202 protein-coding genes, 3 tRNA genes and 1 rRNA gene are annotated in these 210,055 nt (G+C 47.5%); 160 read left to right on the forward strand and 46 right to left on the reverse strand.

What is annotated here, in order from left to right; translation table 11 throughout:
- Positions 1-140: 140 nt before the first annotated feature.
- Positions 141-323 (reverse strand): IS66 family insertion sequence element accessory protein TnpB, encoded by a 183-nt coding sequence (gene tnpB / locus FGS84_RS17960; protein ID WP_171042663.1) that lies wholly within the window; start codon positions 321-323, stop codon positions 141-143.
- A gap of 67 nt (positions 324-390) precedes the next feature.
- On the opposite strand from tnpB, the gene FGS84_RS31230 reads away from it, so the two are divergent.
- On the forward strand, positions 391-792 hold the full coding sequence (locus FGS84_RS31230) for a hypothetical protein (protein ID WP_207671130.1): 402 nt from the start codon (positions 391-393) through the stop codon (positions 790-792).
- Positions 793-970: 178 nt separating this feature from the next.
- Here FGS84_RS31230 and FGS84_RS17970 read toward each other — a convergent pair whose 3' ends face one another.
- The 15 genes from FGS84_RS17970 to FGS84_RS18040 all read right to left on the reverse strand — a co-directional run bounded on the left by FGS84_RS17970 (position 971) and on the right by FGS84_RS18040 (position 18,015).
- Positions 971-1,888, reverse strand: coding sequence for an NAD(P)-dependent oxidoreductase (locus FGS84_RS17970; protein WP_138309824.1), 918 nt, complete (start codon positions 1,886-1,888; stop codon positions 971-973).
- Entirely contained in the window at positions 1,885-2,865 is a 981-nt protein-coding gene (locus tag FGS84_RS17975) for a glycosyltransferase family 2 protein (RefSeq protein ID WP_171042664.1), read from the reverse strand. The genes FGS84_RS17970 and FGS84_RS17975 overlap by 4 nt, the downstream gene beginning before the upstream one ends.
- Positions 2,866-2,867: 2 nt before the next feature.
- Positions 2,868-3,809: a glycosyltransferase gene (locus FGS84_RS17980; RefSeq protein ID WP_138309826.1), complete on the reverse strand. Its 942-nt coding sequence runs from the start codon at positions 3,807-3,809 to the stop codon at positions 2,868-2,870.
- Positions 3,810-3,822: 13 nt separating this feature from the next.
- Positions 3,823-4,944 (reverse strand): FAD-dependent oxidoreductase, encoded by a 1,122-nt coding sequence (locus FGS84_RS17985; RefSeq protein ID WP_138309827.1) that lies wholly within the window; start codon positions 4,942-4,944, stop codon positions 3,823-3,825.
- 27 nt (positions 4,945-4,971) lie between these two features.
- Positions 4,972-5,694, reverse strand: coding sequence for an acyltransferase (locus FGS84_RS17990; RefSeq protein WP_138309828.1), 723 nt, complete (start codon positions 5,692-5,694; stop codon positions 4,972-4,974).
- 5 nt (positions 5,695-5,699) lie between these two features.
- Positions 5,700-7,133 carry an oligosaccharide flippase family protein gene (locus tag FGS84_RS17995; RefSeq protein ID WP_138309829.1) on the reverse strand — a complete coding sequence of 478 codons (1,434 nt, stop codon included), beginning with the start codon at positions 7,131-7,133 and terminating at the stop codon, positions 5,700-5,702.
- 4 nt (positions 7,134-7,137) lie between these two features.
- Positions 7,138-8,244 (reverse strand): NAD-dependent epimerase/dehydratase family protein, encoded by a 1,107-nt coding sequence (locus FGS84_RS18000; RefSeq protein ID WP_138309830.1) that lies wholly within the window; start codon positions 8,242-8,244, stop codon positions 7,138-7,140.
- Entirely contained in the window at positions 8,241-9,434 is a 1,194-nt protein-coding gene (locus tag FGS84_RS18005) for a Coenzyme F420 hydrogenase/dehydrogenase, beta subunit C-terminal domain (RefSeq protein WP_138309831.1), read from the reverse strand. The genes FGS84_RS18000 and FGS84_RS18005 overlap by 4 nt, the downstream gene beginning before the upstream one ends.
- A 5-nt stretch (positions 9,435-9,439) precedes the next feature.
- Positions 9,440-10,543: a polysaccharide pyruvyl transferase family protein gene (locus FGS84_RS18010; RefSeq protein WP_138309832.1), complete on the reverse strand. Its 1,104-nt coding sequence runs from the start codon at positions 10,541-10,543 to the stop codon at positions 9,440-9,442.
- Positions 10,509-11,870 (reverse strand): hypothetical protein, encoded by a 1,362-nt coding sequence (locus tag FGS84_RS18015; protein WP_138309833.1) that lies wholly within the window; start codon positions 11,868-11,870, stop codon positions 10,509-10,511. Before FGS84_RS18015 ends, FGS84_RS18010 begins: the two co-directional genes overlap by 35 nt.
- A gap of 2 nt (positions 11,871-11,872) precedes the next feature.
- A complete protein-coding gene (locus tag FGS84_RS18020; RefSeq protein WP_138309834.1) occupies positions 11,873-13,075 on the reverse strand; it encodes a glycosyltransferase family 4 protein in 1,203 nt (400 codons plus the stop codon).
- A complete protein-coding gene (locus FGS84_RS18025; protein ID WP_138309835.1) occupies positions 13,072-14,040 on the reverse strand; it encodes a GDP-mannose 4,6-dehydratase in 969 nt (322 codons plus the stop codon). Before FGS84_RS18025 ends, FGS84_RS18020 begins: the two co-directional genes overlap by 4 nt.
- Positions 14,041-14,049: 9 nt before the next feature.
- Complete coding sequence (locus FGS84_RS18030) at positions 14,050-14,790, reverse strand: WecB/TagA/CpsF family glycosyltransferase (protein WP_138309836.1); 741 nt, start codon at positions 14,788-14,790, stop codon at positions 14,050-14,052.
- Positions 14,791-15,305: 515 nt separating this feature from the next.
- Positions 15,306-16,313, reverse strand: coding sequence for a kinase (locus FGS84_RS18035; protein ID WP_138309837.1), 1,008 nt, complete (start codon positions 16,311-16,313; stop codon positions 15,306-15,308).
- A 763-nt stretch (positions 16,314-17,076) separates the two neighbouring features.
- On the reverse strand, positions 17,077-18,015 hold the full coding sequence (locus FGS84_RS18040; protein ID WP_138309838.1) for a tyrosine-type recombinase/integrase: 939 nt from the start codon (positions 18,013-18,015) through the stop codon (positions 17,077-17,079).
- A gap of 149 nt (positions 18,016-18,164) precedes the next feature.
- Between FGS84_RS18040 and FGS84_RS18045 the strand changes: the two genes are divergently transcribed.
- The gene (locus FGS84_RS18045; protein ID WP_138309839.1) at positions 18,165-20,678 is read left to right on the forward strand and encodes a YfhO family protein; all 2,514 of its coding nucleotides are present in this window, start codon (positions 18,165-18,167) and stop codon (positions 20,676-20,678) included.
- 140 nt (positions 20,679-20,818) lie between these two features.
- Here FGS84_RS18045 and FGS84_RS18050 read toward each other — a convergent pair whose 3' ends face one another.
- Positions 20,819-22,051, reverse strand: a complete 1,233-nt coding sequence (locus FGS84_RS18050; protein ID WP_138309840.1) for a hypothetical protein — start codon at positions 22,049-22,051, stop codon at positions 20,819-20,821.
- Positions 22,052-22,077: 26 nt separating this feature from the next.
- Positions 22,078-23,370, reverse strand: a complete 1,293-nt coding sequence (locus FGS84_RS18055) for a hypothetical protein (RefSeq protein WP_138309841.1) — start codon at positions 23,368-23,370, stop codon at positions 22,078-22,080.
- A gap of 304 nt (positions 23,371-23,674) precedes the next feature.
- On the opposite strand from FGS84_RS18055, the gene FGS84_RS18060 reads away from it, so the two are divergent.
- Positions 23,675-25,093: a sugar transferase gene (locus FGS84_RS18060; protein WP_138309842.1), complete on the forward strand. Its 1,419-nt coding sequence runs from the start codon at positions 23,675-23,677 to the stop codon at positions 25,091-25,093.
- A 17-nt stretch (positions 25,094-25,110) separates the two neighbouring features.
- The gene (locus tag FGS84_RS18065; protein WP_138309843.1) at positions 25,111-26,508 is read left to right on the forward strand and encodes a hypothetical protein; all 1,398 of its coding nucleotides are present in this window, start codon (positions 25,111-25,113) and stop codon (positions 26,506-26,508) included.
- 146 nt (positions 26,509-26,654) lie between these two features.
- Here FGS84_RS18065 and FGS84_RS18070 read toward each other — a convergent pair whose 3' ends face one another.
- Positions 26,655-28,937, reverse strand: a complete 2,283-nt coding sequence (locus tag FGS84_RS18070; protein ID WP_138309844.1) for a hypothetical protein — start codon at positions 28,935-28,937, stop codon at positions 26,655-26,657.
- A gap of 170 nt (positions 28,938-29,107) precedes the next feature.
- Between FGS84_RS18070 and FGS84_RS18075 the strand changes: the two genes are divergently transcribed.
- Both FGS84_RS18075 and FGS84_RS18080 read left to right on the forward strand, forming a co-directional pair.
- Positions 29,108-31,036: a hypothetical protein gene (locus tag FGS84_RS18075; RefSeq protein ID WP_138309845.1), complete on the forward strand. Its 1,929-nt coding sequence runs from the start codon at positions 29,108-29,110 to the stop codon at positions 31,034-31,036.
- Between the two features lie 26 nt (positions 31,037-31,062).
- Positions 31,063-31,857 carry a hypothetical protein gene (locus FGS84_RS18080; protein WP_138309846.1) on the forward strand — a complete coding sequence of 265 codons (795 nt, stop codon included), beginning with the start codon at positions 31,063-31,065 and terminating at the stop codon, positions 31,855-31,857.
- 101 nt (positions 31,858-31,958) lie between these two features.
- Here the strand turns inward: FGS84_RS18080 and FGS84_RS18085 are convergent, their stop codons facing one another.
- On the reverse strand, positions 31,959-32,891 hold the full coding sequence (locus tag FGS84_RS18085) for a hypothetical protein (RefSeq protein ID WP_138309847.1): 933 nt from the start codon (positions 32,889-32,891) through the stop codon (positions 31,959-31,961).
- Positions 32,892-33,069: 178 nt separating this feature from the next.
- Here FGS84_RS18085 and FGS84_RS30950 point away from each other — a divergent pair, with 178 nt between their 5' ends.
- From FGS84_RS30950 to FGS84_RS18125, 8 genes are all read left to right on the forward strand, one after another.
- A complete protein-coding gene (locus FGS84_RS30950; protein WP_171042667.1) occupies positions 33,070-33,243 on the forward strand; it encodes a hypothetical protein in 174 nt (57 codons plus the stop codon).
- Positions 33,244-33,257: 14 nt separating this feature from the next.
- Positions 33,258-33,503, forward strand: coding sequence for a spore coat protein (locus FGS84_RS18090; protein ID WP_138309848.1), 246 nt, complete (start codon positions 33,258-33,260; stop codon positions 33,501-33,503).
- 234 nt (positions 33,504-33,737) lie between these two features.
- Positions 33,738-34,280, forward strand: coding sequence for a DUF4231 domain-containing protein (locus FGS84_RS18095; protein WP_138309849.1), 543 nt, complete (start codon positions 33,738-33,740; stop codon positions 34,278-34,280).
- Entirely contained in the window at positions 34,208-35,344 is a 1,137-nt protein-coding gene (locus FGS84_RS18105) for a hypothetical protein (protein ID WP_243130013.1), read from the forward strand. The genes FGS84_RS18095 and FGS84_RS18105 overlap by 73 nt, the downstream gene beginning before the upstream one ends.
- Before the next feature lie 170 nt (positions 35,345-35,514).
- Entirely contained in the window at positions 35,515-36,063 is a 549-nt protein-coding gene (locus tag FGS84_RS18110; RefSeq protein WP_138309851.1) for a hypothetical protein, read from the forward strand.
- 70 nt (positions 36,064-36,133) lie between these two features.
- Complete coding sequence (locus tag FGS84_RS18115) at positions 36,134-39,313, forward strand: hypothetical protein (protein WP_138309852.1); 3,180 nt, start codon at positions 36,134-36,136, stop codon at positions 39,311-39,313.
- 138 nt (positions 39,314-39,451) lie between these two features.
- A complete protein-coding gene (locus tag FGS84_RS18120) occupies positions 39,452-41,461 on the forward strand; it encodes a clostripain-related cysteine peptidase (protein WP_138309853.1) in 2,010 nt (669 codons plus the stop codon).
- Positions 41,462-41,484: 23 nt separating this feature from the next.
- Complete coding sequence (locus FGS84_RS18125) at positions 41,485-42,774, forward strand: glycoside hydrolase family protein (RefSeq protein ID WP_138309854.1); 1,290 nt, start codon at positions 41,485-41,487, stop codon at positions 42,772-42,774.
- Between the two features lie 141 nt (positions 42,775-42,915).
- On the opposite strand, the gene FGS84_RS18130 is transcribed toward FGS84_RS18125, so the two are convergent.
- Positions 42,916-43,680: a LytTR family DNA-binding domain-containing protein gene (locus tag FGS84_RS18130; RefSeq protein ID WP_138309855.1), complete on the reverse strand. Its 765-nt coding sequence runs from the start codon at positions 43,678-43,680 to the stop codon at positions 42,916-42,918.
- A 146-nt stretch (positions 43,681-43,826) separates the two neighbouring features.
- Positions 43,827-44,246 carry a sigma-70 family RNA polymerase sigma factor gene (locus FGS84_RS18135; protein WP_138309856.1) on the reverse strand — a complete coding sequence of 140 codons (420 nt, stop codon included), beginning with the start codon at positions 44,244-44,246 and terminating at the stop codon, positions 43,827-43,829.
- A gap of 335 nt (positions 44,247-44,581) precedes the next feature.
- Between FGS84_RS18135 and FGS84_RS18140 the strand changes: the two genes are divergently transcribed.
- The 22 genes from FGS84_RS18140 to FGS84_RS18245 all read left to right on the forward strand — a co-directional run bounded on the left by FGS84_RS18140 (position 44,582) and on the right by FGS84_RS18245 (position 67,296).
- The gene (locus FGS84_RS18140) at positions 44,582-45,865 is read left to right on the forward strand and encodes a 4Fe-4S dicluster domain-containing protein (protein WP_138309857.1); all 1,284 of its coding nucleotides are present in this window, start codon (positions 44,582-44,584) and stop codon (positions 45,863-45,865) included.
- A 433-nt stretch (positions 45,866-46,298) separates the two neighbouring features.
- Positions 46,299-47,315, forward strand: a complete 1,017-nt coding sequence (locus tag FGS84_RS18145) for a substrate-binding domain-containing protein (RefSeq protein ID WP_138309858.1) — start codon at positions 46,299-46,301, stop codon at positions 47,313-47,315.
- 101 nt (positions 47,316-47,416) lie between these two features.
- Positions 47,417-48,913: a sugar ABC transporter ATP-binding protein gene (locus FGS84_RS18150; protein ID WP_138309859.1), complete on the forward strand. Its 1,497-nt coding sequence runs from the start codon at positions 47,417-47,419 to the stop codon at positions 48,911-48,913.
- Positions 48,913-49,920, forward strand: a complete 1,008-nt coding sequence (gene rbsC, locus FGS84_RS18155; RefSeq protein ID WP_138309860.1) for a ribose ABC transporter permease — start codon at positions 48,913-48,915, stop codon at positions 49,918-49,920. The genes FGS84_RS18150 and rbsC overlap by 1 nt, the downstream gene beginning before the upstream one ends.
- A 23-nt stretch (positions 49,921-49,943) precedes the next feature.
- Positions 49,944-50,753 carry a transketolase gene (locus FGS84_RS18160; RefSeq protein ID WP_138309861.1) on the forward strand — a complete coding sequence of 270 codons (810 nt, stop codon included), beginning with the start codon at positions 49,944-49,946 and terminating at the stop codon, positions 50,751-50,753.
- Between the two features lie 10 nt (positions 50,754-50,763).
- Entirely contained in the window at positions 50,764-51,729 is a 966-nt protein-coding gene (locus FGS84_RS18165; RefSeq protein ID WP_171042668.1) for a transketolase C-terminal domain-containing protein, read from the forward strand.
- A 16-nt stretch (positions 51,730-51,745) separates the two neighbouring features.
- The gene (locus tag FGS84_RS18170; RefSeq protein ID WP_171042669.1) at positions 51,746-52,681 is read left to right on the forward strand and encodes a sugar kinase; all 936 of its coding nucleotides are present in this window, start codon (positions 51,746-51,748) and stop codon (positions 52,679-52,681) included.
- Between the two features lie 20 nt (positions 52,682-52,701).
- Entirely contained in the window at positions 52,702-54,228 is a 1,527-nt protein-coding gene (locus tag FGS84_RS18175; protein ID WP_171042670.1) for an FGGY-family carbohydrate kinase, read from the forward strand.
- Positions 54,229-54,254: 26 nt separating this feature from the next.
- Positions 54,255-55,094 carry a MurR/RpiR family transcriptional regulator gene (locus FGS84_RS18180; RefSeq protein ID WP_138309865.1) on the forward strand — a complete coding sequence of 280 codons (840 nt, stop codon included), beginning with the start codon at positions 54,255-54,257 and terminating at the stop codon, positions 55,092-55,094.
- A 25-nt stretch (positions 55,095-55,119) separates the two neighbouring features.
- On the forward strand, positions 55,120-55,557 hold the full coding sequence (locus tag FGS84_RS18185; RefSeq protein ID WP_138309866.1) for an RpiB/LacA/LacB family sugar-phosphate isomerase: 438 nt from the start codon (positions 55,120-55,122) through the stop codon (positions 55,555-55,557).
- Positions 55,558-55,758: 201 nt separating this feature from the next.
- Positions 55,759-56,517 (forward strand): SDR family oxidoreductase, encoded by a 759-nt coding sequence (locus FGS84_RS18190; protein ID WP_138309867.1) that lies wholly within the window; start codon positions 55,759-55,761, stop codon positions 56,515-56,517.
- A gap of 48 nt (positions 56,518-56,565) precedes the next feature.
- Positions 56,566-57,687, forward strand: a complete 1,122-nt coding sequence (locus tag FGS84_RS18195) for a TRAP transporter substrate-binding protein (protein ID WP_138309868.1) — start codon at positions 56,566-56,568, stop codon at positions 57,685-57,687.
- A 25-nt stretch (positions 57,688-57,712) separates the two neighbouring features.
- A complete protein-coding gene (locus FGS84_RS18200; RefSeq protein WP_138309869.1) occupies positions 57,713-58,249 on the forward strand; it encodes a TRAP transporter small permease in 537 nt (178 codons plus the stop codon).
- Positions 58,246-59,538 carry a TRAP transporter large permease gene (locus FGS84_RS18205; protein WP_138309870.1) on the forward strand — a complete coding sequence of 431 codons (1,293 nt, stop codon included), beginning with the start codon at positions 58,246-58,248 and terminating at the stop codon, positions 59,536-59,538. Before FGS84_RS18200 ends, FGS84_RS18205 begins: the two co-directional genes overlap by 4 nt.
- Before the next feature lie 13 nt (positions 59,539-59,551).
- Positions 59,552-60,316 (forward strand): 3-ketoacyl-ACP reductase, encoded by a 765-nt coding sequence (locus FGS84_RS18210; protein WP_138309871.1) that lies wholly within the window; start codon positions 59,552-59,554, stop codon positions 60,314-60,316.
- 16 nt (positions 60,317-60,332) lie between these two features.
- Positions 60,333-62,315: an FAD-binding protein gene (locus FGS84_RS18215; protein WP_138309872.1), complete on the forward strand. Its 1,983-nt coding sequence runs from the start codon at positions 60,333-60,335 to the stop codon at positions 62,313-62,315.
- Positions 62,316-62,338: 23 nt separating this feature from the next.
- Positions 62,339-63,340, forward strand: coding sequence for a LacI family DNA-binding transcriptional regulator (locus FGS84_RS18220; protein WP_138309873.1), 1,002 nt, complete (start codon positions 62,339-62,341; stop codon positions 63,338-63,340).
- An 18-nt stretch (positions 63,341-63,358) separates the two neighbouring features.
- Positions 63,359-63,736, forward strand: coding sequence for a cupin domain-containing protein (locus FGS84_RS18225; RefSeq protein ID WP_138309874.1), 378 nt, complete (start codon positions 63,359-63,361; stop codon positions 63,734-63,736).
- Between the two features lie 184 nt (positions 63,737-63,920).
- Positions 63,921-64,904: a DUF1848 domain-containing protein gene (locus tag FGS84_RS18230; protein WP_138309875.1), complete on the forward strand. Its 984-nt coding sequence runs from the start codon at positions 63,921-63,923 to the stop codon at positions 64,902-64,904.
- Positions 64,905-64,923: 19 nt separating this feature from the next.
- Positions 64,924-65,754, forward strand: coding sequence for a glycerophosphodiester phosphodiesterase family protein (locus tag FGS84_RS18235; RefSeq protein WP_243130014.1), 831 nt, complete (start codon positions 64,924-64,926; stop codon positions 65,752-65,754).
- 79 nt (positions 65,755-65,833) lie between these two features.
- A complete protein-coding gene (locus tag FGS84_RS18240; RefSeq protein ID WP_138309876.1) occupies positions 65,834-66,457 on the forward strand; it encodes an undecaprenyl diphosphate synthase family protein in 624 nt (207 codons plus the stop codon).
- Between the two features lie 110 nt (positions 66,458-66,567).
- Positions 66,568-67,296, forward strand: a complete 729-nt coding sequence (locus tag FGS84_RS18245) for a LytTR family DNA-binding domain-containing protein (RefSeq protein WP_138309877.1) — start codon at positions 66,568-66,570, stop codon at positions 67,294-67,296.
- Between the two features lie 79 nt (positions 67,297-67,375).
- On the opposite strand, the gene FGS84_RS18250 is transcribed toward FGS84_RS18245, so the two are convergent.
- The 8 genes from FGS84_RS18250 to FGS84_RS18285 all read right to left on the reverse strand — a co-directional run bounded on the left by FGS84_RS18250 (position 67,376) and on the right by FGS84_RS18285 (position 76,918).
- Complete coding sequence (locus FGS84_RS18250; RefSeq protein WP_138309878.1) at positions 67,376-67,981, reverse strand: cytidylate kinase-like family protein; 606 nt, start codon at positions 67,979-67,981, stop codon at positions 67,376-67,378.
- A 137-nt stretch (positions 67,982-68,118) separates the two neighbouring features.
- On the reverse strand, positions 68,119-68,625 hold the full coding sequence (locus FGS84_RS18255) for a hypothetical protein (protein ID WP_138309879.1): 507 nt from the start codon (positions 68,623-68,625) through the stop codon (positions 68,119-68,121).
- Between the two features lie 192 nt (positions 68,626-68,817).
- Positions 68,818-70,194, reverse strand: coding sequence for a cell wall-binding protein (locus tag FGS84_RS18260; RefSeq protein WP_138309880.1), 1,377 nt, complete (start codon positions 70,192-70,194; stop codon positions 68,818-68,820).
- A 272-nt stretch (positions 70,195-70,466) separates the two neighbouring features.
- Positions 70,467-71,648: a CoA transferase gene (locus FGS84_RS18265; protein ID WP_138309881.1), complete on the reverse strand. Its 1,182-nt coding sequence runs from the start codon at positions 71,646-71,648 to the stop codon at positions 70,467-70,469.
- 29 nt (positions 71,649-71,677) lie between these two features.
- Positions 71,678-72,865: a thiolase family protein gene (locus FGS84_RS18270; RefSeq protein WP_138309882.1), complete on the reverse strand. Its 1,188-nt coding sequence runs from the start codon at positions 72,863-72,865 to the stop codon at positions 71,678-71,680.
- A 52-nt stretch (positions 72,866-72,917) separates the two neighbouring features.
- Positions 72,918-73,661 (reverse strand): 3-oxoacyl-ACP reductase FabG, encoded by a 744-nt coding sequence (gene fabG, locus FGS84_RS18275; RefSeq protein ID WP_138309883.1) that lies wholly within the window; start codon positions 73,659-73,661, stop codon positions 72,918-72,920.
- 22 nt (positions 73,662-73,683) lie between these two features.
- Positions 73,684-75,273 carry a CoA-transferase gene (locus tag FGS84_RS18280; RefSeq protein ID WP_138309884.1) on the reverse strand — a complete coding sequence of 530 codons (1,590 nt, stop codon included), beginning with the start codon at positions 75,271-75,273 and terminating at the stop codon, positions 73,684-73,686.
- A 34-nt stretch (positions 75,274-75,307) separates the two neighbouring features.
- On the reverse strand, positions 75,308-76,918 hold the full coding sequence (locus FGS84_RS18285; RefSeq protein WP_138309885.1) for a class I adenylate-forming enzyme family protein: 1,611 nt from the start codon (positions 76,916-76,918) through the stop codon (positions 75,308-75,310).
- A gap of 616 nt (positions 76,919-77,534) precedes the next feature.
- Here FGS84_RS18285 and FGS84_RS18290 point away from each other — a divergent pair.
- From FGS84_RS18290 to clpX, 20 genes are all read left to right on the forward strand, one after another.
- On the forward strand, positions 77,535-78,344 hold the full coding sequence (locus FGS84_RS18290; RefSeq protein ID WP_138309886.1) for a DUF169 domain-containing protein: 810 nt from the start codon (positions 77,535-77,537) through the stop codon (positions 78,342-78,344).
- Between the two features lie 102 nt (positions 78,345-78,446).
- Complete coding sequence (locus FGS84_RS18295; protein ID WP_138309887.1) at positions 78,447-79,487, forward strand: LacI family DNA-binding transcriptional regulator; 1,041 nt, start codon at positions 78,447-78,449, stop codon at positions 79,485-79,487.
- Positions 79,488-79,495: 8 nt separating this feature from the next.
- Positions 79,496-79,921, forward strand: coding sequence for a MaoC family dehydratase (locus tag FGS84_RS18300; protein WP_138309888.1), 426 nt, complete (start codon positions 79,496-79,498; stop codon positions 79,919-79,921).
- Positions 79,922-79,974: 53 nt separating this feature from the next.
- Complete coding sequence (locus tag FGS84_RS18305) at positions 79,975-81,297, forward strand: ABC transporter substrate-binding protein (protein WP_138309889.1); 1,323 nt, start codon at positions 79,975-79,977, stop codon at positions 81,295-81,297.
- Positions 81,298-81,551: 254 nt separating this feature from the next.
- Positions 81,552-82,424, forward strand: a complete 873-nt coding sequence (locus FGS84_RS18310; protein WP_138309890.1) for a branched-chain amino acid ABC transporter permease — start codon at positions 81,552-81,554, stop codon at positions 82,422-82,424.
- On the forward strand, positions 82,421-83,449 hold the full coding sequence (locus FGS84_RS18315) for a branched-chain amino acid ABC transporter permease (RefSeq protein WP_138309891.1): 1,029 nt from the start codon (positions 82,421-82,423) through the stop codon (positions 83,447-83,449). Before FGS84_RS18310 ends, FGS84_RS18315 begins: the two co-directional genes overlap by 4 nt.
- Before the next feature lie 2 nt (positions 83,450-83,451).
- Entirely contained in the window at positions 83,452-84,186 is a 735-nt protein-coding gene (locus FGS84_RS18320) for an ABC transporter ATP-binding protein (protein ID WP_138309892.1), read from the forward strand.
- Positions 84,173-84,883, forward strand: coding sequence for an ABC transporter ATP-binding protein (locus FGS84_RS18325; protein ID WP_138309893.1), 711 nt, complete (start codon positions 84,173-84,175; stop codon positions 84,881-84,883). The genes FGS84_RS18320 and FGS84_RS18325 overlap by 14 nt, the downstream gene beginning before the upstream one ends.
- Positions 84,884-84,923: 40 nt before the next feature.
- Entirely contained in the window at positions 84,924-85,670 is a 747-nt protein-coding gene (locus FGS84_RS18330) for an enoyl-CoA hydratase/isomerase family protein (RefSeq protein ID WP_138309894.1), read from the forward strand.
- 210 nt (positions 85,671-85,880) lie between these two features.
- Complete coding sequence (locus FGS84_RS18335) at positions 85,881-87,887, forward strand: thiamine pyrophosphate-binding protein (protein ID WP_138309895.1); 2,007 nt, start codon at positions 85,881-85,883, stop codon at positions 87,885-87,887.
- 65 nt (positions 87,888-87,952) lie between these two features.
- On the forward strand, positions 87,953-88,903 hold the full coding sequence (locus tag FGS84_RS18340; protein ID WP_138309896.1) for an NAD(P)-dependent oxidoreductase: 951 nt from the start codon (positions 87,953-87,955) through the stop codon (positions 88,901-88,903).
- Complete coding sequence (locus tag FGS84_RS18345; protein WP_138309897.1) at positions 88,900-90,033, forward strand: class I SAM-dependent methyltransferase; 1,134 nt, start codon at positions 88,900-88,902, stop codon at positions 90,031-90,033. The genes FGS84_RS18340 and FGS84_RS18345 overlap by 4 nt, the downstream gene beginning before the upstream one ends.
- A 13-nt stretch (positions 90,034-90,046) precedes the next feature.
- Positions 90,047-91,000 carry an NAD(P)-dependent oxidoreductase gene (locus FGS84_RS18350; RefSeq protein ID WP_138309898.1) on the forward strand — a complete coding sequence of 318 codons (954 nt, stop codon included), beginning with the start codon at positions 90,047-90,049 and terminating at the stop codon, positions 90,998-91,000.
- Positions 91,001-91,006: 6 nt separating this feature from the next.
- Entirely contained in the window at positions 91,007-91,972 is a 966-nt protein-coding gene (locus tag FGS84_RS18355; protein WP_138309899.1) for a glycosyltransferase family 2 protein, read from the forward strand.
- Entirely contained in the window at positions 91,969-94,197 is a 2,229-nt protein-coding gene (locus FGS84_RS18360) for a glycosyltransferase (RefSeq protein WP_138309900.1), read from the forward strand. Before FGS84_RS18355 ends, FGS84_RS18360 begins: the two co-directional genes overlap by 4 nt.
- On the forward strand, positions 94,190-95,200 hold the full coding sequence (locus tag FGS84_RS18365) for a glycosyltransferase family 2 protein (RefSeq protein ID WP_227147418.1): 1,011 nt from the start codon (positions 94,190-94,192) through the stop codon (positions 95,198-95,200). The genes FGS84_RS18360 and FGS84_RS18365 overlap by 8 nt, the downstream gene beginning before the upstream one ends.
- Positions 95,201-95,310: 110 nt before the next feature.
- Positions 95,311-96,729: an undecaprenyl-phosphate glucose phosphotransferase gene (locus tag FGS84_RS18370; protein ID WP_138309901.1), complete on the forward strand. Its 1,419-nt coding sequence runs from the start codon at positions 95,311-95,313 to the stop codon at positions 96,727-96,729.
- Positions 96,730-96,860: 131 nt separating this feature from the next.
- Positions 96,861-99,245 carry an LCP family protein gene (locus tag FGS84_RS18375; protein WP_138309902.1) on the forward strand — a complete coding sequence of 795 codons (2,385 nt, stop codon included), beginning with the start codon at positions 96,861-96,863 and terminating at the stop codon, positions 99,243-99,245.
- 164 nt (positions 99,246-99,409) lie between these two features.
- On the forward strand, positions 99,410-100,825 hold the full coding sequence (locus FGS84_RS18380) for a trypsin-like peptidase domain-containing protein (protein ID WP_138309903.1): 1,416 nt from the start codon (positions 99,410-99,412) through the stop codon (positions 100,823-100,825).
- Between the two features lie 129 nt (positions 100,826-100,954).
- Positions 100,955-102,388, forward strand: a complete 1,434-nt coding sequence (gene clpX / locus FGS84_RS18385) for an ATP-dependent Clp protease ATP-binding subunit ClpX (protein ID WP_138309904.1) — start codon at positions 100,955-100,957, stop codon at positions 102,386-102,388.
- 45 nt (positions 102,389-102,433) lie between these two features.
- Here the strand turns inward: clpX and FGS84_RS18390 are convergent, their stop codons facing one another.
- Complete coding sequence (locus FGS84_RS18390; RefSeq protein ID WP_138309905.1) at positions 102,434-104,185, reverse strand: S8 family peptidase; 1,752 nt, start codon at positions 104,183-104,185, stop codon at positions 102,434-102,436.
- Positions 104,186-104,303: 118 nt separating this feature from the next.
- Here FGS84_RS18390 and FGS84_RS18395 point away from each other — a divergent pair, with 118 nt between their 5' ends.
- Positions 104,304-104,789, forward strand: a complete 486-nt coding sequence (locus FGS84_RS18395) for a signal peptidase II (protein ID WP_138309906.1) — start codon at positions 104,304-104,306, stop codon at positions 104,787-104,789.
- An 89-nt stretch (positions 104,790-104,878) separates the two neighbouring features.
- Here FGS84_RS18395 and FGS84_RS18400 read toward each other — a convergent pair whose 3' ends face one another.
- Positions 104,879-105,238 (reverse strand): TIGR04086 family membrane protein, encoded by a 360-nt coding sequence (locus tag FGS84_RS18400; RefSeq protein ID WP_022201444.1) that lies wholly within the window; start codon positions 105,236-105,238, stop codon positions 104,879-104,881.
- Between the two features lie 170 nt (positions 105,239-105,408).
- Here FGS84_RS18400 and scfA point away from each other — a divergent pair, with 170 nt between their 5' ends.
- The 5 genes from scfA (at position 105,409) to FGS84_RS18425 (ending at position 109,317) form a co-directional block, all read left to right on the forward strand.
- On the forward strand, positions 105,409-105,555 hold the full coding sequence (gene scfA / locus FGS84_RS18405) for a six-cysteine ranthipeptide SCIFF (RefSeq protein ID WP_002566540.1): 147 nt from the start codon (positions 105,409-105,411) through the stop codon (positions 105,553-105,555).
- 123 nt (positions 105,556-105,678) lie between these two features.
- Positions 105,679-107,079, forward strand: coding sequence for a thioether cross-link-forming SCIFF peptide maturase (scfB, locus tag FGS84_RS18410; RefSeq protein WP_138309907.1), 1,401 nt, complete (start codon positions 105,679-105,681; stop codon positions 107,077-107,079).
- Between the two features lie 14 nt (positions 107,080-107,093).
- A complete protein-coding gene (gene tgt / locus FGS84_RS18415; RefSeq protein ID WP_138309908.1) occupies positions 107,094-108,254 on the forward strand; it encodes a tRNA guanosine(34) transglycosylase Tgt in 1,161 nt (386 codons plus the stop codon).
- A 47-nt stretch (positions 108,255-108,301) separates the two neighbouring features.
- Complete coding sequence (yajC, locus tag FGS84_RS18420) at positions 108,302-108,580, forward strand: preprotein translocase subunit YajC (protein ID WP_002566537.1); 279 nt, start codon at positions 108,302-108,304, stop codon at positions 108,578-108,580.
- Positions 108,581-108,699: 119 nt separating this feature from the next.
- Positions 108,700-109,317 carry an HAD family phosphatase gene (locus FGS84_RS18425; RefSeq protein WP_138309909.1) on the forward strand — a complete coding sequence of 206 codons (618 nt, stop codon included), beginning with the start codon at positions 108,700-108,702 and terminating at the stop codon, positions 109,315-109,317.
- Between the two features lie 387 nt (positions 109,318-109,704).
- Here FGS84_RS18425 and FGS84_RS18430 read toward each other — a convergent pair.
- Positions 109,705-109,778: transfer RNA gene (locus FGS84_RS18430), tRNA-Val, on the reverse strand.
- A gap of 232 nt (positions 109,779-110,010) precedes the next feature.
- Here FGS84_RS18430 and ade point away from each other — a divergent pair.
- Together ade and FGS84_RS18440 are read left to right on the forward strand one after the other, a co-directional pair.
- The gene (ade, locus tag FGS84_RS18435; protein WP_207739961.1) at positions 110,011-111,771 is read left to right on the forward strand and encodes an adenine deaminase; all 1,761 of its coding nucleotides are present in this window, start codon (positions 110,011-110,013) and stop codon (positions 111,769-111,771) included.
- A gap of 133 nt (positions 111,772-111,904) precedes the next feature.
- Entirely contained in the window at positions 111,905-112,795 is an 891-nt protein-coding gene (locus FGS84_RS18440) for a S8 family peptidase (protein WP_138309911.1), read from the forward strand.
- Positions 112,796-112,894: 99 nt separating this feature from the next.
- Here the strand turns inward: FGS84_RS18440 and FGS84_RS18445 are convergent, their stop codons facing one another.
- Entirely contained in the window at positions 112,895-113,755 is an 861-nt protein-coding gene (locus FGS84_RS18445) for a class I SAM-dependent methyltransferase (protein ID WP_138309912.1), read from the reverse strand.
- Positions 113,756-114,007: 252 nt separating this feature from the next.
- On the opposite strand from FGS84_RS18445, the gene FGS84_RS18450 reads away from it, so the two are divergent.
- The 33 genes from FGS84_RS18450 (at position 114,008) to FGS84_RS18615 (ending at position 132,721) form a co-directional block, all read left to right on the forward strand.
- A complete protein-coding gene (locus tag FGS84_RS18450; protein WP_138309913.1) occupies positions 114,008-115,363 on the forward strand; it encodes a cell wall-binding protein in 1,356 nt (451 codons plus the stop codon).
- 395 nt (positions 115,364-115,758) lie between these two features.
- Positions 115,759-116,076, forward strand: coding sequence for a 30S ribosomal protein S10 (gene rpsJ, locus FGS84_RS18460; protein ID WP_002566515.1), 318 nt, complete (start codon positions 115,759-115,761; stop codon positions 116,074-116,076).
- A 191-nt stretch (positions 116,077-116,267) separates the two neighbouring features.
- The gene (gene rplC, locus FGS84_RS18465) at positions 116,268-116,903 is read left to right on the forward strand and encodes a 50S ribosomal protein L3 (RefSeq protein WP_138309915.1); all 636 of its coding nucleotides are present in this window, start codon (positions 116,268-116,270) and stop codon (positions 116,901-116,903) included.
- Positions 116,904-116,931: 28 nt separating this feature from the next.
- Entirely contained in the window at positions 116,932-117,552 is a 621-nt protein-coding gene (gene rplD / locus FGS84_RS18470) for a 50S ribosomal protein L4 (RefSeq protein WP_138309916.1), read from the forward strand.
- Positions 117,552-117,851 carry a 50S ribosomal protein L23 gene (gene rplW, locus FGS84_RS18475; protein WP_138309917.1) on the forward strand — a complete coding sequence of 100 codons (300 nt, stop codon included), beginning with the start codon at positions 117,552-117,554 and terminating at the stop codon, positions 117,849-117,851. The genes rplD and rplW overlap by 1 nt, the downstream gene beginning before the upstream one ends.
- A gap of 150 nt (positions 117,852-118,001) precedes the next feature.
- Positions 118,002-118,847: a 50S ribosomal protein L2 gene (gene rplB / locus FGS84_RS18480; protein ID WP_027642397.1), complete on the forward strand. Its 846-nt coding sequence runs from the start codon at positions 118,002-118,004 to the stop codon at positions 118,845-118,847.
- Positions 118,848-118,867: 20 nt separating this feature from the next.
- Positions 118,868-119,152 carry a 30S ribosomal protein S19 gene (gene rpsS / locus FGS84_RS18485; RefSeq protein WP_002566510.1) on the forward strand — a complete coding sequence of 95 codons (285 nt, stop codon included), beginning with the start codon at positions 118,868-118,870 and terminating at the stop codon, positions 119,150-119,152.
- A gap of 134 nt (positions 119,153-119,286) precedes the next feature.
- Positions 119,287-119,673 carry a 50S ribosomal protein L22 gene (gene rplV / locus FGS84_RS18490; protein ID WP_002566509.1) on the forward strand — a complete coding sequence of 129 codons (387 nt, stop codon included), beginning with the start codon at positions 119,287-119,289 and terminating at the stop codon, positions 119,671-119,673.
- Positions 119,674-119,682: 9 nt separating this feature from the next.
- A complete protein-coding gene (gene rpsC / locus FGS84_RS18495) occupies positions 119,683-120,339 on the forward strand; it encodes a 30S ribosomal protein S3 (RefSeq protein WP_027642395.1) in 657 nt (218 codons plus the stop codon).
- A complete protein-coding gene (gene rplP, locus FGS84_RS18500; RefSeq protein ID WP_002566507.1) occupies positions 120,339-120,776 on the forward strand; it encodes a 50S ribosomal protein L16 in 438 nt (145 codons plus the stop codon). The genes rpsC and rplP overlap by 1 nt, the downstream gene beginning before the upstream one ends.
- On the forward strand, positions 120,766-120,969 hold the full coding sequence (rpmC, locus tag FGS84_RS18505; RefSeq protein ID WP_138309918.1) for a 50S ribosomal protein L29: 204 nt from the start codon (positions 120,766-120,768) through the stop codon (positions 120,967-120,969). Before rplP ends, rpmC begins: the two co-directional genes overlap by 11 nt.
- Positions 120,969-121,244 (forward strand): 30S ribosomal protein S17, encoded by a 276-nt coding sequence (gene rpsQ, locus FGS84_RS18510; RefSeq protein WP_002566505.1) that lies wholly within the window; start codon positions 120,969-120,971, stop codon positions 121,242-121,244. Before rpmC ends, rpsQ begins: the two co-directional genes overlap by 1 nt.
- A 24-nt stretch (positions 121,245-121,268) precedes the next feature.
- Complete coding sequence (rplN, locus tag FGS84_RS18515) at positions 121,269-121,637, forward strand: 50S ribosomal protein L14 (RefSeq protein WP_002566504.1); 369 nt, start codon at positions 121,269-121,271, stop codon at positions 121,635-121,637.
- Positions 121,638-121,649: 12 nt separating this feature from the next.
- Positions 121,650-121,955, forward strand: a complete 306-nt coding sequence (gene rplX / locus FGS84_RS18520; protein WP_002576421.1) for a 50S ribosomal protein L24 — start codon at positions 121,650-121,652, stop codon at positions 121,953-121,955.
- Positions 121,956-121,978: 23 nt separating this feature from the next.
- On the forward strand, positions 121,979-122,518 hold the full coding sequence (rplE, locus tag FGS84_RS18525; RefSeq protein ID WP_002566502.1) for a 50S ribosomal protein L5: 540 nt from the start codon (positions 121,979-121,981) through the stop codon (positions 122,516-122,518).
- Between the two features lie 16 nt (positions 122,519-122,534).
- The gene (locus tag FGS84_RS18530) at positions 122,535-122,720 is read left to right on the forward strand and encodes a type Z 30S ribosomal protein S14 (protein WP_002566501.1); all 186 of its coding nucleotides are present in this window, start codon (positions 122,535-122,537) and stop codon (positions 122,718-122,720) included.
- A gap of 132 nt (positions 122,721-122,852) precedes the next feature.
- On the forward strand, positions 122,853-123,254 hold the full coding sequence (gene rpsH / locus FGS84_RS18535; protein WP_027642391.1) for a 30S ribosomal protein S8: 402 nt from the start codon (positions 122,853-122,855) through the stop codon (positions 123,252-123,254).
- A 73-nt stretch (positions 123,255-123,327) separates the two neighbouring features.
- Complete coding sequence (gene rplF, locus FGS84_RS18540) at positions 123,328-123,870, forward strand: 50S ribosomal protein L6 (protein ID WP_138309919.1); 543 nt, start codon at positions 123,328-123,330, stop codon at positions 123,868-123,870.
- Between the two features lie 17 nt (positions 123,871-123,887).
- A complete protein-coding gene (rplR, locus tag FGS84_RS18545) occupies positions 123,888-124,256 on the forward strand; it encodes a 50S ribosomal protein L18 (protein ID WP_027642389.1) in 369 nt (122 codons plus the stop codon).
- Positions 124,257-124,273: 17 nt separating this feature from the next.
- Entirely contained in the window at positions 124,274-124,783 is a 510-nt protein-coding gene (gene rpsE, locus FGS84_RS18550; RefSeq protein ID WP_002566497.1) for a 30S ribosomal protein S5, read from the forward strand.
- 15 nt (positions 124,784-124,798) lie between these two features.
- Positions 124,799-124,981 (forward strand): 50S ribosomal protein L30, encoded by a 183-nt coding sequence (rpmD, locus tag FGS84_RS18555; protein ID WP_027642388.1) that lies wholly within the window; start codon positions 124,799-124,801, stop codon positions 124,979-124,981.
- Positions 124,982-125,006: 25 nt separating this feature from the next.
- Positions 125,007-125,447, forward strand: coding sequence for a 50S ribosomal protein L15 (gene rplO / locus FGS84_RS18560; RefSeq protein WP_138309920.1), 441 nt, complete (start codon positions 125,007-125,009; stop codon positions 125,445-125,447).
- On the forward strand, positions 125,447-126,763 hold the full coding sequence (secY, locus tag FGS84_RS18565) for a preprotein translocase subunit SecY (protein ID WP_138309921.1): 1,317 nt from the start codon (positions 125,447-125,449) through the stop codon (positions 126,761-126,763). Before rplO ends, secY begins: the two co-directional genes overlap by 1 nt.
- Before the next feature lie 296 nt (positions 126,764-127,059).
- Positions 127,060-127,704, forward strand: a complete 645-nt coding sequence (locus FGS84_RS18570) for an adenylate kinase (protein ID WP_138309922.1) — start codon at positions 127,060-127,062, stop codon at positions 127,702-127,704.
- Positions 127,705-127,707: 3 nt separating this feature from the next.
- Complete coding sequence (gene map, locus FGS84_RS18575) at positions 127,708-128,454, forward strand: type I methionyl aminopeptidase (RefSeq protein WP_138309923.1); 747 nt, start codon at positions 127,708-127,710, stop codon at positions 128,452-128,454.
- Between the two features lie 14 nt (positions 128,455-128,468).
- Positions 128,469-128,732: a KOW domain-containing RNA-binding protein gene (locus FGS84_RS18580; protein WP_138309924.1), complete on the forward strand. Its 264-nt coding sequence runs from the start codon at positions 128,469-128,471 to the stop codon at positions 128,730-128,732.
- Between the two features lie 13 nt (positions 128,733-128,745).
- Positions 128,746-128,964 (forward strand): translation initiation factor IF-1, encoded by a 219-nt coding sequence (gene infA / locus FGS84_RS18585; RefSeq protein WP_002566490.1) that lies wholly within the window; start codon positions 128,746-128,748, stop codon positions 128,962-128,964.
- Positions 128,965-129,221: 257 nt separating this feature from the next.
- Complete coding sequence (gene rpmJ / locus FGS84_RS18590) at positions 129,222-129,335, forward strand: 50S ribosomal protein L36 (RefSeq protein WP_003497809.1); 114 nt, start codon at positions 129,222-129,224, stop codon at positions 129,333-129,335.
- 26 nt (positions 129,336-129,361) lie between these two features.
- Positions 129,362-129,730: a 30S ribosomal protein S13 gene (gene rpsM, locus FGS84_RS18595; RefSeq protein ID WP_138309925.1), complete on the forward strand. Its 369-nt coding sequence runs from the start codon at positions 129,362-129,364 to the stop codon at positions 129,728-129,730.
- A gap of 88 nt (positions 129,731-129,818) precedes the next feature.
- Complete coding sequence (gene rpsK / locus FGS84_RS18600; protein ID WP_002566488.1) at positions 129,819-130,223, forward strand: 30S ribosomal protein S11; 405 nt, start codon at positions 129,819-129,821, stop codon at positions 130,221-130,223.
- A 26-nt stretch (positions 130,224-130,249) separates the two neighbouring features.
- The gene (rpsD, locus tag FGS84_RS18605) at positions 130,250-130,843 is read left to right on the forward strand and encodes a 30S ribosomal protein S4 (protein ID WP_138309926.1); all 594 of its coding nucleotides are present in this window, start codon (positions 130,250-130,252) and stop codon (positions 130,841-130,843) included.
- 173 nt (positions 130,844-131,016) lie between these two features.
- On the forward strand, positions 131,017-131,979 hold the full coding sequence (locus FGS84_RS18610) for a DNA-directed RNA polymerase subunit alpha (protein WP_002566486.1): 963 nt from the start codon (positions 131,017-131,019) through the stop codon (positions 131,977-131,979).
- A gap of 205 nt (positions 131,980-132,184) precedes the next feature.
- Positions 132,185-132,721 (forward strand): L17 family ribosomal protein, encoded by a 537-nt coding sequence (locus tag FGS84_RS18615; protein WP_138309927.1) that lies wholly within the window; start codon positions 132,185-132,187, stop codon positions 132,719-132,721.
- Between the two features lie 91 nt (positions 132,722-132,812).
- Here FGS84_RS18615 and FGS84_RS18620 read toward each other — a convergent pair whose 3' ends face one another.
- Entirely contained in the window at positions 132,813-133,991 is a 1,179-nt protein-coding gene (locus FGS84_RS18620) for a sugar diacid recognition domain-containing protein (RefSeq protein ID WP_138309928.1), read from the reverse strand.
- A gap of 275 nt (positions 133,992-134,266) precedes the next feature.
- On the opposite strand from FGS84_RS18620, the gene FGS84_RS18625 reads away from it, so the two are divergent.
- The 15 genes from FGS84_RS18625 to rpsI all read left to right on the forward strand — a co-directional run bounded on the left by FGS84_RS18625 (position 134,267) and on the right by rpsI (position 147,292).
- Positions 134,267-135,154, forward strand: a complete 888-nt coding sequence (locus FGS84_RS18625; protein WP_138309929.1) for an alpha/beta hydrolase — start codon at positions 134,267-134,269, stop codon at positions 135,152-135,154.
- 16 nt (positions 135,155-135,170) lie between these two features.
- On the forward strand, positions 135,171-136,256 hold the full coding sequence (locus tag FGS84_RS18630) for a sialic acid TRAP transporter substrate-binding protein SiaP (protein WP_138309930.1): 1,086 nt from the start codon (positions 135,171-135,173) through the stop codon (positions 136,254-136,256).
- 33 nt (positions 136,257-136,289) lie between these two features.
- A complete protein-coding gene (locus FGS84_RS18635) occupies positions 136,290-136,790 on the forward strand; it encodes a TRAP transporter small permease (protein WP_138309931.1) in 501 nt (166 codons plus the stop codon).
- A complete protein-coding gene (locus FGS84_RS18640) occupies positions 136,787-138,061 on the forward strand; it encodes a TRAP transporter large permease (protein ID WP_138309932.1) in 1,275 nt (424 codons plus the stop codon). The genes FGS84_RS18635 and FGS84_RS18640 overlap by 4 nt, the downstream gene beginning before the upstream one ends.
- Before the next feature lie 229 nt (positions 138,062-138,290).
- The gene (locus FGS84_RS18645) at positions 138,291-139,541 is read left to right on the forward strand and encodes an N-acetylmuramoyl-L-alanine amidase family protein (RefSeq protein ID WP_138309933.1); all 1,251 of its coding nucleotides are present in this window, start codon (positions 138,291-138,293) and stop codon (positions 139,539-139,541) included.
- 87 nt (positions 139,542-139,628) lie between these two features.
- On the forward strand, positions 139,629-140,624 hold the full coding sequence (locus tag FGS84_RS18650; protein WP_138309934.1) for a hypothetical protein: 996 nt from the start codon (positions 139,629-139,631) through the stop codon (positions 140,622-140,624).
- Positions 140,625-140,670: 46 nt separating this feature from the next.
- A complete protein-coding gene (locus FGS84_RS18655; protein WP_138309935.1) occupies positions 140,671-141,663 on the forward strand; it encodes a hypothetical protein in 993 nt (330 codons plus the stop codon).
- Between the two features lie 250 nt (positions 141,664-141,913).
- The gene (locus tag FGS84_RS18660) at positions 141,914-142,351 is read left to right on the forward strand and encodes a LytTR family DNA-binding domain-containing protein (protein WP_138309936.1); all 438 of its coding nucleotides are present in this window, start codon (positions 141,914-141,916) and stop codon (positions 142,349-142,351) included.
- Between the two features lie 10 nt (positions 142,352-142,361).
- Positions 142,362-142,781 carry a DUF3021 family protein gene (locus FGS84_RS18665; RefSeq protein ID WP_138309937.1) on the forward strand — a complete coding sequence of 140 codons (420 nt, stop codon included), beginning with the start codon at positions 142,362-142,364 and terminating at the stop codon, positions 142,779-142,781.
- 119 nt (positions 142,782-142,900) lie between these two features.
- Positions 142,901-143,755 carry an energy-coupling factor transporter ATPase gene (locus tag FGS84_RS18670; protein WP_138309938.1) on the forward strand — a complete coding sequence of 285 codons (855 nt, stop codon included), beginning with the start codon at positions 142,901-142,903 and terminating at the stop codon, positions 143,753-143,755.
- Positions 143,756-143,772: 17 nt separating this feature from the next.
- Positions 143,773-144,651 (forward strand): energy-coupling factor transporter ATPase, encoded by an 879-nt coding sequence (locus FGS84_RS18675; RefSeq protein WP_138309939.1) that lies wholly within the window; start codon positions 143,773-143,775, stop codon positions 144,649-144,651.
- Positions 144,644-145,444, forward strand: a complete 801-nt coding sequence (locus FGS84_RS18680) for an energy-coupling factor transporter transmembrane component T (protein WP_138309940.1) — start codon at positions 144,644-144,646, stop codon at positions 145,442-145,444. Before FGS84_RS18675 ends, FGS84_RS18680 begins: the two co-directional genes overlap by 8 nt.
- Positions 145,445-145,476: 32 nt before the next feature.
- Positions 145,477-146,220 (forward strand): tRNA pseudouridine(38-40) synthase TruA, encoded by a 744-nt coding sequence (gene truA / locus FGS84_RS18685; protein WP_138309941.1) that lies wholly within the window; start codon positions 145,477-145,479, stop codon positions 146,218-146,220.
- 226 nt (positions 146,221-146,446) lie between these two features.
- Positions 146,447-146,875, forward strand: a complete 429-nt coding sequence (rplM, locus tag FGS84_RS18690; protein WP_002566477.1) for a 50S ribosomal protein L13 — start codon at positions 146,447-146,449, stop codon at positions 146,873-146,875.
- A 24-nt stretch (positions 146,876-146,899) separates the two neighbouring features.
- Complete coding sequence (gene rpsI / locus FGS84_RS18695) at positions 146,900-147,292, forward strand: 30S ribosomal protein S9 (RefSeq protein ID WP_002566476.1); 393 nt, start codon at positions 146,900-146,902, stop codon at positions 147,290-147,292.
- 190 nt (positions 147,293-147,482) lie between these two features.
- On the opposite strand, the gene FGS84_RS18700 is transcribed toward rpsI, so the two are convergent.
- Positions 147,483-147,938, reverse strand: coding sequence for a hypothetical protein (locus tag FGS84_RS18700; protein ID WP_138309942.1), 456 nt, complete (start codon positions 147,936-147,938; stop codon positions 147,483-147,485).
- Between the two features lie 153 nt (positions 147,939-148,091).
- Positions 148,092-148,823 (reverse strand): SDR family oxidoreductase, encoded by a 732-nt coding sequence (locus tag FGS84_RS18705; RefSeq protein WP_138309943.1) that lies wholly within the window; start codon positions 148,821-148,823, stop codon positions 148,092-148,094.
- 168 nt (positions 148,824-148,991) lie between these two features.
- Between FGS84_RS18705 and trxB the strand changes: the two genes are divergently transcribed.
- Together trxB and FGS84_RS18715 are read left to right on the forward strand one after the other, a co-directional pair.
- Positions 148,992-149,915, forward strand: a complete 924-nt coding sequence (trxB, locus tag FGS84_RS18710; protein WP_138309944.1) for a thioredoxin-disulfide reductase — start codon at positions 148,992-148,994, stop codon at positions 149,913-149,915.
- Between the two features lie 16 nt (positions 149,916-149,931).
- Positions 149,932-151,443 carry an SH3 domain-containing C40 family peptidase gene (locus FGS84_RS18715; RefSeq protein ID WP_138309945.1) on the forward strand — a complete coding sequence of 504 codons (1,512 nt, stop codon included), beginning with the start codon at positions 149,932-149,934 and terminating at the stop codon, positions 151,441-151,443.
- A 128-nt stretch (positions 151,444-151,571) separates the two neighbouring features.
- On the opposite strand, the gene FGS84_RS18720 is transcribed toward FGS84_RS18715, so the two are convergent.
- From FGS84_RS18720 to FGS84_RS18730, 3 genes are read right to left on the reverse strand one after another with little or no spacing between them, the layout of a single operon-like run.
- Positions 151,572-152,993, reverse strand: coding sequence for an ATP-binding cassette domain-containing protein (locus tag FGS84_RS18720; protein ID WP_171042673.1), 1,422 nt, complete (start codon positions 152,991-152,993; stop codon positions 151,572-151,574).
- Complete coding sequence (locus FGS84_RS18725; RefSeq protein ID WP_138309947.1) at positions 152,968-153,783, reverse strand: histidine kinase; 816 nt, start codon at positions 153,781-153,783, stop codon at positions 152,968-152,970. The genes FGS84_RS18720 and FGS84_RS18725 overlap by 26 nt, the downstream gene beginning before the upstream one ends.
- Before the next feature lie 26 nt (positions 153,784-153,809).
- A complete protein-coding gene (locus FGS84_RS18730) occupies positions 153,810-155,417 on the reverse strand; it encodes a helix-turn-helix domain-containing protein (RefSeq protein WP_138309948.1) in 1,608 nt (535 codons plus the stop codon).
- Positions 155,418-155,636: 219 nt separating this feature from the next.
- Between FGS84_RS18730 and FGS84_RS18735 the strand changes: the two genes are divergently transcribed.
- The 9 genes from FGS84_RS18735 to FGS84_RS18775 all read left to right on the forward strand — a co-directional run bounded on the left by FGS84_RS18735 (position 155,637) and on the right by FGS84_RS18775 (position 167,112).
- Positions 155,637-157,013, forward strand: a complete 1,377-nt coding sequence (locus FGS84_RS18735; RefSeq protein WP_171042675.1) for an extracellular solute-binding protein — start codon at positions 155,637-155,639, stop codon at positions 157,011-157,013.
- Positions 157,014-157,094: 81 nt separating this feature from the next.
- The gene (locus FGS84_RS18740) at positions 157,095-157,967 is read left to right on the forward strand and encodes a sugar ABC transporter permease (protein ID WP_138309950.1); all 873 of its coding nucleotides are present in this window, start codon (positions 157,095-157,097) and stop codon (positions 157,965-157,967) included.
- A gap of 1 nt (position 157,968) precedes the next feature.
- Positions 157,969-158,802, forward strand: coding sequence for a carbohydrate ABC transporter permease (locus FGS84_RS18745; RefSeq protein WP_138309951.1), 834 nt, complete (start codon positions 157,969-157,971; stop codon positions 158,800-158,802).
- 18 nt (positions 158,803-158,820) lie between these two features.
- Positions 158,821-160,935 carry a glycoside hydrolase family 3 C-terminal domain-containing protein gene (locus FGS84_RS18750; RefSeq protein WP_138309952.1) on the forward strand — a complete coding sequence of 705 codons (2,115 nt, stop codon included), beginning with the start codon at positions 158,821-158,823 and terminating at the stop codon, positions 160,933-160,935.
- 28 nt (positions 160,936-160,963) lie between these two features.
- Positions 160,964-162,403 carry a glycoside hydrolase family 5 protein gene (locus FGS84_RS18755; protein ID WP_138309953.1) on the forward strand — a complete coding sequence of 480 codons (1,440 nt, stop codon included), beginning with the start codon at positions 160,964-160,966 and terminating at the stop codon, positions 162,401-162,403.
- An 86-nt stretch (positions 162,404-162,489) separates the two neighbouring features.
- Positions 162,490-163,455, forward strand: coding sequence for an ABC transporter permease (locus FGS84_RS18760; RefSeq protein ID WP_138309954.1), 966 nt, complete (start codon positions 162,490-162,492; stop codon positions 163,453-163,455).
- Positions 163,452-164,465 carry a sugar ABC transporter substrate-binding protein gene (locus tag FGS84_RS18765; RefSeq protein WP_138309955.1) on the forward strand — a complete coding sequence of 338 codons (1,014 nt, stop codon included), beginning with the start codon at positions 163,452-163,454 and terminating at the stop codon, positions 164,463-164,465. The genes FGS84_RS18760 and FGS84_RS18765 overlap by 4 nt, the downstream gene beginning before the upstream one ends.
- Positions 164,466-164,469: 4 nt before the next feature.
- Positions 164,470-166,200, forward strand: coding sequence for a dihydroxy-acid dehydratase (gene ilvD, locus FGS84_RS18770; protein ID WP_138309956.1), 1,731 nt, complete (start codon positions 164,470-164,472; stop codon positions 166,198-166,200).
- A 15-nt stretch (positions 166,201-166,215) separates the two neighbouring features.
- Entirely contained in the window at positions 166,216-167,112 is an 897-nt protein-coding gene (locus tag FGS84_RS18775; RefSeq protein WP_138309957.1) for a dihydrodipicolinate synthase family protein, read from the forward strand.
- A gap of 126 nt (positions 167,113-167,238) precedes the next feature.
- Here the strand turns inward: FGS84_RS18775 and raiA are convergent, their stop codons facing one another.
- A complete protein-coding gene (gene raiA, locus FGS84_RS18780) occupies positions 167,239-167,769 on the reverse strand; it encodes a ribosome-associated translation inhibitor RaiA (protein ID WP_138309958.1) in 531 nt (176 codons plus the stop codon).
- 774 nt (positions 167,770-168,543) lie between these two features.
- Between raiA and secA the strand changes: the two genes are divergently transcribed.
- Positions 168,544-171,117 (forward strand): preprotein translocase subunit SecA, encoded by a 2,574-nt coding sequence (gene secA / locus FGS84_RS18785; protein WP_138309959.1) that lies wholly within the window; start codon positions 168,544-168,546, stop codon positions 171,115-171,117.
- A 139-nt stretch (positions 171,118-171,256) separates the two neighbouring features.
- A protein-coding gene (gene prfB, locus FGS84_RS18790; protein ID WP_138309960.1) for a peptide chain release factor 2 occupies positions 171,257-172,394 on the forward strand; the annotation gives its coding sequence in 2 pieces (ribosomal slippage) (positions 171,257-171,331 and positions 171,333-172,394; 1,137 coding nt in all).
- A 73-nt stretch (positions 172,395-172,467) separates the two neighbouring features.
- Here the strand turns inward: prfB and FGS84_RS18795 are convergent.
- Positions 172,468-173,487, reverse strand: coding sequence for a LacI family DNA-binding transcriptional regulator (locus FGS84_RS18795; protein WP_171042676.1), 1,020 nt, complete (start codon positions 173,485-173,487; stop codon positions 172,468-172,470).
- Between the two features lie 296 nt (positions 173,488-173,783).
- Here FGS84_RS18795 and FGS84_RS18800 point away from each other — a divergent pair, with 296 nt between their 5' ends.
- The 8 genes from FGS84_RS18800 to FGS84_RS18835 all read left to right on the forward strand — a co-directional run bounded on the left by FGS84_RS18800 (position 173,784) and on the right by FGS84_RS18835 (position 181,993).
- Positions 173,784-175,148: an extracellular solute-binding protein gene (locus tag FGS84_RS18800; RefSeq protein ID WP_207671131.1), complete on the forward strand. Its 1,365-nt coding sequence runs from the start codon at positions 173,784-173,786 to the stop codon at positions 175,146-175,148.
- 31 nt (positions 175,149-175,179) lie between these two features.
- Positions 175,180-176,091 (forward strand): sugar ABC transporter permease, encoded by a 912-nt coding sequence (locus FGS84_RS18805; protein ID WP_138309962.1) that lies wholly within the window; start codon positions 175,180-175,182, stop codon positions 176,089-176,091.
- Positions 176,081-176,911, forward strand: coding sequence for a carbohydrate ABC transporter permease (locus tag FGS84_RS18810; RefSeq protein ID WP_138309963.1), 831 nt, complete (start codon positions 176,081-176,083; stop codon positions 176,909-176,911). Before FGS84_RS18805 ends, FGS84_RS18810 begins: the two co-directional genes overlap by 11 nt.
- 13 nt (positions 176,912-176,924) lie before the next feature.
- Positions 176,925-177,998, forward strand: coding sequence for a glycoside hydrolase family 130 protein (locus FGS84_RS18815; protein WP_243130015.1), 1,074 nt, complete (start codon positions 176,925-176,927; stop codon positions 177,996-177,998).
- Positions 177,974-179,677, forward strand: a complete 1,704-nt coding sequence (locus tag FGS84_RS18820) for a phospho-sugar mutase (RefSeq protein WP_138309964.1) — start codon at positions 177,974-177,976, stop codon at positions 179,675-179,677. Before FGS84_RS18815 ends, FGS84_RS18820 begins: the two co-directional genes overlap by 25 nt.
- A gap of 205 nt (positions 179,678-179,882) precedes the next feature.
- On the forward strand, positions 179,883-180,326 hold the full coding sequence (locus FGS84_RS18825) for an ACT domain-containing protein (RefSeq protein WP_002566467.1): 444 nt from the start codon (positions 179,883-179,885) through the stop codon (positions 180,324-180,326).
- A gap of 56 nt (positions 180,327-180,382) precedes the next feature.
- Positions 180,383-181,624, forward strand: a complete 1,242-nt coding sequence (locus FGS84_RS18830) for a homoserine dehydrogenase (RefSeq protein WP_138309965.1) — start codon at positions 180,383-180,385, stop codon at positions 181,622-181,624.
- Between the two features lie 3 nt (positions 181,625-181,627).
- Positions 181,628-181,993, forward strand: coding sequence for a DUF2752 domain-containing protein (locus FGS84_RS18835; RefSeq protein ID WP_138309966.1), 366 nt, complete (start codon positions 181,628-181,630; stop codon positions 181,991-181,993).
- Between the two features lie 18 nt (positions 181,994-182,011).
- On the opposite strand, the gene FGS84_RS18840 is transcribed toward FGS84_RS18835, so the two are convergent.
- Positions 182,012-182,467: a DUF4190 domain-containing protein gene (locus tag FGS84_RS18840; protein WP_138309967.1), complete on the reverse strand. Its 456-nt coding sequence runs from the start codon at positions 182,465-182,467 to the stop codon at positions 182,012-182,014.
- A 242-nt stretch (positions 182,468-182,709) separates the two neighbouring features.
- On the opposite strand from FGS84_RS18840, the gene FGS84_RS18845 reads away from it, so the two are divergent.
- The 5 genes from FGS84_RS18845 to FGS84_RS18865 all read left to right on the forward strand — a co-directional run bounded on the left by FGS84_RS18845 (position 182,710) and on the right by FGS84_RS18865 (position 186,976).
- Positions 182,710-184,857, forward strand: a complete 2,148-nt coding sequence (locus FGS84_RS18845) for a Tex family protein (RefSeq protein ID WP_138309968.1) — start codon at positions 182,710-182,712, stop codon at positions 184,855-184,857.
- Between the two features lie 18 nt (positions 184,858-184,875).
- A complete protein-coding gene (tsaE, locus tag FGS84_RS18850; protein ID WP_138309969.1) occupies positions 184,876-185,304 on the forward strand; it encodes a tRNA (adenosine(37)-N6)-threonylcarbamoyltransferase complex ATPase subunit type 1 TsaE in 429 nt (142 codons plus the stop codon).
- On the forward strand, positions 185,301-186,053 hold the full coding sequence (gene tsaB, locus FGS84_RS18855; protein ID WP_138309970.1) for a tRNA (adenosine(37)-N6)-threonylcarbamoyltransferase complex dimerization subunit type 1 TsaB: 753 nt from the start codon (positions 185,301-185,303) through the stop codon (positions 186,051-186,053). The genes tsaE and tsaB overlap by 4 nt, the downstream gene beginning before the upstream one ends.
- Before the next feature lie 95 nt (positions 186,054-186,148).
- Complete coding sequence (rimI, locus tag FGS84_RS18860; protein WP_138309971.1) at positions 186,149-186,598, forward strand: ribosomal protein S18-alanine N-acetyltransferase; 450 nt, start codon at positions 186,149-186,151, stop codon at positions 186,596-186,598.
- 135 nt (positions 186,599-186,733) lie between these two features.
- Entirely contained in the window at positions 186,734-186,976 is a 243-nt protein-coding gene (locus FGS84_RS18865) for a hypothetical protein (protein ID WP_027642354.1), read from the forward strand.
- A gap of 49 nt (positions 186,977-187,025) precedes the next feature.
- On the opposite strand, the gene FGS84_RS18870 is transcribed toward FGS84_RS18865, so the two are convergent.
- Genes FGS84_RS18870 through rpiB form a run of 3 tightly spaced genes read right to left on the reverse strand, consistent with a single transcriptional unit; the run spans position 187,026 to position 189,539 of the window.
- Complete coding sequence (locus tag FGS84_RS18870) at positions 187,026-188,258, reverse strand: 6-phosphofructokinase (RefSeq protein WP_138309972.1); 1,233 nt, start codon at positions 188,256-188,258, stop codon at positions 187,026-187,028.
- A gap of 17 nt (positions 188,259-188,275) precedes the next feature.
- Positions 188,276-189,067: a triose-phosphate isomerase gene (locus FGS84_RS18875; protein WP_138309973.1), complete on the reverse strand. Its 792-nt coding sequence runs from the start codon at positions 189,065-189,067 to the stop codon at positions 188,276-188,278.
- Between the two features lie 13 nt (positions 189,068-189,080).
- A complete protein-coding gene (rpiB, locus tag FGS84_RS18880) occupies positions 189,081-189,539 on the reverse strand; it encodes a ribose 5-phosphate isomerase B (protein ID WP_138309974.1) in 459 nt (152 codons plus the stop codon).
- Positions 189,540-189,808: 269 nt separating this feature from the next.
- On the opposite strand from rpiB, the gene FGS84_RS18885 reads away from it, so the two are divergent.
- The 22 genes from FGS84_RS18885 to FGS84_RS18990 all read left to right on the forward strand — a co-directional run.
- Positions 189,809-190,570 carry a DeoR/GlpR family DNA-binding transcription regulator gene (locus tag FGS84_RS18885; RefSeq protein ID WP_138309975.1) on the forward strand — a complete coding sequence of 254 codons (762 nt, stop codon included), beginning with the start codon at positions 189,809-189,811 and terminating at the stop codon, positions 190,568-190,570.
- Positions 190,571-190,612: 42 nt separating this feature from the next.
- Positions 190,613-191,377: a DeoR/GlpR family DNA-binding transcription regulator gene (locus tag FGS84_RS18890; RefSeq protein WP_138309976.1), complete on the forward strand. Its 765-nt coding sequence runs from the start codon at positions 190,613-190,615 to the stop codon at positions 191,375-191,377.
- A 325-nt stretch (positions 191,378-191,702) separates the two neighbouring features.
- Entirely contained in the window at positions 191,703-192,722 is a 1,020-nt protein-coding gene (gene pdxA / locus FGS84_RS18895; RefSeq protein ID WP_138309977.1) for a 4-hydroxythreonine-4-phosphate dehydrogenase PdxA, read from the forward strand.
- 29 nt (positions 192,723-192,751) lie between these two features.
- Entirely contained in the window at positions 192,752-194,101 is a 1,350-nt protein-coding gene (locus FGS84_RS18900; RefSeq protein WP_138309978.1) for a four-carbon acid sugar kinase family protein, read from the forward strand.
- Between the two features lie 60 nt (positions 194,102-194,161).
- Positions 194,162-195,166, forward strand: coding sequence for a 2-keto-3-deoxygluconate permease (locus tag FGS84_RS18905; RefSeq protein WP_138309979.1), 1,005 nt, complete (start codon positions 194,162-194,164; stop codon positions 195,164-195,166).
- Between the two features lie 20 nt (positions 195,167-195,186).
- Positions 195,187-195,687: a YcxB family protein gene (locus FGS84_RS18910; RefSeq protein WP_138309980.1), complete on the forward strand. Its 501-nt coding sequence runs from the start codon at positions 195,187-195,189 to the stop codon at positions 195,685-195,687.
- A gap of 148 nt (positions 195,688-195,835) precedes the next feature.
- Positions 195,836-196,747: a ribonuclease Z gene (locus FGS84_RS18915; protein ID WP_138309981.1), complete on the forward strand. Its 912-nt coding sequence runs from the start codon at positions 195,836-195,838 to the stop codon at positions 196,745-196,747.
- A gap of 49 nt (positions 196,748-196,796) precedes the next feature.
- Positions 196,797-197,831 carry a tRNA (adenosine(37)-N6)-threonylcarbamoyltransferase complex transferase subunit TsaD gene (gene tsaD, locus FGS84_RS18920; protein ID WP_138309998.1) on the forward strand — a complete coding sequence of 345 codons (1,035 nt, stop codon included), beginning with the start codon at positions 196,797-196,799 and terminating at the stop codon, positions 197,829-197,831.
- Between the two features lie 23 nt (positions 197,832-197,854).
- Positions 197,855-198,598, forward strand: coding sequence for a 2-C-methyl-D-erythritol 4-phosphate cytidylyltransferase (ispD, locus tag FGS84_RS18925; RefSeq protein WP_138309982.1), 744 nt, complete (start codon positions 197,855-197,857; stop codon positions 198,596-198,598).
- Between the two features lie 302 nt (positions 198,599-198,900).
- A complete protein-coding gene (locus tag FGS84_RS18930) occupies positions 198,901-200,022 on the forward strand; it encodes a sugar ABC transporter substrate-binding protein (protein WP_138309983.1) in 1,122 nt (373 codons plus the stop codon).
- A gap of 107 nt (positions 200,023-200,129) precedes the next feature.
- A complete protein-coding gene (locus tag FGS84_RS18935; protein WP_243130016.1) occupies positions 200,130-201,656 on the forward strand; it encodes a sugar ABC transporter ATP-binding protein in 1,527 nt (508 codons plus the stop codon).
- Complete coding sequence (locus FGS84_RS18940) at positions 201,643-202,593, forward strand: ABC transporter permease (protein ID WP_138309985.1); 951 nt, start codon at positions 201,643-201,645, stop codon at positions 202,591-202,593. The genes FGS84_RS18935 and FGS84_RS18940 overlap by 14 nt, the downstream gene beginning before the upstream one ends.
- Positions 202,594-202,605: 12 nt before the next feature.
- Complete coding sequence (locus FGS84_RS18945) at positions 202,606-203,565, forward strand: ABC transporter permease (protein WP_138309986.1); 960 nt, start codon at positions 202,606-202,608, stop codon at positions 203,563-203,565.
- A 94-nt stretch (positions 203,566-203,659) separates the two neighbouring features.
- Entirely contained in the window at positions 203,660-204,664 is a 1,005-nt protein-coding gene (locus FGS84_RS18950; RefSeq protein ID WP_138309987.1) for an N-acyl homoserine lactonase family protein, read from the forward strand.
- Positions 204,665-204,762: 98 nt separating this feature from the next.
- Positions 204,763-206,034, forward strand: a complete 1,272-nt coding sequence (locus FGS84_RS18955; RefSeq protein WP_138309988.1) for a Tm-1-like ATP-binding domain-containing protein — start codon at positions 204,763-204,765, stop codon at positions 206,032-206,034.
- Position 206,035: 1 nt separating this feature from the next.
- The gene (locus tag FGS84_RS18960; RefSeq protein WP_138309989.1) at positions 206,036-206,641 is read left to right on the forward strand and encodes a class II aldolase/adducin family protein; all 606 of its coding nucleotides are present in this window, start codon (positions 206,036-206,038) and stop codon (positions 206,639-206,641) included.
- 22 nt (positions 206,642-206,663) lie between these two features.
- Positions 206,664-207,389, forward strand: a complete 726-nt coding sequence (locus tag FGS84_RS18965) for a GntR family transcriptional regulator (protein ID WP_138309990.1) — start codon at positions 206,664-206,666, stop codon at positions 207,387-207,389.
- Between the two features lie 118 nt (positions 207,390-207,507).
- Entirely contained in the window at positions 207,508-208,785 is a 1,278-nt protein-coding gene (locus FGS84_RS18970) for a RuBisCO large subunit C-terminal-like domain-containing protein (protein WP_138309991.1), read from the forward strand.
- Positions 208,786-208,846: 61 nt separating this feature from the next.
- Positions 208,847-209,077, forward strand: coding sequence for an HPr family phosphocarrier protein (locus FGS84_RS18975; protein WP_138309992.1), 231 nt, complete (start codon positions 208,847-208,849; stop codon positions 209,075-209,077).
- Between the two features lie 316 nt (positions 209,078-209,393).
- Positions 209,394-209,479: transfer RNA gene (locus FGS84_RS18980), tRNA-Ser, on the forward strand.
- A 64-nt stretch (positions 209,480-209,543) separates the two neighbouring features.
- Positions 209,544-209,632 (forward strand) — tRNA-Ser (locus FGS84_RS18985).
- A gap of 292 nt (positions 209,633-209,924) precedes the next feature.
- Positions 209,925-210,055: ribosomal RNA gene (locus tag FGS84_RS18990) — 16S ribosomal RNA — on the forward strand; the annotation flags it as partial.

The raw sequence follows: 210,055 nt of genomic DNA on the forward strand, positions 1-210,055 counted from the left end.
CACGCCGCTGAAAAGCGGCGTTAGTTTAAGCTGGGGCGGATGGTTTGACGTTTACAAAAGGCCTCCTATGATTTTTTATTTTATCATAGAAGACCTTTGGCTAATACCTATTTACAGAAAAATTTTCATACACTCGAAATTTAGGCGCTTACCTTCATACGGTCTGAACGCCTTCCATAGAACAGAAAAAGGGTTCCTTTTTCAAATGGATTCAGGTTGTACTGTGAACCGATGACCTGAGCCAGTCCATCAATTCCTTTGCGCAGGTCAACAAAACCACATGCGAGTATCACGCGCCGGATTCCACCGGCGTCCTCAAGCATCGGACACCTCCTGCAGAAGTCTGGTAAGCAGCCTATCGGAAACTTCGTTAGACACTGCCACAGTTGCATGGGAAGTTTTAATCACGACTGCGGGCTGGAAAGAAAAAGGAATTTCCGGATTCTGTTGCGGTATCATGGGGACTTCAGCAAAGATAACTGTTCCTTATCCCTGCATTGCAGGAAGAGAAGTACTTCCATCACTCAGTTGGCTGTAGACTTCTTTACGGACTCTCCTGAGCCAGTAGTAATAAGTTTTTTCCAGAACCCCGTTTTCTGCCAGCCACTGCCTGGCTGTCTGCCCATCGGGACGGCTTTGACACTGCTCGATAATCAGTTTACATTGATTGAGGCGAACCTTATGAGTACAAGTATCCAACTTTACACCCTCCTTGAAAAAACTAGTAGTTTTTTCAAGTTTGCCACAGAATTTAAAAAATATCTAGGCGAGAGATTTGACGCTTACTTTTGAAGAACGGTTATCTTTGATTATAAACTGTTCTGGATGGAGGCAGGGCCGTTTAAGTGGCGCTGCTTGACATCCCCGGAATCAGCATTATAATACAAGCAAAGGGCAAGGCCTGGAACACAAAAAAATATAGCTTTCTGTTCTGTGCTACAGGATTTTAATCTATCATTTAAAAACTGCACTATCTCATCTTATACTTTTTTATGTAATTTATTAAATCTTTTAACACATACTCTTTTTTGTATATATACCCATTATGTCCGCCTAAAGCTTCTGCAAATGCGGTTTTTAAATTATAATTAACTAAAGGTGCAGAACTTTCATACCAATACTCACAGTGATATACTAGTTCAAATAATTCATTTGAAAATATTGGCTCAGTAACTAAATTTATTTTTTTTATTTTTTGCTCCATAATCCTATTTATATCATTCCATAACCATGCTAAATTATAATACTGGAAGCTGCTACGAGGATTAGTAAAAGAAATTGCATTAAATGGATTTTTAATAAATTTTTCTTCTAAACTTTTCTTACCGCTATAACTTTCATTATAATGATACAATCCATCAGCGTGTAAACTATATGCATCAGTAATTTCCGAAATCACTTTAAGTATGTCGTTATACTTGTCTAAAGTTAGAATTGGTGGAATAGGTGATATCAAATCATGTATATAATTCTTTTTAATATTTTTGCCATAAATGGCTGGAAGCCTAATAATATGATAGTCTTCATAATTGCTGCTTATCCATTTTTCAAGTTCCAATCTGTTATTTCCATATGAACAAAAAAAACTTTTGTCGGATTCTTTTTGTTCATCAGAGTCCAAAGACGAATTTACATCTATACTTGAAATAAGTATAATTTTTTTTGGACAAATTTTTTCAATATTAGTCTTTGCCTGACATATTATGTCAGCATCTTTTTCGGGAAACATATTAGCCCAAAACTTAGTTCCTGTTACTCCGGCGTACACTAAAACATCCGGTTTACTACCGTATGCTTCATTTACATCTGTGCTATGATATTTTTTATCGAAAGCACCATATTCTATTAGATTACTTCCCACAAAGCCAGTAGAGCCTACTAAAATCATCTCTTATCCTCATTATAGTATTTTACGTATATTTTTCTTAAAATATGGTTTTTAAGTATTAGATACTTAATAAGTTCTTTAGTTCGTACTCCTCTATCTTTCTTTAGATGTTCCCAAGCATCTATCCCTATTTGGGTTTTATCATGCTTTATTGCATAACTTAAATGCAGTCTACTTGTCACATTTCGAGCCATCGTCATAATACGTTTAGCTTCTTTGCTTTCAATATTTAATTGTTTTACAACATTTTCATATACTACCTGTATACTACTAAAATCTCTATGTTCATTAATTAAATGTTGATTAGAACCATGTATGTAATAAGCAAAAGTACACTCTTCTATATATCCTGTTTTTCCAAGATAAATTTCTGGAAAAACCAGCTGAATAGTCGGACCAACATGAATATCGGAATAAATATTTCTATCCGTATAGATTGTCCAAAGAAAATCAGTTTTAATTATAAAATTTCCGGACATAAAACCAATATTTTTATTTTCAGAGAGGATAAATTTATTTATTAATTTTTTTTTTGTTTTCGGAAATTTTTTCCAAGCATAATATAAAGGTTTACTTAAGTCATTAACATTATATACTGCTGTTTTTCCAATAGCCAAATCAATATCTGTATGCCTATCCATGAATTCGACATGTTTTTCTAAATGATTAATATGCATATAGTCATCAATATCTGGCCACATCAAATATTGCCCATCTACCATTTTTAGACCATCATTTATAGCCCTAGCATGTCCTTCATTTTGGAGCTTAGATAAATATTTAAATGTAATTTTTTTTTCTTCAAAAATTTTTTTGTACTTTTTTATAATTTCATCACTTTTATCTGTTGACCCGTCATTGACGATTATCAATTCATAATTTTGAAATGATTGTTCTAATATATTTTCTAAGTATCTTCCAATAAATTTTTCTCCATTATAGCATGGCGATAAAATTGATAGTTTTACACGACCCACTTTTATTTATTCTCCTTACTATTGACTAGCTTCTCAACAGAACTAAACAAATACTTTTCTTTCTTCAGTACTAACTCTAAAAGGAGCTCACAATATTTTACTATAATTAAACCAATTGCGCCTAACAGCGCCGCAGCTAAAGATATTACAAATAAATGTAACTTGTTTGTCATAGGCTGTTGGCTGAAGCCCAAATAGAAGAATGAGCAGCAAAATAATACAAGTAATACACATTCTATTACAAAAGCAATTTTAGGAATCAGACCCGTATAAGCTAGTAAAACATTAACTCCCATCTTGCTCTTATTCCTTATAACATTCTTGTTTTTAAATGATTTTTCAGGTTTCTTATCACCTATATCTTTTACCTTTAAACCAGAATTCGCATATAAAGCCTTTCTATATACGATAGCTTTATTCATACGTGAAACACGATTAATTGCTCGTCTTGTAACGATTCTAAACCGTTCTGGTGTAAGTTCCATATAGCTCCTATTAGAGCGATTATATAATTTATAAAACAAAACACTTCCCAATCCTTTATATCTGCTTGAAGAATAGGTTACAATATCATATCCAGATATCGCTTCTTCATAAGCCCTCCATAGCTTATCAGCATATGTTTCCGGGTCAAACATATCAATCCATTCAAATTCATACACATAATCCCCTATACTTAAATCTACCCCGGACTCCATTCCAAGTTCTCTACCATGAAAAACACTCATTGAAATTAAAGAAACATTATCTAGCTTTTCCTTTTCTACAAGCTCGTGTATTCTCTTTACACTTTCATCTGATGATGCATCATCTACGCAAATCACCTCATATTTTATAAAATGTTCTCGTAAGAAACTATGTACGAGTCCAAGATATGTCTGTATATTTTTCTGCTGATTATGTATATAGATAACTGCAGAAACAAACTTATATTCTTTTACCATCTTTGTTCCTTCCTTACAGTAAAATTTGATCTAAATCATATACTGTATTTACTTTTCCCGATAAAACACTTACAAATTTAGGAGATTCATTTGATACTTTAATCACGGTTGGTCTAGAATCATCTACTTCTGATGACTTCAATACTGGTTTCATAGAAAACAATGATTTGTTATATTGAAATTTATAATCATCTTTTATGTATTTGTTAGCTAGCTTTGACATGTAAGCCCAAGCTGATACCGGTTTATTACCACATTCATTGCAGTTTCCAAGAACGCCTAAATTGCAATAGCTGATGTTGCTCTCCAGTTGACAATCAAATATAGGAACAGCTGAATAACTAGTAACATGAGGTGTAAACGAAACAGACGTAAGAGAGTGCAAACCTGTTTTTCCAAAAGGCATAATAGAAAAAAAGGGGCCATCCATAACTGTTAATCCAATATTCTTTAATTTTTCATTTACACTACACAAAATAATCTCACATAATTCGTACTTAATTCCAAAGTTTTCATAACTAAGCATTGATAATATTTGATTAACTGATGCATATGTAACATTCAAAATAAAATCTGATTCAATCTGCTTCTCACCATTAAGTTCAATTTGATAATAATCTCTTTGTTGTTTTATATCAGTTATTATCGATTCATACGTAATCTCAACTGTTGTAAGTTTCTTAATCTCTTCAATAAAAAAATCACGCAAAAGCATTGCATCATAAGTATATTCTTCCGTAAGAAAAGCTCCATCACATACTCCATCTTTAAAAAAAGTTGATGTACTTTGTTTTTCACAGAATATATTAGCATCACTACAGAACTTTTCAAATTGATTGGCAGATGTCCAAGAAAAATTTGTTGAAGTCGCATATATTTGGTCGAATTTTCTCAAAATACAAAAGTTAAAATCATCGCAAAATCTATGAAAATAATCTGCAGATTTTTTTGCCGTTGTTAAAGACCTTGGGTAATGATATCCCATATGAACTCTTGCTTGATTAATATACGTAGCTCGCTTAAAGGGAGCATTTTCTTTTTCTATAACTAAAGTTTTTAATCCTTTTCTTCCGCAAATCCACGCTGAATATAATCCATATAATCCCGCACCAATTATTACTCGCTCATATACCATATCTTATCCTCTTTTATAATTTATAACTTACATAAAGTGCCATGACACTTTACCAGTTAGTTCGTATTGTAAATCTGTATTTCTTTCACTGATAAATTTTGCTGGTACACCACCATAAATTTTGAAAGCATCACAATCTCTCACAGCACACCCTCTAGAAGCAAGCACAGCTCCTTCATTTACTATTACGCCTGGTAGAATTGTTGCATCTGAGCAAATCCAAGCATGTCTTTTAATCAAAACCGCCTGTAGGTTTTCTTTTAAAACCCTAAAATATGAATCATTAACATTATGCTCTTCTGTCCATATATGTACTCCGGATCCAAGAACAACATCATTCTCAATTATTATCCTTCCTCTTCCATCCAAAATACAATTTGCGGATACCGTACTGTTCCCTATAGTGATATTCCAAGGTGATCTAAATTCACAACCTCCAAAAATCACTGTTTTCTTACTAATTCTCATTGCAAAAATATACTTATAAAATAATTTTCGGATTCTATAGCTTGGGATATATCCAGTTAATAAGGTATTATATCTAACCCAGCCATAAATATAGGCATTTATCCAATTATAAATAGATTTAAAAAATATTTTATTTTGTATCTTGGAATTGTCTGTTTTTAATTTATTTGTTTCATCCCGTACAAACTTCTTATTGTCAATTTTTCTTTCTATTCGGCAATATATCGCCATCAATAACCAATTAATAGCTATAGAACACAATATCATTAAACGCTTGTGCATTTCTATCACCCCTTTACAAACTTAATAATTTCTTTCACAGTAATCTTTTTAAAACCTACAATATATATTAGAATTAAACATATATAAACAAGTCCGCCACAAACCATCTGCAATATAAGCATTGGTAAACTTGCCAGATTAAAAAGTGATACGCATGTTATTGTTATGTACATCACTATTCCAGCAGAAATATATGGAATACACTGAATAAAATAGTTCCAAACTGGTAAATCTTTTCTACACTTTATAGTTTGATAAAATGCCACCACAAATTCTGCAACTACTGTTCCAATCACAGTTCCCATAGCACCATACTTTTTTATTAGCAAAATATTAATTATAATATTTATTGTTGCACCATATATTGTAGCTTTTACAAAAATTGAATTTTTGCCATATGGAATTAAGTATTGCGTTCTAATTACATTTGCCCATGAAAGAAAAATCACTGTAATAGAGATAGCCTTTATTAGATTACCACAGCTTGCAAATTCTTCACCCCAAAACCAAATCGAAAAATTATCTGCTATAGCTGCCATTCCAAAAGACAGAGCACTTGCAACCATAAGCGAACCTGACATTGATAATTTTATATATTTCATGATTTTGCTTTCAGAATCTGTCTTATCAAGTAAATAAGAAATTCTTGGAAGCATTACTGTACCAACAGCTGTGATTACACTAGTAGGTATGGACATTATTTTTTCGGTATTATCATAAAGTCCAAGTTCACTTTTACTGTACATTGCACCTAACATTATTTTATCCATATACTTGAAAAGGCTAACTGCAATTACTGGGACAAATAGAACTAGTAAGGGCTTAATATTTGCCACAATAGTAGCTCGTTCAATCTTTTTAAAAACTATCACACTTTTTGCAAAAGGCCAAAGTACTAGTTGACTAAGCAGAAATCCCAGAGCCATAATAACTGCGTATGCCGTTGTGTCACCATTATCATGGACGAATATAAAGATTGATAATACTGTAATGATTTTGACAATACAATTTCTGGTAACTGTTACTTTAAATCTTTCAAGTCCAAAAAACAGCCAATTAATATCTAGAACTGCAGACAAAACATATAGCAACTGTATGGAAGCTAATGCACTATCTTGTCTAAAAATCATCTGAGTTAAAATATATAGAGTAACTATAATAATTCCAGCAATAAATTGCACATAGTAAATTGACCAAAAAACTACTGTTCTTTCACTCTTATTATCTTTGACTTTAGCGATTTCTCGTGTTCCATAATTATTTACTCCTAAAAGAATAAATAGCGAAAAATAATAGGCAATTGAATATGTATAAGAGTATTCCCCCAACCCTTCAGGGCCAAGAACTCTGGATAAATATGGAGATGTTATTAAGGGAAAAATAATTGTCAAAATTTGATACGCAATTTGATATGCAAAATTTTTTTTTAGGTTCACCATTATTTTACCTTCTTAATTTCTGCCTAATTCTTTTGATAGTCATGTACAGCCAACATAATAGTGCCGAATATCCTATTTTATATTTTAATTTATCCTTAGTATTCTCAAATTTGTAATTGCCATCACAATTAACTCCATATTGATATAATATTCGATCTAGACATCCCGCCCACAGATAATTAATGCGATGGTTAGTTGATTTAAAATAATCATAAATTTCCCCTATTGAATCATCAATTGACAATTCAGCATTATATCCAGTAACTGCCCTTTTAATCTTTGAATTGTCAAATTTCATATTCCGGGATTTATCCAGAATAATCTCGGGTATATCTATAACTGTGTTTGTCATCTTTTCTATGGAGTCACGAGAGACTTCAACAAAATGACATTTTACTCCACTTTTATTAGCTAAAAGTTCTGCAATATGTTTCCAAGTTGTTGTTTTATCCGAAGTAATATGAAAATCTTCATTGAATGCATCTTTATTACCAAATAATCCTACAATACCTTTTGCCAAATCTCTTGAGTCAGTAACCGTCGTATACTCATTAGGACAAATCGCTATAGGTTTCTCTCTAAATATTCTATCAACAATTGTATAGTATTCGACTGGTGCTATTTGATACGGAAACCTGGTCATATTAAAAGTAACATAAGGTCTGATGATTGTATAATTAATACACTTTTCTGCCGCAATCTTTTTTAGTAGAAGCTCACACTCATACTTATCTGCGCAATATTTCCAACCTTTATTCCCTTTAGAGTCAATTTCGGTATAAGGCTTTCCATTATTATGATTATCATATATCGTTGCCGTTGATATAAAAATATACTGATTACACTTTACACAATTCAGCATTTTACTCAATTGATTAGTATTGTAAGAAAGGAAATCAACCACAACATCATATTTAGTATTTCCAACCTTCTCTTTAATATACCTTTCTGATTCGTTCTTAACATCTGCTACAATAAGTGTTGCCTTCTCATTTATACTATTTTTCCTATTGCCTCTATTAACAATATAAGTATCATATTCTTTTTCTATTGCCGCCTTACAGACGTCGGTGCTAATGACACCTGTTCCACCAATCAACAATACTTTCATCGGCTATGTTCTCTTCTCCATGTTGTGATTTTTCTCAGTAACATTACTGGCATAATCATCTTAATCTTCGTCTTGATTCCCACACTACGTCTAATAGCTTTTATACTGTTCAAAAGTTCAATTCGTTTTTTCAATTTTTCATATCTAGCATCAATTGAGCTTCTATTTTTAGAATAAATTAATTTTTTGTCAAGTTCTTCTATTTTTAGATTTCTTTTATCGAATCCATTCCAAAGTATGCGTCCTTTTTCATTATTTATAATCAGAGTAGATATTCCTAAATGATTATAAATCGTGCTATTCTTATCTGCTCCATGTAAATCGCCTACTGTGAAGTCAGAATAGTGTCTCCACTCTCTAAATGGACAGCTGTGGCAACTATCACGTTGAAGAATCTGAAACCCAATACCTAATTCTGTATTATAGAATTCTTTAAATAATTTTTTCCCACTTTCAAATCTAACCATTAAAAACTGTGGAATCCAATTATCAAGTTCCCGCCATTTATATCGCATATTTAAATATACAGTTTTAGACTTGAATTTTTTTTCTAAATATTCAACGTATTCTTGAAGAATACGCGGACTTGATGAACCTTTACAAATAAAATCCATAGTCCAAAGCTTTTCATAATCTTTTCGATCTAGATAATAATAAAGTGCGGCTACCTCACATGGCGCTCCTGTAAATAAGACTGCTTCATCATTTTGAAGTCGTTCCTTCACCTGAATATATATTCTTTTCTTATTGCTTTGAAAATATTTAGAACTTTTCATTTTATAAATATCTTTATAATCCTTGCTTAAACAATGCTCTATTTTCTTGAAATCATCTGTATAAACAGCCCCTACTATATTTCCATCCGGATACATCTTCTTAAAACAATCTACCAAAAATGAAAATACTCCTCCAGACGCACTTTGCAATAAGATATCGTTATTAACATGACTAACACCATAATAAGTTTCTTCACTATTTATTGATGGAACAATATTTAACATCGGACATATCTTTAAGCATTTGTTACAACCAATACATTTGTCTGCTTGTATTATTGGATATAAAAAGCCTATAGAATCGTCTTTTAATGATAGTGCTGAAACTGGGCATACATTTACACAAGCCTCACATCCTGAGCATTTCTGAACAGGCATATATTCAAAGACGGGGCACTTTTTGTTCTCTATCATTATAATTAATCATCCCTTAACGCATTTTTAAGAAATAATACGGATTCATTTTTTAAATCGTTCATCTTACTTAGCACTGGCACATAATCTAATGTATATTCTTCCAGATTATCAACCTGTTTTAATGTAGATAAAATCCGGTTTTGTAATCCAAGTTGATTTAATATACTACGCTTTCTTTCATCTTTTATGTTAACATCTTCCAGTACAAAAATTGGCCTTTCCAACTTAAGTGATAATGCAGTTCCATGAAATGAATTAGTACATACCAAGGCAGCATTTCTAATAAGTGTGAGATACTCTTTAGGTCCTGCATCAATTATATTCTCTCCAATATTATTGTGGTATGGCCATTCCGGTGTTATCATTTTGATTTGCAGATTAAATTTATTTGCCAACCGGCTTATTATATCCATATTTCTAGAGGAATTCCCATAACCATCTAAAGAATAATAAAAAAGATATGGATCACAATTCATTTCTTCAGTAAATTGAAGAAATACTTCTTTTTCTATTAATAAGGTTGGATCCAAAACAACGGCCACATCCTTTTTCGTAATCTTAGATAACACTTTTGAGCCGCCTTTTTCTCTACATGAAATAGCCTTAAAGCTTAGTAGTAAATCCTTATATGGTGATAAATCATCTTTAGATGCCAATCCAATACTAGGTGCGTAAGCAATTTTTTCCTTTTTAGTAAAGTTAAGCATATATGCTAAGCTAAAATCAGAAGTTTTCAGTGGATTCCAAATTTGATCGCTTCCACATACAAAAAAATCATAATCATTCCTTATCTTAGTTAAATATTTTTCTTCATTGTATTTCTCATTTGAAAGGTTCAAATCGTTATTAATAAAATCATTAAATCGTTTTTTTCTTCTTATTCGTCCTTTAAGTATTGGCAAGAATAGTATTGTCTTAACAAATCTCTTAATTCCATTTTTAGTACTAAAAATATCAGTATAGTCAAGCTGTTTCTTTTTTGAAAAATCAATTATTTTAGTTTTATATCCATAGGACTCTATGATGTTTTGAAGAGAATATGCTTGAATTACAGCACCGTAATTGTATACTCTATGAAATGTTATTATTCCAATGTTTTTTTTCATAAATAACGTCCTTTAATTTATTATTCAAAGTTAATTCCTTATCATATTTATGGGCACTGTAAACGCTTCCTGCAACAATATAAAATATAAAACATGATGTGAAGCTAATCGCCGTATTGTTTACAAGTGAGGTAATTAAAAGACCTACATTCAGCCATAAGCTTACCCGACTTACATTATAGAACTTTCCTTGCGATGCTTTAGACAAGGATATAAATAACTTATTATAAAAATAAGTATATAATACAATGGCAAAAACCCCCATCTGACCAATAGCCGCTCCAATAAAGCTTTCTCCACTTGCCAATAACTCTGTACGGCCTCCATAATTGTATCCTAGGTTTCCCACAGTTCCAACACCTCGACCAAATGGATAAACAAATAAACACCTAAGATTATCTATTAATCCAGCGATATGCATCACCCCATTTGTGCCGCTACAAATAACATATCCAATTCCACCTATTAAAATTAATACAAACGCACATCTAGTCCAAAATGACAGTTCTCTCTGATGCCAAATCTCACCTAGTGCAAATGTAAATGCAAATAAAGCTATAATTATTCCACCTTTAGCCAATGTACTTAAAAGTGCTAAAGATAATATAACAACTGTAATTGCCTTCAGCAGTTTGTTTTTGAAAATTCCTTTTATAAATATGGATACAATTAAAGCAAATGCAAACAATTGTCCTAAGATAACTGGCTCTGCTAAAAAAGATGCCATTCTTCTAAGACGTACTCCTAAATCCCATGAATAAAATGCGCCATGCACTCCCTCAGGCGAAAGACCGGTTTCAGTACCTTTTAGTGTTGCAAAAGATTTATATCCTAATTTTAACCAAAAATTTGTACCAATGGCCATCTCAATCCATCCAAAAACAGCAGATACAACCATTAGCTTTACAAAAAACAATAATACTTTTCTTATCTGTGCTGAATCTTTAAGGCAAACAGAACCTAAGACAAAGAAAATAAAAGGCAAATAGAGTTGTCTAATTGATGCAAGCAGGCCAGTCATACTACTACTTCCATGGATAAAGCCATAAACCACAATCATAATGGTACAAATAATACATCCAAATTGAAATTTACTAATTTGCCCATACTTTATTAAACCATTTGCAATCAATAACACTACATATGCTTCTTTTACCATAATAAATAAATTAAAGCCTTCTTTACTAAGATTAGATGATGCAATAATTAGTATAAAATTTTGAAATACACACATTAAGACAAGAATATTAATACTAATGTAATTCAACTTCTTGATACCATATAATGCAAATAAGGACCATATCGTCACCAATAGAAAACTTGTCATAATTATTCACCACTTATTAGTTTTTTAATAAAGTCATTATAGTCCTTACCAATAGAATTCCAATCATACTTCTCTTTGAACAATTGATATGCTTGAAACTCTTGCTCCCTATATTTTTCTGGATTAATTAAAATATCTATGCACTTTTCAGCAAAGGTATCCGAATCATTACACAGAGATAGATGCTTCTGATTTTGGAAAGCAGTCCCTTCTACTCCATGGTCAGTTGTAATAATATGCTTTCTAAAGGCTACTGCTTCCAATAATTTCCCTTTTACACCACCACCAGATAATAGCGGAAGAATCACTATATTTGCCAGAGCATAAAGTTCTTTCATACTTGAAAAATTAGGTATTATTGTAATGTTACTATTAGCCATATTAAGTATTTTTTCTTCTGGATTTGAACCCGCAATTATGAGTTTTGCATCTGGTACAATCTGCAATACTTTTGGAAATACATTTTTTACAAACCATATAATTGCTTCTATATTTGGAATAGCTATATAATCCAGACGCCCCACGAACAGTAATGTTTTGCTATTTAGTCCAGATATTTCTTGATTATAATCATTTGCTCCCAAGGGAATTGTTTTAAGTATAGCATTTCCTGTATTTATTTTTTTTTCGAAGAACTTATAATCCTCTTCCGAAAAAAAGGTGATTCCCGAAAAAATATTGCTCTTGTAAATTTTTCTTTCATATCGTTCTAATCTAAAAGATTCCAAATAATATGCTAGTCTTTTAATGCCAGATATACTTTTCACATGCTTCATATCTCTCATACGAATATACTCGACATTATGCTGATTAATTGTTATCACTAAGGTAGGATTACTCCTTTTTATTGCAACAACATTTTTGACCATGTTAGGAAAGTCTACAATAACTATATCGATTTTTTTTTCTTCAACCAATTGGTTGAGTTCATTTACAATATCCTGTCTGTATCTACTTGCTACTGAATACGGCATAAAAAGACTCTTGAAAAGAGTTAAAACCTTATTCGTACTTCTATCATAGAAGTGTACTTCTGTGCAATACCTTTCCATCTCTGTTGTATTATTTTTTTCTTCTGAATTATATGCTATTGAAAAAAGAAAAATATTATTTTTCTTAGAAAGTTGTACTATTCTATTATATACACCATTTCTACCACCTATCGGCGGAAAAGGAACCTCTGGTGTCAACCACGCAATATTCATTTCATGTTTCTCCAATACTGTAGCATGTCAGCAATCGTCTGTTTCATTGGAATATCCTGTTTCCATCCTGTATGCCTCTTAAGCTTTGAAACATCACCTACTATGATTCTTTCATCTGTAGGTCTGATTAGCGACTGATCAACATTTAGCTTTAGAGTATGCCCAATCTGTTCTTCAATCATTGAAACAATATCTCTCATTTGATAAATATAATTAGAAGAAATATTATATGCATCTCCAGATTTCCCTTTTTCAGCAAGGAGATTAAGTGCCTTTACAAGATCTCTTTGATCCATAATAGCTCTTCTGGTTTCCAGATTGCCCACTCTAAGCTCATAAACTCCTTTTTTTTCTGCTTCTACTGCCCGACGCGTAAAGTCAGATGTAACATCATTTACTTTTCTGGTACCCGTTGAGTTGAAAATTCTAGCACGTATACAACGAATATGATCATTCATAAAGTACTGATACGAAATCAAATCCTGCCCGACTTTACTTACACCATAAGGGTGTAGTGGTAATAATTCGGCCTCCTCCTTAACATATATTTTATCACCTTCAAGTTTATTTAATGTTTGCCCATACTCTGCACTGGAACAAGCTACTATAACAATAGGATTATAGTCTGTTTTTATGTACTTTCTTGCTTTCTTTATTGCCTCAAAGATTGAAACTGTCCCATTAATATTTACGTCAATTGTCTCCGCGGGATTCACCCAAGAAACTGTCGGATAGCTTTGAGCAGCAAGGTGATATATCTGTTCTGGAAGATTGTCCATAACAATCTCATCAATTCCTTCTCCATATCGCAAATCACATTGAATAAATTTTACAGGAACTTTAATCTGCTCTATATTCTTTTTGTTTTTGTGCCAAATGCCAAGTACATTGTCACCCTTTTCATATAAAAATTCCACCAAATGTGAACCAACCATTCCGCCTGCACCTGTAACTAAAACATTCATTGTATTCCTCTATTTCTTATACTTAATAATTAGTTTGATAATTTTAATGTCATCAATAAAATATCTTTTAAACATACGCTTAGGCTCTTTTAAAAACCTATAAAACCATTCCAATCCATGCTCACTCATCCACTTCGGTGATCTTCGTACATTTTCTGCAAGAAAATCCACAGTTGCTCCTGCACACACCGATACTGTTGCATCATATCTCATATAATTATCATATATCCACTTTTCTTGCTTAGGGCAACCAAAACAAGCTATAAGTAAATCTGGATGTACTCTAGAAATCACTTTATTAATTTTTTCTAGTTCTCTTGTATCATTTTCAAATCCAAATGGCGGAGCATAGGTTCCTACAATTTTAATTTCTGAATACTTATTTTCCAAATTCGATTTTGCTTTCTCAGCGATACCCTCTTTTCCTCCAATAATAAAAATGGTATATCCTTTCTTAGCAGCTAGCTCACACAATTCTGGCACAAGATCTGAACCCGATACTTTTACTTTGACTGGCTGTTTATGCCATTTTGCTATCCAAACAAGAGGCTGTCCATCAACAATCACTATATCTGCCTCGTCTACTATTAGTTTAAGTCTAGTATCATGTTCAATTTTCATTACCACATCAACATTGAGTGCTACAATATAACTTTTCTTTTTACACTCAATCATACTTTCTATTGCATGTATGGTTTCTTGCATATCCATATTGTTTATGTAGGTATTTAGTAAAGGCTGTTTCTTCATATTTGTCTACTTTATCTTTCTCAAAAAAGATTATCTTACATCCAACATAAGTAGTTACATACAGATAAATATAGTTCCAGTATTATATAAGTCTCTGTTACTAAAACAAAAAATGCTAAATCTGTAGTTTTAGCAACCTTTCATCTATCTTAATTGGTAAAACCAATTGTTTATAATCCAAAGTAGTTATTTCAAAAAAATCGCTTAATCTATTGAGTTAATACAACCATTGTACCAATACCCCTAGCCCCTTAGCATTATTTATGTAATTCATAATAAAAGCAATACTTCATACACCACCAACAGCTTTGCTATTCCACCTATTTCTAAGTTATCTGTAAGATTGTCGGTTCTTACTTAAGTAATTTACAACTTTTCAGCACATACTACTTGAACGGAGAGAAGAGCTTTTAGTGACTCGTTAACTCACTTGCGATTTATTCATGAGCAACTACTGGCTGTTATTACCTTCAGTTAAAAAATCTATATGTTTTTAGTATCATTTCCATGAACTTCTATTTTACTATTGCTTCATATGCTTCAGGAGAATAATGAATAACTCTTGTACCACCATCTTCAAATTTAAATGGAATATACATCAGATTCTTCATGGCCTCTTTTACAGCCTTTTGTTTTTCCGGTTGAACATAGAACACAAGGAATCCCCCGCCGCCAGCTCCTAAAAGTTTTCCGCCCATAGCCCCAGCTGCAATTCCTTTTTCATATAATTCATCAATAGTGTCAGTACTAATTGCAGCACCTGTTCCTTTCTTTAATCGCCATGTGATATCAAGAAGTCGTCCAAAATCATCTATATCTCTACTTTTGCTTACTAAAACTTGTTCTGCTTCATTTACAAGTTCATACATATGTTTTAGTCTGGCTCTTTTCTCATCAGTACCACTTACGTTATTTGTTTTCTGAACATCTGATGAAAATCTAGTAAAACCCGTAAAAAACATTAATAAATTATCGTTCAACCTCTTTTTTCTTTCAGGTGAGATGATTATCGGAAGGACTTCGTAATCATTTTCCTTAAAATTAATTCTATTAAATCCACCAAATGACGCCGCTATTTGATCTTGCCATCCTCCAACTTCATTGCAAAGAACCCTTTCCAAATATATGGCCTCGTTAGCTAACTTCTTTTTATCAGCATATTTTCCTTTTAGTGCATAAAAGGCATTTAGCATTCCAACTGAAAAAGAAGAACTTGTTCCTAACCCTGAACGAGCCGGCAAATCTGCTTCGTAAATTAGCCTTATCTCATGCATATTCAACATTTTCATAGCTTCTCTAATAGCCGGATGGTTAATATCTTCAATATTTTTTACTTTCTCTATCTTAGAATATGTTATTTCTGTTTTATAATCAAAAAAACGTGGCAGGTGTCGAACATTCACATAACAGTACTTATCAAAAGTAGTGGATATTACAGCTCCGTTATTTTCTTTAAAGTAATCCTCCATATCTGTACCACCGCCAAAAAATGACATTCTAAATGGTGTTTTTGTAATAATCATTATAATTATGTATGATGTTTATAAAGCACAAAACATCATATTCCTTTCCTTTTTCTTAATCTATGTTGTAGTTACTGTGGACTTTAGATTTCACAAATAGCTAGGCTACTCAGCTGGAGTAGATTACCATCTAGTGTTCTTATCATGTTACAGAGCTTTAAAAAGAGAGATGGGAACTCTTAGTTTATGTAGTGCTTGATGGTTGCTAAACTCAGCTTTTTCTTAGTAGTTGACTGTTCAACTTACCAAATGTCTATTGTAGCATCTATTTTAGCTAATACTACTTACTTATGCTATCCCCTCCATAAGCCTTAACTCAAACGTAAATCACCGTTAAAACCTGCTTATTTCTGGCATTGTTTTAATGAATGGTGAAATGATACTAGATAAAATGGATGACATTCATCGTCTTCTACACCATATAAATTATTTGACAAATTAATTCCTTTTGTGTATTTGTACGGTAACTTTTTGAACTGGGAAACCTCGTATATCCATAAGAAACTCATGGGGATTGCATTTTATTCTTATGAATGTAACTTATGAATTCATAAAAATAATTCAGGTTACAAAGCTAGCTATATTTTCCTTAATGATTATCAATTATTTACGTTTTTACTCAACTGTTGTTCATTCAATAATGGACAGTGACTTTTTTGCAAAAGCAAACTTTAAATAATTGCTATTATTTTGACCATCAAAAATGGGCTACCTGCCAGCAAATAGTGCTGTTAGGTAACCCGTTACATCTTTTAGGCTTATATTAATTCATTAAAAAGTTCCTTTCATTATACTTTATTAAAACCTCCTTTTTCCGCTCTATACTTACTTCTGTATATATCTGTGTGGTGGCAATGCTGGCATGTCCAAGCAATTCCTGTACATCTCTTAGATTAGCTCCATTATTGAGAAGATGACATGCGAAAGTATGACGTAAATAGTGAGGGGTAGCTTTAGGGTTGATATGGGAAATGTGTTTGTATTTGCTGAAAATATTTTCAATACCATATATGGATAGCTGCCTCCCATATCTGTTAATAAATATATGGTTAGTAGATGGATTTAAATTAACTCGAACAGAGAGCCAAGCCAAAAGCTTTTTTTGAACAGTGGGAGCAGAAATAAAAAGAAGCCGTTCCTTATTCCGTTTCCCACGAATCAGAATACTCTTGGAGACAGAATCAAAGTCTTCTAATAAAAGATTGGAAATCTCGCTGATGCGAAGACCAAGACAAAACAGCATTTCAATAATGCTCATATCTCGCAGACAAATTAATTGGCGGTAGGGGGAGGTTAGAGAGATATATTCCTGCTCTGTAGATTGGATAAGATATGTAATTTCTTGCTTGGTAAGGGTGCGGGGGAGATTGACGGGAAGCTGGAAATGCCTTGTTGAAAATCGAAAGAAAATTTCTTTGGCATATTCTTCACGAATAAGAAAATCGCAAAATTGTCGGATGGCTACATGTTTCCTATAAATGGAGCGGGGTTTCAATTTGACAATATTTTGGAGGAAATAGAAGTACTCCAGGAGGGTATTAGCATTGAATGCCGGCTTTTTTTGAGTCTGAATCCATCTGTTCAGATGTGTTAAATCATAGCGATATGCACATACTGTTTTTGGGGATAGGTTACGTTCCGTTGAAATGGTAGAAAGAAATTGTTCAGTAAGTTTTGATTGATGTTCATAATAAAATTTCATGTAGAGTCCTCCTTGATTTTAGTAGATATATTATATAAAAAGTAGTGAATTAAAGAAATAGGAAAGAGTTTTTTCGCAGTCTATGATATAATATTTACGTTAGTTATAAGTTCAATATTAAATTTATAGGAGTAATCAAATAAAATATTATGAGAAAAATAAAAAGAGTGTCTCTATATTTGCTGTCGTTTGGAGTGCCAGTACTTGTATTCAGCTTAATATGGTGGTTTGGTCATATATATCCATTTGGGCCAATTAGTAATATGAAGGACGATTTAGGATATCAGTATGTAGAATTGTTTTCTTACTTAAAGCATGTGATGGATGGCGATGCAGGGTTAGGATATACTTTCACAAAAGGGTTGGGGGGAAGCTCAATTGCGCTTTTCGCATATTATTTGTCTTCGCCATTTAATATTCTCCTGCCTCTTTTTTTACAAGAAAATCTCCAAATATTTATCTTTGTTGTATCAGCATTAAAGCTGGGAATGTGCGGCCTAACCCAGACATTTTTTTTACGGAGACGTTTTCCTCAGTTGAAAAAGGAGTTAGTATTTTTACTGTCCATTTGTTTTGCCACCTCGTACTATTGTGTGTTGCAGGTGGAAAATATAATGTGGATGGATGGGGTTTATATGCTGCCGCTCATGATGTATGGAGTGTGGAGGCTGGTTAAACAGAAAAAAGGGGGAGCACTTGCTGCCACGGTTTTTGCTGCGATTTTATTCAACTGGTACACAGCCTATATGAACTGTCTATTTGCAGTTCTCTATTTTGGATATGAGTTGCTCAAACAGGGAAAAAAGGAATGGAAAGAATATTGTATTGAATGCATTCATTTTTGTGGTGATATGATTCTTGGCGTTCTTTTAAGTGCACTATTGTTTTTTCCAAATGTTTATGCCTTAATTCAAGGGAAAGGGGGATCTACCGGGGGAAATATTTTTGCATTGCATATCAATGGAACTCCAATCAATATGATTCGGGGACTAGTAATAGGGAATGATGCAGGGAGTCGGTCACTTAGCCTTTTTTGCGGTACATTTGTTTTGGCATGGTTCACATATTCCTTGGTTTCCATGTACAAAAGGTCTGGGCGCGATTTTAAATTGTCTTTGCTTTTTGTGGGAATTATGGCAGCGTCTCTTCTTATTAAACCATTAGAGAATATTTGGAATGGCTTTCGCTGTGCATATAGTGATATGTATCGCTTTTCGTATCTGCAGACATGGCTTTTTATTTATTTGGCGGCAATCGGTTTGGCAGAGACAAATTCATATGTATCAAGACGTATTTTAATCTTTATTTGGTCAGTATATACTGCTCTGTGGATAATACTAGACTTTATATCACCCTTTAAAAAACAAATGCTCTATATGACCATTTTTTCTATGGCAATAGTGTCTTTGTTTTCTCCCTGGCTCTTGCATCCTAAGAATATAAAACGTAAAGCGGGATTTATTGCGATACTAATATTTACATTGAGTGAATTATGCATGAATGGGTTTGCGCTATGTAAAGCATATAACTGGGGGGACTATATAAAATTTCGGGATTATGTAATAGCTCAGAGACAATTGGTAGATATAGTGAAGTGTACAGATGAATCTCCATTTTATAGAATAGAGCAGACATTAAACAGGGGATTTGACAAGAACAAAAGCTCAGCATTTTTTTTGGAGAATATGAGCTTTAATTATAATGGATTTTCCCATTATAGTTCAGCTTTTAATGAAAAACTTAGATTGTTTAGTGAATTATTGGGATATGGCAAGAATGATACTGTGAGTTTATACCAGGAACCAATTCTGCCATCTGACAGTTTATTAGGAATCAAGTATGTGTTTGCTGACAATGATTATCCAGGGCTGGTGCAGAAATCAGACGTCGAAATTAATGGGAAAAGTATATACGAAAATCCTTATGTGCTTCCTTTGGGATTTTGGGCATCGCAGGACAGCAAGAAGATGATATCTGAATCTAATCATTTTCAGTTTCAGAATGAAATATATTCAAATATACTGGGTGAAAAGGTGGAAATATTTAAACCTGCGCCATATCGTATGATATCCCATACATCAGACGAAATTTCATATGAAATTAATTTGGAGCCTGGGCACATTCTTTACGGATATGCAGATTCAGAAGTTCAGAATTTGAAGGTATTTATTGATAATGAGTACCGCTGCGATTATGAAGGATGGCTGACTTATAAAGTATTTAGTGTTGGTCAGAATCCGGGAAATCACACAGTTAGGTTTGAAAAATTTCATGGATTATCAGAGCAGATTCATCCTCAATTTTATCAGTTGGATTTAGAACTTTTTTATAAGGTGATAGAAAGCATAAGGTCCAATTCCGTGAAGATTAATACAATAGAAGAGGGGTATGTTGAAGCTGAAATTGTGTCGCCAAAGGCTGGCTTTACAATGTTGACAATTCCAATGGAAAAAGGATGGAGCGCCAGAGTAAATGGAGAAAAGGTTGATTTAGAAGAGGGAGCTAATGCTTTGATGCTTGTACCGGTTAATACCGGAAAAAATCATATCGAAATAGACTATCAGGTTCCGTATTTTAAGATAGGGATTATTATATCCATTGGTACAATGCTTTGCGTGGGTGCGTATTATCTATATTTTAGGAAAGGTTTAATGAATAAATGATTTTATGCAATGAAAATAGGATAATTGATGTGGAGATGAGCGCTTGACAAAAATAGAAGTCAGGGAAAGAATCCTATTTTGGAGGCTTTCCTTGACTTTTTGGATGTGTATTCAAACTTTTTCGGACAGTACCTTATGACTTATTGACAATTGCCATACCATTCCTTGGACGAACTATAGCTGCCGCAACATTCCAAGGGTTTAGGAGACAATCGGGCGCAACTACTAAAAAGAGCTAGGGCAAAAGGGTTGTACTCAAGTTCAAGCAGATGATGTGCAACAACACAGTTTAAGGCGATTAAGGCCACTGCATATAAAAAGTAAAGGTCATGCCTGTTTTTGATACAACAGAGAACATATGTGATTAGAACTATAAATACGGTTATAATGCCATATCTCAAAAGGATATGGATATAAGAGCAGTCTACGAAATTGTATTCTTGTGGCCAGGTAAGCCCGCCTCCGGCTCCAATCATATCAATTGTCTGGCCAAATGGGCGAATTCCATAAGTTACTATGCCAGACCGTCCAATCCTTAATCGGTTGGAAAGCAATTGGTTGATTACTGCTAGTACAGAGATACTTTCTGTGTATAATATAGTAAGTACAAATGAGGCTGCTGCCAGAATCGGCATAAAAACCGGGCTTATTGTTTTCCAAAAATATATCCAGGATTGTTTGAAATTTCTGGGTATATGTTGTGAATGAATTATAAACGGTCCGTTTACAAATAACAGGACTGTAAGTAGTATGGATATAGAGTCTAAACGGGCATTACAAAAACGATAGATTAAATAGGCGGTTATAATAGTCACTATATGGTGATGATAATTCAGATGTTCAGCCCCCAGGTAGTACGCAGTTACTATCAAAAAGAAAATGTGGGAGGCAAAATCGGTTGTATAGACAATGCCAAAGGACTGCCGTATTCCGCGATCTTCAGCAATGTATTTGTAGTTATCAATAATACCTAAAAGGGATGATGCAAAAGCCAGGAATACAACTGCACCCACTATAAGCAAATAAACTTTTAAAATTTTTTTAAAAGAAATGTGCCTGCTTCCTATGATAGGAAGAATCCAGAAAACGATATTAAGGTATCCAGTATAGTAAAGTACACACACAGAACATAATATCATTATGAATATAAATAAAAGGGGCTTGATAGTATAACCGTCATACAGTATAACTTTCAGACCTATAAAAATAATTGGAAGCAAAAGGCACAATTTGCTGATGATGCCTGGAAGGGGAAATGTGGTAGTTGCCCAGACACCCCTTCCAAGATATAGAATATAACCAGTAAAAAACAGAATTTCCCCCATATGAAAGTCATGGTTATAGTTTCGATAATTGTTTTTAAGTGTCTGCATAATTAATCTCCAAATAGAATGCATTATTAAACGATAATACATCCTAATATATCTATTTTGAAACTACGGCATAGGTTGAGTTGCTGTTCTAACTGTGGATACGTATCTTTTCCAACCTTGATAAATAGGATACAATTCTTTATAGATATCATTTGCTGCAGTTCGTCAGCATCCTCAAATGTATTATAACCTTCCACGGTGGGAATGCCTGCCTGCTCAGTTAGTGTCTTATAATCATTAACTGCTTCTCGAACTCTTGGCTGCTCAGAGAGTGCGTTTAAGAAAAGAGAAGATAATTGATGTTGCTGAAGAAGCAGTTTTATATCAATCAGGCTTCTATCAAGAGAATGGATATAGGTATCCGGCATCAAGCCAATGTTCAAAACAGGAACGTTATAGTTTTCTATATCTTTTGCAGACCGTATGCGGTTTCCCAGTATATACTGGAGCATAAAGCATATGCATGGAAGGATGATACCAAAGAGAAATCCGGATATTGCATATTTTATTATATTGGCAGCTTTATTTACCGAGGTATCGGGAAGGGATTGAGGCTTGCTCTTTTCTATATAGGCGCTTTTTGCATTCTTCTGGGAAATTAATTTGTTATTTAAGTCCGAGCGGTTTGTTATATAATTTTTCAGATTGTTTCGGGTGCTGTTCTGTGTATTGGCTACACTAATATCTGATTTGATATAGTATGAACTGTCTATTTCGGACAGGGAAAAAGTACCTTGAACAGAAGCAATCGTGGCAACCTGATTTTGCAGCCTTGTTTTTATGATATCAAGAATCCTTTTTGCGTCATCGGCGTTATAATGAATTAATGATATGTTTAAGACATTGCCGTTTGTAGAACAGGATATAATTTCTTTCCAATATTCTGTATTTAAATTGGTAAATTCTTCGGATAATGCTTCTTTTAATCCACCCTCATTCACATATAGAGTTAAAGCGCTTAGTATATTATCTATCTCTCCATCCGACTGAATGCCATATTGTACAGAGGCTGTCTGGATGTTTTGAGAATCAATTTTCATATAGATTGAATTATCTATATATGTCTGCAGCGAATCAATCTGCTGGTTGGTTAGGGAAAGACTGTCTTCTATATCTGCAATCATTGAATCATATTCAGCCAAACGCTCGTTATACTTGTCTACCTCGTCCAGTTGCTGTTTATTGAGACTTAATTTAGGAACGGCTTTTCTATATCCTAGGATTGCAAAGAGCATAGTGCAAGCCAAAACAAAAATACCAATGATTATTCTCTTTTTGTATAAGTCCTCTATTAAGTTACTAAAATAAACTGATTTCATAATGCGGCCTTTGCTCCTTTTATATTTTATTGTACTATCGATTCTAGGCGCTATTATATCATAGTTTAGGCTGATTTACTTGATTTTTTCCATAATTTTTAGTATTCTTGAGTACAGCAATTATAACCGTAAATTTTGCGCCATATATAGTTTTTACATTTTTTCGCTTTTTTAGCAGAGAAAAAAACTAAAATTAAGCGAATAGTAAGGCCTTTTTGCATTGAATATGCTATAATGTTCACGTTGACAGCAAATCATAAAGGTGAATAGATTGTAATAGGACGTACATGGGGAGCGAAGGATAATGTACCAGAAAAGAAAAAGCATTGAAACGATGCTGATATGGACGTTGGATATTGTTTGCATACTATGCAGCTGCGCGGCGGCATTCTGGATTCGTTTTGAACGGTTTTATGGAGCTATAAGTCACTGGGACCAAATTTGGCAAATTGCTTTTATGATTTTTATCTATATAATGATTAATGTGTTTGTGGATTTTAATCACCATTTTTTTAGAAGAGGTCCTTTTGAAGAATTAGTAAGTGTTGTTCAGATGGAAGTGGTTTTTGCAATCTGCTGGGTGGTGCTTCTGTTTATCCTTCATAGAACAGAAGACTTGTCAAGACTTGTATTTGGCTATTTTATTGTTATTAACCTAATTCTTACTTATGGGGTGCGTATAGGTTTTAAACAGTATATGGTGCAGATTTATAAATATGGCAGATATAGTAGCCGCATGCTCCTGGTTACAGATTCGCGGAGGGCAGCAGATGTCATTGGTAACCTAATTGAGTATAAGGAATGGAATCGTATTTTGAAAGGGATTGTATTTCTTGATAAAGAGGTGGATGGAGAATTATTTATGGGATATCCCATTGTGGCTTCCCGGAATTCATTGTTAAATTATGTTATACACAATGATATAGATGAGGTATTTATAACACATACAGAGATGCTTCCTATTTCTGTTTTAAAAGACTGGGTTTCAGATATGGAACAAATGGGAATTATTGTGGATGTAAATATTGATGCGTTTGATTTGCTGAACCGGGGCAATAAGGTACTGAATCGTGTGGGAAAGTATGCAGTTGTTACATTTGCCAGGAACATCATTTCTGCCAGAGGCCTGGTAATGAAACGCCTGTTGGATATAGTTGGAAGTCTGGTTGGGATGATTATACTTGGGATTGTTACTGTTATTGTAGCCCCGGCCATAAAACTGGAGTCACCAGGACCGGTCTTTTTTGGTCAGACGAGAATTGGAAAAAACGGTCGTAGATTTACCTTTTACAAATTCAGGTCTATGTATCAGGATGCAGAACAGAGAAAAAAGGAGCTTATGGAGCAAAATGAGGTCCAGGGCTTGATGTTTAAGATGGAGAATGACCCAAGGATTACAAAAGTAGGAAGGTTTATAAGAAAGACAAGTATTGATGAATTACCACAGTTCTGGAATGTTTTAAAAGGGGATATGAGTTTGGTTGGGACAAGGCCGCCCACAGTGGATGAGTTTGAGCGCTATGAGGCAAAGCATAAGTGCAGACTGAGTATGACTCCGGGTCTGACTGGTTTATGGCAGATTAGTGGAAGAAGTGATATAAAGGATTTTGATGAAGTAGTTCAGCTGGATATGCAGTATATTGATGACTGGAGTATCTTGAAGGATATCAAAATCTTGCTTTTGACAATTGGTGTTGTTTTAACGGGAAAAGGATCAAGATAAGTGATAGGAGAGAAGAGATGTATACAGATAACTATGAACAAGAAATTAATTTAAAGGACTTACTTTTTTCTGTTCTGTACAGGTGGAGGATATTGTTGTTTGCTGCTGTTGCAGGCATGATACTGATAGGTGGATATAAAGCGCTAAAAGTCACAGGAGACAAGATTGCAACAGAGACAGCTGATAGTTATGAGGAAGAATTCACACGATTTATGGAAGAAAGGGCAGCAGTTGAGAAAACGGTTCGAAATCTTAAAGCGAGTATAGATGAGCAGAATTACTATATAGCGAATGCCCCGCTTATGCAGATTAATCCATATAATGAAGTTATATCTGCAGCAGATGTGGTGGTTAAGAGCAAGGATTCTACAGAAAGCAGTATGGATAGTCTGCTTGCACTTTATAAGTCTTTTCTGCTTGGAGGAGACTATTTAGATAAGCTGGCAGATGAGAATGGATATGAAAGCCGGCACCTGAGGGAACTTCTGAGCATTACAGAAGAAAGTATGAATTCAGATTTGTCACATGTATCGATGATGGTATCGCCTTTATATGAAAACCATCAGGAGATAAAATTATTGCATATAAAGGTAAAAGGAACTGATTCTCAGGCAACAGAAAAAATTTTAGAAGAAGTTTTAAATGAATTGGAGACACTTCATGCCTTATATAAAACAAAGCTGGGAGAACATGAGTTAGATATACAGAAGATGCCGGTGAGCGAAACGGTAGATACAGATCTTCTGGACTGGCAGCAGAAAGTGCGGAGTAATGCGGGGACATTGAAAAAAGAGCTGGAGGAATCCCAGAAAAGTCTAAATAGTCTGAAGGAACCTGTTGTATCAACGTCAGCGGAACATTCTATAAAGAGTAGTGTCAAGTACGCTATAATTGGTTTTTTCGCTGGAGGGTTTATGGCTGTATTTGCAGTGAGTGTACAGTATATATTAAATGATAAAGTAACCTCTGATAAAGAAATAAGAAACAGATTTGGATTAAAAAGTTTGGGGGCTTTCTATCAAGCACCACGCAAAAGGATGTTAGGATTTATAGACAGCTGGCTCCGCAGAATGGCAGGAGATGATAAGGTGTGGCCGGATGATGCAGTGCTGGAAATGATTACTACGAATATAGGTAACTATGCATCGGGAAAGACTCGGCTGTTCATTACAGGATTTGCATCACAGGATACTATGGATAAAGTGTGCCAACAGATTCATAAGGACTTACCGGAATTGTGCGTAGAAACAGCGCGTGATATGATTTCTAATGCATCTGTGAGAAAGGCCATTGCTGAATGTGAAGGAATTATTTTGGTAGAAGAAAGGAATACATCAAAATATTCACTGATTGCCCAGGAGTTGGAATTAGCTTCGAATATTGGATGCGAAGTGATAGGTGTTGTGGTAAGCTAAGGGAGATGACTTGTTGGTTGTAAGCTGACAAGGAGTTTTAGAGGTTCTATCGCTGATAAATGATTAAGATAAATGGTAAATATAAGAGGCAAAACCATAATTAATGAAAGAGGACTCAACCCCAAACCGTTGAGTCCTCTTCCTTTTCACCCCCCAAGCACCTGACTATAATCATAAGAATACTGTTCCAAATAACCCTGGAACTCTCTCTTGGACATTTTTATCGATGCATCGCACCGGCCGCTTCCTGTAAAAATATAAGGATAGGAACTGCTCAGCAGGGAGTGGTCGCAGATTTTTATCCATTTTACATTCTCATTCTTAAAGATAAAGAAGGGCGTAATGTTCCCGATTTCAAAGCCCAGTTCGTTTAGCTGCTGTATGTTTAAAAGCTTCAGCTTTTTGCTGAATACCACCACTTCATTATCAGTGGTTTCTTCAATCTGTTTATTATAGGGAAGGGCGATGGCGTAGTAACATTTTATCCCTGGCAGGGTCATGCTGCCGGATGTGTTTCTGTCCTGGCAGATGAGGACTTTTACGTAGTTATGGCCATCCTCACGCAGACCCTCCTTTTTCAGCTGTTCATAGCGGTTGTCCCAGGTCCTTGCATAGGCGTGATGGATAAGGTGTTGTTCCATGCCGCTGCTGCAGACCAGGGGCTTGGTTTTCTTCTGAGCCACAATATCCAGGAAACATCCGCGGCAGTTGCTGAAGGTCATGTTGTCCAGTGATACGCCTTTTCTGGCATATTCTTTGTCCAGCTCTTTCAGGATGTTTTGCAGAAAGTGTTTTCCCTGTTCAAATAATACGGATGCAACTGGATAGGAGTATATGTTTTGTAGTTTAAAGTATCTGCCTACAAAGCTTTTGGCGTCCTTATAATTGTTGGTTTCACAGTATATATAATATTTTCCTGCTTTATTTATGTTGACCTTGGCTGTCTTTGTGTCGGCAACTGGAAGGAAATCCATATTCTGATTCAGGGTTATCCAGTCTATATAGTCATATATGAATTCCGAATTATAGTACGATATATAAACGATTCCGTCATTTTTAAGCCAGGTATTGATATACTGGTAGTAAACAGAGGGATATCTCAGAAAGCTGGCATAGCCGGTACCGATTACCACCAGGTCCACACTATGATACAGGGAGCAGCGGTTGGTTATATAGTCTGCAATGGATGAGGTGAATATGGAAAAATCCCCCCGTCCTCCGAATTTTCTTTTATACTCATTGATACAGTCCATGGCATTATCCAGGCAGATGATTTTCTGGAAATGCTCCCGCAGCATTAACAGCACAGGAAAGCTGACAAACCCAATGGATACGGCCACTTTATCACGGCTGCAGGGGGAATTGCCGGAGCTGTTTTCACGGGATAGGATTTCTTTTATCCGCTCGCATTCGAAATTGATTTCATGACGGTTGGCAAAATGGTCCTCCCACAGGATTCCTCTTTCGGCACGCTTGCCTTCCTTCAGCTTTTCATCCAGATGGCTGAATATAATGTTTTTATAGATGACGCTGAAGTATTTGCTGATGCGGTTCCAGATGGTATCGCAGAAGCGGTTGATGGGAAGCAGTTTTTCGGCATCCGGTCCTTCCTCGTATATGAAATTCTCACTGGCGGATTCTTCTGCCACGTCTTTTACCTTTAGCTTTTCCACATAAATATTGTCCTGGATACAATAATGTAATTCTTTCTGGGAAACCCTGTCCGCAGTTATCAGGACCATCATGTTTACCTTGTCCGGGTTATCCCGCATGAACAGGGAGAGCTGCTGCAGTTCTTCTTTGGAATAGGAATATTTGATATGCAGCAGGGTGCGGTAGCCGTAGGAACTTTCAGAGTCAGCAAATCTCAGCATCAGCCAATTGCCGTCTTTTAGTATGGGCTCTGTGTCAATATCAGAGCCGCGGCTAAAGGCCCAAAAATCCGCATCAAAAAATTTGTACCCTTTACCCTTAATTTGCAGTTTTTTAAGCAATACTTTTCGTATATACTCTAAATATTCGGGATTGGTAATGAGTTCTTCCAGCAAATCTAATTTCCGGTCATTCTGATAATTGAAAACATAGTACTGGAGAAAACGGCAGATACCGGCTTCCGGAGACAAGCGTTCCAATATGAACTGGACCGTCTTGACGTCCTTGCCTTTCGAGCGTATATTTGCCATGATTTTGACATCCAGGTCCTCTTTGTTGGCGGCCAGCAGGGGCATAATGTTTTTTTCTATCTTCTGAAAATAGTGGAGAGCCGGAGAGGATATACTTTTCTTCCAGTTCGTCACACTGTTTTTGGCACATTCAGCCAGATTGGCTATCTGCACATATGTGATTCCTGCTTCGTACATGGAATTAATTAGAACCTGCATTACTTCCAGGTTTTCCTGTTTTGCGGTTAGTGTTTTGCTATTAGTCATATGTAATCCCCCCATGGAATCATATACTTATACAAATATTAGGTTTGACAAACTTGGTGTTCAGCGGCCTATCTTGAACTTTCCAAAAGCATGTTTCACCGCGTATAATATGATTATAGCATATAAATCTGGTTTTGAAATGGGAAAACGTGAAGAAGGGGGGCTTATTTATGTTATTCTTGCAGTCGCTTGTGACACAGGCTTCAAACCTGTTTACCTGGAAGGAGTTGTTGGGGTTGGCAGGAGCCGCTCTGGCGGTGGTATGGATTATTACCATCATTTTCAGGACAACGGGAATGGTACCGCTGCTGGAGCAGGCAATCAGTTTTATTATCCAGCAGGTTTGCTCATTGATTCTTGCAGGCTTTCAGCTTACATTTAAGCTCCTGCAGGCTGTGGAGCTTTATATGGTCCTTTTGCTGGATGTTTTGACGGGGAAACATACATCTGAACAGAAAGTGTGTGTATTGGCCAGCAGTGCTTTGTCCATCGCCTCTTTTTATACTACATATTTAGGGTGGTGCTATTGCATTAATAACAAGCTCATCGCAGGACTGCTGACAATCGGGATACAGACTTTGCTGTTAAGGACAAGCCTGCGGATTGGTTTGGAGATGGACTGGGACAGACAGTCAGGATATCCGGGCAATAACAGCATGCTCCATGTTTCTGTGGCCGGAATTGCACTGCTTGTGCTGGTAAGCGGAGGCTACATTGTCAACCGGCTCCCCATGCACCATTACTATGACCGGAAGATTTTTAATTATGTGGTTGTTTATTTCAGCCTGGTCCTTGTTATTTACATCTTCTTCTCTTTCATCAGTTCTGTCAGCCATTACAGGATGAAGGATAAAAAAACAGCGCGGATGTTATTTACCATTTATTTCGGAACCTTGGCAGTGTCATCCTTTTTTTCCTTCCAGGCATTTTTTACTACGTTGTATCCGCAGAATATCAGAAGGATGGACACATTTACGGAGGCAAAGCAGTCAGTGGTGCGTTCTGTCTCGCTGCTGTATCAGGACATGGATTCGGATTTCTACCAGAAATTGTCGGCGGATGTCCAGGAACAGCTGTCGCAGGCTAAAGACCAGCTGGAAACATCCGGGCAGACGGCCAGGACAAAGAGGGAGTCCTATATCAGCCAGTACGGCCAGAGTTATCAGGAATATTCTGAAGGGATGAGTGCCATTGACAAGGCCACTGATAAAATACAGGAATTGGACCAGCAGCTGAGTAGTGATAAGAACAGCATTTTAGGAAATACCAATAATACCGTTGGCTTTTATACACAGAAGCTTATCAATGATTTGGAAACCAAACATGATGAGGATGTCAGGAAACAGGAGGATATCATTGCGGAGCAGAAGACGCTGTTAGCCGGAAATCTGTTTGCCAGCCAGCCTGCGCTTCTGGCGGAGTATGAGGGCGCTGTAAACGGTGATGCGGGAGACGGGGATGATGACAGTCTGCTCCGGGATATTGCATCGGCATCCGCTTTATTGCAGAAGGATGCATGGAGTGAATCAGACCGGGACGGATTTCAGGAATCCTGCAGAAACATACAATTGGCTTACCCTGAAGTATCTTTGTTAAGCGGGGCAGCTGTTCTGGGCGAATATAAATGCTTTCAATTCCAGTATCTTGCAGGTATGGATGCAATTACAAAACTGCATCTGAATGAACAGGCGGAGGAGATAGAGTCACGGTATGGGGAATTGAGGAATACCCTGTTTGAGAATGGTTATATGATTATCAATTCAGTGCCAAAAAGAAGCTATGGTTTTACGGCAGACGGACAGGAGATAAAAGTCTCTCCGGTTAATGCCGAAGAATATCTGGCAGCTCTGGAGCAGGACTACGCGGATACAAATATGGATAAGCATATTTTTGAGCAGAACCTGACCTCATTTTGGAAGAAAAAGGTACCGGGTATATTATCAGCCCTTATTGCGGTCATGGTAGACAACCTTATTTTATTTGTGGGCTTTATCAGTCCCAGACAGCTGGAATTTTTTAAGAATATCATGAGTGCGGAGCCTGAGAAAAAGCGGATTGTATTGGAACATTTATTCAGTAAACCGTCTAAGAGGGCGTGATGATTCCTGCGAAAGGAGGAGGCAGTATGTTTAACAATCGAAAAGAGAAGTTTGGAAAATGGATAGCGCAGCAGGAGATTGCCGCAAAAAGTGTAGGCGGCAGTGATTATTCCCTGCGGGCAGCTGAGACAGATATACGCAAATCCGGATTCAGCGATATTGTCTCCAGACTTTTAAATGAGAAAAAGGCTGTCCGGGATTCCGGTTACATCTATATTGACCCCTACTATCAGATGTACGACCGGCCGGGGCGGGATGGGAAGCTGCTGCAGAATGTCAAGTCGGACGCATTCAGGACAATGATTAACCAGAGTGAGATTCTGTGTTACCGTTCCGATGAGCACAAGGGTATTTTTCACCGCCTGTCGCAAAAGGAAGTGCGGCGCTATAACTGTATTCAGATTATGGCTCAGCTGATACGAAAGAATCTTGCTTTTTTAGATGACCTGTGTGAATATATCTACCTTGATATTAATTTCCAGAATGTACTGGAAAAGAAGTCCAATATTCCCAGTGACTTATCTAATTTCCGCACCATGATGGGAGAGGGAAGGAACCTGAAGGATATTTTGGATTTATTGGAGGAGGCTGATACGGTAAGGACTGACAATGGGGAAATCAGGATTGTACTGTCACAGAGTATTGTAAAGGACTATGGATTCCAGACCCAGCTGTATAGCCTGCTGGATATAGGAATCGCCCAATTGGATGACAACAACCAATACCTGCTGTGTACAGAGCTTTCCACCTGGCTGCTGGATTATGTGGAGCATGCATGTGACCGGATGTCCTTTGCAGCTTTATATGAAAGTGCTATTTAATTAAGTGAAATAGGATGAGTAAAGTGAAATAGGATAAGTAAATTGAAAAAGGAGCCTCGCCGGTAATGATGTCAATTAACCGGTGAGGCTCTCTGCATGGATTATGATATGATTCTGCTGCCGGTCCCCGGCGCAGCCGTGTCCTTCTCAGTATTCCAGATTCCGTCACTTCCCAGCCAGTAATACAAATCCTGGTCAGATGATTTTACATAACAGTCAGATTCCATATATCCGTTATGTCCAAAGTAATACCAGTTGTCGCTGATGCAGCGCCAGCTGTTCACCGGATAAACATTGTTCGGATATACATAGCGCCAACCGGAGGATGTTTTATCCCATTTTCCGTTGGCAATGAACCAGGCGTCCTCGGTTCGGATGGTCAGGGGCTCGGAGCTGCCGCTCCATGGACCGGCCTGGGAGCTGTAGGTGCCTAATGCCCTTACGGTAAAGGTATAATTTCCCTCCACATTAATATAAGAGCTGAAATCATAGGTGGACTCAGCAGTCTTCTGGGTGGTTACCAGTATTTTATCCCGGTACAGGCGCGCTTCGTAGTTTTTGGCTCCGTTTACCTTATCCCAAACAGCGGTGGTCTGGTTCCAGCTGATGGATGTGGTAACAGGCAGATTGCCGTCTATGGCAGGCAGATAGACCTGAAGGATTAAGGCGCTTCCGTCCCCGTCCTTTTCCGCGGTTTTAAACTGGGCGCCGCAGCCGGTCAGGGAAAAGATACTGCGCTGGGTGCCGGAGAAATAGTATCCGTCCTTGGCAGAGAGTTCCACTTCCACCACGGGCCTCTCACCGTAGTCCCACTGGTCGTCCTTTTTGTCGTACACAGCTCCTTCTACCTTGAATTCACTGTTGCTGGATACTGCATATACATTGCCTACCAGTTCGCCGCCCTTTGGGGCTGAGTCCCAGGAAAATGTCAAAGGTATGGATGTGATTGCTTTGTCCTGCCCATAGGCTGAGAAAAGGGTACCTATGGAAAGGAATGCTGCCAAGGCTGCAATAATGAGTGATTTTTTTGCCATTGTGTATCCCTCCTTGTGGTTCCGGAAAATTAACTGCCGGTATACGTGTTACTATTACTATTGTACTGTATTTTAGGGTGGAATTACAAGTTTTATTTGATAATAATATTAAGTGAGATGCGGATTCGTGCATATCCTGAAAAGATGGGCGGCATACTAATCCCGGAGGTGATATATTATGAGTCCGAAGGAATTAAATTATATTGAGGATGCACTAGGCCATGAGCAGTTTTTAATGACGCAGTGCCAGGAAGCCATCCAGAATCTGCAGGACCCTGTTCTTAAGAATCAGGCCCAGCAGATGGAACAGAAGCATCAGCAGATTTTTGACAGTTTCTATAATCTTGTATAAGGAGGAAGCAGAGAATGGATGACAAGTGTATTATGGAGAACCTTCTCCTGACCGAGAAGGGCGTATGCGACCTGTATGTTCACGGAACAATCGAGTCTTCCACTGCCAACGTGCACCAGACCTTTAACCAGGCGCTGAATGACAGCCTGTGTATGCAGGATGACATCTATAAGCAGATGTCCGCCAAGGGCTGGTACCAGACAGAGCAGGCGGAACAGCAGAAAATCATGAAAGTAAAGAATCAGTTTGCAGGTATGTAATCCAACCTGATTGGGTTTTGGGAGACTGATTGGATGAAAGGACGTCAAGTCATGGAATGGTCCGTGGCCTGACGTCCTTTTTGTGCGCCGGGTCTGCGCTATGTTTACCGCACCTGGTTATCCAATCCAATTGTGCCGCCTGCTGGTCCATCCATGCCGCTTATATACGGTACTGCAGGGACCTGGTGTATCATGGCAGCATGAGTATAATCCAAAGGAGGTCTTTAGATTGAGATGAGATTATCAGGAATGGACACCTACAACATGGGTAATGACAGGGATTTCTTAAAAAGTATTGAGGAGCATGTCAAAGACCCGTACATCAAGGAACGCCTGGTCAACAGACTGGAGTGGTACATGGTTATGGCGAACCGGTGCCAGTGTTTTTATTATATGGCTGCCTGTATGGGAATTGTTATGCCTACCCTTATACTTCTTCTGAATTCCATCCCGGGAGATATGCTTTCTGATGGAATGCGGCAGCTGTGTATTACGGCATTATCCGGTTTGTCGGGAATCGTCGGAGGCCTGTCCGGTATTTTCGGGTGGCATGAAAATATGATCCGGTACCGGGCTAATGCAGAACGGTTAAAAAGCGAGACTTCTTTTTACATGCTGGGTGTGGGAGGCTATAGGGACAGGAAACAGAGCGACCGGCTGTTTTTAAGCGTACTGGAAGATTTGTCCCTTAAGGAGAATCAGATGTGGCAGAAGGAGGAGAGCAGCCATCCGGCATACAGACAGGAACAGAGTGGAAAGCGAAGGCCCAATGTGTGACAGGGATGTTGGCGGAACTGTTGGCAGAACTGTTGGCGGAACCGTTGGCAGAACTGCTGGTGGAACTGTTGGCAGAACTGCTGGCAGAACTATTGGCAGAACTGTCTGCCGGGATTACAGAATGTGGATTTAGGATGAACAGAAGGAGGGATATACATATGGATATACATATGAACCACAGAGAACAGAATATAAGCCATACCAATTCGCAGAATGATTTCGCGCTGCACAGGCGCCTGCGGCAATGCTCACCCGGCCTTCACAGAAATTATCTGGAAGCTTCCGCAGGAGCCTGTATGATGCTGGACCGGTACAAGACTGTATTTCCCCAATACACGGACCACAGCAGCCTTCATTGCCTTAATATCATGAATCTGGCCGGGCAGCTTGTGGGGAATTGCCTGCAGCAGATGAATGGAAGTGAACTGTATGTGCTTCTGACGGGAATCCTGTTCCATGATTTGGGGATGGGTATTTCAAAGGCTGATTTTGAGAAGCTGGCCCCCGCCCTGTGCGGGGAACGATATCCCGCCAAGGGCAGTGAAGGGGAACTGATTCGGGAATACCATCAGGAGTTGGGCGCCCTGCTGGTGGAAAAATACAGCGGGATTTTTGAAATCAGGAAGGAGTATGTGTTTCCTGTGATGCAGGCAGTGAGAGGTCATAGGAAAACGGATTTATGGGATGAAAATGCCTTTCCCGCTGTATTTCAGACCGGGGCAGAGTCTATTTGCCTTCCCTATATCGCGGGAATCATACGCCTGGCAGATGAAATGGACCTGTGCCGTGACAGAAACAGTACCCTTGGAGGGGAGGAACAGCTGATTTCCGATGCTTACAGCCAACTGGTATGGAGGACCCATGACACGGTAAAGGAGATGGAGCTGACGGAGAAGGAATGTATATTGTATGCAGAGGGCGGGAGCAGGGAGACATGGGAAGAACTGGAAAAATGGGCGCGCAAGCTGCAGAAAACCATGGATGAGGTGGAGCTGGTCATTGCATCCAGAACTCCGTTTTATTTGCCGGGGAGGATGGTGCGGATTGTTGGAATTATGCCTTGAATGTCTGAAATCCGGAGGCGGGATACACCGGTTATGCCAGTAACCGTTCAAAGGATGCCGTCATGGCGCAGAGGTACTGTTTTCACGGTATGATGGCTTTGCAGTCATCCGGAGGGCTGTGCTGATAACAGGCAAAACCATATAACAATTAAGAAAAGGAGAATCACAGGATGGAAAACAACACATTAAAAGCCTCGATTGGCATTGAATTTTCCCTGATTGGGACACAGCTTCATGCCATGTATGAAAAAAATGAAGGAGGGTACGCAGTACTTTTAATTCCGTCGGAACAGACGCCGGACAGCGGTATTTCCGTAAAGGATTTGATTGATGACATCAAGAAGATGGCCAAGGGAGTGTCCGGCAGCGATACTGCTGTGGATACGACCCAGCTTGAGACTGCCATGACCGAGGCCGCCAAGGAGGGCGGCGGCTCCACATCCATGAAATTGGAGGATATTGTAATCAAGCTTCAGATGGCTTATCTGTACATCAGCAAAAAGGGAGAGAACTCTGTTCTGGAATATGCGTTTCAGCTGCAGGTGGTGACGGAAGGTCTGGTGCCGGAAACCATCAAGCCTATTGTGGATGTAACGAACCTTTCTATTTCCGTCTGGAATACGGACAGAAAGAAGGTAGTGGACAAGATGGCTCTGATTACTGTGGACGAATACCTGGGTGCGGCTGCACTGCCGGACAAGAGCCAGGCAACAAAATAGAGTGGGAAGCACGGTTTAGGAATCAGTAAACTAAGCAGCATGGAGTGAGCGCAGGAAAGGAGCGGCAGAAATGAACCAAAGTCAGTTGTCATGCAGCATGGCCGTGGAGGGGGTAGTCAGAGGCTGTCCGGCCAGGCTGGCTGTCTGGTATGATAAGGGCGAAATGTCATTTTGCGGGCAGCTGCAAATGGACCGGAGAGGGCCCGCTGGAATATTGGAGGCTGTAGACAGTGAAATGGCTTCCAAATTCGGAGCTTATGCTTCCGGTCTGGTCCGTGTTTCAAATCAATGCGCCGCCTTTTCCTGCATTCATGGAATCACAGCCCTGGGTTATGGCCAACCGGGGCTGTATTTCAAGGCAGCTGCCGGCAGGGGAAGCGCAGCCATTCTCTTTTCGTTTTCAGTGTGCACCGCAGCCCCAGCCCCCAATCCTGCGCAGCCGCCGCAGGTATCCTCCCTTATGAATGCAGTGAGTAAAGCAGGGGACTTTTTCGGAATGGAGGAGTTTTATTTTTTCGGACGTGTGGGAACAGGACTGGGTCCCGGGGATTTGATGGCCGGGGCGCCGGGAACAGAGGCATTTCCGGCCCGGATTGAAAGGTGCAGCCTGCTTGTATATTCCCGTTTAAGGCTTGACGGGAACAGCGTGTTTGAAAGGGCGGTCAGGGAGTTGTTCGGTCTGGAGGAGACACAGCTTTTTCTGGGAGCGGGTGAAGGCGGATTCCTGTGCATGGCAGCAATCCCGGCATACAAGAACCATTTTATGGAAACCAGGAACATGTGCCTGGCAGCGGAGCTTAAGAGCAGCGCCTTGTCCCTGGCGCTTCAGGGCTCTTTCCGGTTTGCCTTTGTGCCGGATATGGAATTCCATGTAAACTGCGGCATATCAAAGACCCGCTTCATGGTGGAGGCTTTTGGGGAGGTCAGGGAGCCCGTTCACCTGGCCGGTCCCTTTTCCATAGGGGACACCTGTCTGGCTATTGGATTTGACCGGGGTCCGGTCTTTGCCATGTTTGCCAATCTCTATATACGGGAAATACATCTGTTCGGGGCTGTGATGCTTACCGTGGCAGGGTCGGTCCCCAAGCTGGATTTGCTGTCCGCGGCGGTCAGTGACCTGTCTGTTCCTATTTTGGTGAGGAATCTGCTGGGGCTTTCCTTTGAAGGCCTTGACAGCATTGATTTTATCCGAATACTGGGCCTTCCTTTCCAGGACATGGAGGCATTTGACAGGGAAATGGTTAAGAGCGCAGACGGGGGCCGGCTGGCAGAGGCATTTAACCAGAGGATTCATGACAACAGTCTGGTGCTGGAAAAGGAGCAGGTAAAGGCTTCTCCCTTTGGGGATGGGGTGGACCTGGTGGACCAGCGGCGGATGCGTCATTATTACATAGACAGTTCGGGCAGGATAAAGCTTACGGCCCAGTTTTATTATGCGGATGTGAATACCAGGCTGGGCAGTTACACGGTGGAGCGGGGAATCTTTGTCTGCGGCGTGATTGAGATTTTTAAGGTGCGGTTCGAGGTCCTGTTTTCCTTTCGGGAGGGAGACGGGGTGCTGGCATATGGCCGGATACCGGAGGTAAATCTGGGATTCCTGAAGTTAGGCCCCTCCAGGGCAGGGCAGGAGTCCGGGGAAGCCCTTCCCGTACCGGCGGACAGCGTCCTCAGGCAGTTTATGGGTAAGGAACAAAAGGGAATCGTGTTCTTCCTGTCCGCAGGCAAAAAGGATGTGACCTTCTATCTGGACGGACGCATTGAATTGCTGTCCATTCTGTATTTTGAGACCAGGATTATTTTCTGCAAGGGGCTTATATCCATTGATGTGCGTTTTAACTGGCTGGCTATTTTTGATGTGAGCATTCATCTGAAGGTGAATTACCAGGATTTCAACCGGGGCGGGTTTGAGTTCCGCCTGGTGATTGATACGTCCGGGCTGGCTGAGAAGCTGAAGGCGGTGCAGGAGAGCATTAACAGGGCCATTGACCGGCTGAGGGATAAGATTAGGAATGCCACAAGGGAAATTGACAGGGCCCAGGCCCATGTAAACGAGCTGTATGGGCAGATTGATTCCCTGAACCGTAGAATTGAGGACTGCAGGCAATCCATCCGGAATGCGAAGTGGTGGAAAAAGGCATTTGTGGCCATTGCAAAGGGAATCGAGATAGGAGCCTATGAGGTGGCAAAGGCCGGTGTATATGTGGCAATCGGAGTGGCCACGGCAGCCCTTCAGGTGGCTAAAGCAGCGGTGCAGCTGGCCGGCAAGGTTGGCGAGGGCGTCATGAAGGCGGTGAACGCCGTCATACAGGGGGCTTTATCCTTCTTCTACATCAACCGTCTGGAGCTGTACGGCAGGGCCGGCATGAACGAGCAGGAATTCAGGGCTTCCATTGAGTTTGTTGCCCTGGGAAAGACCTACCGGTATGAGACAAAAATGGGGCACTCTGCCCTGAAGTCCGATGCGGCCGGTACTGTGTCAGGCAATATGAACGGGCAGATGAAACATGATTTGGACCATATTGAGGACGGGGCTTTCCGCAGCAATTTCAGGCGGTACAGCCATGAGTCGTATACCATAGAGGAACAGTGCCGGCGCCTGGCGGGGGCCAGGGAGCAGATGAGGTCATCCACAAGGCTGATGCGTTCCATGCAGGAAGCGTATGTCCGGGAGTTCAGCGAACCCATGTCTGACTTTGACCAGATGAACCAGGAGTATGTAAATGCCCTGGACTGTGTGGGCGGCATTTTGAAGACAGGGGAGCAGGCCGGGGATGTAAAGGCATTATCCGGCTCCATGGGCGGCTTAAAACGCAGGATTACACTGAAAGAGAAGGAAGGCGTGTTCCGGGATGAGGAACTGTCTGAGCTGAAGGATGTTATTCACAATTACGACCAGGCAAGGCTTCTGTATGACGAGGTAAAGAAGAGTATGTCTGCTGTGGAGAGCCAGAGAAAACAGATGCTGGCCTATGCAGACCTTCAAAAGCAGAAAACAGGCGAACAAAAACAGAAGAAAGCATTGTCCGCGGCAGAGGGCAGCATGGAACGGGTGCTGAACAAGACCGAGGAGGCCATGTACCGCAGCTTCCCCGTGGACCGCAGCGGCAGGAATTACATTAATCTTTCCAGAGAGGGATTGATTCACCAGTACATGGACGAGGCAAGGCAGGAATTTGGCGCTGAGGCATCTGAGAACGTGCGGGTAATGAGAAGCAGGAGCCGTAAGGGACGGTATGACAGCAGGCTGTAGGCTGCATAGCAGCAGGCAGTGAGTGTCCGGAGGCAAAGCATCATGAGGCAAAACATTATGAGGCAAAGCATCATGAGGCAAAGCATCACGGGGCAAAGCAGTAAAGAGAGTGTGTAATAACGAAAAGGAGAATGGCAGATGGAAGAAAGAAAAAAGAGGGTCACTGCGCCGCGGATTGCGGCAACCCTAAGCGCCCTGCTGGCAGGGGCGGCCCTCTATACGGTAAGCGGTTCTGAGCGTCAGGGTATTCAGGTGATGGAGTATGATGCTGCCACAGAGGCCGCAGACAGTACAATCATGGTATATATGAACGGCAGCGACCTGGAAGGAGATTATGGCGCCGCCACTGCGGACCTTCAGGAAATGATGGCGGCGTTGGTAAAAATGGGGCAGGAGGGGAGGGCTCCCTCCCTCCATGTGGTGGTGGAAGCAGGCGGTTCCACCCGGTGGGAACTGGAAGAAATGGATGGCGTGTCCTATGCCAGGTTTGTCCTGACAGAGGACGGGGTTTCCGCCATGGAACCCATGGAAATCAGGAACATGGGGGAGGCAGATACCCTGACGGACTTTATCAACTATGGTGTCCAATCTTATCCGGCCAGCCATTACGGGCTGATTCTGTGGAATCACGGAGGCGGCCCGGTGGGAGGATATGGGAGCGACAGCCATTTTGGCGGAGATGGGCTTTCACTGGAGGAGATACGGGAGGCTGCGGACCACTCTGTTATGGCGGACAGCGCCTTTGATTTTGTGGCCTTTGACGCCTGCCTTATGGGCAGCGTGGAGATTGCTGGCTGTCTGGAAGGAAAGGCTGACTATGTCATTGCATCGCCGGAGCTGGAACCTCAGGATGGTTATGATTACAGCTGGATGACGGCATTGGGAGACAGCCTGCCGCCTGACAGTGAGTGGGGGGAGGTGGCAGGCCGGTCCATGGTGAGGGCTTATGATGCCTGCTATGCCTCAGGCACTGCGCCTGTTGCCATGACTCTTATGGATATGAAGGAATACCGGGCATTTCATGAGATTTTTCACCAATATGTGGACCGAATACCGGCGGAATGCCGGGAAGAGCTGTACGGTGAACTGGGAAGGGACAGGTTGAAGATGCTGGCATTTGGCAGCAGACAGGCGGGAAGCGCTTCGGAGCTGGTGGATGTGATGGACTTTCTGGATGCCTGTCAGAAGGTATATCCGGACGAACAGGCATTACAGACATTAAAGGAGCGGATGGGGATGCTGGTGGCAGAACAGTCGGCCGCAGGCTATCCTGTGAATCCAAGCGGCCTGACCATATACCTGCCCAGCGGTTCCAATCCATATCTGCAGGAGGACCTTGAAACGTATGACGCCGCAGGATTCTGCAGTGCCTACAGGCAGCTGACGGACGGATATGCAGCGTATCTGGCCAGGGAAAGCGGTGTGGATTGGGGAGACATACGTGCACATAAGGACGGCGCTGTGGAAATCAGTATATCCCCGGAGGATATTTCTTCCGTGACAGGAGCATACCTGGCTGTGTTCTGCCCCGTGGGGGACCAGGGGAGTTATTATCTTCTCTGCACGGACAGTGATGTGGCCATTGGAGTGGACGGGACGCTGCGTGCAGTGCCGGAGGACAGCTATATGGGAATGAAGGGACAGGTGCTCTGCCTTATTGAAACCATGAATCTGGAGGCATACACGGAATATATGGCTCCGGTGCTCTATAACGGGGAGCTGTGTACCTTGCGGATTGGGTTTGACGAGGAGCATGAGGACGGGCAGATTCTTTCCGCGACGCCGGCGGGCCTGTCCTCTGAGGCCGCAAAACAGATTTATGAGCTGAAGGAGGGGGACCGGATGATACCGCTGTATCCGGTTGAATGTATGGAAGATGCAGAGGAGGCAGGAGAAGCAGCGGCTGAACCGGAAGATTCCGCCAGCGCTGCCAGCGATGTTCCGGGCTGCCTTCCGGACAGCCGGTACTACACAGACAGCTATTACATGGGAACGGAATTTTATATAGAGGAACCGGATGACATGCTGCTGGAGACAGTACCAATATCCGGGGATGGATATCTCTATGGTTTTATGCTGACGGATGTACGGCAGCATATTTATTATACGGATTTTATCGGCATGGAGGCAGAGGATGCCGGTTCATGAACAGTGAAAGGAGAGAATGAATCATGAGTAAGACGAGCAGGGAATTGATTGAATTCTGCAGGGGGAAGCTGGGCACGCCGTATGTGTTCGGTATGAAGGGACAGGTTCTGACGGAGGCGCTGCTGCTGCAGCTGGCAGCGGAAAATCCCAAGGTCTATACACCCCAGTACATAGCCAAGGCGCGGTGTTTCATGGGTAAGCACTGTACGGATTGTTCCGGCCTGATTACCTGGTGCACCGGTATCCTGAGGGGAAGCGCCAATTATAAGGAGACTGCCCGGGAGGTGCAGCCCATAGGCGCATTAAATGAATCAATGACAGGCTGGGCCCTCTGGAAACCTGGACATATCGGGGTTTACATTGGAAATGGAAAATGCATTGAGGCTAAGGGTATCAATTACGGTACAGTGGAGACACGGGTCCGGGATACGCCCTGGGCCAATGTTCTGAAACTCAAGGACATTGATTATACAGAGCAGGTATGTGAACCAGCAGCTCCTTTACCCCACCCCACGGGTTGGGTAAAGGAAGACGGCGGGGTCCGTTTCTATCTGGAGCCGGAACGGTATGTGGTCAATGACTGGTATCAGGACCGCGGGCAGTGGTTCTGGTTTGATGGTTCAGGTCATGCTGTGAGGGATAACTGGTACCTTTATAAAGACGACTGGTATTATTTCGGCCCGGACTTTGCGATGGTTAAGGGGCTCCAATTCATTAAAGGGAAGCCCTATTATTTTAACAAAGACGGCCGGATGGCAAAGCTGGGGACCAGCTTTATCGTTCAGGTGGATAAAAACGGCGTACTGCATTTTCCGGAGGAGGAATCACCGGAGCTTCCCGTCATTCCGGCACCAGCAGACCATAAAGCAGAACAGGCCCGGGGAGAACTAAAAATATCGGATGCAGGTATCTGCCTGATTAAACAGTTTGAAGGATGCCGTCTGGAGGCATACCGCTGCGCAGCCGGTGTGCCAACCATCGGGTACGGACATACGGCCGGAGTGACCATGGGGATGAGGATTACCCAGGCACAGGCAGAGGCATATCTGAGGGAGGACTTAAGAAAATTCGAACAGGCGGTAAACAACGTGCTGGGATGCAGCGTAACCCAAAACCAGTTTGATGCCCTGGTAAGCTTTGCATATAATCTGGGGGCAGGCGCGCTCAGGAACAGTACGCTTTTAAAATGTCTGAATGCAGGGGATGTAAAGGGGGCGGCCGATGAATTTCCCAAATGGAACAAAGCAGCCGGAAAGGTGTTGGAAGGACTTACCAGGCGGCGGATGCAGGAACGGCAGTTATTCTTATCCTGATAGGGGACAGCAATTCTGATTATAGGGCAAAAATAACCGCTAATGGATATTGATACGGAAAGAAAGGGCAGAGGCATGATTCTCTGCCCTTTCCGCTGCGTCCCGGCCAATGCATCCTGGCGGATGAATCCTGCCCCGTGCCTATCCATTGCTTGCGTCCCGGCCCGCGCGGTGCGGATACCTGCGGAAATAATCAGACAAACCGCGCCTGTAGCTGCGGGAACAGCAGCAGGAGATACCGCCTGTAAAGGAGAGAATCCCCTGGTCAGGTTCAAAGGACCGGACATTGGACAGATTTGCTATGGTGGACGCCCGTACCTGACGGAAGGGCGGAGCCAGCTTTTCTGACAATTCTTTGATACCGGAGCGGAAGGTATATACCCCGTCAGAGCAGTGTACATTGCACATGTGGGTCCCTTTTACGGTTTCTATATAATAGATTCCGGAAAAGGGGACACGGGCTTCCTGCCGGTTTCCGTGTACAAGCAGAAATCCGTCCGTGGAATTCACGCGGCGGTTCAGGTAGGTCAGGATATTCAGGCAGGAGCGTTCTAAATTATCATGGGCAGGATGGATGTAGCCTGCGATGCCGCGGACGGAGTGGCTGTTGACCAGACGGGCCGCGGTGCGGTAATCACTGCTCACCATGCAGACCATTATCCGGCTGCTGCAGGACGTGAGCCTGTCCAGGACATCGGGCCAGTCGGGACGGCTGTCGCTGTCAAAGAACATGAGCCACAGCTCTGTGGGAGAGCCGGCAGCTTCCTTGATGAGTTCGTCCGGTGTCAGGCTCCTGAAGGCATACAGCTCCATGCCCCTCAGACGCCTGGTGGAAATGGCTGAGTCTGCGGCTGCATAGAGTTGACTGAAAAGCTGACTATGTTCTGTTGATATAACAATATTCAAACCAGATTCCTCCTTTGTTCCAGTATAAGTAATCATGGGTGGTTACAAGATTCATCCGTTATACAGAACATATGTTCGATTAAAACCGAATAGAAAAGGCCGTCCGGCCCAAATAACGGTGTGAATCTGTGCAGCACCCGTCCTTCTCATTCTTCTTGCCGCTGCTCCATGAGGCTTCTCAGCTTCCTGAGAATCTTTCCGTGGCGGTAATGAAGCGTGGTTACAGGAACTCCGGTTTCCCTGGAAATCTGGCGCAGGGACTGGTCGTAACAGTAAATACGGCGTATCATATCCCTCTCTCTGGGGTCCAGACCCTTCATGGCCTTAAGGAGCAGGGAGCGCTCCAATGCCTCCTCAGCCTGCTCCTCCACAGATTTGGAGCGGGTGTCCTGAAACAGGTCGCAGCCGTTTAAATCCTCTGTGTCCAATGCATTATAAGAAAATGTCCTATTATGGATATCCGACTCCCGGAAATACCGCTCCTTCCGCTGGCCTTTGCAGTATAATTTATAAATTTCTTTTGAGACATAGATATTCCGGTTATCAATACGTATGTAATATAGCATATTTTTCCACCTCTCATGTGGAAAAGGGAATCTGTGATGTAGTTTAAAGATATCACTGAGGGGGGATTTTGTCAAGAAAAATTCGAACACATGTTCGATTGGGCGGATAAGAAGTATAAGACAGAAAATCAAAATGGGATTTTGTGGAAAGGAAGCATGTGATGTACTTTCAGTTGAATATTATTTTTTGCAGTGTTAAAGTAGACGGAGAAGGGGTTGTTCCATGCCCTGCCGGAACCTGGCGCAGCTGACAGCGTATATGTTCAGGCGCATTCCGGTATGACAGGGAAAAAAATGGGAACAATCAAGGAAAATCCAAGGAGGAGGTAAAGACAATGGGACATCTTACAACCCGCGACGCATACCGGAATCTGGGAGAACGCATCAACTGGTTTACCCAGGGGGCCCCGGCCTCTGAGACGCTGTACAAGATACTGCAGGTCCTCTATTCTGAAAAGGAGGCCAAATGGGTGGCTTTGCTGCCGGTCCGTCCGTTTACCATTAAAAAGGCGGCAAAGATATGGGGGACTTCGGAGTACAAGGCGGAAAAGCTGTTGGACCACCTGTGCGGCAAGGCATTGCTGGTGGACTCCTGGGACAAGGGAGTGCGGAAATTCGTGATGCCTCCGCCAATGGCAGGATTCATTGAATTTGCCCTGATGCGGACAAGGGGAGATATTGACCAGAAATATCTCAGCGAATTGTATTACCAGTACATGAATGTGGAGGAGGATTTTATCAAGGACCTGTTCTACGCCACCGAGACAAAGCTGGGCCGCGTGTTCGTCCAGGAACCGGTCCTGACCAATGATAAGATGAACCACATCCTGGATTACGAGCGCGCCACCCACATTGTGGAGGAGGCAGAATACATTGGCCTGGGACTCTGCTACTGCCGCCATAAGATGTCCCACGCAGGCCATCCCTGCCAGATTAACGCGCCCTGGGATGTATGCCTGACCTTTGACAATGTGGCCCGTTCCCTGGCCCGGCACGGGGATTACTGCAGGCTCATCTCAAAGGAGGAAGCATTGGATGCCCTGGAACGCTCCTACGCCAGCAATCTGGTACAGATAGGGGAAAATGTGCGGGAGCACCCGGCTTTTATCTGCAATTGCTGCGGGTGCTGCTGTGAGGCGCTTCAGGCTGCCAGGCATTTCAGCCCCATGCAGCCCGTGGCCACCACCAATTATATTCCTGATATTACCGGGGACCAGTGTGCTGGCTGCGGAAAGTGCGCCAAGGTTTGTCCGGTATTGGCCATTTCCATGGAAGATGACGGAAACGGAAGAAAAAGGGCTGTGGTGGATAAGGACATTTGTCTGGGCTGCGGCGTGTGCGCCAGGAACTGCAGCTTCAAGGCTGTCCGGATGGAGCGCAGGCCAGAGCAGATTATTACGCCGGTGAACAGCACCCACCGGTTTGTGCTTCAGGCCATTGAGAAGGGAACCCTGGCAAACCTGGTGTTTGACAATCAGGCGTTTTCCAACCACAGGGCCATGGCCGCCCTGTTCAGTGCTATCCTGGAACTGCCGCCCCTTAAGCAGGCCATGGCCAGCAGGCAGTTTAAGTCTGTTTATCTGGACCGGCTGCTGGCGGCGAAGCGGGAGAAGGATTGAACAGGGAAGAATATCATAAATCAGATTCACAGCACAGATTACATTCAGCGGGATTCCATGGAATTCCGTTTTTTTTACGCAGAATACTTCAGAATAGTATTCAATAAATGAAATTCTTGATGAAATTACAGAATCTGGGAGACAGAAGGGGGATTATTGAAAAGAGAGCGCCGGCGGACAGGCGTCCGCAGCCGTTGGGGGAGGGGGAAAAGGCGAAAATTTCATATTTCTTTTTTAAAAATAAAAAATGAAATTATAAAATGCTATAAATCCAGTAAAATGGATAATAAATCCCAAAATAAGTAAAAAATACAATAAAAAACTTTATTTTTTAAAAATAATATTGACATACTGGCATGTTAAGTTATATAATAAAGACATCAAAAAAACAGAAAACTTAGCTAAAATAACCAAACAAAAGGAGAGGGAGAATATGAGGAAAATTTTATCAATGATGCTGGTTACAACAATGGTACTTTCAGTTACTGCCTGTGGTTCCGGAAAGACCGAGACACCTGCTGCCACGGAAGCTCCAAAGGCAGCTGAGACAACTGCGGAGGAAAAGAAGGAGCCTGAGACCCAGGCGGAAACCCAGGCAGCATCAGGCGAGCTCAAAAAAGTAGGGGTAGCATTTATGAAGACGGACCCATTCATGGTTCCGCTCTACGACGGCATGAAGGCTGAATGCGATGCCAACGGAATCGAACTGATTGCCTATTATGCTGACAATGACATTGAGAAGCAGATATCCCAGGTGGACGACCTGCTTCAGCAGGACATTGACGGATTAATCGTGATGCCGGTTGATTTTGAAGGTATCACGCCGGCCCTGGAGGCAGCGGATAAGGCAGGGGTTCCTGTTGTGTCCGTGGATGCTGAGTGCGCGAAGAAGGATTTGACCATTGCATATATTGCATCTGATAATTACGCTGCAGGCTATGCGTGCGGTGAAAATGTGTTAAAGACATTAGACAGCGCCAAAATCGTGGCTCTGACCCATCCGGAAATCAAGTGCACCATTGACCGGTATCAGGGATTCAAGGATGCCATTGAAGGGCATGAGGGATATGAAATCATTGCCGAACAGCCCTGCTCCGGACTTATGGATAAGGGCATGACCGTTATGGACAACATGATTCAGGCATATCCGGAATTTGATGTTGCGTTCTGTATCAACGACGGTTCATCCCAGGGCGCCATCTCTTCTCTGGAAGCGGCAAACAGGCTTGGGGGCGTCCAGGTATATGCGGTAGACGGACAGCAGACAAATGCAGATTTAATCAAGGCCGGAAAGCTTACAGGAGAGGCGGCGCAGCAGCCCTATAAGATGGGCCAGGGAGCAGTTGAGCTTCTTATTAAGAATTCTAAGGGTGAACCATTTGAGTATGAGAACCTGTTGGAAATTAATTTCCTGACAAACGATAATGTGGAGGGATACGAAGGCTTCTAGGAGTAATCATCCGTTATTTTAGCTAAGATTTGAGGGCGTCTGAACAAATTTATGAAGGGAGTTTGTTTGGGCGCCCTTTCTGTCTGAGAAAGGGGTGTCATATGTCAGATATATTGTTAGAGGCAACAGGAATTACAAAAACCTTCCCTGGTGTGAAAGCATTGGACTGTGTGAATCTGACTATAAGGCAGGGGGAAGTACACGGGCTCATCGGAGAGAATGGGGCCGGGAAAAGTACCATTATAAAGGTTCTGGCAGGGGTATATGCGCCGGATGAGGGAACCATTTCCTTCATGGGCCAGGAGTACAGAAATGAAAGCATCAGCCAGGCGCTGCAGAGAGGAATCAGCGTCATTTATCAGGAGCTTTGCCTTGTTCCCCATATGAAGGTTTACGAGAATATCATGCTGGGATTTGAGGTTGGAAAAGGGGAGGCTTATTCCGCGGCAAAGACCAGGGAGAAGGCAGGGGAGATTATCTCCATGCTGGATTTGGACCTTCCTCTGGATGAGGAAGTGTATAAACTGGATATAGCAGTGCAGCAGATGGTGGAGATTGCGAAAGCATTTTCCCGCAATTCAAAGTTGATTATAATGGATGAGCCCACCTCGTCCTTAAGCGATAAAGAAGTAAAAATACTGTACAGGATAATCCATAACCTGAAAGTAAAGGGAATCTCCACCTTGTTTGTATCCCATAAGCTGGAGGAAGTGGTGGAAATATGCGACAGAATAACGGTGTTCCGTGACGGCCAATCCATTGTTACAAAGGATATCCATGAAGTTACCAGGGACCAGATGGTTTTTGACATGGTGGGCAGGGAGATAAAAAACTATTATACATTAACCCATACGCCCGGAAACGAAGTGATACTTACCGTAAAGAATCTTTATAAAGAAGGCTATATAGATGATGTGAGCTTCGAACTGAAGAAAGGGGAGGTTTTGGGGGTCACCGGCCTGATAGGGGCGGGCAGGACAGAGATGGCGTCGGCCTTATTCGGTTTGCTGCAGCCTGAAAAGGGAGAAATCATATTTGAGGGAAAAAGGCTGGAAATAAGGAATCCGGCTCAGGCAATCGGCATGGGAATCGCCATGGTGCCGGAAAACCGCAAGGAGCAGGGAATCATTCCGCAGATGGGGGTGGGGTATAACATATCCCTTGCAGTGCTGGATGCATTTATCAGGCTCATCAGGGTGAACAGGAAGAGAGAAAAGGGAATCATAGGGCAGTACATGGATGCGTTAAGGGTCAAGGCATCATCGCCCCAGCAGCACATCGGTAACCTGAGCGGAGGCAACCAGCAAAAGGCCATCATCGCCAGATGGCTGGCCACAAATCCTAAGATACTGATTCTTGACGAACCCACAAAGGGGATTGATATCGGTGCTAAGACAGAGATTTATTCCATTATTGACGAACTGGCAAAACAGGGGGTCGCCATTATGCTGATATCGTCAGAGCTGCCGGAGGTCATTAATACCAGCGACCGGATTATTGTCATGAAGAACCGCAGGATAGCCGGTGTCCTGAATGACAGGGCTGAGTTTGCACAAGAAAATATCATGAATTATTGCCTGGGAGGAGGAAATGCGTAATGAATCAGAAGGCTAGTGGGGATGTAGGGACAAATGCGTTATTTATTCCGGTAAAGGATTATCTGAGGAGGAATATAGGCATTATTGTGGGGTTGGCGGTTATTATGGCCATTACTTCCACTATGTCGGATAATTTCCTGACAGGTTCCAACCTTTTAAATATTTTAAGACAGATATCAACCAATGCGTTTCTTGCCTTTGGAATGACCTTTGTAATCCTGATTGGCGGAATTGATTTGAGCGTGGGGCCGGTGGTTGCGTTTTCGGGAGTGTTTGTAGCCTACTCCATGGCTAACTGGGGCTGGTCCGCAGCAACGGCTGTTCTGGCCGCCATGGTCCTGTGCATATTGATTGGTGCCTTTAACGGAACCATTGTTACTGCCACCAACATTGCTCCTTTTGTGGTGACGCTGTCCACGCAGACCATCATACGCGGGGCTGCCATGCTTCTGGGAAATGGCTGCCCCATCAGGGTGACCAACGAACAGTTCTGCAGGATTGGGACCTCCTATCTGGGCCCCATTGCATATCCTGTTTTCTACATGCTGATAGTCATGGTCATATGCTATATTCTGCTGAACAAGACAAAATTCGGACGGAGAATATATGCCCTTGGAGGCAACCGGATGGCGGCTAAATTTGCAGGAATCAGGGTGTCCAGGGTGGAAATCATGGTGTACATATTATCGGCAGTCCTGGCGGGCCTGGCCGGTATCGTGCTGGGGGCCAGGCTGTCGGCGGGCGTACCGGCCACGGGCGAAGGCTATGAATGCGATGCGATTGCAGCCGTGGTGCTGGGCGGCGCCAGTTTTGCAGGCGGTGTGGGAACCATTGGAGGGACGTTGATTGGGGCCATTATCATTGGTGTCTTAAATAACGGGCTGAATATGCTGAACGTGGCCTCCTTCTGGCAGTACGTGGCAAAGGGAATCGTTATACTGGCGGCAGTCTTATTGGATTACATGAGAAAGAACAACTCTTTGAAAAAGAGACTGCGCAGCAGATAGAAAGGCAGGGGAATGGATTGAGAGTGGAAGAATTAAAGGAAAAAGCAAGGGAGATGCGCAGGCTCTGCATGGAAATGTCATATATAGCAGGAACAGAGGGCGCCCATGTGGGACCGGCTTTGTCTATCATGGATATTATGACGGTATTGTATTTTGACGTGATGAAGTACCGGGCGGATGAACCGGACTGGGAGGACAGGGACCGGTTTCTGCTGAGCAAGGGGCACGGCGTGCTGGGGCTCTATGTGCCGCTCATACTTACGGGGATGATATCCCGGGAGGAAGGGAATACATTTAACCAGACCAGGACAAAGCTGGCGGGTCATCCCAGCGGAAAAAACCTGGGCGGCGTGGAGCACCCGTCGGGTTCCCTGGGCCATGGGCTTTCGGTTGCATGCGGAATGGCATTGGCGGCCAAAACCAGGGGGAACAGCTATGATGTCTATACCCTGATAGGCGATGGGGAAATGGAGGAAGGAAGTATCTGGGAGGCCGTTATGTTCGCGGCAAAATACAGGTTGGGAAACCTGACGGCAATTATTGATGTAAACGGGTTCCAGTATGGAGGGACCACAAGGGAACTGATGAACCTGGAGCCTGTTAAGGATAAGTGGGAAGCCTTTGGATGGAATGTAACTGAGGTTGACGGCAATGATGTGGCGCAGCTTAAGGAGGCAATGTCCAAGGAACGGTTATGCAGGGATAAACCTACCTGTATTGTGGCCAGAACCATCAAAGGGGCAGGATTTACCAAATCCTGCAGCAACAACGACTGGCACCATGCCAAGGTGGGAAAAGAGGATTTGGAACTGGCATTACAGGAACTGGCTTAGGAGGAATCACATGAATAGGGTAAATTTATCTGAGATTGATAATTGGAACATCAAGTTCAGGCCTATGTTCGGAAAGGCCATCAAGGAACTGGCGGAAAAAAATGAGGACGTTGTTCTGGTTGTTGCAGATTCGGGAAGGGCGTGCAGGTGCGACGGATTCGACCGGTGCCCGGACCAGTTTGTGGACTGCGGAATTGCAGAGCAGAACATGACCGGAGTGGCAGCCGGTCTGGCCAGAGGCGGGAAAAAGCCTGTGACATTTGCCTTTGCCCCCTTTGCCTCGGAACGGTGTTTTGAGCAGGTGCGCCTGGATGTGGCTTACAGTGAACTGGATGTGGTCATTGTGGGCAGTGAAGGCGGAGTGGGTATGGGCACCCAGGGAGTGACCCATTTTGGCTGGGAGGATGTGGCGGTCATGTCATCGCTGCCAGGCATGACCGTGTTCTGCCCGGCGGACAATGTGGCGATGATCAGCCTGCTGGAAAGGGCCATTGAAATGAGCGGACCGGTTTATCTCAGAATGAATGGCGGAGTCCCTGACGGGGTTTATGAGGACAGGGAGCCGTTTGAGACGGGAAGCGCAGTGGTCCACGGGCGCGGCTCGGATGTAAATTTCATTGTGTCGGGTCCTCTGCTGTCAGAGGTTCTGAAAGCGCGGGATATACTGGAACAGGAGGGAATCTCGGCAGGGGCGGCGGATATGTTCTGTATTAAGCCTGTGGATGAGAAGGTGGTTACGGATATGGCTAAGGAATCCAGGGTGATTGTGACAGTGGAGGAGCACAGCGTGGTCAATGGCCTGGGCAGCGTGGTGGCTAATATTCTGGCGGCCCGGGGATATGGATGCAGACTGGTAAAGCTGGGGCTGCCGGATGAATATCCCCACACGGTGTCCCCGTATGAAGAAATGCTGAAGGAATACCGCCTTACGGCACAGGATTTTGCTGCGGCGGCTAAAAAGGCATTGGGCGTTTAGGCTGTGGAGGATGGATATGAAGTACGATATAGTGACTTTTGGAATCCCTATGGTGGAGATAATGAGAAAGGAGCTGGATTGTCCTTTTGAGCAGGTAGGGGAATTTGAAGGGCCGTATCCGGCAGGGGACCCTGGCATCTGCCTGAACCAGTGTGTTGTCCTGGGCCACAGGGGATGCTATGTGGGCGTGGTGGGAAATGACCCGCTGTCAAACTGTTTTTTCAGGCAGATGGAAAAGAGCGGGGTTGACTATTCCCATATCCGCAGGGTTCATGGATATACAACGGCAATGTCCCTGCTGGCAAAGTTCAGCGACGGCAGCAGGAGTTTTGTGTTTAACCTGTCTGAGTCAGCGGCAGCACAGCTGGGGCCGGCTGATTTTGATAAGGATTTATTAAAGCAGGTGAAATGGATACATGTATCAGGTTTTGCTCTTTCAGTCAGTGAATCCATTGCGCGTCTCCACGACATGGTTATGGAAGAAATCAGTGAAGATGTATTGGTGAGCTTCGACCCCAATTACCGGAATGAGATGATTGACGCAGCACTGTTCCGGAAACGCTGCAGAAAAGTCTATGACAGATGCAATCTGTTTCTTCCCAGTATGGGGGAGGCTGTTCTGTTTGAGGCGGGAAAAGACGACTTGGAGGCCTGTGCGGCGGCGGCCCGCAAAGGAAAACAGGTGGCCCTGAAGGCGGGCAGGGATGGGGCCTATGGCTTTGATGGTACAGAATGTGTCTATGAACCTGGTTTTGCAGCGGAGGAGACAGACCCCACAGGCGCAGGCGATACCTTTGGCGGAGCATTGATTGCAGCGCTGATTGAGGGAATGGAATGGAAAACCGCCCTGCGGTTCGGGTGTGCGGCCGGCTCCATATGCGTGCAGAGAAAGGGGCTGATGGATATAGCTCCGGTCCGTGGGGAAATTGAAGCAGTAATGACGTCTGTATGACGGAGAACAGGAGGTTGGCTATGTTCTTAATTGGTACTGATATTGGTACCTCCAGCACAAAAACAGTGATAACGGCTCAGGATGGAAGGATTATCTCCTCGGATGTGCAGCAATACGGGGTATTGGAGCCCAATCCTTCCTGGGCAGAGCAGTATCCGGACGTCTGGCTGGATGCTGTGAAGCGTTCTATACATAACGCTGTGGAGAAAGGGAAGATAGAGCCTGCACAGGTGGCGGCGGTCTGCATAAGCGGCCTGTATGGGGGAAGCGGGGTGCCGCTGGACAGACATATGGAGGCGGTCCGTCCTTGCATCATATGGATGGACCGCAGGAGCACGGAGGTCTGTAAGAGACTGAACCGGGAAATAGATGTGTCCAGGCTGTTTGAGGTCACTGAGAATGGCGTGGATTCCTATTTCGGCTATACCAAGCTTCTGTGGATGAAGGAGAATGAGCCGGAATCCTGGAAACAGACAGAGCTTTTTCTGCCTCCAAACCAGTATGTGGTGTATAAATTGACAGGACAGATAGTCATGGATGTAACAGCTGCCGGAAACCTGGGCGGATTATACGATATGGAGCGCGGCGCATGGTCGGAGGAGATGGGCATGATGCTTGATATCCCTCTGTGTAAAATGCCCCAAACGCTTTTGCAGCCCTATGAGACAGCGGGAACCCTTTCAAAAGCAGCGGCAGAGGAGTTGGGATTAATTTCGGGAATACCGGTCTGCGCCGGATGCGTTGACTGTCTTTCTTCCACCCTGGCAGCCGGTGTGACTGGTCCGGGTCAAAGCGTGGCTGTGCTGGCAACCAGCCTGAACTGGGGCGTGCTCCATAAAAATAAGCCGCTGGAGCCAATGTATATCACAATGCCTTACGTGACAGGGGAACAGGGCGTGCGGTATACCTACGGGGGCATGTCCACGGCAGGCGCCCTCACAAGGTGGTTTTCGGAACAGTTTGCGCCTGGTATATGGGATGCAGGGGCATCGGAGCGGATTCCCTTTGAACAATTGGAAAAGGCAGCAAAAAAGATTCCGCCTGGCTGCGAGGGACTGCTGCTTCTGCCCTACTTTATGGGGGAACGATGCCCTATATGGGATTCGGAGGCAAGAGGGGCCATGCTGGGATTGAGCCTGAAGCACAGCGGCGCCCATGTATACAGGGCAATACTGGAATCAGTGGGTTACGGTATGCGCCATATCATAGAATGCTTTGAGGGCGATATAGGGGAAAACCAGTGCTGCAAGCTGGTGGGAGGAGGAAGCGAATCCCTGCTTTGGAGCCGGATTCTCTCGGATATCACGGGCAAGACAATGGAACGGATGGAAAAAGGGGTGGAGGCCCCGTATGGGGACGCCTTCCTGGCCGCCTATTCAGCGGGAATCTGCAGCAGTTTTACAGACCTGGAAAAATGGGGGATACAGGGAGAGATGATAAGCCCGGCAAAGAAAAATACTATTTTTTATAATGATTATTTTGAAATTTATAAGCATTTGTATTATGCTATAAAAGAAGACATGCATAAGCTGGCTGGGCTGTCTTAAAAAATAAAGTTGGATGGTGTGGTACAATGAATGAGATAAAAGTAAAGCTGCAGTTTTTGATTCCGTCATTGCCAAGGGCAGAAAAAATTGTGGCAAAGTATATGCTGTCCCATCTGGAGCAGGTTTCTGATATGACAATCGCAATGCTTTCTGAGGAATCAAAAGCCAGCGAGGCCACCATATGCAGGTTCTGCAAGAGAATGGGCTATAATTCCTTTGTCCAGCTGAAGCAGGATTTTGCAAAAGCTGAGATAGAGGTGGAAGAGGTGAAGAGTCCTAAGCCTGTTACTGCCAACGACACCCTGGTTAGTATCTTTGATAAAGTGGTGGAGGGAATTAACCGGTCCTTGAGCAATACCCGTACTTTTTTCTCAGATGATTATGACCGCGCCCTGGAAGCAATCATTCATGCAAAGGCAGTGTATTTCTTTGCAACCGGTGACTCGCAGTCAATCTGCTTTCTGGCAAGTTTTAAATTTAACCGTGTAGGTATTCCCACCTATGTTTATACAGATGTGATTTTTCAATATGAAACAGCCATGCGTCTGACGCAGGACGATGTGGTCATAGCCATTTCCAGCAGCGGGCGTTCCATGAATGTGGTAAAGGCAACCAAGCTGGCCCATGAAAAGGGCGCCACCACCATTTCCATTACACAGACAGGAAAAGCGCCGCTGATAAAATGTTCTGACATCAATCTTTTTACCTCGGTTGTGGATATGACCATAGGCCGGGACAGTGTGACCAAAAGGGCGGCGGAGCTGGCTATCATTGAAACCTTTTATCTGGGAATCATAGCAAGGGGTCCTTTGGACTATGAAACTATGCTTCAAAATACCATGATGTCATCGGATATGAATAAATAGTACATACCGGCGGGAGGTGTGAGGTTTGTATCGTATTGCAGTGGGCTGCGACCCCAATGCAGAGGCATGTAAGCGTGATATAACAGCTGTGCTGGAACAATGGGGATATGCAGTTGTGGATATGGGAAGTTCGGACCCCATATATGCCAATACGGCATATAAAGTTGGCAGGGCCGTTGTAAGCGGAGCCTGCGACAGAGGCGTCTTGATTTGCGGTACGGGACTGGGAATGTCTGTGGCTGCAAATAAAGTGAAGGGGGTGATTGCAGCATTGATAACAGACTGCTATTCGGCAGAGCGTGCGCGCAAGAGCAATGATGCCAATATTGCATGTTTCGGTGCTTTCACCCAGGGGACAAAAGTGATTGAAAGGCTTTTAAAGATATTTCTGGATTCAGAGTTTGTGCCGGGGTGCGCGTCCCAGGTTAAGGTGGACCAGATTCGGAAGCTGGAATCCATATAGGTGTATAGGGGAAAATTGAGAGTGATATGTTTTTTGCCGCCAGCCAGTTAAATGGCCGGCGGCATTTTTATGTCCGGTATTATATTAAAATAAATTCAATAAAAACATACAATTCACTCTTGACGAAACCGTTTTCATGAGTTAATATGTACATAAGAGCACAAGAAACCGTTTTCATGGGAGGGGAGGTTAATATTTTATATGAGTTCATTGTTTTCTCTGGCAGGGAAAAAAGCAGTGATTACAGGCTGTGCAACAGGTATCGGCAAAGGACTGGCAGCCGGCCTTGCCAGGGCAGGAGCAGATATTATTGCGTTGGATATTGGGGATTTGGAAGATACCGGAAAGATGGTTGAAAATCTGGGGCGCCAGTGCCGGTGTTACCATGTGGATTTGTCGGATTCCGCAGATGTGGATGAGGTGTGGGCGCGCCTTCTGGAGGAGGCCGGACAGGTGGATATCCTGTGTAATAACGCAGGCATGCAGTTTCGGAGGAATGCGTTTGAATATCCGGAGGAGATGTTTGACAAGGTGATTGCCGTAAACCTGAAAGCGCCGTACCGGCTGTCCCAAAAGGCGGCCGTCCATTTCCGGGATAAAGGCATAAAGGGAAAAATCATCAATACCGCCTCCCTTTTTACCACCTTCGGAGGGGTTGAGGTCAGCGGTTATACCTGTTCCAAACACGGCGTCATGGGTATGACCAGGGCATTGTCCAATGAGTTTGCACCTTATGGGATTTGTGTCAATGCCATCGCGCCGGGCTACATAGCCACAGAGCTGACAAAGGCAATATGGAGTGATTCAAAACGTCGCCAGCCCATGGACCAGAGAATCCCGGCGGGGCGCTGGGGGAATCCGGATGACTTTGAGGGCGTGGCGGTATTCCTTGCCTCAGGGGCATCGGATTATATAACCGGAGTCATGATTCCGGTGGACGGCGGGTATTCCGCCAGATAACATGTTAATTATGCGCATCACGCGCAGGAATAAAAGGAGAAGAAGACAATGAAGAAACGAAGCATTATGATGGCACTGGGTCTTGTGATGACACTGACAGCATGCGGAGGAGGAAACGCGGCAACCACAGTAACCCCATCCTCCGGCTCAGAGGCGCAGTCAGAGGCAAAGACAGAGGCAAAGGAAGAAACGGATACAGCCGCACAGGAAGAGAAGAAGGAAGAAACCAAGGCAGCCCCGTCCGCAGACACAGTAACCCTAAAGCTCTCCAATAACCAGCCGGACGGTAACTGTACCACCATTGCAGTGGAATGGTTTGCGGACCAGGTACGGGAGCGCACGGACGGAAGGGTCAACATTGAGGTGTATAACAACGGAACGCTGGGAGATGCCATCTCCTGCCTGGAGCAGCTCCAGTACGGCGGCATGGATATTGTAAAGGCCGACCTCTCCACCATGACCAATTTCGTGGATGATTACAATGCTTTAATGATGCCTTATATTTACAAAGATACAGAGCACTTCTGGAAGGTGCATGGCGGGGATATCGGTATGGGAATCCTGCGCGGGGATAAGATGAAGGAAAAGAAGCTTTACGGTCTTACCTACTATGACGGAGGGACCAGATGCTTCTATAACACCAAAAAGGAAATTCACTCTCCTGAGGACATGAAGGGAATGCTGGTAAGAGTGCAGCAGTCAGAACTCATGATGTCCATGGTGGAGGCTCTGGGAGGCCAGTCAGTGGCAACCGCGTATTCCGAGGTATATTCCGCACTCCAGACCGGAGTGGTGGATGCGGCTGAAAATTCCATTGTCAACTATCTGGACCAGTCCCACTACGAAGTGGCGCCTTACTTTGTGGAAGACCATCATACCAGGTCGGCCGATATCCTGGTCATGGGTGAGAAGTCACGGGAAAAGCTGAGTGCGGAAGACCTGAAGATTATAGATGATACGGCTCTGGAGTCATGGGAGTATCAGAAGGAACTGTGGGCACAGGCTGAGGAAGAGTCCAAGCAGAAATTATTGGAGCAGAATGTCACAATTACTGAATTGACAGCAGATGAATTAAAAGCGTTCCAGGACGCCTGCGAGCCAATCTGGTATTCATATGAAGGCGGTGCCTATAAGGATATCATTGACCAGATTGTAGAAGCGGGAAAGTAAGGGACTGGCATATAGGAGACTGAAGATGCTGAAAGGAATTAAGAAGGTACTGATTGATATTTTCAATCTGTTTTATAAGGTTATATATGGCTATGCAAGATGGGTCCTGGCAGTTGTAATCGTAATTATATGCGCCCAGGTATTCTGCAGGAATATACTGCGCACCAATATCCGCTGGAACCAGGAGGTGGCGCTGCTGCTTACGATTTGGATGGCGTTTCTGGGTATTGCCATTGGCGCGGAAAAGAATCTGCATATTGGCGTGGAATTGTTTTATGATAAATTCCCGGCCGGGGCCAGGAAAGTGATTGATGTGGTGAACCGGATTATAACACTGCTGGTAGGTACTTTTTTTACTGTTTATGGGGTCAGGATGGTGCTGTCCACCATGGACTCAAGGCTTCCGGTAACCAAATGGCCCTCATCGCTGATGTATCTCATGATACCGGTCAGCGGCATTGCCATTATCTATTTTACGGTCCTGGACATGATGGGCTTGAAGAAATACAAGAAAACCGGTGACGCCGGTAAGTTTGACAGAGAGGAGGAGGAAAAAGAATGAACCCCAATATGGCAATCGCAATCCTTCTCATAACTTTTGTGCTGCTTATCATGATTAAATGCCCGATTACCTTTTCAATGATTATATCCACAGCCTTCACCATGCTGTATATCCAGGTGCCTGTTATGACCCTGGTGCAGCAGATGTCCAAACAGCTCAACTCATTTTCACTGCTGGCAATTCCCTTTTTTATTCTTATGGGGGAAATCATGGCTGCAGGCGGTATATCCAGCCGCCTGCTGGCCTTTGCAAATGTGTGCGTGGGACAGATAACCGGAGGGCTTGCCCATGTAAATGTACTGGCCTCCATGCTGTTTGGCGGCATATCCGGTTCTGCCATTGCGGATGTGTCGTCCCTGGGAGCCCTGGAAATTCCCATGATGGAGGAGGCCGGATATGAAAAGGACTTTTCCATTGCTGTTACGGTGGCCAGCTCCTGTCAGGGCCTTATCATTCCTCCCAGTCACAATATGGTGCTGTACTCCATGGTGGCAGGAGGCGTATCCGTGGGCAGCCTGTTCTGCGCAGGTTATATTCCTGGTATTATGCTGGGCGTTTTCATCATGGTAATGTGCTACATCATTTCCAAGAAAAAGCATTACCCCAAAGGGAAAAAGCTGCCTTTTAAAGAAGCCCTCAGGGTTACAAAGGATACATTTTTCGCCATGCTTGCCATGGTCATTATCATCGGCGGTGTATCAGCCGGCTTTTTCACGGCAACGGAATCAGCGGCTGTTGCCTGCATCTACTGTTTATTTGTGGGATTTTTTATATACCGGGAACTGCATGTAAGGGATATTCCCGTGGTGCTGGGAAATACCATTAAGACCTTGTCCATGGTGTACGCCCTCATAGCTGCAGCCGGCGCTTTTGGCTGGGTAATGGCGTATCTGAACGTGCCGACCCTGGCCACAAACCTGCTCCTTGGAATCAGCGATAATAAGATTATTGTACTGCTTCTTATAAACCTGATTCTGCTTTTGCTGGGCTGCGTCATGGATTTGGCTCCCCTTGTACTCATCATGGCTCCAATTCTGCTGCCTGTTGTGACAAAGTTTGGCATGAGTCCCATCCAGTTTGGCGTCATGATGATGCTGAACCTGGGTATCGGATTGTGTACGCCGCCCGTAGGCACGGCGCTGTTCACAGGATGCGCCATTGGCAATATGAAGATTGAGAAGGTTTCAAAGGCAATGCTGCCCTTATATATTCCCATGCTCATTACGCTGCTGCTTGTGACCTTTATTCCGGCGCTTACCATGACGCTGCCTGAACTGATTATGAAATAGGAGGTGGATGGAGATGAAGACAGCACTTGTTACAGGAGGAAGCAGGGGAATTGGTTTGGCTATTGCACGGGAGCTGGGAGTAAATGGGTATCAGGTTGCTGTTATGGCTACCCGCCATGAGTCCTGCTATCCGGAAAGCACCAGGCTGCTACGTGATGCAGGCGTCTCCTATGCCTGGTTTGCCGGGGACATAGGAAGGTCTGAAGACAGAATCCGTGTTGTCCGGGAAACTGCAGAGCGCTTTGGGGAAATCCATGTGCTGGTCAACAATGCGGGAGTGGCGCCAAAGGTAAGGGCTGATTTGCTGGAGATGACAGAGGAGAGCTTTGACTATGTGATGGAAACCAATACAAAAGGAAATATGTTCATGACGCAGGCTGCGGCGCTGCAGATGATGAGACAGCCTTTGTATGGCGGCAAGCGGGGGACCATTGTCAACATTTCATCCTGTTCCTCCCGGGTGTCCTCTGTCAACAGGGGGGAGTACTGTGTTTCCAAAGCAGGCATTTCCATGCTCACCCAGCTGTATGCGGACCGGCTGGCCCCGGAGGGGATTTTTGTATATGAAATAAGGCCCGGAGTCATCCGCACCGATATGACCAGCCAGGTGGAAGAAAAGTATACAGAACTTATCAGTCAGGGGATGTTCCCCATCGCGAGATGGGGAACTCCTGAGGATGTGGCAAAGGCGGTCAGGGCGTTCTGCTCCGACGATTTCTGTTACACGACAGGCAATTACATAGATGTGGATGGAGGGTTCCACATCCGGCGTTTATAGGATGTGGTTTCAGCATATGGATATTAACAGGATACCTTTTTACCAATACAATACAATCATAGTCGGAACCGGGGCAGCAGGTCTTAATGCAGCCGTAACCCTTCATAAGCTGGGGCAGAAAAACATTGCCCTGATTACAGAAGGACGGTATATGGGGACGTCCAGGAATACGGGTTCAGACAAACAGACCTACTATAAACTGACCCAGTGCGGCAGTGAACCGGACAGCATCCGGAAAATGGCGGAGACCCTGTTTGAGGGGGGATGTGTGGATGGAGATATTGCCATGGCTGAGGCAGCCGGCTCTCTCCGGGCATTTTACCATTTGGTGGATATCGGCGTGCCTTTTCCTTTTAACAGGAGCGGGGAATACGTGGGGTATAAGACGGACCACGACCCGTTAAAAAGGGGGATTTCCGCAGGCCCGCTGACATCCAAATACATGACCGAATGCCTGGAACGCCAGGCAGAGGAACGGGGAATCCCGTTCTTTGACGGCTATCAGGCAGTACGCCTGCTCACGGAAGAAGAGGACGGCGTAAAGAGGGCGGCGGGCATCATTGCCCTGAATAAACGGAAGGCCGCTTCACCCGATGAACGGTATGCCGTGTTTTCAGCCGTTAACGTCATATGGGCCACGGGCGGGGAAGCAGGGATGTATCAGGCCAGTGTATATCCGGTCAGTCAGACCGGCGGGATGGGAATATTGCTGGAGGCAGGAGCTGCCGCAAAGAATCTGACTGAGTCCCAGTTTGGAATTGCATCTGTAAAGCACAGATGGAATTTGTCGGGAACCTTCCAGCAATGCCTGCCCCGTTATCTGTCTGCCGACCAGGACGGCGGCAATGAGAGGGAATTCCTGAATGATTATTTTGATACGCCCAGACAGCTTTTGACGGCAGTTTTCTTAAAAGGATATCAATGGCCCTTTGACCCCAGAAAGGTTGAAGCCCAGGGGTCCTCTCTCATTGACCTGCTTGTTTATCAGGAGACTGTGCTGAAGGGAAGACGGGTTTACCTGGATTTTATGCATAATCCGTCTGCATTGATGGAAGACGGACATGTTACGTTCCGGTATCTGGCCGGGGAGGCCAGGGAGTATCTTGAGAATTCCAAAGCTCTTCTGGATACGCCTTATAAACGGCTGAAGCATATGAATCCGTCGGCCATTGAAGTTTACAGCAGCCATCATATTGATTTGTCCGGGGAGTATCTGGAGATTGCAGTGTGCGCGCAGCATAACAACGGCGGAATCGGAGGAAACCAGTGGTGGGAGAGCAATATCCGGCACCTCTTCACCGTCGGTGAGGTAAATGGTTCCCACGGCATATACCGTCCGGGGGGGAGTGCACTGAATGCAGGTCAGGTAGGCGCCATACGGGCCAGCCAGTATATTGTGAAGCGTTACATGGGGGAACCCTGCCAAAGGGAGCAGTTCCTCAGCGCCCACATGAAGGAGGTGGAGGAGGAGACGGCCTTTGGAGAACTCGCCCTGCAGAGCACACAGGACTGCCTGACGGATGTGGCAGGACAGCTCAGGCTGCTGGGAATCAGGATGACCAAATACGGGGCGTGTATCCGCTCAGGGGAAGGGATAGGAACAGCTCTTGAGGAAAACCGGAGGCAGAGGGAACAGCTGGAGCGCAAGGTCCGTATTAAGGGACCGGAAGCGCTTAAGGAGTTGTATAAACTGAAGCATCTTCTGATAAGCCAGTTTGTTTACCTGGAGGCCATGAAGGATTATGACGCCAGGGTCGGCGTCAGCAGAGGGTCCTGTCTGGTATATAATCCGGAGGGGCAGATACCTAACCCCCATTTGGATGAACGGTTCAGGAACAGGACAGAGGAGACGGATGCATCCGTGCTCCAGGAGATTTATTATGATGCAGGAAGGAAGGTCTGCCATGTATCCTGGAGGCCTGTAAGACCCCTTCCCGACGAGGAAATCTGGTTTGAAAATGTCTGGAAAGATTACCGTGAAGATGGTATTATAAGGTAAAAGGCGGTTAAAGGAGAATACCAATGGTAGGAATTCGTGATGTTGCAAAATATGCAGGGGTTTCTCCCAGCACAGTATCCAGAGCGCTGTCAGGCGTGGCATTTGTAGAGCCAGAGACAAAAGAGAAAGTGATGAAGGCTGTCAGTGATTTGAACTATAAGCCCAATCTGGCGGCCAGGAGCCTGAAAAAAGGCGGAAGCAAGCTGATTGGCCTCATCATACCGGATATCATGAACCCATATTATCCGGAGGTAGTAAAATATATGGAGGCATGCGCTACAAAGGCAGGTTATTCCCTGATTTTATGTGATGCACTGGGAGATGTGAAAAAGGAGAAGGAGTACTTTAAAACCCTTAAATACCTGTTTGTAGACGGCATACTGTATATTGCATCCACAGAGGATGTGGAACATGTGAAGCCATACATAGGGGAGATTCCCATGGTGATTGTAAACCGTACCTTTGATGTGGATGCCCCCTGTATTAATATTGACAATGAAGATGCGGCCTGCCAGGCGGTGAGGTGCCTGACCGGCAATGGACACAGGAAGATTGCCCTGTATATTAACGACAAGGACCGTCAGTATAACAGGGAGCGTCTGGCAGGGGCCCTGAAGGCTCTTGGGGAATGCGGGATAGAGGACTACGAGAAATATATTGTCCGCGATGTGGAATCCGAGGACGATGCCTATTATAAAACCCTGGAATTAATGCGCCAGGAGGAAAGGCCCACAGGCATATTCATGTTCAATGATTTTATGGCTTACGGCGTATACAGAGGCATCACCAAAAGCGGACTAAAGATACCGGATGATATATCCGTAGTTGGATTTGATGATATTCCCCAGGTAAAATACCTGGACCCTCCGCTGACCACGCTGCGCCATTCCCTGGCAGATACGGCAGGAATCATATTTGAACAGCTGATGGAGCAGATAAAGACGCAGACCTGCGCCCATAAGAGCCAGACCTATTTTAAAGGCAGGCTCATTGAACGGGAGTCTGTGAAGAATCTGATTTCCTAGGCAGTCTGGAGGAATGAAATGGAAAAAGTGAACATATGGGATATAGAAGGGACGGAATTTCCGGCCGGCCGGCGTACCCGGGTCATCCTGGGCCAGAATGGAGCCATGGAAGGCGGGAAATTCTGCCAGGGCTATGTGGTGGTGTATAAAGGCGGCGGGATACCGGAGCATGACCATGAGACAGTGGAGTCTTATACGATTCTGAAGGGCCATGGAGAGATGGAGGTAGACGGGGAGAAGCAGCAGGTAAAGGAAGGCGATTGTATCTTTATTCCAAGTAATCTAAAACACTCTCTGTATAATACCGGAGAAGGGGAATTGCATATGATGTTTGTGTATGCGCCAAGTATTATCGTGGACCACTGGGCCAGGGAGCAGAGCGGTGAGATAAAATAATAGGGGCAAGAGCCGTTAAATCCATTTAGTCAGGGGGATGAAATCCTACCTTTCTGGATGGATTTTATTATATCTTACTGTAAATGTAAGGATTTTAGGCTTCTCACAGATTGCTTCCTGCCACCCCATATGTTATATTATACTACACAGATTGCCGTGTCAGCCAGAGAAGGGAGGTCCAGCCATGATTATCAGCGCCAGTAGGAGAACAGACATCCCTGCGTTTTACTCAGACTGGTTTTTCAGGCGGCTGGAGGAAGGGTACCTGTATGTAAGGAATCCCATGAATCCCAGGCAGGTCAGTAAGATTCTCCTGAACCGGGATACGGCGGACTGCTTTGTGTTCTGGACAAAGGACCCGGGTCCCATGATGGAAAAACTGTCTTTGTTAGACCGGATGGGATATCCCTATTATTTTCAGTTTACCCTGACGCCCTATGGGACGGACGTGGAACCGGGCCTTCCCCATAAAAATGAACTGGTAAAGACGTTTCGGGAGCTGTCCGCCAGGCTGGGGCCTGAGCGGGTTATATGGAGATATGACCCTGTGCTTCTCAGTCCGTCCCATACAAGGGAATACCATTTCCAATGGTTTTCCAGGCTGTGCAGCTGCCTGGAAGGCTACACCGATACCTGCGTCATCAGTTTCCTGGATATGTACCAGAAAATAAAGGGCAGGATGGACCGGATTCAGGCCCATGCCATGACGGGAGAGGACATACAGGTCCTGGCCTCCTTCATGGGGCCGGAGGCAGAGAGGCATGGCATGACCGTCAGGACCTGTTCAGAGGCAGCGGATTTGTCCGGGTTCCATATCCGTAAGGGCAAATGTATTGATGACCAACTGATTGCCGGACTGCTGGGCCGTTCCCTGGATGTAAAGAAGGACCATACCCAGAGAGAGGAATGCGGCTGCGTCAGGAGTGTGGATATCGGCGCTTACAATACCTGCTCCCATTTCTGCAGGTACTGCTATGCGAATTTCAGTCCGGCCCAGGTGGAAGCCGGACGCAGGATATACGACCCTGACTCGCCCCTTCTGTGCGGCAGGCTTACGGGGGAGGAACGGATTACAGTGCGGGAGATGAAATCAATTGTCTGTCCTGCTGACGGCGGCCAGATGCGCCTTGTTTTTGACGCTGAAAAGGATGGGCGGCCGGGATATTGATATGATATGGAGCGTTGATATGATACGGAGTATGGTTAAAATAAATAAAAGAAAAATAACAGCAGCCCTTTTGGGCGCTGCGGTGATTGCATCCATGATACCCGTCCGGGGCCTGGCAAAGGAACGGTCAGGGGACGGATGGATGAGCAAGGTGGAAATCACTGCCCACAGAGGGGATAACTCCCAGGCGCCGGAGAATACCATGCCGGCTTTTAAAGCAGCCGTGGAAAACGGGGCGGACTGGATTGAGCTGGATGTGACGCAGACAAAGGACGGGGTGCTGGTGATTTTTCACGACGCTGACTTGATGCGCATGACAGGAAAAGCAGACAAGATATGGGATTTGAGTTATGAGGAGCTGAGTTGTATTAATGCTGCCAGCCATTGGGGCCCGTTTTTTAAGGATGTCAGGATACCAACCCTGGAGGAAGTGCTGGATTACTGCAAGGATAAGATAAAGCTGAATATAGAGGTGAAGGTCAATGGCCACCAGACCCAGGACTTTATTCCGGTATTGGTTGGGATGATTCAGGCAAAGGGCATGGCAGGCCAGTGTATGATTACGTCCTTTGACTATCAATCCCTTCAGACGGTAAAGCAGCTGGACCCGGGCCTGGAGACTGGATTTATCTCCTCCAAGGCCATAGAACAGCCCGAGGCATTTACCAGTGCCGACAATTTTGTGCTGAGCATTGACCTCATAAACCCCGAGACCGTGAGCTACATCCATGCGCTGGGCAAAGAAGTCATAGCCTGGACGGTCAATGATGCCTACTCGGTTGACAAATGCAGAAGAGCCGGGGCGGATAACCTGATTACGGATAAGCCAAAGAAAATAATGGAAGACTGATTGCCTGTACCGGGCCGCGGTATAGATTTGCCATTTACGACCATACTTTCCATATACAAGCAAGAACGGAGGAGATGGTATGAGGCTGCCAAAACACATCGGAATCATTCCGGACGGAAACCGGAGATGGGCCAAAGGCCAGGGAATGGATAAATCAGAAGGATATGGACACGGAATTTCGCCCGGAATGTCCCTGTACCGCATGTGCCGGGAACTGGGCATTGGGGAAATGTCTTTTTACGGGTTTACGGCGGATAATACAAAGCGGCCCTCTGTCCAGAGACAGGCATTTACCAGAGCCTGTGTGGCAGCGGTGGAGGAGCTGGCAAAGGAAGATGCCAGCCTGCTGGTGCTGGGAAATACAAAATCCCCCATGTTTCCCCGTGAGCTGCTTCCCTTTACCGCCAGACAGGATTTTGGGAAAGGCGGGATGAAGATTAATTTCCTGGTAAATTACAGCTGGGAGTGGGATTTGGGATTTAAGGACAAAGCCATTGGGCCAGGGCTTAAGACAGCTGAGGTTTCCAGAATCGACCTCATTATACGGTGGGGAGGACGGAGGCGGCTTTCCGGCTTTCTGCCTGTGCAGTCCGTGTATTCGGATTTCTATGTGGTTGATGAATACTGGCCGGACTTTAAGAGGGAGCATGTGGAAGATGCCCTTAAATGGTATGCAGCCCAGGATATTACCCTGGGAGGATGATTTTTCGACAAATTTCAACGTGTAAACGTCTTTTTTCAACATGTAATGAGAAACAACAGCAGGGGGGTGTAAAATATTAAGGATTAAAATTGCAGTACGGGGATAGGTGCATGATACAGATAGCAATATGTGACGATGACTTTCAGGTGTGCAGCCAGCTGGAGGACTATATCAGGCGATGGAAAGAGGGACGTAGGCTGGAGGTGGAGATATTCAACACCGGTAAGGAATTTGAGGAAGCACTGCAGGAACGGCATTATGATTTGATTTTTCTGGACATTGTGATGAAGGACAGGAGCGGAATTGAACTGGGCAGGTTCATCCGGGAGGAGCTGGGCAATGATACGAGCATGATTGTCTATATGTCGGCTTACGGGGATGAATATGCGCTGGATTTGTTCCAGTTCCAGCCCTTTCATTTTTTAAAGAAGCCAATCAGGCCGGAGGATTTCCAGAATATATTTTATAAAGCTTGTGAAAAGATAGAGGGTGATGCCGGAACCTTTGAATTCAAATCAAGCCGGACAGTATACAGAATACCCTTAAAAGACATCCTCTATTTCGAAGGTGACAACCGGCGGGTGAAAATTGTGACTGCCGGCCATACATATCATTGCTATTCCACCTTAGAAAATTTGTTTTCCAAAATTAATATGGAGCAGGCTGGTTTCATACGGCTGCATAAGTCCTATGCCGTAAATCTCCGATATGTGGCAACCTTCAGCGTACGTATGGTGACCCTGTTTGACGGTTCAGAGTTTACGGTCAGCGCGCCTTTTAAGGAGAATGCCCTGAGGCAGTATGAGGCGTATATTTCCAAGACAGGGATTGGACGGTGAGGAAAGATAAATATTTAAAAGCAAGGCAGACGCCCAAAGGAAATACCTTCAGGCGCCTGCCTTTTGAATGGTAATAAATTTATGGAGTTTCATAAATTCGTTTGATGATTTGTACGGTCCTGTCCATGCCGATTTTGCTGATGTTTAAGAGCATCTGATGGGATTCAATGCTGCCCCATTTGCGTTTGGTGTAGTTTTCATAATAGTTTTTGCGGCGGCGGTCCGTGGACTTGATGGCGTTGACAGCATCCCTCTCCGAAAAGCTGTAGCGTTCCATAATCCGGCGCACCCGGTCATCCATGTCGGCGCAGATAAATACGTCAATCAAATCAGGATAGCTGCGCAGCACATAATCGCCGCAGCGGCCTACGATGATGCATGGACCCTTCTGGGCCAGCGCCTCTATCATGATGGTCTGGGTAACATAAGTGCTGTCATTCAGGGATAATCCGTATCCGGTCACGGAATTGGGCTCCTTGGGAATCTGATAGCTGGCCAGGAAGGAGGACAGTGCGGACTCATCTGCCTTTTCAATACTTACAGGAGAATGTCCCATCCTTTCGGCGGCCATCTCCACCAGATTCCGGTCGTAGAGAGGAATCCCCAGCTGGTCTGACAGCCTTTGGGCGACTTCGTGGCCTCCGCTGCCGAACTGACGGGCTATAGTGATAATCTTATGGCTCATAGTTCCACTCCTTTCCAACCTTACAATACAATTGTGCACAAAACATCTTCTATATGTACTATTATAACGCACTATTTGCACAAAAGATATATAAAGTTGGAAATTTATATGTTTTTCAGATTGGGATCCGGTTAGATTTATCCCTCTGTTTTTCCGGCGCCGGGCTGTGATATATCGGCGGCGGCAGCCTCTCTTTGGGCGGCCTCCCTTTGGGCAGCCCCACTCTGGGCAGCGCCACTCTGCGCCGGTTCTTCCTGAACAGCCTTACCCTGGGCAGCTTCCCGTTTCTCATGCATCAGTTCCCATATGGTATCGTGCATCCATTTCACGGTATCGCTGAGAATCTTATTTTCTGTATCCAGGTTCATAATTACATTGTTCATTTCTGCGATGATTTCCCGGCTGTTATAGCGCTTGTGGGGTTCAGTCAGACGGGTGATAAGAGACGGATTGGTCTTCAGGATTTCCCTGGAGAGGAATTCGTCACGTTCATCGCAGGACATGCGCATGAATTCCGTATAATGCATCCTGACCATGTACATGGCTTCCTGGGTGCCGCATTTGGGGCACTGGGGATGACGGGATGTCTGATAATAGGCATAGTGTCCGCATTTGGGGCAATAAAAAACAGCAAGTTCTCTCATAATGTCCTCTCCTGATTAATACTTATTAATATATATAACGTTTTAAATCGCAAAATATACCACTTTTTTCCGCGATTTTTGTAAATTCGTCAGAATGGACAAAAAAACGGCAGACTAATTGGTTAGTCTGCCGTGAACCGCCGGTTAAGTGAACGGATGATGGGGCGGTTTTATGATTGTATTGTGTGTCTGTTACAGGGAGGCGTTCTGGGACTGGATGATACCTTCGGTATTTACAGTCCATACTTTGTCATTCTCGTCCTTGAAATCCTTGTAGCCGCTGCCAAGCTCAGGCATTGCGCTGGATTTGGAGGAAGAGGTGGCCTTCTGTACTGCGCCGTTGCTGTTTACAAGATACTGGTTGCCGTTTAACTCTACAGGCGCAAAGCGCAGGTCCTTATCGGCTTCCTGACGCAGGCCGTATACATACAGCACATTGTCCTTGATGCCGTGGAAGCCCTGGCCCTTTCTGGAGCCGTCGGTGTGGAAGTACCAGTTCTGTGTCTCGCCTAAGTCTTCGTCAAAGATGACCTGCTTGCCGGTCTTCATGACGCCTTCTTCGTCAAAGTAGAAGTTAGCCACGTTGCCGTCCTCCAGGTTTACCACCTTCTTGCCGGTCTGCATTTCGCCCTTTGTGTTAAAGGCATATTTTCTGGATTCAATGGTGAACAGTTCAAGGCCTTTTTCTGCATGGTAAGGCTTGCCGTTCTTGAAATAGAAGCGGTAAAGCTCAGCTTCCTCGCTGATGCCCTCCACGCCTTCGATGGTTCTCCATCCGGAAGCGCGCTTTCCATCCTCATCGTAGTACTGGTAGCCCGCTACTGTCTGCTCCGCTGCAGGAGCTGCCTCGGAAGGGGTTGCTGTCTGGGCTTCGCCGGACTCTGCTGCTGCCTGGGCAGGAAGTTTGTACCAGCCGGTCTGCATGCGGCCGTCCACAAAGGTGTAGTACTGGCCTTCAATCTTTTTGTCAACTTCATTTTCAATACGCTTGCCCGTATTGTCGAAGTAGTACCATGACTCAACGTATTCCGGGTCATCGGTTTCATCGGCCAGAAGAATCCAGCCGGTCTTTCTGCTGCCGTCCTCACCGAGATAGTAATTATATCCATCTACTGTGATGGAGCCGGTCTGCATGATGCCGTCCTCGTTGAAGTAATACCAGCTTCCGTTGATGGAAGCCCATCTGGAGGTCAGGGCCTTGCCGTCCCTTCCATAATAGTAATACAGGAATTCAGGAGCATCGTCCTCATCCCAGAAATCTTCATTTTCCACGGAAACCCACTTCATGCTCACGCGTTTTCCGTCTTCTCCTACGTAATACTCATCAATCTGCCTGTCAGCGGCGCGGATTCCGTCTGAATCCAGGTAATACCAGTCATCGCCATTCTTCTTCCAGGTGTCGGTGATTGCCTCGCCGTAAGAATCATAGTAATACCAGTTGCCGTTTTCTTCTGTCCAGCCAACGCTTTTGGCGTAAGCAGTGGAAGCAGTGCCAACGAAGCTAGGGGTTACTGCTGCCATGAACATGGCAGTGGATAATACAGCCAGAACTTTAATCTGTTTTTTCATAATAATGAATCTCTCCTTTTTGATATGTGTGTTTGTCTGTGGCCGAAAATCCGGTGTTGCATTACGTGGTTTATTATAACGGACATGAATATGTAATGATAGTGATGGTTGCTGGAAGTTATGGAAGGTGCTGGTGGGGGGCCCCTAAAGAAGATGCAGCGAAGATTACAGAATAGAATGAAGATTATTATCCCAAAAAAGAGAACGGCCATGACGCCGTTCTCCATTGGTTTATTCTTTTGTTTTAATAAAAAACTTGAAATATGCCTGTTCTAAATAACCCCGCTGCCTTTTAACTGGCTGATGCTTTCTTCGTTATATCCGCATTCGGCCAATATCTGTTCCGCATGTTCATTGAGCCTGGGCGCTCTTTGGCTGGTATCCGGCGGTGTCAGGGATAATTTGAGGGGATTTCCGGGGAATGTAAATGTGCCAAGTCCGGGAATCTCCTGGTCAATGAGCATGTTGCGCGCCTTAATCTGAGGGTCTTTAAGCAAATCGAATACAGTGTTCATTTTCCCGGCAGGGACCTTGGCTTCATCAAGCATGGAAACCAGGGTGTCTGAATCAAATTGTCCGGCCCAGGTGCCGATGATTTCATCCAGCTCGTCCACGTTCTGCTTACGAAGATAATTCCGGCAGAATTTTGGGTTATCCACAAGGTCTTCGCGCTGCATTACCTTGACCAGGCGCATGAAAAGAGATTCATTTGCCGTTGCAATGGCCACGAAACCATCCTTTGTCCGGTACATATTGTATGGTGCGGAACTGGCATTTCCATTGCCAAAGCGTTCCGGCAGTATGCCCAGCATGGACGCCATGGGAATGAAGCCCTCCAACATGGAAAATATGGTGTCCATCATGGATACATCCACATACTGTCCGGGCCCTCCTCTGAGTTTGCAGCATAAGGCAGCTAAAACTGCCAGCGCACAGTGCACTCCCGTGGCGCTGTCTGCTATGGCTGGTCCCGGCCGTACCGGCTGTTCCGGAAAACCAGACAGACTGACAAGCCCTGCCATGGTGGAAATCACACCATCATAGGCCGGTTTTTTGCTATAAGGTCCATATTGGCCAAAGCCGGATAGTGAAGCATAAATGATGTCCGGATTAACGGCCTTTATGTCTTCATAACCAAGCCCCAGCCTGCCCATGGTTCCGGGAGAAAAATTTTCAATCAGGATATCTGATTTTGCGGCAATATCCAGTGCTATTTTCCTGCCGGATTCTGATTTGAGGTCCAGGGCAATGCTTTTCTTGCTCCTATTGAGATAGGCGAAATATCCGCTTTCCCCGTCCTTGACCGGAAACAGGGTTCTGGTATCATCTCCGCTGCCTGCCCTTTCGACCTTTATGACCTCGGCTCCCAAATCTCCCAGCAGCATGGTGCAATAGGGGCCTGAATAAGCACGGGTAAAATCAAGTATCCGTATCCCTTCTAGTGCTTTTGTCATCTAAGCTCCTTTCTGTGGTATGAATCAAATTAAAGTTTGGTGAAATACATAGAGATTCCCTGTCCTCCGCCGATACACATGCTTATCATGGCATCCTTTTTACCGCTATGCATCAGTTCATACATGGTTTTGACCGTAAGAACGCAGCCTGTGGCGCCCAGAGGATGACCGATGGAGATGCCGCCGCCGTAGATATTTACCTTTTCCGCATCCAATCCCAAATCGCGGGATACGGCGAAGGCCTGGCTGGCAAATGCCTCATTTATCTCAAACATGTCAATACTCTTTAAGTCCAGTCCTAATTTAGCTGCCAGCTGTTCGCTGGAGAATTTGGGGGCGTATCCCATTAATTCTGCATCAAAACCAGCCACAGTATATCCCTCAATCTTCAGGAGCGGCTTAAGACCCAGAGCATCTGCCTTCTCTCTGGACATGATTACGACTGCAGCCGCACCGTCATTGAGACTGGATGAGTTGGCTGCCGTCACTGTGCCGCCCGGTTTGAAGATAGCTTTGAGTCTGGCCAGTTTTTCAATTGTAAGACCCTTTCGCGGACCTTCGTCTGTATCAAATATGGTTATGTTTCCTTTTCGGTCCTTTAATTCTACCGGAAGGATTTCATCTTTGAATTTACCTGCTTCTATGGCGGCGCAGGCCCTCTGGTGGGAGCGGAGTGCAAAGGCATCCTGTTCTTCCCGGGTGACATTATATTTTTCTGCAACATTTTCTGCGGTCACACCATTGTGGTTGCCGTCAAGAGGCCATGTCAGTATATCAATGACGCCATCCTCAAAGGTCTTATGCCCCATTCTTGCGCCCCAGCGGGCATCTTTTACATAATACGGAAGCTGGGAAATGTTTTCTGCACCGGCAGCAACCACCACATCGGCAAACCCGGTCTGAATCTCCATGCAGGCGTCGGCAATTGCCTGCAGGCTGGAACCGCATTGCCTGTTTACGGAATAAGCGGTACACTCCTTGGGCATACCCGCCTTCAGGCTGATGGCCCGCGCAACAAACCCATCCTGCGCAACCTGTCCGACCTCGCCCACAATCACCTCATTTACCTGTGAAGGTTCAATACCGGCTCTCTTCACGGCTTCGGCAACCACCATGGCGCCCATATCAATGACAGAAATATCTTTCAGGCTTCCGCCGAAATTACCTACGGGAAGCCGAACTCCACTCACGATTACAACTTCTTTTAATGTATCCATGTAAACCTCCATCTCTCTTTTTCATAAACATTGGTATCAGATATGTAACTGGCTATACAATCATTCCGCCGCCCACATTGATTACTTCAGAAGTGATATAGGACGCCTCATCGGAGGCAAGGAAGGCAATCATATTACCAACGTCCGAGGGTTTTCCTGCATATCCCATAGGTATCCGCTGCATCATGCTGTTCCATGCAGCGCCGTCGTTGACTTCCTTGAGCTGCAAAGTCATATCGGTTTCGATGAAGCCGGGACATATTACATTGCAGGTGATACCCTTCCGGGCATTTTCGCGGGCAGCTGTCTTGGTTAGACCCACCACACCCGCCTTTGCAGCGGCGTAATTGGCCTGACCGATATTACCCAGCCAGCTGCCGGAGGAAATATTTATGATTCTGCCATAACTTTGGTTGCGCATATATTTGATGGCTTCCTGTGTACCGTAAAATGTACCTGTTAAATCCACGGCTATGACAGTATCCCAATTTTCTTTGGGCATTTTGTGCAGCATGCCGTCTCTGTTGATACCTGCATTATTTACCATGATATCCAGCTTGCCATATTTATCCACTGTAAAGGCCACAAGGGCGGCGACCTCTTCCTGGCTGCTGATATTTACCTGATAACTGCAGGCAGTTCCGCCGGCCTCCTCGATTTCCCTTACTGCCTGGTCCGCGGGCAGCATATCAGCCAAAACCACGGATGCGCCTTCCTCGGCCAGTTTTTTTGCAATACCCCGGCCCAGTCCCCGGCTTGCTCCTGTAACAATTGCTACTTTGTCTTTCAGCCTCATTTTGCATTCCTCCTTGAAATTTTTATTTATGTTTTGTGGTAATGATAGCTCTTAGTCCGAAGGGCCCGTCGTCCTGGAACAGTTTTGGATTCATGATTTTGAGTTCCGGGTCAATGATTGGCTCGAATTCCATCAAATCAAGTACCTGGGTCTTTAAATCAATGCCAGGCGCCACTTCAGTCAGAGTCAGGCCTTCGGGCCGCAGTTCAAACACTGCGCGTTCTGTTATGTAATGCATCTTTTGATGTTTTTCTCTTGCCAGTCTGCCGTTGTATGAAATCTGCTGCACCTTTTTGACCATCTTGATTATACTGCCTTCCTGGTCAATATACAGGTTGCCATTCCTGAAGGAACATCTGAGGCCTTTCCCGGTAAAGGTAGAGCAGAAGACCACATGTTTCGCATTGGTGGTGATGTCGATAAAGCCGCCGGCGCCCGTGGGATTAGGACCCAGTCTGGTTGCATTCACATTACAGTCCTCGTCCAGCTCGCCGGCCCCCATATAAGTGACATCCACACCGGCGCCATTGTAGTAATCAAATTGGTCGTCATGGCGCACTAATGCAAAGTTGTTTTTGGCGATGCCAAAGTCGATACCTCCCATGGGAACACCGCCATATATGCCGGATTCCACTGTAATCAGACATAAGTCGTTGATTCCTTCTTCTGACATGATGGGACCTACCACATCATTGGGTATACCTGTCCCTACGTTTAGTATGTCGTTTTCCTGAAGCTCCATCAGAGCGCGGCGGCCGATTGCCTTGCGGACGGAAAGCGGTAGTGCTTCCCCTGCTTCTTCCGGTGTCCGGATATCGCCGCAGTAAGCGGGATTCATGGCGAAACTATGGGTTTGGCGATGGTCCTCCTCGGGGTTGGGGCATATCACGGCAGCGTCAATGAACACACCGGGAATGGTAACATGCTTACAGTGCAGGGAACCTGCTTTTACTTTATACTTTGCCTGGGCTATTACCGTTCCGCCGTATTTTTTGCAGGCCATGACAGCCGGAAAGACCTCCAGCATCATAGCTTCCTCATCCGTAGTAAGATTGCCCAGTTCATCGATGGCTGTTCCGCGTATAATGCAGTAGTCAATGGGAATGGGCTTGTAGCGTATATATTCTTCTCCGTCAATGGTAAGCACGTCCATAAGGTCGGGTGCGTTTTGGGTGATTTCATTCATTTTCCCTCCGCCCAGACGCGGGTCCATATATGTACCCAGGCCGACTTTGGTGATTTTCCCGGGTTCCCCGCCGGCCATGGACCTGTATAACTGGGCAAACTGTCCCTGGGGAAGGTTGTAAGCCAGCAGCTTGTTATTGGCAATCAGCTCCATCATCCTTGGCTGCAGTCCCCAATGTCCTCCGATAATCCGGCTGAGCATTCCTTCATGAGCAAAGTGCTGGATGCCTCTGTCGCGGTCGCTCTGGCCGCAGGAATGTACCAGCGTCAGGCCGCAGGGGTGTCCTGTTTCCAGGTAACGCTTGTCCAGTGCCTTTAAAATGGTTTCAGATGCAGATACCAGCGTCATACCGATGGTGGCAACAGTCTTATTGTCATCAATCAAGGCAGCCGCTTCATCTCCGTCCAGAAATAATGGTTTTTTCAATGGCTTTTCCTCCTTGCCTCCTTGGCTTCTTAAATTATGGCTGCTCATTGTCCATGAATAATTGTTTGACAGCTTTTTTATCGGGTTTTCCGTTTACTGTTCTTGGTATGTCTTCAAGAAAAATGTACTGGGTAGGAATCATATATTTTGCAAGCTGGGTCCCGAGCCGGATACGGATTTCTTCCTTCGAGATAGAGCATCCTTTTTCAAATTTGACAGCAGCCACCGGCACTTCGCTGTATTTTTCATCAGGAATACCGGCTACAATGGCTTCGTTTATTTCAGGAATACTGCAGAGGGCATTCTCAACATCAACCGTGCAAATCTTTTCTCCTCCCCGGTTTATCATGTCCTTCTTCCGGTCCATGACCCACAGATAACCATCGTCATTAAGGTATCCGATGTCGCCGGAGCGGAGCCATCCGTCTTCGGACAGGCTGGGGCATTTTAAGTTATAGTAAGTCTCCAGGACATTTGTTCCGTACATGGTGATTTCACCCAGCTGTCCGTTTTCCACTTCGTGTCCCAGCTCGTCTATAATTTTAATGTTCAGACCAGGTATGGGGACTCCTGAAGATGTATTGTACGGGCTTTGGGCAGCCCCTGTTGGAAAAATGGTTGCTGGTGAGGAAACCTCGGTCATGCCGTAAATCGTATGGAAATCAACTTGAGGAAGCCATGCCTTAATCTTGTTTATGCTGCCGACGGGCATGTTGCTGCTTCCGCATGCAAATTTTCTTAAACTTGGAATGCTGCTAAATTCATCCCGGTGTTCCAGGAGAAGATGAAAAACAGTGGGCGAGGCGTGGATGAAGGTGAGGTCATTGTGGACTGCACATTGAAGCATTCGGCGGGGCTCCACTTTATTTAATAACCAGAGAGTACCGCCCGTATAAATGAATAAACCTAAAAGTGCAATGATGCCGGTTACATGATACATGGGCGTAGCCAGTAAAGCTTTATCCTGGTCTGTTATTTGAAACACCCGGCGGTATGCTTCAATGCTGTGCGTAATATTATAATTTTTCAGCAGGACTCCTTTGCTTTGGGAAGTGGTGCCGGATGTAAATAGAATCATGGCCGTATCCAATTCTGATGGTTGGCTGTATTCACGGATTCCTTGTCCTGCAGGAATTGGAAGATGGGAAAAACCGTAATTCTGTGCACAATTTTTACAGAGGATAATGTCTAAAGACGGACATTCATTGAACCATGGCCCAAAGTGCTCATCACAAATCAGGGCTGTGACATCCCCTCTCTCTATCAGGGAAAGCACTTCGGGCTTCTGATATTTGCCAGGCAGGGGAACCGTTACCGCCCGGAGACGGCTTAAGGCCAGAAAAGCCACCGCAAATTCTGCACAATTATACAGAAGCAGGCCTACATGCGTACCCTTATTGACTCCCATTGATTGTAAATGAGAAGAGAATTGGTTGACCTTCGTTAATAATTCACAGTAAGTATAGCTCCGGTTCCAATTGTCTATAATAGCTGCTTTCTTTCCATGGCTTTTCGCTGTTTCTGTCAGCATTGAATAAGGGGACACGGGTACTCCGCAGAAAACAGAAAGTTCCCTGCCGGAAATACTGACTGTACGCATGCCGGAAATTTTATCAGCACTCCAGCAATCATTACCTTTTATCATATCTTGTTCCTTTCGTACACATGAGTTTAAATACGCAGCTCTGAAATATAAAACAGCAATATTGCGAAAATGTTTTTCTTATTTTCTTTTAATTCAGATAATATATTAAGAATACGTTTTTGTCAATAGACAACTTGAATTTATCGCGTCAGGAGCTGGAAATGAAGGGGAAAAACTGAGAAAATGCTTGTATAATAAGGGGTTTTGATACTTTTGCAGAAGAATTGGCCTGTATTATGTATTGGTTGGATATCGCAGGAGGATTTATATGGGCAGCTTTATATAACAGGGGAGAATAGGGTGGGATTGTGAAAAAATAGACGATAAGTATGCGGTTTGAAGCGGCTATTTAGGGATAAATTTCATATTATCTCTTTTTCTAGAGGAAAGTATTGTGCAATTTATTCAATAAAATGGAATATGTGCATGTAAATTAAACTTTTCGCACATGTTTCCTCTTGACAGATGCCTTTTCTGAGATTATATTATATCTATGGCAAACGTTTTTCCTAATTTCATATAAATACCAGGGGGGATTTAAAGAAAACGTTGCTACAAAAGCGGAACCGTTTTTTAAAACTATTTTCTTTTACTACATAATGAAAGAGGTGCTGCCATGGATGATGTAACTAGTAATTACGATTCAGCCAGGCTTCCCGAGTATACGCGGGAACTTATTGAACTGCTGCGGCTGCGTTCCACCCCTACTGCCCTTAAATTCTTTGAAAAAAAGGAGGATATGGAGGCGGTGCCTAAAATCCGGATTCCCACGCCGGGGGCAATGTTTACTGCCTGTCAGATGGTTGCCCAGACAACACGGCTGAATTATACGGTGGGGTTTACCAATGAACATATGCCTACCCTTCAGTGCTCCGGCATTTTGGGACTGATAAGCGGACACCATTTTAAGGATTCCCCCCACCTGGCCGGGAAGTGGTTTAAGACAGAAGAGGATGCTCTGCGGCATCAGCGTTCTGCTTACCTGCCTCAAAAGCATTATGAAGCGGTTGCTTCATCCCCTATGGTGTCAGGCCGCATAAAGGAGCCGGATGTATGTCTGGTATATGCCACGCCGCAGCAGGTTGTGTTCATGTGCTGCGGTCTGCAGTATGAGGGGTATGAAAGCTTTGACAGCAGTTTTGTAGGTGAGAGTTCCTGCTCTGATTCATGGGTCAGGGCGCTGGTAACTGACAAACCCTGTTTTACCATACCCTGTTATGGAGAAAGGAGATTTGGGGGAGTCCTGGAAGACGAGATGCTGATGGCCTTTCCGCCGCGGTATATTTGTAAGATGCTTGACGGAATCAGGAATCTCAGCAGAAATGGTATGCGTTATCCGGCTTCTCCTTATGGTATACAAAACGATGTACAGGCTGGAATGGGAGCTTTTTACAATCTTAATGCCCTGCGCAGAGAACTAGACTGATTTCGCAGATTATTCCAGCTGTTCCCTCCACATTTTTCGTGAAACATGATACAATACGGTTTGAAAACACAAAAACCTTTTCAATAAATCGTGGAGGGCGGCATGGAAAAAACAATTACAGATATAGCAAATGAATTAGGAGTTTCTGTTTCTACAGTTTCAAAGGTCATAAATAATCGGGCAGGGGTAGGACCTGAACTGAGAAAACGTATTTGTGATTATATTGAGGAAGTCAATTACAGGCCCAATGCCATTGCACAGAGTATGATAAAAGGGCGGACCAATATAGTGGGCCTGGTTTTTGGGGATGTACGAAATCCTTTTTATGCTGACCTGCTGTACTATATCCAGCAGGGACTGAGGCAGCACGGCTATATGGTAATGGCTTTTAACAGTGATTATGAAGCGGAAAAGGAAGTTGAGTTTATCAACCAGGCCATACAATCCAGATATGCAGGACTGATGCTGATTACAGCCAAGGGGGATTCCATGCTCCAGGCAATTAGCAACATACGGGCTGCCAAAATGCCTCTTGTATTGGTGAACAGGACACTGAAGGATTTCAACGGAAGTTTTGTGTCGGTAGATAATTTCCAGGCAGGTTATATGGCTGCAAAGCATTTGATTGAACTTGGCCACAGGAGGCTGGCTTTCATAACAGGAAACATGGAGTCGTCAGCCGGTTATCAGCGCTTTATGGGTTATAAGCAGGCTCTGGAAAATTATGATATCAGATTTGAAGAGGAACAGGTTTATAACGGAGATTTGAAGTTTGAAACCGGAGTCAAAATTGCAGGACAGTATATCCGCAATTTAGAAACAAATCCAACCGGGATTGTCATATGCAATGACCTGATGGCTATGGGATTTATTGATTACTCTAAAAAACATGGAATAAAAATACCGGAACAGCTATCGGTCATCAGTTTTGATAATATTACGTATGCGGATTTGTATGGAATGGAACTTACAACCGTTGACCAGCATCTTAAGAAAATGTGTGCCTGTGCCGTGAAAACACTGTTGCAGCAAATTGAGAACCCCGGCAATACAGAGATTCTGCGTACTATGATAGAACCCACCCTGGTGGTTCGCGGTACGACTGCCCGGTATACGCAGGAATCCGCATTGGCCGGAGAATGAGGTAAATTATGGTATATACGTACGAAAAGCTTTGCGTTGGTGATAGTAATGCATTTGAAAAAACAATCACGGATGCAGATGTTCTTCTTTTTTCCGCGGTTTCTGGTGACAATAATCCAATGCATACAGATGATGAGTTTGCTAAAAAAAGTAAATTTGGGCAGCGGATTGTTCACGGAGCACTTACGTCCGGTTTGATTTCCACTGCTCTGACAAGAGCCTTTCCGACTTCCATCTATATTTCCCAATATACGGAATTCTGTTCACCTGTATATATAGGGGATACCATACGGGCCGTGGTGACCTGTGTGGAGAAACTGGAAAAGGGTCGGGTGAGGATGAAGACCGAATGTTTCAATCAAAAGGGGACGCTGGTACTGACCGGTGAGGCGGTTACAAGACTGGCCCGTGAGATTCCGCCTGAGCTTATGTAACTTACTGTTTGTCTGCATGCGGAAGATGCAGAGGGAGTAAACGGAGGTAGATTATGAAACCAAAGAGAATGTTAGCAATACTGATGGCATCAATCATTGCGTTGACAGGTACAGGCTGCGGAGCGCAGTCCGGAAATAATACCAAAACCTCGGGGGCGGCCGGCAGTTCGGAGGCGGCACCTGAGAAGACAGAAGGAGCCAGCGGTTCCGCCGGCACGGATGTCCCAACTATTAAAATCGGCCAGATAACGAACCTGACCGGTGCGGGTGCGCAATCCGGTAACTGGCATAAAGTGGCGGCTCAATCTTACATAGACTGGATTAATGACAATGGCGGTATAAAATCCATGGGCGGAGCAAAGATTGAGATTGTTGTGGCTGACGGACAGAGTGACAATACCCAGATTAAGACTGCAACCCAGCGCCTTCTTGAGGACAAGGAAATCTGTGCCGTCATGAGCAATGACGGAAGTAATTATACAGTTGCTTTATGCCCTCTTTTTGAAAAATACCAGGTTCCCTGTATAACCATGAACTATTCCAATGTCATTACCGAGTCGGGTTACCAGTGGATATTCTCACTGGCGGCAAAATCATCTACCATAGGACCGCTGCAGATTGATTATTTGAACTGGCTTAAGGATGAGTACGGCTATAATACTGACAAAGTTGCCCTTATCTATGCGGATACAGAGTTTGGTACCAATAATGCCAAGGGTGTGCGCGCAACCATTGAAGGTTCAGGCCTTGAACTTGTGGTTGATGAGGCGTATCCTCCAGACATTACGGATGCATCTGCCCTGGTTACCAAAATCATACAGAGCGGGGCAGAGGCAGTGTTTGCCACTAGCCAATATCAGGATGCAAAGCTTATATTCAGTACCATGAAATCCATGAATTTCCACCCTGTTGTAGTGGGAGGAGGACAGGGCATGATTACATCCCAGATGATAGATGCGTTGGGCGACTCTGTCATTGGAATGTGCTCAACGGCCGAGTTTAACTGGGAGCAGAAACAAAACTATGATAATCCCGAACTGATGGAGCATTTAAAACGTTTCTGCGAAGCTTCCGGTGAGCCTTGGGCGCCTGAAAATGCCCTGGGAGCCATCGATTCATGTATGGTTATCGTGGATGCCCTTGAACGGTGCGGTTCCACGGACAGGACGGTACTGCGTGACGCCATACGCGAGTGCAATATCCAGGCATATCCTGTGGGAGGAGACGGCCACATTAAATTTGACGAGAATGGATTGAATACATCAGCCGTCAATGTTGTGGTACAGTGGCAGGATATGGACGGTACCCTTACTCCAAGGCTGGTGTATCCGCCTGAGTTTGGCTCCGGGGAATTTATTGATTACCGTTCAGAGTAAATGAATTTCATGCTTTGAGTTAAGCTTTAATCTGCACAGACAGCCGAATGCCTGTACCCTGTCCGCCGGGGATATATGCGGCCTGCCATCTGAAAGCAATCCGGATGGCAGGTACAGGCATCCCGCCTCTATCAGTTGATACAGCCTTCTTGTATAAATCATGATTCTTGGCCGTCGGCCGTCTTATACTATAACACCCTTCACACAAACACTGTAGCATTACAGTTCAGTCAACAGATGGGAGTAATTAATCTATGTGGTATTTCACTCAAAATATAATTAATGGAATATTTGCCGGTGGCGTGTATGCCCTGATTGCCGTTGGTATTACTGTAATATACGGCGTTATGCGTATGATTAACTTCGCAAGTGGTGCTTATCTGATGGTTGGGATGTACATTACTTACTTGGGCTATGCCCTGACCGGATGGGATGCATACATGCTGATTCCTTTTACAGTGGTTGTCTCTGCAGTCATTGCATGGGCATCATTCAAACTGACAATCAGTCCAATACTTAACCGCGATAAAACCACGGCTATCATAGTAACGGTAGGCCTGTCCTTTTTCTTTCAGAACCTGGTTATCCTTATTTTCGGAGCAAATCCCCTGACCATTCCCACGGAGATTCAGCTCAAGTCCCTTATGGTTGGTCCGTTTATCATAAGCCTTCCGCGTTTGATTGCTTTTGTGGCTTCCATGGCCCTTGTTCTGGTTTTTCATTTGCTCCTTAACAGAACCATGTTTGGCCAGGCCATCCGTGCCACTTCAGAAAATGTGGAGGTGTCTGAAATGTTGGGAGTAAACACACGTAATATGTTTGCCATTGCATGGGTTCTGGGCATCGTGCTTACATCCATTGCAGGTCTGCTTCTGACGCCTATCTATGCAATTCAGTCCAGTACGGGAGCCACGTTCAGGACCACAGGCCTGATGGCAGTGGTTTTAGGGGGATTGGGTGATATCAGGGGCGCTTTTTTAAGCGGTATTCTGCTTGGGGTTATTGAAGCCCTTGTTGCCAGCTATATTGACACGAATATGGGCTCGCTGGGAATATTTGTCCTGCTGCTTCTGGTGCTTTATATCCGGCCAGCCGGTTTGTTTGGAAAGGGGGAACGTGTGGCATGAGAAAAAAAATCAGTTTTTCCCGCACGGAGACAATTGCCTCCCTTGTTCTTTTGGCAGCGGCTTTCCTGATACCTTCTATTATAAAAGATAACTATATTGTATCAATTATATTGACCTGCTTTTTATATGGTTCTTTTGGTATGTCATGGAATGTTTTGGGAGGATTCGGGGGACAGATTTCCTGGTGCCATTCTGCCTTTGCGGCAATAGGCGCATACACTGCGCTTATTTTCTATAACTTTTTTGGAATATCCCCCCTTTTGTCCATGCCCATCGGCGTACTTTTGTCTTATGGGTTTGCAACTCTTCTGGGCAAAGTGACGCTGCGTTACAGAGGACCGTTTTTTGCAATTACTACCATAGCATTTGCTGAAATCCTCCGTGTTTTATTGCTTAACCTTAACACTATTACCGGGGGTTCTGCAGGTCTGTATGTCCGCTACAACGGGGAACAGCCCTGGAACCTGGTATTCAGTTCCGACAAGCCGTTTTATTATATTGCCCTTTTATTATTGGTAATCGTGCTTCTTGTCACAAAATATGTGGAGAATTCCAGGATGGGGTATTATCTCAGGGCAATCAAAGGGGATGAGGACGCTGCCCAGTCCCTTGGAATGGATACGCCTGCGGTAAAACTTCATGCGTTTCAGCTGAGTGCAGCGATTATTTCAGTTGCAGGCATGGTATACGGATGCTACATGGGATACATAGAGCCTCAGACCATGTGCGGACTGGACCTTTCAATCAGAATTGGTGCAGTTGTCATCATAGGCGGCGTGGGCAGAGTATGGGGACCAATCCTGGGAGCCTTCATCGTCATTCCAGCCATTGAATTTGCAAGTGCATATATGGGCAATATGGGGGGTGTTGGCGGTACTCAGTTGTTTTATGGTTTAATCTTAATCATTGTGGTCATTCTCAGACCGCAGGGGCTGATTTCGCTGTTTGATAAAGAAACATGGTCCAATGCTGCCTCAATAATGCATATAAGAAAATCCTCTTCTGACACAGAAAGGAGCAAATAACTATGGATACGATTCTTAGCTTAAAAGATGTCTCTATATCATTCGGTGGTGTGCATGCTGTGAATCATGTGAGCTTTGATATAGGAAGAGGGGAGCTGGTAGGCCTCATTGGACCCAATGGGTCGGGAAAATCCACCACAGTCAATCTTATTTCCGGGGTCTATAGGGTTGACGGCGGGGAAATATACTTTAAAGGCGAGAAGATTCCCACGAATATGGATATTGTCCACAGGTCCAGGCTGGGTATGGGACGTACTTTCCAGACGCCCAAACCCTTTGGAAACCTTACTGTGTTTGACAACGTTCTGTCCATTGCCCTTCTTAAGGACGGATTCCGTGAGGCTGTGGCTAAAACCAATGATGTACTGGAACGCACCAGACTGGCTTCAGTTCAGGATATGCTGAGTTCTAAACTACCTATTGAACGCCGTAAATGGCTGGACCTGGCTCGTATTTTGGTTACAGGGGCGGATTTTATTATGCTGGATGAGGCTTTGGCCGGATTGAATTCCGCTGAGATGGATGAGAGTCTTGAACTTGTGCGTCAGATTAATGATGATGGGGTTACCATTCTTTTCATCGAGCATATCATGCGGGCAGTGGTTAAACTGTGCAACCGTGTTGTTGTGTTGAATGACGGTTCACTGCTCTGCGAGGGAGAGCCGTCAGAGGTTCTTAAGCGTCCGGAGGTCATCGAAGCTTATATTGGAGGGGGGAAGTTCAATGTCGTTACTTGAGGTTAAGAATATTTCTGCAGGATATGGTGATTTGAAAGTGCTCTTCGATGTAAGTATGGAAGTTGACAGTGGTGAGGTGGTCTCGCTTGTGGGCTCCAATGGCGCGGGAAAGACAACGCTTTTGCGCATTATCTGCGGGTTATCACCGGTCACGTCCGGTTCCATTATATTTGATGGTATTGACCTCCTTGCAAAGAAAACCCATAATCTGGCGGATTTGGGGATTGCCCATATTCCTCAGGGACGCGGGACGCTGCGGAGGATGACGGTAAAAGAAAATCTTACAATGGGGGCCTATTGCCGCAGCAAGCGAAAGAACATCCCTAAAAATATTGAGTATGCTTACCAGCTGATGCCAAAACTAAAACAAAGGCAAAATCAGATTGCAGGTTCCCTGAGCGGCGGCGAACAGCAGATGCTGGCTATTGCCAGGGCCATGATGATGGAGCCCAGGCTCATCATCATGGACGAACCGTCCCTTGGTTTGGCGCCCATTATTACGGAGGAAGTGTTTGATTTGATTTCCAAGGTAGCGGAGGAAAAAATCGGGATATTGCTGGTGGAACAAAACCTGTCACAGGCTCTTTCCATTGCCAGCAGGGGATACGTTCTTGAAAATGGCCACATTGTACTGTCGGGGGCGGCAAAGGAACTTTTTGATAATCCCTCGGTGCGTGAAGCTTATCTCGGGATATAATGAAAAGCTCTGTTTATTGGTTGGTTTATAGGAGGAGAAAATGAATATTGAATTTAATTTGGAAATACAGGACCATGTGGGCGTACTTCATTTTCAGCGGGGAAAAGTAAATGCAATGGACCGTGATGCAAAGTTTGCATTTGGTGACATGATTGACCAGGTCAATGCCAATCATGACATCCATGTGCTGATACTTCATTCCATGGCCAAGGGATTTACTGCCGGCAGTGATGTAAAAGGGTTCGGCGATTTTTCACATGAAAATATTGCCCATTATCTGGAGGGTGACTGCCGTATCATGGATTCCATCAAGAATTGCCGTGTGCCTGTTATCATGGCTTTGAACCGTTTTTCCGTGGGATTGGGGGTAGGCCTGGCATATGCATGTGACCTTATCATTGCAGAGGAAGGGGCAGTGCTCAAATTTCCTGAAATTCTTGTGGGTTCCATTGGAGGGGCGGATTTCCTGGACCTTCTGGTTCCGGATAAAATAGGGCGGTATATGGCATACACCGGCGCAGCCGTGCCGGTGGAAGACCTGGTTCCCTGCGGAGTGATTCACAAAGTGGTCCCTGAGGAAGCGCTGCTTGACGAGTGTATTGCCCTGGGTAAAGTGATTGCAGCAAATCATCCGAGGGCAGTCGAACTGATGAAGGAACTGCTTAATCAGGTTCATGAGCCGGTTATTCCTGTTGGCGTACGCCGTAAGCTGGGGATTTTTGCCCAGCATGAGATGTTTGACCAGCCGGACCGGCTGGCATTGATAGAAGGATTCCTGGGAAAATGATGGAAGATGCCTGATGTTGGAGCGATTTTAAGAATGTCCGAAAACTGATTCTGAGGTTTTTCGGGCATTCTTGCATTTTGTCTGGACAGGCTTTGGAGATTCTGTAAAGGCATGAGGGCCATGTTATTGTAAGAGAAAATATAGTATTATTTTAAGGCGTTTTATGCTATACTCTCCATAGTTGATAGACCGGAAGGGGGACCTTAATTTATGAAAATGAAGATTTCCAATTATATAGCAGCCAAGCTGGTGGAGGAGGGAATCAGCCAGGCATTTATGGTGACAGGGGGAGGAGCCATGCATCTGGATGACGGACTGGGGCACCAGGAAGGGCTTCACTGTATCTATAATCATCACGAACAGGCTTGTGCCATGGCTGCTGAGGCCTATGCCAGGATTCATAACAGGATTGCGGCCCTGTGCGTAACCACTGGTCCGGGGGGAACCAATGCCATTACCGGCGTGGTGGGGGGATGGCTGGATTCCATTCCCATGCTGGTGCTGTCCGGGCAGGTGCGCTACGATACCACGGCCAGGTGGTCCGGGGTAGGCATCCGCGCCATGGGGGACCAGGAATTTGATATCTGTAAAGCCATTGACTGCATGACAAAGTATTCAGAGATGGTCATTGACCCCATGCGGGTCCGCTACTGTCTGGAGAAAGCCTTATATCTGGCCAGGTCCGGCCGCCCGGGCCCATGCTGGCTGGATATACCCCTGAATGTCCAGGGGGCATTTGTTGAGACAGAGGAGCTGGCTGGCTTTGACGCAGCTGATTACGAGGCCGGAGGGGACGGCTGGGCCGGAAACCACGGTGGGCATAAAATTGAAGAGGATGAGGCCGGAAAGGGAGAACACCGCCAGGTGCTGCCCGGAAAGGCAGAGCTTTCCACTGCCCGGACCATTATTGATAAGATAAGGGCGGCAAAGCGCCCTGTCATCAATGCGGGAAACGGCATCCGCATAGCGGGGGCCCATGATTTGTTCATGGATGTGGCTGAAAAGCTGGGAATTCCTGTGGTTACAGGCTGGGACAGCGAGGATATCATGTATGATACCCACCCCCTGTACGTTGGCCGTGCAGGCAACATGGGGGACAGGCCGGGGAATTTTGCTGTTCAGAACAGTGACCTGGTACTTTCCATCGGAAGCCGTCTGAGCATCCGGCAGGTGGGATATAACTTTGAGACATGGGCCAGGGAGGCTTATGTCATTGTCAATGATATAGATGAGGAAGAGCTTAAGAAGCCGTCGGTCCACAGCGATATGAGGGTCCATGCCGATGCAAAGGATTTGCTGGCGCAGCTGGACCTGGTTCTGGATTGTATTTTATCGGAGGAAGAAGGAAATCTTCCGGAGAGTATCAGCTGTCCCGGGCGCAGACAGGTATTTGATGGAGGAAAAGGTCTGAGGGATATGACATGGAGCCGGACCTGCGCCATGTGGAAGGAGAAATATCCTGTTATTCTGCCCGGGCATTTTGACCATACAGACCAGGAACCGGCCAATGTGTATGCGTTCATCCATGCTGTCAGCAGCCGCCTGAGGGAAGGGCAGGTGACTGTGGTGGGAAACGGCTCCGCCTGTGTGGTGGGTGGACATGCCTACATCATTAAGAAGGGCCAGCGTTTCATCACCAACTCCGCCATCGCCTCCATGGGGTATGATTTGCCTGCAGCCATCGGCGCCTGGATTGCCTCCAGGGATAAGGGCTGCTACAGCCAGGGCGGGGACAGGAGCGGGGACGACCTGATACTTGTGACCGGTGACGGAAGCATGCAGATGAATCTTCAGGAGCTGCAGACCATTATCCACCACAGAATGGGAATCAAGATATTTGTGATTAATAATGGAGGATACCATTCCATCCGCCAGACCCAGAAGAATTTCTTTGGCGAGCCCCTGATTGGAATCGGCGTGGACAGCGGGGATTTGAGCTTCCCGGCCCTGGATAAGCTGGCAGCGGCCTACGGCTACCCCTATGTGTCGGCCAGACATAACAGCCAGCTTGGAGAGGCTGTGGAGAAGACACTGGCAGCAGAGGGACCGGTTATCTGTGAGGTGTTTGTGTCCACGGACCAGAACTTTGAACCTAAGTCTTCCGCGAAGAGACTGCCTGACGGCACCATGGTGTCGCCGCCGTTAGAGGATTTGTCGCCCTTCCTGCCGGATGAAGAGATGGATGAGAATATGATTATTCCCAGGATAAAGGATTAGAGCCTGGCTGGATATGGATAGACAGACCTGCCTTAAGGCAGCTGGGATGAGAAGGAGTATGATTTATGCGTGTAATCGTAACAGGAGCTACCAGTTTTATCGGAAAGGCTGTTACAAAAGAATTGCTGGCAGGCGGCCATCATGTATTTGCAGTGGTAAGGCCGGATTCTCCTGGCCGCAGCCGGCTTGAAATGCTTGCAGGGGAACAAAGGGAGAATCTCACCTTTCTGCCGTTTGCCCTGAAGGATATTGGAAAACTGGAGTCCTGCCCGGAGCTTTGCCCTATCCCCCCAAAAAAGGCGGACCTATGGCTTCATCTGGGCTGGGAGGGCGCCGGAAGCGCCAACCGCCAGGACCCCCAGGTACAGGCCCGCAACATCGGGTATGCCCTGGACTCCCTTCATACAGCGGCCCGCCTGGGATGCACCAGGTTCCTTTTCAGCGGCTCCCAGGCCGAGTACGGCATTGTGGACGGCGTTATGGGGGAGGGAATCGTGTGTCATCCTGTGTCTGAATACGGCAAGGATAAGCTGGAGGTATGCCGCCGGGCGCAGCAGGCCGCCGGGGCCCTGGGCATTGATTACGTCCACGCCAGGATATTCAGTGTCTACGGCCCGGAGGACCACCCCTGGTCCCTGGTGTCAACCTGCCTGGATACCTTCCTTAAGGGAGGGCGCATGGAGCTTGGGGCCTGTACCCAGCAGTGGAATTTCCTTCATGTAAGGGATGCGGCCAGGGCCCTTACAGGGCTTCTGCTTGCCAAAGTACCGGCCGGCGTGTATAATGTGGCAGGAGATGATACCCGTCCCCTTAAGTCCTACATCGAGCAGATGCATCGGCTCTGCGGGGGGAAGGGCAGCTATGAATACGGAAAACGTCCTCCCAATGCAGAGGGGGTGGTGTCCCTGGTGCCGGATACCGGAAAGCTTAAGGAAGCAGCGGGATTCGCCCAGGAGATTTCGTTTGAGGATGGAATCAGGGAAATGATTGGAATGTATAAGGAGAATTGTCTATGAAACGATGCATCGCCTGCGGCGCCCCTTTATGGGAGACGCCGCTGCTTACGTTAGATAATATGCCTGCCTCGGCCCAGCACATGCCGGATGCACAGGGGGTAAAGGAGGACCGGGGACTGACCCTGGATTTATGCCAGTGTATGGGCTGCGGACTGGTCCAGTTTGACTGTGAGCCGGTGGACTATTACCGGGATGTAATCCGGGCCGGCGGTTTTTCCAGGACCATGGTGGAACTGCGCAGATACCAGTATAAGCATCTCATTGAGAGCTATCATCTGGAGGGAAAGAAGTTCATTGAGGTTGGCTGTGGCCAGGGAGAATTCTTAAAGGTGCTGTCGGAGTTCCCGGTGGAGGCCCACGGCATAGAGCATGATTCCCATCTGGTGGAGCTGGCCAGGGCCCAGGGACTGAATGTGACGCAGGGATTTACGGAGACAGAGGATACGCGGTTCCCGGGCGGACTGTATGACGTGTTCCTGTCCTTTAATTTCCTGGAGCACCAGCCCGACCCCAGCACCATGCTCCAGGCCATATACCGCAATCTGGAGGACGATGCCATGGGGCTTATTACTGTTCCCAGCTTTGAATATATCATGGACCATAACAGCTATTATGAGCTGATACGGGACCATCTGGCTTACTATACCTTCGAGACTCTTACCCCTCTGCTGGAGCGCAACGGGTTCCAGGTGGAGGAGTGCGAGGTCATCAACCGGGACACTCTGTCCGTTATCGTGAAAAAGCGCCCGCAGATGGATGCGGAAAACCTGCTGGAGTGTTATGTAAATCTGAAGCGGGAGATGGAGTCCTACATGAAATATCTGGATGCATGGGATAAGAAGGTGGCTGTCTGGGGAGCCAGCCACCAGGGCTTTACCCTGGCAGCCACCACCAGGCTGGGGGAAAAGGCAATGTATATCATAGATTCCGCTCCCTTTAAGCAGGGAAAATTTGCACCCTCATCCCATCTTCCCATTGTTGGTCCGGACTATTTTCATGACCATCCGGTGGATGCCATCATAATCACGGCGCCCGGATATACGGATGAGATTGCAGACAGCATACGCCGGAAGTTTGGGACAAACGTGGAAATCAGGGCCATGCGTTCCAACCACCTGGAGATGGTGTAGGAGGGATGAGAAAATGCGCATTGTAATTACCGGGGCAACCGGTTTTATCGGGAGCAATCTGGCCAGGGTGTTTCTGGAACAGGGGGCGCAGGTGTACGCCCTGGTGCGTCCGGGTTCTCTTCATATGGAAGCGCTTCCGGTTCATGAGAGACTCCATGCAGTGCCCTGCGACCTGGCACATGTGCTGGATTGTGTTCCGGCAGTGGGACAGGCGGACGGTTTTTTCCATATGGCCTGGGGCGGTGTGAACCGGGAGGAGATAGATTCTCCCCAGGTCCAGGCCCGCAATGTGGCTGGTTCCCTGGACTGTGTGGAGGCGGCAGCGCGTCTGGGCTGCCGCGTGTTCATGGATGCAGGTTCCAGGGTGGAATACGGTGCCGTGGACGGGATGATGGAGGAGGATGCTCCCTGCCGTCCCATCAATGAATATGGAAAGGCAAAATGGGAGTTTTATCAAAAGGCGGCTCCCCTTTGCAGCCGGCTGGGACTTCACTATTACCATCTGAGGTTTTTCAGCGTATACGGTTACGGGGATCATCCCTGGTCCATCATATCCACCCTGGTGCGGGATTTAAGGCAGGATAAGAAGGTTTCCTTAAGCGCATGCAGGCATATGTGGAATTTTATGTATATTGAGGATGCGGTACAGGCAGTATATGAATTATACAGGCAGGCCGCGGATGAAGCGCCTGACTGGAAAAGGGACGGTTCCCTGAGACTCATAAGCTCCATTGTCAACATAGCCAGCCAGGATACCAGGCCCCTTCGTTCCTTTGTGGAAGAAATCCATGAGATTGTGGGATTTAAGGGAACGCTGGAGTACGGGACCTTTGTACAGGCCAAGGAGGGCGCCCTGTCTATCCGGCCTGACATTACCAGACTTAAGAGACTTACAGGCGGCAGGTGGGAGGAACAGTATACCTTCCGCCAAGGCATCGAAGAAACCATAGAGAAGGAAGAAGCATAGAGAGATATGAAGAAAATCAGCATATTGATTCCTTGTTATAATGAAGCGGAAAATGTAGGCCCTATCAGCAAGGCGGTAACGGAAATTGTGGAAAGGGAGCTGTCCCGGTACGACTACGAGCTGGTATTCATTGATAATGATTCCACGGATGGCACCAGGGATATTATCCGGGGCCTGTGCGCAGACAACCCCCGCATCAAGGCCATACTCAATGCACGGAATTTCGGGCAGTTCAATTCCCCGTACTATGGCATGCTCCAGGTTACGGGAGACTGTGTCATTGAGATGGTGGCGGATTTCCAGGACCCGGTGGAAATGATTCCCAAATACGTCCATGAGTGGGAGAAGGGATATAAAATCGTCATCGGCATCAAGACAAGCAGCAAGGAAAACCGGCTGATGTACTGGCTCCGGAGCTGCTATTACAAGACCATTAAGAAATTGTCGGATGTGGAGCAGATTGAGCATTTCACTGGTTCCGGTCTCTATGACAGGGAATTCATCGAGGTCCTGCGGAATCTGGATGACCCCACGCCTTTCCTCAGGGGAATCGTGGCTGAGCTGGGTTACCGCCGCAAGGAGATTCCCTATGAGCAGCCGCGCCGCAGGGCCGGCAAGACCCACAATAATTTTTACCGTCTGTACGATGCCGCTATGCTCAGTGTTACTTCCTATACAAAGGCGGGCCTGCGCCTTGCTACGATTTTCGGCAGCATATGCGCCGTTGTCAGCATGCTTATTGCCCTGGTCTACCTGGTGATGAAGCTGATTTGGTGGGACCGTTTTCCGGCCGGCATGGCGCCCATGCTCATCGGAATGCTGTTTTTGGGGTCGGTGCAGCTGTTTTTCATCGGCTTTCTGGGAGAGTATATCATGAGCATCAACCAGCGGGTCATGAAGCGCCCGCTGGTCATTGAGGAAGAACGGATTAATTTTAACGAGGAAGAGAAAAAGGGCGGTAAGGAAGCATGAAATATAAGATAGACGTGGTACGCATCCGGGAGAATTCCATTACACTTAACGGATGGGCCATCGGTAAATCCCCTGACAGCAAGGCCACTTTCCGGGTGGAGGATGAGAAGCGCCAGCCGGTAAAATTCAAGCACGTAAATACCCGCAGGGATGATGTGAGCCAGATATATTTTAAGAAGGTTTATGACCGGGATTTTGGTTTTGATATCCAGTTCCCTTATGAGAGGGGAAAGGATTATTACCTGCTGATTCGCTGCGAGGGACGCCAGGTAAAAATCAAATACAATGAGGAACTGATTGCAAAGCGTGCCAGCGTGGCCCATAAGCGGATGGAAAAGCTTAAGGACCTGATGAATATGGAGACAGTCCATGTGGCCATGGACTTTTGGAAGGAGCATGGCCTTAAGGCTCTTGTGGTCAAATCAAAACATAAGCTCCAGGGTATTGACAATGATTATGATTACGGCGAGTGGTATGAGCTGACAAAGCCAACGGACGAGGAACTGGCGGAACAGAGAAAGCATGTATTTGATTTTGAACCCATGCTGTCAGTGGTCATTCCTGCCTATAAGACCCCGGAGCGCTATCTCAGGGAAATGCTGGACTCCATCATGGGACAGACCTATACCAACTGGGAGATATGCGTTGCGGACGGAAGTCCCAGGGGAGAAGGGCTGGAGCGCGTGCTTAAGAAGTACGCGGACAGGGACCGGCGGGTGCGCTATGAGATTCTGGGAAGCAACCGCGGAATCTCAGGCAACACCAATGCCGCCCTGGATATGGCCAGGGGAGACTTTGTTATCCTGGCCGACCATGACGATACCCTTACGCCCAATGCTTTTTATGAGGTGGTAAAGGCAATCAATGAGAATCCGGACTGTCAGGTCATTTATTCGGATGAGGATAAGCTGGATATGGATGGGAAGGCGTTGTTTGACCCCCATTTCAAACCTGATTTCAACCCGGACTTGCTGACCAGTGTCAACTATATATGCCATCTGTTTGTTATAAGGCAGGATTTGCTGCAGCAGGTGGGAGGGTTCCGCCAGGAGTTTGACGGCGCCCAGGATTATGATTTTATTTTCCGCTGTACGGAAGCGGCAAAGGGAGTATTCCATATTCCCAAGGTTCTCTATCACTGGCGCTGCCACCAGAATTCCACGGCCAGTAACCCGGAGAGCAAGATGTACGCCTTTGAGGCTGGCTCCAGAGCTATTATGGCCCACTATGAACGGATGGGAATCCAGGCGGAGAAGGTGGAAAAAGGCGTGGATTACGGTATTTACCACACCGCCTTCCGTATACAGGGAGAACCGCTGGTGTCCGTCATTATTCCCAATAAGGACCACAGCCAGGACCTGGATGTGTGCGTCCGTTCCCTGATGGATAAATCGTCGTATCAGAACCTGGAATTTATTATTGTGGAAAATAACAGTTCCCAGAAAGAAACCTTTGCCTACTATGATAAGATGCAGGCGGAGCATGAGAATTTCCGGGTGGTTACCTGGAAGGAGGGCTTCAACTATTCTGCCATCAATAACTATGGGGCTTCCTTTGCTAAGGGTGAATACCTGCTGCTGCTCAACAATGACACGGAGCTGATTGGGGAGGACAGCATAAAGGAAATGCTGGGATTCTGCCAGAGGGAGGATGTGGGAATTGCGGGCGCCAGGCTTCTGTATGGAGATGACACCATACAGCATGCCGGAGTGGTCATTGGCTTTGGCGGCATTGCCGGCCACACATTCATCGGCCTTCACAAGGCGGAGAACAGCTATTTCCACAGGGCCATGTGCGCCCAGGACTACAGCGCCGTGACAGCGGCCTGCCTTATGACAAAGAAATCCGTCTTTGACCAGGTGGGCGGATTAAGCCCGGAGCTGGCGGTGGCTTTTAATGACATTGATTACTGCATGAAAGTACGCGCCCTGGGGAAACTGGTAGTGTATGCGCCTTATTCATGTTTTTACCATTATGAATCCAAGTCCAGAGGGCTGGAGGACACGCCTGAAAAGATTGCCCGCTTTAACCGGGAGGTGGCTCTTTTTATACGGAAATGGCCGGATATCATCAAAAAGGGCGACCCCTATTACAACCCCAACCTGACTCTGCGCAAATCCAATTTTGCGCTCAGGGACCTTCTGAAGGAAAAAATCGGTGAGCCTTATGACCTTAAGGCTTACGAACAGTTTGCGCCGGAGGACGATACGAAAGCACATGAGTGACCATAGAATAGATTATGAAGCGGGACACAGCAAAGTGACCATCATCATACCGAATTATAACGGGCTGAAATTCATGGTGCCCTGTTTCAGGGCCCTGGACCTGCAGATTTGCCGGGCTTTTGACATCCTGGTGGTGGACAACGGCTCCACGGACGGAAGTGTGGAGTGGCTGAAGGAGCACGGGATTCCCGCCATTTTCCTGCCCGGGAACACCGGGTTCTCAGGGGCGGTAAATGTGGGGATTAGGGCTTCGAAAACACCCTATGTAATCCTGCTTAACAATGACACGGAGCCGGACTGCCACTATGTGGGGGAAATGATTAAGGCAATGGAGCGCTCTCCAAACATATTTTCCGTCAGCTGCAAGATGATTCAGCTCTGCCACAAGGAGCTGATGGACGATGCAGGGGATATGTACAGCCTTCTGGGCTGGGCATACCAGAGGGGCGTGGGACGTTCCTCTGCAAAATATAACAGGGCCTGCCGCATCTTTTCGGCCTGCGCCGGGGCAGCCATCTACCGCCGCCAGGTGTTTGAGGAAATCGGATACTTTGACGAGATGCATTTTGCGTACCTGGAGGACCTGGACGTTGGATACAGGGCCAGGATTGCCGGATATGACAATATTTACTGTCCCACGGCCATGGTCTACCATGTGGGAAGCGGCACCAGCGGTTCCAAGTACAATCCCTTCAAGGTAAAGCTGGCTGCCAGGAACAATATTTATCTGAACTATAAGAACATGCCCCTTTTGCAGCTGGCGGTGAATCTTCTTCCGATTCTCCTGGGAATGGGGCTCAAATATATGTTTTTTAAGAAAAAGGGATTTGGGAAGGATTATGCGGCCGGTGTGAAGGAAGGCCTGGCAACCGCTAAAGAGTGCCGCAAGGTGCCTTACAGCAGGGAACGGCTTAAAAATTACCTGGCCATTGAATGGGAATTGATTACAGGGACCTTTATCTATGTCTATGAGTTTGCCGCCAGGCAGATTGCTAAATTATGAACTTTTTCGAAATTAAGAGAAATGTTATAGAATAATGACGGCTTATCATGTATAATAACAACGATATTTACGGTAAGAAGGGATTCCCTGAGAAACCAAGGTGAAATACAATGATAAAAGATAACCAGAAAAGGCTGAACCGCATTCATGTCCTGCTTGATATACTGGTCACTGTGGTGGCTTATACCCTGGCATGGTTCATTGTCATCAGCGGAAAGGTACTGCCGTTAGACGAAGGAGTGCTAAAGCCCCAGGTATATTTTATGGCGCTTATTTTTATAGTGCCCATATACCTGATTCTATATGCCAGTTTCCATCTGTATGTGCCCAAACGGATACAGGGGCGGCGTTCAGAGCTGGCCAATATCTGCAAGGCCAATGTCATCGGCCTCATGCTCTTTACCTTCGTGCTTTTTGGCCTGCGAAGGTTCGTAAGCCATCTGAGCTACTTCTCCACAAAGATGATTCTGGCATTTTTTGCTGCTAATATCATCCTGCTGGAAGCAGAGCGGATTTCAATCCGTGTATTCCTCCGCTCCCTGAGGACCAACGGTTATAATCAGAAGCATGTGCTTCTCATTGGCTACAGCCGGGCAGCCGAAGGCTTCATCGACAGGGTCAGCGTTAATCCGGAATGGGGATACCATGTCCAGGGAATCCTGGACGACCACCGGCCGGCCGGCTTTCTATATAAGAAGGTGCAGGTACTGGGCCCCACCAATCATCTGGAGGACTTCCTGGCATCCAATACCCTGGATGAAATCGCCATCACCCTGAGCATTAAGGAGTACTCCAATCTGGAACAGATTGTGGCGGCCTGCGAGAAATCGGGCGTGCATACAAAGTTCATACCGGATTATAATAACATAATACCGACGATTCCCTATATGGAAGACCTTCAGGGACTTCCGGTAATCCATATCCGCCATGTGCCCCTTACCGGGGTATTTAACGCCACTATGAAACGGATTGTGGACCTTGCCGGTGCTCTGTTTGGTCTGATTGTATTTTCGCCGCTCATGCTGGTTACGGCCCTGCTTATTAAGATTACTTCCCCCGGGCCCGTGCTTTTCAGCCAGGAGAGGATAGGGCTGCACAACCGGCCTTTTAAGATGTACAAGTTCCGTTCCATGGAGGTCCAGGACCCCAACCGGGAACGGAGCCAGTGGACTACGCCCCATGACCCCAGGGTGACGCCTGTGGGACGTTTCATACGCAAGACAAGTATTGACGAGATGCCCCAGTTTTTCAACGTCCTCATAGGAGATATGAGTCTGGTGGGGCCCAGGCCGGAACGGCCGCTGTTTGTGGAAAAGTTCAAAGAAGAGATACCGCGGTATATGATTAAGCATCAGGTGCGTCCGGGGCTTACAGGCTGGGCCCAGGTCAATGGATACCGTGGGGATACATCGATTACCAAGAGGATTGAACACGACCTGTATTACATTGAGAACTGGAGTCTGGGTTTTGACTTCAAGATTATGTTTCTCACTGTTTTCAAGGGATTTATAAATAAAAATGCATATTGATATGCATGACGTTTGCGTTAAGATGGCTCCTGTGCATGAGCAGTTACTCCCGGATTCAGGTTCCGGGGCAGAGGAGCGGGGCTGCTTGTGTGTTCAGCGCCCGGTTTACGTGATGGAATGAGGATGGACGAATGAATCGTGAGTTTGACAATGGATTTGATGAGGAAGAAGAGAGATTAAGAGGCCGCAGCAGGAAGCGCGATATAAGCGCGGGCGTTGGGGCTGATTCAGATACAACATCAAGGGGGCGCGCCAGGGGCAGCAGCCGTGAGCTGTATGGTACCGGTCCGGAGGGCCGCCCTGGTTTGGGCGGTGCGCCCAGACCCAGAACATCTGCTTCTGCTGACAGGGGTGCAGGCAGGACTGCTCCGGATGGACGCAGCCAGGGCTCTGCAGCCGGTGCAAGGCCCGGTGCGGGCGCACGTCCGCGCTATGGCGGAGAGGGGGCTTTGGAGCGCGCCTTGGCGGCGGGAAAAAATGGCGCCCGCAGTGCCTATGGGGGTGAGAGGATGGCGGAACGCCCCGCAGGCGCGGAGGGAAGGTACGGCCAGCGTCCGCGGTTTACGGGAGAAAATACGGCGGGCCGTTCCGGATATGCAGGGGGCAGGCAAGGGGAACGCCCCAGATTCACAGGCGACGGGCCTGACGGACGACCTGGTATCTCCGGAAGCAGACCGGGGGAACGCCCCAGATACACGGGGGAAGGCAAAGGGACCAGAACGGTATCAGGGAGTTTGGGAGACGGTGAGACCAACGGCCGCACATACAGCCGGTCCTACGGCAGGGCGGAAGACCTTGGCGCGGGCAAGGACAGGGATTCGTCCATGGGAAGGAACGGAGGCGGAACAGGCGGCCGCAGGGCGGCCAGGGAAGCAGCGGCAGCGGACCCGGCAGCGGCAGAGGTTAAGCACCGCCGCAAGATGATAATTGCATTTATCATACTGGAAGTCATATTTCTCCTGTGTATTGGTTTTTACAGGTACGCGCAAAATAAGATGAACCTGATTCAGCCCAGTGCGTTTAAACCGGGCCTGGTGACAAATCCTAACATAGACCAGGTAAAGGTAGAGGAGATGGAGGGTTACTGGACCATTGCACTCTTCGGCGTGGACAGCCGCAACAACTCAGTTGGAAAGGGCAATAACGCCGATGTTATCATCATATGCAATATCGACCAGGGCAGCGGCGAGATTAAGCTTGTCAGCGTGTTCCGGGATACTTATCTGAGTATAAACGATAATGGGCTGTATAATAAGATAAACCAGGCTTACTTCCTGGGCGGTCCTGAACAGGCGGTGGAAGCCCTGAACAGGAACCTGGACCTCCAGATAGATGATTTTGCCACCTTTAACTGGAAGGCAGTGGTGGATGCCGTCAATATTCTGGGCGGAGTGGATGTGGAGCTGAGCAAGGCTGAGTTTTACTATATCAATGCCTATATAACCGAGACAGTGGAGGCCACAGGCGTTGGTTCCTACCAGCTGAAGCAGGCAGGCCCCAACCATCTGGACGGTGTCCAGGCGGTTGCATATGCAAGGCTTCGTAAGATGGATACGGACTTTGCCAGAACAGAGCGCCAGCGGGAAATTATTGACCTCTGTTTCCAGAAGCTTAAGAAATCCGACTTTGCAGTGGTAAACAATGTCATGGAGGCAGTGTTCCCCCAGATTCTTTCCAGTGTCACGATTGACGATATTATACCGGCAGCCAGAAATCTGACCAAGTATACCATAGCGGATACCATGGGATTCCCGGCAGCCAGAAGCGACGCCAATATGGGCAAGAAGGGAGCCTGTGTCATTCCCCAGACACTGGAGAGCAATGTAACCCTTCTCCACCAGTTCCTGTTTGGGGATGAAAATTACCAGCCCAGTGATATGGTAAAGAAAATCAGCGCCAAGATATCCGCGGATACAGGCATGTACAACGAGGCCAAGCCAATCGACCATGTGGGTACAGACGGCGGGTACATCCCCAAGCCCACCCAGGCGACCAAGGCAACGGAAAAAGAAGAAACCAAAGAGAATGAGTCTGAGAGCAGCACGTCAGAGACAGATGAGTCCATTATTGACGGCGAGACGGATTTGGAGATAGAGACCGACGAGTTCGGCAATGAACTGGACCCGCCTGAGGATGATGATATATTCGGACGTCCGGGAGAAAGCAGCAGTTCCGGTACCGTTCATCCCGGCCGGCCTGGGGAAAGCAGCTCCGGCAGCATATTCCCGGGGGCAGAGACATCGGAAGGCGACCAGACAACCGGGCCGGGTGTAGGCACCTATCCGGGCCAGGACTCCACCAAGGCAACCAGCGCTGCCTATCCGGGAGCCACCAGGGCAACCACGGCCGCTTATCCGGGCAGTCAGGGTACATCCTCGGCCTATCCGGGCAGCCAGGGCACATCCTCAGCCTATCCGGGCAGCACCAAGGGCAGCACAGCGGCTTATCCGGGCAGCACAGCGGATGAATACGTGCCCGAGGGACCAGGCTCTGTCATCATCGGGCCGGGAAATTAGTGTTAAAATAAAAGCAGCAGAATGAAGTCAGGAAACAGCCGGCAGGGATTACCATATCCTGCCGGCCTTTTTAGTCTTATATAATAAAATGGTCACACTTTTATCACAAATCATTGCTAAACTGTGTACAGAATCGGGAGATTACGTGAGAAAGGGGAATTACAATGTACGACAACGACCAGAACTACGGGTGGAAGTCTTATGATAACCAGAGCTATGACAACAGGCAGTATGGAGGGGACCCGTACGGGAACCGTCCCCGCCCGGAGGATATGCCGCCCAAAAAGAAAAAAGGCGGTATCTTCAAAAAGGCAGCCCTGATTACGGCAGGGGCTCTTCTCTTTGGTACTGTCTCAGGGGCAGCCATGGTGGGAGTGAATGTGGCTGCATCCAGATTTATGGGAAACAGCGCGTCGGCATCTGCTGAGCCGGAAAAGAAGGAGGAGATACCAAAGGCCCAGACGGAAAGCCGGGATAACGGGCCGGGAGGCACTCCCCAGGGCGACGGAGGAAATCAGCAGGGCCAGAGAAACAATGGAAAGGCAGTGGCCGATGTATCCGATATAGTGGAGCAGGCCATGCCCACGGTGGTGGCAATCACCAGCACCGCAGTATACCAGAGCAATAATTTCGGCTATGGCTGGTTCTTCCGGGGAGGCCCCCAGACCTACGAGGTACCCAGCAGCGGTTCCGGAATCATTGTGGGTGAGAACGACAGGGAGCTTCTCATTGTGACCAATAACCATGTGGTGGAGGATTCCACCTCCCTGAAGGTGGCTTTTATTGACAATGAGGTGGTGGACGCAGCCATCAAGGGAACGGATGCAGAGACAGACCTGGCAGTCATTGCCGTGCCTCTGGAGCAGATTAAGGATGACACCAAGAGCAAGATTAAAGTGGCCAGACTGGGCAATTCCGATGAGCTGAAGGTTGGACAGGGCGTCATTGCCATCGGCAATGCGCTGGGCTACGGCCAGTCCGTGACAGTGGGTTATGTAAGCGCCCTTAACCGGGAGGTCAGGGTATCCAATACCAGCACCAGGGAGCTTCTGCAGACCGATGCGGCCATCAATCCGGGCAACAGCGGAGGCGCTCTTCTCAATATGAAGGGAGAGGTTATAGGTATCAATGCCGCTAAGTATTCCTCCACAGAGGTGGAGGGAATCGGCTATGCCATTCCCATTTCCAAAGCAGAGGATATCATGAATCAGCTCATGAACCGCAGAACCATGAATCCGGTGGAGGAAGCAAAGAGGGGTTATCTGGGCATACAGGGGACCAGTGTGGACGAGGAATCCGCGGCAGCCTTTGGAATGCCAAGAGGCGTTTATGTATACAAGATACTGGAGGAAGGAGCTGCAGCCCAGTCAGACCTGAGGGAAAAGGATATCATCACTAAGGTGGACGGCCAAAGCGTCAGGAACATGACGGATTTGCAGGAGCTTTTGTCCTGCTATGAGATGGGAGAGCAGATTGACCTGACGGTTCAGACCCAAAAGGATGGGGAATACCAGGAAAGGACAGTCTCCATTACCCTGAAAGCCATGCCCCAGGAGAATACGGAAAACGCGGCCCAATAACTTAAATTTTTCAAAACAATTATGAAATGAAAATGCTTCCTCTTGTTTGGGGAAGCATTTTGTTATATACTTTACGTTAAGCGGCGGGAAGACGGCCCGGCACGCCCTTTAACAGAGAGGAGAACTGACTTGGACGAGAAAGATTATACCCGGGATGCGGAGACATCCGGCCAGGGTGAAGATAAAGACAAACAGAAGGAAGAGGACCGCTACGAGAAGGTGTGTTACATGTGCCGCCGGCCTGAGAGCAAGGCCGGACCCATGATATCCATGCCCGGCGGCATGAATCTCTGTCATGACTGTATGCAGAAGGCCTTTGATTCCGTTACAAAGGGGGGCATGGATTTTTCCAAACTGCCCAATATGCCCTATATGAATATGAACCTTAACGACCTGAACATGACGCCTCCCGCAGTGGAGATTCCCAAGAAGCAGAAAATCAAGAAAAAGGCAAAGGAACAGCCGGTCCTGACCATGAAGGATATACCGGCGCCCCATGTCATCAAGGCCAGCCTGGATGAATACGTAATCGGCCAGGAGAAGGCCAAGAAGGTAATGGCGGTGGCTGTATATAACCATTATAAAAGGGCGTTTCTGGACCATCCGTCCGGGGATGAGGCCGGGGAGAATGCAGAAGCGGATAAGAGCGTTGTCATTGAGAAGTCCAATATACTGATGATTGGACCCACAGGAAGCGGAAAGACCTACCTGGTTAAGACGCTGGCCAGGCTTCTGGACGTGCCGCTGGCCATTGCCGACGCCACTTCCCTGACAGAGGCCGGTTATATCGGCGACGATATAGAGAGTGTGGTATCCAAGCTTCTGGCTGCTGCTGATAACGATGTGGAGCGGGCACAGAGAGGAATCATATTCATCGATGAGATTGACAAGATTGCCAAGAAGAAACAGACCAATACCAGAGATGTAAGCGGCGAGTCCGTACAGCAGGAGCTTCTCAAGCTGCTGGAGGGAAGCACTGTGGAGGTGCCGGTGGGCTCCAACCAGAAGAATGCCATGACACCCATGGCAACCGTGAACACGGATAACATTCTGTTTATCTGCGGCGGCGCCTTCCCTGACCTGGAGGAAATCATCAAGGAACGTTTGATGAAGAAAACCACCATGGGCTTTGGCTCTATCCTGAAGGATACATATGACAAGGACCCGGATATACTGGGCCAGGTGACCAATGAAGATTTGCGGACCTTTGGCATGATTCCCGAGTTCCTGGGCAGGCTTCCCGTGACAGTGACCCTGCAGGGGCTTACGGAGGATATGATGGTGCGTATCCTGAAAGAGCCGAAGAATGCCATCACCAAGCAGTACGAACGTCTGCTGGAGATGGATGAGGTACGGCTGGTCTTTGAGGATGAGGCCCTTAAGTGGATTGCCGGCGAAGCCATCAAGAGAGGGACCGGGGCCAGGGCCCTTAGGGCTATCCTGGAGGAATTCATGCTGGATATCATGTATGAGATTCCCAAGGACCCCAATATAGGCTCTGTGGTTGTCACCCGTCCCTATCTGGAAAAAAGCGGCGGACCATTGATACGGATGCGGGGATGATTTATTTTTCGGTGGGCGGGAATCGGTTTCCTGATGCGCCTTGTATCATTCCCAGATGCGCCGGAATGTTTCGTATAAATCCAGTGCTCCATACCCCCATTCTTCATTGGGGTAGCGGAGCGCTGGATTTCTTTTTGCACCCCGGATTAAATAAGATTTTACAGATGCCTGGCTCATGGTAATCTGGTTGCCTTCCACGATTCCCCAGCTATAGAGGCTGGCCACAGCGCCTGCCACATGGGCGGCAGCAACAGAGGTGCCGCTGCGGGTTGTCATGGGGACAGAGCCATTGCCCCTGCGTCCCAGGGATGGGCCCATCACATTGACGCCGGGAGCTGCCAGCTCCGGTTTTACGATGCCGGAGGGAGTGAAGCCGCGGCTGGAATGGATGTAGATGCTGTTGTTCAGGTGGTTGTATGCCCCCACTGTAATGGGGGCTGCGGTATTTCCGGGCAGGGTAATGGTGGTGTCGGGGGTGGGACGCAGAAATACGGTTTCATCCGATATCAGTCCTTCAGAGGGCAGCCACATATGAAATTCGCCTGTAAAATACTGGGTATTATAGACCCGCACCTTCCATATGCCGGCCACCGGATTTTTAAAACGCATGAATATCAGCTGTTTTCCGGCGCCGGTTTCAATGAGCTGGTAATTAACCGTGATGACGGTTGGCTCCAGAAGAAAAGGGATAGAGGTTTCATTCCTGGCTATAATAGGAATGCGGGAGATGGTTTCCCCGCTTGGCGAGATGAATCCCACGGAATAGGTGTCGGCAGTGGAAGCCCATAGCTCCAGGGAAAAACCCCGCCCGGATTCCTCCGGTCCCACCCGGATTTCCACGTCGTCCCATTCGCGTCCGGCCGGAATGGTGCCGAAATAGTGGTGGGCGCGGCCTGTCTCGTTGCCTGCGGCAATGACCGCGGCCCGGCCAAGGAACCGGCTGGCATCCTGGACAACGCCGCTTAAGGGTGAGGTACCCTCGTGGCTTCCCAGGTTGGAGCCCAGGGCTATAAGGATGATTAAGGGGCGGCTGAGGCGGAAGGCAGCCACCCTCAGATATTTGATTCCCATCATGATATCATTTTCCTGGTAAGCATCCGCTTCCTGGCTCACAAGATAGAAATCCCGGAGATAGCGTTTGGCTTGTTTCAGTTTGACCACCACCAGTTCGCACTCCGGCGCAGCGCCCGTGAAGTCCTGCTCCGGCAGGGAGGTGCCGGCTGCAATTCCGGCCAGGAAGGTGCCGTGCCCGTTGGTGTCCGTGGAGGGTACCAGGTCAAGGGGGGAATCGGAGGCCAGGGCTTCATTGATTTGTTCCCTGGTGAATTCAGTGCCATAGGAGGCGCCGCTGAGTTCATAATAGGCCGGCACTCCGGATGGGACTGCATCCGCTCCTGCGGGGATGCTCTGGTCCCACAGCCCCACGATTCGGGTAGAGCCGTCGGAATAACGGAATAAGGGGTTGGTATAGTCAATGCCGGTATCCACGATGCCGATAAGGGTTCCGCGTCCCCTGTTTCCCAGGGCCGGCGCGGCAAAGGTGGTGAGTATGCCGGAGGCCTCCATGCTGGAACTGTCCAGGAGGGAAAAAAGCCCGGGCACCGTATAGTAGCTGTATCGGGCCAGGGAAATGGGGGTTACGGTATCCAGAGGAGTGTAGATGATACTGTATTCATCGTTCACATAATCCATACAGGGAATATCGGCCGGGTCGCCGATTATCTGCTGCTGGCTTCCTATCCTGTATATGAAATCAGCAATATTTTCGTCGGCGGAATTAAATGGGCAGTCTGCCATGGCACACCTCGGTCAGGATATTTGTTATAGTATATGCTGGAAATCAGAAACCTTTCACTGGACGGGGGTGTGAAACCATAGTAAAATGGAATAAAAGGGTGGAAAGGAAGGCGAATCTATGATTTATGGCTGGATAATAGGCGGGCTGGCTGCCCTGGACCTGGGGGTCAAAAGTGTGGTGGAGGGCCAGGAGGATGACACGTTTCCAAGGGAGCTGCCGTCTGCCAAAGGTTTTATAAAGCTGCATAAGAACCATAACAGCGGTTTTCCCTTCGGATTTATGAAGGAAAGGCCGGAACTGGTAAAGGGCATTCCGCTGATGGTGATATCTGCCATGGCCGGAGCCCTGGCAGCCATGATGCCGGATAAGGGCAAAACCGGGGAAAAGCTGGGCTTGTCCCTTGTGATGGGAGGCGCCCTAAGCAATCTGTATGACCGCGTGGTGCGGGGATATGTGGTGGATTATTTCACCATAGAATGGAAATCCCTTAAGAAGGTGGTGTTTAATCTGGGGGACATGTTCGTGTTCCTGGGAAGCGCTGTCTTTGTGCTGGCCCAGGCCGTAAAGAGCCTGGAAGAGTCAGGGATGAAGAAGAAAAAATAAGGCTGGCGGCAAGCCGCCGGACGGAAGAAAAGAGAGAATGCCCGGTTTCCATGGCCATGACTGGAAGCAGGCATTCTCTCTTTAAAACATTAACTGAGCATTCCTCCTATGGTTCCCCCCAGCGCGCATATGCCCATGACAGTGACGGAGCGTTCCATATCAATGGCAGACCCCATGTTCATGGCCCAGGACACAGCAAAAAGTACCAGGAAGTACAGGAGGCCGGACAGCAGCCCCCAGAAGAACCGGCGCTGCCGGATGCGTTTGCCTGCCAGGAAACCGCCGGATAAGCAGGTCAGCAAATATACGGCATACACCATCAGGTTCACCTGTCCCTCTTTCAGACGCAGCTTATAGAGGGCAAATGCCAGGGCAGCCAGGAGGATTCCGGACAGCACATAGGAGATGAGCAGGGAGCGGAGCATGGGCTTCACAATTCCATTTTCCATATATTGTTCTCCTTTTGAAAGAATCTATGTTGCAGTATATTCCCGGAGGAGCCTTTAATATGACAAACCTTTGAAAATACCGTTGCAAGGGACTTTAACCTGTGTTATAATTTCAAGGAATTATAAGTTCATATAATTAATAAAATTAAATGAATAGGAGGTGCCGTAGTATGAAGCACGTTAAGACATTGAATACCAATACCTTAAAGGATACAATGAAGAAGGGCGGATGCGGCGAGTGCCAGACTTCCTGCCAGTCAGCCTGCAAGACATCCTGTACAGTAGGAAACCAGAGCTGCGAGAACGCTAACCGCTAATCGCCGGTCAGAAGAGATACATACAGGAAATTGGTCGTAAGCCCCTATGGTCGATGGGATTATAGGGGCTTTACCATGCACAGGATTTGGGGCCGGCGGCCCTTAGAAAGAGAGAGTAGATTCGTGATTCATCAGTATATAAATAATGGTTACCATATAGTTCTGGACGTTAACAGCGGTTCTGTCCATGTGGTGGACCCGGTTGTCTACGATGCGGTGCAGCTGGTTTCACAGCGGATTCCGGAGATGGAAGAGCCTGCTGCTCTGCCTGCGGAGGTAAAGGAAAATGTAATGGTCTGTCTGAAGGACAGATACAGCACTGAGGATATAGGGGAGGCTTTGGAGGAAATCCAGCAGCTGATTGATGCGGAGCAGCTCCTGACCAAGGATATTTACAGGGATTTTGTGGTAGACTTTAAGAAGAGGAAAACCGTGGTCAAGGCACTGTGCCTGCACATTGCCCATGACTGCAACCTGGCCTGCCGTTACTGCTTTGCAGAGGAAGGCGAGTACCATGGCCGCCGCGCCCTCATGAGCTATGAGGTGGGAAAGAAGGCCCTGGATTTCCTCATTGCCAATTCCGGCAACAGGGAGCATCTGGAGGTGGACTTCTTTGGCGGAGAGCCGCTCATGAACTGGGACGTAGTGAAGCGGCTGGTGGAATACGGCCGTTCCCAGGAGGAAGCCCATCATAAGAAGTTCCGTTTCACCCTGACCACCAACGGTGTGCTGTTAAATGATGAAGTAATGGAGTTCTGCAACCGCGAGATGAGCAATGTGGTGCTGAGCCTGGACGGCCGGAAGGATGTCAATGATAAGATGCGCCCCTTCCGCAACGGCAGCGGCAGCTATGACCTGATTGTCCCCAAGTTCCAGAAGTTTGCGCACAGCAGGAAACAGATGAATTATTATGTCCGCGGCACCTTTACAAGGAACAATCTGGATTTCGCGGACGACGTGCTTCACTATGCGGATTTGGGATTTGAGCAGATGTCCATGGAGCCGGTGGTGGCTGACCCGGCAGAGGATTACGCCATCCAGGAGGAGGATATCCCGGCCATCTTAAAGGAATACGACCGCCTGGCTCTGGAGTATATCAAGCGGAAGAAAGAGGGAAGGGGATTCAACTTCTTCCATTTCATGCTGGATTTAAAGGCAGGCCCCTGCGTGGCAAAGCGCATGGCCGGCTGCGGTTCCGGTACCGAGTATCTGGCAGTAACCCCCTGGGGCGACCTCTATCCCTGCCATCAGTTTGTGGGCAATGAGAAGTTCCTTCTGGGCAATGTGGACACAGGCATTGTGAACACGGACATCCGGGATGAGTTCAAGTCCTGCAACGTATATGCCAAGCCCGGATGCAAGGACTGCTTTGCCAGGTTCTACTGCAGCGGCGGCTGTGCTGCCAATGCGTATAATTTCAGCGGTTCCATCAATGGCTCCTATGACATTGGCTGCGAGATGCAGAAGAAGCGGATTGAGTGCGCCATCATGATTAAAGCTGCCCTGGCAGACGATGAGGAATAATTGAGGCATATTATATGAAATATCAAGTCATAACAAAGGACGGGCGCGCGAAACGCGCCCGCATGGAAACAGTCCATGGAACCATAGAGACGCCGGTATTCATGAATGTGGGAACCGTGGGCGCCATCAAGGGCGCGGTTTCAACGGATGACCTCCGGGAAATCGGCACCCAGGTGGAGCTGTCCAATACCTACCATCTCCATGTGCGCACCGGTGACAGGCTCATAAGGGAATTTGGCGGGCTTCACAAGTTTATGAACTGGGACCGTCCCATCCTTACGGATTCCGGCGGGTTTCAGGTGTTTTCCCTGGCAGGCCTGCGCAAGATTAAGGAGGAAGGGGTTTACTTCAACTCCCATATCGACGGCCATAAGATATTTATGGGACCTGAGGAGAGCATGCAGATTCAGTCCAATCTGGGCTCCACCATTGCCATGGCATTTGACGAATGCCCTCCCAGCCATGCAAGCGACGATTACATCCGGAATTCAGTGGAGCGTACCACCCGGTGGCTGGCCCGCTGTAAGACCGAGATGGAGCGTCTTAACTCCCTGCCGGACACGGTGAACCGGGAGCAGCTGCTGTTTGGCATCAACCAGGGCGGCGTGGTGGACAGCATACGTATGGAACATGCAAGGACCATACGGGAGATGGACCTGGACGGCTATGCCGTGGGCGGCCTGGCTGTGGGTGAGAGCCATGAGGAGATGTATCATATCCTGGATGTGACAGTACCCTGCCTGCCTGAGGACAAGCCCGTATACCTTATGGGCGTGGGTACTCCGGCCAATATACTGGAGGCAGTGGACCGGGGCGTGGACTTCTTTGACTGTGTGTATCCTTCCAGGAACGGACGTCACGGCCATGTATACACCAACCAGGGAAAACGAAACCTGTTTAACCAGAAATACGAGCTGGATTCCCGTCCCATAGAAGAGGGATGCGGCTGTCCTGCCTGCCGTTCCTACAGCAGGGCCTATATCCGCCATCTGCTGAAGGCAAAAGAAATGCTTGGAATGAGATTATGTACCTTGCATAATTTGTATTTTTATAATACAATGATGAAAGAGATTCGCGACGCCATCGAGGAACACCGCTATGCTGAGTATAAAGCGGCCAAGCTTGCCGGTATGGAAGGTTCCGGCCGTGGGGCCAGTACGGCGTCTGTTGAATAAGAAACTACTGCGGCGAGGCGGCAGTAGGTGTGAAGGAGGAAAATGGAATGACAAGTGGTCCGATGTTCTGGGTTCTCTATATTGTTCTTCTGGGAGGTATGTTATATTTCATGGCAATCCGTCCTCAGAAGAAGGAGAAGCAAAGACAGAAGGAATTGCTGGAAAGCGTTGCAGTTGGTGATACCATTCTCACCAGCAGCGGATTCTATGGTGTTATCATCGACATGACAGATGATACAGTCATTGTGGAATTCGGTAATAATAAGAACTGCCGTATTCCAATGCAGAAGGCTGCCATTATCCAGGTTGAAAAACCGGAAGCCTAAGAGACATGAAACCCGGGGCCCTGTCCCGGGTTTTTGAATATCATGAACCAAGGTCCGGCTGCAGGAGGGGGAAGTCAGCCCTGCCCCAGGCGGACCGGGAAAAAGAGCAGGAGGATAGGATGATTAAGAACATTGTTTTCGACATGGGAAATGTACTGGTGGACTATACGGCGGACGGGGTGTGCAGGCATTTCATAGAAGACCAGGAGACCCGGAAAAAGGTCAGCACTTCCGTATTCGTATCACCTGAGTGGATTCTGCTGGACATGGGTGTTATGCCGGAGGAAATGGCCTTAAAAAAGATGCAGGCCCGTCTGGACACGGAGGAGGAGCGCAGCCTGGCAGCCCTGTGTTTTTACCGCTGGCATGAGTTCAACATGTATAAGAAGGAAGGAATGGAGGACGTGGTCAGGTGGCTTAAGTCCATGGGCTATGGTATCTACCTGTGCTCCAATGCATCCGTACGCCTTTTGAGCTGCTATAAGGATGTGCTTCCTGCAGTGGACTGCTTTGACGGTATCCTGTTCTCGGCCGACGTCCTGTGCCTGAAGCCCCAGAAGGAGATATACGTCCATCTCTTTAAGCGGTTTGGCCTGAAGCCTGAGGAATGCTTTTTTGTGGATGACCTGGAGCTGAACATAGAAGGAGCGCGCCGCTGCGGAATGGACGGATACTGCTTTGATGATGGAAACGTGGAGAAATTAAGGGAGGTTCTGGCAGGACTGAACCGGAGATAAGAGAAACAGCAGAAAGCCTGACCTGACAGGAATTCCGGCCCGTCATGTCAAGGGGATAAATATGGAAGACATAGAAAAAGCTCCGTACCAGGTGATACGGAGCAATTTTCTTTAGGATTTTCGGATTTTCAAAAAGGGTTGAAGGATAGTTGTTAAACATTCGTGCATTTCTTATGTACTTAGTATAGCATGCAATCCTCCGGAATGTTTGAATGTTCTTTGAATAGATTATTAAGAAAATCTTAAAATTGATAATTCCCACCCCCCGGACAAGGCCGTGGATACAAATAAGGCTGCAAGGGGAAAAACGGAACACTGGAAAAAACAGGCTTTCGGACATGAAAGAAAAATGAAATGGAATCGTAAACTGAAAATGGGTATGAAAAATGGAAGTAATGGGGCTCGAACCCATGACCTTTCGCGTGTGAGGCGAACGCTCATCCCAGCTGAGCTATACTTCCATGAGACTATTATAGCACGATGAAGCGGAAATACAAGCATTTTCATGCTGGAATGTAAAAATTTTGCAGAAAAACCAAATAGATGAAGAAGTAGTGATAATTCGTATAAAAATTTAATAATTTCAGAATATTGTACTTTTATATCGATTATAGTATTATGATATCAAATACATTGGGGGAAGAATAGACAGAAGGAGGTATTTGTGTGAGACAATACAATGATTTAAAGAAAATGATGGACGTTGCTTCCGGAAGAAGGAAAGCATCCCTTGTGCTGAAAGGGGGAACAATCGTCAATGTATTTACGGAGCGCACAGAGGTTGGGGACATAGCCATTGAGGACGGCTGCATAGCCGGTATAGGAGAATACGACGGACTTACCAATATAGACATGGCAGGCAGGTTTATCTGTCCCGGCTTTATTGACGGGCATATACATATTGAAAGCTCCATGGTGTCACCGCCGGAGTTTGAAAGGGCAGTCCTTCCCCACGGCACAACAGCTGTTATCACAGACCCCCATGAGATTGGCAACGTGGCAGGCTGCCAGGGCGTGGATTATATGTTAAAGGCCACGGAGGGACTGGCCCTGGATGCATTTTTCGTGATGCCTTCCTGCGTGCCCTCCACTGGACTGGATGAGTCCGGAGCCGTGCTGGGGGCGGAGGATATAAAACCATATTATGAGAATCCCAGGGTTCTGGGACTGGCAGAGGTAATGAATTCAGTGGGGGTGGTAGCGGGCCAGGAGGACCTGCTGGAGAAGCTGAGAGAGGCGGGAACCAGGGGCAAGGTCATAGACGGCCATGCGCCTTTCCTGGGAGGAAACCAGCTGAATGCCTATGTGTGTTCCGGGGTCTGGTCGGACCATGAGTGTTCGGACGCAGGGGAGGCGCTGGAGAAATTCGGAAGAGGACAGTGGATTATGATACGGGAAGGAACAGCTGCCCGGAACCTGGAAGCTCTGATGCCGCTGTTTGAAGCTCCCTATTATGAGCGGTGCATGCTGGTGACAGATGATAAACATCCCGGCGACCTGATTTCCATGGGACATATTGATTACATCATCCGCAAGGCTGTATCCCTGGGAGCAGACCCCATACGGGCCATTAAGATGGGAACCTTTAATGCGGCCCGGTATTTCGGACTGAAGGACAGGGGAGCTGTCATGCCCGGTCTGAGAGCAGATTTGGCAGTGCTTGGGGATTTGAAGGAGTTCCGGGTGGAAGCAGTGTACAAGGACGGCGTTCTGGCGGCCAAGGATGGTGCCATGATAACAGATTGCGGTGTCCCGGCATCAGATGACGGTCCCGGCTCTTTTGCAGACTCTGCAGCCAGCGGCCGGGAAGCTGCCTTTCCAAGGGTGTTTGATTCGTTCCATATGGATGAGGTCACTCAGGAAGACCTGGTGCTGGAGCGGAAGGGGACCATGCAGCGGGTGATACAGTTTAAGCCCCACGAACTCCTCACAGAGGAGCGTCTTGTGCCCTGGCAGGATATGCCGGGACTGGCTCCCGGCGTCAATACGGAGCAGGATATTGTGAAGGCAGCGGTGTTTGAACGCCACCTTCATACCGGGCACAGGGGACTGGGGTTTGTAGGCGGATACGGTCTTAAGAAGGGGGCTGTGGCCACCAGCGTTGCCCATGATTCCCACAACCTGATTGTGGTGGGGACCAATGATAATGATATGGTATTGGCTGCCAATACAGTGAGAAAGAACGGCGGAGGCCTGGCCGTGGTATTGGATGGAGAAGTACTGGGTGAGCTTGCCCTTCCTATTGGCGGCATCATGAGCCGGTTATCCGTACAGGAGGTGGATGAACAGCTGGAGGCGCTGAAGACCCGGACAAGAGAGCTTGGAATCAGCAGCGATATAGACCCATTCATGACCCTGGCATTTGTAAGTCTTCCTGTTATCCCAAAGCTGAGAATCAATACCTACGGTATAATAGATGTGGACCGGCAGGCGCAGGTTCCTTCCTCATTTTAAGGTAAGTATTTACTGGGCCTTTCAGGCGGTCTGGGCTGCCTGACAGCCATGACTGCCGGTCCGCAGTGACTGGCGCCATGGCACAGATTCCTTCATGATAGAATATCCTAATAAAAAAGGAGAAAATCGTGATGTGAATCAGGCGAGAGAAGACATTAATTGTGAAGAAGTTTATTCCATGGGTATTACGGGTAAAGGAGTGGGTGTGGCTGTACTGGACACCGGTATTTACCTCCATGAGGATTTCAAGGATAGAGTGACAGCCTTTGCTGATTTTGTAAACCACCGCGCACTGCCCTATGACGACAATGGCCATGGCACCCATATAGCTGCAATGATTGGAGGAAGCGGTATTTCCTCCGAAGGAAAATACAGAGGAGTGGCTCCGGGATGCAGTCTCATATCAGTGAAGGTACTGGACCAGAAGGGAAATGGATATGCCACGGATGTGCTGACCGGCCTTAAATGGATACGTGAAAACCGGGACAGATATAATATCCGTATAGTAAACATCTCCGTGGGCTCCCTGTCGCGCAGGGACATGACGGAGAACTCCATTCTGGTGCGGGGCGTGAATGCTGCATGGGATGACGGCCTGGTGGTGGTGGTGGCAGCCGGCAACCATGGGCCGGGCCGGATGACTATCACAACGCCCGGTATCAGCCGCAAGGTCATTACAGTGGGCTGCTCGGACGACCACAAGGAGGTGGATGTCATGGGAAGCCGTATGGTGGATTACTCCGGAAGAGGCCCCACACTGGCTTGTGTCTGCAAGCCGGATTTGGTAGCGCCGGGCTCAGGCATTATCAGCTGCTGCAATGAGCCCGGCAAATATTTTTCAAAATCAGGCACCAGCATGTCCACGCCCCTTGTGTCGGGCGCCATAGCCCTGCTGCTGGAGAAGTATCCGGATATGAGCAACAAGGATGTGAAGCTGCGCATCAGAGAACGTGCCCTGGATCTGGGACTTCCGCATAACCAGCAGGGGTGGGGAAAGCTGGATGTGGGGAGGCTGCTGGAGTAGGAAGATGCAGACGGTAACAGGAGAAAACAGAGAAGAACAGGAAGAATACGGAAAAGCCCCGCAGCAGGAATATATCTGCTGCAGGGCTTTTTCCCTGTGCTATGCTTCCCAGCGGCCGGACGCACCGCAGGGCAGCACCAGACCTGTCTGGGTGACCGGCAGGCCAACCTCCTCTGCGCATACGGTCCCGCCGAAACGGGGAACAATTTCCACGCCTATCATGTAGGAGAGAACTGCGGGAGCCAGTCCTGTGGTATAGGAATTAATGAGGAAGAACAGGGGCTTGTCCGACAACAGCTGTGCGCACAGCTTGACAAGGGGGTGAATGGCATCTTCTATTTTCCAGATTTCCCCCTTTGGCCCGCGGCCATAGGAGGGCGGGTCCATGATGACTGCATCGTAGTGATTGCCCCTGCGGATTTCCCGTTCCACGAATTTCACGCAGTCATCCACAATCCAGCGGATGGGAGCTTCGGACAGGCCTGAGGACTGGGCGTTTTCCTTGGCCCAGGCCACCATGCCCTTGGAGGCGTCCACATGAGTGACATTGGCGCCTGCCTTTGCCGCAGCCAGGGTGGCTCCGCCGGTGTATGCAAACAGGTTCAGCACCTTGACCGGGCGTCCTGCACCGCGGATTCTGGCTCCGAACCAGTCCCAGTTTGCAGCCTGCTCAGGAAACAGGCCGGTGTGTTTAAAACTGAAGGGCTTCAGATTAAATGTGAGCCCTTTGTAGCCAATGGACCACTGCTCAGGAAGATGGAAGAATTCCCACTCGCCTCCGCCCTTGCTGCTGCGGTGATAGTGGCCGTTCATTTTCTTCCAGCCTCTGTGGTTCCTGGGGGTGTCCCATATGACCTGGGGGTCCGGGCGCACCAGCAGGTAGTCACCCCAGCGCTCCAGTTTTTCGCCCTTTGAACAGTCTATCACTTCATAATCCTTCCACTCATCTGCAAGCCACATATATTTGTTTAACCTCGTTTCTTCCATATATAATACTGATAGTAATGAGTATAGTCTAAATGTTGCGGCTCCGTCAAGTATTCGGTACATTTTCGGAAAAATAGGCACGGTTCAGCTAAATTGTAATAGAATTGAAAGATAAATTAGGTTGAATAATTGAGGGAGCCTTGATACAATATACCATAGGATTATCAGCCTCTGTGGAAACAGGGCTGATGTGCGTGAATGCAGATGGGAAGAGGAGCTGAGCATATGAAGAAAAAGATGGTGGCAGTGTGGGCCCTGGCAGCAGTGCTGTCCTTTGGTACGGCTACGATATCTGCCCTGGCGGCAGAGGGCTGGTCTCAATCGGGGAGCACCTGGGTCTACTATGACTCCAATGGGAATAAAATATATAATACATGGAAAAAAGGGGCGGACAACCAGTGGCGCTATCTGAACGGCGAGGGCGTTATGGCCACCAATGCATGGGTTGAGTCTGATTATTACATGGACAGCAACGGTATCATGCTTACGGATAAATGGCTTAAGCTTACCGGCGACCAGGGTGAATATGAGTGGTATTATTTCAGCAGCAGCGGCAAGGTAATTACGGACGCCTGGAAGAAAATTGATAATAAGTGGTACCATTTTAACGGCGACGGCCGTATGGAGATTGGCTGGATTCTGGATGATATGTATTATACCGGTTCTGACGGCGTTATGCGGACAGGCTGGCAGAAGCTGTATCCTCCGGATGACGATGATGATTACAGGGATAAGGTAACGCCGGGGATTGACAGCGTGACCGATGATGACGGCAGGTACTGGTATTACTTTTCCTCCAACGGTAAAAAGTATGCGCCGGACAGTTCGGACGGGGATTATACAGCCCGTAAGATAGATGGAACCTATTACTGTTTTGACGAGAACGGGGCCATGCAGACAGGCTGGAAGAACGTAAAATCCACCACCAATGATTCCATTGAGGATTTCATGTACTTTGGTTCTGACGGCAAGGCCAAGATTGGATGGTATTCCATTGAACCGCCTGAGGAGCTGAGCGGTTATGAGGAAGCGGTGGAGTGGTTTTATTTCACCAACAGCGGCAAGCCCAGGGCAGCTGATTCCGAGCGCCTTACCACCAGCGACATAGTGAAGCTGAACGGCAAGTCTTATCTGTTTAACCACCTGGGAAATCCGGTATATGGACTTAAAAAAGTCTACACCGGCTCCGGCGAGGATGACTGGACGGCATTCTACTTTGGGGATAAGAACAAGAGCTGTGTCCAGAAGGGAAAGATGAAGGTGACCGAGGACGACGGCAACAAGAGCGACTTCTATTTCCTGGACAATGGGCGGGGCGTCAACGGGGTTAAGGATAACTACTTATACTATAAAGGAAAGCTTCAGAAGGCAACAGACGGCCAGAAATACGTATGCTACCGGGTGGAGGGCAGAAACTATGTGGTTAACGCCTCCGGCAAGGTTATGAAGGGCAGCAATGTAAAGAACAGCGACGGAGTTAAGTTCACAACCAACAGTTCCGGGGAGCTGACAAAGGCAGACGATGACAGCGATGTGGATTCTTACGCACAGGAGCCGGTAGAGCCATACTGCACAGAATAAACAGCCGGATGCAGCTGGCTGTATGTGACTGAAATGATTGATTTAAGGAAAGACTTCTATAATAAATGGGGAGTCTTTCCTTTTTATTTTATCAGAACAGCAAGCCGAAAAGAAATAAAAAAAATACTTGCATTTATTTGGAATATGTGCTATCATACAAAGGCTGTGGCATGATAGCGTTGAAGCGTGAGGTTGCTGCCCACAAAGTGAGGCAGGTTTTCCGTGGAGCGAATGTCAAGTTAGGAAACTGGCGACAAGTCACTGTACCAATTAAAGAAACTGCAATGTTAGAGCGCAGAATCAGTGTGGAGTTCTCTTAGGACACACACGGAAACGTGTACAGTCACCGCTTGTCGTACTTGGTTTGAAAGTGCGAAAAGGAGGCGACTTTTTTTATGGCAAGTCAAGTAATGAGAATCACTTTAAAGGCTTATGATCATCAGTTGGTAGATCAGTCTGCCGGAAAAATCATCGAAACTGTAAAGAAAACAGGATCACAGGTGAGCGGACCGGTGCCGTTACCAACCAAGAAAGAGGTAGTAACCATTCTGCGTGCGGTTCATAAGTACAAAGATTCCAGAGAGCAGTTCGAGCAGAGGACTCATAAGAGACTCATCGATATCACAGCTCCAAGCCAGAAGACAGTTGATGCACTGTCCAGACTGGAAATGCCGGCTGGTGTGTACATCGACATCAAGATGAAGACAAAATAATTTATCCCGAAGATTTTGTTTTCAAGCAAAATGTTTATATCCTGAAGGGTTTAAATATAGAAGCAACACTGCATTTCCTGTTGAGGAATCAACATACCGCCAGGCGGTTCATAGTGTTCCACGTATATTAGGCTGTTCTAGGATGAATGCGAAAGCATTCCGCTGTAGATCATGAAACAGGAGGTAAGACAATGAAGAAAGCGATTTTGGCAACAAAAGTCGGAATGACCCAGATTTTCAATGAAAATGGTGCTTTAATTCCGGTAACCGTACTTCAGGCAGGACCTTGTGTGGTAACACAGGTTAAGACAGCTGAGAACGATGGTTACAAAGCAGTACAGGTTGGTTTCGTTGACAAGAGGGACAAACTGGTCAGCAAGCCCCAGAAAGGCCATTTTGATAAGGCCGGCGTTTCTTACAAGAGGTTTGTAAGAGAATTCAAGTTTGAGAATGCGGAAGAGTATTCCGTTAAGGATGAGATTAAGGCAGACATCTTCGCTGCAGGCGATAAGATTGATGCAACCGCTATTTCCAAGGGTAAAGGCTTCCAGGGCGCCATCAAGAGATTTGGACAGCACAGAGGACCTATGGCACATGGTTCCAAGTTCCACCGCCATCAGGGTTCCAACGGTTCCGCTACAACCCCAGGCCGCGTATTCAAGGGCAAGGGAATGCCGGGTCACATGGGCAGCAAGCAGATTACCGTTCAGAATCTGGAGGTTGTCAAGGTTGATGTTGACAATAACCTGATTCTTGTTAAGGGCGCAGTACCAGGACCAAAGAAGAGCCTGGTAACAATCAAAGAAACCGTTAAGGTTGAAAGGTAAGCTTTTATAGGAAAGGAGGAACACACAAATGGCAAACGTATCTGTTTACAATATGGAAGGTAAAGAAGTTGGCACATTAGAACTGAACGATGCCGTGTTCGGTGTAGAAGTTAACGAGCACCTGGTACATCTTGCAGTTGTTGCACAGCTTGCAAATAAACGTCAGGGAACACAGAAAGCAAAGACACGTTCTGAGGTTTCCGGCGGCGGCAGAAAGCCGTGGAGACAGAAGGGAACCGGTCATGCAAGACAGGGTTCAACCAGGTCTCCTCAGTGGAAGGGCGGCGGCGTAGTATTCGCTCCGACACCAAGGGATTACACAATCAGACTGAACAAGAAGGAAAAGAGAGCTGCACTCAGGTCTGCTCTGACCAGCCGTGTTCAGGATAACAAGTTTATCGTAGTAGATGAGCTTAAGTTTGACGAGATTAAGACCAGGAAGTTCCAGAATGTCATGGATAACCTGAAGGTATCCAAGGCTCTGGTGGTTCTGGCTGACAATAATCAGAATACAGTATTATCTGCAAGGAACATTGCAGGCGTTAAGACCTCCCAGGTCGGCTCCATCAACGTATACGACATTCTGAAGTACAACACAGTAGTGGCTACCAAGGCTGCTGTTGCATCCATCGAGGAGGTGTACGCATAATGGCAGATATCAAGTACTATGACGTCATTTTAAAACCAGTCATCACTGAGAAGAGCATGAATGCCATGGGCGATAAGAAGTATACTTTCATGGTACATGTAGACGCTAACAAGTCTATGATTAAAGAGGCTGTTGAGAAGATGTTCCCAGGCACCAAGGTTGCCAGCGTGAACACCATGAACTGCGAAGGCAAGACCAAGAGAAGGGGAATGACCTTCGGCAAGACAGCTGCTTCCAAGAAAGCAATCATTAAGCTGACAGAAGACAGCAAAGAGATTGAAATTTTCCAGGGGCTGTAATTGCCTGTTGCGGTTAAGAATGCCTTAATCCAACAAAACATTTACCCGCCGGATACATCCGGACGGAGAACTTATACGGCATCCGGGATATCCAGATATCCCAACCAAAGCCATACGCCGTGAAAAGAAAAAGAAAAGGAGTTAAATGTCATGGGAATTAAGAAGTATAATGCTTATACACCTTCCAGAAGACATATGACCGGTTCTGATTTCAAGGAAATCACAAAGAGCACTCCGGAGAAATCACTGGTAGTATCTCTGAACAAGAACGCAGGTCGTAACAATCAGGGTAAAATCACTGTACGTCACAGAGGCGGCGGCAGCAGAAGAAAATATAGAATCATTGATTTTAAGAGAAACAGCAAGGATGGCATCCCCGCAACTGTTATCGGTATCGAGTATGACCCCAACAGAACTGCCAACATCGCTTTGATTTGCTATGCAGACGGCGAGAAGGCATACATCCTGGCGCCACAGGGCTTAACCGACGGCATGAAGGTTATGAGCGGCGATACAGCAGAGGCTAAGCTTGGAAACTGCATGCCGCTGTATCACATCCCGGTTGGTACCCAGGTGCACAACATTGAGTTATATCCTGGCAAGGGCGGCCAGTTAGTCCGTTCCGCCGGCAATTCAGCACAGCTGATGGCTAAGGAAGGCAAGTATGCCACCTTACGTTTACCTTCAGGTGAAATGAGAATGGTTCCAATCATCTGCCGCGCAACAATCGGTGTTGTAGGCAATGGTGAGCACTCCCTGATTAACATTGGTAAAGCTGGCAGGAAGCGCAACATGGGTATCAGACCTACGGTCCGCGGTTCCGTCATGAACCCCAACGACCATCCGCACGGTGGTGGTGAAGGCAAGTGTGGTATCGGACGTCCGGGTCCATGCACACCATGGGGCAAGCCTGCTCTGGGTCTGAAGACCAGAAAGAAAAACAAGCAGTCTAACAAGTTAATCGTAAGAAGACGTGATGGCAGAACCATCAAATAGTTAAAGGAGGTTAAGAACACATGGCTCGTTCACTGAAAAAAGGACCATTTGCAGATGCGCATCTGTTAAAGAAAGTAGACGCTATGAATGCAGCAGGACAGAAGCAGGTAATCAAGACCTGGTCCCGCCGTTCTACAATCTTCCCTCAGATGGTTGGTCACACAATTGCAGTTCATGACGGCAGGAAACACGTTCCGGTATATGTAACCGAAGATATGGTAGGACATAAGCTGGGCGAATTCGTAGCAACCAGAACCTACAGAGGTCACGGCAAAGACGAGAAGAAGTCCGGCGTGAGAAAGTAATCCACGGAAATTGAAATACCCTTCGGGTATACAATTATGCCTTGAAAAGAAGGGGCGTCAGAGTTGAAATACCCTCCGGGTATACCATTATGCCCGGCAGAAAAGGGCTTTAGATTTGAAAGGAGGTTTTACCAATGGCAAAAGGACATAGATCCCAAGTCAAGAGAGAAAGAAATGCCCAGAAGGACACAAGACCCAGCGCAACATTATCTTACGCAAGAGTGTCTGTCCAGAAGGCTTGCTTTGTATTAGATGCCATCAGAGGCAAAGATTTACAGACCGCACTTGGTATTGTAACTTACAATCCCAGATACGCTTCCAGCTTAATCAAGAAGTTACTGGAATCAGCAGCAGCAAATGCTGAGAACAATAACGGAATGGACCCGGCAAAACTTTATGTTGAAGAGTGCTACGCCAACCAGGGACCAACCATGAAGAGAGTCAGACCAAGAGCTCAGGGACGTGCTTACAGAATCGAGAAGAGAATGAGCCACATCACTGTTGTTCTGAATGAGAGATAGGAGGCAAATATGGGACAGAAAGTTAATCCACACGGCTTAAGAGTCGGTGTTATTAAAGACTGGGATTCCAAGTGGTATGCAGAAGCTGATTTTGCTGACTGCCTGGTTGAAGATTACAATATGAGAAAGTTCCTGAAAAAGAGACTGTTCAGTGCCGGCATTTCCAAGATTGAAATTGAGCGTGCATCTGACAGGGTTAAGATTATCATCTACACCGCTAAGCCAGGCGTGGTTATCGGTAAGGGTGGTTCTGAAATCGAGAAGCTGAAGAAGGAAGTTCAGAAGCTGACCGACAAGAAGCTGTTCATCGACATCAAGGAAATCAAGCGTCCTGACAGGGATGCACAGCTGGTTGCAGAGTCCATCGCAGGACAGCTGGAAAACCGTGTTTCCTTCCGCCGTGCAATGAAGTCCACCATGGGCAGAACCATGAAGGCTGGCGTTAAGGGTATCAAGACCGCAGTTGCAGGCCGCCTGGGTGGAGCTGATATGGCACGTACCGAATTCTACAGCGAAGGTACCATCCCGCTTCAGACATTAAGAGCAGATATTGACTATGGTTTCGCAGAAGCAGATACCACCTACGGCAAGATTGGCGTTAAGGTATGGATCTACAAGGGCGAAGTTCTTCCTACTAAAGGAAACAAGGAAGGGAGCGATAAATAATGTTAATGCCTAAGAGAGTTAAGCGTCGTAAGCAGTTCCGTGGTTCCATGGCCGGTAAGGCATTAAGAGGCAACACGATTTCTAACGGCGAGTACGGTTTAGTCTCCACTGAACCATGTTGGATTAAATCAAACCAGATTGAGGCTGCCCGTGTGGCCATGACCCGTTACATCAAGCGTGGCGGTAAAGTCTGGATTAAGATTTTCCCGGATAAACCTGTAACAGCAAAGCCAGCAGAAACCCGTATGGGTTCCGGTAAAGGCGCTCTGGAGTACTGGGTAGCAGTTGTAAAGCCAGGCCGCGTATTATTCGAAATCGCTGGCGTACCAGAGGAAACAGCTAGAGAAGCTCTGCGTCTTGCTATGCACAAGCTGCCATGCAAGTGTAAGATTGTTTCTAAAGCAGATTTAGAAGGCGGTGATAACAGTGAAAACTAATAAATTAGTAGAAGAGTTAAAGAACAAGTCAGCAAATGAGCTGAATGAAGAGTTAGTAGCTGCGAAGAAGGAACTGTTCAATTTGAGATTCCAGAATGCAACCAATCAGCTGGATAACACCTCCAGGATTAAAGAAGTTCGCAAGAACATTGCCAGAATCCAGACTGTTATCACTGAGAAGGCTAACGCATAATGCGAAAGGAGACATTTACCGTGGAAAGAAATTTAAGAAAGACCCGTACCGGTAAAGTGGTCAGCAACAAGATGGATAAGACCATTGTGGTTGCTATCGAGGACCATGTAAAACATCCTGTAATCGGTAAGATTGTTAAGAAGACTGTTAAGTTAAAAGCTCATGATGAAAAGAATGAGTGCACTATCGGTGATACAGTTAAAGTAATGGAAACAAGACCACTGTCCAAGGATAAGAGATGGAGACTTGTTGAGATTATCGAGAAAGCTAGATAATGAGATGAGGAAGGAGTAACAGGTATGGTTCAGCAGGAAACAAGACTTAAAGTTGCCGACAATACCGGTGCAAAAGAACTTCTCTGCATCCGTGTATTAGGTGGTTCAACCAGAAGATATGCAAATATCGGTGATATCATCGTTGCTTCCGTTAAAGATGCAACACCAGGCGGTGTTGTAAAGAAGGGCGATGTTGTAAAGGCTGTAGTGGTACGTACCGTTAAGGGCGCACGCCGTAAAGACGGTTCTTACATCAGATTTGATGAGAATGCAGCAGTAATTATTAAGGACGACAAGACTCCAAGAGGAACTCGTATCTTTGGGCCTGTAGCAAGAGAATTAAGAGACAAACAGTTCATGAAGATTGTCTCCTTAGCTCCCGAAGTATTATAAGGAGGTGTTACTGTGAATAAGATTAAGAAGGACGACTTAGTAGTCGTAATCGCAGGTAAAGATAAAGATAAGCAGGGAAAAGTTATCTCTGTTGATACAAAGAAGAACAAAATTCTGGTTCAGGGCTGCAACATGGTTACCAAGCACACAAAGCAGGCTCCCGGCAACCCGCAGGGCGGCATCGTTAACCAGGAAGCTCCTATTGATATCTCCAATGTAATGCTGGTAGTAGACGGCAAGGCAACCAGGGTCGGATTTGAAGAAAAAGACGGCAAGAAGGTTCGCGTAGCAAAGACAACCGGCAAAGTAATCGACTAATTCAGGAGAGGAGGAAAAAAACGTTGGCTAGATTAAAAGAACAGTATCAGAACGAGATGGTAGACGCTCTGATGAAAAAATTTGGATACAAGAACGTTATGCAGGTGCCGAAGCTTGATAAGATTGTTATCAACATGGGCGTAGGCGAAGCAAAGGAAAATGCCAAGGTTCTGGATTCTGCTGTAAGGGATTTGGAAATCATCTCCGGACAGAAGGCTATAACCACCAAGGCAAAGAAGTCCATTGCTAACTTTAAGCTCCGTGAAGGCATGGCAATCGGCTGCAAGGTAACACTGCGCGGCGAGAGAATGTATGAATTCCTTGACCGTCTGGTAAACCTGGCACTGCCCCGTGTACGTGACTTTAGAGGTGTTAACCCTAACGCATTTGATGGCAGGGGAAACTATGCGCTCGGTATCAAAGAGCAGCTTATCTTCCCTGAGATTGAGTACGACAAAGTTGACAAGGTAAGAGGTATGGATATCATCTTCGTTACCACCGCTAAGACTGACGAAGAAGCTCGTGAACTTTTGACATTATTCAATATGCCGTTTGCAAAATAGTTAGGAGGAAACTTTCATGGCTAAGACTTCAATGAAGATTAAACAGCAGCGTCCGGCTAAATTCTCCACCAGAGAGTACAACCGCTGCAGAATCTGTGGCCGTCCACATGCATACTTAAGAAAATACGGCATCTGCCGTATCTGTTTCCGCGAGTTGGCATACAAGGGGCAGATTCCTGGCGTTAAGAAAGCTAGCTGGTAGGCATTAAGCACTTAGTGAGGTAGTTCACGAACTTAGTGCGAAAGCCGATACTCCGAACGCAGGGAGGAGTATATTCCCCATGAAACGCAGTGGGGAACAGGAGAATATTTATAGAGAAGGAGGCATTTTAAAATGACAATGAGCGATCCGATTGCAGATATGCTTACAAGAATCCGTAATGCAAATACTGCAAAACATGATACAGTAGACGTACCTTCATCCAAGATGAAAATAGCTATCGCTGACATCCTGGTAAAAGAGGGTTATGTTGCAAAGTACGACATGGTAGAGGACGGCGGTTTCGCAACCATCAGAATCACCTTAAAGTATGGCAAAGATAAGAACGAGAAAATCATTTCCGGTATCAAGAGAATCTCCAAACCGGGTCTGCGTGTATACGCTAACAAGGAAGAGCTTCCCAAGGTGCTGGGCGGACTTGGTACCGCTATCATTTCCACCAATCAGGGCGTGATTACAGATAAGGAAGCACGTCAGTTAGGCGTTGGCGGCGAAGTATTGGCATTTGTTTGGTAATGGTGAGATAGAGGAAACTGAAAACAGAAGGAACGCACAGTTCCTTCCGAGAATTTAAGTAGGAGGTAAAGGCATGTCACGTATAGGTAGAATGCCAGTTGCGGTTCCGGCAGGAGTTACTGTTACAATCGCAGAAGGAAACAAAGTGACTGTAAAAGGTCCAAAGGGAACATTAGAGAGAGAACTCCCAGTAGAGATGTCCATCGAGCAGAAAGACGGACAGATTATCGTAAGCAGACCAAACGATTTAAAGAAGATGAAATCTTTACATGGTCTGACCAGAACCCTGGTTAACAACATGATTCATGGTGTTACAGAAGGGTATGAGAAAGTTCTTGAAGTTAACGGTGTTGGTTACAGAGCCGCTAAGCAGGGCAAGAAGCTTACCCTGAACCTGGGCTATTCCCATCCGGTAGAGATGGAAGACCCGGAGGGCATCGAGACCGTTATGGAAGGTCAGAACAAGATTATCGTTAAAGGTATCAGTAAAGAAAAAGTTGGCCAATACGCTGCTGAAATCAGAGACAAGAGAAGACCTGAGCCATACAAGGGCAAGGGTATCAAGTATGCTGACGAGGTTATCAGACGTAAAGTTGGTAAGACTGGTAAGAAATAATTAAGGAGAGTGTAAAAATGGTTAACAAACAGTCAAGAAGCGAAATTCGCGTAAAGAAACACAACAGAATGCGTAACCGTTTTGCTGGCACAGCAGAGAGACCGCGTCTGGCAGTGTTTAGAAGTAATAATCATATGTATGCTCAAATTATCGACGATACGGTTGGTAACACCTTGGTTGCTGCTTCCACAGTTGAGAAAGAAGTAAAGGCTGAACTGGAGAAGACCAACGATAAGGCAGCTGCAGCATATGTAGGTACAGTCATTGCAAAGAGAGCCCTTGAAAAAGGTATCAAGGAAGTTGTTTTCGATAGAGGCGGCTTTATATATCAGGGCAAAATTCAGGCATTAGCAGATGCAGCCCGCGAGGCTGGTCTGGATTTCTAATAGAGAGGAGAACAAGCATGAAGCGTACAATTATTGATGCCAGTCAGATGGAGCTGAATGACAAAGTAGTGGCAATCAAGAGAGTATCCAAGACTGTTAAAGGTGGACGTACCATGAGATTTTCCGCTCTGGTAGTAGTTGGTGACGGCAATGGCCACGTTGGCGCAGGTTTAGGAAAGGCCGGCGAGGTTCCGGAGGCTATCCGCAAAGGTAAAGAAGCCGCAATTAAGAATCTGGTAGAGATTCCTGTAGATGAGAATAAGAGTATCCCACATGATTTTATCGGTAAATTCGGAAGTGCAGCTGTTCTGTTGAAGAGAGCTCCTGAAGGTACTGGTGTTATTGCCGGCGGTCCAGCGCGTTCCGTACTGGAGATGGCAGGAATCAAGAACATCCGTACAAAATCTTTAGGGTCCAATAACAAGACAAATGTAGTCCTTGCAACTCTTGCAGGCCTTACTTCCTTAAAGACTCCGGAAGAATTCGCAAGACTGCGCGGCAAATCTGTGGAAGAAATCGTAGGCTAATAGGAGGAGAAAGACATGGCAGAGAAATTAAAAATCACATTAGTCAAGTCCCCTATCGGTGCTGTTCCAAAGCAGAAAGCAACGGTTAAGGCTCTTGGACTGACCAAGATGCACAAGACGGTTGAGATGCCAGATAATGGCGCTGTCAGAGGCATGGTCGCAGCAGTGCGGCATTTAGTAAAAGTGGAAGAAATCTAATCAGATAAAGTAAGGAGGTGCAGTCATGGAGTTATCAAATTTACAGCCTGCTGCAGGTTCAAAGCACAGCGATAATTTTAGAAAAGGCCGTGGCCACGGTTCAGGTAATGGTAAGACCGCTGGTAAGGGCCATAAGGGTCAGAAAGCTCGTTCCGGAGCAACAAGACCTGGCTTTGAAGGCGGACAGATGCCTTTATACAGACGTCTGCCAAAGCGTGGTTTCACTAATATGAATTCTAAGACCATTGTTGGTATTAACGTAAGCGCTCTGGAAAGGTTCGATAATGATGCTGAGGTTACGGTTGAGACCTTAATCGAGGCTGGCATCGTTAAGAATCCAAGAGATGGTGTAAAGATTCTTGGAAATGGAGAATTAACCAAAAAGCTGACCGTTAAGGTTAATGCATTCAGTGAAGGTGCAAAATCTAAAATCGAAGCTTTAGGTGGAACCTGCGAGGTGATCTAATGTTTAAAACGATCAGAAATGCATTCAAGGTAAAAGAGCTTCGCACTAAGATTCTCTATACCTTCATGATGCTGGTGGTCATCCGTTTTGGCAGCCAGCTGCCGATTCCTGGAATTGAAACATCGTTCTTTGCGAATTGGTTTGCGAAACAGACAACGGATGTGTTTGGCTTCTTTAATGCCATGACAGGTGGTTCATTTTCATCTATGTCCATCTTTGCCCTGAGCATTACGCCATACATCACATCTTCCATCATCATCCAGCTGCTGACCATTGCGATTCCTAAACTGGAAGAGCTGCAGAAGGATGGCGAGGACGGAAGAAAGAAGATTCAGGAATACACCCGTTACACCACCGTGGGCCTGGCACTGATTGAATCAAGTGCCATGGCCATCGGCTTCGGACGTCAGGGACTTCTTATAGACTATAATGCGTGGAACATCATCATCGCCATTGTAACCATGACAACGGGCAGTGCCCTGCTCATGTGGATTGGCGAGCAGATTACGGAAAAGGGCGTTGGAAACGGTATCTCAATTGTACTGTTGTTCAACATCCTGTCCAGTGTGCCGGATGATATGAAGACCCTTTATTACCGTTTTATTTTCGGACAGACGGTTACAAAGATGATTTTCAGTGTTGTAGTGATTGCCCTGGTTATCCTGGCTATGGTAGTTTTCGTTATCGTGCTGAACGATGCGGAGAGAAGAATTCCGGTCCAGTATTCCAAGAAGATGGTTGGCCGTAAGATGGTTGGCGGACAGGCTTCCAACATCCCACTGAAGATAAATACCGCAGGTGTTATGCCGGTAATCTTTGCTTCTTCCATCATGTCATTCCCGGTGGTGATTTCTCAGTTCTTTACGATTGACCCAAATTCCATCGGCAGTAAGATTCTGATGGTACTCAATTCGGGTTCATGGTGCAGGCCTGAGTATCCTATATACTCCATCGGCCTGGTGATTTATATTGCATTGCTGATTATGTTTGCTTACTTCTATACGTCCATTACCTTTAATCCGTTGGAAGTGGCCAATAACATGAAGAAGCAGGGCGGCTTCATCCCAGGCATCCGTCCTGGCAAGCCAACCAGCGATTATTTGAATAAGATATTGAATTATATTGTTTTTATTGGTGCATGCGGCCTGATAGTCATTGCGATTGTTCCGATTCTTGCGTCCGGTTTACTCAATGTGAGCCGAATCTCATTTTCCGGAACTTCCCTGATTATTATTGTGGGCGTTGTGCTTGAGACAATCAAAGCAGTAGAATCTCAGATGCTTGTGCGTTATTATAAGGGATTTTTGAACGATTAACAACCACAGTTGAATCAATCAATCTGCCTTTGTGGTATTCCACAGGGGCGGATTTGTTGTATTTATAGCATATTGCTAAGTGCTCATAACGAACCGCTGCACTAAGTTCGTGGAAGACCTCACTAAGTGCCAGCGGCATGTATCGCATGTAAGCGGCTAGAATACAGCCGCTAAGTGCTCATAACGAGCCACTCCACTAGGTTCGTGGAGGACCTCACCAAGTGGAGATGACATGTATCGCACGTAAGCGGCCAAAAGACACCCGCTAAGTGCTCATAACGAGGAGGATTGGTTGTATGAAGATTATCATGTTAGGCGCACCTGGTGCAGGTAAGGGCACTCAGGCTAAAAAGATTGCAGCAAAATATCAGATTCCCCATATCTCGACCGGGGATATATTCCGGGCCAATATTAAGAACGGCACGGAGCTGGGTATGAAAGCTAAGTCCTATATGGATGCAGGCGGCCTTGTGCCGGATGAAATCACCATCGGCATGCTGCTTGACCGTATTCATGAGGCGGACTGCAAAAACGGATATGTACTGGACGGATTCCCAAGGACTATTCCCCAGGCAGAGAGTCTTACAAAGGCCCTGGGCGACATGGGAGAGGCCATTGACTATGCAATCAACGTGGATGTCCCTGATGAGAACATCATAAACCGTATGTCCGGACGCCGCGCATGCCTTTCCTGCGGGGCAACATATCATATCGTATACAATCCGCCTAAAAAAGAGGGAATCTGCGATGTATGCGGCCAGCAGCTGGTACTTAGGGATGATGATAAACCTGAAACTGTTAAAAAGCGTCTTGATGTCTATCATGACCAGACCCAGCCTCTCATAGAGTATTATAAAAAGGCAGGCGTTTTAGCCGAGGTAGATGGCACATTGGATATGGAAGAAGTATTCCAGGCCATTGTCAGGATTTTAGGAGCATAAAGAATGGTAACGATTAAATCAGAACGGGAAATTGAATTAATGCGGGAAGCAGGGCGTATACTTGCAAAGGTCCATGAGGAGCTTGGCAAGAGTCTGGCACCGGGTATGTCTACCAAAGAAATCGACCGGATGTGTGAAGATATGATAAGAAGTCATGGATGTGTTCCATCCTTTCTGAATTATCAGGGTTTTCCGGCATCTGTGTGTATATCCATCAACGATGAGGTGGTTCACGGCATTCCGGATAAGCACCGCTATCTGGAAGAAGGCGATATCGTCAGCCTGGATACAGGCGTTATATGGAAGGGATATCAGTCCGATGCAGCCAGGACCCATATGATTGGAGAAGTGAGTGAGGAGGCCAGGAAACTGGTAGAGGTGACCCAGCAGAGCTTTTTTGAAGGTATAAAGTACGCAAAAGCGGGCAATCATCTCAATGATATTTCCAAAGCCATTCAGGAATATGCAGAGAGCTTTGGCTTCGGAGTGGTCCGGGACCTGGTAGGTCACGGAATCGGTACGGAGATGCACGAAGCACCGGAGATTCCAAATTTCGCCCAGCGCCGTAAAGGCATTAAGCTGGCTGCCGGAATGACACTCGCAATTGAACCTATGATTACTGCAGGGCGCTATGATGTAGTATGGGAGGATGACGGCTGGACCGTTGTGACAGAGGACGGCTCTCTGGCATCCCATTATGAGAACACCATCCTGATTACGGATGGCGAACCTGAGATTTTATCGCTGTAGTTTGAGGTGGCCCTATGGTAGAGTTTAAGGAAGCCGGCCTGGTAAAGAGCTTAGCAGGTCACGACAAAAATGAACTGTATATCATAATCAGTGTCCAAGGGGAATATGTTTATCTGTCAGACGGCAGGAAACACCCTTTAAGTAAACAGAAACGCAAGAACAGGAAACACTTGCAGCTCATAAATGAGCACGATGAAACCTTAAGGAAGAAGCTTACAGAAGGCGCGGCGGTGAGGGATGAAGAGATAGCAGGCTTCATCCGCAGCCGCAGGCAGTAGGAGGTAAAATAGAATGTCAAAAGCAGACGTAATTGAAATTGAAGGAACCGTAATTGAAAAATTGCCCAACGCCATGTTCCAGGTTGAACTGGAAAACGGCCATCAGGTACTGGCGCATATCAGCGGAAAGCTCCGTATGAACTATATCCGCATCCTGCCGGGAGATAAAGTAACCATTGAGCTGTCGCCATATGATTTATCCAAGGGCAGAATCATTTGGAGAGATAAATAAGAGGCGTTTTTCGGAGCGCTGTCCAGGCACATCCCGGCGCAGCCCGGGTGTCCCGGAGATACGGTGAAGCAGTATGCCGGCTGCTTCGGGACAGAGTAAAAACAGAGTTCAGTTTTCCGGCGGGTACAGTCATGTAATGCACCGGCTGGCCGGGAAAAGAACATAAAACACAATAGATAAAAAAGTGCTTGCATTATTGCTAAATGTTTGATATAATGCTTTAGCAACTTTGTTGGTCTATAGAAAGGAGAATTACTGTGAAGGTTAGATCATCCGTAAAGCCGATCTGCGAAAAATGCAAGATCATAAAGAGAAAAGGCAGTATCAGAGTAATTTGTGAAAATCCAAAGCATAAACAGAGACAAGGTTAATTAAAATTAGGAGGTGTACTACACACATGGCTCGTATTTCAGGTGTTGACTTACCAAGAGAAAAACGTGTTGAGATCGGTCTTACTTACATCTACGGTATTGGTAGAGCAAGCTCCAACCGCATCTTAGCAGCAGCTGGCGTTAACCCAGACACTCGTGTTAAGGATTTAACCGATGATGAGGTGAAGAAGCTGGCAACAACAATCGCTGAGACTCAGACTGTTGAAGGTGATCTTCGTAGAGAGATTGCTATGAACATCAAGAGACTTCAGGAAATTGGATGCTACAGAGGAATCCGTCATAGAAAGAGCCTGCCGGTTCGTGGCCAGAAGACCAAGACCAACGCCAGAACTTGCAAGGGTCCGAGGAAGACAGTAGCAAACAAGAAAAAGTAATTTAGTAACATCGTAACCGAATTCGATTTACATGTTTTAAAAACAGGAAGAGCGAATTCAAGAAAATGAGAAAGTAGGTTAGTTTAAAATGGCTAAAAAAGTGTCCACTACAGCAAAAAAAGTGACAAAAAAGCGTGTAAAGAAAAACGTTGAACGCGGACAGGCACATATCCAGTCATCTTTTAATAACACAATCGTTACATTAACTGATGCACAGGGTAACGCTTTATCATGGGCTAGTGCCGGCGGTCTGGGATTTAGAGGTTCAAGAAAATCTACTCCATATGCAGCTCAGATGGCGGCAGAAACTGCTACAAAGGCAGCTCTCGTACATGGCTTAAAATCCGTAGACGTTATGGTTAAGGGTCCTGGTTCAGGACGTGAGGCAGCAATCCGCGCCCTTCAGGCATGCGGGCTGGAAGTAACAAGCATTAAGGACGTGACACCGGTTCCACATAACGGATGCCGTCCGCCAAAACGTAGAAGAGTCTGATTGATTTTAATTAGGAGGTAATTAAAGTGGCAGTAGATAGAGTTCCTGTTCTTAAAAGATGTAGGTCCCTTGGTCTGGACCCAATCTATTTAGGAATTGATAAAAAGTCCAACAGAGAATCCAAGAGAACAAACAAGAAGTTAAGTGAATACGGCATGCAGTTAAGAGAAAAGCAGAAAGCCAAGTTCATTTACGGCGTATTAGAGAAACCTTTCCGTAATTACTATGCCAAGGCATCCAAGATGAATGGTATGGTAGGTACTAACCTGATGATTCTGTTAGAGTGCAGACTGGACAACGTGCTGTTCCGCATGGGTCTGGGCCGTACACGTAAAGAAGCAAGACAGATTGTTGACCATAAGCACATTCTGGTTAACGGCAAGCCAGTTAACATTCCATCCTACCGCGTTAAGGCCGGCGATGTTATCGAAGTGAAGGAGAAGTACAAATCCGCACAGAGATATAAAGACATCCTGGAAGTAACCGGAGGACGTCTGGTTCCGGCTTGGCTGGATGTAGACCAGGAGAACCTGCGCGGCACCGTTAAGGAAATGCCGACCAGGGATGAAATTGATGTTCCAGTAAACGAAATGCTTATCGTCGAGTTGTACTCCAAGTAATCCTACAATTGTTTATAAATTGTACAAGGTATGCCTGTCCTCTGTGGGGCAGGCGTACTTTGCAGGATGAAAAACCCGAACTTACGCCTTGGGCTGTGTTTGGGCAGTGCACTGCTTTGCAGTGCTTTATTTCCCTCGAGATTTGATAGAAACCCAAAAAGGAGGGGCTATTAGTGTTCGATTTTGAAAAACCAAACATTGAAATCGCAGAGATTTCAGAAGACAAGAGATACGGCAAGTTTGTAGTTGAACCACTTGAGAGAGGTTACGGCACTACGCTGGGCAATTCCTTAAGGAGAATCATGCTTTCTTCTTTACCCGGAGCCGCAGTGAGTCAGGTAAAAATCGATGGCGTTTTGCATGAGTTCAGTTCCATCCCCGGAGTTAAGGAAGATGTGACTGAAATTATTATGAACATCAAAAGCTTAGCGATTAAGAACAACAGCGATACCGATGAGCCCAAGGTTGCATACATTGAATTTGAAGGCGAAGGTGTAATTACTGCAGCTGATATCCAGGCAGATGCTGATATCGAGATTATGAATCCCGACCAGATTATTGCCACATTAAGCGGCGGCACAGACAGCAAGTTCTATATGGAGCTTACCATCACCAAAGGCCGCGGCTATATCAGCGCCGATAAGAATAAGAACGACGATTTACCAATCGGGGTCATAGCAGTTGATTCCATCTACACTCCTGTGGAGCGCGTGAATATGGCGGTAGCCAATACACGTGTGGGACAGCAGACGGACTACGATAAGCTTACACTTGAGATTTATACCAACGGCACCCTGGCTCCCGATGAGGCTGTCAGCCTGGCCGCCAAGGTATTAAGCGAGCACCTGAACCTGTTCATTGATCTTTCCGAGAATGCCAAGACCGCTGAAATCATGGTAGAGAAGGAAGACAATGAGAAAGAGAAAGTGCTTGAGATGAATATCGACGAACTGGAGCTTTCCGTTCGTTCCTACAACTGTCTGAAGAGAGCCGGCATCAACACAGTGGAAGAACTGTGCAACAGGACCTCAGAGGATATGATGAAGGTTCGTAACTTAGGCCGCAAGTCCTTAGAGGAAGTGCTGGCTAAGTTAAAGGAATTAGGCTTACAGCTGAATCCAAGCGACGACAACTAAGCGACCGAACGCAGTGAGGGAGCGCAGCGAAGCGGAGTTTGCGTTTCCGCACAGACCGAACGCAGTGAGGGAGCTTTACTCCCGGTCAGTAAGTCCAAAGAAGCATGACTGAGAGAGCCAAATAGAATAAGTGGGCGAAAACGCCGATGCCAGTAAGTCCAAAGAAGCATGGTGAAGGTGTTCCACAATAATGGAGGAAAATAAAATGGCAGGATATAGAAAATTAGGAAGAACTTCCGACCAGAGAAAGGCTTTAATCAGAAGCCAGGTAACAGCGCTGTTATATCATGGACACATCAGGACAACTGAGACCCGTGCAAAGGAAATCCGCAAGGTTGCAGAAGGTCTGATTGCCATGGCAGTTAAGGAGAAGGATAACTTCGAGACTGTAAAGGTTACCGCTAAGGTTGCCCGCAAGGACAAAGACGGCAAGAGGGTTAAAGAAGTTGTAGACGGCAAGAGAGTTACCGTATACGATGAGGTAGAGAAGGAAATCAAGAAAGATATGCCTTCCAGACTGCATGCCAGGAGACAGATGTTAAAGGTTCTCTACGGAGTGACCGAGGTTCCGGCTGCTGCTGCAGGAAAGAAGAAAAATACCAAGTCCGTTGACCTGGTAGCTAAGATTTTTGACGACGTTGCTCCTAAGTATGTAGGCCGTAATGGTGGTTACACCAGAATCGTTAAGATTGGCCAGCGTAAGGGCGATGGCGCTATGGAAGTTCTGATTGAATTAGTATAATTCCGTATAGAAACAGATTATGGGTATCCCGGAGGGCATGAACTGCCTCGGGATACCCTTTTTGTATTGGCTTGTAGTTCTTTTGAGTCAGCTAAGGGGTGAGGGAGTGGGTATAAAAGTAATAAAGCTGCTGTGTGAATTCCCTTCCGGTGTTGTCATTGACAGGGTCAATCCTGAAAAGCTGTTTATATCTGTTTATCCAGTTAATCAGTGTGTTGCGATGAAGATACAGTTCTTTTGCACTGGTAGAAATATTCATGTTATTTCGGAGCAATGTTCCCATATTACGCGAAAATGAATCCCATTCTTTATTAAGCAGGACCTCAGAAAAAACATTGAATATCATTGTACTTTCCTCCATATCAATCTGGCTCTGTATATATTCAAAAACATAATCATAAAAATAGTAAATCATTGTGGCATGTTCGCAGGTTACATCCGCACAATTATTGCAGACCCACAATGTATGACGGAAGGCCCTGTGGTAGTTCAATAAATTATCCTGAAGAGAGCCCACCGTGCATATGAATGGACGCCCGTCGTTGATATTTAGCTCCTGGGCATTTCTTATATAGATATCCACCAGGTCACGATACTGCGAAATGGATTGGGAGGGGTCCCGGGAGAGTGACTTGAACACAACTGCATTCTGTCCGCGGGTAATGCAGATAATATCCTGGCTGCTGTAGGATGGATTTCGTTTGAATTCCGTTATCAGTTTTTCTTCACTTAATTCATTGTATCTGAGAATAAATAATATGGGAACACGTACTATGGAGGTATCAATATTAAATTTCTCAGTTATATGATGGACTTCTGACGGAAAGGGGTCTTCTTCACAATATAAGAGTATTTTTGTGAAGATATTTCGTTGGTCCAGTTTTCCCCAATATGCTTCTTTATAAAACTCCATTTCATAAAAGGACTGGGCAGTCAGCATACACATGGATTCCAACGATTTAGCCTCCAGCAGATTGCCTTCCAGACTAAGTGCCCCCAGAAAACTTTGCCCGTGATGAAGGGGGATGTAAATACCTTCCCGGGCATTGGATAATTGGGAAAGGCCCTGGGATGTTATATGGACTGTCTGATTCTCATTAATGGCCCGGAATGCGGGTTCGCAGAATTTTCCCAGATAGCATTCATTGGCACTGGCAATGATTGAGCCGCGCAGATTGGTTATGCTCAGGCATATTCCATGTTCTGCCAGGGCCCCCTGAAGGTGTTGTACAAATTTTTGGGATACATGGGCCATTTCAAAAGCATTCAAAGCGTTACCTCCATCTGTTATCACATTTTCTGAATTATCTTAACATGTACCATTTAATCTTGCAAGACGCAGGGGGGATACCAAAATCAGGACCTGGACAGGATAGGATTTTTTTAAAATGCAAAGAAAATATGCAGTGTGCACATTATTAAATGGAAAATGAGAACAGTATGAATATTGCCTGAAAATGACTAATTAAATATAATTAATTCATACAAATTCAAGGGTTGGCCAGCCTGAAATAAGATTCGTTCATCATAAAAGGAGACAAGAATATGGTTTTAGTCGAGAGTGAAGAAACAGCCACTGTTTTGGAGACTCCGGATTTGCACCGCAAGTTTTTGAATGTGCGGTACGCAGAGTGCACCGACGATGAGGTGATGGACATATATCTGCCGGAACAGGGAGAGGGTCCCTTTCCTGTCATTGTGGATATACATGGGGGCGGCTGGTATTACGGGGCAAAAAGCTCCCTGAAAATCAAACCGGTCCTCCAGGGGTTAAAACGGGGTTATGCTGTGGTATCGCTGCAATATACATGGAGCGTGCACGGACATTTTCCTATACAGATATATGACATCAAAGCAGCCATCCGGTATCTGCGGGCAAATGCTGCTGCATACCACATCAATCCGGATAAAATCGGACTATGGGGGTTATCCGCCGGAGCGCATCTTGCCTCACTTGCAGGAACCGGTGCAGCGGTTCCCCAGTTGGAAGACCTGGATATGGGGAATCCAAGAGAAAGTTCCGCAGTACAGTGTGTGGTTGCTTTATACCCAATTATAGACATCACGAAACTGGAACGCCAGCACAGGCAATATGGCATGAATCCCAATGAGGCATGTACAAATGACGAGTCAATGGGGGGGATGCTCTTCGGAATGGCCCCCTGTAAGGTTCCTCATTTATGTGAACTGGCAAATCCGGAAAATTACATTACAAAAGACTGCCCTCCTTTTTTTATCCAGCATGGACTGGCTGATACGGTTGTTCCATTTCAGCAGAGTATATTATTTGCAGATAAGCTGGAGAAAATAATCGGACAGGACAAGGTAACTCTTGAACTTTTTTCGCAGGTGGACCATGCAGAGGCATTTTTTAGGACACCGGAAAACACTGAGAAAATTTTTACGTTTTTGGATAAATACCTGAGACCATAAAGAAAGGAAGAATATTATGAAAAAATCAATGTTAATCTGTGGCGTTACCATGTCCGTTATATTATCAGCAGCAATAATGAGCGCCTGCGCCTCATCTACAAAGGAAAGCGCCCCCCCGGCAGTCTCCGGAACAGCAGCTTCATCTGAGGATGCATCGGGCGAGGGGGAATCTCCAAATACAGAAGAGCAAAAGGAGGTTTCGCTTCAGTACAGTACAACATCCACGCCGGGAACCGTCTATGTACAGGCATTTCAGCGAATGGCAGATGAAGTGGAGGAGAAGACCGGCGGAAAGGTGCATGTGGTTATATATGATTCCAGCCAGCTGGGAAATGAGAGTGATGTGGATACAAATGTACTGGACGGCAGTATTGACATGTGCAATACCGGTTCAGGGGAATTGGGAAAGCGCTATCCGGCTTTTAATGTGTTTCAGGCTCCGTATCTGTTTGGAAGCTATGAGCACTTTGAAAAGTTCATAGGCAGTGACGTGGAAAAAGATTTATTTCAGAAGGCAAACCAGAATTTAGGTGTCACTGTATGCGGCACCCAGACCATGGGAGCCAGGTATGTTATTACCACAGGGATAAAGGCCACCACACCTGCGGAGTTTGCCGGGGCCAAGATACGATGCCCTGATATGCCCTCTATCATTTCAACTGTTAATGGTCTAGGGGCAGCCGCCACTCCCATGGCTGCCACGGAGCAGTATCTGGCTATGCAGCAGGGCGTTGTGGATGGTGCTGAACATACATTGTCGGGATTTTCAGCGTGGAATATACAGGAACTATGTAAAGAACTGATGCTTACGAATCATGCCCGTGAAGTAACGTTTACACTTGTATCGCAAAGCTGCCTTGATAAGCTGACCAAGGATAACCAGCAGATACTTCTGGAGGCTATTGATAATGCGGCGTCCTGGGCAAATGAACAGACAAATAAGGAAGAAGAAGGGTTCATGAAGCGGTATCAGGAGGAAAACGGAATCGAGCTTGTAGAAGTAGACGATGCTGCTTTCAGGGAGGCACTGGCGCCTGTTGCTGAAAAGCTGAGTGCAGATGACCCGGAATTGTATGCTGAAATTCAGAAGCTGGAACAGTAATCATAAGGGGATTTTCAGAAAAAGGATGACGATATGGAAAATATAGTTAAGATTATGATTTCCAAGCTGGAATACGTGGAGCGGGTGGTCACTTCTGTTATCTTTTGCTCCATGATGATAGTTGTCACTGCCCAGATTGTCATGCGGTATGCACTTAACAGTCCGTTGTTTTGGAGCGAGGAATTTGCAAGGTACGTATATGTATGGCTGGTATTCATTGGCTCAGCGTATTGTGTGACACAAGACAAGCATGTGGCTGTTACCCTTGTCACGGACCGCCTTCCTGTATTTTGGCAAAAGGTATTGAAAGTTTCCTGTAACCTGCTGGTGGCGGCAGCCTTGATATATATGCTGCCGCACGCGGCAAGATATGCCTTTAAACAGGGTAATCTGTTATCCGGATGCATGCAGATTCCCATGAGCTATGTGTTTGCAGCTATTCCGGCCGGATATGCGCTAGTGGCGGTCCATATGCTCCTTCAAATTATTCTTATTATCAAGGCTGAGCCTGAACAGGAGGTGTTAAAACCATGATAGCCATGATAGTGGTACTTATAGTCCTGATGGTATGCGGGATGCCTATAGGATTCTCTCTGCTGCTGGGCTCCCTTGCATATTTCTTATCAGCAGATGCCTCTCTGAACATTATAGTCCAGAAAATGGCAATGACGGTTGGGGATTCATTCTCCATGATGGCAGTACCGTTTTTCATGTTCGCAGGCGCAGTGATGAATCATAGCGGAATCACAGGACAGATTTTTGGTTTTGCAGACAAGCTTGTGGGGCATATAAGGGGCGGCATGGGGCATGCCAACATCCTGGCGTCCGTCATCTTTGCAGGGATGTCCGGAAGCGCGATTGCGGACACCGGCGGTCTGGGAGCCATAGAGCTTAAGGCAATGAAGGATGCAGGATATGATGATGATTTTTCTCTTGCTATCACAGGGGCGTCCAGTTGTATAGGACCGGTAATTCCTCCAAGCGTACCGTTTGTTATGTACGGAGTGATTGCAGGGGTATCCATAGGGGCACTTTTTATGGCAGGGGTGGTCCCGGGCCTGTGTATGGCATTGGCAATGGCTATTGTTGTCTGGTATCAGGCAAAGAAACGGGGATATGAACCTCATGCGCGTGCCGGTATCAGGGAAATTGGGCATAGTTTTGTCCATTCCTTCTGGGGCCTGCTGGCGCCGGTGATATTGATTGGCGGTATTGTTACCGGTGTATGTACTCCAACGGAGGCTGCTGTTGTAGCCGCCGCATATTCACTGATTATCTCCTTTGCCACCCATAACATAAAAATCAGAGACCTTCCGGCCATTATTGATGAGACAGTTAAGACAACGGCCATGGTCATGCTGATTGCATCCGCCAGCTGTGTATTTGGATGGATTTTGACAGTTGAACAGATTCCGGTACATGCGGCCGCTGCAATATCCTCAATTGTACCAAATAAGATAGTAGCAATATTATTGGTGAACTTATTGTTTCTCGTGGTTGGTATGTTTATGGATGGGACAGCGTCAATTATCATTCTAACCCCTATTCTGGTTCCCCTTATGAGCTCATACGGCATGAATCTGGTGCATTTTGGCGTGCTTATGACAGTGAATGTAATGATTGGCCTTCTGACTCCCCCGGTGGGAATGGTGCTGTATGTGCTGTCCGGTGTGTCGGGCGTTAAGGTGGAATCCATTTCCAGGGCCATGATACCATATATCATAACATTAATTATAGTAGTATTGATTCTTTCGTTTGTACCGCAGTTAGTGTTGTTTCTTCCCGGCCTGATGGGGGCCATATAATCCTATTACTAAAGATAAGTATGATTGACACAAATTTATTGGGTCTGGCAGATATTGCCAGGCCCGGTTTTGCATTAAAAATAATAAAGGCTATTAGAAAATTATCGTGAAAATATCGCAAGAATATCGTAAGTTGACGCAAAACTGTCCCCTGGTCTATAATAGAACCAGGAAAAGAAAAAACAAGGAAAGTGCAGCAAGGGGGAATCCTTGGAGGAGGTTGAATTTCATGAGAAGCATGAAGCGATTGTTATGTCTGGCCCTGGCCACCGGTACGCTGGTTACAGCGATGCCCATCCAGTCCCTGGCATCATCTGATTATAAGTATATCACGAATATTTCCCTGAAGGTGGACATAGACCTGGATTCAGGGGATGAAATCAATGATGGTGACAGCCTGGGAACGGATTCCAGCGACAGCGGGAACAAGGTATACACTTCATCAAACAAATACAGGGTACAGTCAGCAGAGTGGTCCAATAATAAAGAAGTGACCATTGGCGATACACCGAAGATAACCGTATGGCTGGAGCCTGAAAGCTCCAGCAACAGCAACTATGATTACCGTTTCCGCAGCAGCTACAGTTCAGGAAGCGTAAGCGTAAGCGGAGGTACCTTTGTGTCTGCCTCCAAAAGCGGAAGCGACCTTAAGGTGGTAATCAGGGCCAACGGCATCAAGGGAACCTACGACCCGCCGGAAGACGCGGAATGGGGTAACACCCGGGGCAGGGCCAGATGGGAGGAACCGGAGAACGGCGGTTCCGGATACTATGACGTATATTTATACCGCGGCTCATCCGTTGTCAAGAAGCTGGAGGAGTACAAGGGTACATCCTATAATTTTTATCCCTATATGACCAAGGAAGGTGATTATTCCTTTAAGGTAAGGACGGTTCCCCACACAGAGGAGGAAAAGAAGCGGGGTAAGAAGAGTGAATGGACAGAGGCAGGAGACTTGTATATTGCAGAGGATGAAGTCTCTGACGGCACTGGTCAGGAGAATGGCAACGGCAGTACTCCCAGTGGAGGAAACACGGACGTAGGATGGCGCAAGGAAGGCGATACCTGGTATTTTAAATATCCTGACGGCAACTACCAGAAAAACGGCTGGCTGAAATGGAATGAAAAATGGTACCTGTTTGATGAAACCGGCAAAATGATTACTGGCTGGAAACAGACCAACAGCGGATGGTACTACCTGGGTGAAAACGGCGACATGAAGACAGGCTGGGTCAAGTCCAATAATATTTGGTATTACATGAATCCCAACCAGGATGGGCCGGAAGGCGCCATGGTTAAGAACAGCTGGCTTACCATTGACGGAAAGACGTATTTCATGAATGAAAGCGGCGCCATGGTAGAAGGCTGGTACAAGATTCAGGATAACTGGTACTATTTTTATCCGGGACAGGGTCAGAAGGCCGTAAACACGTCCATCAGCGGATTCCAGTTAGATGCCAACGGAGTATGGCAGCATTAAATACAGAGGTTTGTGAGCAATTTGTGGGAAAAAGAGGTATGACGGCATTTTTCATAGATAAAGGAAGGATAGTTGAAAGGAGATGCTATGAAAAGAAGCAGATTTGGTTTTACAGCTGCTGCCGTTTGTTTGATGGTGTTTGGCCTGAGCATGAGTGCTCAGGCTAAAACCACATATAGGCTGGAGATTACCAACCAGTATGACACAGAGGGCGCCAGCAGGGACGACAATGACAAGGACAGGGTACATCCCCTGGAGCCGGATGTGGAAGTGGCTGGGAGTTCCTCTGATGCGCTGGAGCTGGCATCAGATGTGGAGTGGTCCAGGGATTCTCTGAACTGGAGCGCAGGCAATGAAGTGACCGGAACCCTGTATCTGGGCTGTTCCGGAACCCTGAGCAAGGACAGCCTGGAGCTTCATGTGACCAATGGAAGGAATGAAGCAAAGATTTCCTCTGTTAAAAGGTATACGGGAGAGGATTATGAATCGGATTTGGGAAATGTTTATCAGGTGAAATTTAAGTACCAGACAGCTGCCCAGCTGGGAGAAACCAGCTGGGCCGGCTGGGACAGCTCCAATCCCTGTCTTGCCAGATGGAATGCCGTTAAGTATGCCAGCACCTACCGGGTTATTCTCTATGATAACCAGGGGTCTGTGGTGAGCCAGCTGGTGGAAGGCGGTACGGAGTATGATTTTTCACCGTTTATGACAAAGGAGGGAGTGCAGTATTACTTTGAGGTCCAGGCGGTTGCGAGAAACGGAAACCAGCAGGATTATCTTGAGGATGGAGAACCTGTAAGCTCCCTGGCCTCCGGAGCCAGCACACCGGGCATTACCGACGGCCTCTGGGGAGATTATCAGGAGGGCAGGCGTTTTACCTATCAGGATGGGACCATAGCCGCGGACCGGTGGGAGCTTATTATGGGTAAGTGGTATTATTTTAACCCGGAAGGTTACGCTGTCACCGGATGGAACCAGATACAGGATACATGGTATTACATGTATGAGGATGGCGCCATGGCAGCGGGGGTTACAACGCCGGACGGCTATCAGGTAGACGGCAGCGGAGCCTGGATACATTGATGCAAGGGTAACGGATTATGGTTTGTTGCGAAAGGGAGCGTGTAATATGGGGAGACTGAAACAGCAGGCAGTCATTTGGATGTCGGGGGTGCTGTTGGTGTTCATGTGCGGGACGGCTATGGCGTCTTCAAGGACAGAGATAGACAGCATATCCCTGGAGGTAGAGTCAGATATTGAGGCGGGGGACAGTTCCGGCGATGTGGATGTGACCTGTGATTCCAGCGACTATTATGTGGATGATGTGGAGATAACCAACGAGCCGAAAAACGGATGGGATGACGGCCATAGGCCAAAGCTGAAAGTGACGCTGGAGGCAGAGGATGACTATTACTTTTCTTCGGACCTGTCTAAAAATGATGTGGATATAAGAGGAGCGGACGGTAAGGTTACTTCTGTTACCAGAAAGAGCAGTACCCTGATTGTGTATATTACCCTGGATTCACTGGACGGCAGCGGAAGCGGGTATGATTTGGATGTCCATGGACTGGAATGGGATGAATCGGACGGCATGGCCAGCTGGGAGGACAGCACAGATGCAAGAAAATATGAAGTAAGGCTTTACCGCAATGAGAATTCCGCTACCTCCGTTCTCACAACCTCGGATACCAGCTATGATTTTTCCGGTTATATCACAAGAAGCGGTGAGTATATGTTTAAGGTAAGGGCTGTGTACAATTCCTCTGACAAGGGAAGCTGGGAGGAATCAGACTCCTGGTATGTCTCGTCTGATGAGGCAGATGAAATCAGCAATGGCAGGAGGACACACAGTTCATCCTCCTCCAGTTCCAGTTACAAAGGCGCATGGCTCAGGGATACGGTTGGCTGGTGGTACTGCAACGCGGATAAGAGCTATACGGTAAATAACTGGCAGTACATTGATGACAGGTGGTATTTCTTTAATGCGGCGGGATACATGGTCACGGGCTGGATTGACTGGAACGGCAGGTGGTATTACTGCGGCGATGACGGAGCCATGTATTATGACACCACTACTCCGGACGGGTATTATGTGGGAGATGATGGGGCCTGGGTGCAGTAAATTGCCGGAATAATATTTGTATACATCAAGTATTGAAGTATTATAATACCAGCAGAGAAACGTTATTAGTGCATTGTAAGAGAAACGATTCCCGGAGAGCAGCTGCTCTTCGGGGATTTTTTTTCCCAGGGCAACTCATCCGGCCTAAGGGCATGTCACCGCAAAACAGTTGCATTCACACTGAAGAGAAAATATAATGAATCTGTAAGTATAAACCAATGCGCGCAGGGATTACAGGAAGGCGGGGGCAGTGAAGCTGACAATCAACCAGGATATAAACAATACAGAAGATGAAGTCGTCATTAAATGTGCATATGCAGATGAACGCATCACAAGGATGATTGACTACATCCGCCAGCTCTTCTTTTCCCTGGAAGGGGAGAAGGAGGGGAGAACCTACCAGATTCCCGTTGAAGGAATTTTTTATGCGGATTCGGTGGATGGAAAAACATTTATATATAATAAAAATGAGGCATACCTGGTCAGGCAGACACTGACTTCCCTGGAGGAACAGCTGGTGCATACGGCCTTTGTGCGCATCAGCAAAAACTGCCTTATGAATACGGCAAAGCTTAAATGTGTGCAGCCCTATATCAACCACAGAATGCTGGCTGAACTGGAAAATGGGGAGAGATTAATCATTACGAGAAACTATATCGACGGATTAAAAGCAAAATTAAGAAAATAGGGGGATTCAAATGAACCGTATCATAAAAAATTATCTGCCGTCCTTTGTCATCACCTTTACGATTGCTGTCCTCTATTCATGCGCCATGAACCTGGCAGCAGGTTCTCCTTACCTGAGTATACATTATGTAATGGAGCTGACGGCCTTCCTGGCAGCCGTGCAGCTGGTGGAGTGGGGGCTTGAACAGGTGGACTTCAGAAATACCGGGGGATACCTTTTGGCGGAAATCCTTTTGATTTATGGGATGCTGATGGCATTTGCATATTTTGGAAAATGGATACCCTTCCGCCTGGGTCCGGTTTTGCAGCTGACACTGGTTTTCGCAGCTGTCATGGCACTGGTGCACCATTACTTTTGCAGGGTGTCCAGGATGCATGCAGACCAGATAAACAGGATGCTGGGGGAACGGGATGAAAAGGGTATTAGGTAAAGGCACACCCACTGGTCCATGACCGGGAATGGGATTATTGCGCTGCTGCTCTTGACTTCTATAGTAATATAAACTAAAATTGAGAAACGTAGCAGAACGAAGGTTTTGAAAGGACGCATATGGGAATCGTTAAAGCGGCAAAACTGGTATATGAGTATATCAGGCGCGATGAGGAAGAAAATATAGAAGAAGTGAACCGGGCCATTGACGGCGTGGATGTGGATATAAAAAAGGGTGATTTTGTGGCTGTGCTGGGCCATAACGGTTCCGGCAAGTCCACTCTGGCCAAACATATCAACGGTCTTCTGCTGCCCACGGAAGGCACTGTGTGGGTGGGAGACATGGATACCAGGGATGAGGAACATATCTGGGATGTGCGCAAGACAGCAGGCATGGTGTTCCAGAATCCGGATAACCAGATTATTGGCAATATTGTGGAGGAGGACGTGGGCTTTGGGCCGGAGAATATAGGCGTGCCCACAGAGGAGATATGGAAGCGCGTGGAGGCGAGCCTGAAAGCAGTTGGAATGACCGCCTACCGGCTCCAGTCCCCCAATAAGCTCTCAGGAGGACAGAAGCAGAGGGTTGCCATAGCGGGCGTTATGGCCATGAAGCCGGAGTGCATTATTCTGGACGAGCCCACTGCCATGCTGGACCCCAACGGCCGTAGGGAGGTCATTCGTACCATTCATGAGCTAAACCGGGCAGAGGGCATCACGGTCCTGCTGATTACCCATTATATGGAGGAGGCCATTGAGGCTGACAGAATCATCGTTATGGATGATGGAAGGATTGTCATGGACGGACAGCCAAGGGAGATATTCTCCAGGGTCAGGGAGCTGAAAAGCCATGGGCTGGACGTGCCCCAGGTGACGGAGCTGGCCTGGGAGCTTAAGGAGGCAGGGATGCCTCTGACGGATGGAATCCTTAGCAGGGAAGAGCTGGTGGAACAGCTGGTACCCCTTCTGAGATAGAGAGAAGGAGATAGAGGATGTCAATAAAAGCAGTTGATTTGAATTTTGTATATGGCGGCGGTACGGCGTTTGAACAGCATGCCCTGTTTGACGTGAACCTGGAGATTGGGGATGGGGAATTCGTAGGGCTGATTGGACATACGGGTTCCGGCAAATCCACCCTGATTCAGCACTTAAACGGACTGATAAAGGCCAGTGCAGGGGAGCTCTTCTACAATGGGGAGAACATCTACAGCCAGGGTTATGATATGAAGCAGCTGAGAAGCAAGGTGGGCCTGGTGTTCCAGTATCCGGAGCACCAGCTCTTTGAAGTGGACGTGCTGACAGACGTATGCTTCGGACCTAAGAATCAGGGACTGAGCAGGGAGGAGGCTGAGGCCAGGGCCAGGAAGGCACTGGAGCAGGTGGGGCTGGACCCTTCTTATTACAAACAGTCTCCCTTTGAACTGTCCGGAGGCCAGAAACGGCGGGTGGCCATAGCAGGCGTGCTGGCCATGGAACCGGAGGTCCTTATACTGGATGAGCCGACGGCTGGTCTGGACCCAAGGGGGAGGGACGAAATTCTGGACCAGATTGACAGACTTCACCGGGAGCGTCATATGACCATCATACTGGTTTCCCACAGCATGGAAGATGTGGCCAGATATGCGGACCGGCTTATTGTGATGAACCATGGACAGAAGGTATTTGACGGCGCCCCCAGGGAGGTATTCCGCCATTACAAAGAACTGGAGACAATGGGACTGGCTGCGCCCCAGATAACCTATCTGGTCCATGACCTGAAGGCCAGGGGCATTGATATTGACGATGATATTACCACAGTGGCAGAGGCCAGGGAGGCGATTCTGGCGCTGAGGAATAAACTGACAGAAAGCAGCAGGGATAAAAATGTTTAGAGAAATTACATTGGGCCAGTACTATCCGGTGGACTCGGCAGTCCACAGACTGGACCCCAGGACAAAGCTTTTTGGTACCATGGTGTTCATAGCGTCCTTGTTTGTCGCAAATAATATATGGGGCTATGTCATTGCCACGGTGGTGCTGGCAGCTGTGATTAAGATGACCAGGGTGCCGGTCCGTTTCATACTCAAGGGCCTGAAGGCCATCGTGATTCTGCTGCTAATCAGCGTCAGCTTTAACCTGTTCCTTACAGACGGACGTATACTGGTAAAGTTCTGGATTTTTAAGATAACCTTTGAGGGTGTGCGCATGGCCTTTTTTATGGGCCTGAGGCTTATTTACCTGGTCATCGGCTCCTCTGTCATGACTCTGACCACCACGCCCAACCAGCTGACGGACGGCCTGGAAAAGGGTCTTGGCTGTCTGAAACGGTTCAGGGTGCCGGTCCACGAGGTTGCCATGATGATGTCCATTGCCCTCCGGTTCATACCGATTCTGGTGGAGGAAACCGATAAAATCATGAAGGCCCAGATGGCCAGGGGAGCTGATTTTGAGACGGGCAATCTGATACAGAAGGCAAAGGCCATGGTGCCTCTTTTGGTGCCTCTGTTCATCTCCGCCTTCCGCAGGGCTACAGATTTGGCCATGGCCATGGAGGCGCGCTGTTACCGGGGGGGCGACGGCCGTACAAAGATGAAACCCCTGCAGTACCGCCAGGCGGACCATGACGCCTATATGATATATGCCCTGTATTTTGTGGTAATCATAGCGTCCAGGGTTTATCTTTAAACAAGTACAGCGTAAACAGGAAGGTAGGATGAATGAAACGGATACGGCTTGTGGTTGCCTATGACGGCACCCATTATCATGGCTGGCAGATACAGCCCGGGGCAGTGACCATTGAATCAGTGCTGAATGAAGCCCTTACCCAGCTTATGAGAGAACCCATTCAGGTCATAGGAGCCAGCAGGACAGACTCAGGTGTTCATTCCAGGGGTAATGTGGCTGTTTTTGACACCGAAAGCCAGATGCCCCCGGATAAAATCTGTATGGCCCTGAACCAGAGGCTTCCGGAGGATATCCGGGTCCAGGTGTCAGAAGAAGTGCCCTCTGACTGGCATCCCAGGAAATGTGCCTGTGTTAAGACCTATGAATACAGAATTTTAAACCGGAGAATCAACATGCCCATGGAGCGCCTGTACTCCCATTTCTGTTATTTTAAGCTGGATGTGGACAGGATGCAGGAGGCCGCGGCCATGCTGACAGGGGAACATGATTTTAAAAGCTTCTGCAGTGTCCGTACGCAGGTGACGGATACGGTGAGGACCATATATACCATTGATGTGGCAAAAAATGCCGATGATATAATCAGCATACGGGTGACCGGTAACGGTTTCCTTTACAATATGGTGCGTATCATAGCAGGGACCCTGATGGCGGTGGGAACCGGCCAGATACGGCCGGAGGACATGACGTCCATTCTGGAGGCAAGGGACCGGCGGGCAGCAGGGCCCACAGCGCCTGCCAGAGGGCTTACCCTGATAGAAATGAAATATGACCTGTAAATGCCGGAATATCTTTGTTTTTCGGCATTTTTTCTTTGCAAAGTGGTTGACAGGGAGTGTTTGGTATTATATAATATAAAACTGTGACATTAGCAAAGAATGCTCATCCAAAGCCCCGGAGTGAGCACTTTGATTGATAAATACTTCCCATATTTATCAGGCATATAGCGGGCATCCGTTGGATGTCAGGTGTATAACAAGGTTGAGATTAACAGGAGGTTAACCAATGAAGAGTTTTATGGCTAGTCCAGCGACAATTGAAAGAAAATGGTATGTAGTTGATGCTACAGGATATACATTAGGACGTCTGTCTTCAGAGATAGCAAAGGTTTTAAGAGGAAAGAACAAGCCGATTTTCACACCTCATATGGATTGCGGCGATTATGTAATCGTTGTAAACGCTGAGAAGATTAAGGTAACCGGCAAGAAGTTAGACCAGAAGATTTATTACAATCACTCTGATTACGTAGGCGGCATGAGAGAGACAACCCTGCGTGAATTGATGGCTAAGAAGCCTGAGAAGGTTATCGAGTTAGCAGTTAAGGGTATGCTTCCAAAGGGACCTCTGGGAAGAAGCATGTTTGGCAAGCTTCATGTATATGCAGGCCCAGACCATGAGCAGGCAGCACAGAAACCAGAAGTTTTAACATTTTAATGAGGATTGGAGGAAGAAAGTATCATGGCTAACGCAAAATTTTACGGAACAGGCAGAAGAAAAAAATCCATCGCCAGAGTATATTTAGTACCAGGTACCGGCAACATCACCATCAACAAGAGAGATATCAACGAGTATCTTGGTCTTGAGACTTTAAAGGTTATTGTTCGCCAGCCATTAGTAGCTACTGAGACTACTGATAAATTTGATGTAATGGTTAACGTTCGCGGCGGCGGCACAACAGGACAGGCCGGTGCAATCCGTCACGGCATCTCCAGAGCTCTCCTTCAGGTAGACGCTGATTACAGACCAGCACTGAAGAAAGCTGGTTTCTTAACAAGAGACCCAAGAATGAAAGAGAGAAAGAAGTACGGCTTAAAGGCAGCCCGTCGTGCTCCACAGTTCTCCAAACGTTAATTTTTGGAGCAGGCATCCGGTTCATCCCGGTATGTCCCGGCAAAACGTATACAGGACCTTTCGGAGGAAATCCTCCGGAAGGTCTTTTTGGCTTATAGGAAACAACAGAACCGGCAAACAGCAGAACAGGGATGCCCGGACCTTCCGGCCCAGGCATCCCTGTTCTTGTGTGTGATGTGCAAATATCAAATTACCGTACCCCGAACTTGGTACCACGTCTGAGTGTTCCGTTGCTGTTCCACTCCGTATAAACATATGGACCGCCATCGGTGGTTCCGTTTTCGGTGAATGTGTGGCTCTGACCATTGTAGGTGCGTTCTCCGGTCTTCAGCTTACAGCTGTTGTTGTCGAAGTAGTAGACATTGCCGTTAATCTTCATGATGCCGCCCTGGAGCTCGCCTGTATCAGCGGCATAGTACCAGGTACCGTCCCTCTGAATCCATCCGGTACGCATAATCTGGTCATCTCCAAAGAAGAACCAGTGGTTCTTGTAGTTCACCCAGTTATTGGTACAGTAATCTCCGGAACCCCACTGATATTTTGTTCCCTGTGAAGTGTGAACAAATCCTGCAGCAAATGATGTCATAGCGCTTCCTGCGGCCAGGGCCATGGAAAGGGCTGCGACTGCTAAATATTTCTTTTTCATAAGAAGTATGCCTCCTTGCGGTTTATATTAGTGTATTGCTTTTTCTGACTTGATTCTACACCATGGAGCGGCTCCAAGGTCAATACAGTTAATATATTCGTAAGGATACGGAAAAGTTTCAGAAAGGTTCAGGCCCCCTGGAGGACGCCTGCCTTAAATCCAGCCTCCGTCCAGCCCTATGACCTGTCCGGTAAGGTAGGATTCCTTATAACCAAGGTGGTAAACCAAATCAGCCACCTCCTCGGCCCGTCCCAGACGGCCGGAGGGAATCTCGTCCACCAGGGCGATGAGGTCGTCCTCCTCCATCCACTGGTTCATCTCCGTGTCAATGGCGCCGCAGGCAATGGCGTTGACCTGGATGTTGCTGGGGGCCAGCTCCTTTGCCAGGGCCTTTGTAAGGGCGTTGATACCGCCCTTGGTGGCCGAGTATGCTGTCTCGCAGGAAGCGCCCACCACACCCCATACTGAGGATATATTGATGATTTTGCCCTGTTTCTGTGAAATCATATAGGGGACTGCCAGCTTGCAGCAATTAAAAACAGATGTCAGGTTCGTGCGCAGCATGCGCTCCCAGTCCTCCGTCGACATATCCTGCAGAAGGCCTATATAAGAGATGCCGGCATTGTTCACAAGGACGTCCACGCCCCCGAACATCTTCTTAATTCTGCCAAACAGCTCCTCGCAGCATTCCATATTGCCCATATCACCCTTGTATGCCAGGCAGGGAACCTGGAACGATTCAATCTCCTTCTGGGTCTGCATCAGCAGTTCTTCCCTGCGCACACAGCTGATGGCTACATTATAACCCTTCTTTGCAAACTTAACTGCCACGGCCTTGCCGATGCCCCTGGAGGCTCCGGTGACCAGTACGGTTTTACGCGGCATAAAATACACATCCTTTCTAATATGGATTATAACATATTTTACCATACCAATGATAGAATTGTAAGAAATTGAATTGTAATAAGTAAATTATCTGTGATATAATAATTACAAATTGTTTAAAATAGTAAGAACATTGGCTTAAATTGAATATAAGGAAAAGGTGAAACTATGTCTCATATTTATGATTTGATTATTATCGGCTCAGGACCGGCAGGTCTTGCAGCTGCTGTTTATGCCCAGAGGGCAAAGCTGGATACACTTGTGGTGGAAAAAGCCATGGTCAGCGGAGGGCAGGTCCTGACCACATATGAGGTGGATAACTATCCCGGACTTCCCGGCATCGGCGGATACGACCTGGGACTTAAGTTCCGGGAGCATGCGGACCGTCTGGGCGCCCGGTTTGCAGAGGACGAGGTGCTGAGCATTGAGGACGGAGGCAGGGGCGCTGTCAAGCGCGTTGTGTGCCAGGGAGACACCTACGAGGCCAGGGCCCTTATACTTGCCACAGGGGCTGTCCACAGGAAGCTGGGGGTGCCGGGAGAGGAAGAACTGGCGGGAGCCGGCGTCTCCTACTGCGCCACCTGCGACGGAGCATTTTTCCGCAATAAGGTAACGGCTGTTATTGGAGGCGGCGATGTGGCTGTGGAGGATGCTATTTTCCTGGCGCGTATGTGCAGCAAGGTATATCTGGTTCACAGGAGAAATGAGCTGCGGGCAGCCAAGAGCCTGCAGGAGAGTCTTCTGGCACTGGATAATGTGGAGGTAATCTGGGACACGGTGGCTGACAGCATCAATGGGGACGGAATGGTAAAGAGCCTTTCCGTGACCAATGTTAAGACCGGACTGAAAACGGAACTGGAAGTACAGGGCGTGTTCATTGCAGTCGGCATATCGCCGGAGAGCAGGGCTTTTGAGGGACTGGTGGATATGGACCACGGCTATATCAGGGCCGGGGAAGACACCGTCACATCAGCGCCCGGCATATTTGCCGCAGGTGACGTGAGAACCAAGCCGCTGCGTCAGATTATTACGGCTGCTGCGGACGGGGCAAATGCAATAACCAGTGTGGAGCGGTATCTGGTAGAGAATTAGGGGAGGCAGGCTACAGATGAATAACTGGAAGAAAGTAATCGTGCTCAGCGGTCTGTGCAGCTGTGCGCTTTCGGTGAACGCTCTGGCGTCCACAAACCTGGAGACAGGCTCATCGCTGGCCGGTATATCCGTTGCGCTTAACAATTATTATGCGGGGAACACAGAGCCGGAAAAGCAGCTGGCTTCATCCTATTCCAATATACAGAACAAGGCTGCCCAGTCAGGCGCAGGCGCCGGTACTGCAAAGGGCGGTTCCGGCAGCAGCCAGGGCGGCAATCAGGGCAGCGGCAATCAGGGGAGCGGCCAGTCCGGCAGTGCATCCGGAGATTCCGGCAAGGCCAGTGCCGCCCAGGAAACCGCATCCAAACCAAAGTCCTCATCCTATGATAATATTGCCGTGTCAAAGGTAAGCGGAACGGTAAACATCCGTACAGAGGCCAACACCAGCAGCGGCGTAACCGGCAAGATTAACAATGACTGTGCGGCAACCATTCTGGATACGGTGGACGGAGAGGGCGGCAAATGGTACAAGATTCAGTCCGGTTCCGTCACCGGCTACATAAAGGCAGATTACTTTGTCACAGGACAGCAGGCGGAATCCAGGGCCAAGCAGGTAGGAACCACCTACGGCACCATTGTGGGCACTCCCAGCCTGCGACTGAGGCAGAGTCCTGACATGGAGGGAAAGACGCTGACGCTGCTGTCGGAGGGCGCCCATTATGTGGTTACGGGCGAGGAAGGGGATTTCCTGAAGGTTCAGGTGGATTCGGATTTGGAAGGCTACGTGTTTAAGGAATACATGAAGACCAGCGTGGAGTTTAACAAGGCAGTGTCGGTGGAGGAGGAGAAGGCCAAAGAGGCAGAGGAGGCCAAGCGCAAGGAAGAAGCGGAGAAGGCCCTGAAGGCTTTGGAGGACGCCAAGAAGGCGGATGCGGCCAAAAAGACAACAGCAGCCGCCACAAAGGCTGAGAAGACCACGGAAGCACCGGCCACCACAGCTGCGAAGAAGGAAGAGACAAAGGGAACGGATGCCATTACAACCATAGCCGCCAATCCTGAGAACGGCAAGGACAGCACGGTTGCGGCTCCCACAACAGCAAAAGCAGCTGAGACAGTGGACAGCAAGGGTCCGGGTTCTCCGGGCGGCACCTCCACAGAGGTGGCCTCTGCTACCCGCAACGCAGTGGTGGCATATGCAAAGCAGTTCCTGGGCAACCCCTATGTGTACGGCGGGACAAGCCTTACAAGCGGGGCGGACTGCTCCGGCTTCACCCAGAGCGTATTCTCACATTTTGGCATCAGCACGGGAAGAAGCTCCAGGGACCAGGCTGCCAGAGGAAGGTCCATATCAGTCAGCGATGCAAAGCCGGGAGATTTGCTGTTCTATGCCAGCGGCGACTACATTAACCATGTGGCTATCTACATCGGCGGCGGACAGGTTATCCACGCCAGCAATCCTACCACTGGTATCTGCATTACGCCGGCAAACTACAGGACGCCCTGCAAGGCTGTGACGTTTTTGGATTAACAGATGGCATTAAAGATATGACCGGTATATGAACATAGAACAAGGCTTCTGCAAATTCGGAATGACTACGGATTTGCAGAAGCCTTTGCTGTTGAAATGCTGCCGTTGCATCAATTGTTTTTTGGGCCTTACCCGTTTTTTGTGTATTCCTGGATAGAGTCTGATGACAGAATCAGGTGGCGTCCGGCCAGGGCATATACCTTTTCAAAATCGCATGTAATGATACACACAGTATTGCCATTGTTGGCTATACGCTGAAGCGCGTTTTTCAACACATAAAATGTTTCGTAATCAATATACTTTTCAGGATTGACACAAAAAATAATTTTTTTCCTGAGAAACTCGTACCGGTAAAGATACATGGCCAGCTTTTCCTTTTTTGGCAGGTGGCGGCAGGAGGACCTGGCCTTAATGCCTTCGGTTTCATATTCAGCCAGAAATGCCTGTTCCATATACTGCATCCTGGCCTGTTTTAATATGCCTAAGGGACCGGCGGCTTTTCTGTAATTGCTGATGCAGATATTATCTCTGGTAGGGAGCGGCTCAAAAATACAGTCATCCAATTCAAACCCCGCCTTAATCAGGGAGTGGCAGCCTTCATTTTTTATAATTTGACCATATACGGATATAGAACCGGATGCTGTATTCTGCGGATGGAACATGGAATCCAGGAGCTGTGAGGAAACATTGCGGAACAAATCAAAAATAGTCACAATTTCACCTTCGTGCAGATGAAAGGAAATATTATACAAGGAGTCATGACAGAGTCCGTCCACCCGGAGGGATATCTCACCGGAGGCCTGGGAGGATGTTTCGCGGTAAATAATGGGACGGCTGTACAAGGTGGATATATCCACTGTATTTCTCTTCTCATTATAAACCCATTTGATGGTCCGGTGGTCAGCCATAAAGTATATCCGGTCGGAAAAGAGCTGGAGCTGGTTGATATCACAGGAAGTAATGAGAAAGGAAATGGACTTTGCCTTCAGATATTGGAACATCCCGGAAAACTGAGGCGCCTGAAAAAAGGAAAGAGGAATGTCATCCAGGATAATCAACTTTGCGCCAAGAATGTAGGCCTTCAGGATTTCCACCAGATACTGCTCTGTCTTTGTCAGGTTGCACACTTTTTCCTGGGGGGATATGGACAGCCCCAATTCACGCATCCAGTTCAGGGTTTCATGCAGTATGAGTTTTCTGTGTACAAGGTATGTTCCGTATTTGTGTCTTCGTATCACGAAAATATTCTCCATGACAGTAAGGGAAGGAATCAGGGAACTGTTCTTCTGTACCAATGCAGTACTGGCAGAGAGTATGCGGTGGGATGCCGGATTTTCCTCATAGTAGAATTTTCCTTCAGAGGGGGCTGCTTGTCCGGAGAGAATCAGTGAAAGCAGGGTCTTGCCGGAATCATGAAGGCCCATAAGACCCAGGGATTCCCCCTTATACTGGTAAAGGTCCAGGTGGTCAATAAGGCAGGAATGGTCTTTTTGAAAGCACAGACCCTGTATACGGTATAGTTCCTCAGGCATGGGCATTTCCTCCGGCATGAGTATTTCCTCCGGACATGGAAAAGTCATCCGACTGAATGGATATATAAGGGATATGGATTTCCACGTCTGTTCCGAGAGAAGGAGTGCTGGATACGTGAAGTCCGTAGTCCTCTCCAAACACCAGCTTCAGTCTGCGGTTGACATTCCACAGCGCAATTCCGGTGCTCTTTTTGCCGGATGCGGGAGAGACGTGGTATTCCTGGTTCAGTGACTGGTTGAGCTTCTGCAGGGTGGATGAATCCATGCCTTTGCCATTGTCGGATATGCGTATGTTGATATGCTTTTTCGTAGACACAGCCTCTATGGTGATGATTCCCTGGCCGGCTATTTCCGTAAATGCATGAACAATGCTGTTTTCCACTATGGGCTGCAGGGTCAGCTTTGGAAGCACTGCGTCCAGGATGCTGTCCCAGGAATCCGGCAGATTCACATTGAGAAGAAAGCGGTTCCTGAACCGGTACTGCTGAATCTTCATGTAATTGTTAATAACATTGATTTCGTCGTTTAAGGTGGCAAAATCACTTTTTGTGCTGATGCTGTAACGGAAGAAGTTTGAGAGGGAGTAAGTGATATCCGCTATCTCCGGCATTTCGTTCAATACGGCCTGGGCACGAATACATTCCAGGGAATTGTAAAGAAAATGCGGGTTTATCTGATTTTGAAGGGTCAGAAGCTCGGTCTGTTTTTTGAGGATTTCATTTTCGTAATACCTGGCCCTGTCTATCATGGCTGCCTGGGTATGCTCATCCAGAAGCTTCTGTAATTTTTTTTCTGTGAGAAATTTCATAACCTGTCTCCCATGTCTGCTGAATGTCAGCTGTATATTTTGCGGTAATCCTTGGGGGTAATACCCACATATTTTTTGAAAAGTTTGCTGAAGTAACGGGCATCCTGAAAGCCGACTGAATAGGCAATCTCATTGACAGAGAGATTGGAATCCTTAAGCTTGGCTTTGGCATGTTCAATCCGGAATGAATTCAGGTAATCCACGAAGTTCTCTCCGGTTTCCTTCTTGAAAATGTTGGAGAGATAAGCGGGGTTTAAGGAAACCAATAAAGCAGCGTCCTCCAGACGGATGGAGTCGGTATAGTGTTCCTCTATATACCGGAGGACTGTCCGTACCGGGCGGGCGTTCTGGGCCTGCACTGCCTTATGGATGTTCTCAAATATATAGGAAACCGGTTCAGCTACAGCTGCTTTCAAGGCTTCAAGGGATAAGGCGTTTTCAATGGCATAATGAATCTGGTTGGAAAGATAATCCAGTGATGGCTGGCCTTGTTCCGGGGAAATATCCATATGCATCAGCATCCGGCAGATGTCCTGCATCATGGATATGACATCAAACAGCGGGAAGAGATGCCTGGGCTTGAAAAACAGTTGATTTAAGGTGGCCATGAAATCTGCGAAATGTACAGATTCCACGGCTTTTTTAAATTGGTGGAGAAAGGCTTCCTTTTCTTCCGGCGGCAGATGGGGGACAGGGGCGGTCTTTTCCCAATACAGAATCTGGCCGCATCCGGACAGGATGCGGTAATATAATGCATCCATGGCATCCTTATAGGAACGGCTGAAGGAGGAAATCTCCGGGTAAGCGGCGCCAACCCCGATTGTAACTTTTAAACCTGCAAAAATATCCAGCAGGTTATAGGCCCTCTGGTAGAATTCAGTGAGACAGGCCTGGAACTGGCTGTCGGACATCATGGGGTAATTGACGCCGAAGCAGATGGTGCTGTCTTCCACGCAGGAGAGTGTCTGGTAGCAGAGATTTTCCAAATCCTCATGAAACATGGAAATCAGTTTTTTATTCAGCGAGCTGATATTGTCCGGTGTGTCCGCACCCTGGTTTACAAAGTCCAGCTTGATGCAGAGGATGCGGAAAAGTCCTGGTTTGAAATCAATTCCATATTCTTCCGTCACATGCTCCAGCGTTGTGGAGGAATCCTGTATTTCCCATATAATCCGTTTCAGAAAGAAGGATTTGCCGGGATGTTCGGTGTGGACAGCAGACAGGTCCTGGCTGCCGGAGGCAGGCTGCTGCCGCAGTTCCTCCAGTATTTTTTTTAAAGCCTGATTTAATTCGGTTTCACTGATGGGCTTTAGAATATAATCATCCACTGCGTATTTCAGCGCATTATGGGCATATTCAAACTGCTTATAGCCGCTTACAATGATGAACCGGCAGGGGATGTTGAGATACCGGGTCTGGCGAATCAGTTCGATTCCGTCCATAACAGGCATACTGATATCGGTAATCACAATAGAAGGCCGGTGCTCCTGTATTTTCTGGAGCAGTTCCTGCCCGTTATGGGCAAAGCCTGCAAACTCCAGGTTTAATTCTTCCCAGCATATCATCTTTTTGATAAGTTCGCATATCAGGTATTCATCATCGGCAATCAATACCTTCATTTTTTCAGTAAGCACAAGAATCCCTCTTTCCCTTTTGAATGTGTCAATAATATAGCACAATGGAAAATGGGTGTCAAATAATTAGGGGGTTAAAAATGCACAAAAATATAGACCTAAAGGGACGGAAATAGAAATAATACACATATTCTAAAAATCGGTGCATTGTGGAAAAGCGGAAAGAACCTTATGATAGGTTCCATCAAACAAAAAAAGCAGTGTGAAAGGAGAAGGAGTATGAAGAAACAATTACTGGCATGTATTTTGGCGGTATCCATGATGGCCGGGACCCTGGCCGGATGCGGGGGTTCCGCGCAGGAATCAGGGAACGGGACGTCCCAGGCAGCATCACAGGATAAGCCTCAGGGAGATGCTGCGGCAGCAGACAGTCAGAACCAAAAGGGTCAGGCTGACGGAAATGAGGAGATTACCCTTACCATATGGCATATTGAGAATGACGCGAAACGCCTGGAAGTGGTCAAGCGGTGCATTGAACGGTTTGAAGCCAGCCATCCCAACGTGAAGGTGGAGCAGGTGCCCATGGAGAATGACCCATATAAAACCAAGCTTACCACAGCCATGGCTGCCGGGCAGGAACCGGATATTTTCATCTCATGGGGCGGCGGATGGCTCCAGTCCTTTGTGGAGGAGGGGAAGGTTCTGGATATTGACCAGAATGTAAGGGGAATTTCAGATATTTATCATGAATCAGCGCTGTCCCTGTTTGAAATAGACGGAAAGTACTGGGCAGTGCCCTTTAGGGCCGGAGCAGCCCCGGTATACTACAACACAAAAATATATGAGGAATTGGGACTCAAGGTGCCTGAGACTGTGGACGAGCTGGAGGCAAACTGCCAGGTGCTGAAAGACAACGGCATCATTCCCTTTGCCCTGGGCAATTCCAGCCAGTGGCCCGGTGCACTTACCTTCATCTGGCTGTCTCTGAGAGAGGGCGGTTCCCAGACCTTCCTGGATGCATTTAACAGGACCGGCAACGCCACATTTGAGGATGAGAGCTTCATTAAGGCGGGGCAGAGGATTCAGGACTGGGTGAAGAAGGGGTATTATCCGGACGGCGCCAATGGAATCAACTATGATACAGGCGGTTCACGCATGCTGTTCTACAGCGGGCAGGCAGCCCATATTGTGCAGACCAACAGTTTTGTAGCAAACTGTAAGTCCGAGCAGCCTGATTTCTATGAGAATAACCTGGGATTGTTCAACTATCCTGTCATCGAAGGAGGCAAGGGAAAGGCGGACGAAATTCTGGGTGGAGGCAATGGATATTCCATAGCCGCATCCTGTAAACATCCCCAGGAAGCCATGGAACTGGTCAAGTCCCTGACAGACCAGGAATATGCCCAGGATATGTCCGATACAGCGGGAATCCTTACCGGAATAAAGGGAGTGGACATCAAGGACAGCAAACTGCAGCAGATGGAGGACCTTCTGGTAAATGCATCCTATATGCAGAATTTTTATGACCAGTTCCTTCCGACGGAATTAGGTAATCTGCACAAGCAGACAACGTATGACCTTTTTGGCCTTACCACTACGCCGGAACAGGCGGCGGCCGATATGGAAGCGCAGGCGCAGAAGGATTTGGTGAAGTAGTCATAAATTGATTTCGGTATGTGAGGGTGCTGCAAACAGCGCCCTCATTCCGGATAAAGCTCTGTTAAAAGGAGAAATCATATGAGCAGAAGAAATAAACATATTGGAATCATAGCGCTGTTTGTGATTCCCGCCCTGTTTTTTTACGGTACATTCAATGTGGTGGGAATTGCCAGGACATTTTTCTACAGCTTCATGGATTGGAAGGGAATCAGCGCTAACAGGACCTTCATCGGCCTTGGAAATTATATTGAGTTGCTTGGGGATTCATTTTTCTGGAATGCCATGAAGAATAACGTAATCCTGGTGATTGTATCCGTGGCAATCCAGCTTCCGGGAGCACTGCTTCTGGCCCTGCTGATTAACCAGGAATTAAAGGGAACCCGTTTTTTCCGCACGGTATTCTTTATGCCCATGCTTCTCTCCACCGTGGCGACAGGTATCATGTGGATACTGTTTTATGACCCATATTTCGGCCTTATGGCCAATCTCATGCAGAAGCTTGGAATGAAGAGCATTGCTTTCCTGGAGGGCAGCTCTTCCATGCCTTCCATTATGTTTGTCATATGCTGGCAGTTCATTCCCTTTTACATGATTATATTAAAGGCCGGACTGACCAATATCCCCACGGATATTTATGAGGCGGCCAAAATAGACGGTGCCAACGGGAACCAGTGTTTCTGGCGGATTACCCTGCCATTGCTTATGCCAACGCTGCGTTCTGCCGCAGTGCTGCAGCTGGTTGGTTCCCTTAAGTATTTTGACCTGTTTTATGTAATGATGGGCGGAGCGCCCAATAAGGATACAGAACTCATGGCCACATATATGTATAAGAAGGGATTTACGGAGTTCCGCATGGGGTATGCCAGCACAATTGCAGCCAGCATGTTTATCCTGTGTTTTGCCATAGCGTGTATGTTCCTGTATATCACCAGAAATAAGGAGGAGGCATAATATGGGCGTATTGTTAAAAAGAAGGGTAAAGCATACGGTTCTATACATAATCAGCATTGTCATTGCCCTAATCACAGGCTTTCCTTTTCTGTTTCTGGTCATCAACAGTTTTAAAGGAATGGGAGAATACCTTACCAACATCTGGATGCTGCCCAAGGAGCCGTACCTGGGCAATTACCAGATGATTCTGAAGCCGGACTTCCTGAGGTATTTCCTCAACAGTGTGATTGTGTCCGCAATCAGCGTGTTCATCATTGTAGTGGTTTCTTCCATGATTTCCTTTACATTTGCGAGAATGCGCTACCGGGGAAAGAACCTGCTGTATTTTGTTATTATCGCGGGGATGATGATACCGGTGCATACGACCCTGATTCCCACATTTACCCTTTTGAGCAGTATTGGTCTGACGGATACCTTGACCGGTCTTGTGGGTCCCTATGTCAGCTACAACATACCCATTGCTGTGTTCATATTAACCCAGTTTTTCCAGGAGATACCGAAGGAACTGGAGGAAGCAGCCATTATTGACGGGTGCAGCATCGTGGGTACGTTTAAGAATATTATACTTCCCTTATCAGGTCCGGCCATTTCCACGATTGTAGTGTACACATTCCTGAATATATGGAATGAGTTCATCAATGCCAATGTACTGATTACCAGCTCAGTGAAAAAGACCCTGCCATTAGGAATACGGGAATTTTACGGTATGCAGTCCGTTAATATACCGGCGGTTCTCACCGCGATTCTGGTGGGCTCCCTTCCTGTTATCCTTCTGTACTTTTTCGCACAGGAAAAGGTGGTGAATGGATTGACACAGGGAGCAGTCAAGGGTTAAGGAAAGGGGAAAGCAAGAATGGATTTTGAAAAAAGAGCAAGGGAACTGGTGGGGCAGATGACGCTGGAGGAGAAGGCTTCCCAGCTCCGGTTTGACGCGCCGGCCATCAGCCGCCTGGGCATACCCAGATATCACTGGTGGAATGAAGGACTTCACGGAGTTGCCAGGGCTGGAACAGCTACCATGTTCCCTCAGGCCATTGGGATGGCAGCCATGTTTGATGAGGATATGATGCAGGAAATAGGCGCTGCGGTTGGTATGGAAGCCAGAGCCAAATATAATGCATATGCGGCCCGGGAGGACAGGGATATCTATAAAGGGCTTACACTCTGGTCTCCCAATGTGAATATTTTCCGTGACCCCAGATGGGGCAGAGGTCATGAGACCTTTGGGGAGGACCCGTATCTGTCCGGAAGACTGGGCGTGGGATTTATAAAAGGTGTCCAGGGGGATGGGGAGTATCTACTGGCCGCTGCATGCGCAAAGCATTTTGCCGTGCACAGCGGTCCGGAGGAGAAACGCCACGAATTTGATGCCAGGGTCAGCCAAAAAGACCTTTGGGAGACTTATTTACCTGCATTTGAGGCATGTGTTGAGGAGGGGAAGGTGGAAGGCGTCATGGGAGCCTACAACCGGACCAACGGGGAACCCTGCTGCGGGAGTAAAACCCTGATTCAGGACATCCTTAAGGGAAAATGGAATTTTGACGGTTATTTTGTTTCAGACTGCTGGGCAATAAAAGATTTCCATGAAAACCATCAGGTGACGGAGACAGCGGCGGAGTCGGCAGCCATGGCCTTAAAAAATGGCTGCGACATCAATTGCGGCAACACATACCTGCATATTTTAAGCGCCTGTGAAAAGGGGCTGGTATCAGAAGAGGATATTACGCAGGCAGCAGTGCACGCCCTGCGCACCAGACTTAGGCTGGGGCTGTTTGACCCTGAATGTTCATATCACAATATTCCTTATGAAACAGTGGGATGCAGAAAGCACCGCAAGCTGGCCATTAAGGCAGCGGAGAAATCCATGGTGCTTCTTAAGAACGACAGCATTCTGCCCCTTGACCGGAAATTGAGGAAATTGGCAGTGATTGGTCCAAATGCGGACAGCCGCTGGCCGCTGATTGCGAATTACCACGGAACAGCCCCGCGGTATGTGACGGTTCTGGAAGGGATTGAAAACCTGTTGGGAGAGGAAACGCGAATCTTCTACTCAGAAGGCTGCCATACCATGAAGGAGAAGGTGGAAAGACTGGCCCTGCCGGGCGACCGTATAAGCGAGGCAGTGACCGCGGCAAAGGAAGCCGGGATTGCCATTGTGTGTATCGGTCTGGATGAGCGCTATGAGGGAGAACAGCAGGATTTGGGGAACCGTTTTGACGAGGCAGTGAGCATGGCGGATAAGCCTTCGCTGGATTTCCCTAAATCCCAGAGATGTATGCTTGAGGCCCTGATTGAGACGGGTATACCGCTTGTGGTGGTAAATATGTCAGGCAGCGCCATGGATTTAAAATGGCTGGCCCAGGCTGACTGTGTAAAGGCAATTCTCCAGGCATGGTATCCCGGAGCAGAAGGAGGGACTGCCGTTGCAAAGATACTTTTTGGTGAGAGCAATCCATCGGGCAGGCTGCCTGTTACGTTTTATCAGCCGGAAGATGAACTGCCGCCCTATGAAGACTACAGCATGAAGAACAGGACGTACCGGTATATGGAGGGGGAGGCGCTTTATCCCTTTGGGTTCGGTCTTTCCTATACCAGATACAAATACAGGGACCTGGTATGTTTACCCGGTGAGGACGGAAACGTCCATGTGTCAGTTACAGTGAAAAACATCGGAAATCTGTATGGGGAAGAGGTTGTACAGGTTTATGTAAAAAATCTGGATTCCCCTCTGGCAGTCAGAAATCATTCTTTATGTGCGTTTGTGCGAGTGGGACTTGAGGCCGGACAAGAAAGGACGGTGAATGTCTGTCTGCCGGCTGCTGCTTTTTATGTGGTGGACCAGAACGGGGACAGACGTCCGGACGGCCGCCGGTTCAGTGTGTTTGCAGGGGGAAGCCAGCCGGATGCCAGAAGCTGCCGGCTGATGGATTCAGAACCCCTGGCGGCTCAGGTGGAACTGTGGCCGTAGTGGGAAGAAGGGTTAAGGAGGAGAGAATATGGACTTTTTGCAAGTGAAAAATGGAAAAATTACAGACCAGTCAGGGTCAGATGTCTACCTTAGGGGAACCTGCGCAGGCGGATGGATGAATATGGAGGATTTCATCAACGGGTATCCCGGAACAGAGAGCGGTATGAAACGGGAGATGGCAAAAGCGCTGGGAGCGGGCAAGGCTGAGTTGTTTTTTGAAACAGTGCTGGATAATTTCCTGAATGGGGATGACATCAGATTCATCCGGGAGACAGGGGCAAATTGTATTCGTATTCCACTGAGTTACAGACATTTTGAGGACGACATGAACCCGTTTGTGTATAAGGAAGAAGGATTCAAACGTCTGGACTGTATACTGGATGCCTGTGAGCAGGAAGGAATCTATGTAATCCTGGATATGCATGCCCTGGCCGGCTGGCAGAACTGCCACTGGCACAGCGATAACGAGCGGGGGGCGGTCATGCTGTGGAAATACCGCCATTTCCAGGAACGAATCATTGCGCTCTGGGAGGTATTTGCCGATAGGTACAGGGACAGGAGCGTGGTGGCCGGATATGACATTATGAATGAACCGTCCACAGGCACGCCCACCGGCGAACATGCATATGACTTTTATGAATTCTACCAATCTGACTGGGATGCCATCAACCGGCTGTACCGTGAAATTGCAGGGGCTATAAGGAAGGTGGATAAACGGCATATCCTTTTCCTGGAGGGTGACAATTATTCCAGGGATTTTGCCGGCCTCGACGCTCCCTTTGAGGAGAATCTGGTTTACAGCAGCCATAATTATATCCCGCCGGGGTATGGTCCGGGTAAGTATCCGGGATATTATGACGGGATTTATTGGGACAGGAACAGGCAGGAAAATGCATTCCTGGACCACCAGGGAACCCGGTATGCCATGAAACATCATGTGCCCCTGTGGGTTGGAGAGTTCGGTTCCCAGTACCATGGGTATGAGGAGGAAATACCTGACCGGCTCAAATCCATGGAGGACCAGCTTGACATCTACAATACATACGGCATCCACTGGACTACATGGACTTATAAGGACCCGGGAGTTATGGGGTGGGTATTCCTGAATCCGGAAAGCGAATACATGAAAATCATCCAGCCGGTCCAGGAACAAAAGCGGATTCTCGGGGCGGAAAATTTTGTGGCTGATTACGCAGGCGTAGCGGAAGGAAGACAAAAATCCCGTATGCTGGCTGACTATATACTGGATGTGATAGGAGAAACGCGGATTGACAAGGCCTCCAATGCATTTGTTATGAACTACGGAGTCCTGAACGGATACGCGGGAGCCATGCTTCAGCCCGCCTATGCCAGGCGCTTTAAAGGATACGGGGAAGACAGTCTGGAACGTATTGCCGGTGCATTCAAGCTGGAGAACTGTCTGAAGAATGAGAGGTACCTGGAGTTGCTGAAGCGAATGCTGCATTGATAAAATCCCGGTTCTCTGATAAACTTAAGTTATTATCCCCGTAGACGAAGGCGCTCGGTTATTACAAATGAAAAGGGGCAGGTGTCATGATGCAGAGGAAGAACATGGCTTGGAAAGAACGAATGTCGGAGTACTGGATGATTGGCCTGCTCCTTTTTCTGGTTGCGGTATTTTCGTATATTTCGCCTGTATTCGCAACCAGGGGGAATCTGTCCAACTTCCTTCGTTCCATACCGGTGCTGGGCGTCGCCACGCTGGGCATGGCGATGCTTATGATTACAGGAGGTATTGACCTGTCATGCGGCGCCATTACAGCCTGCGCCGGGACCGCGGCGGCATATCTTGCGGTTCATGGAGTCCATCCGGTGGTGTGCGTGGCGGCCGGTATTCTGTGCGGAGGCGCCTGGGGACTTTTAAACGGCTTTTTGATTACGCGGTTTGAGCTGAAGCCGTTTATTGTAACCGTTGGCAGCAACTACATGATTCGCGGTCTGACGCAGATGGTTACAGGCGGAATCCTTATAGGCGGGCTTCCGGCCTGGTTTTACCGCATATCCAATACAAACCTGTTGGGCGGCATGATATATTCAAACTTTCTTATATTCCTGGTCCTGGGGGCGGCAGTGGTGCTGGTGATGAAATATACGATATTCGGCCGTTACTGCTATGCTGTTGGCTCCAGTAAGAAAGCCAGCAGTCTGGCGGGCATCCGGGTGAAACGCCATCTTCTCAAGGTGTACTTTACGGAGGGGGCTTTGGCCGGAATAGCAGGGGTCATCCTTATGTCCTATCTGAATGTGGGGGCATCCAGTGAGGCCATGGGACTGGAGGCGTATTCCATTGCCGCAGTTATTATAGGCGGAATCCGCTTTGAAGGCGGTGCAGGAGGCGTGGAACGGGCTTTTGTAGGCCTTCTGATTATAGAGATTTTTAAAAACGGAATGGCTGTAGCCGGCCTGAACACTTACGGCCAGCAGGCAGTGACAGGACTTATGATACTGGCAGCCATTGTGATGGACTATTTTAGGAAGAAAAAGGAAGAATCTGTATGAAACTCAGAATGAGATGGAATTTGTGGCTGACAGCCTGCCTGCTCGCTGCCGTGGGCGCCTGTCTTTCGGGGTGCAGTATCAGGGGGAACACAGGAACCGGGAATGGGGATGGGCGGACCTTATATCTGATTACTCTGAATGAAAAAGGTCCGTACTGGAAACCCCTGATTGACAGTGCCAAACAAAGGGCGCAGGAAAGGGGAGTCCGGCTGGTGGTGAAGTCCGGCCAGCCCGGAGATTCCTCAAGACCCCAGAAGCTGATTGAAATGGTCCAGGAGGCCATTGACCAGAAAGCGGATGGAATTGCCATGGCGGCCCTGGAGCCTGAAATGTTTGATGTGAAGGCTGCGGAAGCCATGGAGGCCGGCATTAAGGTGGTCACCTATGACACGGATATCAGAACCAACAGCAACCGTCTTTCCTATATCGGGACAAATAATTACGAGGCCGGAAAGCGGCTGGGTCAACAGGGGGCCCTGGATTTGAAAGACAGGGGTATAACCCAAGGTAAACTGACAACCGTCACCTACAGCGGTTCCGCACAGAATATGGTGGAGCGGTATAGGGGCCTGCAGGATGGATTTGATGAAGCTATGGGCGAGGATGCCGGGCATTTTACATGGTGCCAGTGGATTATCAACGATTTAAGCGTTTCAAGGGCCAGGGAGCAGCTGGAGACTCAAATAATGTCATATCCGGACCTGAGGGCCGTATTTACGTTGGGGACCGAGTCGGTCATAACCGGGACCATGGAGGCCATAAGGTCCCAGAAGCGGGAAGGAATCTTATATCATTACGGATTTGACTATTCACCCACGCTTGCGGCCGGAGTGGACGAGGGCCTGATTACCGGAATCGTGGACCAGAACAGTAAAGCCATCGGCAGCCTGTTGGTGGACAAGCTGTCTGATGCAGTGAACGGCCAGGAAATCAATAAGGAATATCCCGTGGATGTGACATGGATTAAGGCAGAGGATTTAAAGGAATATGGGAAGAACCAGGAGAGGTGACAGGATGATGGATATAAAGCAGAAAAGCGCGCCCCAGAGGGAGCTTTGGGCGCAGTTTGACGCCTTGCAGATGGGAAGCGGATGGGATGAGGAGGATATAAGGAAACCCCAGATTCTGCTGGAGGATGCATTTGGGGACAGCCATCCCGGAAGCGTGCATCTGTCGGGGCTTATGGAACAGGCTAAATACGGCGTATTTGAAACAGGCGGATTTCCCGCCCAGTATCATACCACGGATATCTGTGACGGCTGTGCCCAGGGACATGACGGCATGAACTATATCCTGGCATCCAGGGAGGCCATATGCGATATGATAGAGATACACGGCCGGGTGTATCCCTGGGATGGAATGATACTGTCCTCCTCCTGTGATAAGTCAATACCTGCCCAGCTTAAGGCCGCGGCCAGGCTTGACATCCCGGCGATTTTCATACCGGGAGGCAGTATGAGAAACGGGCCGGAAATGACCACGTCCCTGAAAGCCGGCGATATATCCCTGAGACAGAAGCGGGAGGGCGCCATTACAGAACAGGAAATCCGGGATTATAAGCTGACGGGATGTCCTTCGGTGGGAGCCTGCACCTTCCTTGGAACCGCCAGTACCATGCAGTGCATGGCAGAGGCCCTGGGGCTGGCACTGCCGGGCTCGGCCCTTATGCCGGCAACCATGCGGGATATACTTTCATGGGCCCGACGGGCCGGCCGGCTTATCATGAAGCTGGTGGGAGAGGGAATCAGCGCCAGCCAAATTATGACCGGAAAAGCGTTTGAGAATGCTATGATTGTCCACAGTGCCATCGGGGGGTCTACCAACGGTGTTATTCATCTTACATCCATTGCAAGGGAGCTGGGAATCGAACTTCTTCCTGAGATGTTTGATGAGATTAACCATAAGGTGCCCCATATAGGAAACATTACTCCCAGCGGCAGGCATCTGACGGAAGCGTTTTGGTTTGCAGGCGGTGTCCCCAGGGTGGAGCTGGAGCTGAAGGATATGCTGAACCTGGATGTAATGACAGTCACCGGGAAGACCCTTGGGGAAAATCTGGATGACCTGGAGCGGGATGGCTTTTTCGGGAGATACGCCGGGTATCTCAGCAACTGCGGTCTGAAACGGGAGCAGGTAATCTTTCCGGTTGGGGATACCGGGGAGAAAGGGTCTATCGCCATCCTGCGGGGAAATATCGCCCCGGACGGAGCTGTGATTAAATATGCGGCATGTGTAAAGGAGATGAGGGAGCATAAAGGGATTGCCAGGGTTTATGACTGCGAGGAAGATGCCTACCAGGCGGTTGTGAAAAAGGAAATCCATAAGGGGGATATTATCGTAATCCGGTATGAAGGCCCCAGAGGAAGCGGTATGCCCGAGATGCTTATGACGACGGAAGCAATTGTATGCGATGAGGATTTAAATGGCTCGGTTGCCCTTGTTACAGACGGAAGATTTTCAGGGGCAACCAGGGGTGCTGCAATTGGCCATGTCTCACCGGAAGCAGCAGCAGGCGGGCCGTTGGCATTTGTGAAAGACGGAGACATAATAGCCTACAGCGTGAACAGCCGCAGTCTTGAATTGGTAGGAGTTCAGGGGGCAGAGATAACGCCTCAGGAGGCAGGGAAGATACTGGAGGAGAGAAGAAAGGAAGGATTACGGCCGCAGCCGGTCCGCAGAGGAGTCTTTGGCCGGTATACCAGGAACGCCCTGTCTGCCATGGAGGGGGCAGGGTATGAAACGTAGAGGAGGATGCTATTGATGGATGCAAAATATATAACGCCTGCAGTGACTGCATTTGACGAACAAGGGCATGTGGATATGGAAGCCAATAAAAGGATTTACGATTGGCTCATAGAGGGCGGAATGGATGGAATTCTGATATTGGGAAGTATTGGCGAGTTTTTTGCCATTCCCCTGGAAGAGAAAAAGAAGATGATTCAGGATGCCCTGGATTATGTGAACCACAGGGTTACCGTGTACGTGGGCACCGGCGGAACAGTCTTTGAGGAATGTGTGGAGTTGTCGCGTTTTGCCCTTGACAGAGGGGCGGATGGGGTTATGGTTATTTCGCCATATTATTTTAACCTGCCTGACAGTTCGGTATTGAATTTTTATGATACCCTGGCAGGTCGGTTGGATGGTCCGGTGCTGTTGTATAATTTTCCGGCCCGGACAGGTTATGACCTGAAACCGGAGGTGGTTCTGGAACTGGTACGGCGCAGAACGAATATTGTTGGTATAAAGGATACTGTGGATGTGATGGGGCATACCAGGGCATTGATACAGACCGTGAAGCAGGAATATCCGGAATTCATGGTATATTCAGGTTTCGATGAATTCTTTACTCACAATGTCATAAGCGGAGGGAACGGATGCATTGCAGGACTGTCTAATTTTGCGCCTGAGGCAGCTTCAAAGCTTGCAGAGGCAGCCAGAAAGGAAGATTTCCGGCTTCTGCGGGAATGCCAGACAAGGATTGACCGCCTTATGGCAGTGTACGCAGTGGCGGAACAGTTTGTTCCTATTATAAAGAAAGCCATGGTATTGAGGGGGATTTCCATGGAAGGAAAATGCGCCCAGCCCATGCTGGAAGCGGACAAAGATGAGACTGAGAAACTGAGGCATATATTGGTGGGAGAGGGATTGATTTCATGAACCGATTTACCGGTTGAGGACGGATAATACAGAATCAGACGGATAGGGACAAGCCGGCAGCCGCATGTAGCGGTCCTGCCGGCTTGTCCCTATTATTACTTTTGTTTTTACGTGAAGACCGGAAACCTAGAACTCCGGTTCAATCAGCCCGTAGGTTCCGTTTTTACGCTTATAAACAACGTTCACCTGGTCTGTATCTGCGTTCAGGAATACATAGAAGCTGTGTCCCAGCATCTCCATCTGGAGACATGCCTCCTCCGGAATGGTTGGTTTGATGGCGAACTTCTTTGTCTTAACAATCTGAATCTCGTCATCCTGTACTTCGTCCTCTTCCTCTATGAAAGCCTGGGAGAAAGAGATGGCGGCCTGCTTCTTATCAATGAGTTTCTTTCTATATCTGCGGATTTGGCGCTCAATGATTTCCTCTACCAAATCAATGGATACATACATATCGGAGCTGGATTCCTCCGCACGGATGGTATTGCCTTTGACTGGGATAGTCACCTCGATTTTCTGTCTGTCTTTCTGTGCGCTCAGCGCTACGATTACTTCGGTGTCCGGAGTGAAGAAATGTTCCAGCTTGCCAATCTTCTTTTCAACGGCAGCCTTCAAACCTGGAGTTACCTCAATATTTCGTCCTGTTATGGTATAACGCATAAACATCAACTCCTTTTCTTGGGATAGTGACATTATATCATATTTATTGCAAAATTACAATCGCAACCTAAGAATTGTTTAACAATTTATCTTAATTTTTTATAAAAATTCGATTCAAATGCTGTAAATAGCTATTGCATTCCTAATAGCAGAAACCTTGAAATGTCAAGAGAAAACCATGTTTTTTCTTCCGTACTTTTCAAGTTTATCAGAAGTGTACAAAAATAAAATAAATCTAAAGTCGGAAAGGGAAGTGCAAATGAAAAGTTATAAACTTGTGGATAATGTGGATAAGTTGGTGTATAACTATTTTTTGCCGTAAAATGGACAAACTGTGATGTGGATAACTTTGGGGGTAATGTGCATAAACTTCTGGGGATATTGTGGACAGGTAAAAAATCGAACACATTTTTTGTGCAATCTGCTTGGTTGACCATAAGTGCGGGGAAAACAGCCCTAAAGGGCAATGGGCGGAATAGGGATGGGAATATTCTGTAAAACAACGTGGAATTATTAAGTATATGGACAAAATGTTAATTTTTCATTAACCCGTTGAATTAATCTTTCCCAAGTGCTACAATAAGTAAGATTGTATCATAGGCGCAGTATTTGTAGTATTTATCCGGAAAGTCCATAACAGACAGGCATTATGGAATGGTAAGGAATAGACGGGAATCAGCAGGCAGATAATAGACGGTAAGGCATATGCTGCAGATACGGGCGCTGGTTGAAAATTAGTTTCTATTATATAGGAAGAAGTTAGGAGAGTATACCATGAACTTGATTGAAAAGGTGTTCGGGACTCACAGTGAAAGAGAACTGAAGATGATAAGGCCAATCGTGGAAAAGATTGAATCGCTGCGTCCTGAGATGATGGCCATGTCAGATGAGGAACTGCGTGACCAGACCAGAATCTTTAGAGAAAGGCTTGCGGAAGGCGCCACATTGGATGATGTTCTGCCGGAGGCATTTGCCACGGTTCGTGAGGCAGCAAGAAGAACCCTGAATATGGAGCATTTCCCGGTACAGCTGATTGGCGGTATCGTACTGCATCAGGGCCGTATTGCCGAGATGCGTACTGGTGAAGGTAAGACGCTGGTATCCACCTGTCCCGCATACCTGAATGCACTGAAGGGAAAAGGAGTTCAGATTGTAACGGTCAATGACTATCTGGCAAAGCGTGATGCCGAGTGGATGGGCCAGGTGCACAGATTCCTGGGCATGACCGTGGGTGTTGTACTGAACGACATGACCAGCGAACAGCGTAAGGAGGCATATGCCTGCGATATCACTTACGTGACCAATAATGAGCTGGGTTTCGATTACCTGCGTGATAACATGTCTATCTACAAGGAGCAGCTGGTGCTGCGCGACCTGGACTACTGTATCATTGATGAGGTTGACTCTGTGCTGATTGACGAGGCCAGGACGCCTCTTATTATTTCCGGACAGAGCGGCAAGTCCACCAAGCTGTACGAGGTGTGCGACGTGCTGGCCCGCCAGCTGGAGAGAGGCACCGTGTCCAAGGAATTCTCCAAGATTGATGCCATCATGGGCGAGGAGATTGAGGAGACCGGCGACTTTGTTGTGGATGAGAAGGATAAGGTAGTCAACCTGACCGAGCAGGGCGTTAAGAAAGTGGAGGAATACTTCCATATAGAGAACCTGGCAGACCCTGAGAACCTGGAGATTCAGCATAACATTATCCTGGCCCTGCGCGCCAACAACCTGATGTTCAGGGATAAGGATTATGTTGTGAAGGACGATGAGGTTCTGATTGTAGACGAATTTACAGGCCGTATCATGCCCGGCCGCCGTTATTCCGACGGACTCCATCAGGCAATCGAGGCAAAGGAGCATGTGAATGTGCGCCGTGAGTCCCGTACCCTGGCTACCGTAACCTTCCAGAACTTCTTCAACAAATACACGAAGAAGGCAGGTATGACGGGTACTGCCCAGACAGAGGAGAAGGAGTTCCGTAACATCTACGCCATGGACGTTATCGTCATCCCCACCAACAGGCCTATGATTCGTAAGGACATGGAGGATGCGGTATATAAGACAAAGAACGAAAAATACAAAGCAGTTGTGGAAGAGGTGGAGAAGGCACACGAAAAGGGACAGCCTGTCCTGGTGGGCACCATTGCCATTGAGACTTCCGAGCTTCTGAGCAAGATGCTGAATAAGAAGGGAATTCCCCACAAGGTACTGAATGCCAAGTTCCATGAGCTGGAGGCTGAAATTGTAGCAGATGCAGGTATCCATGGCTCTGTTACCATTGCAACCAACATGGCTGGCCGTGGTACGGATATTAAGCTGGACGAGGAATCCAAGGCCCTGGGAGGACTTAAAATCATCGGTACGGAGCGTCATGAGTCACGCCGTATTGACAACCAGCTGCGCGGACGTTCCGGACGTCAGGGAGACCCGGGTGAGTCACGGTTCTATCTGTCCCTGGAGGATGACCTTTTAAGGCTCTTTGGTTCAGACCGTCTTATGGCCATGTTTGAGGCCATGGGCGTGCCGGAGGGCGAGCAGATTGAGCATAAGATGCTGTCCAACGCCATTGAGAAGGCACAGATGAAGATAGAGAGCAACAACTACGGTATCCGTGAGCAGCTCCTTAAATTCGACGAGGTCAACAATGAGCAGAGAGAGGTTATCTATGCAGAGCGCCGCAAGGTTCTGGATGGGGACAATATGCGCGACCTTGTCCTTAAGATGATTACCGACATTGTGGAGAACGCAGTGGATATCTCCGTATCCGATGACCAGACCCCGGATAAGTGGGATTTACAGGAACTGAATAACCTCCTTCTTCCGGTCATTCCGCTGAAACCGGTAAGTCTTTCCGATGAGCAGAAGAAGTCCATGAAGAAAAATGAGCTTAAGCACAACCTGAAGGAAGAGGCCATCAAGCTTTATGAGACAAAGGAAGCTGAGTTCCCGGAGCCGGAGCAGATTCGTGAGATTGAGCGGGTTGTCCTGCTGAAGGTGATTGACAACAAGTGGATGGCGCATCTGGATGACATGGATGCACTGCGGGAGGGAATCGGCCTGCAGGCATACGGCCAGAGGGACCCGGTAGTGGAATACAAGATGCAGGGTTATGAGATGTATGAGTCCATGATGGCTTCCATCCAGGAGGAGACAATCCGGATTCTGTTCCATATCCGTGTGGAGCAGAAGGTGGAGCGTGAACCGGCTGCCAAGGTAACAGGCACAAACAAGGATGCATCTTCCCCGAGCGCGCCTAAGAAGCGTGTGGAGCAGAAGATATACCCCAACGACCCATGCCCATGCGGTTCCGGCAAGAAGTACAAACAGTGCCACGGAAGAATTAAATAATCAACGTAATATCAGGGCCGGTGTGATATCATCTGAACACCGGCCTTTATGAAAATGACTGTATGAGAATGACTGCATATAATCATGGAAATGCCCTGAGCAGGGGCTCGCAAAATATAGATTGAAAGTGGGTGAAGCTGTGGTAGAGTTAGATAATTTTAAGTATACGTTATCAACGTATGACAAACCATTAGTGGAAGTGAGGGATTCACTTTGACCTGGATAACAAGGTCAGGAGAATTGCAGAATTAGATAAATCCATGGAGGAGCCTGGCTTCTGGGATGACCCGGAACAGTCCACCAGGATGGTCAGGGAGTCCAAGAACCTGAAGGATGAGGTGGATACCTACCGTGCGCTGGAACAGCAGTATGAGGATATCCAGGTAATGATTCAGATGGGTTATGAGGAAAATGACGCCTCCCTGATTCCTGAGATTGAGGAGATGCTGGAACAGTTCAGCGAAACACTGGAGAACATGCGGATGAAGCTTCTGCTCTCCGGGGAATATGATTCCAACAACGCCATCCTGCGTCTGAACGCAGGGGCAGGAGGCACCGAGTCCTGCGACTGGTGCAGCATCCTTTACCGCATGTACTGCCGCTGGGCAGAGAGCAAGGGATTTAAGGCACATGTGCTGGATTTCCTGGACGGTGAGGAGGCGGGAATCAAATCCGTCACCGTGCAGATTGACGGCGAGAATGCCTATGGTTACCTGCGTTCCGAGCATGGGGTGCACCGCCTGGTGCGCATATCGCCCTTTAACTCCGCAGGCAAGCGCCAGACATCCTTTGTGTCCTGCGATGTCATGCCGGATATAGAGGAGGATATTGACATTGACGTGAATCCCGATGACATCCGCGTGGACACCTACCGTTCCAGCGGCGCCGGCGGACAGCACATCAATAAGACGTCCTCAGCCATACGAATCACCCATTTTCCCACAGGAATCGTGGTAACCTGCCAGAATGAGCGCTCCCAGTTCCAGAACAAGGAGAAGGCCATGCAGATGCTGAAGGCAAAGCTCCTTATGGTGAAGCAGGAGGAACAGGCAGCCAAGGCGGCGGGAATCCGCGGGGATATAAAGGATATAGGATGGGGAAGCCAGATTCGTTCCTATGTGCTCCAGCCCTATACCATGGTCAAGGACCACCGTACAGGCGAGGAAAGCGGCAATGTGGACGCTGTGCTGGACGGGGCGATTGACAACTTTATCAGCGCCTATCTTCGCTGGATGAGCCTGGGATGCCCGGATAAGAATGAAAGAGAAGAAGAATAAATTTTATATTGATTTATCAGACCAATAAGCCGTTGCTGCTGAGCCGTAATAATAGACCCAGCAGCAACGGCTTTTATTGTAGGTTAAGCACAGAATCGCGTTCTACCAGATAAACAGGTAAGGTAATATACTGTAAAGGAAGAGACGGGTCCTCAATACGGCTGCATAAGCGCATGATGGCAGTCTCACCCATTTGTTTCTTAGGGACATGCATGGTTGTCAGGGTGGGCTGCACAAGGGTGGCGTTTTCCACATCATCGAAGCCTATGATGGAAATGTCCCTGCCCGGACAGATGTTCAGGGCATCCAGGGCCTGATACATGCTGACTGCGGTTTCATCATTGCAACATATCCACGCTGTTGGCAGTTTTGGGAGGGACTGAATCAGGTGCGTAAGCGAAGCGTAATCTTTATGAATGACAGCGGGTGCAATGGCTGACAGAATGGAATAGTTCCGGTGTTCCTGACAGACCTGGATATCCTGATGGTCAGCTATGCAGTTACAAAAACCCAGCCAACGTTCCCGCAGGTTATTGGAATAGTGGATATCTCCCACAAAGCCGATATTTCTGTGTCCCTTACGAATCAGGTATTCTGTAGAACGGTATCCGCCCTGAAGGTTCTGTGTGCCTACGCTGTCAGTAGAAAGCGTATAGTCAGTGTAGTCAATTAAAACCAGAGGAAGGTTTGTTCCGTTTAAAAGTTTGATATATTCCGTGGATATATTCCCTACAGTTAATATCCCCTCAACACTGCCGGCGGCAATGGACTGGGGTATGATTGGCCTGCTGTTATCAAAAAAGTCAACAATCACATTAAAGTTATTCTGGTTCGCGTAATTCGTAATACCATAGACAACCCGGGAATAGAAGGAAAGACTTTTTAAATACCGTTTGTTGAGCAGCAAGGCTATATTGCGTATGGGCAGGGATGGCGCGGAAAGCGTATAGCCTAATTCCTTGGCCTTTTGCATGATGGCCTGCCTGGTATCTTCACTGATACCGTTTTTGTTATTTAGAGCTAAGGATACTGTATTGACAGATACATGCAGGGCGTCTGCAATATCTTTCATCGCTATTTTCTTTTTTCTCATAAATGATTCTACACCACTTTTCCTGTAAATTACTTGATAGATATAGTATATAATATTTCCATTTAAATTGCTAGTGGTTTTTAACATTAAATAACATTATAATTAATATTAATTAATGATAAAAATAACTTGACAAACAAACTGGAATTTATTATAGTTGTCTTAAAGCACTAAATAATTCACAGTGGTAATTGGTAAAAACAGCTATATAGTAAAAGAGTTGTCCAATTTAAATTAATTATTTAGTTTATTCATGTGAATTATTAAGGATTATCATATTCAAAGGAGGTAACCAAATGAAAAGGAATTGGTTAAGAACAACAGCAATGGTATTAATGGTGTCCACTGCTATGGCAGGATGCAGCGGAACCTCAACGCAGGACAGCCAGGATGCGAAAGAAACTGTGAATGTGTCAGAGGAACAGAGTGAGGCCGGCAAGGGGGAAGTGGTGGAAATTGAATTCTGGTCTGCGCCACAGGTATCCCAGCAGGCATTCTGGGAAAGCATGGCAGCACAGTACCAGGAGGTAAACCCAAATATCCATGTAACAGTAAGCGCAATGCCGGAATCACCATCTTCAGAAGCGGGAATACAGTCGGCCATTGCCAGCGGTACTGCTCCGGCAGCCAGTGAAAATGTGTTCCGCGGGTTTGCCGCACAGCTGGCCGAAGCAGAGGCGGTGGTTCCCTTTGATTCATTTGAGGGATTCGATGCGGTTGTGACCAGCCGCGATATGGCATCCATGATGGAGTCATGGAAATTTGGCGACGGACATCAATATGTGCTCCCTATGTTTTCTAATCCAAGTATGTTTTTATGGAGAATGGACCTTTTAAAAGAGCTTGGCTTTGAATCGGCACCTTTGACCTATTCTGAAGTGTATGAGGTGGGAAAGGCGCTTAAAGAGAAGTATCCTGAGAAATTTGTCTGGGCAAGCAATGCATTTACCAACACTTCCTGGTATAAGCGCTGGTGGGATTATCTCACATTGTATATCGGTGCATCCCAGGGAAACGCATTCATAGAAAATAATACATTGGTGGCTGATGACGAGGCTGCTGTGGCAGTATATGGCTTTTTCGATGAGATGAATAAGAACGGGTATCTTCTGGCGCAGGAGGTAACGGACCCCTTTGAAACAGGAATATCACTGGCCACACAGTTTGTGCCCTTCCGCTTTAAGGCTATGCATGAGAAATATCCGGATTTAGTATATGGGACCAATTATGCAGTGGCTAGTGCGCCTGTTCCTGATGGCGTGCCTACAGATGAAGTTAAAACAATGTCGGATAATAAAGGAGTTGTGATATACTCGCAGGTACCGGAAGAGCAGCAGAAGGCTGCATATGAATTCATTAAATGGGTTTATACAGATGGTGCGCACGATGCAGAATGGATGGATACCACATACCTGCTTCCTGCTCAGGATAACCTGATATCAAACGATGAATTTAAGGAATTATTTGATGGGGCTCCTGAACTGGTTCCTTTTGCTGAGAATGTAAGCAATGCTGTCCCGGCTATTGACAATGCCAGCTATGTGGAAACCCATACTGCATTGGGTGAAAAAGGGCTGGTTCCTGTGCTGAATGGAGAAAAGACACCGGAGGAAGCATGGGAGGCAGTAAAAGCTGAAATAGAAGGGATATTAAAAAAGTAGCTGTCTATATATTTGACTGGGAGGGTCAGACATGTCCAGAAGATTGAGAGGGAACAATGGTTATAGAATAAAGAGAGGGGAAAACCGTATTGGCTGGCTTCTGGTGTCGCCGTACATATTATTTGGGGCGGTATTCTTTCTGATACCGCTTATATGGACCTTGTATCTTGCATTTACAGACTGGAACCTGATTTCTCCCCGTTACAGTTATGTAGGAGTTACCAACTTTGTAAAAGCGGTATCAGATGCAAAAGTTCATAAGGCTTTTTTCGCAACATATAGGTTTTTCCTGTTATTTGTGCCGGTTGTGATTATCAGTTCTATGGTAGAAGCGTTGGTTATTTATCATATTCCTAAATTCAAAACGGTTTTTATCATTGGCTTCTTCCTGCCGTATCTGGCTTCCGGTGTTGCATCCTCTGTTGTCGTGCGTGGACTCTTGAGCTATGACAGCAGTATTAATGCTTGGATTAGGCATGTATTCGGAATTAATATTAATTGGCTGAATTCTTCTGTGCTCGCACCAATGGTGATTGCTCTTATCATGGTCTGGAAGTTTTCCGGATACTATGCCCTGATTATAGAATCCGGATTGGAAAGCATTCCTGTTGATGTATACGAGGCAGCGGATTTGGATGGTGCCAGCGGCTGGCAGCGGTTTTTTAAAATCACACTTCCGCTTTTGTACCCGGCATTCTACACGGTTGCCATATTGGCAACCGGTGTGGTTTTCCACATTTTTACAGAGCCCTATCTGCTGACAAACGGCGGTCCTGACGGCGCTACAACAACATGGGTTCTTCAGATTTATGATGAAGCGTTTAATAAGTTGAATACAGGATACGGGTCAGCTGTGGCAATCATGGCGGCCATGGTCACATTCCTGTCAATTGGACTGATTCGCAAGATTCTGGAAAAGTGGGGGAAGAGCAATGCGTGGTAAAAAGACAATAAAAACAGCTGTTGTGTATCTGATTGGAGCTATACTTCTGTGTATCGCACTCTATCCGTATCTGTATATGGTTTTTAATTCGCTGGCCCCCTGGGATGAGGTTGATAAAGGTTTCATTCCATCGCATTTTTCACTGCGATCCTACCGCTGGCTGATTTTCGGAGAGCAGGGAGTCGCCACAAAGCCCTGGATTAAAGCGTTCTTCAACAGTTTGTTTGTGACTACGGCATCCACCCTGCTTATGATGCTGTTCGGGGTGATGATTGCATATGCACTGGCTAAAATTAACTTTAAGGGACGCAAAAAGGTAGATGGGTTCATTATGTTTCAGATGTTTTTCCCGACCATGATATTGCTGATTCCGCAATTTTTAGTGGTAAAGAACCTGCATTTTTATAATACGTATGCGGCAATGATTATTCCAAAAGCATTGAGTCTGTGGGCAGTGTTTTTGTATACTAATTTTTTCAAGGCCCTGCCGGATGAAATTATTGAGGCAGCCAGGATTGACGGGGCAGGTACTTATACGATTATCAGAAGAATTGTGCTGCCCATGAGCAGCTCCATTACAACCATTATTTTTCTGTTTTTATTTATGGAACGGTGGGTTGAACTGCTTTGGGATATGATAGCAGTAAAAAATATTCAGATGCAGACCATCAATGTTCTGTTGGCTCAGATGTTCGGTCCATACGCATCCTATCCCGGTCCCATGTATGCTGGAACTGTAATTCTAACCATGCCTATCCTTATATTATTTATCATATTCCGCAAGAATTTTACTAAAGGAATACAGTTTGTATTAAAATAAAGGAGTTTATGTCATGATGACACCATTTATCAGAGAAGAAAGCAATCCTCTTATTACACCGGAAATGGTAAAGCCGTCCAGAGGGGATTTTGAAGTAGTATGCGCATTTAATGCAGGGGTGGCAGAATACGAGGGTGAAATATTGCTTCTTCTGCGTGTGGCGGAAAAACCGTCTGTTATGAGGGAAGGTTATATCACGGTACCGGCACTGAAGCAGATGGAAAACAGCAGATGGGAAGTTGGTACTGAAGAACTCAATTTGAAAAATCCCCAGTATGATTTTTCAGACCCCAGAAAGGTATTTGATAAAGAAAAGGGAACATATGTCTATCTTACGTCCATATCCCATTTGCGGCTGGCGAGAAGCAGGGATGGAGTCCACTTTTCTGTGGATGAAAAACCATTTATCCAGCCGGATTGCGAGTTGGAGGGGTTTGGAACAGAGGATGCACGGATTACGCGCCTTGGAGGTACCTATTATATCAACTATACAGCGGTGTCCTGTAATGGAATTACCACGGCTCTTGCAACAACTACGGATTTTTGCACGGTTGAGAAAAAGGGGATTATCTTTGTGACGGAAAACCGGGATGTGACAATATTTCCGGACCTGATTCAGGGGAAATATTACGCATTGACGCGTCCTGTCCCGCGTCAGATTGGAATGGCGCAGATGTGGATAGCAGCTTCTTTGGACCTTTATCACTGGGGAGAGCATGAGCCCTTAAGGCTTCCACGCTATGAATGGGATGGAGCACGCAATGGGGGAGGTGCAGTTCCCATAAAAACGGACAAGGGGTGGCTGGTTCTGTATCACGGAGCAGATAAAAAATCAAACCGGTACTGTATGAACGCTGTCCTGCTGGATTCCCAGGACCCACATAAGATTCTGGCAGTCAGCGAGAAGCCTGTTTTGGAACCTGAGGCGCCTTATGAGCTGGAAGGGTTCTATCCTAATGTGGTATTCAGCTGCGGAGCCTTACTCCGTGATGAGGAAGTTTACATGTATTACGGTGCGGCTGACCGGGTGATTGCGTTGGCAAAGTCTCCGTTAGCTAAGATATGGGATTATATGGGAGTCAGATAAAGGGGCGGAGAGCAGTGGAATATCTGGAAGAATACAAAAAATGGCTGGAAGCCCCTTATGTTGATGAGGAAACTAAAAAGGAACTTCGGGCTATATCGGGCGACCTGGATGAGCTGGAAAGCCGGTTTGGAAAAAGAATGAAGTTTGGCACCGGCGGCCTCCGCGGAAAAATGGGGGCAGGGACCAACCGGATGAACCTTTATACGGTGAGAATGGCTACACAGGGTTTGGCTGAATATATAAAGAAGCAAGGCGCGGCAGGGAAGGGCGTGGCGGTTTCATATGATTCCAGGCATGGTTCAAAGGACTTCAGCCGCGAGGCAGCCCTGTGCCTGAATGCCAATGGGATTGTGACCTATTGTTTTAATTCCCTGCGTCCCACGCCGGAACTTTCCTTTGCGGTAAGAAGACTGGGCTGTATTGCAGGAATCATGATTACAGCCAGCCATAATGGGGCAGAGTATAATGGGTATAAGGTCTACTGGCAGGACGGCGCACAGATTACAGCCCCCAGGGACATGGATATAATGCAGGAAATCGAAAAGATACAGGATTGCAGGTATGCAAAGACCATGGAGCTTGAGACTGCCCGGAAGGCTGGATTGTACTGTGAAATCAAGGAGGAAGTGGAACAGGATTATTTCAGGGAAATAAAAAGGCTCAGCCTGCATCCTGAATCCATTGAGTTAATGGCAAATCAGTTTAAAATCGTATATACACCCTTACATGGCACCGGTCTGAAGCCGATGACCCGGCTTTTAAAAGATATGGGGTTCCATATGGTCTATGTTACAGAGGAACAGGCTGAACCGGATGGAGACTTTCCCACTGTTGCATTTCCAAATCCAGAGGTACCGGATGTGTTTTCAATGTCTCTGTCATTGGCCAAGAAAGTAAATGCAGACCTGGTGCTGGCAACAGATCCTGATGCAGACCGTCTTGGGGCTTATGTAAAAGAATATGAGAGCGGAAGTTATTATGCCCTGGACGGAAATATGACTGGCATCCTCCTATGTGATTATATACTGAACCAGAAGAAGAGGCTGGGTATCCTGCCGAAACATGGCGCGGTTGTGAAAACAATAGTCACTACCAATATGGTCATTCCTTTAGCAAAAGAATACGGTGTGGACGTGATTGAAGTGCTGACGGGTTTTAAATATATTGGAGAGAAGATTCAGGAATTCCATGAGAAAGGGAGCCATACCTTTATATTTGGATTCGAGGAAAGCTTTGGATGTCTGACCGGAACCTATGCCAGGGATAAGGATGGTATCGGAGCAGCAGCGCTTTTGTGTGAGGCAGCAGCGTACTACAGGCAGCAGGGCAGTTCACTGTGGAAACGCCTGATGGAATTATACAAAAAATATGGACATTATCAGAGCTGCCTCCGGACAGAGGTGAAAGAAGGCGCGGATGGTTCGAGAGAGATTGGGTTGATGATGGCTGGTTTGCGTGAACATCCCCCTAGGACCATGAATGGCAGGCGTGTAAGAAAGATGCGGGATTATCTTGCAGGAAACATTTTGGACTGCAGGACAGGAACATGGCACAGATTGGGGGATGGTATTCCCAGGTCGGATGTGTTATACTTTGAACTGGATGACGATGCATGGTGTTGCGTGCGTCCATCAGGGACAGAGCCCAAGATTAAATATTATTATGAGGAACGATTATAAAATAGATTCTTTGTTCTGTCTGTTGTATAGAGGCAGCCATGGTGATACACCAGCTATTATAAGCTGGTGTATTTAAATTTGTATCCAGGGGGAAATTAGAGAAAAAACAGTTGCATTTAAAATAAAAATATGTTAATATCTTCCTCATGAGCACAGATGTATTTCCAATGCGGACATACGCGCAGACCTACGAAAGGATTGGACAATGGAAGACAAAAGCAAATACTTTGTGGTAAAGCAGAAAGCAGTGCCTGAGGTTCTTTTGAAGGTTGTGGAGGCCAAGAAGCTTCTGGAGACAGAACGGGCCATTACGGTGCAGGAAGCCACGGACAAGGTGGGAATCAGCCGGAGTTCTTTTTACAAGTACAAGGATGACATATTTCCCTTCTATGACAACACCAAGGGAAAGACCATCACCCTGGTGGTGCAGATGGACGATGAACAGGGGCTGCTCAGCGATTTGCTTCATGTGGTAGCCGTGTACAGGGCCAATATCCTGACCATCCACCAGAGCATCCCGGTCAACGGCGTGGCTACGCTTACGCTGAGCGTGGAGGTAAGGGAGAATACAGGCAATGTATCCAGCATGATAGAGGAACTGGAAGTACTGGACGGAATCCATTACGTCAAGATACTTGCCAGGGAGTGATGGCGGGGCGTGCCGTTTGATGTCAGAGGAGAATAAAACACAGGGAGCGGAAGATTATGATTAAGACAGCAGTTATGGGGTATGGTACCATTGGTTCCGGCGTGGCGGAGATACTTGACAAGAACAAGGATGTAATCGCGGTCCAGGCAGGGCAGGAAGTGGAGTTAAAGTATGTACTGGATTTAAGGGAATTCCCGGACAGTCCGGTGGCTGATAAGATTGTTCATGATTTCAAGGTGATTGAGCAGGACGAGGAAGTGAAGATTGTAGTGGAGACCATGGGCGGTCTGAATCCTGCCTATCCTTTTGTGAAGGCCTGCCTGATGGCGGGCAAGCATGTGGTCACCTCCAATAAGGCGCTGGTGGCTGCCCATGGTACGGAGCTTCTGGCCATTGCCAGGAAGAAACATGTGAATTTCTTCTTTGAGGCCAGCGTGGGCGGGGGCATCCCCATTATCCGTCCTCTTTACCGCTGCCTCATGGGAGAGCGAATTGAGGAAATTACAGGCATCCTAAACGGAACCACCAACTTTATCCTGACCAAGATGGATAAAGAGGGAGAATCCTTTGAGAATGCCCTCAAGGAAGCCCAGAACCTGGGATATGCGGAGCGCAATCCGGAGGCGGATGTGGAAGGTCACGATACCTGCCGCAAGATTGCCATCCTTACGGCCATGGCCACTGGGAAAGAAGTGAATTATGAGGATATCCACACCGAGGGCATCACGCGGATTACGGATATTGACTTTAAATATGCGGAGAAGATGGGGACATCGGTGAAGCTGTTCGGAACCAGCCGTATAAAGGACGGCAAGGTGCTGGCCTATGTGGCTCCTGTGATGATTAATAAGGCCAGCCCCCTGTACTCGGTAAACGATGTATTCAACGGCATTTTAGTGAAGGGCAATATGCTGGGCACCTCCATGTTCTATGGAAGCGGCGCAGGAAAGCTGCCCACAGGAAGCGCCGTGGTGGCTGATATCATCGAAGCGGCCCAGAACCTTAAAAAGAACGTGCCCATGGGCTGGTCAGATGAAAAACAGACCATTGAGTCCATGGACCAGGCCCAGTTCCGGTACTTTGTCAGGGTGGCGGGCTCCTACCGCAATAAGGAGCAGGATGTAAAGAGTGCCTTTGGCCAGGTGGAGGTAATTGAACTCTACGGAATGGATGAATTTGCCTTCCTCACTGCCCAGATGACAGAGGGGGAATTCAAGAAAGGGGCTGTTTCCTATGACGCCAGGGAACAGGAACGGTCTGAATACGGTATCAAACAGATGATACGCGCGGTGCTGTAGCATATGGCATCCATCATAAGCCGGATTACCGGAGAAATTATAAGGCAGGGATTTCCCTGCCTGTTTCATCTTTTAACGGGGCTTTACTGCCCTGGCTGCGGCGGCACCAGAGCCCTCCGGGCGCTGCTGTCAGGCAATCTGCCCCTGAGCATCCGGTACCATCCCCTGGTTGCCTATATGGCAGTGGTGCTGGCGGCCGAACTGGCGAGCTTTGCGGTGTCCAGGGCAGCAAAAAACCCCAGATATTATCTGGGGCATGAGAAACTGCTGGTTTACATCGGGGCAGCCATTGTGCTGGTCAACTGGGCGTATAAAAATTATATGCTGGTGGTAAGAGGCGTGGACCTGCTTCCTCTCTGGCCGCGCTGACCCGTACCGGGAACTGCATCAGAACCAAAGGAATCCCGTGGTCCTGGGCAGCTGCATCTGCTGGTTCAGCTGCTCCTGAAGCCGGTTGATAAACTCATTAATCTGGGGGCCGGTCACCGGGTCGCTGAGGGCCTCATAGTAGCAGGCCAGGGCATAGAAAAAGAAAAATGTCAGGGATATGGCAATTGCGCTTAATACCAGCCCTGCAATGGCCCTTGCATTAAAGGATTTCCTGGGTCTTATGTCGGCGTTCCGGGCCATGAGGGCAAGGATGATGCCGATGACGCCGCAGACAAGGCCGGTGGGCATGGCGGTCTGGTTATAGGCCAGGGACATGGGCAGATAAAAAAGACTGCACACAATTCCGATGATGCCTGCTATCATGGAACAGGTGGCCAGGCGTTCGGAGGATGTGAAGTTCTTTCCCTGGTTGTTTGAAGGTGATTTCTGGTTATTATGAGTATCATTCATCATTCTGAATAAGAACCTTTCTTTTGTCAGGCGCAGCTGGTGCCGTGCCAAAATATTGTGACTGCTATCCTGGCTATTTTATCACGAAATACCGGCACTGTCCAGATGAAGACGCTTTCCATATGGGGGGAACTTTCTGCAACGGGAACTTTCCGCAGGGCGAACTTTCTGCCAGAACTTGCATAAGCGGTTGGGATGCACTATAATATAACAGTTAGCTAGATTACAGATATGCGAGGTTTACCATGGATATTATTAAAAAACTGGCGGAAGAGCTGAGCATCGGACGCCATCAGGCGGAAGCAGCCGTCAAACTCATTGATGAGGGAAATACCATTCCGTTTATTGCCAGATACCGGAAGGAGGCCACGGGCTCCTTAAATGACGAGGTTCTGCGTAATCTGGACGAGCGGTTAAAATACCTGCGCAACCTGGAGGACCGCAAGAGCCAGGTTATTGCTTCCATTGCGGAGCAGGAAAAGCTGACTCCGGAGCTGGAGCTTAAGATAAGGGAAGCCCAGACCCTGGTGGCGGTGGAGGACCTTTACCGTCCCTATAAGCCAAAGCGCCGGACCAGGGCCATGATTGCCAAGGAAAAGGGGCTGGAGCCCCTGGCGGACCTTATCAGCATGCAGATGACAGGGGAGCCTGTTGAGAAGGCTGCAGTCGGTTTTGTGTCAGAGGAAAAGGGCGTGGCCAGTCCGGAGGAGGCCATCCAGGGCGCCAGGGATATACTGGCGGAGCGGATTTCCGACAATGCGGCTTTCCGTACCTATATCAGGAACATAACCATGAACAAGGGCGTCATCCAGTCATCTGCCAAGGACGAGAAGGCTCAGTCTGTCTACGAGATGTATTATAATTATGAGGAGCCGGTAAAGAAGGCTGCGGGGCACCGCATCCTGGCCCTGAACCGCGGGGAGAATGAAAAGATTCTGACCGTGAAGATTCTGGCTCCGGAGGAGCAGATTCTGGGGTATCTGGAAAAACAGACCATTGTCCGGGACAATCCATATACCGCGCCAATCCTTAAGGAGGCAGCGGCGGACAGCTACAGCCGTCTCATCGGCCCGTCCATTGAACGGGAAATCAGGAACGATTTGACGGAAAAGGCAGAGGAAGGCGCTATCAAGGTGTTTGGAAAGAACCTGGAACAGCTTCTGATGCAGCCTCCCATTGTGGGACGGGTGGTGCTGGGGTGGGATCCGGCCTTCCGCACCGGCTGCAAGCTGGCAGTGGTGGACAGCACGGGAAAGGTGCTGGATACAGTGGTCATTTACCCCACTGCGCCCCAGAACAAGGTGGAGGAATCCAAAAAAATACTGAAGGATTTTATTAAGAAATATAACATTTCCCTCATATCCGTTGGAAACGGCACAGCGTCCAGGGAATCAGAGCAGATTATCGTGGATTTGCTGAAGGAAATCAGGGAGCAGGTGCAGTATGTAATTGTAAACGAAGCAGGCGCATCCGTGTATTCCGCCAGCAAGCTGGCCACCGAGGAGTTCCCGGCCTTTGACGTGGGCCAGAGAAGCGCGGTATCCATTGCCAGACGTCTCCAGGACCCGCTGTCTGAGCTGGTCAAGATTGACCCCAAGTCCATCGGCGTGGGCCAGTACCAGCATGACATGAACCAGAAACGTCTGGGAGAGGCGCTGGAAGGCGTGGTGGAGGACTGCGTGAACAAGGTAGGCGTGGACCTGAACACGGCCTCGGCCTCCCTTCTGGAATATGTGTCCGGCATCAACAAGACCCTGGCCAGGAACATTGTGGCCTACAGGGAAGAAAACGGCGCCTTTAAGAGCAGGAAGCAGCTGTTAAAGGTGGCAAAGCTGGGTCCCAAGGCATTTGAGCAGTGTGCGGGCTTTATGCGCATAACAGGGGGGGAGAATCCCCTGGACGGCACAAGCGTCCATCCGGAGAGCTATGAAGCAGCCGGGAAGCTTCTGGAAAAGCTGGGGTATAAGCCTGAGGAGCTGTCCCGGGGAGGACTGCTGGGAATCAGCAGGAAGATAAAGGACTACAGGCGGACGGCAGAGGCCCTGGGCATAGGGGAGATTACCCTGCGGGATATTGCGGGAGAGCTGGAAAAGCCTGCCAGGGACCCCAGGGATGAGATGCCAAGGCCCATTCTCAGAAGCGATATCCTGGAAATGAAGGATTTGGAGCCGGGAATGGTGTTAAAGGGAACTGTGCGCAATGTCATTGATTTTGGCGCGTTTGTGGATATCGGCGTCCACCAGGACGGTCTGGTACATATTTCCCAGATGACGGACAAGTACATCAAGCATCCGCTGGAGGCGGTCAGCGTGGGGGATATTGTGGATGTGAAGATTTTGAGCGTGGATTTGGCCAAGAAGAGGATTTCACTGACCATGAAGGGCGTAAAGTAAGGATGAAAGAGGTAGGAAATGGTAATCGAGACGCGGAAACCGGAAGAAACATATGAGCTGGGGAAAAAGATGGGCAGGGAGGCAAAGCCGGGCCAGATAATCTGTCTGAGCGGTGATTTGGGCGTGGGAAAGACTGTGTTTACCCAGGGATTTGCAGCAGGCCTGGGCATAGAGGGACCGGTGAACAGTCCCACCTTTACCATTCTGCAGCAGTATGAGGATGGCCGTCTTCCGCTGTACCATTTTGACGTGTACCGCATCGGCGACGTAAGCGAGATGGATGAAATCGGTTATGAGGACTGTTTCTTCGGGGGCGGCGTGTGCCTGATTGAGTGGCCCGGCCTGATTGAGGAGATACTGCCTGAGAAGGCGGTCTGGGTGACCATTGAAAAGGATTTGGAAAAGGGATTTGATTACAGGCGCATTCATGTGGAGGATAGAGGATGAGAGTACTGGGAATAGAGAGCTCGTCCCTGGTGGCCAGCGTGGCCCTGGTGACAGATGACATATTGACAGCAGAGTATACCGTGGATTTTAAAAAGACCCATTCACAAACCCTGCTTCCTATGCTGGATGAGATTGTGAAGCTTCTGGAGCTGGACATGGATACCATTGATGCCATAGCAGTGGCCGGGGGACCGGGTTCCTTTACCGGGCTGCGCATAGGAGCCGCCACGGCCAAGGGCCTGGGACTGGCTCTAAAAAAGCCTCTGATTCATGTTCCCACTGTGGATGCCATGGCATATAATATGTGGGGGGCAGAGGGGCTTATCTGCCCTGTTATGGATGCAAAGCGCAGCCAGGTCTATACGGGACTCTACCATACCCGGGACGGCCTGGAGGTGGTGATGGAGCAGCAGCCCATGGATATGCGGGAGCTGGCATGTCTTCTCAATGAAAAAGGGGAGCGGGTAATCTTCCTGGGGGACGGCGTGCCTGTATATAAGGATATCATCATGGAAACCATGACATCGGCCTATGTATTTGCACCGGCCCAGATGAACCGGCAGAGGGCAGCTTCTGTGGCTGCCCTGGGAATGACTGCGCTTTTGGACGGGGGCAGGTATCACGGCGCCCGGGTTGTGACAGCGGCAGAGTTCACCCCGGATTATCTGAGAAAACCCCAGGCTGAGCGCCAGAGAGAGGCGGAGCAGTCTGCCGGAGGAGCTGCGGCAAAGCTTCCGGGAGATTATTGATAGCAGCCCTTTGGGCGGCGGGAGAGCAGGGCGCCTGAACGGCTGCATCTGACGGGCCGTCTGAACGGCGGCTGTGACGGAAAGGAGCAGGGAACATGGAGCTGATTCGCGGAGTGCGCCCCATGACGGGCCAGGACATAGAGCAGGTGGCGGATTTGGAGCAGGTTTGTTTTTCCGAGAGCTGGTCGGAGAATCTGATTCGCATGGGCTTAGACAGCAGGCTGGACACGTATTTTGTCTATGTGGACCACGGATACATCCTGGGCTATGCGGTTCTGCGGATTCTGGCGGATGAGGGGGAGATACAGCGGATTGGAGTATACCCCGATTACAGGCGCCAGGGTATCGCACGGAAACTCATGGATACCATGGTGACTTTTGCCAGGGCCAGAGGGGTCCGGGCCATTGCCCTGGAGGTCCGGGAGAGCAACCTGGGAGCCAGAAACCTGTATGATTCCTATGGTTTCCGGCCGGAGGCTGTCAGGAAGGGGTATTACCACAACCCGGCCGAGGATGCCATCATCATGTGGAACCGGACAATATGAAAGAATTACCACTTAAAATGTGAATATTTTATGTATATAATGGAGAGGAACCAGACATTCCTCTCCTTTTTTCTTTAAGGGGAAGAGAAGGGAATGAATGAAAGGGTACGATGACAGAGAAAGGCGAGGGTTCATATGAAAAGGTACAATAAAAATGGACAGCTGGAGACAATAATATGCAATTGCTGCGGAAAGAAACTGGTGGTGCAGCAGGGCATCATCCGGGAAGGATGCATCAGCATTGACCATGCATGGGATTATTTTTCTGAGAAGGACGGACAGGTTCATCATTTTGATTTGTGTGAAGAATGCTATGATGAACTGGTTTCCGGCTTCAAGATACCTGTGGACAGGGAAGAACAGATTGAATTTCTGTAGGATGGGATAAGGAGAACTGCCAAAGCGGTTCTCCTTACTGTATGTGTGCTCACGCCAGGGATATGGTAAAGTATTCAGGAAAGCGGTTTTGGTACAGCACCGGGACCTCCCCCTCGATAAGAGGCGTCAGATAATCCGTCAACTCCTGTGTAATGTCGTTGCCTTCCCTGTTAATCCACTGACGGGGAACTGTTTTTTCCCGGTTGGCAACCAGGGATACGTCCGCTGCAGTGAACTGAATCCTGTATCGGCCCTTTGACGGCAGGCGAAGGAGGGTTGCCATTTTTCCGGTCTGCCCCTGGACCGCGCACTGGACCGCCTTTGTTCCCAGAAGACGGGATTCGTTTAAATCCGTGCGGCTGGCCAGATGAGCGGCGCAGCGCTGCATAAGGTTGAGCTCCAGGGAGCGGGTTTTGCAGCCCAGTTCATTCCGGACAATCTGGGCCAGTACGCCCCCGGTTCCGGCAATATCCCTGTGACCGAACAAATCGGGGCGGTTGCCGGGAGTCTGTTCAGACAGATAGGCTCCGTTTTCATCCCGGATACCCTCGCTGACAGCAATCAGAAGATTTCTGTTTTCGGCCTGACGGCTTCGTATATCCTCCAGAAACCGGCTGACGCAAAAGGGAACCTCGCAGAGGTAAATAAAGTCAGGCCCGCGGTTGCCGTTTACCCTGGAAAGGGAGGCGGCGGCAGTGAGCCATCCGGCGTTCCGTCCCATGATTTCCACAATGGTGACTCCGAAGGAATCATAGACAGCCACATCCCGCTCCAGCTCCGCAAAGGTGGTGGCAATGTACTTGGCTGCAGAGGCAAAACCAGGACAGTGGTCTATCTCCATCAGGTCATTGTCAATGGTTTTCGGGGCGCCGATGATGTTTATATCCTCAATCTCCCGGGAACGGCAGTATCTGGCCAGCTTATCCACTGTGTCCATGGAGTCGTTCCCGCCTATGTATATGAAGTAGGATATTTCATATTTTCTGAAAATATCAACCAGATGCCGGTACTGGGCATCGTCCTCTTCCGGCTCGGCCAGCTTAAAGCGGCAGGAGCCCAGGGCGGCGGCAGGGGTCTGGGCCAGTTTATCCAGGTCCATTGTGTTATTGATATAATCCAGCAAATCTATGACTTTTTCCTGTAAAATGCCTTCAATTCCGTTAAGACCTCCGTATATCCGGTCAATGCCCCCTTGAATCATGGCTTCTGTGATGACTCCGGACAGGGTGGCGTTGATGGCGGATGTGGGGCCGCCGGACTGGGCCACAAGCAGATTGCGCATCGATTATTTCCCTCCTGCTATTTATTCATGTATAATGGCAGAACCTGGCGTATGATACGGTTGAATTGTCCGGCGTCCCAGGCACTGCGTCCTATAAAGAGACCGTCCACATCAGGAAGCTGAATCAGCTCCCGGGCATTTTGGGGATTCACACTGCCGCCGTAAAGAATGGGGATGCGGTTTCCGGGTTCCTCTCCGAAGCGCTCGCACAGAATCCGGCGGATGCCTGCATGGCGCGCAGCCACATACCCGCTGTCCGCAGGGATGCCGTTCACGCCGATGGCCCACACGGGTTCATAGGCAATCCAGAGATTCTCCGCCTGCCGGCTGGTGATGGAATGAAGTCCCACCTTTAACTGGGTGCCCAGGGTCTCGCTGCTCAGGCCGTATTCACGCTGGGTCAGGGTTTCGCCTATGCATAGAAGGGGGGTGAAGCCGGAGGCAGCGGCCTTTGCCACCTTTTTCTCCTGGTCAAAATCATCCTCCCTGAAAATATGGCGGCGTTCCGAGTGGCCGATTTCCGCAACGCTCACCCCCACCTCCTTAAGCATAACAGGTGAGATTTCACCGGTGAACTGCCCCTCGTCCTCCCAGCACATGTTCTGGGCGCCCAGCCGGATATGGGATTGGGATGCAATCCGGCCAGCGGTTTCCAGGGCGGTATAGGAGGGAATGACAAACAGGGTCAGGGGACTGTCTGCCAGGTCCTCTGTCAGTTCATGGAGCTGCGTCAGAAATGAAGCTGTGTCCGCAATGGTTTTGTACATCTTTGTGTTTGTGCCAAGATATAACCGATTCAGTTTTTTCATCAAGCCGCCTCCGCTATTTGAGATTTACGCCTTCGATTTCCTTGATGGCCTCCACCTTGGATGTGGACGCGCAGTCTACGAATTCAAGCTCCAGCCATTTCTCCAGTATCCGTTTTGCCAGTTCGGTTCCAATCACCCGCTCGCCCATACAGATTACATTGCCGTCATTGCTCAGCTTCAGGCGCTCCGCAGAGAAGATGTCATGGCAGACGCCGGCGCGGATTCCCTTGAACTTGTTGGCGGTCATGGCCATGCCCAGGCCTGTGCCGCAAATCAGTACGCCGTGCTTCTCATAGTTGCTGTCCATGATTTTCCGGCACACCTTTTCCGCCACATAGGGGTAGTAGGTAGTATCTTCGGTGCTGTCGCACCCCATATTTTCCACGGTATATCCTTTTTTCTCCATGAATGCTGTGAGTTCGTTTTTTAAATGTACAGCAGCATTGTCGCACCCGATTACAATTGTTCTCATATTTTGACCTCCATCACCTTTGAAAATGTTAAATAGTGTTACTATGAGCATATATTAACATTTTAAAATGTAAAAATCAAGACATATTATCAAAAAATGTGAGATAAAACGTAAAAATAACATTTTTAAAACATTATATAACATTTTGGCCAAGCCAGGAACATCTGGACATTTTCTGAAAATACAATTATAATATTTTACAGTCAGATTCGTAACGCTGTGCACCCATGGGCCGCAGCAGGATTGCGACAGGAGGGGAAACAGAAGTTATGGGAAAAAGGGATCTCAGGATTTACGCGCTTTTGGATACGCTGAAGGAATCGCCTGTATTATCCATTAAGGAGCTGGCGGACCGGTTTCAGGTTTCAGAGATGACCATCCGCCGTGATATTGATTATTTAAAAGAAAACCGCCTGTTGTACGAACAGCAGGCTTCAGAACCCGCTGCCCGGGAACACGATGAATATCTGTACTCTTCGGAGCAAATCCGCAATTTTGATAAAAAGGACAGAATCGCCCGGTTTGCAGCGGGCATGGTAGAGGAGGGAGATATCCTGATTCTGGATTCAGGAACAACCACCGGCGTATTGTCCAAATATATACCGGAACAGATGCAGCTTACGGTTCTCTGCTATAATTATCATATTCTGTCCCAGCTGCAGGGGAATGAGAAGCTGTCGCTGATATTTGCGGGCGGGTATTTCCACAGAAACGACCTGATGTTTGAGAGCGTCGAGGGAATCGGACTTATCAGAAGGACAAGGGCCAGTAAGATGTTTGTGTCGGCCTCCGGGGTCCATGAAAAGCTGGGCATGACCTGCGCCCACAATTATGAGGTGGTGACAAAAAAGGCTGCCCTTGAATCGTCCCTGCAGAAAATACTGGTGGCGGACAGCAGTAAGTTCGGCCAGGTCAGGCCGGGCTATTTTGCTGAGCTGGAAGAGATAGATGAAATTATTACAGATGACGGACTGAGCCAGGAATGGCGGGAGCTTATCGCCGGGAAAGACATCCTCCTTCATCTGGTGTAGGACGGCGCTTTACAGGCGTGAATGAAAAGAGAGAGGTAAGTCATGTCGAATAAGAGAATGGAATACATTGCCGCCCGCCTGGACAGCACAGGCAGCGTGAAGGTAGCGGAGCTGAGCCGGGAACTGAACTGCTCGGAGGTGACCATTCGCAGCGATATACAGAAGCTGGAGGAAAAGGGCCTTGCAAAACGGATTCACGGGGGCGCGGTAAAGGTGGGCGGACAGCTCATGGTGCCCTTTGATGCCGGGAATGTGTTTAAGAACAGCGACAGGAAACGCAGGATTGCCCTGAAGGCATATGAATACATTGAGGACCAGGATACAATCATTCTGGATGATTCCTCTATCTGCTATTACCTGGCCCAGCAAATCAGGGATGATTCCTCCAAACATCTTCTGGTTATTACCAACTCCCTGGCCAGCGCCGGTGTATTGTCCCATCTGGGCCATGTGGAGCTGTTCCTTCTGGGGGGACAGGTGGGAGGTAAGCTGGCCTCCACCATAGGCGATGTGGCAGTCAATACCTTAAAGGGGTTCCGGGCCAATAAGGCATTTATCAGCGCCCATGGAATCAATTTTTCCGTGGGGCTGACCTCCATCGGTTCGCCTCAGATGCAGGTGAAGAAGGCGGTGCTGGCTGCTTCGGACCAGGCGTATGTGCTGGCTGACAGCAGTAAGTTCGGCGGGGGATATGTGATGGTGGTGTGCTCCCTGGACGAGATAAGCGGTATTATTACAGATGACGGGATTAAAAAGGAGTATCTGGAGGAAGCGGAAAAACAGCATGTCTATATAGATGTGGTTTAGGCTGTGTCTGAAAATCCGGAGGTAAAAGTAAATACATGGAATGTATACGGGATGGTATGGGTGACCGCTTCACGGTTTTGTGGCTGTGAAGCGGTTTTTGTATACATGCAGCGAAATATAAATAAATTATTGTTTCTAACGAAAATAGAAAAGAAATAAAAAACAAAATTGAATTGTGAAATAGTGTTAATATCCGAGGCGTTATTTGTTAAAATTAGCAAAAATGTAAAAAAAGCTTGAAAAAATGTTAATTTACATTTATGATTATGTTAGAAAGATAATAAAAACGAAAGTAAAACGAAAACAAATAGAAAGGAAAAGGAAAATGAACGAAAAATTCAAACCTGTAACAGCTATTACTATGGGGGACCCGGCAGGTATCGGGCCGGAGATAGTGGTGGGCACCATGTTGGACGAGGGAATACATGAGTGCTGCAGGCCCTTTGTCATTGGCAGCATCGCTGTTCTGGACAGGGCGGCAAGGATTTTGGGCAGGGAGTTAAGGTACCGCAGGATTGCGGAACCATCAGAGGCCCTTTATCAGTACGGGACCGTGGATGTGCTGGAGACAGGGGATTATGATACGGATTCCATCCAGTGGGGAGAGGTTCAGGAGCTGGCAGGCCGTATGTCCGTGGACTGGATTATGAAGTCCATTGAACTGGGCATGGACCGCAAGGTGGACGCGGTGTCCACTGCTCCCATACATAAAAGAGCCATTAAGCTGGCTGGGGTAAAGCAGCCGGGCCACACGGAAATCTACCAGGATGAGACGCATTCGCCCTACGCCCTTACCATGTTCTCCTGCCATAAGCTGAGAGTGTTTTTTGTAAGCCGCCACATGTCGCTGGTGGATGCATGCAGGTATGCCACCAAGGAACGGGTGCTGGAGTTTGTGGAGAACATTGACAAGGAGCTGAAAAAGACGGGCATCAGGGAACCGCTTATTGCAGTGGCTGCCCTGAATCCTCACGGCGGGGATAACGGGCTTTTTGGAACAGAGGAAATAGAGCACCTGATTCCGGCTGTGGAAGCGGCCAGGGAGAAGGGAATCAATGCCATTGGGCCTGTACCGGCCGACTCCGTATTCCATATCGGAAAATCCGGAAAATACGATGCCATCCTGTCCCTGTACCATGACCAGGGACATATTGCCTGCAAGACCCTGGACTTTGAAAAATCCGTGACCCTGACCTTTGGTCTTCCTTTTATCAGAAGCTCGGTGGACCATGGAACTGCCTTTGATATTGCCGGAAAGGGAATAGCAGGAAGCATCAGCCTGATTGAATCCACAAAGGTGGTGGCCGAATACGCAGCGCTCATGCACGGAAAAAGGGACCAATAACCAGGGCAGCAAAAAAGGGGGAATATATTATGCCGTTAATAGGAGCAGTGGCAGATGATTTGACCGGGGCCACCACCACAGGCGTACTGCTTGCCAGGTCCAAGGCAAGGACAGCTGTTTTTTTCAACGAGGAGGCTGCGGAGCGGGAAGGGGAGGCTGCGTCCCTGGACGCCATACTGGTCAGCAGCAACAGCAGGGCATTGCCTGCGGATGAGGCATATGAGAAGGTGCGCTCTGCCACCCAGGCCCTGAAAAGGATGGGAGTCAGATATTTCAGCAAGCGGATTGACACTACATTAAGAGGCGGTATCGGAACTGAAATCAAGGCCATGATGGATGTGATTGGCGGTGACGCGGTGGCGGTGGTGGTTCCTTCCATGCCGCAGTCCAGGCGGATTGTGGTGGGGGGCTTCTCTGTGATTGACGGCATTGCCCTGACAAAGACGCCGGTGGCCCAGGATGTACGCACACCGGTGCATGAGAGCTATGTGCCCCAGCTTCTGGGGAGGCAGACAGGGGAGGAGATTGGGCTGGTGACACTTAAGACAGTCCTCCAGGGCAGGGAAGAGATTGCGCGCGCTCTCCAGTGGCAGAGGGAACGGGGAAACCGCATCATTGTGACGGATGCCATAACCCTGGAGGATATCCAGGAGATAGCCCATGCCTGCATTTCCCTGGACTGGAATGTGCTGGCAGTGGACCCGGGGGCATTTACGGCAAAGCTGGCACAGTGCAGAGGGCTGACGCAGGAAGAGGAGCCCAATGTCCCGGAAAACACACTGGACGGCACAGGCAGGACCGTGCTGGTTGCAGCCGGAAGCGCTACTCCTGTGACCAAGAGGCAGCTGGGAATTCTTTTGGAGGACCGGCGGCATGTGCAGGTCAGCGTGGACCCCATCCCCCTGATTGACGGGAGCCGGCAGGCAGCGGAGGAAGTGGAATCAGCCGTCAGGCGCATTACGGAGCTTATGGAAGGGCCCTCTGCGCCCAGGGCCATAGTGATTGAGACAGCCCTTCACGGCCCGATTTTAAACCTGGCTGAGGAAGACGCAAAAAGAGGGTATGCAGATGGCATGAGCGCCAACCGGATTAACGCAGGGCTGGGGACCATTGTACAGTACGTGCTGGAACGCGCTGGCCGGGAACGGATAGCCGGATTATATACCACCGGAGGGGACACCATGGTGAATGTCTGCTTCCAGCTGGGGGTAGAGTGCATCGAGGTGCTGGACTACGTCATTGCGCAGACGGACGTGGGCCGCATGGTGGGAACCTATCAGGGGCTTCCCATCATCGGAAAGGGAGGACTGACAGGATACGACACCATTGCTGTTGACATTATAGACCGCTTGTTCAGAGAGGCAGCCAGGGAAATGTAGGGGGCTGCCGTGACCGGCAGACCGTGATATCAAACGAAACAAATCAGGTGGAGGTTTTTTATGGAAGATAACAGAAAAGATTTTGATATACTGAATAAAATGAAAAGGCTGCCCGGGGGACTGGTTATCATACCGCTGGTGCTGGCAGTTGTCATAGCCACTTTTTTCCCTCAGGCATTTCAGATTGGGGGATACGTAACAGCCCTGTTTTATGACGGGAATTCAGCCATGATGGGATTGTTCCTGATTGTGTGCGGGTCCGCCATCAATGTCCGCCAGGTGGGTATGCCTCTGTATAAAGGCGTCACGCTGACCGGCATCAAGCTTTTGCTGGGAGTTGCCATAGGGCTTCTGGTGGGAAATCTGTGCGGGCCGGCAGGTATTCTGGGGCTGACACCCTTTGTGCTCATTGCGGCCATCACCAATTCCAACGGCTCTCTGTACATATCCCTGTCATCCCAGTTTGGAAATGCAACGGATACAGGCGCCATCTCCATCCTTTCATTAAATGACGGCCCCTTCTTTACCCTGGTGGCATTGGGGGCAACCGGACTGGCTTCCATTCCCTTTAAGGCCCTGGTTGCCACTTTGATTCCCTTGCTCATCGGATTCATCTGGGGAAATCTGGATAAGGGCTTCCGCAGCGCCTGCGCAACCGCCCAGCCCATTGTCACATTCTTCATGACCATTTCCATTGGCTCCAAGACAGATGTGTCCACGCTGGTCACGGCCGGAGCATCCGGTATTGTGCTGGGACTGATATCCACGGCAACAGCCGTAATATTCTTTTTCGTATTCAACCTGCTGCTGCCCAAAAAAGAGCGCAATGCCATGGGCGCGGCAGTGGGCACAACGGCTCTGAACTCAGCCATGACGCCTGCGGCAGTTGCCCAGGCCGACCCGTCCATGGAACCTTATGTGGACATGGCCACGGCCCAGTGCGCCACTGCCTCCATCATTACACTGTTCCTATGCCCGTTCATTACCGCCTTCTTTGACGGGTGGATGAGGAAGAATAAGAAGGGAATCTACTCAGCCCAGGGCTGGGCCGCGGGAAAAGCATGATTTGGGAGAGGATGATTTGAATGAAGGTATATGTCAAGGTCAGGATGAAGGCTGAGTTTATCTATGATTTGCTGCTGTTCCATACGTATTCAAGGCTGTCGGGTTTCCTGGTCAATCTCCTGGGCCTTGCAGTCATCATCACAGGCGGTTTCCTGCTGAGAAACCAGACCATACAGCTGAATCAGGCATTTGTTTATGTGGCCGGCGGCATGATGATTCTTCTGTTTACGCCTATTAACCTGAGGCTTCAGGCGGCAAGGATGATGGGGCAGCCCAGGTATGATTCCGAGATACAGTATGGGTTTGATGAAAACGGCATCGAGGAGAGGCTGGGGGAACAGGTCAGGACATATGGCTGGGACAGGGTGCAGAAGGCTGTCTCCACGCCCAAGGACATTGCTTTTTATATAGAGGAGTCTTCGGCCCTTGTACTTCCAAAGGAAAGTTTTGGGGAAAACTTCATGCCGGTCATGAAGCTGGTGGCGTCCAATCTTTCGCGGGACAGGATTTACATAAGATAATAGAGGAGCTGCTGCGGCAGCTCCCTTTTTTTGCGCGCTGCCTGAACCGTTCAGGTTTGCCACGTTATTTTACGGCGATACTTGATTAATGAGAGGAAAGTGTGATATGATTTTGTGAGTTAAGTATTGAGAGAATGAGGATTACAGTATGTTGGATATATGTTTGTTAGGAACCGGAGGCATGATGCCTCTTCCGTACCGCTGGCTCACATCCATGATGGCAAGGTGCGGAGGCAGCAATCTGCTTATTGACTGCGGTGAGGGGACCCAGGTGGCCCTGAAGGAAAAGGGATGGAGCCCCAAACCCATAGATGTCATCTGCTTTACCCATTACCATGCGGACCACATAAGCGGTCTTCCCGGGCTTCTGCTCACGATGGGCAATGCGGAGCGGGTGGAGCCGCTGACCCTGATTGGTCCCAGGGGACTGGAACGGGTGGTGGGGGCGCTGCGCACCATAGCGCCGGAACTGCCCTTTGAACTGCGGTTTGTGGAGCTTGGGGAGAACCGTGAGCAAATGCAGATGGGCCCCTATGTCATTGACGCTTACAGGGTAAACCACAATGTGCTGTGCTACGGCTATTCCATCACCATTCCCCGTACAGGACGCTTTGACGTGGAGCGGGCCAGGGCCCAGGAGATACCCCAGAAGTTCTGGAGCAGGCTGCAAAAGGGCGAGGAGATAGAACATGAGGGACGGCTTCTGACACCGGATATGGTGCTGGGACCGGACCGCAGAGGGCTTAAGGTGACATACTGCACAGATACCAGGCCTGTGCCTGTGATTGCAGAGTATGCAGCCGGTGCTGACCTTTTTATCTGTGAAGGCATGTACGGGGAAAAGGAAAAGGCGGCCAAGGCCAGGGAATATAAGCATATGACCTTTTACGAGGCAGCAGCCCTTGCAAAGCAGGCCAATCCGAAGCAGATGTGGCTCACCCATTACAGCCCCTCCCTTACAAAGCCGGAGGAATATATGGAGGAGGTCAGGTCCATTTTCCCAAGGGCAAAGGCTGCCAGGGATGGATGGACGGCGGAGCTGGAATTTGATGAGGACTGACAGTGACGGTACCGCGTACCGGAGGACAGACGGAAGTGGAGAGGATACTATGATAGGACAGGCATCAGAGGATGTTTTGATACTGGCAATCGAGAGTTCATGCGATGAGACAGCCGCGGCAGTGGTGAAAAACGGAAGGACCGTGCTGTCCAATGTGATTTCATCCCAGATTGCCACCCATACGGTCTATGGGGGCGTTGTTCCGGAAATTGCATCCCGGGAACATATAAAGGCGGTTAATTATGTGATTGAGAGGGCCTTGGCGGAAGCCCGGGTTGCCCTGGAGGATATCACGGCAATCGGCGTGACCTACGGACCTGGTCTGGTAGGCGCTCTTTTGGTGGGAGTGGCAGAGGCAAAGGCCATTGCCTATGCGGCGGGGAAACCTCTTATCGGGGTGCATCATATTGAAGGGCACGTGTCCGCGAATTTCATTGAGAACCAGGATTTGGAACCGCCCTTTGTGTGCCTGATTGTTTCGGGAGGCCATACCCACCTGGTGATTGTAAAGGATTACGGGGAATTTGAAATCATCGGAAGGACCAGGGACGACGCAGCCGGAGAAGCCTTTGACAAGGTGGCCAGGTCTGTGGGTCTGGGATACCCCGGCGGGCCTAAGATTGACAGGACGGCAAAAGAGGGGAATCCCCACGCCATCCAGTTCCCCAGGGGCAGGGTGGAGGGGGCTCCCTATGATTTCAGCTTCAGCGGTCTTAAGTCAGCTGTGCTGAACCACATCAACCATGCCCGCATGACAGGGGAGGAAATCAATGTCCCTGACCTGGTGGCATCCTTCCAGAATTCCGTGGTGGAGTCCCTGGTAAGCCGCGCCATACTGGCTGCCCGGGAATTCGGATATAAGAAGCTGGCCATAGCAGGCGGGGTTGCCTCTAACTCCGCGCTGAGGAAGGCCATGGCAGAGGCCTGTGAAAAGGACGGGATTCAGTTTTATTATCCCTCTCCTGTTTTCTGCACGGACAATGCAGCCATGATTGGGACGGCAGCCTACTATGAATACCGGAAGGGGAACATATCGGTCTGGGATTTGAATGCTGTTCCCAATCTGAAATTGGGAGAGCGATAAGAATGTCCGGCGGGAGGTACGGAATGGAAAAAAAATATTGTACGGCCGTGGTACTGGCAGCAGGAAAGGGCAGCCGTATGGGCGGGAAAACGGCCAAGCAGTACATGGAAATGGGCGGCAGGCCTCTGGTGGCCTATGCGCTGGAGGCGTTTGAAGCCTCTCCTGTGATAGATGAAATCATACTCATGACAGATGCAGGCCATATGGAATATGCCAGAACAGAAATCGTGGAGGCATATGGCCTGAAGAAGGTGAGCACCATTGGCGCGGGAGGCAGTGAACGGTATGAAAGCGTCTGGAAAGCCCTCTGCACCATTATGGACCAGGAAGAGGGAGAGGATGAAGCCGCAATCAGGGCCAGGCAGAATGGATATGTGTTCATCCATGACGGGGCCCGCCCCTTTGTTACCGGCGATATCATAGAACGGGCGTACCAGGCCGTGTGCAGGTATGGCGCATGTGTGGCAGGCATGCCTGTGAAGGACACCATCAAGCTGGTGAACCGGGAGGGGATGATTGAGTCCAGCCCGGACCGCAGTCTGGTATGGCAGGCCCAGACGCCCCAGGTATTTTCCGTTCCCCTTATTGCAGAGGCGTTTGCCCGCCAGATGAAATCGGACTGTACCGGCATAACGGATGACGCCATGGTGGTGGAGGCCCAGATGGGGGTGAAGGCGCATATGGTAAGGGGCAGTTATGCAAATATAAAGATTACAACTCCGGAGGACCTTTATATGGCTGAGGTGCTGAGGAGCTCCATGGTGTAACGGCAGATACACGGTTCAGGGGATGCAGGATGAAATATGGTCCTGCATCCCTTTTTCTTTTGGTTCTTACTTAATTCCAGCTGATTTAAATGCATTTTCATGCAGTCTATATACAATCCAATTGTAATTATTGACAGAAAAATAAAAGACGATATGTGCATAATATACAAAAATGCGGCAATAAACAAGAATATACTATTTAACATTGACAAGCAAATTTGGAAGTGCTATATTAATCACAAGAAGATTGTATCCAAAATCCAATATCCAAAAATAATATAAAGATAACAAGGAGGAAAAAAATGAGGAAGAGAGTAGTATCAGTTTTGTTGACGGTTGCAATGTCTGCCATGGTTTTTGCAGGCTGCAGCACACCCACAGAGGCGTCGGCCAGCAGTGCGAAAGAGGAGACAAAGGCAGCTGAGGACACGAAGAGCAGTTCTTCAGGCTTGTCCGCAGCTACCGTGCTTAATGTGGACCAGCTGCCGGTCACCGGAATCGGAGCCCAGATTGCCACCAGTGTCAAGGCGGGCGGGGATTACACCATTGGCTACATTGCCAAAAACACAACCAATCCATATATGGTGGCCCAGTCGGCCGGTGTGGAAGCTGCCGGGGAGGCCATGGGATTCAATGCAATCACACAGGCTCCCACCACCGCAGACTCGGTTGAGGAGCAGGTGCAGCTGATGGAGAACATGATTACACAGGGGGTGGATGCAATCATTGTCCACTGCGCGGATTCCAACGGCATCATGACAGGCGTGAGAAAAGCGCAGGATGCAGGTATCCTGGTGCTGACCATCGGCACGCCGGCAGCAGAAGACACCTTCCTCAGGACAGGCGTTGACTATTACGAATCCGGATATACCATGGCCAAGGCTGTGGCGGACAAGCTTGGGGGTAAGGGGAAATTCATCATACTTGAGGGACCTGCCGGGGCATCAAACGCAATCGAGAGATTAAATGGTATCAATACAGGACTTTCCGAGTACCAGGGTATTGAAATTGTTGCTTCCCAGACAGCCAACTTTAAGAGGACAGAAGGCATGTCCGTAACGGAAAACCTGATTCAGCAGTATACAGACGTTGACGCAGTTATTGCCTGCAACGATGAGAGCGCCCTGGGAGCAGTCCAGGCCCTGACGGCGGCCAATATGAATGATGTCCTTGTCTGCGGATTCGACGGAAGCGTAGATGCTACCAATGCAGTAAAGGAAGGAACCATGTTCGCTACCTATAACACGGACCCCTATGGTTCAGGATTTGTTGCATGCGCTTATGCGGTTAAGTACCTGAATGACAAGACGGAACCGGAGGGCAAGTTCATTCCGTTCCCGACAGCGGCGAATGACCCGCTTGTAATCGCAGATACGGTTCAGAATTACATTGACAACATTGCCTGGTGGAAGGTTATCCAATAGAATCCGGCAGGACTGGAGCTGAACTATTTCACCTATTTGTCCCTGCAGGAAACTGCGGGGACGAATACAGAGAAACTAAATTTCGTGAGAAGTATTGGGGTGAAAAGATGGGGAAAACAATATTAACAGCGCGGCATATCACCAAACTTTTTCCGGGAATGAAGGCCCTGGATGATGTGGATTTTGATTTGCAGGAGGGGGAGGTACACATCCTGGTAGGTGAGAACGGCGCGGGAAAGAGCACGCTTGCAAAGTGCCTGCTGGGTGCGTATAAGCCCGAAGAGGGGGAGGTCAGGCTGGATGGCCGGGCCGTTAAGTTTAACGGAACAAAGGAGGCTCTTGCCAAGGGAATCGTGGCCGTATATCAGGAGTTTACACTGGTTCCGTATATCAGCGTTGCCCAGAATATCTTTCTGAACAGGGAATATAAGACCAGGCTGGGATTGATTGACCATAAAAAGATGGAAGAGGAGGCTGCAAAGCTTTTAAAAGCATTAAACTGTGAATACATCAATCCCAAAGATTATGTAAAGAACTTAAGCATTGCGGAACAGCAGATGGTGGAGATAGCCAAGGCGCTTTCCTTTAACCCCAGAATCATGGTGTTTGACGAGCCCACCGCCACCTTGTCCGAGCGGGAGGTGGATTCCCTGTTTGCCCAGATTCACAGGCTGAAGGCAGAGGGAATCGGTATTATCTATGTGTCCCACCGGATGCAGGAATTTCCCCTTATAGGGGACAGAATCACGATTCTCAGGGATGGGGTCAAGATTAACACCGTGGGAATCAACGACTGTACCAACGAGGAGCTGGTCAACATGATGGTGGGGCGGAGTGTGGAACAGGTCTATGCGCGTACGGAGAACAGGCATGAGGGGATTACCCTTAAGGCGGAGAATCTGTGCGATTATCATGGGCGAGTCAGGAATGTAAGCTTTACGGTTAAAAAGGGCGAGATTGTGGGGCTTGCCGGATTGGTGGGGGCAGGGCGCACTGAGACAGCCCAGCTGCTCTATGGAATCGAGAAGATTAAATCCGGAAAAGTTTACATACGGGGGGAGCAGGTGTTCCCAAAATCACCGGTACAGGCTGTCCGGATTGGAATCGGACTGGTAAGCGAGGACCGGAAGAAGCAGGGCCTTGCCCTGGATGAATCCATTGCCCTTAATATGGTGGCGGTGAGTCTGAAGAAGATATTCCCCAACTTTTTTATATCAAGAAAGAAAATTACCGAGGTTGCTCTGGGGTATAAGAAGCAGCTTCGTATCGCTACTACCAGCGTAAATAAAGCATGTAAATATCTGTCCGGCGGCAACCAGCAGAAGGTGGTGCTGGCAAAATGGCTGAGCTTCGACCCGGAGATTCTGATTTTCGATGAACCAACCCGCGGCATTGATGTGGCTGCAAAACTGGAAATCTATAATCTGATGGACAGGCTTGCAGCTGAGGGCAAGGCCATTATCATGATTTCTTCCGAGCTTCCTGAAGTAATCGGCATGAGCGACCGCATTTATATCATGCATGAGGGTGAAATCGTGGACGAGGTTGTAAGAGGAACAGAGGGATTTAATTCCGAGGTAATCGGAGCCAGGATGATGCTGGGAGCAGGAGGTGCTGAGCATGCAGAAGAATAAGATTGCACAGAGAATTAAAAGCCTGCCTCCGGTGGCCTATATGCTGGTTGTCCTGATTGTGATTTTCAGCGTCATGAGCCCTAATTATCTTACGCTGATGAACTTTAAGAATGTGCTGATTCAGGCAACGCCGTTAATGATTGTTGCATTCGGCCAGACCTGCATTGTGCTGACGCAGGGAACCGACCTGTCCCTGGGAGCCCAGGTCAGCTTTGTAACCGTATTTACCGTGTGGATGGCTCTGAGGGGAATCCCGCTTCCCGCAGCAATGGTTCTCGCCATTTTATCCACGACCCTCATCGGAGTGGTGAATGGAGTGATTGTTGCCAAGGGAAGTATCCCGCCGTTTATTGCGACTTATGGAATGCAGAACATACTGAACAGCCTTTCATTACTGCTGGCAGCAGGCTCATCCATCTACTTTCCCAGTTTTACATACCGTATTATTACGGAGACAACAATCCTGGGAATCCCGCTTATGGTCTGGGTGGCTGTGCTGGTATTCATCATGGTATGGGTCGTGCTGAACAAGACCAGGTTCGGAACCAATATCCACGGACTGGGCGGAAACAGGGAAGCCCTGCAGCTGGCAGGCATCAATCCCATCATCTGCCTGATTAAGACATATGCATTTGCCGGATTCATTGCAGGAATTGCGGGAATCATCACACTCAGCCGTATTGAGGCGGGCATGCCCACGGCGGCCACGGGCTGGGAATTCCAGGCAGTGGCAGTCACCCTTCTGGGAGGCACCTCCCTTCGTGAGGGAAAGGGCGGCGTTACAGGTACGATTTTTGGCGTGCTTCTTATCCAGGTCATTAAAAACGGCCTGAACATAGTGGGCGTGCAGTCAATTAAGCAGAATGCAATCATTGGTTCTATCGTTCTGATGGCCATTATCATCGATGCGGTTGTCCGTACTCGTTCAAAGGAATAGGGGGATAGGGACATGAAAGCAAAGAGAATATTTGAAGAGGTAAGAAATTCAAAGGTATTTTACAGCCTGATAGGCCTGATTATACTGGTTATCTTTTCCGCTGTCGCTGCGCCGAATTTCAGGACGGTTGACAACATTATCACGGTATTCAGGCAGGCCAGTGTGCTGCTGGTGCTCAGCGCAGGATTAACGGCAGTGCTTCTGACCGGCGGTATGGATTTATCAGTGGGGGCAACCGCTGGTTTTATCGGATGTATCTGTGCCCAGTGCATCAAAAGCGGCGTTCCGATTCCGGCAGCCTTTATACTGGGAATCCTGATTGGACTGGTGGTGGGTGTCATCAACGGACTGCTGGCCGGCATACTCCCCAGCTTTATTGCAACCTATGGAACCAACTGGGTCATGAGCGGGCTTGCGGTCCTGGTCATGCAGGGGGCGGTTATCTATGACCTTCCAAAGGGGTTCACGCAGATAGGCGTGGGATACACAGGTCCTGTCCCGAATCTAATCATCATAGCGGCAGTGGTGGTGGTCCTGATATATGTCCTTCTTCAGAAAACCACGTATGGCCGTCAGGTGTACGCCTATGGCTCAAATCCCACCGCAGCCAAATATGCAGCTGTGCCGGTTAAGAAAATCATGCTGTCCGCATTTATGATGTGCAGCATGTGCGCAGGCCTTGCAGGCATGCTGATGACAGCCAGGTTAAATGCAGCGGACGCAGCCATGGGAGACAGCTACGGGCTGCAGACCGTAGCGGCGGTGGTCGTAGGCGGAACCTCCATGCTGGGAGGGGAAGGCGGCGTCCTTGGGACTGTAGTCGGAGCCTTGATACTTACGATTATCGTCAATGTAATGAACCTGAAGGGGATATCCTCCTATGCGCAGGGTCTGGTAATCGGCATTGTTATCATTGCCATGGTGCTGTTTGATACCTACAGCAAGAAAAGACAGGAAAGCAAGGCGGCATGATTGCCGGATATACGGGTATTAAAACTGCCCCCGGAATATACCACGGCAGTTTTAAGATAGATAATTCATGAAAGAGAAAGAGAGGAACATTAATATGCCATTAACAATCCGACCACTTAATTCTGGTTATATTCCGACCAAACCATTGGAGTACTGGTACCATTTTTCGTGTAAAAAATTTGTGGAGAAGCTGGGAATCACCAATGACTCGGACCAGCTTCCGGATTTCACGTTCTTAATTGAAGGCGGGGACCAGCTGATTCTGGTTGATACGGGGATGTCCTGGACGGAACACGCCGACAAGTACCATCACGGTCCATCCATGCAGAGACAGGGGATTGACGACATCGAATCCCGCCTGGCCCAGGTTGGCCGCAAGCCTTCTGATGTTGACATTGTATTGTTCACGCATCTGCACTGGGACCATGTATTTTATCTTGAGAAGTTTACAAAGGCTCGTTTTATCTGCCATGAGGCGGAGTGGAGCTATGCCCATAACCCCATTCCGCTGCATTATAAATCATACTGCAGACCGGTCATTGCCAAGGACGGGGATGTGACCTGCGGTGATGAATTTATTGCGCCCTATGACCAGCCGGGAGTAAAAGAGCGTTTTGAGACAGTTAAGGGCGAGGCGCAGATTGCTCCGGGCGTAAGCGTATTTGAATCCTTCGGACACTGCCCGGGCCACATGACGGTTGTGGTTGAGACAGAAGACGGACCTTACTACTGCGTGGGCGATTCGGTATTCGTAATGGGCAACATTGATGCGCCGCAGGCCATGCAGGATGAGCTGCACTATGATATCTGCCCTCCGGGACGTTATGTTGACATAGTGGCTGCGTGGCAGACAATCCGCGACACGGTCCGCCGCTGCAGGGAGGCGGGGGTAGACCCTCATAAGCACCTTCTGCTTGCCCACGATGTTATACTGTCGGCCGCTGTGGAGAGATATGAGGACTCTCATGAGAACAGGCTTCCGGTAATCGGGCTTAAGGACACGGATTTTGTATTTGATGAGTACAAGAGCGCGATTATTGACAAGGATGCGGAGAAAGCGTCCCAAAGGGCAAAGACCAAGTACTTCACCCAGAATTAATGTGAGTACGTCCCTGTGAAGGAACGGGGTCCATAGGGGGTATTGTGGAGACTGCCGGGCGGAGGGTCTTCACAATATCGTATGGGAGGAGAAATGAAATGAACACAATCGCAATCATAGGAAGCTGCGACACCAAGTACAGGGAAATTGCATATATGCGTGAGCAGATTGAGAGCCAGGGCGTCAAGGCAATGGTAATCAATGTGGCCACAGGCCCCAATCCTTCTTATGGATATGATGTTTCCAGGGAAGAGGTGGTCAGGGCGGCAGGAACGGAGTGGGATGAGCTGGAACCCAGGACAAAGGGCGAGAAGATTGCATTTATGATGGATGCAGTGGCATCCTATGTGGAGAAGCTGTATGCAGAGGGCGCGATTGACGGAATTCTCTCTGCGGGAGGCCTTCAGAATACAGTTATGGCCACCAATGCCATGAAACGTCTTCCCATAGGTTTCCCCAAGGTCATGGCCACCACGGTGGCATCCGGCCGCAAGACCTTTGAAAGTGTGGTCGGGGCAAAGGATATTGTGACAATTCCGTCCATATGTGATTTTACCGGACTTAATATAGTGACAAGACAAATCATGGCAAATGCATGCGCGTGCTGTGCAGGTATGGTGAAGCATGGAGGACAGGCTTTGAAAAAGGGCCCTAAGCCGGTTGTGGGTGTGACGTTGATGGGGATTACCAATACAGGGGCATGTGCTGCAATTGACGAGCTGGAACGGCTGGGCATTGAGGCCATTGGGTTTCACTCCACCGGTGCAGGCGGAGCCATTATGGAGCAGATGGCGGCAGACGGCCTGATTGACGGTATTTTGGATTTGACGACACATGAGATTACACAGGAGTATTTTAAAGGCGGGTTTTCCTATGGGGAAGATTCCAGATACCGGCTGGTCCGCGGAGTGGAGAAGAAGGTGCCTCTGGTAGTCAGCGTGGGCGGTCTGGATTTTATTGATTTCCAGACAGGAGAGTTTCCGCCCCGCATGGACCAGCGTGTCTATATGATGCACAATGCCAATACAGCTCATATCAAGCTGCTTCCGGACGAGGCTGAGATTACAACAGACCGGTTTGCCGCGCGGATTGAGAAAATTGATTACCCGGTAAAGCTCCTGATTCCCACGGACGGAATGCGCCATAATACCCGCAAGGGCGAGGAGCTCTATTACAAAGAGGTGGATGATATCATCATCCGCCGGCTAAGGAAAATCAGGAATCCCAATGTGGAAATCATTACGATACCGGGAAATCTGGACACGGAAGCATGGGGCATTGAGGCCGCCCATCATATGGTGGACGAACTGAAAGAGCGCGGTGTGACAGGGGATGAAATAAAATATCAGGACAAGGAGGGCGTTCTTTAAAATGTCAGAAGATGTTAAAAAAATTGCAGAGGAACTTGTCATAGCCTGCAAAAGAGCATATACTAGAGGTATACAGACCGGAAGCGGCGGCAATGTGAGCGCCAGGGTGCCAGGGAAAGACTGGATGATTGTAAAGGCAAGCGGCAGTTCTTTTATTGACAGTACGCCAGAAGGTTTTGTAATCACGGATTTCGATGGAAATCTAGTAGAAGGGGAAGGAAAACCTACAAGAGAGGCTTTACTTCACGGCTTGCTATATAGAATTTGTCCAAAGGTGAATGCTGTTGTACATACACACTCACCGTATTCAATTGCATGGGCGTCCACAGGAAAGGCCTTAAAGAGGACCACATGGCACGCCCAGCTTAAGATGAGCGCGGATTTACCAACGTTGGATGTTCCTGCGGCGATGGTAAAAAAAGAGTATTTCCCAATGGTGGAAAAAATATATAGAGAGAACCCGGATTTGCCCGGATTTTTACTTGTGAATCATGGTTTAGTGGCAGTCGGAAAAGATGCAATTAATGCAGAGCATACAGCAGAATTAATTGAAGAAACCGCGCAAGTGGCGATTTTAAAAGTGACCGTTTCGAAGCTTGGCTTGTAAATATTACTTAGGTGAGAGCTATATGAAATCTAATATGCGTATTACAATGAATGACCTGGACAGGGGAATGCTTCAGCATAACAAGCTTCCGGACCTGGCTTTGGACAAGCTGATGGAATGGATTATGAGCGGCAAGCTGTCAATGGGTGACAAGCTGAATACCGAGGAGCTGGCTTCCCAGCTGGGAGTCAGCCGTATGCCGATTCGGGAAGCGCTGGCCAATCTTGAAAAGAAAGGGCTTGCTGAATCGGTCCCCTATGCAGGAACCAGGCTTGTGACACTGACCAAGGAGGATGTGCGGCAGATATATATAGCGAGGACGGCATTGGAGCCAGTGGCCGCAAAATATGCCTGCGGAAAGATTACAGATGAAGACATCCGGAACCTGAAGGAGATTCACGCTGAATATATCCGCATTGTCAGGCAGGATGAGCTTGATGCAATTGATGTGTATCAGCAGAACAGGCTGTACCATTTCTCCATCTATAAAATCAGCCGGCTGGACAGGGTCTGTGCGATGATAGAATCGCTGTGGGATAATTTGTCATTCTTCAAGCTGATTTACGGCCAGAAGCTGTTGGAGGGCCGTGAATCCAGGGAAAGGATGATTGAGGAGCATCAGAGCTATCTGGATGCCCTGGAACAGAGGGACAGCGAACGAATCAGTCATTTATTGACTCAGAACCTGAAGAAGAGAACGGAGAACATTCCCTACTCTTTGGACGTGTATTTTCATGAGAATGCGTAAATCCTGATATACGTGTATAGCAGAATCAGAAAGTGATAACAGAGCTTGGGCATCGAAACCGGATGCCGGGCTCTTTTGTTTTGCCAGGCATAGGAGCGCTGTGAATAAAGGAGAAAAGATGGATTCTGTACTTTATACATTACCGGAGACAATACACAAACAAAATTATATCATAGCGTCTTATCATATCAGGCTCCCGAAGGAAGCCGACATTCTGAAAAAGGCAGCAGCCCTTGCAGTGGGGCAGACCATTGGGACGTGGATTCCGATTCCGGGAATTACGGAGGAGATTCGGGAAACGTATATGGGAAAGGTGGTAAATGTATTTGATGTGCCTTCCCTGGATTTGGCCACCCAGATTGGGGATGACCTGAGGGAATATCTGATTCAGATTGCCTATCCTGCCGTGAATTTCGGCGCGGATTTGCCGCTGATGATTACCTCTCTTCTGGGGAATGATGCTTCCACCTCAGCCCAGGTAAAGCTTTTGGATATTGAGTTTTCAGAGGAATTTGCCGGAAAATTCAGGGGACCGCGGTATGGAATTGAAGGAATCCGCAGGTTTGCCGGAATAAATGACCGTCCGATTCTGCTGAATATGATTAAGCCGTGCACAGGGCTGACCCCCAAAGAGGGTGCAAACATATTTTATGAGACAGCACTTGGAGGTGTGGACTTTATTAAGGACGATGAATTGCTAGGAAATCCTGTTTACAGCAAGCCCGGAGAACGGGTAAGGGCGTATAAGGAGGCTGCTGAGGCTGCCTATGAAAAAACAGGGGAGAGGGTGAAGTATTTTGTTAACATAACCAGCGGGGCGGATGAAATCATTGAAAATGTAAAACGGGCGGAGGATGCCGGGGCAGACGGACTGATGATTAATTTTGCAGTTGTGGGATACAGTGTGCTTAAGCACGTGGCAGAGCATACGGCTCTCCCGGTCCTGGGACATTCGGCAGGCACCGGAATGTATTTTGAAGGCGCCATGAATGGAATGGCCTCGCCTCTGGCCGTGGGAAAGCTTGCGCGTCTGGGGGGAGCTGATATAGTAATGATTAATACGCCCTATGGGGGCTATCCTCTTCTTCACCAGAAATATATGCAGACAGTGGCCCAGCTCACCCTCCCTTTCTATGACATTAAACCCTCTATGCCATCCATTGGAGGAGGCGTCCATCCAGGGATGGTGGAGAAATATATCAGTGAAGTGGGAAAAGACGTTGTTCTTGCGGCAGGAGGGGCTGTCCAGGGGCATCCGGGCGGTGCTGTGGCAGGAGCCCGGGCAATGCGCCAGGCCATCGACATTGTGATGAGCGGAAGGCCCTTTGAAAAGGCAGCAGAGGAAAAAGAAGAGTTAAGGGCGGCCTTGTCACGGTGGGGCTATATAAAACCATGATTGGATATTGTATATTTTATCCGAAAGTGTTATACTATGTCCGGAAAAAGGAGGTATCAATATGGTACGTGAAATTATGCTGTATACATCCAACGATTTAAGAGATTTTATGCATCTGGCGTGTGCGTCTCCCCTGGATATTGGAGTACATACAATGGACAATCAGATTGCAGACGGAAAGTCCGTGTTGGGGCTGATGGCCATAGACTATAAGAAGCCGGTCAAGGTGGTTTCAGAGGATAAAAAGTTCCTGAAGCAGCTGGACCGCTGGGCTGTGGATAAGGATATATAAGAAGGCTGCCGGGAAATGCATGTGCGAATAGGTGGAAGAGCTGGTTGGAATTACCTGAATCAGGGAATTCCAGCCAGCGGTAAAAGACAGCAAAACCAGTGAGAAAACCGTGAGAAATACCATCAGCCCAAGAACGGAAAAAAACCATCAGAAAAATGTTGAAAAAAGTGTTGACATCTGTCGAATAACATGATAGACTAATCGAGTTGCCGCTGAAAACGACAGCAAGCACAAAACTCGAAAAAAGAGTTTTGAAAAAATTAAAAAAAGTACTTGACAAAACGTCGAAACTTCTGTAAAATAGAAAAGCGCGTTCGGAGAGGTATCGAAGTGGTCATAACGAGGCGGTCTTGAAAACCGTTTGTCCGCAAGGGCGCGTGGGTTCGAATCCCACCCTCTCCGCTGCAGACGAGTTTGTATGATTTGCCTGCGAATATAAATTGAATATGAAACAAGATTCAACCAAGCAGAAGTACCCAAGAGGTTGAAGGGGCTCCCCTGGAAAGGGAGTAGGTCGTTAGTAGCGGCGCGAGGGTTCAAATCCCTCCTTCTGCGGTCGGAAGCATTGCTTCCATCGTACCTTTAAAATTGAAGACTGAATAATACACAAACCCTGAAAATTCTAAAAACAAAAGGTCTGGTTTAGACCTTTGGATTTGAGAAAATTCAGAACAAAACCAAGTAATGAAGGTTAAAGATAACTAGCCAAGCTAAGTAGTCTGAAACCAAGGAACACTCTTCACGAGGGTGTTCACAAACGTAACGGTTCCGGAATACGAACCGTAACTATTGTGAACTAAGTTTTCACGTAATGTTCGTGAAAGACCTCACATAAGTGAAAAACTTAAAACATGAGAGTTTGATCCTGGCTCAGGATGAACGCTGGCGGCGTGCCTAACACATGCAAGTCGAACGAAGCAATCAAGAGGAAGTTTTCGGATGGAATCTTGATTGACTGAGTGGCGGACGGGTGAGTAA

This window comes from Clostridium sp. 1001271st1 H5, from assembly GCF_005845215.1.
Classification (GTDB): domain Bacteria; phylum Bacillota; class Clostridia; order Lachnospirales; family Lachnospiraceae; genus Enterocloster.

Coding starts and splice junctions, on each gene's coding strand:
- FGS84_RS18940 (WP_138309985.1), top strand. CDS start 201,643: ATGCAGAAGAATAAGATTGCACAGAGAATTAAAAGCCTGCCTCCGGTG.
- FGS84_RS18145 (WP_138309858.1), top strand. CDS start 46,299: ATGAGGAAAATTTTATCAATGATGCTGGTTACAACAATGGTACTTTCA.
- tgt (WP_138309908.1), top strand. CDS start 107,094: ATGAAATATCAAGTCATAACAAAGGACGGGCGCGCGAAACGCGCCCGC.
- FGS84_RS18645 (WP_138309933.1), top strand. CDS start 138,291: ATGAGAAGCATGAAGCGATTGTTATGTCTGGCCCTGGCCACCGGTACG.
- FGS84_RS18580 (WP_138309924.1), top strand. CDS start 128,469: ATGGTAGAGTTTAAGGAAGCCGGCCTGGTAAAGAGCTTAGCAGGTCAC.
- FGS84_RS18070 (WP_138309844.1), bottom strand. CDS start 28,937: ATGACTAATAGCAAAACACTAACCGCAAAACAGGAAAACCTGGAAGTA.
- FGS84_RS18065 (WP_138309843.1), top strand. CDS start 25,111: ATGTATACAGATAACTATGAACAAGAAATTAATTTAAAGGACTTACTT.
- FGS84_RS18355 (WP_138309899.1), top strand. CDS start 91,007: ATGAAGAAAATCAGCATATTGATTCCTTGTTATAATGAAGCGGAAAAT.
- FGS84_RS18190 (WP_138309867.1), top strand. CDS start 55,759: ATGAGTTCATTGTTTTCTCTGGCAGGGAAAAAAGCAGTGATTACAGGC.
- FGS84_RS18630 (WP_138309930.1), top strand. CDS start 135,171: ATGAAAAAATCAATGTTAATCTGTGGCGTTACCATGTCCGTTATATTA.
- FGS84_RS18425 (WP_138309909.1), top strand. CDS start 108,700: ATGATTAAGAACATTGTTTTCGACATGGGAAATGTACTGGTGGACTAT.
- FGS84_RS18905 (WP_138309979.1), top strand. CDS start 194,162: ATGGAAGATAACAGAAAAGATTTTGATATACTGAATAAAATGAAAAGG.
- FGS84_RS18875 (WP_138309973.1), bottom strand. CDS start 189,067: ATGAAAAAACTGAATCGGTTATATCTTGGCACAAACACAAAGATGTAC.
- FGS84_RS18055 (WP_138309841.1), bottom strand. CDS start 23,370: ATGAAATCAGTTTATTTTAGTAACTTAATAGAGGACTTATACAAAAAG.
- rpsC (WP_027642395.1), top strand. CDS start 119,683: ATGGGACAGAAAGTTAATCCACACGGCTTAAGAGTCGGTGTTATTAAA.
- FGS84_RS18325 (WP_138309893.1), top strand. CDS start 84,173: ATGTCGTTACTTGAGGTTAAGAATATTTCTGCAGGATATGGTGATTTG.
- FGS84_RS18950 (WP_138309987.1), top strand. CDS start 203,660: ATGCCATTAACAATCCGACCACTTAATTCTGGTTATATTCCGACCAAA.
- FGS84_RS18315 (WP_138309891.1), top strand. CDS start 82,421: ATGAGAAAAAAAATCAGTTTTTCCCGCACGGAGACAATTGCCTCCCTT.
- FGS84_RS18215 (WP_138309872.1), top strand. CDS start 60,333: ATGGATATTAACAGGATACCTTTTTACCAATACAATACAATCATAGTC.
- FGS84_RS18255 (WP_138309879.1), bottom strand. CDS start 68,625: ATGAGAGAACTTGCTGTTTTTTATTGCCCCAAATGCGGACACTATGCC.
- FGS84_RS18930 (WP_138309983.1), top strand. CDS start 198,901: ATGAGGAAGAGAGTAGTATCAGTTTTGTTGACGGTTGCAATGTCTGCC.
- FGS84_RS18310 (WP_138309890.1), top strand. CDS start 81,552: ATGTGGTATTTCACTCAAAATATAATTAATGGAATATTTGCCGGTGGC.
- FGS84_RS18725 (WP_138309947.1), bottom strand. CDS start 153,783: ATGAAATTTCTCACAGAAAAAAAATTACAGAAGCTTCTGGATGAGCAT.
- tnpB (WP_171042663.1), bottom strand. CDS start 323: ATGCTTGAGGACGCCGGTGGAATCCGGCGCGTGATACTCGCATGTGGT.
- FGS84_RS18340 (WP_138309896.1), top strand. CDS start 87,953: ATGCGTGTAATCGTAACAGGAGCTACCAGTTTTATCGGAAAGGCTGTT.
- FGS84_RS18240 (WP_138309876.1), top strand. CDS start 65,834: ATGAGGCTGCCAAAACACATCGGAATCATTCCGGACGGAAACCGGAGA.
- FGS84_RS18655 (WP_138309935.1), top strand. CDS start 140,671: ATGGGGAGACTGAAACAGCAGGCAGTCATTTGGATGTCGGGGGTGCTG.
- FGS84_RS18615 (WP_138309927.1), top strand. CDS start 132,185: ATGGCAGGATATAGAAAATTAGGAAGAACTTCCGACCAGAGAAAGGCT.
- FGS84_RS18755 (WP_138309953.1), top strand. CDS start 160,964: ATGGACTTTTTGCAAGTGAAAAATGGAAAAATTACAGACCAGTCAGGG.
- FGS84_RS18035 (WP_138309837.1), bottom strand. CDS start 16,313: ATGATTATTACAAAAACACCATTTAGAATGTCATTTTTTGGCGGTGGT.
- FGS84_RS18335 (WP_138309895.1), top strand. CDS start 85,881: ATGAAAATGAAGATTTCCAATTATATAGCAGCCAAGCTGGTGGAGGAG.
- FGS84_RS18375 (WP_138309902.1), top strand. CDS start 96,861: ATGAATCGTGAGTTTGACAATGGATTTGATGAGGAAGAAGAGAGATTA.
- rplD (WP_138309916.1), top strand. CDS start 116,932: ATGGCAAACGTATCTGTTTACAATATGGAAGGTAAAGAAGTTGGCACA.
- FGS84_RS18810 (WP_138309963.1), top strand. CDS start 176,081: ATGCGTGGTAAAAAGACAATAAAAACAGCTGTTGTGTATCTGATTGGA.
- raiA (WP_138309958.1), bottom strand. CDS start 167,769: ATGCGTTATACCATAACAGGACGAAATATTGAGGTAACTCCAGGTTTG.
- FGS84_RS18705 (WP_138309943.1), bottom strand. CDS start 148,823: ATGCCGCGTAAAACCGTACTGGTCACCGGAGCCTCCAGGGGCATCGGC.
- FGS84_RS18775 (WP_138309957.1), top strand. CDS start 166,216: ATGGATGCAAAATATATAACGCCTGCAGTGACTGCATTTGACGAACAA.
- FGS84_RS18170 (WP_171042669.1), top strand. CDS start 51,746: ATGAAGTACGATATAGTGACTTTTGGAATCCCTATGGTGGAGATAATG.
- ade (WP_207739961.1), top strand. CDS start 110,011: ATGATGGACGTTGCTTCCGGAAGAAGGAAAGCATCCCTTGTGCTGAAA.
- FGS84_RS18295 (WP_138309887.1), top strand. CDS start 78,447: ATGGAAAAAACAATTACAGATATAGCAAATGAATTAGGAGTTTCTGTT.
- FGS84_RS18250 (WP_138309878.1), bottom strand. CDS start 67,981: ATGAGCCATAAGATTATCACTATAGCCCGTCAGTTCGGCAGCGGAGGC.
- FGS84_RS18830 (WP_138309965.1), top strand. CDS start 180,383: ATGATTAAGACAGCAGTTATGGGGTATGGTACCATTGGTTCCGGCGTG.
- FGS84_RS18235 (WP_243130014.1), top strand. CDS start 64,924: ATGATACGGAGTATGGTTAAAATAAATAAAAGAAAAATAACAGCAGCC.
- FGS84_RS18220 (WP_138309873.1), top strand. CDS start 62,339: ATGGTAGGAATTCGTGATGTTGCAAAATATGCAGGGGTTTCTCCCAGC.
- FGS84_RS18260 (WP_138309880.1), bottom strand. CDS start 70,194: ATGAAAAAACAGATTAAAGTTCTGGCTGTATTATCCACTGCCATGTTC.
- FGS84_RS18200 (WP_138309869.1), top strand. CDS start 57,713: ATGCTGAAAGGAATTAAGAAGGTACTGATTGATATTTTCAATCTGTTT.
- FGS84_RS18360 (WP_138309900.1), top strand. CDS start 91,969: ATGAAATATAAGATAGACGTGGTACGCATCCGGGAGAATTCCATTACA.
- FGS84_RS18195 (WP_138309868.1), top strand. CDS start 56,566: ATGAAGAAACGAAGCATTATGATGGCACTGGGTCTTGTGATGACACTG.
- FGS84_RS18075 (WP_138309845.1), top strand. CDS start 29,108: ATGTTATTCTTGCAGTCGCTTGTGACACAGGCTTCAAACCTGTTTACC.
- trxB (WP_138309944.1), top strand. CDS start 148,992: ATGTCTCATATTTATGATTTGATTATTATCGGCTCAGGACCGGCAGGT.
- FGS84_RS18205 (WP_138309870.1), top strand. CDS start 58,246: ATGAACCCCAATATGGCAATCGCAATCCTTCTCATAACTTTTGTGCTG.
- rimI (WP_138309971.1), top strand. CDS start 186,149: ATGGAGCTGATTCGCGGAGTGCGCCCCATGACGGGCCAGGACATAGAG.
- FGS84_RS18760 (WP_138309954.1), top strand. CDS start 162,490: ATGATGCAGAGGAAGAACATGGCTTGGAAAGAACGAATGTCGGAGTAC.
- FGS84_RS18975 (WP_138309992.1), top strand. CDS start 208,847: ATGGTACGTGAAATTATGCTGTATACATCCAACGATTTAAGAGATTTT.
- FGS84_RS18815 (WP_243130015.1), top strand. CDS start 176,925: ATGATGACACCATTTATCAGAGAAGAAAGCAATCCTCTTATTACACCG.
- rplB (WP_027642397.1), top strand. CDS start 118,002: ATGGGAATTAAGAAGTATAATGCTTATACACCTTCCAGAAGACATATG.
- FGS84_RS18665 (WP_138309937.1), top strand. CDS start 142,362: ATGAACCGTATCATAAAAAATTATCTGCCGTCCTTTGTCATCACCTTT.
- FGS84_RS18005 (WP_138309831.1), bottom strand. CDS start 9,434: ATGATAGAGAACAAAAAGTGCCCCGTCTTTGAATATATGCCTGTTCAG.
- FGS84_RS18090 (WP_138309848.1), top strand. CDS start 33,258: ATGGATGACAAGTGTATTATGGAGAACCTTCTCCTGACCGAGAAGGGC.
- yajC (WP_002566537.1), top strand. CDS start 108,302: ATGACAAGTGGTCCGATGTTCTGGGTTCTCTATATTGTTCTTCTGGGA.
- FGS84_RS18715 (WP_138309945.1), top strand. CDS start 149,932: ATGAATAACTGGAAGAAAGTAATCGTGCTCAGCGGTCTGTGCAGCTGT.
- rpsH (WP_027642391.1), top strand. CDS start 122,853: ATGACAATGAGCGATCCGATTGCAGATATGCTTACAAGAATCCGTAAT.
- map (WP_138309923.1), top strand. CDS start 127,708: ATGGTAACGATTAAATCAGAACGGGAAATTGAATTAATGCGGGAAGCA.
- FGS84_RS18845 (WP_138309968.1), top strand. CDS start 182,710: ATGGATATTATTAAAAAACTGGCGGAAGAGCTGAGCATCGGACGCCAT.
- rpsK (WP_002566488.1), top strand. CDS start 129,819: ATGGCTAAAAAAGTGTCCACTACAGCAAAAAAAGTGACAAAAAAGCGT.
- FGS84_RS18400 (WP_022201444.1), bottom strand. CDS start 105,238: ATGGAAAATGGAATTGTGAAGCCCATGCTCCGCTCCCTGCTCATCTCC.
- FGS84_RS18380 (WP_138309903.1), top strand. CDS start 99,410: ATGTACGACAACGACCAGAACTACGGGTGGAAGTCTTATGATAACCAG.
- FGS84_RS17985 (WP_138309827.1), bottom strand. CDS start 4,944: ATGGTATATGAGCGAGTAATAATTGGTGCGGGATTATATGGATTATAT.
- rplN (WP_002566504.1), top strand. CDS start 121,269: ATGGTTCAGCAGGAAACAAGACTTAAAGTTGCCGACAATACCGGTGCA.
- rplR (WP_027642389.1), top strand. CDS start 123,888: ATGGTTAACAAACAGTCAAGAAGCGAAATTCGCGTAAAGAAACACAAC.
- FGS84_RS18225 (WP_138309874.1), top strand. CDS start 63,359: ATGGAAAAAGTGAACATATGGGATATAGAAGGGACGGAATTTCCGGCC.
- ispD (WP_138309982.1), top strand. CDS start 197,855: ATGGAAAAAAAATATTGTACGGCCGTGGTACTGGCAGCAGGAAAGGGC.
- FGS84_RS18890 (WP_138309976.1), top strand. CDS start 190,613: ATGTCGAATAAGAGAATGGAATACATTGCCGCCCGCCTGGACAGCACA.
- FGS84_RS18820 (WP_138309964.1), top strand. CDS start 177,974: ATGGGATTATATGGGAGTCAGATAAAGGGGCGGAGAGCAGTGGAATAT.
- FGS84_RS18265 (WP_138309881.1), bottom strand. CDS start 71,648: ATGACAAAAGCACTAGAAGGGATACGGATACTTGATTTTACCCGTGCT.
- FGS84_RS18640 (WP_138309932.1), top strand. CDS start 136,787: ATGATAGCCATGATAGTGGTACTTATAGTCCTGATGGTATGCGGGATG.
- FGS84_RS18115 (WP_138309852.1), top strand. CDS start 36,134: ATGAACCAAAGTCAGTTGTCATGCAGCATGGCCGTGGAGGGGGTAGTC.
- FGS84_RS18635 (WP_138309931.1), top strand. CDS start 136,290: ATGGAAAATATAGTTAAGATTATGATTTCCAAGCTGGAATACGTGGAG.
- infA (WP_002566490.1), top strand. CDS start 128,746: ATGTCAAAAGCAGACGTAATTGAAATTGAAGGAACCGTAATTGAAAAA.
- FGS84_RS18800 (WP_207671131.1), top strand. CDS start 173,784: ATGAAAAGGAATTGGTTAAGAACAACAGCAATGGTATTAATGGTGTCC.
- FGS84_RS18290 (WP_138309886.1), top strand. CDS start 77,535: ATGGATGATGTAACTAGTAATTACGATTCAGCCAGGCTTCCCGAGTAT.
- FGS84_RS18050 (WP_138309840.1), bottom strand. CDS start 22,051: ATGCAGACACTTAAAAACAATTATCGAAACTATAACCATGACTTTCAT.
- FGS84_RS18370 (WP_138309901.1), top strand. CDS start 95,311: ATGATAAAAGATAACCAGAAAAGGCTGAACCGCATTCATGTCCTGCTT.
- FGS84_RS18445 (WP_138309912.1), bottom strand. CDS start 113,755: ATGTGGCTTGCAGATGAGTGGAAGGATTATGAAGTGATAGACTGTTCA.
- FGS84_RS18245 (WP_138309877.1), top strand. CDS start 66,568: ATGATACAGATAGCAATATGTGACGATGACTTTCAGGTGTGCAGCCAG.
- FGS84_RS18180 (WP_138309865.1), top strand. CDS start 54,255: ATGAATGAGATAAAAGTAAAGCTGCAGTTTTTGATTCCGTCATTGCCA.
- FGS84_RS18120 (WP_138309853.1), top strand. CDS start 39,452: ATGGAAGAAAGAAAAAAGAGGGTCACTGCGCCGCGGATTGCGGCAACC.
- rplW (WP_138309917.1), top strand. CDS start 117,552: ATGGCAGATATCAAGTACTATGACGTCATTTTAAAACCAGTCATCACT.
- rpiB (WP_138309974.1), bottom strand. CDS start 189,539: ATGAGAACAATTGTAATCGGGTGCGACAATGCTGCTGTACATTTAAAA.
- FGS84_RS18965 (WP_138309990.1), top strand. CDS start 206,664: ATGAAATCTAATATGCGTATTACAATGAATGACCTGGACAGGGGAATG.
- FGS84_RS18085 (WP_138309847.1), bottom strand. CDS start 32,891: ATGGCAAAAAAATCACTCATTATTGCAGCCTTGGCAGCATTCCTTTCC.
- FGS84_RS18095 (WP_138309849.1), top strand. CDS start 33,738: ATGAGATTATCAGGAATGGACACCTACAACATGGGTAATGACAGGGAT.
- FGS84_RS18165 (WP_171042668.1), top strand. CDS start 50,764: ATGAATAGGGTAAATTTATCTGAGATTGATAATTGGAACATCAAGTTC.
- FGS84_RS18735 (WP_171042675.1), top strand. CDS start 155,637: ATGAAGAAACAATTACTGGCATGTATTTTGGCGGTATCCATGATGGCC.
- FGS84_RS18320 (WP_138309892.1), top strand. CDS start 83,452: ATGGATACGATTCTTAGCTTAAAAGATGTCTCTATATCATTCGGTGGT.
- FGS84_RS18300 (WP_138309888.1), top strand. CDS start 79,496: ATGGTATATACGTACGAAAAGCTTTGCGTTGGTGATAGTAATGCATTT.
- rpsJ (WP_002566515.1), top strand. CDS start 115,759: ATGGCAAGTCAAGTAATGAGAATCACTTTAAAGGCTTATGATCATCAG.
- FGS84_RS18135 (WP_138309856.1), bottom strand. CDS start 44,246: ATGCTATATTACATACGTATTGATAACCGGAATATCTATGTCTCAAAA.
- rpsQ (WP_002566505.1), top strand. CDS start 120,969: ATGCGAAAGGAGACATTTACCGTGGAAAGAAATTTAAGAAAGACCCGT.
- FGS84_RS18825 (WP_002566467.1), top strand. CDS start 179,883: ATGGAAGACAAAAGCAAATACTTTGTGGTAAAGCAGAAAGCAGTGCCT.
- FGS84_RS18230 (WP_138309875.1), top strand. CDS start 63,921: ATGATTATCAGCGCCAGTAGGAGAACAGACATCCCTGCGTTTTACTCA.
- FGS84_RS18010 (WP_138309832.1), bottom strand. CDS start 10,543: ATGAAAAAAAACATTGGAATAATAACATTTCATAGAGTATACAATTAC.
- rplC (WP_138309915.1), top strand. CDS start 116,268: ATGAAGAAAGCGATTTTGGCAACAAAAGTCGGAATGACCCAGATTTTC.
- FGS84_RS18700 (WP_138309942.1), bottom strand. CDS start 147,938: ATGAAAAAGAAATATTTAGCAGTCGCAGCCCTTTCCATGGCCCTGGCC.
- rplP (WP_002566507.1), top strand. CDS start 120,339: ATGTTAATGCCTAAGAGAGTTAAGCGTCGTAAGCAGTTCCGTGGTTCC.
- rpsS (WP_002566510.1), top strand. CDS start 118,868: ATGGCTCGTTCACTGAAAAAAGGACCATTTGCAGATGCGCATCTGTTA.
- FGS84_RS18765 (WP_138309955.1), top strand. CDS start 163,452: ATGAAACTCAGAATGAGATGGAATTTGTGGCTGACAGCCTGCCTGCTC.
- FGS84_RS18910 (WP_138309980.1), top strand. CDS start 195,187: ATGAAGGTATATGTCAAGGTCAGGATGAAGGCTGAGTTTATCTATGAT.
- FGS84_RS18365 (WP_227147418.1), top strand. CDS start 94,190: ATGAGTGACCATAGAATAGATTATGAAGCGGGACACAGCAAAGTGACC.
- FGS84_RS17990 (WP_138309828.1), bottom strand. CDS start 5,694: ATGCACAAGCGTTTAATGATATTGTGTTCTATAGCTATTAATTGGTTA.
- FGS84_RS30950 (WP_171042667.1), top strand. CDS start 33,070: ATGAGTCCGAAGGAATTAAATTATATTGAGGATGCACTAGGCCATGAG.
- FGS84_RS18670 (WP_138309938.1), top strand. CDS start 142,901: ATGGGAATCGTTAAAGCGGCAAAACTGGTATATGAGTATATCAGGCGC.
- truA (WP_138309941.1), top strand. CDS start 145,477: ATGAAACGGATACGGCTTGTGGTTGCCTATGACGGCACCCATTATCAT.
- FGS84_RS17970 (WP_138309824.1), bottom strand. CDS start 1,888: ATGATTTTAGTAGGCTCTACTGGCTTTGTGGGAAGTAATCTAATAGAA.
- FGS84_RS18955 (WP_138309988.1), top strand. CDS start 204,763: ATGAACACAATCGCAATCATAGGAAGCTGCGACACCAAGTACAGGGAA.
- fabG (WP_138309883.1), bottom strand. CDS start 73,661: ATGAGGCTGAAAGACAAAGTAGCAATTGTTACAGGAGCAAGCCGGGGA.
- secA (WP_138309959.1), top strand. CDS start 168,544: ATGAACTTGATTGAAAAGGTGTTCGGGACTCACAGTGAAAGAGAACTG.
- FGS84_RS18675 (WP_138309939.1), top strand. CDS start 143,773: ATGTCAATAAAAGCAGTTGATTTGAATTTTGTATATGGCGGCGGTACG.
- tsaD (WP_138309998.1), top strand. CDS start 196,797: ATGATAGGACAGGCATCAGAGGATGTTTTGATACTGGCAATCGAGAGT.
- tsaB (WP_138309970.1), top strand. CDS start 185,301: ATGAGAGTACTGGGAATAGAGAGCTCGTCCCTGGTGGCCAGCGTGGCC.
- FGS84_RS18030 (WP_138309836.1), bottom strand. CDS start 14,790: ATGAAGAAACAGCCTTTACTAAATACCTACATAAACAATATGGATATG.
- FGS84_RS18390 (WP_138309905.1), bottom strand. CDS start 104,185: ATGGCAGACTGCCCATTTAATTCCGCCGACGAAAATATTGCTGATTTC.
- FGS84_RS18970 (WP_138309991.1), top strand. CDS start 207,508: ATGGATTCTGTACTTTATACATTACCGGAGACAATACACAAACAAAAT.
- secY (WP_138309921.1), top strand. CDS start 125,447: ATGTTTAAAACGATCAGAAATGCATTCAAGGTAAAAGAGCTTCGCACT.
- FGS84_RS18080 (WP_138309846.1), top strand. CDS start 31,063: ATGTTTAACAATCGAAAAGAGAAGTTTGGAAAATGGATAGCGCAGCAG.
- FGS84_RS18210 (WP_138309871.1), top strand. CDS start 59,552: ATGAAGACAGCACTTGTTACAGGAGGAAGCAGGGGAATTGGTTTGGCT.
- rbsC (WP_138309860.1), top strand. CDS start 48,913: ATGAATCAGAAGGCTAGTGGGGATGTAGGGACAAATGCGTTATTTATT.
- scfA (WP_002566540.1), top strand. CDS start 105,409: ATGAAGCACGTTAAGACATTGAATACCAATACCTTAAAGGATACAATG.
- FGS84_RS18745 (WP_138309951.1), top strand. CDS start 157,969: ATGGGCGTATTGTTAAAAAGAAGGGTAAAGCATACGGTTCTATACATA.
- rplF (WP_138309919.1), top strand. CDS start 123,328: ATGTCACGTATAGGTAGAATGCCAGTTGCGGTTCCGGCAGGAGTTACT.
- ilvD (WP_138309956.1), top strand. CDS start 164,470: ATGATGGATATAAAGCAGAAAAGCGCGCCCCAGAGGGAGCTTTGGGCG.
- FGS84_RS18835 (WP_138309966.1), top strand. CDS start 181,628: ATGGCATCCATCATAAGCCGGATTACCGGAGAAATTATAAGGCAGGGA.
- rpsI (WP_002566476.1), top strand. CDS start 146,900: ATGGCTAACGCAAAATTTTACGGAACAGGCAGAAGAAAAAAATCCATC.
- FGS84_RS18870 (WP_138309972.1), bottom strand. CDS start 188,258: ATGCGCAATCTGCTTGTGGCCCAGTCCGGCGGCCCCACATCCGCCATC.
- FGS84_RS18960 (WP_138309989.1), top strand. CDS start 206,036: ATGTCAGAAGATGTTAAAAAAATTGCAGAGGAACTTGTCATAGCCTGC.
- FGS84_RS18720 (WP_171042673.1), bottom strand. CDS start 152,993: ATGCCGGAGGAAATGCCCATGCCTGAGGAACTATACCGTATACAGGGT.
- FGS84_RS18140 (WP_138309857.1), top strand. CDS start 44,582: ATGGGACATCTTACAACCCGCGACGCATACCGGAATCTGGGAGAACGC.
- FGS84_RS18650 (WP_138309934.1), top strand. CDS start 139,629: ATGAAAAGAAGCAGATTTGGTTTTACAGCTGCTGCCGTTTGTTTGATG.
- rpsE (WP_002566497.1), top strand. CDS start 124,274: ATGAAGCGTACAATTATTGATGCCAGTCAGATGGAGCTGAATGACAAA.
- FGS84_RS18945 (WP_138309986.1), top strand. CDS start 202,606: ATGAAAGCAAAGAGAATATTTGAAGAGGTAAGAAATTCAAAGGTATTT.
- rplO (WP_138309920.1), top strand. CDS start 125,007: ATGGAGTTATCAAATTTACAGCCTGCTGCAGGTTCAAAGCACAGCGAT.
- FGS84_RS18680 (WP_138309940.1), top strand. CDS start 144,644: ATGTTTAGAGAAATTACATTGGGCCAGTACTATCCGGTGGACTCGGCA.
- FGS84_RS18270 (WP_138309882.1), bottom strand. CDS start 72,865: ATGGATACATTAAAAGAAGTTGTAATCGTGAGTGGAGTTCGGCTTCCC.
- FGS84_RS18915 (WP_138309981.1), top strand. CDS start 195,836: ATGTTGGATATATGTTTGTTAGGAACCGGAGGCATGATGCCTCTTCCG.
- FGS84_RS17980 (WP_138309826.1), bottom strand. CDS start 3,809: ATGGTAAAAGAATATAAGTTTGTTTCTGCAGTTATCTATATACATAAT.
- FGS84_RS18935 (WP_243130016.1), top strand. CDS start 200,130: ATGGGGAAAACAATATTAACAGCGCGGCATATCACCAAACTTTTTCCG.
- rpsM (WP_138309925.1), top strand. CDS start 129,362: ATGGCTCGTATTTCAGGTGTTGACTTACCAAGAGAAAAACGTGTTGAG.
- FGS84_RS18040 (WP_138309838.1), bottom strand. CDS start 18,015: ATGAAATTTTATTATGAACATCAATCAAAACTTACTGAACAATTTCTT.
- FGS84_RS18000 (WP_138309830.1), bottom strand. CDS start 8,244: ATGAAAGTATTGTTGATTGGTGGAACAGGTGTCATTAGCACCGACGTC.
- pdxA (WP_138309977.1), top strand. CDS start 191,703: ATGAACGAAAAATTCAAACCTGTAACAGCTATTACTATGGGGGACCCG.
- FGS84_RS18795 (WP_171042676.1), bottom strand. CDS start 173,487: ATGAGAAAAAAGAAAATAGCGATGAAAGATATTGCAGACGCCCTGCAT.
- FGS84_RS18530 (WP_002566501.1), top strand. CDS start 122,535: ATGGCTAAGACTTCAATGAAGATTAAACAGCAGCGTCCGGCTAAATTC.
- FGS84_RS18025 (WP_138309835.1), bottom strand. CDS start 14,040: ATGAATGTTTTAGTTACAGGTGCAGGCGGAATGGTTGGTTCACATTTG.
- FGS84_RS18865 (WP_027642354.1), top strand. CDS start 186,734: ATGAAAAGGTACAATAAAAATGGACAGCTGGAGACAATAATATGCAAT.
- FGS84_RS18125 (WP_138309854.1), top strand. CDS start 41,485: ATGAGTAAGACGAGCAGGGAATTGATTGAATTCTGCAGGGGGAAGCTG.
- FGS84_RS17995 (WP_138309829.1), bottom strand. CDS start 7,133: ATGGTGAACCTAAAAAAAAATTTTGCATATCAAATTGCGTATCAAATT.
- FGS84_RS18885 (WP_138309975.1), top strand. CDS start 189,809: ATGGGAAAAAGGGATCTCAGGATTTACGCGCTTTTGGATACGCTGAAG.
- rpmD (WP_027642388.1), top strand. CDS start 124,799: ATGGCAGAGAAATTAAAAATCACATTAGTCAAGTCCCCTATCGGTGCT.
- FGS84_RS18175 (WP_171042670.1), top strand. CDS start 52,702: ATGTTCTTAATTGGTACTGATATTGGTACCTCCAGCACAAAAACAGTG.
- FGS84_RS18840 (WP_138309967.1), bottom strand. CDS start 182,467: ATGATGAATGATACTCATAATAACCAGAAATCACCTTCAAACAACCAG.
- FGS84_RS18750 (WP_138309952.1), top strand. CDS start 158,821: ATGGATTTTGAAAAAAGAGCAAGGGAACTGGTGGGGCAGATGACGCTG.
- FGS84_RS18450 (WP_138309913.1), top strand. CDS start 114,008: ATGAAGAAAAAGATGGTGGCAGTGTGGGCCCTGGCAGCAGTGCTGTCC.
- FGS84_RS18285 (WP_138309885.1), bottom strand. CDS start 76,918: ATGATAAAAGGTAATGATTGCTGGAGTGCTGATAAAATTTCCGGCATG.
- FGS84_RS18020 (WP_138309834.1), bottom strand. CDS start 13,075: ATGAATATTGCGTGGTTGACACCAGAGGTTCCTTTTCCGCCGATAGGT.
- FGS84_RS18060 (WP_138309842.1), top strand. CDS start 23,675: ATGTACCAGAAAAGAAAAAGCATTGAAACGATGCTGATATGGACGTTG.
- FGS84_RS18150 (WP_138309859.1), top strand. CDS start 47,417: ATGTCAGATATATTGTTAGAGGCAACAGGAATTACAAAAACCTTCCCT.
- FGS84_RS18570 (WP_138309922.1), top strand. CDS start 127,060: ATGAAGATTATCATGTTAGGCGCACCTGGTGCAGGTAAGGGCACTCAG.
- FGS84_RS18625 (WP_138309929.1), top strand. CDS start 134,267: ATGGTTTTAGTCGAGAGTGAAGAAACAGCCACTGTTTTGGAGACTCCG.
- rplV (WP_002566509.1), top strand. CDS start 119,287: ATGGCAAAAGGACATAGATCCCAAGTCAAGAGAGAAAGAAATGCCCAG.
- FGS84_RS18110 (WP_138309851.1), top strand. CDS start 35,515: ATGGAAAACAACACATTAAAAGCCTCGATTGGCATTGAATTTTCCCTG.
- FGS84_RS18015 (WP_138309833.1), bottom strand. CDS start 11,870: ATGACAAGTTTTCTATTGGTGACGATATGGTCCTTATTTGCATTATAT.
- FGS84_RS18900 (WP_138309978.1), top strand. CDS start 192,752: ATGCCGTTAATAGGAGCAGTGGCAGATGATTTGACCGGGGCCACCACC.
- FGS84_RS18305 (WP_138309889.1), top strand. CDS start 79,975: ATGAAACCAAAGAGAATGTTAGCAATACTGATGGCATCAATCATTGCG.
- FGS84_RS31230 (WP_207671130.1), top strand. CDS start 391: ATGGGAAGTTTTAATCACGACTGCGGGCTGGAAAGAAAAAGGAATTTC.
- FGS84_RS18045 (WP_138309839.1), top strand. CDS start 18,165: ATGAGAAAAATAAAAAGAGTGTCTCTATATTTGCTGTCGTTTGGAGTG.
- FGS84_RS18395 (WP_138309906.1), top strand. CDS start 104,304: ATGATTTATGGCTGGATAATAGGCGGGCTGGCTGCCCTGGACCTGGGG.
- FGS84_RS18740 (WP_138309950.1), top strand. CDS start 157,095: ATGAGCAGAAGAAATAAACATATTGGAATCATAGCGCTGTTTGTGATT.
- FGS84_RS18805 (WP_138309962.1), top strand. CDS start 175,180: ATGTCCAGAAGATTGAGAGGGAACAATGGTTATAGAATAAAGAGAGGG.
- FGS84_RS18350 (WP_138309898.1), top strand. CDS start 90,047: ATGCGCATTGTAATTACCGGGGCAACCGGTTTTATCGGGAGCAATCTG.
- FGS84_RS18330 (WP_138309894.1), top strand. CDS start 84,924: ATGAATATTGAATTTAATTTGGAAATACAGGACCATGTGGGCGTACTT.
- rplM (WP_002566477.1), top strand. CDS start 146,447: ATGAAGAGTTTTATGGCTAGTCCAGCGACAATTGAAAGAAAATGGTAT.
- FGS84_RS18345 (WP_138309897.1), top strand. CDS start 88,900: ATGAAACGATGCATCGCCTGCGGCGCCCCTTTATGGGAGACGCCGCTG.
- tsaE (WP_138309969.1), top strand. CDS start 184,876: ATGGTAATCGAGACGCGGAAACCGGAAGAAACATATGAGCTGGGGAAA.